Source organism: Curtobacterium sp. PhB146 (genome assembly GCF_004342995.1).
GTDB lineage: Bacteria > Actinomycetota > Actinomycetes > Actinomycetales > Microbacteriaceae > Curtobacterium.
The window spans coordinates 1,238,957-1,469,642 of record NZ_SMBN01000001.1; the positions used below are offsets into that span (position 1 = coordinate 1,238,957).

207 protein-coding genes, 3 tRNA genes and 1 riboswitch (2 of these 211 cut by a window edge) are annotated in these 230,686 nt (G+C 70.7%); of the genes, 138 read left to right on the forward strand and 72 right to left on the reverse strand.

The window, feature by feature from the left end; translation table 11 throughout:
• The 10 genes from EDF33_RS06065 to EDF33_RS06110 all read left to right on the forward strand — a co-directional run.
• A protein-coding gene (locus EDF33_RS06065) for a Gfo/Idh/MocA family oxidoreductase (RefSeq protein ID WP_243692368.1) crosses the window boundary here: on the forward strand, positions 1–876 show its 3' portion. Its footprint begins 321 nt before the window's first position; only the last 876 of its 1,197 coding nucleotides appear in the window; its start codon lies beyond the left edge, outside the window; its stop codon occupies positions 874–876.
• Entirely contained in the window at positions 873–1,580 is a 708-nt protein-coding gene (locus EDF33_RS06070; protein WP_132099532.1) for a ThuA domain-containing protein, read from the forward strand. The genes EDF33_RS06065 and EDF33_RS06070 overlap by 4 nt, the downstream gene beginning before the upstream one ends.
• Complete coding sequence (locus EDF33_RS06075) at positions 1,577–2,677, forward strand: Gfo/Idh/MocA family oxidoreductase (protein ID WP_132099533.1); 1,101 nt, start codon at positions 1,577–1,579, stop codon at positions 2,675–2,677. Before EDF33_RS06070 ends, EDF33_RS06075 begins: the two co-directional genes overlap by 4 nt.
• Before the next feature lie 52 nt (positions 2,678–2,729).
• A complete protein-coding gene (locus EDF33_RS06080) occupies positions 2,730–3,779 on the forward strand; it encodes a sugar phosphate isomerase/epimerase family protein (protein WP_132099534.1) in 1,050 nt (349 codons plus the stop codon).
• A 154-nt stretch (positions 3,780–3,933) separates the two neighbouring features.
• Positions 3,934–5,283: an ROK family transcriptional regulator gene (locus tag EDF33_RS06085; protein WP_132099535.1), complete on the forward strand. Its 1,350-nt coding sequence runs from the start codon at positions 3,934–3,936 to the stop codon at positions 5,281–5,283.
• Positions 5,280–6,317, forward strand: coding sequence for an NAD(P)-dependent alcohol dehydrogenase (locus EDF33_RS06090; protein WP_123294705.1), 1,038 nt, complete (start codon positions 5,280–5,282; stop codon positions 6,315–6,317). Before EDF33_RS06085 ends, EDF33_RS06090 begins: the two co-directional genes overlap by 4 nt.
• A gap of 376 nt (positions 6,318–6,693) precedes the next feature.
• Positions 6,694–8,076: an MFS transporter gene (locus EDF33_RS06095; protein ID WP_132099536.1), complete on the forward strand. Its 1,383-nt coding sequence runs from the start codon at positions 6,694–6,696 to the stop codon at positions 8,074–8,076.
• A 198-nt stretch (positions 8,077–8,274) separates the two neighbouring features.
• On the forward strand, positions 8,275–9,702 hold the full coding sequence (gene glmU, locus EDF33_RS06100; RefSeq protein WP_132099537.1) for a bifunctional UDP-N-acetylglucosamine diphosphorylase/glucosamine-1-phosphate N-acetyltransferase GlmU: 1,428 nt from the start codon (positions 8,275–8,277) through the stop codon (positions 9,700–9,702).
• A gap of 61 nt (positions 9,703–9,763) precedes the next feature.
• Entirely contained in the window at positions 9,764–10,741 is a 978-nt protein-coding gene (locus EDF33_RS06105) for a ribose-phosphate diphosphokinase (RefSeq protein WP_123294708.1), read from the forward strand.
• A gap of 74 nt (positions 10,742–10,815) precedes the next feature.
• Positions 10,816–11,595 (forward strand): putative protein N(5)-glutamine methyltransferase, encoded by a 780-nt coding sequence (locus EDF33_RS06110; RefSeq protein WP_132099538.1) that lies wholly within the window; start codon positions 10,816–10,818, stop codon positions 11,593–11,595.
• A 268-nt stretch (positions 11,596–11,863) separates the two neighbouring features.
• Here the strand turns inward: EDF33_RS06110 and EDF33_RS06115 are convergent, their stop codons facing one another.
• A complete protein-coding gene (locus EDF33_RS06115; protein ID WP_132099539.1) occupies positions 11,864–13,489 on the reverse strand; it encodes a molybdopterin-dependent oxidoreductase in 1,626 nt (541 codons plus the stop codon).
• A gap of 107 nt (positions 13,490–13,596) precedes the next feature.
• Between EDF33_RS06115 and EDF33_RS06120 the strand changes: the two genes are divergently transcribed.
• The gene (locus tag EDF33_RS06120; RefSeq protein ID WP_132099540.1) at positions 13,597–14,304 is read left to right on the forward strand and encodes a hypothetical protein; all 708 of its coding nucleotides are present in this window, start codon (positions 13,597–13,599) and stop codon (positions 14,302–14,304) included.
• A 117-nt stretch (positions 14,305–14,421) separates the two neighbouring features.
• Here EDF33_RS06120 and gndA read toward each other — a convergent pair whose 3' ends face one another.
• Entirely contained in the window at positions 14,422–15,879 is a 1,458-nt protein-coding gene (gndA, locus tag EDF33_RS06125) for an NADP-dependent phosphogluconate dehydrogenase (protein WP_132099541.1), read from the reverse strand.
• A gap of 109 nt (positions 15,880–15,988) precedes the next feature.
• On the opposite strand from gndA, the gene EDF33_RS06130 reads away from it, so the two are divergent.
• The 3 genes from EDF33_RS06130 (at position 15,989) to EDF33_RS06140 (ending at position 17,348) form a co-directional block, all read left to right on the forward strand.
• Positions 15,989–16,528: a gluconokinase gene (locus EDF33_RS06130; protein WP_132099542.1), complete on the forward strand. Its 540-nt coding sequence runs from the start codon at positions 15,989–15,991 to the stop codon at positions 16,526–16,528.
• 242 nt (positions 16,529–16,770) lie between these two features.
• On the forward strand, positions 16,771–16,974 hold the full coding sequence (locus EDF33_RS06135; protein ID WP_207906635.1) for a ribbon-helix-helix protein, CopG family: 204 nt from the start codon (positions 16,771–16,773) through the stop codon (positions 16,972–16,974).
• A complete protein-coding gene (locus tag EDF33_RS06140; RefSeq protein WP_132099543.1) occupies positions 16,971–17,348 on the forward strand; it encodes a type II toxin-antitoxin system death-on-curing family toxin in 378 nt (125 codons plus the stop codon). Before EDF33_RS06135 ends, EDF33_RS06140 begins: the two co-directional genes overlap by 4 nt.
• A gap of 39 nt (positions 17,349–17,387) precedes the next feature.
• On the opposite strand, the gene EDF33_RS06145 is transcribed toward EDF33_RS06140, so the two are convergent.
• Positions 17,388–17,984: a class I SAM-dependent methyltransferase gene (locus tag EDF33_RS06145; RefSeq protein WP_132099544.1), complete on the reverse strand. Its 597-nt coding sequence runs from the start codon at positions 17,982–17,984 to the stop codon at positions 17,388–17,390.
• A gap of 77 nt (positions 17,985–18,061) precedes the next feature.
• Between EDF33_RS06145 and EDF33_RS06150 the strand changes: the two genes are divergently transcribed.
• Positions 18,062–18,850 carry a sugar phosphate isomerase/epimerase family protein gene (locus EDF33_RS06150; protein ID WP_165918727.1) on the forward strand — a complete coding sequence of 263 codons (789 nt, stop codon included), beginning with the start codon at positions 18,062–18,064 and terminating at the stop codon, positions 18,848–18,850.
• A complete protein-coding gene (locus EDF33_RS06155; RefSeq protein WP_132099546.1) occupies positions 18,847–19,455 on the forward strand; it encodes a GNAT family N-acetyltransferase in 609 nt (202 codons plus the stop codon). Before EDF33_RS06150 ends, EDF33_RS06155 begins: the two co-directional genes overlap by 4 nt.
• On the opposite strand, the gene uxaC is transcribed toward EDF33_RS06155, so the two are convergent.
• Both uxaC and EDF33_RS06165 read right to left on the reverse strand, forming a co-directional pair.
• Positions 19,445–20,884 (reverse strand): glucuronate isomerase, encoded by a 1,440-nt coding sequence (gene uxaC / locus EDF33_RS06160; RefSeq protein WP_132099547.1) that lies wholly within the window; start codon positions 20,882–20,884, stop codon positions 19,445–19,447. The genes EDF33_RS06155 and uxaC overlap by 11 nt on opposite strands.
• A 64-nt stretch (positions 20,885–20,948) precedes the next feature.
• Positions 20,949–21,947 (reverse strand): LacI family DNA-binding transcriptional regulator, encoded by a 999-nt coding sequence (locus EDF33_RS06165; protein WP_132099762.1) that lies wholly within the window; start codon positions 21,945–21,947, stop codon positions 20,949–20,951.
• A gap of 230 nt (positions 21,948–22,177) precedes the next feature.
• Here EDF33_RS06165 and EDF33_RS06170 point away from each other — a divergent pair, with 230 nt between their 5' ends.
• The 13 genes from EDF33_RS06170 (at position 22,178) to mfd (ending at position 39,014) form a co-directional block, all read left to right on the forward strand.
• Positions 22,178–23,533 (forward strand): extracellular solute-binding protein, encoded by a 1,356-nt coding sequence (locus tag EDF33_RS06170; protein WP_131878202.1) that lies wholly within the window; start codon positions 22,178–22,180, stop codon positions 23,531–23,533.
• A complete protein-coding gene (locus tag EDF33_RS06175) occupies positions 23,533–24,549 on the forward strand; it encodes a sugar ABC transporter permease (protein WP_123294721.1) in 1,017 nt (338 codons plus the stop codon). The genes EDF33_RS06170 and EDF33_RS06175 overlap by 1 nt, the downstream gene beginning before the upstream one ends.
• Positions 24,546–25,505, forward strand: a complete 960-nt coding sequence (locus EDF33_RS06180; RefSeq protein ID WP_165901164.1) for a carbohydrate ABC transporter permease — start codon at positions 24,546–24,548, stop codon at positions 25,503–25,505. Before EDF33_RS06175 ends, EDF33_RS06180 begins: the two co-directional genes overlap by 4 nt.
• An 85-nt stretch (positions 25,506–25,590) precedes the next feature.
• Positions 25,591–26,430 (forward strand): sugar phosphate isomerase/epimerase family protein, encoded by an 840-nt coding sequence (locus tag EDF33_RS06185; protein WP_132099548.1) that lies wholly within the window; start codon positions 25,591–25,593, stop codon positions 26,428–26,430.
• On the forward strand, positions 26,427–27,632 hold the full coding sequence (locus EDF33_RS06190) for a Gfo/Idh/MocA family oxidoreductase (protein WP_131922317.1): 1,206 nt from the start codon (positions 26,427–26,429) through the stop codon (positions 27,630–27,632). Before EDF33_RS06185 ends, EDF33_RS06190 begins: the two co-directional genes overlap by 4 nt.
• Entirely contained in the window at positions 27,629–28,516 is an 888-nt protein-coding gene (locus EDF33_RS06195; protein ID WP_132099549.1) for a sugar phosphate isomerase/epimerase, read from the forward strand. Before EDF33_RS06190 ends, EDF33_RS06195 begins: the two co-directional genes overlap by 4 nt.
• Positions 28,513–29,832, forward strand: a complete 1,320-nt coding sequence (locus EDF33_RS06200; protein ID WP_132099550.1) for a mannitol dehydrogenase family protein — start codon at positions 28,513–28,515, stop codon at positions 29,830–29,832. The genes EDF33_RS06195 and EDF33_RS06200 overlap by 4 nt, the downstream gene beginning before the upstream one ends.
• Complete coding sequence (gene manD / locus EDF33_RS06205) at positions 29,829–31,181, forward strand: D-mannonate dehydratase ManD (RefSeq protein ID WP_243692369.1); 1,353 nt, start codon at positions 29,829–29,831, stop codon at positions 31,179–31,181. The genes EDF33_RS06200 and manD overlap by 4 nt, the downstream gene beginning before the upstream one ends.
• Before the next feature lie 15 nt (positions 31,182–31,196).
• The gene (locus tag EDF33_RS06210; protein ID WP_132099551.1) at positions 31,197–32,108 is read left to right on the forward strand and encodes a hypothetical protein; all 912 of its coding nucleotides are present in this window, start codon (positions 31,197–31,199) and stop codon (positions 32,106–32,108) included.
• A 402-nt stretch (positions 32,109–32,510) separates the two neighbouring features.
• Entirely contained in the window at positions 32,511–33,878 is a 1,368-nt protein-coding gene (locus tag EDF33_RS06215) for an RbtT/DalT/CsbX family MFS transporter (RefSeq protein WP_132099552.1), read from the forward strand.
• A 199-nt stretch (positions 33,879–34,077) separates the two neighbouring features.
• Complete coding sequence (locus EDF33_RS06220; protein ID WP_123294728.1) at positions 34,078–34,710, forward strand: 50S ribosomal protein L25/general stress protein Ctc; 633 nt, start codon at positions 34,078–34,080, stop codon at positions 34,708–34,710.
• A 30-nt stretch (positions 34,711–34,740) separates the two neighbouring features.
• Positions 34,741–35,325 carry an aminoacyl-tRNA hydrolase gene (pth, locus tag EDF33_RS06225; RefSeq protein ID WP_123294729.1) on the forward strand — a complete coding sequence of 195 codons (585 nt, stop codon included), beginning with the start codon at positions 34,741–34,743 and terminating at the stop codon, positions 35,323–35,325.
• A gap of 80 nt (positions 35,326–35,405) precedes the next feature.
• Complete coding sequence (gene mfd, locus EDF33_RS06230) at positions 35,406–39,014, forward strand: transcription-repair coupling factor (protein WP_131878218.1); 3,609 nt, start codon at positions 35,406–35,408, stop codon at positions 39,012–39,014.
• Positions 39,015–39,185: 171 nt separating this feature from the next.
• Here mfd and nhaA read toward each other — a convergent pair whose 3' ends face one another.
• Complete coding sequence (gene nhaA, locus EDF33_RS06235) at positions 39,186–40,364, reverse strand: Na+/H+ antiporter NhaA (RefSeq protein ID WP_132099553.1); 1,179 nt, start codon at positions 40,362–40,364, stop codon at positions 39,186–39,188.
• A gap of 90 nt (positions 40,365–40,454) precedes the next feature.
• Here nhaA and EDF33_RS06240 point away from each other — a divergent pair, with 90 nt between their 5' ends.
• The 10 genes from EDF33_RS06240 to EDF33_RS06285 all read left to right on the forward strand — a co-directional run bounded on the left by EDF33_RS06240 (position 40,455) and on the right by EDF33_RS06285 (position 51,289).
• Positions 40,455–41,213, forward strand: coding sequence for a MazG family protein (locus EDF33_RS06240; protein ID WP_132099554.1), 759 nt, complete (start codon positions 40,455–40,457; stop codon positions 41,211–41,213).
• 271 nt (positions 41,214–41,484) lie between these two features.
• Positions 41,485–42,729 carry a histidine--tRNA ligase gene (hisS, locus tag EDF33_RS06245; protein ID WP_132099555.1) on the forward strand — a complete coding sequence of 415 codons (1,245 nt, stop codon included), beginning with the start codon at positions 41,485–41,487 and terminating at the stop codon, positions 42,727–42,729.
• Between the two features lie 96 nt (positions 42,730–42,825).
• Positions 42,826–44,109 carry a phosphopyruvate hydratase gene (eno, locus tag EDF33_RS06250; RefSeq protein ID WP_131845281.1) on the forward strand — a complete coding sequence of 428 codons (1,284 nt, stop codon included), beginning with the start codon at positions 42,826–42,828 and terminating at the stop codon, positions 44,107–44,109.
• A gap of 301 nt (positions 44,110–44,410) precedes the next feature.
• Positions 44,411–44,944, forward strand: coding sequence for a septum formation initiator family protein (locus EDF33_RS06255; RefSeq protein WP_111084824.1), 534 nt, complete (start codon positions 44,411–44,413; stop codon positions 44,942–44,944).
• A 67-nt stretch (positions 44,945–45,011) separates the two neighbouring features.
• Positions 45,012–45,560, forward strand: coding sequence for a DUF501 domain-containing protein (locus EDF33_RS06260; RefSeq protein ID WP_111084823.1), 549 nt, complete (start codon positions 45,012–45,014; stop codon positions 45,558–45,560).
• A 38-nt stretch (positions 45,561–45,598) separates the two neighbouring features.
• Positions 45,599–47,074 carry an FAD-dependent oxidoreductase gene (locus EDF33_RS06265; protein WP_123294735.1) on the forward strand — a complete coding sequence of 492 codons (1,476 nt, stop codon included), beginning with the start codon at positions 45,599–45,601 and terminating at the stop codon, positions 47,072–47,074.
• Positions 47,075–47,150: 76 nt separating this feature from the next.
• Positions 47,151–47,224, forward strand: a tRNA-Leu gene (locus EDF33_RS06270).
• Positions 47,225–47,612: 388 nt separating this feature from the next.
• Positions 47,613–49,181, forward strand: coding sequence for a hypothetical protein (locus EDF33_RS06275; protein ID WP_132099556.1), 1,569 nt, complete (start codon positions 47,613–47,615; stop codon positions 49,179–49,181).
• Positions 49,182–49,293: 112 nt separating this feature from the next.
• The gene (locus EDF33_RS06280; protein WP_132099557.1) at positions 49,294–49,953 is read left to right on the forward strand and encodes a class F sortase; all 660 of its coding nucleotides are present in this window, start codon (positions 49,294–49,296) and stop codon (positions 49,951–49,953) included.
• Positions 49,954–49,963: 10 nt separating this feature from the next.
• Positions 49,964–51,289: a threonine/serine exporter family protein gene (locus EDF33_RS06285; RefSeq protein ID WP_132099558.1), complete on the forward strand. Its 1,326-nt coding sequence runs from the start codon at positions 49,964–49,966 to the stop codon at positions 51,287–51,289.
• 212 nt (positions 51,290–51,501) lie between these two features.
• Here the strand turns inward: EDF33_RS06285 and EDF33_RS06290 are convergent, their stop codons facing one another.
• Both EDF33_RS06290 and EDF33_RS20095 read right to left on the reverse strand, forming a co-directional pair.
• Positions 51,502–53,205, reverse strand: a complete 1,704-nt coding sequence (locus EDF33_RS06290) for an AMP-binding protein (RefSeq protein WP_132099559.1) — start codon at positions 53,203–53,205, stop codon at positions 51,502–51,504.
• A gap of 92 nt (positions 53,206–53,297) precedes the next feature.
• Positions 53,298–55,682 (reverse strand): Ig-like domain-containing protein, encoded by a 2,385-nt coding sequence (locus tag EDF33_RS20095; protein ID WP_165918728.1) that lies wholly within the window; start codon positions 55,680–55,682, stop codon positions 53,298–53,300.
• Positions 55,683–55,910: 228 nt separating this feature from the next.
• Between EDF33_RS20095 and EDF33_RS06300 the strand changes: the two genes are divergently transcribed.
• Together EDF33_RS06300 and EDF33_RS06305 are read left to right on the forward strand one after the other, a co-directional pair.
• Positions 55,911–56,492 carry a LemA family protein gene (locus EDF33_RS06300; protein ID WP_111084820.1) on the forward strand — a complete coding sequence of 194 codons (582 nt, stop codon included), beginning with the start codon at positions 55,911–55,913 and terminating at the stop codon, positions 56,490–56,492.
• 19 nt (positions 56,493–56,511) lie between these two features.
• Entirely contained in the window at positions 56,512–57,414 is a 903-nt protein-coding gene (locus tag EDF33_RS06305; RefSeq protein WP_132099560.1) for a M48 family metalloprotease, read from the forward strand.
• 6 nt (positions 57,415–57,420) lie between these two features.
• On the opposite strand, the gene EDF33_RS06310 is transcribed toward EDF33_RS06305, so the two are convergent.
• Entirely contained in the window at positions 57,421–58,692 is a 1,272-nt protein-coding gene (locus EDF33_RS06310; RefSeq protein WP_132099561.1) for a crosslink repair DNA glycosylase YcaQ family protein, read from the reverse strand.
• 92 nt (positions 58,693–58,784) lie between these two features.
• Between EDF33_RS06310 and EDF33_RS06315 the strand changes: the two genes are divergently transcribed.
• Both EDF33_RS06315 and ilvA read left to right on the forward strand, forming a co-directional pair.
• Entirely contained in the window at positions 58,785–60,035 is a 1,251-nt protein-coding gene (locus tag EDF33_RS06315) for an AI-2E family transporter (RefSeq protein ID WP_132099562.1), read from the forward strand.
• A 62-nt stretch (positions 60,036–60,097) separates the two neighbouring features.
• Positions 60,098–61,357 (forward strand): threonine ammonia-lyase, encoded by a 1,260-nt coding sequence (gene ilvA, locus EDF33_RS06320; protein ID WP_123340649.1) that lies wholly within the window; start codon positions 60,098–60,100, stop codon positions 61,355–61,357.
• A 159-nt stretch (positions 61,358–61,516) separates the two neighbouring features.
• On the opposite strand, the gene greA is transcribed toward ilvA, so the two are convergent.
• Both greA and EDF33_RS06330 read right to left on the reverse strand, forming a co-directional pair.
• Positions 61,517–62,005 (reverse strand): transcription elongation factor GreA, encoded by a 489-nt coding sequence (gene greA, locus EDF33_RS06325; protein WP_111084815.1) that lies wholly within the window; start codon positions 62,003–62,005, stop codon positions 61,517–61,519.
• Between the two features lie 70 nt (positions 62,006–62,075).
• Positions 62,076–62,576 (reverse strand): DUF4307 domain-containing protein, encoded by a 501-nt coding sequence (locus EDF33_RS06330; protein WP_165918729.1) that lies wholly within the window; start codon positions 62,574–62,576, stop codon positions 62,076–62,078.
• Positions 62,577–62,599: 23 nt separating this feature from the next.
• On the opposite strand from EDF33_RS06330, the gene mca reads away from it, so the two are divergent.
• Both mca and EDF33_RS06340 read left to right on the forward strand, forming a co-directional pair.
• Complete coding sequence (gene mca / locus EDF33_RS06335) at positions 62,600–63,490, forward strand: mycothiol conjugate amidase Mca (RefSeq protein ID WP_123294744.1); 891 nt, start codon at positions 62,600–62,602, stop codon at positions 63,488–63,490.
• Positions 63,487–63,792 carry a hypothetical protein gene (locus EDF33_RS06340; RefSeq protein WP_123294745.1) on the forward strand — a complete coding sequence of 102 codons (306 nt, stop codon included), beginning with the start codon at positions 63,487–63,489 and terminating at the stop codon, positions 63,790–63,792. The genes mca and EDF33_RS06340 overlap by 4 nt, the downstream gene beginning before the upstream one ends.
• A 124-nt stretch (positions 63,793–63,916) precedes the next feature.
• Here EDF33_RS06340 and EDF33_RS06345 read toward each other — a convergent pair whose 3' ends face one another.
• Positions 63,917–64,624: a hemolysin III family protein gene (locus EDF33_RS06345; protein ID WP_132099563.1), complete on the reverse strand. Its 708-nt coding sequence runs from the start codon at positions 64,622–64,624 to the stop codon at positions 63,917–63,919.
• A gap of 95 nt (positions 64,625–64,719) precedes the next feature.
• Between EDF33_RS06345 and EDF33_RS06350 the strand changes: the two genes are divergently transcribed.
• The 3 genes from EDF33_RS06350 (at position 64,720) to EDF33_RS06360 (ending at position 68,553) form a co-directional block, all read left to right on the forward strand.
• Positions 64,720–65,505: an isoprenyl transferase gene (locus EDF33_RS06350; RefSeq protein WP_173170760.1), complete on the forward strand. Its 786-nt coding sequence runs from the start codon at positions 64,720–64,722 to the stop codon at positions 65,503–65,505.
• Between the two features lie 95 nt (positions 65,506–65,600).
• Positions 65,601–66,710, forward strand: a complete 1,110-nt coding sequence (locus EDF33_RS06355) for an aminotransferase class V-fold PLP-dependent enzyme (RefSeq protein WP_111084809.1) — start codon at positions 65,601–65,603, stop codon at positions 66,708–66,710.
• A 481-nt stretch (positions 66,711–67,191) separates the two neighbouring features.
• Positions 67,192–68,553 carry a PhoH family protein gene (locus EDF33_RS06360; protein ID WP_185021053.1) on the forward strand — a complete coding sequence of 454 codons (1,362 nt, stop codon included), beginning with the start codon at positions 67,192–67,194 and terminating at the stop codon, positions 68,551–68,553.
• Positions 68,554–68,674: 121 nt separating this feature from the next.
• Here EDF33_RS06360 and EDF33_RS06365 read toward each other — a convergent pair whose 3' ends face one another.
• From EDF33_RS06365 to EDF33_RS06380, 4 genes are all read right to left on the reverse strand, one after another.
• The gene (locus EDF33_RS06365; RefSeq protein ID WP_123294166.1) at positions 68,675–70,078 is read right to left on the reverse strand and encodes a class II fumarate hydratase; all 1,404 of its coding nucleotides are present in this window, start codon (positions 70,076–70,078) and stop codon (positions 68,675–68,677) included.
• A 161-nt stretch (positions 70,079–70,239) separates the two neighbouring features.
• Positions 70,240–70,854 (reverse strand): carbonic anhydrase, encoded by a 615-nt coding sequence (locus EDF33_RS06370; RefSeq protein WP_111084807.1) that lies wholly within the window; start codon positions 70,852–70,854, stop codon positions 70,240–70,242.
• A 76-nt stretch (positions 70,855–70,930) separates the two neighbouring features.
• Positions 70,931–71,566, reverse strand: a complete 636-nt coding sequence (locus EDF33_RS06375; protein WP_132099564.1) for a DUF4245 domain-containing protein — start codon at positions 71,564–71,566, stop codon at positions 70,931–70,933.
• Positions 71,563–71,808 (reverse strand): exodeoxyribonuclease VII small subunit, encoded by a 246-nt coding sequence (locus EDF33_RS06380; protein WP_111084805.1) that lies wholly within the window; start codon positions 71,806–71,808, stop codon positions 71,563–71,565. Before EDF33_RS06380 ends, EDF33_RS06375 begins: the two co-directional genes overlap by 4 nt.
• Before the next feature lie 81 nt (positions 71,809–71,889).
• Here EDF33_RS06380 and EDF33_RS06385 point away from each other — a divergent pair, with 81 nt between their 5' ends.
• Positions 71,890–72,645: an alpha/beta hydrolase gene (locus tag EDF33_RS06385; RefSeq protein ID WP_132099565.1), complete on the forward strand. Its 756-nt coding sequence runs from the start codon at positions 71,890–71,892 to the stop codon at positions 72,643–72,645.
• Positions 72,646–72,670: 25 nt separating this feature from the next.
• Here the strand turns inward: EDF33_RS06385 and xseA are convergent, their stop codons facing one another.
• Entirely contained in the window at positions 72,671–73,918 is a 1,248-nt protein-coding gene (xseA, locus tag EDF33_RS06390; protein ID WP_131845296.1) for an exodeoxyribonuclease VII large subunit, read from the reverse strand.
• Positions 73,919–74,049: 131 nt separating this feature from the next.
• Here xseA and EDF33_RS06395 point away from each other — a divergent pair, with 131 nt between their 5' ends.
• Positions 74,050–75,108, forward strand: a complete 1,059-nt coding sequence (locus EDF33_RS06395; RefSeq protein ID WP_131845537.1) for a 4-hydroxy-3-methylbut-2-enyl diphosphate reductase — start codon at positions 74,050–74,052, stop codon at positions 75,106–75,108.
• Complete coding sequence (locus tag EDF33_RS06400) at positions 75,105–75,869, forward strand: DUF6264 family protein (RefSeq protein WP_123294163.1); 765 nt, start codon at positions 75,105–75,107, stop codon at positions 75,867–75,869. Before EDF33_RS06395 ends, EDF33_RS06400 begins: the two co-directional genes overlap by 4 nt.
• A 224-nt stretch (positions 75,870–76,093) precedes the next feature.
• Here EDF33_RS06400 and EDF33_RS06405 read toward each other — a convergent pair whose 3' ends face one another.
• On the reverse strand, positions 76,094–77,353 hold the full coding sequence (locus EDF33_RS06405; RefSeq protein ID WP_131878241.1) for a M18 family aminopeptidase: 1,260 nt from the start codon (positions 77,351–77,353) through the stop codon (positions 76,094–76,096).
• Between the two features lie 93 nt (positions 77,354–77,446).
• On the reverse strand, positions 77,447–78,475 hold the full coding sequence (gene fbaA, locus EDF33_RS06410) for a class II fructose-bisphosphate aldolase (protein ID WP_123294161.1): 1,029 nt from the start codon (positions 78,473–78,475) through the stop codon (positions 77,447–77,449).
• Between the two features lie 159 nt (positions 78,476–78,634).
• Here fbaA and glpX point away from each other — a divergent pair, with 159 nt between their 5' ends.
• From glpX to EDF33_RS06435, 5 genes are all read left to right on the forward strand, one after another.
• Positions 78,635–79,624: a class II fructose-bisphosphatase gene (gene glpX, locus EDF33_RS06415; protein ID WP_111084799.1), complete on the forward strand. Its 990-nt coding sequence runs from the start codon at positions 78,635–78,637 to the stop codon at positions 79,622–79,624.
• Positions 79,625–79,828: 204 nt separating this feature from the next.
• Positions 79,829–81,352, forward strand: coding sequence for a putative T7SS-secreted protein (locus tag EDF33_RS06420; protein ID WP_347812763.1), 1,524 nt, complete (start codon positions 79,829–79,831; stop codon positions 81,350–81,352).
• Positions 81,353–81,399: 47 nt separating this feature from the next.
• The gene (locus EDF33_RS06425) at positions 81,400–81,765 is read left to right on the forward strand and encodes an SMI1/KNR4 family protein (RefSeq protein ID WP_131878246.1); all 366 of its coding nucleotides are present in this window, start codon (positions 81,400–81,402) and stop codon (positions 81,763–81,765) included.
• 3 nt (positions 81,766–81,768) lie between these two features.
• Positions 81,769–82,308 carry an RNA 2'-phosphotransferase gene (locus EDF33_RS06430; RefSeq protein WP_131878248.1) on the forward strand — a complete coding sequence of 180 codons (540 nt, stop codon included), beginning with the start codon at positions 81,769–81,771 and terminating at the stop codon, positions 82,306–82,308.
• 87 nt (positions 82,309–82,395) lie between these two features.
• Positions 82,396–83,178, forward strand: a complete 783-nt coding sequence (locus EDF33_RS06435; RefSeq protein WP_165901091.1) for an ankyrin repeat domain-containing protein — start codon at positions 82,396–82,398, stop codon at positions 83,176–83,178.
• 88 nt (positions 83,179–83,266) lie between these two features.
• Here EDF33_RS06435 and rmuC read toward each other — a convergent pair whose 3' ends face one another.
• Positions 83,267–84,529, reverse strand: a complete 1,263-nt coding sequence (gene rmuC, locus EDF33_RS06440) for a DNA recombination protein RmuC (RefSeq protein ID WP_132099566.1) — start codon at positions 84,527–84,529, stop codon at positions 83,267–83,269.
• A gap of 212 nt (positions 84,530–84,741) precedes the next feature.
• Here rmuC and iolC point away from each other — a divergent pair, with 212 nt between their 5' ends.
• From iolC to EDF33_RS06495, 11 genes are all read left to right on the forward strand, one after another.
• Entirely contained in the window at positions 84,742–85,773 is a 1,032-nt protein-coding gene (gene iolC, locus EDF33_RS06445; protein ID WP_131878254.1) for a 5-dehydro-2-deoxygluconokinase, read from the forward strand.
• Positions 85,766–86,722, forward strand: a complete 957-nt coding sequence (locus EDF33_RS06450; RefSeq protein WP_207906636.1) for a deoxyribose-phosphate aldolase — start codon at positions 85,766–85,768, stop codon at positions 86,720–86,722. The genes iolC and EDF33_RS06450 overlap by 8 nt, the downstream gene beginning before the upstream one ends.
• Positions 86,719–88,230 carry a CoA-acylating methylmalonate-semialdehyde dehydrogenase gene (locus EDF33_RS06455; RefSeq protein WP_173169470.1) on the forward strand — a complete coding sequence of 504 codons (1,512 nt, stop codon included), beginning with the start codon at positions 86,719–86,721 and terminating at the stop codon, positions 88,228–88,230. Before EDF33_RS06450 ends, EDF33_RS06455 begins: the two co-directional genes overlap by 4 nt.
• 8 nt (positions 88,231–88,238) lie before the next feature.
• Positions 88,239–89,171: a 5-deoxy-glucuronate isomerase gene (iolB, locus tag EDF33_RS06460; protein ID WP_132099567.1), complete on the forward strand. Its 933-nt coding sequence runs from the start codon at positions 88,239–88,241 to the stop codon at positions 89,169–89,171.
• Positions 89,172–89,188: 17 nt separating this feature from the next.
• Positions 89,189–91,096: a 3D-(3,5/4)-trihydroxycyclohexane-1,2-dione acylhydrolase (decyclizing) gene (gene iolD, locus EDF33_RS06465; RefSeq protein WP_207906658.1), complete on the forward strand. Its 1,908-nt coding sequence runs from the start codon at positions 89,189–89,191 to the stop codon at positions 91,094–91,096.
• A gap of 50 nt (positions 91,097–91,146) precedes the next feature.
• Positions 91,147–92,073, forward strand: a complete 927-nt coding sequence (locus EDF33_RS06470; RefSeq protein WP_131878260.1) for a sugar phosphate isomerase/epimerase — start codon at positions 91,147–91,149, stop codon at positions 92,071–92,073.
• Positions 92,074–92,123: 50 nt separating this feature from the next.
• Positions 92,124–93,155 carry a Gfo/Idh/MocA family oxidoreductase gene (locus tag EDF33_RS06475; protein WP_131878262.1) on the forward strand — a complete coding sequence of 344 codons (1,032 nt, stop codon included), beginning with the start codon at positions 92,124–92,126 and terminating at the stop codon, positions 93,153–93,155.
• Between the two features lie 3 nt (positions 93,156–93,158).
• A complete protein-coding gene (locus tag EDF33_RS06480; protein ID WP_123938993.1) occupies positions 93,159–94,028 on the forward strand; it encodes a sugar phosphate isomerase/epimerase family protein in 870 nt (289 codons plus the stop codon).
• Positions 94,025–95,137 (forward strand): transaldolase family protein, encoded by a 1,113-nt coding sequence (locus tag EDF33_RS06485; protein WP_123340670.1) that lies wholly within the window; start codon positions 94,025–94,027, stop codon positions 95,135–95,137. The genes EDF33_RS06480 and EDF33_RS06485 overlap by 4 nt, the downstream gene beginning before the upstream one ends.
• A gap of 146 nt (positions 95,138–95,283) precedes the next feature.
• Positions 95,284–96,477, forward strand: coding sequence for a Gfo/Idh/MocA family oxidoreductase (locus tag EDF33_RS06490; RefSeq protein ID WP_131878264.1), 1,194 nt, complete (start codon positions 95,284–95,286; stop codon positions 96,475–96,477).
• 123 nt (positions 96,478–96,600) lie between these two features.
• Positions 96,601–97,008: a tautomerase family protein gene (locus EDF33_RS06495; protein WP_132099569.1), complete on the forward strand. Its 408-nt coding sequence runs from the start codon at positions 96,601–96,603 to the stop codon at positions 97,006–97,008.
• Positions 97,009–97,173: 165 nt separating this feature from the next.
• Here the strand turns inward: EDF33_RS06495 and EDF33_RS06500 are convergent, their stop codons facing one another.
• The 4 genes from EDF33_RS06500 to EDF33_RS06515 all read right to left on the reverse strand — a co-directional run bounded on the left by EDF33_RS06500 (position 97,174) and on the right by EDF33_RS06515 (position 99,719).
• Positions 97,174–97,932, reverse strand: a complete 759-nt coding sequence (locus tag EDF33_RS06500) for a GntR family transcriptional regulator (RefSeq protein WP_123294141.1) — start codon at positions 97,930–97,932, stop codon at positions 97,174–97,176.
• A 95-nt stretch (positions 97,933–98,027) separates the two neighbouring features.
• Complete coding sequence (locus tag EDF33_RS06505) at positions 98,028–98,486, reverse strand: SRPBCC family protein (RefSeq protein WP_132099570.1); 459 nt, start codon at positions 98,484–98,486, stop codon at positions 98,028–98,030.
• A 65-nt stretch (positions 98,487–98,551) separates the two neighbouring features.
• The gene (locus EDF33_RS06510) at positions 98,552–99,190 is read right to left on the reverse strand and encodes an exonuclease domain-containing protein (RefSeq protein WP_123294211.1); all 639 of its coding nucleotides are present in this window, start codon (positions 99,188–99,190) and stop codon (positions 98,552–98,554) included.
• A 64-nt stretch (positions 99,191–99,254) separates the two neighbouring features.
• The gene (locus EDF33_RS06515) at positions 99,255–99,719 is read right to left on the reverse strand and encodes a hypothetical protein (protein WP_132099571.1); all 465 of its coding nucleotides are present in this window, start codon (positions 99,717–99,719) and stop codon (positions 99,255–99,257) included.
• Between the two features lie 91 nt (positions 99,720–99,810).
• Here EDF33_RS06515 and EDF33_RS06520 point away from each other — a divergent pair, with 91 nt between their 5' ends.
• The 4 genes from EDF33_RS06520 (at position 99,811) to EDF33_RS06535 (ending at position 104,240) form a co-directional block, all read left to right on the forward strand.
• A complete protein-coding gene (locus EDF33_RS06520) occupies positions 99,811–100,368 on the forward strand; it encodes a hypothetical protein (RefSeq protein WP_132099572.1) in 558 nt (185 codons plus the stop codon).
• A gap of 74 nt (positions 100,369–100,442) precedes the next feature.
• Positions 100,443–101,516 (forward strand): redox-regulated ATPase YchF, encoded by a 1,074-nt coding sequence (gene ychF / locus EDF33_RS06525; RefSeq protein ID WP_132099573.1) that lies wholly within the window; start codon positions 100,443–100,445, stop codon positions 101,514–101,516.
• A 63-nt stretch (positions 101,517–101,579) separates the two neighbouring features.
• Positions 101,580–102,986: a hypothetical protein gene (locus EDF33_RS06530; RefSeq protein ID WP_165918730.1), complete on the forward strand. Its 1,407-nt coding sequence runs from the start codon at positions 101,580–101,582 to the stop codon at positions 102,984–102,986.
• A gap of 3 nt (positions 102,987–102,989) precedes the next feature.
• Positions 102,990–104,240, forward strand: coding sequence for a hypothetical protein (locus EDF33_RS06535; protein WP_207906637.1), 1,251 nt, complete (start codon positions 102,990–102,992; stop codon positions 104,238–104,240).
• Positions 104,241–104,469: 229 nt separating this feature from the next.
• On the opposite strand, the gene EDF33_RS06540 is transcribed toward EDF33_RS06535, so the two are convergent.
• The gene (locus EDF33_RS06540; protein WP_132099575.1) at positions 104,470–104,853 is read right to left on the reverse strand and encodes a HepT-like ribonuclease domain-containing protein; all 384 of its coding nucleotides are present in this window, start codon (positions 104,851–104,853) and stop codon (positions 104,470–104,472) included.
• The gene (locus tag EDF33_RS06545; protein WP_123938985.1) at positions 104,850–105,314 is read right to left on the reverse strand and encodes an XRE family transcriptional regulator; all 465 of its coding nucleotides are present in this window, start codon (positions 105,312–105,314) and stop codon (positions 104,850–104,852) included. The genes EDF33_RS06540 and EDF33_RS06545 overlap by 4 nt, the downstream gene beginning before the upstream one ends.
• 103 nt (positions 105,315–105,417) lie before the next feature.
• Here EDF33_RS06545 and EDF33_RS06550 point away from each other — a divergent pair, with 103 nt between their 5' ends.
• Positions 105,418–105,882 carry a phage tail protein gene (locus EDF33_RS06550; protein ID WP_132099576.1) on the forward strand — a complete coding sequence of 155 codons (465 nt, stop codon included), beginning with the start codon at positions 105,418–105,420 and terminating at the stop codon, positions 105,880–105,882.
• Between the two features lie 170 nt (positions 105,883–106,052).
• Here EDF33_RS06550 and EDF33_RS06555 read toward each other — a convergent pair whose 3' ends face one another.
• Positions 106,053–106,340, reverse strand: coding sequence for a hypothetical protein (locus EDF33_RS06555; protein WP_111084949.1), 288 nt, complete (start codon positions 106,338–106,340; stop codon positions 106,053–106,055).
• Between the two features lie 271 nt (positions 106,341–106,611).
• Positions 106,612–107,223, reverse strand: a complete 612-nt coding sequence (locus EDF33_RS06560) for an HD domain-containing protein (protein ID WP_132099577.1) — start codon at positions 107,221–107,223, stop codon at positions 106,612–106,614.
• 137 nt (positions 107,224–107,360) lie between these two features.
• Here EDF33_RS06560 and EDF33_RS06565 point away from each other — a divergent pair, with 137 nt between their 5' ends.
• Positions 107,361–108,188: a hypothetical protein gene (locus EDF33_RS06565; RefSeq protein ID WP_132099578.1), complete on the forward strand. Its 828-nt coding sequence runs from the start codon at positions 107,361–107,363 to the stop codon at positions 108,186–108,188.
• Positions 108,185–110,029, forward strand: coding sequence for an amidase family protein (locus EDF33_RS06570; protein ID WP_132099579.1), 1,845 nt, complete (start codon positions 108,185–108,187; stop codon positions 110,027–110,029). Before EDF33_RS06565 ends, EDF33_RS06570 begins: the two co-directional genes overlap by 4 nt.
• A gap of 78 nt (positions 110,030–110,107) precedes the next feature.
• Here EDF33_RS06570 and EDF33_RS06575 read toward each other — a convergent pair whose 3' ends face one another.
• Positions 110,108–110,884, reverse strand: a complete 777-nt coding sequence (locus EDF33_RS06575; protein ID WP_132099580.1) for an isocitrate lyase/phosphoenolpyruvate mutase family protein — start codon at positions 110,882–110,884, stop codon at positions 110,108–110,110.
• A gap of 257 nt (positions 110,885–111,141) precedes the next feature.
• Between EDF33_RS06575 and EDF33_RS06580 the strand changes: the two genes are divergently transcribed.
• From EDF33_RS06580 to EDF33_RS06590, 3 genes are all read left to right on the forward strand, one after another.
• Positions 111,142–112,314, forward strand: coding sequence for a hypothetical protein (locus EDF33_RS06580; RefSeq protein ID WP_243692370.1), 1,173 nt, complete (start codon positions 111,142–111,144; stop codon positions 112,312–112,314).
• Between the two features lie 116 nt (positions 112,315–112,430).
• Positions 112,431–113,681 carry a DUF4041 domain-containing protein gene (locus tag EDF33_RS06585; protein WP_243692371.1) on the forward strand — a complete coding sequence of 417 codons (1,251 nt, stop codon included), beginning with the start codon at positions 112,431–112,433 and terminating at the stop codon, positions 113,679–113,681.
• Positions 113,682–113,810: 129 nt separating this feature from the next.
• Positions 113,811–114,998 (forward strand): aminotransferase class I/II-fold pyridoxal phosphate-dependent enzyme, encoded by a 1,188-nt coding sequence (locus EDF33_RS06590; protein WP_243648879.1) that lies wholly within the window; start codon positions 113,811–113,813, stop codon positions 114,996–114,998.
• A 38-nt stretch (positions 114,999–115,036) separates the two neighbouring features.
• Here EDF33_RS06590 and EDF33_RS06595 read toward each other — a convergent pair whose 3' ends face one another.
• Positions 115,037–115,810 carry a methyltransferase domain-containing protein gene (locus EDF33_RS06595; protein WP_131878304.1) on the reverse strand — a complete coding sequence of 258 codons (774 nt, stop codon included), beginning with the start codon at positions 115,808–115,810 and terminating at the stop codon, positions 115,037–115,039.
• Between the two features lie 405 nt (positions 115,811–116,215).
• Here EDF33_RS06595 and EDF33_RS06605 point away from each other — a divergent pair, with 405 nt between their 5' ends.
• A complete protein-coding gene (locus EDF33_RS06605) occupies positions 116,216–116,596 on the forward strand; it encodes a hypothetical protein (RefSeq protein ID WP_131878306.1) in 381 nt (126 codons plus the stop codon).
• A gap of 5 nt (positions 116,597–116,601) precedes the next feature.
• Here EDF33_RS06605 and EDF33_RS06610 read toward each other — a convergent pair whose 3' ends face one another.
• Both EDF33_RS06610 and EDF33_RS06615 read right to left on the reverse strand, forming a co-directional pair.
• Positions 116,602–116,787: a hypothetical protein gene (locus EDF33_RS06610; RefSeq protein WP_132099581.1), complete on the reverse strand. Its 186-nt coding sequence runs from the start codon at positions 116,785–116,787 to the stop codon at positions 116,602–116,604.
• Positions 116,788–116,816: 29 nt separating this feature from the next.
• Positions 116,817–117,305 (reverse strand): GNAT family N-acetyltransferase, encoded by a 489-nt coding sequence (locus EDF33_RS06615; RefSeq protein ID WP_131845322.1) that lies wholly within the window; start codon positions 117,303–117,305, stop codon positions 116,817–116,819.
• Between the two features lie 68 nt (positions 117,306–117,373).
• On the opposite strand from EDF33_RS06615, the gene EDF33_RS06620 reads away from it, so the two are divergent.
• Positions 117,374–118,258: a LysR substrate-binding domain-containing protein gene (locus EDF33_RS06620; RefSeq protein WP_131845323.1), complete on the forward strand. Its 885-nt coding sequence runs from the start codon at positions 117,374–117,376 to the stop codon at positions 118,256–118,258.
• 40 nt (positions 118,259–118,298) lie between these two features.
• On the opposite strand, the gene EDF33_RS06625 is transcribed toward EDF33_RS06620, so the two are convergent.
• Genes EDF33_RS06625 through EDF33_RS06640 form a run of 4 tightly spaced genes read right to left on the reverse strand, consistent with a single transcriptional unit; the run spans position 118,299 to position 120,198 of the window.
• The gene (locus EDF33_RS06625; protein WP_111084959.1) at positions 118,299–118,553 is read right to left on the reverse strand and encodes a hypothetical protein; all 255 of its coding nucleotides are present in this window, start codon (positions 118,551–118,553) and stop codon (positions 118,299–118,301) included.
• Positions 118,550–119,032, reverse strand: a complete 483-nt coding sequence (locus EDF33_RS06630; RefSeq protein WP_123673093.1) for an FBP domain-containing protein — start codon at positions 119,030–119,032, stop codon at positions 118,550–118,552. Before EDF33_RS06630 ends, EDF33_RS06625 begins: the two co-directional genes overlap by 4 nt.
• Positions 119,033–119,072: 40 nt before the next feature.
• Entirely contained in the window at positions 119,073–119,810 is a 738-nt protein-coding gene (locus tag EDF33_RS06635; RefSeq protein WP_131845325.1) for a M48 family metalloprotease, read from the reverse strand.
• Positions 119,811–119,823: 13 nt separating this feature from the next.
• Positions 119,824–120,198: a BlaI/MecI/CopY family transcriptional regulator gene (locus EDF33_RS06640; RefSeq protein ID WP_131845326.1), complete on the reverse strand. Its 375-nt coding sequence runs from the start codon at positions 120,196–120,198 to the stop codon at positions 119,824–119,826.
• Positions 120,199–120,427: 229 nt separating this feature from the next.
• Positions 120,428–120,533: riboswitch (glycine riboswitch) on the forward strand.
• A 49-nt stretch (positions 120,534–120,582) separates the two neighbouring features.
• Between EDF33_RS06640 and gcvT the strand changes: the two genes are divergently transcribed.
• From gcvT to gcvP, 3 genes are read left to right on the forward strand one after another with little or no spacing between them, the layout of a single operon-like run.
• Positions 120,583–121,701, forward strand: a complete 1,119-nt coding sequence (gene gcvT, locus EDF33_RS06645) for a glycine cleavage system aminomethyltransferase GcvT (protein ID WP_131845327.1) — start codon at positions 120,583–120,585, stop codon at positions 121,699–121,701.
• A 4-nt stretch (positions 121,702–121,705) separates the two neighbouring features.
• Entirely contained in the window at positions 121,706–122,083 is a 378-nt protein-coding gene (gene gcvH / locus EDF33_RS06650; protein ID WP_123938974.1) for a glycine cleavage system protein GcvH, read from the forward strand.
• Positions 122,080–125,019 (forward strand): aminomethyl-transferring glycine dehydrogenase, encoded by a 2,940-nt coding sequence (gene gcvP, locus EDF33_RS06655; RefSeq protein ID WP_131845328.1) that lies wholly within the window; start codon positions 122,080–122,082, stop codon positions 125,017–125,019. Before gcvH ends, gcvP begins: the two co-directional genes overlap by 4 nt.
• On the opposite strand, the gene EDF33_RS06660 is transcribed toward gcvP, so the two are convergent.
• Entirely contained in the window at positions 125,016–127,013 is a 1,998-nt protein-coding gene (locus EDF33_RS06660; protein ID WP_131845329.1) for a S9 family peptidase, read from the reverse strand. The two genes, gcvP and EDF33_RS06660, sit on opposite strands and share 4 nt — an antisense overlap.
• A 306-nt stretch (positions 127,014–127,319) precedes the next feature.
• Here EDF33_RS06660 and EDF33_RS06665 point away from each other — a divergent pair, with 306 nt between their 5' ends.
• The 5 genes from EDF33_RS06665 to EDF33_RS06685 all read left to right on the forward strand — a co-directional run bounded on the left by EDF33_RS06665 (position 127,320) and on the right by EDF33_RS06685 (position 133,351).
• Positions 127,320–128,945: an ABC transporter substrate-binding protein gene (locus EDF33_RS06665; RefSeq protein WP_131845330.1), complete on the forward strand. Its 1,626-nt coding sequence runs from the start codon at positions 127,320–127,322 to the stop codon at positions 128,943–128,945.
• 228 nt (positions 128,946–129,173) lie between these two features.
• Positions 129,174–130,103: an ABC transporter permease gene (locus EDF33_RS06670; RefSeq protein ID WP_123313322.1), complete on the forward strand. Its 930-nt coding sequence runs from the start codon at positions 129,174–129,176 to the stop codon at positions 130,101–130,103.
• Positions 130,093–131,043, forward strand: coding sequence for an ABC transporter permease (locus EDF33_RS06675; RefSeq protein ID WP_111084969.1), 951 nt, complete (start codon positions 130,093–130,095; stop codon positions 131,041–131,043). The genes EDF33_RS06670 and EDF33_RS06675 overlap by 11 nt, the downstream gene beginning before the upstream one ends.
• Entirely contained in the window at positions 131,040–132,782 is a 1,743-nt protein-coding gene (locus EDF33_RS06680) for an ABC transporter ATP-binding protein (protein ID WP_131845331.1), read from the forward strand. The genes EDF33_RS06675 and EDF33_RS06680 overlap by 4 nt, the downstream gene beginning before the upstream one ends.
• Before the next feature lie 62 nt (positions 132,783–132,844).
• Positions 132,845–133,351, forward strand: a complete 507-nt coding sequence (locus EDF33_RS06685; protein WP_123340696.1) for a PH domain-containing protein — start codon at positions 132,845–132,847, stop codon at positions 133,349–133,351.
• A gap of 181 nt (positions 133,352–133,532) precedes the next feature.
• Here the strand turns inward: EDF33_RS06685 and EDF33_RS06690 are convergent, their stop codons facing one another.
• From EDF33_RS06690 to EDF33_RS06700, 3 genes are read right to left on the reverse strand one after another with little or no spacing between them, the layout of a single operon-like run.
• Positions 133,533–135,677 carry a dipeptide ABC transporter ATP-binding protein gene (locus EDF33_RS06690; RefSeq protein ID WP_123938966.1) on the reverse strand — a complete coding sequence of 715 codons (2,145 nt, stop codon included), beginning with the start codon at positions 135,675–135,677 and terminating at the stop codon, positions 133,533–133,535.
• Entirely contained in the window at positions 135,670–136,608 is a 939-nt protein-coding gene (locus EDF33_RS06695; RefSeq protein ID WP_132099582.1) for an ABC transporter permease, read from the reverse strand. The genes EDF33_RS06690 and EDF33_RS06695 overlap by 8 nt, the downstream gene beginning before the upstream one ends.
• A gap of 3 nt (positions 136,609–136,611) precedes the next feature.
• On the reverse strand, positions 136,612–137,592 hold the full coding sequence (locus EDF33_RS06700) for an ABC transporter permease (protein ID WP_123294112.1): 981 nt from the start codon (positions 137,590–137,592) through the stop codon (positions 136,612–136,614).
• 256 nt (positions 137,593–137,848) lie between these two features.
• Between EDF33_RS06700 and EDF33_RS06705 the strand changes: the two genes are divergently transcribed.
• The 6 genes from EDF33_RS06705 (at position 137,849) to EDF33_RS20680 (ending at position 143,798) form a co-directional block, all read left to right on the forward strand.
• Positions 137,849–139,567 (forward strand): ABC transporter family substrate-binding protein, encoded by a 1,719-nt coding sequence (locus tag EDF33_RS06705; RefSeq protein WP_131845332.1) that lies wholly within the window; start codon positions 137,849–137,851, stop codon positions 139,565–139,567.
• Positions 139,568–140,161: 594 nt separating this feature from the next.
• Entirely contained in the window at positions 140,162–140,707 is a 546-nt protein-coding gene (locus tag EDF33_RS06710; protein WP_132099583.1) for a MauE/DoxX family redox-associated membrane protein, read from the forward strand.
• Positions 140,707–141,252: a hypothetical protein gene (locus EDF33_RS06715; protein ID WP_131845334.1), complete on the forward strand. Its 546-nt coding sequence runs from the start codon at positions 140,707–140,709 to the stop codon at positions 141,250–141,252. Before EDF33_RS06710 ends, EDF33_RS06715 begins: the two co-directional genes overlap by 1 nt.
• Positions 141,245–143,095, forward strand: coding sequence for an ABC transporter ATP-binding protein (locus EDF33_RS06720; protein ID WP_131845335.1), 1,851 nt, complete (start codon positions 141,245–141,247; stop codon positions 143,093–143,095). The genes EDF33_RS06715 and EDF33_RS06720 overlap by 8 nt, the downstream gene beginning before the upstream one ends.
• The gene (locus tag EDF33_RS06725) at positions 143,092–143,526 is read left to right on the forward strand and encodes a S26 family signal peptidase (RefSeq protein WP_131845336.1); all 435 of its coding nucleotides are present in this window, start codon (positions 143,092–143,094) and stop codon (positions 143,524–143,526) included. The genes EDF33_RS06720 and EDF33_RS06725 overlap by 4 nt, the downstream gene beginning before the upstream one ends.
• A 137-nt stretch (positions 143,527–143,663) precedes the next feature.
• Positions 143,664–143,798, forward strand: a complete 135-nt coding sequence (locus EDF33_RS20680) for a hypothetical protein (RefSeq protein WP_279387357.1) — start codon at positions 143,664–143,666, stop codon at positions 143,796–143,798.
• A 72-nt stretch (positions 143,799–143,870) separates the two neighbouring features.
• Here the strand turns inward: EDF33_RS20680 and EDF33_RS06730 are convergent, their stop codons facing one another.
• From EDF33_RS06730 to EDF33_RS06740, 3 genes are all read right to left on the reverse strand, one after another.
• Positions 143,871–144,422 (reverse strand): PH domain-containing protein, encoded by a 552-nt coding sequence (locus EDF33_RS06730; protein WP_132099584.1) that lies wholly within the window; start codon positions 144,420–144,422, stop codon positions 143,871–143,873.
• A gap of 216 nt (positions 144,423–144,638) precedes the next feature.
• The gene (locus EDF33_RS06735) at positions 144,639–145,118 is read right to left on the reverse strand and encodes a peroxiredoxin (RefSeq protein ID WP_131878336.1); all 480 of its coding nucleotides are present in this window, start codon (positions 145,116–145,118) and stop codon (positions 144,639–144,641) included.
• A 9-nt stretch (positions 145,119–145,127) separates the two neighbouring features.
• Positions 145,128–145,877: a CPBP family intramembrane glutamic endopeptidase gene (locus EDF33_RS06740; protein WP_131878338.1), complete on the reverse strand. Its 750-nt coding sequence runs from the start codon at positions 145,875–145,877 to the stop codon at positions 145,128–145,130.
• 121 nt (positions 145,878–145,998) lie between these two features.
• Between EDF33_RS06740 and typA the strand changes: the two genes are divergently transcribed.
• From typA to EDF33_RS06775, 7 genes are all read left to right on the forward strand, one after another.
• Complete coding sequence (typA, locus tag EDF33_RS06745; protein WP_111084979.1) at positions 145,999–147,921, forward strand: translational GTPase TypA; 1,923 nt, start codon at positions 145,999–146,001, stop codon at positions 147,919–147,921.
• Between the two features lie 66 nt (positions 147,922–147,987).
• Positions 147,988–149,181 (forward strand): amidohydrolase, encoded by a 1,194-nt coding sequence (locus EDF33_RS06750; RefSeq protein ID WP_165918732.1) that lies wholly within the window; start codon positions 147,988–147,990, stop codon positions 149,179–149,181.
• Between the two features lie 112 nt (positions 149,182–149,293).
• Positions 149,294–149,836 carry a hypothetical protein gene (locus EDF33_RS06755; protein ID WP_131878342.1) on the forward strand — a complete coding sequence of 181 codons (543 nt, stop codon included), beginning with the start codon at positions 149,294–149,296 and terminating at the stop codon, positions 149,834–149,836.
• A 19-nt stretch (positions 149,837–149,855) separates the two neighbouring features.
• A complete protein-coding gene (locus EDF33_RS06760) occupies positions 149,856–151,046 on the forward strand; it encodes a PIG-L family deacetylase (RefSeq protein ID WP_131878344.1) in 1,191 nt (396 codons plus the stop codon).
• Between the two features lie 35 nt (positions 151,047–151,081).
• Positions 151,082–151,399, forward strand: a complete 318-nt coding sequence (gene fdxA, locus EDF33_RS06765; protein WP_069711637.1) for a ferredoxin — start codon at positions 151,082–151,084, stop codon at positions 151,397–151,399.
• 13 nt (positions 151,400–151,412) lie between these two features.
• Positions 151,413–152,531, forward strand: a complete 1,119-nt coding sequence (dapC, locus tag EDF33_RS06770; RefSeq protein ID WP_132099585.1) for a succinyldiaminopimelate transaminase — start codon at positions 151,413–151,415, stop codon at positions 152,529–152,531.
• 184 nt (positions 152,532–152,715) lie between these two features.
• A complete protein-coding gene (locus EDF33_RS06775; protein WP_123340789.1) occupies positions 152,716–154,014 on the forward strand; it encodes a citrate synthase in 1,299 nt (432 codons plus the stop codon).
• Between the two features lie 76 nt (positions 154,015–154,090).
• On the opposite strand, the gene dapD is transcribed toward EDF33_RS06775, so the two are convergent.
• Positions 154,091–155,077 (reverse strand): 2,3,4,5-tetrahydropyridine-2,6-dicarboxylate N-succinyltransferase, encoded by a 987-nt coding sequence (dapD, locus tag EDF33_RS06780; protein WP_131878347.1) that lies wholly within the window; start codon positions 155,075–155,077, stop codon positions 154,091–154,093.
• Positions 155,078–155,208: 131 nt separating this feature from the next.
• Here dapD and dapE point away from each other — a divergent pair, with 131 nt between their 5' ends.
• Positions 155,209–156,291, forward strand: coding sequence for a succinyl-diaminopimelate desuccinylase (gene dapE / locus EDF33_RS06785; protein WP_123294103.1), 1,083 nt, complete (start codon positions 155,209–155,211; stop codon positions 156,289–156,291).
• Positions 156,276–157,520 carry a hypothetical protein gene (locus EDF33_RS06790; protein ID WP_132099586.1) on the forward strand — a complete coding sequence of 415 codons (1,245 nt, stop codon included), beginning with the start codon at positions 156,276–156,278 and terminating at the stop codon, positions 157,518–157,520. Before dapE ends, EDF33_RS06790 begins: the two co-directional genes overlap by 16 nt.
• Here the strand turns inward: EDF33_RS06790 and EDF33_RS06795 are convergent.
• Positions 157,499–158,734 carry an AI-2E family transporter gene (locus tag EDF33_RS06795; protein ID WP_243692372.1) on the reverse strand — a complete coding sequence of 412 codons (1,236 nt, stop codon included), beginning with the start codon at positions 158,732–158,734 and terminating at the stop codon, positions 157,499–157,501. The two genes, EDF33_RS06790 and EDF33_RS06795, sit on opposite strands and share 22 nt — an antisense overlap.
• Positions 158,735–158,861: 127 nt before the next feature.
• Between EDF33_RS06795 and EDF33_RS06800 the strand changes: the two genes are divergently transcribed.
• Positions 158,862–159,035, forward strand: coding sequence for a DUF3117 domain-containing protein (locus EDF33_RS06800; protein ID WP_123673120.1), 174 nt, complete (start codon positions 158,862–158,864; stop codon positions 159,033–159,035).
• A gap of 124 nt (positions 159,036–159,159) precedes the next feature.
• Positions 159,160–159,888: an AAA family ATPase gene (locus EDF33_RS06805; protein ID WP_132099587.1), complete on the forward strand. Its 729-nt coding sequence runs from the start codon at positions 159,160–159,162 to the stop codon at positions 159,886–159,888.
• 16 nt (positions 159,889–159,904) lie between these two features.
• Here the strand turns inward: EDF33_RS06805 and EDF33_RS06810 are convergent, their stop codons facing one another.
• A complete protein-coding gene (locus tag EDF33_RS06810) occupies positions 159,905–160,537 on the reverse strand; it encodes a class I SAM-dependent methyltransferase (RefSeq protein ID WP_123294100.1) in 633 nt (210 codons plus the stop codon).
• Between the two features lie 64 nt (positions 160,538–160,601).
• Here EDF33_RS06810 and EDF33_RS06815 point away from each other — a divergent pair, with 64 nt between their 5' ends.
• Positions 160,602–160,976, forward strand: a complete 375-nt coding sequence (locus EDF33_RS06815; RefSeq protein WP_123340711.1) for a twin-arginine translocase TatA/TatE family subunit — start codon at positions 160,602–160,604, stop codon at positions 160,974–160,976.
• A 94-nt stretch (positions 160,977–161,070) separates the two neighbouring features.
• Here the strand turns inward: EDF33_RS06815 and EDF33_RS20100 are convergent, their stop codons facing one another.
• From EDF33_RS20100 to EDF33_RS06840, 5 genes are all read right to left on the reverse strand, one after another.
• Entirely contained in the window at positions 161,071–162,357 is a 1,287-nt protein-coding gene (locus tag EDF33_RS20100; RefSeq protein WP_207906638.1) for a carbohydrate-binding protein, read from the reverse strand.
• Positions 162,358–162,524: 167 nt separating this feature from the next.
• Entirely contained in the window at positions 162,525–163,373 is an 849-nt protein-coding gene (locus tag EDF33_RS06825; protein WP_132099589.1) for a methyltransferase, read from the reverse strand.
• Between the two features lie 10 nt (positions 163,374–163,383).
• Positions 163,384–164,544, reverse strand: coding sequence for an Mrp/NBP35 family ATP-binding protein (locus tag EDF33_RS06830; RefSeq protein WP_123294097.1), 1,161 nt, complete (start codon positions 164,542–164,544; stop codon positions 163,384–163,386).
• A complete protein-coding gene (locus tag EDF33_RS06835; protein WP_111085044.1) occupies positions 164,537–165,037 on the reverse strand; it encodes a DUF1003 domain-containing protein in 501 nt (166 codons plus the stop codon). Before EDF33_RS06835 ends, EDF33_RS06830 begins: the two co-directional genes overlap by 8 nt.
• Before the next feature lie 52 nt (positions 165,038–165,089).
• Positions 165,090–166,409 (reverse strand): CBS domain-containing protein, encoded by a 1,320-nt coding sequence (locus EDF33_RS06840; protein ID WP_111084991.1) that lies wholly within the window; start codon positions 166,407–166,409, stop codon positions 165,090–165,092.
• An 83-nt stretch (positions 166,410–166,492) separates the two neighbouring features.
• Between EDF33_RS06840 and EDF33_RS06845 the strand changes: the two genes are divergently transcribed.
• Positions 166,493–167,419: a general stress protein gene (locus tag EDF33_RS06845; protein WP_132099590.1), complete on the forward strand. Its 927-nt coding sequence runs from the start codon at positions 166,493–166,495 to the stop codon at positions 167,417–167,419.
• A gap of 31 nt (positions 167,420–167,450) precedes the next feature.
• Here EDF33_RS06845 and EDF33_RS06850 read toward each other — a convergent pair whose 3' ends face one another.
• Together EDF33_RS06850 and EDF33_RS06855 are read right to left on the reverse strand one after the other, a co-directional pair.
• Positions 167,451–167,939, reverse strand: coding sequence for a GNAT family N-acetyltransferase (locus EDF33_RS06850; protein WP_132099591.1), 489 nt, complete (start codon positions 167,937–167,939; stop codon positions 167,451–167,453).
• 9 nt (positions 167,940–167,948) lie between these two features.
• Complete coding sequence (locus EDF33_RS06855) at positions 167,949–169,433, reverse strand: aminopeptidase P family protein (protein ID WP_132099592.1); 1,485 nt, start codon at positions 169,431–169,433, stop codon at positions 167,949–167,951.
• A gap of 51 nt (positions 169,434–169,484) precedes the next feature.
• On the opposite strand from EDF33_RS06855, the gene EDF33_RS06860 reads away from it, so the two are divergent.
• Positions 169,485–170,375 (forward strand): PHP domain-containing protein, encoded by an 891-nt coding sequence (locus EDF33_RS06860; protein WP_132099593.1) that lies wholly within the window; start codon positions 169,485–169,487, stop codon positions 170,373–170,375.
• A 178-nt stretch (positions 170,376–170,553) separates the two neighbouring features.
• On the opposite strand, the gene EDF33_RS06865 is transcribed toward EDF33_RS06860, so the two are convergent.
• Positions 170,554–172,056 carry a DEAD/DEAH box helicase gene (locus EDF33_RS06865; protein WP_132099594.1) on the reverse strand — a complete coding sequence of 501 codons (1,503 nt, stop codon included), beginning with the start codon at positions 172,054–172,056 and terminating at the stop codon, positions 170,554–170,556.
• 90 nt (positions 172,057–172,146) lie between these two features.
• Here EDF33_RS06865 and EDF33_RS06870 point away from each other — a divergent pair, with 90 nt between their 5' ends.
• Positions 172,147–172,863 carry a ferritin-like fold-containing protein gene (locus tag EDF33_RS06870; RefSeq protein WP_235035842.1) on the forward strand — a complete coding sequence of 239 codons (717 nt, stop codon included), beginning with the start codon at positions 172,147–172,149 and terminating at the stop codon, positions 172,861–172,863.
• On the opposite strand, the gene EDF33_RS06875 is transcribed toward EDF33_RS06870, so the two are convergent.
• Together EDF33_RS06875 and EDF33_RS06880 are read right to left on the reverse strand one after the other, a co-directional pair.
• Complete coding sequence (locus EDF33_RS06875) at positions 172,860–173,156, reverse strand: hypothetical protein (RefSeq protein WP_123294090.1); 297 nt, start codon at positions 173,154–173,156, stop codon at positions 172,860–172,862. The genes EDF33_RS06870 and EDF33_RS06875 overlap by 4 nt on opposite strands.
• A gap of 4 nt (positions 173,157–173,160) precedes the next feature.
• On the reverse strand, positions 173,161–173,385 hold the full coding sequence (locus tag EDF33_RS06880) for a DUF3107 domain-containing protein (protein WP_111084998.1): 225 nt from the start codon (positions 173,383–173,385) through the stop codon (positions 173,161–173,163).
• Between the two features lie 127 nt (positions 173,386–173,512).
• On the opposite strand from EDF33_RS06880, the gene EDF33_RS06885 reads away from it, so the two are divergent.
• Together EDF33_RS06885 and EDF33_RS06890 are read left to right on the forward strand one after the other, a co-directional pair.
• Positions 173,513–176,668 (forward strand): UrvD/REP family ATP-dependent DNA helicase, encoded by a 3,156-nt coding sequence (locus tag EDF33_RS06885; RefSeq protein ID WP_165918733.1) that lies wholly within the window; start codon positions 173,513–173,515, stop codon positions 176,666–176,668.
• Positions 176,665–179,946, forward strand: coding sequence for an ATP-dependent DNA helicase (locus tag EDF33_RS06890; protein WP_243692373.1), 3,282 nt, complete (start codon positions 176,665–176,667; stop codon positions 179,944–179,946). The genes EDF33_RS06885 and EDF33_RS06890 overlap by 4 nt, the downstream gene beginning before the upstream one ends.
• Before the next feature lie 375 nt (positions 179,947–180,321).
• Here the strand turns inward: EDF33_RS06890 and EDF33_RS06895 are convergent, their stop codons facing one another.
• Positions 180,322–181,320, reverse strand: a complete 999-nt coding sequence (locus tag EDF33_RS06895; RefSeq protein ID WP_132099596.1) for a phosphotransferase — start codon at positions 181,318–181,320, stop codon at positions 180,322–180,324.
• Between the two features lie 129 nt (positions 181,321–181,449).
• Between EDF33_RS06895 and nudC the strand changes: the two genes are divergently transcribed.
• Positions 181,450–182,385 carry an NAD(+) diphosphatase gene (nudC, locus tag EDF33_RS06900; protein WP_111085001.1) on the forward strand — a complete coding sequence of 312 codons (936 nt, stop codon included), beginning with the start codon at positions 181,450–181,452 and terminating at the stop codon, positions 182,383–182,385.
• Positions 182,382–184,187: an ATP-dependent helicase gene (locus tag EDF33_RS06905; protein WP_243692374.1), complete on the forward strand. Its 1,806-nt coding sequence runs from the start codon at positions 182,382–182,384 to the stop codon at positions 184,185–184,187. Before nudC ends, EDF33_RS06905 begins: the two co-directional genes overlap by 4 nt.
• Here the strand turns inward: EDF33_RS06905 and EDF33_RS06910 are convergent.
• Together EDF33_RS06910 and EDF33_RS06915 are read right to left on the reverse strand one after the other, a co-directional pair.
• On the reverse strand, positions 184,078–184,935 hold the full coding sequence (locus tag EDF33_RS06910) for a TOMM precursor leader peptide-binding protein (RefSeq protein WP_132099597.1): 858 nt from the start codon (positions 184,933–184,935) through the stop codon (positions 184,078–184,080). The two genes, EDF33_RS06905 and EDF33_RS06910, sit on opposite strands and share 110 nt — an antisense overlap.
• A 75-nt stretch (positions 184,936–185,010) precedes the next feature.
• Positions 185,011–186,432: a zinc-dependent metalloprotease gene (locus tag EDF33_RS06915; RefSeq protein ID WP_132099598.1), complete on the reverse strand. Its 1,422-nt coding sequence runs from the start codon at positions 186,430–186,432 to the stop codon at positions 185,011–185,013.
• A 152-nt stretch (positions 186,433–186,584) separates the two neighbouring features.
• Here EDF33_RS06915 and EDF33_RS06920 point away from each other — a divergent pair, with 152 nt between their 5' ends.
• The 4 genes from EDF33_RS06920 to EDF33_RS06935 all read left to right on the forward strand — a co-directional run bounded on the left by EDF33_RS06920 (position 186,585) and on the right by EDF33_RS06935 (position 191,984).
• Positions 186,585–187,694 (forward strand): S16 family serine protease, encoded by a 1,110-nt coding sequence (locus EDF33_RS06920; protein ID WP_243649853.1) that lies wholly within the window; start codon positions 186,585–186,587, stop codon positions 187,692–187,694.
• Between the two features lie 114 nt (positions 187,695–187,808).
• On the forward strand, positions 187,809–190,829 hold the full coding sequence (locus EDF33_RS06925; protein WP_243692375.1) for a UPF0182 family protein: 3,021 nt from the start codon (positions 187,809–187,811) through the stop codon (positions 190,827–190,829).
• A gap of 63 nt (positions 190,830–190,892) precedes the next feature.
• Positions 190,893–190,969: transfer RNA gene (locus EDF33_RS06930), tRNA-Met, on the forward strand.
• A 100-nt stretch (positions 190,970–191,069) separates the two neighbouring features.
• Complete coding sequence (locus EDF33_RS06935) at positions 191,070–191,984, forward strand: carbon-nitrogen hydrolase family protein (protein ID WP_132099599.1); 915 nt, start codon at positions 191,070–191,072, stop codon at positions 191,982–191,984.
• 130 nt (positions 191,985–192,114) lie between these two features.
• On the opposite strand, the gene EDF33_RS06940 is transcribed toward EDF33_RS06935, so the two are convergent.
• Positions 192,115–193,317: an aminotransferase class I/II-fold pyridoxal phosphate-dependent enzyme gene (locus tag EDF33_RS06940; protein WP_132099600.1), complete on the reverse strand. Its 1,203-nt coding sequence runs from the start codon at positions 193,315–193,317 to the stop codon at positions 192,115–192,117.
• 191 nt (positions 193,318–193,508) lie between these two features.
• Here EDF33_RS06940 and EDF33_RS20375 point away from each other — a divergent pair, with 191 nt between their 5' ends.
• The 5 genes from EDF33_RS20375 (at position 193,509) to EDF33_RS06965 (ending at position 199,850) form a co-directional block, all read left to right on the forward strand.
• Positions 193,509–195,542: a trypsin-like peptidase domain-containing protein gene (locus EDF33_RS20375; RefSeq protein ID WP_243692376.1), complete on the forward strand. Its 2,034-nt coding sequence runs from the start codon at positions 193,509–193,511 to the stop codon at positions 195,540–195,542.
• A gap of 183 nt (positions 195,543–195,725) precedes the next feature.
• Complete coding sequence (locus EDF33_RS06950) at positions 195,726–196,769, forward strand: glycosyltransferase family 2 protein (protein WP_123294079.1); 1,044 nt, start codon at positions 195,726–195,728, stop codon at positions 196,767–196,769.
• A 4-nt stretch (positions 196,770–196,773) separates the two neighbouring features.
• Entirely contained in the window at positions 196,774–197,595 is an 822-nt protein-coding gene (locus EDF33_RS06955; RefSeq protein ID WP_123294078.1) for a CDP-alcohol phosphatidyltransferase family protein, read from the forward strand.
• A 71-nt stretch (positions 197,596–197,666) separates the two neighbouring features.
• The gene (locus EDF33_RS06960; protein WP_243692403.1) at positions 197,667–198,575 is read left to right on the forward strand and encodes a glycosyltransferase; all 909 of its coding nucleotides are present in this window, start codon (positions 197,667–197,669) and stop codon (positions 198,573–198,575) included.
• Between the two features lie 42 nt (positions 198,576–198,617).
• Entirely contained in the window at positions 198,618–199,850 is a 1,233-nt protein-coding gene (locus tag EDF33_RS06965; RefSeq protein ID WP_131878378.1) for a CDP-glycerol glycerophosphotransferase family protein, read from the forward strand.
• Between the two features lie 17 nt (positions 199,851–199,867).
• Here the strand turns inward: EDF33_RS06965 and EDF33_RS06970 are convergent, their stop codons facing one another.
• From EDF33_RS06970 to EDF33_RS06985, 4 genes are all read right to left on the reverse strand, one after another.
• Entirely contained in the window at positions 199,868–200,170 is a 303-nt protein-coding gene (locus tag EDF33_RS06970; RefSeq protein WP_111085009.1) for a hypothetical protein, read from the reverse strand.
• A 116-nt stretch (positions 200,171–200,286) separates the two neighbouring features.
• Positions 200,287–201,057, reverse strand: a complete 771-nt coding sequence (locus EDF33_RS06975) for an ABC transporter ATP-binding protein (protein ID WP_111085010.1) — start codon at positions 201,055–201,057, stop codon at positions 200,287–200,289.
• Entirely contained in the window at positions 201,057–201,857 is an 801-nt protein-coding gene (locus EDF33_RS06980) for an ABC transporter permease (protein WP_123939022.1), read from the reverse strand. The genes EDF33_RS06975 and EDF33_RS06980 overlap by 1 nt, the downstream gene beginning before the upstream one ends.
• Positions 201,858–201,925: 68 nt before the next feature.
• Positions 201,926–202,621: a phosphocholine cytidylyltransferase family protein gene (locus EDF33_RS06985; RefSeq protein WP_111085011.1), complete on the reverse strand. Its 696-nt coding sequence runs from the start codon at positions 202,619–202,621 to the stop codon at positions 201,926–201,928.
• A gap of 297 nt (positions 202,622–202,918) precedes the next feature.
• Between EDF33_RS06985 and EDF33_RS06990 the strand changes: the two genes are divergently transcribed.
• The 3 genes from EDF33_RS06990 to EDF33_RS07000 all read left to right on the forward strand — a co-directional run bounded on the left by EDF33_RS06990 (position 202,919) and on the right by EDF33_RS07000 (position 206,128).
• Complete coding sequence (locus EDF33_RS06990; protein WP_243692377.1) at positions 202,919–204,259, forward strand: ABC transporter ATP-binding protein; 1,341 nt, start codon at positions 202,919–202,921, stop codon at positions 204,257–204,259.
• Entirely contained in the window at positions 204,235–205,806 is a 1,572-nt protein-coding gene (locus EDF33_RS06995) for an ABC transporter permease (RefSeq protein ID WP_132099601.1), read from the forward strand. The genes EDF33_RS06990 and EDF33_RS06995 overlap by 25 nt, the downstream gene beginning before the upstream one ends.
• Before the next feature lie 61 nt (positions 205,807–205,867).
• Positions 205,868–206,128, forward strand: a complete 261-nt coding sequence (locus tag EDF33_RS07000; RefSeq protein ID WP_111033217.1) for a DUF3039 domain-containing protein — start codon at positions 205,868–205,870, stop codon at positions 206,126–206,128.
• A gap of 116 nt (positions 206,129–206,244) precedes the next feature.
• Here EDF33_RS07000 and EDF33_RS07005 read toward each other — a convergent pair whose 3' ends face one another.
• Positions 206,245–207,534, reverse strand: coding sequence for a nicotinate phosphoribosyltransferase (locus EDF33_RS07005; RefSeq protein ID WP_132099602.1), 1,290 nt, complete (start codon positions 207,532–207,534; stop codon positions 206,245–206,247).
• A 116-nt stretch (positions 207,535–207,650) separates the two neighbouring features.
• Between EDF33_RS07005 and murI the strand changes: the two genes are divergently transcribed.
• The 3 genes from murI (at position 207,651) to rdgB (ending at position 209,883) form a co-directional block, all read left to right on the forward strand.
• Positions 207,651–208,490 (forward strand): glutamate racemase, encoded by an 840-nt coding sequence (gene murI / locus EDF33_RS07010; RefSeq protein ID WP_123938935.1) that lies wholly within the window; start codon positions 207,651–207,653, stop codon positions 208,488–208,490.
• Positions 208,491–208,564: 74 nt separating this feature from the next.
• Positions 208,565–209,296 (forward strand): ribonuclease PH, encoded by a 732-nt coding sequence (gene rph / locus EDF33_RS07015; RefSeq protein WP_111085013.1) that lies wholly within the window; start codon positions 208,565–208,567, stop codon positions 209,294–209,296.
• Entirely contained in the window at positions 209,293–209,883 is a 591-nt protein-coding gene (rdgB, locus tag EDF33_RS07020) for an RdgB/HAM1 family non-canonical purine NTP pyrophosphatase (RefSeq protein WP_123340733.1), read from the forward strand. The genes rph and rdgB overlap by 4 nt, the downstream gene beginning before the upstream one ends.
• A gap of 71 nt (positions 209,884–209,954) precedes the next feature.
• Here the strand turns inward: rdgB and EDF33_RS07025 are convergent, their stop codons facing one another.
• From EDF33_RS07025 to EDF33_RS07035, 3 genes are all read right to left on the reverse strand, one after another.
• Complete coding sequence (locus tag EDF33_RS07025) at positions 209,955–210,656, reverse strand: DedA family protein (RefSeq protein WP_123294071.1); 702 nt, start codon at positions 210,654–210,656, stop codon at positions 209,955–209,957.
• A gap of 118 nt (positions 210,657–210,774) precedes the next feature.
• Positions 210,775–210,855, reverse strand: a tRNA-Leu gene (locus EDF33_RS07030).
• Between the two features lie 177 nt (positions 210,856–211,032).
• Positions 211,033–212,325: an MFS transporter gene (locus EDF33_RS07035; protein WP_132099603.1), complete on the reverse strand. Its 1,293-nt coding sequence runs from the start codon at positions 212,323–212,325 to the stop codon at positions 211,033–211,035.
• 56 nt (positions 212,326–212,381) lie between these two features.
• On the opposite strand from EDF33_RS07035, the gene mnmA reads away from it, so the two are divergent.
• From mnmA to EDF33_RS07080, 9 genes are all read left to right on the forward strand, one after another.
• Positions 212,382–213,488, forward strand: a complete 1,107-nt coding sequence (mnmA, locus tag EDF33_RS07040; protein WP_123340734.1) for a tRNA 2-thiouridine(34) synthase MnmA — start codon at positions 212,382–212,384, stop codon at positions 213,486–213,488.
• A gap of 66 nt (positions 213,489–213,554) precedes the next feature.
• Entirely contained in the window at positions 213,555–215,888 is a 2,334-nt protein-coding gene (ligA, locus tag EDF33_RS07045; RefSeq protein ID WP_132099604.1) for an NAD-dependent DNA ligase LigA, read from the forward strand.
• Positions 215,889–216,070: 182 nt separating this feature from the next.
• Entirely contained in the window at positions 216,071–217,438 is a 1,368-nt protein-coding gene (locus EDF33_RS07050; RefSeq protein ID WP_132099605.1) for an alpha/beta hydrolase, read from the forward strand.
• Between the two features lie 201 nt (positions 217,439–217,639).
• Entirely contained in the window at positions 217,640–219,979 is a 2,340-nt protein-coding gene (locus EDF33_RS07055; RefSeq protein WP_132099606.1) for a transglycosylase domain-containing protein, read from the forward strand.
• Between the two features lie 145 nt (positions 219,980–220,124).
• Positions 220,125–220,424 carry an Asp-tRNA(Asn)/Glu-tRNA(Gln) amidotransferase subunit GatC gene (gene gatC, locus EDF33_RS07060; RefSeq protein ID WP_111085021.1) on the forward strand — a complete coding sequence of 100 codons (300 nt, stop codon included), beginning with the start codon at positions 220,125–220,127 and terminating at the stop codon, positions 220,422–220,424.
• Positions 220,421–221,965 (forward strand): Asp-tRNA(Asn)/Glu-tRNA(Gln) amidotransferase subunit GatA, encoded by a 1,545-nt coding sequence (gene gatA / locus EDF33_RS07065; protein WP_132099607.1) that lies wholly within the window; start codon positions 220,421–220,423, stop codon positions 221,963–221,965. Before gatC ends, gatA begins: the two co-directional genes overlap by 4 nt.
• Positions 221,965–223,470: an Asp-tRNA(Asn)/Glu-tRNA(Gln) amidotransferase subunit GatB gene (gene gatB, locus EDF33_RS07070; protein ID WP_123340738.1), complete on the forward strand. Its 1,506-nt coding sequence runs from the start codon at positions 221,965–221,967 to the stop codon at positions 223,468–223,470. The genes gatA and gatB overlap by 1 nt, the downstream gene beginning before the upstream one ends.
• Positions 223,471–223,603: 133 nt before the next feature.
• Positions 223,604–224,683, forward strand: coding sequence for a type III polyketide synthase (locus EDF33_RS07075; protein WP_132099608.1), 1,080 nt, complete (start codon positions 223,604–223,606; stop codon positions 224,681–224,683).
• A complete protein-coding gene (locus EDF33_RS07080) occupies positions 224,680–225,402 on the forward strand; it encodes a methyltransferase domain-containing protein (RefSeq protein WP_132099609.1) in 723 nt (240 codons plus the stop codon). Before EDF33_RS07075 ends, EDF33_RS07080 begins: the two co-directional genes overlap by 4 nt.
• Positions 225,403–225,405: 3 nt before the next feature.
• Here the strand turns inward: EDF33_RS07080 and EDF33_RS07085 are convergent, their stop codons facing one another.
• Positions 225,406–225,852 (reverse strand): cytotoxic translational repressor of toxin-antitoxin stability system, encoded by a 447-nt coding sequence (locus EDF33_RS07085; RefSeq protein WP_207906639.1) that lies wholly within the window; start codon positions 225,850–225,852, stop codon positions 225,406–225,408.
• Positions 225,845–226,288: a prevent-host-death protein gene (locus tag EDF33_RS07090; RefSeq protein ID WP_132099610.1), complete on the reverse strand. Its 444-nt coding sequence runs from the start codon at positions 226,286–226,288 to the stop codon at positions 225,845–225,847. Before EDF33_RS07090 ends, EDF33_RS07085 begins: the two co-directional genes overlap by 8 nt.
• A gap of 93 nt (positions 226,289–226,381) precedes the next feature.
• On the opposite strand from EDF33_RS07090, the gene EDF33_RS07095 reads away from it, so the two are divergent.
• Together EDF33_RS07095 and gap are read left to right on the forward strand one after the other, a co-directional pair.
• Positions 226,382–227,332 carry a DJ-1/PfpI family protein gene (locus EDF33_RS07095; protein WP_132099611.1) on the forward strand — a complete coding sequence of 317 codons (951 nt, stop codon included), beginning with the start codon at positions 226,382–226,384 and terminating at the stop codon, positions 227,330–227,332.
• Positions 227,333–227,443: 111 nt separating this feature from the next.
• Positions 227,444–228,448 (forward strand): type I glyceraldehyde-3-phosphate dehydrogenase, encoded by a 1,005-nt coding sequence (gap, locus tag EDF33_RS07100; protein ID WP_123294060.1) that lies wholly within the window; start codon positions 227,444–227,446, stop codon positions 228,446–228,448.
• 179 nt (positions 228,449–228,627) lie between these two features.
• Here gap and EDF33_RS07105 read toward each other — a convergent pair whose 3' ends face one another.
• Together EDF33_RS07105 and EDF33_RS07110 are read right to left on the reverse strand one after the other, a co-directional pair.
• Complete coding sequence (locus EDF33_RS07105; RefSeq protein WP_243692378.1) at positions 228,628–229,716, reverse strand: BadF/BadG/BcrA/BcrD ATPase family protein; 1,089 nt, start codon at positions 229,714–229,716, stop codon at positions 228,628–228,630.
• Positions 229,704–230,686, reverse strand: partial view of a 6-phospho-beta-glucosidase gene (locus EDF33_RS07110; RefSeq protein ID WP_123340745.1) — the 3' portion only. It continues 325 nt past the right edge of the window; only the last 983 of its 1,308 coding nucleotides appear in the window; its start codon lies off the right edge, out of view; the stop codon is at positions 229,704–229,706. Before EDF33_RS07110 ends, EDF33_RS07105 begins: the two co-directional genes overlap by 13 nt.

Genomic DNA, 230,686 nt, shown 5'->3' on the forward strand with positions numbered 1-230,686 from the left:
TGCGAGAAGCCGCTCGCCAACACCGTCGAACAGGCCGAGGCGATGACCGCCGCTGCCGCAGCCGCCCGGGCGCACGGGGTCCGCGCCATGGTCGGGTTCAGCTACCGCCGGGTCCCGGCCATCGCCTTCGCCCGACAGCTCGTGCAGGACGGCCGGATCGGCACCGTGCGCCAGGTCCGCGCGCTCTACCTGCAGGACTGGCTCGCCGACGAGGACGGCCCGATGACGTGGCGCCTCGACAAGGAGCTCGCCGGTTCCGGTGCGCTCGGCGACATCGGCGCGCACGCGATCGACCTCGTCGAGCACGTCACCGGCGCCGAGCTCACCCGGGTGTCGGGTCTGCTCGAGACCTTCGTGACCGAGCGCCCCATGCTCGCCGACGGCGTCGGCCTCTCCGGCACGGCGTCGAGCGAGCGCGGGCAGGTCACCGTCGACGACGCCGCGTTCTTCACCGCCCGACTCGGCGGCGGTGCGGCCGACGGCGCGATCGGCACGTTCGAGGCCACGCGCTACGCCACCGGCCGGAAGAACGGCCTGACGCTCGAGATCAGCGGGTCCGAGGGCGCGATCCAGTTCGACCTCGAGTCCATGAACGAACTGCGCCTGTACGAGTCGTCGGCACCCGCGGGAGAGCAGGGCTTCCGCCGCATCCTGGTCACCGAACCCGAGCACCCCTACATGGCCGCGTGGTGGCCGACCGGACACCTCATCGGGTACGAGCACACCTTCAGCCACCAGGTGAAGGACTTCGTCGAGGCGATCGTGGCCGGCACCGACCCGTCGCCCTCGTTCGAGGACGGCCTGCACGTGCAACGCGTGCTCGACGCCGTCGAACGCAGCGCCGCCGACGGCAGCAGCTGGACGGTGACCGCGTGACCGCCGCCGACGGCACAAGCCAGGCGCTCGTCGTCCGCGGGGGCTGGGACGGCCACCAGCCCGTCGAGACCACCGACCTGTTCGTCCCGTTCCTGCGCGACAACGGGTTCGCGGTCCGGGTGTCGGACTCGACGGCCGTCTACGCCGACGCGTCCGTCATGGCCGAGGTCGACCTGATCGTGCAGGTCGTCACCATGTCGACCATCGCCGACGACGAGTTCGCCGGGCTGCAGCGCGCGGTGCTGAACGGCGCCGGACTGGCCGGCTGGCACGGCGGGATCGCGGACGCGTTCCGGAACACCGCCGACTACCTGCACATGGTCGGCGGCCAGTTCGCCCACCACGCCGGCAAGCACCCCGACGAGCGCGTCGGGGAGCAGTCCGACAACTACATCCCGTACACGGTGCGCCTCACCGACCTCGGACGATCGCACCCGATCACGCAGGGCATCGAGGACTTCGACCTCGTCACCGAGCAGTACTGGGTGCTGTCCGACGAGTACAACGACGTCCTCGCGACCACCACGCAGGAAGCGCGCGACTTCGACGCCTGGAACCGTCCGGTCACCGCCCCGGCGATCTGGACACGGCAGTGGGGTGCTGGTCGCGTGTTCGTCTCCGCACCCGGGCACCGCCTCGAGGTCGTCGAGTCGCAGCCACTCCGCACCATCATCGAGAGGGGCCTCCTGTGGGCAGCACGGTGAACGAACCCGTCCTCCGCGTCGGGGTGGTGGGCGTCGGCGTGATCAGCCAGCAGTACTTCGAACACTTCCCGTCCCTGCCCGGACTGTCGCTCGTCGCGGTCGCCGACCTCGACGTCGACCGGGCGCAGGCGGTCGGTGCCGCGCAGGGCGTGCGCGGCACGAGCGTCGACGAGCTGCTCGCGGCCGACGACGTCGACGTGGTGCTCAACCTGACGATCCCCGCCGCCCACGCCGACGTCGCGACCCGGGCGCTCGCCGCGGGCAAGCACGTCTACGGCGAGAAGCCCCTGGCGATGTCCACGGCCGAGGCCGAACCGGTGCTCGAGGCCGCCCGAGCCGCGGGCCTGCGGGTCGGCAGCGCCCCGGACACCGTGCTCGGCACCGGCATCCAGACCGCGCGGGCCGCCCTCGACGACGGCCTGATCGGCACCCCGGTCGGCGCGGCCGTCGCCTGGAGCGCCCCCGGTCACGAGCTCTGGCACCCGGCACCCGCGTTCTACTACCAGCCCGGTGGTGGCCCGCTGCTCGACATGGGCCCCTACTACCTGACCAGCCTCGTCACGTTCTTCGGATCGGTCGTCCGGGTGAGCGGCAGTGCCACCCGCTCCACCCGTGAGCGGACCGTCGCGACCGGACCGAACGCCGGCACGTCGATCCCGGTCGACATCGACACCCACGTGGTCGCGATCCTCGAGCACGAGAACGGCGTCGTCTCGACCGTCACCGTCTCGTTCGAGGTCTGGGCCACCCGAGCACCGCTCTTCGAGGTGTACGGCACGGCCGGCACCCTCGGTGTGCCGGACCCGAACCGGTTCTCGGACCCGGTGTCGATCGCGACGGCGGACGACCGCGAGTGGCGCGAGCTGCCGGTCTCCGCCGGGTACGCCGACGCCGGTCGCGGCTACGGGCTCGCCGACCTGGCGCACGCGATCGCCACGGACCGTCCGCACCGGGCCTCCGGCGACCTCGCGTTCCACGTGCTCGAGGTCATGGAGGCCGTCTCGGCCGCGGCCCGCGACCACACGGTCGTCGACGTGCGCTCGCGCGTCGACCGCCCCGCCACCGTCCCCGCCGGGTCCGACCCCGGGTCATGGTGACAGCCCTCGACCACAGCACGGACCTCGACCACCGCACGGAAGGACGACGACGATGACGACGACGGACGCGAGCGACCAGGCGGAGCCGAACCGGGCCTCCCGGCCGGTCACGCTGTTCACCGGACAGTGGGCCGACCTGCCCTTCGAGGAGGTCGCCCGGCTCGCCGGCGACTGGGGGTACGACGGACTCGAGATCGCCTGCTGGGGCGACCACCTGGACGTCCGGCGCGCCGCGACGGACCCGGCGTACGTCGCCGAGCGGCAGGCGATCCTGGAACGCAACGGGCTGCAGGTCTGGACCATCGCGAACCACCTGGTCGGCCAGGCCGTGTGCGACGACCCCATCGACCAGCGGCACGAGGACATCCTGCCGCCGCACGTCTGGGGCAACGGCGAGCCCGAGGGCGTCCGGCAGCGTGCCGCCGAGGAACTCCAGTGGACCGCCCGCGCCGCAGCGGCACTCGGCGTCGACACCGTCACCGGGTTCTCCGGGTCGTCGATCTGGAAGACCGTCGCGGGCTTCCCGCCGGTCCCGCCGAGCATGATCGACGCCGGGTACCAGGACTTCCACGACCGGTGGTCGCCGATCATCGACGTGTTCGAGGAGGTCGGGGTCCGCTTCGCGCTCGAGGTGCACCCGTCCGAGATCGCCTACGACTACTGGACGGCCAAGCGCACGCTGGAGGTCTTCGCGGACCGGCCGGCCTTCGGCTTCAACTTCGACCCGTCGCACTTCGTCTGGCAGGACCTCGACCCCGCCGCGTTCCTGCTCGACTTCGCCGACCGGGTGTACCACGTGCACTGCAAGGAGTCGGTGAAGCAGCTCGACGGGCGCAACGGCCGGCTCGGCTCGCACCTGCCGTGGGGTGACCCGCGCCGCGGCTGGGACTTCGTGACCGCCGGACACGGTGACGTGCCGTGGGAGCGCGTGTTCCGCGTGCTGAACCACATCGGGTACACCGGCCCGACCAGCGTCGAGTGGGAGGACGCCGGCATGGACCGACTCGTCGGAGGACCCGAGGCGCTGGCGTTCGTGCGGCAGCTCGGCACGATCGCGCCGCCGGAGGCCTCGTTCGACGCCGCGTTCTCGCGTTCGCGGTGACCGGCGGTTCCGGGCGTACCTGCCGGATCCGGGTGTACCTGGTCGTTCGTTTCGACAAGGTGTGCCCGATCCCGCTTCCCATCGCGGGCGTTCTGGGAAGGACCGAACACGCGAGGATGGGCCAGCACACACGGAGCACGACCGAGAGGACCCGATGGCTCGCCTGACAGCGGCACCCGTCGTCGCGCAGACCCCGACACGCGGCAACGCTGCGCGCGTCCTCCGCCTGGTGCACGAGGACGGTCCCATCACCCGCGCCGAGATCACCCGACGCACCGGTCTCAACCGGTCGACCACGCTCACGCTCGTCGGTGAACTGGTGGAGCGCGGACTCGTGCACGAGGACGTCCCTGCAACGGGAGGCACGACCGGCGGCACGGGAGGCACGACGAGCGGCGCGACCGCAGGCGTCGGCCGTCCGAGTCCCGTCGTCCGCGCCGTGGCTGAGGTGGTCGCTGTCGCCGTCACGGTCGAGGTGGACGCCGTCACCGTCGCGTTGGTCGGGCTCGACGGCAGCGTGCGCGACCGTGCGGTGGCGTCGAGTCGCTCGGCCCCGACCGCTGCCCAGGCAGTCGAGACCATCGCCGGACTCCTGGACGGCCTGGTCGCCGGCAACGCCGCACCCGCCCGGATCGCCGGCATCGGCGTCGCCGTGCCCGGGACCGTACGGGTCGAGGACGGCGTGGTCCGCTCCGCGCCCCACCTGGGCTGGCACGACGAACCGATCGCCCGCCCTCTCGCCGAGCGCACCGGCCTGCCGGTCCGTGCGACGAACGACGCGAACTCCGGTGCCTGGGCGGAGCGCCTGTACGGCAGCGGCCGCGGAGTCGACGACCTGATCTACCTCAACGGCGGCGCGAGCGGTATCGGCGGCGGTGTCATCAGCGCCGCCCGGCCCCTCAGCGGCGCGGACGGCTACGCCGGCGAGCTCGGCCACACGTTCGTCGCGGCGAACGGTGTCCGCTGCCACTGCGGGGCCGTCGGGTGCCTCGAGACCGAGGCCTCGCGCGACGCCCTCGTCGCGGCGGCCGGTGTCGCCCCGGACGACCCGTCCGCGCTCACCGCGGTGCTCGCGCAACGCCGACCCGAGGTCGAGCGGGTGGTCGACCGCCAGGTCACCGCTCTCGCGACCGCACTCCGCAACGCGATCCACACCGTCAACCCCGAGGTGGTCGTCCTCGGCGGGTTCCTCGGGGTGCTGCTCGAGCACGTCGGCGACCGCATCGAGGTCGAGGTCCGCGCCCAGTCGATGGCCGCCGTGACCGAACGGCTGCGGATCGCTCCGGCGGCGCTCGGTGCCGACGTGCTGCTCCGCGGCGCCGCCGAACTCGGGTTCCGCGACCTGCTGCGCGACCCGACGGCAGCCCGGCTCGTCCCGAGGCCAGCTCCAGCCGACTCCACGACCACCCACACACCCGACCGCTCCACCACCCACACGCCCGACCGCTCCACCACCCCCACGTCCGACCGCGACGCCGCGGCCGAGGAAGCGAGAACCCCATGACCTCCATCCAGCGCCAGCGCACCAGCGTGCTGCTCGGGACCCAGGACCTGACCGTCGAGGACCGCCCCGTCCCCGAGGTCGAACCGGGCGACGTGCTCGTCCGGGTCGCCGCCGTCGGGGTGTGCGGCTCCGACGTGCACTACTACCGCCACGGCCGCATCGGGGACTTCGTCGTCGAGGAGCCCCTCGTCCTCGGCCACGAGCTGTCCGGCACGATCACCGCCGTCGGCGCGGGCGTCGACCCCGCCCGCGTCGGGGAGCGCGTCGCCGTCGAACCGCAGCGCCCGTGCCACCGGTGCGCGCAGTGCCTGGCCGGCCGCTACAACCTCTGCCCGCACATGCGCTTCTACGCGACCCCGCCGGTCGACGGCGCCTTCGCCGAGTTCGTCACGATCGAGGCCGAGTTCGCCCACGTCCTGCCCGACTCCGTCTCGTTCGAGGCCGGTGCCCTGCTCGAACCGCTGTCCGTCGGGATCGCCGCGGTCCGCAAGGCCGGCATCGTCCCCGGCTCCTCGGTGCTCATCGCCGGTGCCGGTCCGATCGGGATCATCTGCGCCCAGGCCGCGCGGGCCTTCGGCGCCACCCGGATCGTCATCAGCGACCTGGTCCCCGAGCGCCGGGAGCGTGCGTTGCAGTACGGCGCCACCGAGGTCGTCGACCCGACCGTGGTGTCCGTCGCCTCGGACATCGCACCGGTCGACGCGTTCATCGACGCCAGTGGTGCTCCCCGTGCCGTGTCCGACGGCATCAAGGCCGTCGGACCGGCCGGCGCCGCGGTGCTCGTCGGGCTCGGCAACTCCGAGATGACCCTGCCCGTCGAGCACATCCAGAACCTCGAGGTCACGGTCACCGGGATCTTCCGCTACACCGGCACGTGGCCCGTTGCGATCGGCCTGGTCGCGTCCGGGCAGATCGACCTCGACTCGCTCGTGACGGGTCGGTTCGGCCTCGACGAGGTCCGCGAGGCACTCGAGAGCGACACCGACCCGGAGTCCCTCAAGTCGGTCGTCTACCCCGGCGGCGTGCCCGCCTGAGCGCGCACGATGCGCGGTTCGCCGCCCCGTGCCGCGTTGCGTGCCACGTGCGGGGTTGCGACCGGACACGGTGCGCGGAAGCTCGCACCGGGTGACGGCGCGCGCACGGTGCGGACGGGAGGCCCGTGGCCAGGCCGCCACGCGCCTCCCGTCCGGCTGGCGGCTGGCGCACGGTGCGAGGCTCGTCGTTGTGTCCACGGTCGTCGGCCTGGTGTCGCCCTGTGGGCGGGCACGGTGCGCGGAAGCTCGCACCGGGTGACGACGCGCGCACGGTGCGGACGGGAGGCCCGTGGCCAGGCCGCCACGCGCCTCCCGTCCGGCACGTGACCCGGAACGGGGCCACCGGTGCGTCACCGGGACGCGCTACGGTTCGCGCATGACCGCTTCACCGGCCGCCGTCGTGCCGCAGCGCACCGACCGGCGCGCGCTCGTGTCCTGGGCGCTCTGGGACTGGGGGTCCGCGGCGTTCAACGCCGTCGTCACCACGTTCGTGTTCAGCACGTACCTGGCCAGCCGGGCGTTCGTCGACCCGGCGAAGGTGGCCGACACGTCCGCCGCGGGCACGGCGTTGGTGGAACGCGAACTCGCCCACAACGCCGCGGTGGTCTCCACGGCCCTGACGATCGCCGGCATCGTCGTCGCGCTCGTGGCCCCGGCGATCGGACGCCTGGCGGACTCGTCCGGGCACCGGCGCCGGTCCGTCCTCATCGCCACGATCGGCATCGTGCTGTCCATCGGCGGCATGGTCTTCGTCGCACCGAGCCAGCCGTACCTCGTGCTCGGGGCGGCGCTGCTCGGCATCGGCACGGTCGCGTACGAGATCGCCAGCGTCGGCTACAACGCCATGATCGGGCAGGTCGCCTCGGGGGAGCGCACCGGCCGGGTGTCCGCGATCGGGTGGGCCGCCGGGTACTTCGGCGGCATCGTGCTGCTCGTGCTGCTGCTCGTGCTCTGCATCCAGGACTTCCGCGGCGACGGCGTCGTCGGCGGACTCCTGCAGCTGCCGGCCACCGTCGCGACCGGGCAGTGGGACGTCCGCGTCGCCATCGGCATCGCCGCCGTGTGGCTCGCGGTCAGCTCGATCCCGCTCTTCGTCGTCGTGCCCGAGGCCGCGCCCGACCACCGGCACACCGGCGGTGTGCTCGGTGCCTACCGCGACCTGGGTCGGGACATCGCCCGGCTCTGGCGCGAACGGCGGAACGTACTCGCGTTCCTGGTCGCCAGCGCGGTGTTCCGCGACGGCGTCGGCGCGGTGTTCACCTTCGGCGGGATCATCGCGGCGCAGGTGTTCGGGTTCAGCGCCTCGCAGGTCATCCTGTTCGCCATCGCCGCGAACGTCGTCGCCGGCGTCGCCACCTTCGTGTCCGGACGGCTCGACGACCGCTTCGGCTCGCGCGCGCTCATCATGGTGTCGCTGATCGGCCTCGCTGCCTGCGGGCTCGGCGTCCTGGCGGTCGGCAGTCGGACGGAGTGGTTCTGGGTGCTGGGGCTGACCCTGGCGTTGTTCGTCGGACCGGTGCAGTCGTCGTCGCGGGCGTACCTGGCGCGGCTGGCGACCCCCGGCCGCGAGGGCGAGCTCTTCGGCCTCTACGCCACCACCGGCCGGGCGGCGTCGTTCCTGGCGCCGGCACTGTTCGGTGTCGCGGTGACGGCCGGCGGCTCGACGCGTTTCGGGATCCTCGGGATCGTGGTGGTGCTCGTCGTGGGGTTGGTGCTCATGGCGTTCGTGAAGGCCGAGCCGCGGGTGCTGCGCGCGTAGGTGTTCGGTGGCGCGGAGGCGCGGTGTAGCTGGTCGTTTCGGGCGTAGCTGGTCGTTCGTTCCGGCCAGGTACGCCCGATCCCGCTTTCCATCCCGAGGTCGATGGGAAGGAACGTCCCCGGTGCGGTTGTGCGCACGGTTCTGCACAGGGCCGCGGTTCCAGCGGACTCCGCAGCGCGGGTGCGCCAGGATGGACCCATGACCGACCAGCGCATCGCCGTCGTCGTCCTCGCCGCCGGGCAGGGCACGCGCATGAAGTCGTCCACCCCCAAGGTGCTGCACCGGCTCGCCGGGCTGCCGCTCATCGCGCACGTCCTGCGGACGGCGTCGTCCCTCGGGCCGGAGCACGTGGCCGTGGTCGTGCGGCACGAGCGTGACCTGGTCGCAGCGGAGATCACCGAGCGCGCGCCCGACGCCATCATCGTCGACCAGGACGACGTCCCCGGCACCGGCCGTGCGGTCGAGGTCGCGGTCCAGGCGCTCCCCACCGACTTCGACGGTGCCGTCGTGGTGCTCTCCGGCGACGTCCCGTTGCTCGACGCGGCGTCGCTCCGCCTGCTCGTCGACGCCCACGCCGGCGGGGGAAACGGCGCGACCTTCGTCAGTGCGATCGCCCCGGACCCGACCGGCCTCGGACGGATCGTGCGGGATGCTGACGGCGCGTTCGTCGGTGTCGTCGAGCACAAGGACGCGACAGCCGAACAGCTGGCCATCGCCGAGGCGAACGCGGGCATCTACGCGTTCGACGTGACGCGCCTCCGGGCGGTCCTGCCGTCGCTCACCACGGCGAACGCGCAGGGCGAGAAGTACATCACCGACGCCCCCGCGCTGATCAGTGCGCGAGGCGGGCGCATCGACGTCGTCACGCTCACCGACCCGTGGCTCGTCGCCGGCATCAACGACCGCGCGCAGCTGTCCGACGCCGCCCGCGAGCTCAACGCCCGCATCGTCCGCCGACACCAGCTCGCCGGCGTCACCGTGCAGGACCCGGCCACCACCTGGATCGACCTCGACGTCTCGATCGAAGCGGATGCCGAGGTCCTGCCCGGCACCCAGCTCCTCGGCGCGACCGCCATCGCCGCCGGTGCCGTCGTCGGGCCGGACACCACGCTGCGCGACACCGAGGTGGGCGCCGGCGCGACGGTGAACCGGGTCGACGCCACCCTCGCGGTCATCGGTGACGGTGCCTCGGTGGGGCCGTTCGCGTACCTGCGTCCGGGCACGATCCTGGGCGACCAGGGCAAGATCGGCACCTTCGTCGAGACGAAGAACGCGAAGATCGGGCGCGGCAGCAAGGTACCGCACCTGTCGTACATCGGCGACGCCGAGGTGGGCGAGGACTCGAACATCGGTGCGAACACGATCACCGCGAACTACGACGGCGTGCACAAGCACCGCACCGAGGTCGGCTCGCACGTTCGTACAGGCTCGCACAACGTGTTCGTCGCCCCGGTTAGGATTGGTGACGGTGCGTACACGGGTGCCGGAACGACGGTCCGCAAGGACGTCCCGGCAGGATCGCTCGCGATCAGCTACGCCCCACAGCGCAACACCGACGGATGGGTCGAGGAACACCGACCCGGCACACCGGCGGCCGAGGCTGCTCGGCACGCGAACGGCGAATAGATCCTGGCGACCACCGGTCGTCGACATCGACCCCACACGGGTCAGGGAGTGAGCACCGCACTTGTCCGGAATCAAGACAACCGGCCAGAAACGACTCGTCCTCGTCTCGGGGCGAGCACACCCGGCGCTCTCCGCCGAGATCGCAGAGGAACTCGGTGTCGACCTGGTCCCCACCGATGCCCGGACCTTCGCGAACGGTGAGCTGTACGTCCGGTTCGACGAGTCGGTCCGCGGGTGCGACGCGTTTGTCATCCAGTCGCACACGGCGCCGATCAACGAGTGGCTCATGGAGCAGCTCATCATCGTCGACGCGCTGAAGCGGGCCTCGGCCAAGCGCATCACCGTCGTCGCGCCGTTCTACCCGTACGCCCGTCAGGACAAGAAGGGCCGCGGCCGCGAGCCGATCTCGGCCCGCCTGGTCGCCGACCTGTTCAAGGCTGCGGGCGCGCACCGCATCATGAGCGTCGACCTGCACGCCGCCCAGATCCAGGGCTTCTTCGACGGCCCGGTCGACCACCTCTTCGCCATGCCGGTGCTGCTCGAGCACTTCCGCGAGATCCTCGACCCGTCGATGCTGACGGTCGTGTCTCCCGACATGGGGCGCGTCCGCGTCGCCGACATCTGGTCCGAGAAGCTCGGCGCACCCCTCGCCATCATCCACAAGCGTCGCGACCCGCTGGTCCCGAACCAGGTCACGGTCCACGAGATCGTCGGCGACGTCTCCGGCCGCTGGTGCCTGCTCGTCGACGACCTGATCGACACCGGGCGCACGATCGCCAAGGCAGCTGAGGCGTTGAAGGCTGCCGGCGCGATTGGCGTCGTCGTCGCCGCGACCCACGCCGTGTTCTCCGACCCGGCCACCGAGCTGCTGCAGAGCGAGTTCATCGACCGCGTCGTCGTCACCGACACCCTGCCGGTGCCCGTCGAGAAGCGCTGGGACCGTCTCGAGATCCTGCCGATCGCCCCGCTCCTGGCCCGCGCCATCCACGAGGTCTTCGACGACGGGTCCGTCACGTCGATGTTCGACGGCGCAGCGTAGCGGAGCCGTCGAACCATGGGCACAGCCGACGGCGCCTCACCGTCTCGTCGACGTGACGTGTCTGCGGAACGTTCGTGACCCATCCCGCGCGTGACGCCCTCGCGGCCCGGCTCCGGGCCGCCGGGAGCGTCTTCGCCGAGGACGAAGCCGACCTGCTCCTCGAAGCAGGCGACGGTGAACCCGTCCGGCTGCGTTCCCTGGTCCAGCGTCGCCTCGCCGGTGAGCCGCTCGAGTACGTCCTCGGCTGGGCCGCCTTCGACGGACACCGCATCCGGGTGACACCTGGGGTGTTCGTCCCCCGTGCCCGGACGACCGTCGTGGTCGAGCAGGCTGCCCGTCGGTTGCAGCGCTACGACCGCGTGGTCGACCTGTGCTGCGGCGCCGGTGCGATCTCGGTGGCGTTGTTCGGCCGGGTCGGCGCGCTCGACCTCGTGGCGACGGACATCGACCCGGATGCCGTCGACGTCGCGGCCGAGAACATCGGCGACCGCGGGATCGTCGTCGCCGGCGACCTGTTCGCGCCGCTGCCGGACCGGTTCCGCGGCGCCGTCGACGTCATCGCGGTGAACGCCCCCTACGTCCCGACGGCGTCGATCGCGATGATGCCGGTCGAAGCGCGCGAGCACGAGCACCGCGTGGCCCTCGACGGTGGCGCGGACGGCCTCGACCTGCACCGGCGGATCGCCGCAGGAGCGGGGGAGTGGCTGCGCTCCGGTGGTTCGGTCGTGATCGAGGTGTCGGTGGCGCAGGCAGATGCGTCGGTCGCGGCGTTCGTGTCCGCCGGGTTCACGGCCGTGGTCGAGCAGGACGACGAGGTCGACGGCACCTGCGTCGTCGCGACGCTCCCCGTCTGACCCGACGAGTCTGACCCGACGAGCCCGAGCCGCACGGGCTCGACCCGCACGAGTTCGACCCGCACGGGCTCGACCCGCACGAGTTCGACGCGCGCAGTTCGGCCGGTGCCTGGTTCGCCGACCAGTCGCGACACGCCGCTCACTTACGCCGAGGTCGCACAGATGGCCGTTCGGGCGCTCGACATGCCGAGATCTCGGAACCTCGACGACCAGCGGACGGCGTGCCGCACGGCCCCACCCGAGGCCCCCGACCCCGCGCCGGTCCGCGCTACTTCGCGTCGACCGTCACCGATGCCCAGCCCGAAGCCCCGTTCGGCGCGGGCGGCCGCTCGACGCTCGTCTGCACCTCGCCGTCGGCGCTCACGGCACGGACCTCGATCCGGTGCGAGCCCGCGGTCGGCGTCCACCGCAGCACCCACTGGCGCCAGGTGTCCGCGGACACCGACTCGGCGAGTTCCGCCTGCTGCCACGCACCCGAGCCGACCCGGACCTGCACGGCCTTCACCCCGGTGTGCGGCTGCCAGGCAACCCCGGCGATGGCGACCTGCTCACCGACGGTCACGGTCGTCCCGTTCCGCGGGGTGTCGATGCGCGACTCGAGCTTCACGGGCCCGCGTTCCGACCATCCGCGCGGCGTCCAGTACCCCTGTGCATCGGCGAAGCGCGTGACCTCCATCTCGGTCACCCACTTCGTCGCCGACACGTACCCGAACAGCCCGGGCACGACCATCCGCGCCGGGAACCCGTGCTCGGTCGGCAGCGGTTCGCCGTTCATGCCGATGGCGAGCAGCGCGTCGGTGTCCTCGTCCTGCAGGACGTCCAACGGCGTCCCGGCGGTGAACCCGTCGATGCTGCGGGACAGCACCATGTCGGCGTCCCCGGTCGGCTTCGCGCGGGCCAGCAACTCCCGGATTGGGTACCCGAGCCAGAGCGCGTTGCCGATCAGGTCGCCGCCGACCTCGTTGGACACGCAGCTCAGGGTGGCCATGTGCTCTTCCAGCGGCAGGGCCAGCAGCTCGTCCCACGTCAGCGTGACCTCGTTCTCGACGGCGCCGTGGATGCGCAGGCTCCAGTCGGCCGGGTCGATCGAGGGGACACGCAGCGCGGTGTCGATCCGGTAGAAGTCGGCGTTCGGTGTGACGTACGGCGTGATCCCGTCGACGTCGAGCGAGGCGCCGCCCGGCACGGCCGGTGCGGGCGTCGCCGCCGCGGGCAGGCGCACGGCTCGTCGGGCAGCGGCGACCGCCTGCATCGCGGACGACCCCACCCGGGAGGCCGTGCCCACCACGACCGCGACCGCTGCGGTCGTGACACCCCAGACCAGGAACGCGCGGCGCTCGGTCGAGGCAGGTCGCGGTGACGCCGACGGGACGGCCGCTGCGGCCTCCCAGAGCCGGAGCCGGCGGAGCAGCAGCCGCAGGGTGATCACGGCGGCCGCCACGCCGAACACGGTGGGAGCGCCGTCGAACGTACCGCTGCCGGAACGGGTGCTCACCGCGATGAGCGCGAGCACGCCGCCGACGGCGAAGACGAGTGCCCCGAAGGGCGGCCGAGCGCGCTCGAGGACACCGGCCCCGGCGCTGATCGCGGCGACGATGACGGTCATGAGCGCGAACAGTGCGACCTTGTCGCCGGTGCCGAACAGGGCGACCATCAGGTTCTTGGCCCCGGCCGGTGCGAGGTCGATCACGGCGGACCCGACGGCCACCAACGGGCTGCCGGCACCACCGAGGAGCAGCGCGCCGAACTCAGCGATCCCGAGGAAGGCGGCGGCGGCCACGAGACCGACGGCGGCAGCGAGGACCACGGGCCGACGGAGCGGCGCTCCGGCCGGGCGTTCGGCCGTCGAGGGGTCGTCCGGCGTCGGGACGTCCGTGGTGCGTTCGGTGGTCACCGCCCGAGCGTAGGTCGCCCGGCCGCTCGTCCGCTGTGCGTGCGGTTCCCCGGGCGTTCACCGACCCCGGCCAGCACCTGCCGATCGGGCCGTGCGAGGATCGGGGTGTGCCGAGGCGTCCAGATCCAGTTCCGCGCCCCGGCCGCGCCCGCCGCTCCGACCGCACGCCGATGTCGGCCGCGCAGCGCCTGTCCACGTTGCGGTGGGTGATCGTGGGCATCTGGGCGGCGCTCCTCACCGCGCGGATCATCGTCGTCGCGACGGCACCTGACGTGGACCTGTCCTGGTTCGGGATCGTCGAGTTCGGTGCGATCGCGCTGGGCGTCACGGTCATCGTGGTCGCGGTCTTCCGTGCCGCTGCGTTACGTCGCCGGCACGCTGACGAGGCCCTCGCGCTCGCCATCCGCCGCATCGACCCCACGGTCTGGCTCGTGCCGGCGGCTCCGACGACCGAACTGCGCGACGCGATCGCCGAGGTCCGGCCGGAGGTGAGCCTCGGTGCCCGCGTGACGTGGGCGTTCGGGGCGACCGAGGCCTCCCTGTGGGAACTCGACGACCGCAAGGCCACACGGTTGCTCGTGGTCCGGTGGAGCCGGGTGGTGCACGTCGGGATCGAGGACGTCCACGGCGACGGTGACCGCGCCGATGCCCGTCGGGCGTGCGCGGTCGCGATCCACTACGTCCGGCCGGACGACACACCGGCGGTCGCGACCTTCTTCGTGCGGACGGCTCCCGGCTCTCGTCGGCTGCTCGGCCGCGGACAGCGGCTGGACCGGCTCGTCGCCGACCTCGCGCGCGAGCGCATCGTCGCCTGAACCGAGCGCATCGTCGCCTGAACCGAGCGCGTCGTCGCGACCGAGCGCACTGCTGTCGGACGTGGGAAGGGCCCCGCCGATCGGCAGGGCCCTTCGAGGGTGCGGTCGTGCCGCGGTCTAGTGGGTGGACGGTTCCTGGTCGACCTCGCGGCGGTCGTCGTCGGACCACAGCGTGTGGAAGGTGCCGTCCTTGTCGATGCGCTGGTAGGTGTGCGCGCCGAAGAAGTCGCGCTGCCCCTGGATGAGCGAGGCGGGCAGCCGCTCGGAGGCGAGCGAGTCGAAGTAGGACAGCGCCGACGAGAAGCCCGGCGCGGGGATCCCCGACGCGGCGGCGATCCCGACGATGCGGCGCCAGGCGGCTTCACCCTCCTGCACGGCGTTCGCGAAGTACGGGTCGACGAGCAGTGACTCGAGCTCCGGGTTCTTGTCGTACGCCTCGACGATGCGGTTGAGGAACTGGGCACGGATGATGCAGCCGCCCCGCCAGATCTTCGCCACGTTGCCGAGGTTGATGTCCCAGCCGTACTCCTTCGCCCCGGCGATGATCAGGTCGAAGCCCTGCGCGTAGGCGACGACCTTCGAGGCGTAGAGCGCCGCGCGGACGTCGTCCTCGAAGCCGTCGGGGACCTCGGCGATGCCGGGCCGGTCTGGGAACGCCTGCTGCACCGCGGCACGCTGCGACGGCTTCGACGACACTGCGCGGGCGAACACCGCTTCGCCGATGCCGGAGACCGGGATGCCGAGTCCGACTGCGTTCTGCACGGTCCACACGCCGGTGCCCTTGGAACCCGCTTCGTCGCGGATGACGTCGACGAGGGGCTTGCCGGAGTCGGCGTCGCGCTGCTTCAGGACCTCGACCGTGATCTCGATCAGGTAGGACTCGAGGTCGCCGCCGTTCCACTCCTGGAACAACTTGACCAGGTCCTCGACGGAGAGCCCGCCGACGCGGCGGAGCAGGTCGTAGGACTCGGCGATGAGCTGCATGTCGGCGTACTCGATGCCGTTGTGCACCATCTTGACGAAGTGGCCGGCGCCGTCGGTGCCGATGTGGGTCACGCAGGGCTCGCCCTCGGCGACCGCCGCGATCGACTTGAGGATGGGGCCCAGGGTCTCCCAGGCTTCCTTCGAGCCGCCGGGCATGATCGACGGCCCCTTGAGCGCGCCCTCTTCACCACCGGAGATGCCCGTGCCCACGAAGTTGAGACCCTTCTCGCGCAGGTCGTGCTCACGCCGGATCGTGTCGTGGAAGTTGGCGTTGCCGCCGTCGACGATGATGTCGCCTTCCTCGAACTTCTCGGCGAGCTGCGAGATCACGGCGTCGGTGCCCTTGCCGGCCTGCACCATGATGATCGCCGTGCGCGGCTTCGAGAGCGAGGCGACGAAGCCGTCGATGTCCTCGGACGCGATGAAGCCGGCGTCGCCGTGCTCCTTGATGAGTTCTTCGGTGCGGGCGTAGGTGCGGTTGTACACCGCGACCGTGTTGCCTTCACGCGACGCGAGGTTGCGTGCGAGGTTCGACCCCATGACGGCGAGGCCGATGACCCCGATGTTCGCCTGACCAGTGCTGTCTGCCACGTCGTCTCCTTTGTCCGGACGTGAGACCAACCTACGGTCGGCGCCCTGGGACCGCACGGGTGTTACGGCAACTGGGGACCACTGTTCACCCCGTCAATACTGTGGAGGGATGACCGACACCGCTGTCCTCCCACCCGTCCTCGTCATGGGCGTCTCCGGTTCCGGCAAGTCCACCATCGGGCAGGCGCTCGCCGACGCGCTCGCCGAGCAGGGCCAACCGACCGTGTTCGTCGACGCCGACGACCTGCACCCGGCCGCGAACAAGGAGAAGATGCGGCAGGGCATCCCCCTCACCGACGACGACCGCTGGCCGTGGCTCGACGCCTGCGCCGCGCGGATCGCCGCCGTCGAGGCGTCCGGGAGCCGCTGCGTGATGGCCAACTCGGCCCTCAAGCGCGTCTACCGCGATCGGCTCCGGCAGTCGGCGCCGGGCCTCGTCATCGCGTTCCTGGACGGCTCGCACGACCTCATCGCCGAGCGGCAGGCGCACCGGCACCACGAGTACATGCCGTCGTCGCTGCTCGACTCCCAGTTCGCGACGCTCGAACGGCCGCAGGCCGACGAGGCCGCCGTCGACGTCTCCATCGACGGGCCGGTCGACGACACGGTGACGACGATCCTCGCGGCGCTGTCGGTCACTTCCGGCTGAGCCTCACTTCTCCACAGTGAAGTCCTCGCAAGGGATCGTCCACAACCTCTCCCAGACCTTCCCCCGGCGGAGAAGCGACCGCGCAACACTCGGATCATGACAGAACAATCCAGTGACAGGTCGCATCAAGCCGCCACGCGTCGACCCCACCATCGAGATCGACGTCGACGCCTCGAGCGAAGGGACGCCGGTCGGTGCTGCTGATCGATGACCGTGGTATCAACTGTGATACCGTCCTGCGCATGGCCATGACCCTTCGACTGGACGATTCCGAGGCGGCTGCGCTCCGAACCCGGGCCGACCTCGAAGCCCGATCGATGCAGGACATCGCGCGGGAAGCGATCCGCGAGTACATCGAGCACCACAGCCGACGTGACCTCATCGACGGGGTCCTCGACCGCGAGTTGCCGAACTTCGCCGAGGCGCTCGAGCGACTCGGACGATGATCCACCTGACGATCGACGAAGCGCTGCACATCGCTCGGCGGACGTTGGGGCCGGACTTCGTCATCCGAGATGCTGGACTCCTCGAGGCCGCGGTGGCCCGACCAGCGACCTCGGTCGGTGGACGCGACGCCTATCCGTCGTTGCTCGAGAAGGCGGCAGCGCTCGTGCACTCCGCGGGTCGGAACCATGCACTCGTCGACGGCAACAAGCGCCTGGGGTTGATGCTGCTGGTGGTGTTCCTCGGGGTCAACGGGCTTCGGTTGCGCGCGACGAACGACGAGGCGTACGAACTGATCATCGCCATCGCCGAGGGGGAGTTGGACGCGGTTGCGGACATCTCCGCGGTGCTGCAATCGCTGGTTGCTGAAGCCTGAACGACGGCTTCAGCGGATGGCACCGCCGGCTGAGGCACCTCACCGCCGCTTCGCGCGGATGGCAGCGTGCGGCCGCTGTCCCTGATCGACCCGGGCCCGGACGTCCACCACGTCGAACCCGTGGTCCTCGAGGACCTCCGCCAGCGCGCCCGTCGGCCACCGGTACGCCGTGACGACCGCGTGGTCGAAGGACTCGATCGAAGGCCCCTCGAAGAACCCGACCAGCAGGCCGCCGCCCGGCCGGAGCACCCTGCGGAACTCGGCGAAGACCTCGCCGACGCAGGACGGATCGTGGTGGATCACGGAGTACCAGGCGAGCACCCCGTCGACGCTGCCGTCGTCGAGACCGGTGGACTCGATCGCGCCCAGGCGGAAGTCGACGCCGTCGTGCGCACGTCGTGCGTGCTCGACGAAGGGTGCGACCGCGTCGATGCCGATCACTGCGTGCCCACGATCCGCCAGGTGTGCGGCCCAATGCCCCGGCCCGCACCCTGCGTCGAGGATGCGAGCACCGGATCCCGACGCCCAGGCCTCGACCTGTGTCCGGTCCTCGTCCTGGACGGCCGACATCGATCCGAGGACCTCCGCGTACTCGCCCGCACGGTCGCCGTACGCAGCGGTGACGTCGAGGTTCATCGTCCGACCGTACCGGCGCCGGTGGCAACGGACGGCAACAGTCGCCGTCGGCACCTCGGACGAGTTGCATGGACCGCATGTCGTCCAGGGGACTCGGCGTCGTGGCCGGGGCAGAACTGACCGAGGTGGTCCGCCGCGCGGGCGCGGACCACGTGGAGCCGACGATCGCCGGCAACCTCGCGGTCCGCGACGGAACGGGGTGGCGGCGGAACGAGGTCTACGCCGGCCAGCGGTTCCCGTCCTTCGCCATCCTGGTGCCCGGCGATCTCCCGCTGCTGACCACGGATCTCGGGACGGTCCGGTCGTACTTCGAGTCGGTCCTGCCGATCGTGCGGTCGGTCGCGGAACCGGGCGCGACGATCGTCTTCGGGTCGGGGACCGCTCGGAACGCTCCCGACGGCATGGCGGGCGACGACGCCCTGCGCCGGTTCGGCGAGGTGGTCCGGACCGCACGCGATGTGGCCGCCGCGAACGACCTGCGCATCGTGGTGGAACCCCTGAGCCGCGCGGAGACGAACGTCCTGCACACGGTCGATGCGACGGTGACCTTCCTCGACGGTGCAGCCCTCGGCGGCGTCGGTGTCGTCGCCGACCTGTTCCACATCCGGAACGAGGGCGAGTCGTTCGAGGTCCTGCGGCGCCACGGCGACCGGATCGGACACGTCCACCTGAGTGACCCGGACCGTCGGCCGCCCGGCACGGTCGACGACGTCTGGCGCGAGTTCCTCGCCGCAGTGCACGACGGCGGGTACCGGGGCGCCGTCTCGCTCGAGTGCCGGTGGGCGCCCGACGCCGAGACCGCCGAAGCCGAGATCCGTTCCGCGCTGGAACGCGTCCGTCGGGCCGGTGCCATGCTCGTGCCATGACCATCGAGGTGCGTCCGGCCACGGTGTTCGACGACGTCCGGACGATGGTCGGCCCGAAGCGTCCGGACGCGAACGTCTGCTGGTGCCTCAGCTACCGCATCCCGTCCGCCGAGAACCAGTCGCTGCGCGGGACGGCTCGTGGCGACCGGGTGCAGGAGCTGCTCGCACAGGACGCCCCGCCTGGGGTCCTCGCCCACGACGGTGACGAGGTCGTGGGGTGGGCGGGTGTGCACCCGCGGGTCGACACCACCTTCGCCCGGAACCGGAGGATCCCGCACCTCGGCGAACCGGACGACGACACCGTGTGGAGTGTGTGGTGTCTGCGCGTCCGGCCGGGGCACCGTGGCGAGGGCATCTCGCACGCCCTGCTCGCCGGGGCCGTGGACTTCGCCCGCGACCACGGAGCACGTTCGGTCGAGGGGTACCCGGTGGACAACGGCGGCGCGAAGGTCGACCTGACGATGGCCTACGTCGGCACCCGCGGGGTGTTCGAGCGGGCGGGGTTCCAGCACGCGGCGGACACGACGTCCGTGCTCGACGGGTTCCCCCGCGTGCTCATGCAGCGCACGGTGCGCCCCCGCCGCGCTCGTCCGGCTACAGCTTGAACGTCGCCCGCGGGATGTCGGACACGATCCGCCGTGCCGTGCGGACGGCGTCCTCCTCCGAGATCTCGTGCGTGACGACGAGTGACGCCAGGTACGCCGCGTCCGCTCGTCGCGCCATGTCGTGCCGCGCGGGGATGGAGCAGTACGCCCGGGTGTCGTCGATGAACCCGGAGGTCTTCGTGAACGACGCCGAGTCGGTGATCGCGGAGCGGTAGCGGCCGATCGCCGCCGGGGTGTCGATGAACCACCACGGTGCTCCGGCGTACACGGCGGGGTAGAAGCCGGCGAGCGGGCCGATCTCGCGCGAGAAGACGGTCTCGTCGACGGTGAACAGCACGAGGTGGAAGCCCGGAGCGGTGCCGAAGGAGTCCAGGAGCGGCCGCAGCGGCGTGGTGAAGGAGCCGACGGCGGGCAGGTCGTGGCCGGTGTCCGGGCCGAAGCGTTCGAGCGTCGGCGCGTGGTGGTTGCGGATGACGCCGGGGTGCAGCTGCATGACGAGGCCGTCCTCGACGCTCATCTCGGCCCAGCGGTAGAGCATGTCGTGCCGGTACGCGGTGGCGTCCGCCTCGGAGACGGACGACGGGTCGCGGAGCGCCTCGGCGTGGATTCGCTCGCGCGACGTGGCGGACAACGGCGACGATCCGGCGTCGAGCACCCCGGTGTCCGTGGCCGTCGCACCGTGCTCGATGAAGTACTGGCGACGGGCGCGGAGTGCTGCCAACAGCCCTGCGTGGGTGCCCGTGTCGATGCCGGCGGCCTGCCCGATGGACGCGACCACGGGCCTCCAGTCCGGCCGCGACGGGTCGAACACGGCGTCCGCGCGGAACGTGGGGACCACCCGGCCGGTGAACGTGGGGTCCGCGGCGAGCTGCGCGTGCGCGGCGAGGTCGTCGGCGGGCCCGTCGGTGGTTGCGAGGACCTCGATGCCGAAGGTGTCGAACAGCGCGCGCGGGCGGAAGGCGGGGGAGGCCAGCAGGCCGGCGATGTGGTCGTACTGGGCGTCGGCGTTCGCCGCCGACGGCTGCTCCGTCAGCCCGAAGACGTCGTGCAGCTCGGTCTCGAACCAGTAGCGGACGGGGGTGCCGAGGAAGTCGTCCCAGTGGTCCGCCAGGTTCCGCCAGATGGCGCGACCGGGAGGCGCGGCGTGGGTCCCCGACAGGTCGGCGCGTCCCAGCGCGGCCAGGTCCACCCCGTTCGCGTGCAGCAGGCGGAGCACGTAGTGGTCGGGCGTGATGAGCAGCGACGCGGGGTCGCTGAACGGCTGGTCGGCGGCGATGAGCGCCGCGTCGACGTGGCCGTGCGGGGAGATGATCGGTGCGTCCTTGACGGCGTCGTAGACGGTCCGTGCCACCTGGCGTGCACCGGGGTCGGCGGGGAGCAGCCGGTCGGGGTGCGGGGCGAGACGGGTGGCGGTGCTGGTCTGGGTCATCATCGACTCCTTCGGGGACGGCGGGGACGGCGGGGCCGGCGGGTGCAGTGGGCGTGCGCCGGTGTCAGGCGGGCGCGGGACCCGTCGACTCCCGGACGGTCAGGTGGGTGGGCAGTGCGACGGCGCCGGTCATGTGCTCACCGGGCAGCTCGTCGGCGGGGATCGCACCGAGCCGGCCGAGCAGCATCCGGATCGCGACCCGGCCGGCGCGTTCGATCGGCGAGGTCATGGTGGTGAGCGGCGGGTTGCAGAAGTCGGCACCGAAGATGTCGTCGCAGCCGACGATGCTCATGTCCTCGGGGACGCGGACGCCCCGTTCGCGCAGCCGCGCGAGCATGCCGATCGCGATCAGGTCGTTGAAGGCGATGCAGGCGGTGGCCCCGGCGTGCACAGCGGCGTCGGCGGCTGCGGCTCCGGAGTCGACGAACGGCGCGTGCGGCCCGATGCGGGCGACGCGGACGCCGAGGCCCTTCGCGACGCGCACGAGCGCCTTCCACCGGCGTTCGTTCGACCACGAGCTGTCCGGACCGGCGACGTAGAGCACGTCGCGGTGGCCCAGGGAGACGAGGTGCTGCACGGCCTGCTCGACGCCGCCGGGGGTGTCGATGAGCACCGAGGGCACCCCGGCGGGGCGACGGTTGACGACGACGAGGGGGATCCGTTCGGCGAACCGGGCGATCTGCGCGTCCGACAGCCGTGAGGCGGTGAGGACGACGCCGTCGGCCTTCGCGCCGATCGAGCTCAGGGTGGCGAGTTCGGCGTCGGCGGACTCCTCGGTGTCGACGAGCAACTGCGTCCACCCGGCGCCGGCGAGCTGGTGCTGCGTGCCACGGATGACGTCGAAGTAGAACGGGTTCGTGATGTCGGAGACGAGCACGGCGACGGCTCGGGTGCGGCCGGACGTCAGGGCGCGTGCCTGCGAGTTGGCGACGTAGCCGAGTTCGCGGGCCGCGCGTTGGATGCGCTCCTGCGTGGTGTGGTTCACGCGGTCGGGCAGCGAGAGTGCGCGGGACACGGTCGACGGGGCCACGCCGGTCGCGTCGGCGATGTCCCGGATGGTCACGCGTCGGGCAGCGCTGAAGCCGGCCCCGGCGCTCGTGTCGGCGCTCGCGTCGGATCCCGTACCGAAGCCGCTGCCGGCGCCGGAGACGTCGATGTCTGTGTCGCTCACGAGGCCGAACGTATTCGCGTCTGGCAACAAGTGGCAACCGGTTGCCGGATGTTGCCAACGGCGGAACAGTGGTGCCACCGGGCAGCGCCGCCCGGAGGAGGTCTCGAGGAGGAAGCCCCCGGATGAACAGAACACGGCTGAAGCCCCGCACCCTCGTCGGTGCCGTCGCGGTGATCGCCCTCGCCGCTCTCTCCCTGCAGGGCTGCGCCGTCGTGAACGGCAGCGGCGACGACCCGAACACCCTCCGCGTGATGATGGGCGCGGACACCACGTACCCCAAGGAGCGCAAGCAGTGGCAGCAGGACACCGCTGCCGAGTTCAAGCGCACCACCGGTGCGGACATCCAGTGGGAGACCTACTCGTCCGCGCAGGAGGAGTTGACCGCGATCCAGACCAGCGTCATCTCCGGCCAGGGCCCCGACGTCTACGCCATCGGCACCACGTTCACCCCCACCGCCTACGCCACCGGTGCCTTCGTCGAGATGGGATCGAAGGAGTGGCAGGCCATCGGCGGCAAGGACCAGTTCGACCCGGCCTCGTTCGGCATCTCGGGGCCGAGCGACTCGAAGCAGATCGGGATCCCGTTCGCCAGCCGTCCGTTCGTGATGGCCGTCAACAAGGACCTCCTCGCGAAGGCCGGCATCACCGACATGCCGACCACATGGGACGAGCTGACCGAGGATGCGAAGGCCACCACCGGTGACGGACGGCACGGCCTGGCGATCGCCTACGCCGACGGCTTCGACCCGTGGAAGTTCGTGTGGGGCATGGCGCAGAACGCCGGCAACACCATCGTCGACGGCTCGAAGGCCGAGATCGACAGCGACGCCGTCGAGAACGCGTACCGGACCTACTTCGACTGGGTCACGAAGGACGGCGTCGTCGACAAGGCCGCGATCGGCTGGAACAACGCGCAGGCCCTGGCCCAGTTCACCGAGGGCAAGGCCGCGTTCTTCCCGATGACGACCACCACCGCGATCAACTCGTTCAAGGACACCAAGGTCGACGGCAAGTACGAGTTCGCCCTGCTCCCCACCGTCCCGCCGGGGGCCAGCGAGCGCCCGGCCGACGGCATCGAGGCCGCGAGCATCCTGTCCGGCGACAACTGGGTGGTGGCCGACTACGGCACGAAGCAGCAGCTGTCCTTCGACTTCGTCAAGCAGCTCAGCGCACCGAAGGCGCAGCTCGAGTACTACGACCTGTTCGGCAACCTGCCGACCAATGCGTCCGCCGCCGCTGACCTGGCAGCAGACAACCCGCAGCTCAAGCCGATCATCGACGCGGGCCGCCTGTCGAAGCCCACCGCCTTCACCGGCGCCTGGTCCGACATCCAGCTCGCCCTGGTCGACGTGGTCGTGCAGTCGATCCCGTCGCTCAAGAGCGGCGAGGTCACCGACGACCAGCTCCGCAAGCGTCTGCAGGACGCCCAGAAGGACGCCCAGTCCACCCTCGACCGTCAGAAGAACGGAGGTCTGTGATGACCAGCACCCAGACCAGACCGCCGCAGCGCACGGAGCAGACGGTCCGCCCGCACGGCACGACGCCGCTGTACAAGAAGGAGCGTCCGCTCTGGATGCTCATCCCCGGCGGGGTCCTCATGCTCGCCGTCATCGTGGTGCCGCTCCTGGTGGGCTTCTACATCGCGATGCTCGACCTGGACCAGTACACGCTGCGGCAGTGGTTCAGCGCTCCCTTCATCGGCTTCGCGAACTTCACCGAGGCCTTCACGAACTCGCCCCTGCTCCACTCGATCTGGATCTCGGTGTCGCTGTCCGTCCTGGTCACCGCGGTCACCGTGCCGATCGGCGTCGCGGCCGCGATCTCGACGCAGAACCGGTTCCCGGGGCGCGGCCTCGTCCGGTCGATCTACCTGATCCCGTACGTGCTGCCCGCGTTCGTCGTCGGCACGTTCTTCCGCACGATGCTGCAGCCGCAGGGCGTCGTGAACTCGATCCTGCACACCGACGTGCTCTGGCTGAACGGCTCCGCGTCGTACTGGGCGCTGGCCGGCGTGATGATCTGGACGAGCTGGCCGTTCGTCTACCTGCTGTCGCTCGCCGGACTGCAGGCCGTGGACAACGAGGTGCACGAGGCCGCCGCGCTCGACGGGGTGACCTGGTGGGCGAAGCTCCGCTACATCATCTTCCCGTACCTGCGCGGGCCGCTCAGCCTGGCGGTGATCATCGCGATCCTGCACAACATCAACAACTTCACCCTGCCGTTCGTGCTGTTCGGCATCCCGCTGCCGTCGAGCGTCGAGGTCATGCCCGTCCTGACGTACATCGCGAGCTTCCAGTCGTTCCGCTTCGGTCTGTCCGCGGCCATGGCGATCTGCTCCCTCGTGATCGTCGCCATCCCGCTGTTCGTCTACCTGCGAGCCGTCAAGCTCGACACCGGTGACGACGCGGGCCCCAACCGGAAGCAGCGCCGCGCCGACCGCGCCACGCTCGCCGCCGCCCCGACCGCCGCCGACATCGACGGAGCACGCGCATGAGCGCCCAGAGCACATCCTTCGCCGGCACCACCCGGACCCGCCCGACGTCGACCCTGACCGAGAGCATCACCGCACCCGGTCGACGCCACAAGCGCCCCTACGACACCGACGTCACCCGGCTCCTGCCCCGCTGGCTGCTCATCGTGGTGATCGCGATCATCATCGCGTTCATCGCCGTCCCGGTCCTGTACATCCTGTTCGGCTCGGTGAACTCGGACGTCGCGGTCGCCCGCGGCGAGTACTTCCCGTCCGAGTTCACGCTGTCGAACTACGTCGAGATCTGGTCCACGGTCGCCCTCGGCGAGGGGCTGGTCAACTCGATGCTCACCGCCGGCGCGGTCGCCATCGCGAGTGCGGCGCTCGCCGTGTCCACCGCGTACGTGCTGGTCCGGTTCCGGTTCCTCGGCCGCCTGACCATCCTGCGTGGGCTCCTCGCGCTGCAGTCGATCCCCGGCACGCTCCTGCTGCTGCCCGTGTTCGTGGTGTTCTCGAACATCGCCAGTGCCACGGGCGTGCAGATCATCGGCACCCGCTGGGGTCTGTTCGTCACCTACCTGACGTTCGCCCTGCCGTTCTCGACCTGGGTCATGGTCACGTACCTGCGTGGTCTGCCCAAGGAACTCGAGGAGGCCGCCCGCATCGACGGCGCCTCGAGCACGAAGATCCTGACGAAGATCGTCCTGCCGCTGTCGTGGCCCGGCATCGTCGTCTCGGCGATCTTCGCCTTCCTGCTCGGCTGGAACGACGTCCTGTTCTCCACGATCATGACGACCCCGAACACCCGGACGGTGGCCGTGGTCCTGCAGGTGCTCGGCACCGCGCAGGAAGGCGGCGCTGTCCCGATCTACGGCCAGATGATGGCCGCCTCGATCGTCTGCGCCGTGCCGGTCGTCGCCCTGTACCTCATCTTCCAGCGCTACCTGGTGGGCGGTCTGACGGCCGGCTCCGTCAAGTGAGCGCGGCAGTCACCGCAACCCAGAACCGGACTGGAGGCCCGTGGCGGCCCCGCCACGCGCCTCCCCTCCGACACGAAAGGACACCATGACCGACCAGCCCACGTGGGAACTCTCCGGCTTCGGCGACGAGATCGACGCCGACCCCGTCGTCCAGGTCGCGGTCCTGCAGGCGCTCGGCGCGAGCGCCATCGAGGTCCGCAGCGCCTGGGGCGCGAACGTCGTCGACCTCGACGAGGACCAGCTCGCCGGACTCCACCGCCTGCTCGAGGAGCGCGGACAGACCGTGTCCGCCATCGCCTCGCCGATCGGCAAGGTCTCCGTCGACGAGCCCGTCGAGCACGAGGTCGGACGGCTCGGTCGCGCGATCGCCGCCGCACACGCCCTCGGCACCACGAACATCCGGATCTTCTCGTTCTACTTCGAGGGCCGGCAGCCGGAGGACGTCCGCGACGACGTCCTCGTCCGGATGCGCGCCCTGGCCGACCTCGCCGCACGCGAGGGCGTGACCCTGCTGCACGAGAACGAGAAGGACATCTACGGCGACGTCCCCTCGCGCGTGCTCGACATCGTCGAGAGCGTCGGGTCCCCGGCGCTCCGACTGGCCTGGGACAACGCGAACTACGTGCAGTGCGGCGTCAAGCCGTTCACCGACGGGTGGGCGCAGCTCGCGCCCTACGTCGACTACCTGCAGGTCAAGGACGCACTGGCCGCCGACTCGTCGGTCGTCCCCGCGGGCGAGGGTGACGGCGAACTGCTGCAGACCCTCACCGCGCTGCGCGACGCCGGGTACTCCGGCTACGCCTCGCTCGAGCCGCACCTCAGCGACTTCACCTCCCTCGGCGGGTTCTCCGGCCCCGCGGCCTTCGGTCGTGCCGGTCGTGCCCTCCGCACCCTCACCGACCAGATCGGAGTCACCCTGCGATGACCACCCCACTGAAGTTGGCAGTCGTCGGCGCCGGCGTCATCGGACGCCACCACGCCACGGTCGCCGTCCACCACCCGGACCTGCAGGTCGTCGCCCTCGTCGACGCGATCCCCGCCGCCGCCACGAGCGCCGCCGACGAGATCGAGGCGATGGGCGTCACCCGCCCCGTCACGACGTCCACCATCGAGGAAGCGATCGCGCAGACCGACATCGACGTCGTCGCGATCTGCTCGCCCTCAGGCATGCACGTGCAGCTCGCCGAGGCCGCCCTGGCCGCCGGCAAGCACGTCGTCATCGAGAAGCCCCTCGACACCACGATGCCCCGGGCCCGGCAGATCGCCGCGCTCGCCGCAGCGGCACGCGACCGTGGACTCGTCACGAGCGTCATCAGCCAGCACCGCTTCGACCCGGCCTCGGCCGCCGTCGCCGCAGCCGCCCACGACGGCGGGTTCGGCACCGTGACCTCCGGCCTGGCGAGCGTCGCCTGGTACCGGTCGCAGGGCTACTACGACTCCGGTGACTGGCGCGGCACCTGGGCGCTCGACGGTGGTGGCGCCGTGATGAACCAGGGCGTGCACACCGTCGACCTGCTCGTCTGGGCGCTCGGCCGTCCGGTCGAGATCTCGGCCCAGACCGGGCTGCTCGCGCACGACCGCATCGAGGTCGAGGACACCGCCGTCGCCACCGTCCGGTTCGCCGGCGGCGCGCTCGGCGTCATCCACTGCACGACCGCCGCGTACCCGGGCCTCTCCGCCCGCTACGCCGTGTACGGCACGCACGGGTCGGCGATCGTCGACGACGACCGCCTGGCCTACTTCCACATCGCACCCGACGCCGCGACCCTCGAGTCCGCGTCGACCACCTCGAACGCCTCAGCGGTCGCGGGCGCGGTCGACCAGAAGGACGACGTCGTCCCGCCGGAGCACGTCGTCGGCGGCCCTGCCGAGCCCGACCACTTCGCCGCAGGGCACGGTCGGCAGTACACCGACATCGTGGCCGCGATCCGCGAGGGCCGTGAGCCCGGCGTGACCGTCGACGCGGCCCTCGTGTCGCTCGCCACCGTCCGCGGGCTGTACGTCAGCGCGACGCTCGGGCAACCCGTCCGGATCGACGACGTGATCGAGGGCAAGTACGACGACGTGGTGCCCGTGGTGGGCGCTGCAGCAACGTCCGACACCGCGACCGAAGGAGCCACCCGATGAAGTTCTCCGTGTTCACCGCCTCCACCCCCGACTGGACCCCGTCGCAGGCCGCCTCGACGCTGGCCGAGCAGGGCTGGGACGGCGTCGAGTGGCGCATCGTCGACGACCGCCCCGCGGACGGCACCGTCGTGCCCGCCGGTCGCTCGTTCTGGGCCGGCAACAACTCCACGTGGCAGTTCACCGGCGTCCAGGACCACGTCGGCGAGATCGCGCGGATCACCGACGCCGCCGGCCTCGAGTACTCCGGCATCGGCGGGTACCAGCAGGCGTCGGACCACGAGGGCGTCGAGACGATGCTCCGCGTCACGAGCGAGCTCGGCGCCCGCCAGGTCCGCGTCTCGATGCCGATGTACCGGCAGGAGAAGGAACGCACCGGCGAGACGTACGGGCAGATCTTCGACCGCACCCGCGCCGACCTCGAGTGGGCGGTGACCCGGGCGACCGAGCTCGGCGTCAAGGCGCTCGTCGAGCTGCACCACATGACGATCACGCCCTCGGCCTCGGCGGCGCTGCGGCTCGTCGACGGCCTCGACCCGGAGCACATCGGCGTCATCCACGACCTCGGCAACCTGGTCATCGAGGGGCAGGAGGACCACCTCGCCGCGTTCGAGCTCCTCGGCCCGTACCTCGCGCACGCCCACGTGAAGAACGCCCGCTGGGTCGACACCGGCGACACCCGCGCCGACGGCAGCACGATCTGGCAGAACGAGTGGGCGTCGCTGCGCACCGGGCAGGCGTCCGTCTCCGAGTACCTCGACGCCCTCCGCCAGGTCGGCTACGACGGCTGGGTCACCATCGAGGACTTCTCCACCGACCTGCCCCTCGAGGCCCGGACCGCCGACAACCTGGCGTACCTGCGGTCCCTCGTCCCGGTGACCGCATGACCGATCGCCGCCCCGGCATCGTCCACCTCGGGGTGGGTGCGTTCGCGCGTGCCCACCTCGCCTGGTACACCGCCCACACCACGGGGGAGCCGTGGGGCATCACGGCCTTCACCGGCCGCTCGCCCGCGGCGGCGGACGCCCTCACCGCGCAGGACTGCCGGTACACGCTGGTCACGCGTGCTGCGTCCGGCGACGACGCCGAGGTGGTCGACACGATCGTGGCCGCCCACCCGGGCAGCGACGACACGGCCTGGAGGCACGTGGTCGCGTCCCCGGAGACCACCATCGTCACGCTGACGGTCACCGAGCAGGGCTACCGGTCCGGTTCCGACGTCCCGGCCCGGTTGGTCGCGGGGCTCGACGCCCGGCGGACGGCCGGCGGCGGGCGCATCGCGCTGGTCAGCCTCGACAACCTGACGCACAACGGCGCGGTGCTGCGCGAGGCCGTGCTGGGCGCCGCCACCGACCCCGGACTGCGCGCGTGGATCGAGGCGAACGTCTCGTTCCCGTCGTCGATGGTCGACCGGATCACCCCCGCGACCACCGACGCCGACGTCGAGGGTCTCGCCGCCCTGCCGGGAGCACTCGTCGGGGACCGTGTGCCCGTCGTCACCGAGCCCTTCGCGGAGTGGGTGCTCGAGGACGCCTTCGACGGGATCGACCGCCCCGCGTGGGAGACCGCCGGCGTGCGCATCGTCGACGACGTCACCCCGTACGAGCAGCGGAAGCTCTGGCTGCTGAACGGCTCGCACTCGCTGCTCGCGTACCTCGGGCTCCAGCTCGGGCACGAGACCGTCGCCGCGGCCATCGACGACCCGGTGTGCCGTGCCGCCGTCGAGCAGCTGTGGGACGAGGCCGCCCGCGAACTGCCCCTGCCTGCCGACGAGGTCACCGACGCCCGTGCCGCCCTGGTGGACCGGTTCCAGAACCCCCGCATCCGGCACACCCTGCGGCAGATCGCCTCCGGTGGATCGCAGAAGCTGCCCGTCCGGGTCGTCGACGTCGTGCGGCACCGACTCGAGCGTGAGCCGTCCGCCGGCATCGGGCCCGGCGCCGCGACCGCGATCGCCGCGTGGTGGCTCCACGTCACGACGCAGCCCGACCTCGTGGACGACGACGGAGCCCCCGGGGCAGACTCGGACGTGCGCGACGTGCTGCGCGTCATCGCCCCCGACCTCGACACCACCGCCGTGGTCGACGCGATCACCGCGGCGGCCGACGACATCCGGGCGGCGAGCACCGCCGCACGCACCACCACCAGCACCGCCCGAACGAGCACCGCCCGAACGAGCACCGACGAAGGAGTCCACGCATGACCGACACCACCACGAACCCCGCGGCCCCGGTGCCGGGCGCCGCCGACACCGGCGCGGCGACCGGGCACACCTCCGGGCGTCCGGACACGTGGGCGTCGGCCGACCGCGGCCAGCTCATCGAGCGTGCCGAGGTCATCGTCACCAGCCCGAACCGGAACTTCGTCACGCTGAAGATCACGACCGCCGACGGCGTCACGGGCCTCGGTGACGCGACGCTGAACGGCCGCGAGCTCGGTGTCGCCGCGTACCTGTCCGAGCACGTCGTGCCGCTGCTGATCGGCCGCGACGCCAGCCGCATCGAGGACGCCTGGCAGTTCCTGTACCGCTCGTCGTACTGGCGTCGCGGCCCGGTCACGATGGCGGCGATCGCGTCCGTCGACATGGCGCTCTGGGACATCAAGGCCAAGGTCGCCGGCATGCCGCTGTACCAGCTCCTCGGTGGCGCATCCCGCACCGGGCTGATGGCCTACGGACACGCCTCGGGCAAGGAGCTCCCCGAGCTGTTCGACTCGATCCGCGAGCACCAGGAGGAGGGCTACCGCTCGATCCGCGTGCAGACCGGCGTCCCCGGCCTCGAGAGCATCTACGGCATCGCATCGAACAAGACCACCGAGGGCAACGAGGGTGTCCGGTACGACTTCGAGCCGGCACAGCGCGGAGCCTTCCCCGCCATGGAGGACTGGGACACCCGCGCCTACCTGCGCCACGTGCCCACCGTGTTCGAGGCCGTCCGGAACGAGTTCGGACCCGAACTGCCGCTCCTGCACGACGGGCACCACCGGATGACCCCGCTGCAGGCCGCGAAGCTCGGCAAGTCCCTCGAGCCGTACGACCTGTTCTGGCTCGAGGACTGCACCCCCGCCGAGAACCAAGAGGCACTCAAGCTCGTCCGGCAGCACACCACCACGCCGCTCGCGATCGGCGAGGTCTTCAACACGATCTGGGACTTCAAGGACATCATCCGCGACCAGCTCATCGACTACGTCCGCGGAGCGGTCACGCACATGGGCGGCATCTCCCCGCTCAAGAAGACGATGGACTACGCCGCGATGTACCAGGTCAAGTCCGGGTTCCACGGGCCGACCGACATCTCGCCCGTCGGCCTGGCCGCCCAGATGCACCTCGGGATGGCGATCCACAACTTCGGCATCCAGGAGTACATGCAGCACGGGCCGCAGACGAACCAGGTGTTCCAGCAGACCTTCACCTTCACGGACGGCTACCTGCACCCCGGTGACGAGCCCGGCCTCGGGGTCAGCCTCGACGTCGACGAGGCCGGCAAGTACCCGTACGAGCAGGCCTACCTGCCGTTCAACCGCCTGGCCGACGGAACGGTGCACGACTGGTAGCGGCAAGCTGTGGGTGTGGAGTTCGCAGAGGTCGCCCGGGAGCTGCTGCTCGTCGCGCCCGATGACTTCGTCGCCGAGCGCACGGCCCGCCAGCGTGCGGTCCGGAAGGACGACCGGGCCCTGGCGGCGGCGATCGGGAAGCTCCGGAAGCCGGCCCCGGCAGCGTGGGTCGTGGACCTGCTCGCGCACGACGGCGCCCTCGACGACGCGGTCGACCTCGGGCCAGCCCTCCGCAAGGCCCAGGCCGACGCCGACCCCGGCGAGATCCGGACTCTCCGACAGCAACGCTCCGAGGTGATCGAGGCGCTGGCGCAGGCCGGGGCCGACCTCGCCTCGGACGCCGGACACCCCGCGACGTCGGCCGTGCTCGACCAGGTGCGCGCGACGATCGAGGCGGCGATGGCCGACCCGCACGCCGGAGCCGCCGTGCGTTCGGGGCTGCTCGTGACGCCCTTGGAGAGCGTGGGGTTCGACGCGGTCGACCTGGACGGGGCGCTCGCGGATCCGGACGCGGTGCCCGACGCCTGGTCCGGCAGCGATGCCCCACCCATCCCGATCACCCAGGCGAGGGGCGCGCGGATGGCGAGCCGGGCCTCCCGGTCGACGGAGACGGAACCCCAGGACGGACCGGAGCTGGACGCCGAGCCCGAGCCGAAGCGTGACCCGGCCGCTGAGCGGAAGGCCGCGCGCCAGGCGGAGACCGCCGCCCGGAGCGAGTCGCGCGACGCCGATGCCGCACTCGACGCCGCGGAGGCGGACCTCGAGCAGGCCGAGGAGCGCCGGGCCGACCTCCAGCGCGAGCTCGATCGGGCGACCGCGGAGATCGAGGCCCTCGAACGTGCTCGCGACGCCGCCGAGGCCGCGAGCAACGACGCCCGCGAGCTGCTGGCGGCCGCGCAGGAGCACCGGCGCAGCCTCGGTCGCTGAGCCTCGCGGAGCGTTCCTTCCCATCACGCGCGCGATGGAAGGTCGAATCGGGCGTACTCGGCCGAAAGGAACGACCACCTATGCCCGGAACGACCCACTACGCCCGGAACGACTCCCTCCGCGCGGCACGACCGCCGATCGTTACACAACAGTTGTCGTTCTTGACGAGTGGCGTTGGAGCGGTCTAACGTCGGACACCATGCTTCGGGCCGGCGATGGTCCGCCGGGATCCGTCTCCGCATCAGCACGGGGCGCCCCGGGTACAGGACTCGCATCATCGCCGACGCCCCGACCGCCCGCAGCCACTGCGCGGGCGGTCGGGTGCGTGGCGCGCGGCGCACCCCGGAGACATGCCGCGATGCCGGGTCGAGCACTCCGGGGCCCCTCCAGGAGAGACGACACATGTCGGAACCCCGCACCAACCGCACCACGACCCTGACCCCGCCGAACGGCGTGACGACCGCCCCACCTGCCACCGCACCACCGGCTGCCGGGCGCGAGGGCTTCATCGCCCGCCTCGGCATCCCGCACCCGCTGCGCTGGGGCTTCCTCGGTGTCCTCGTCTTCATGACGGGCGACGGCATCGAGTCGAACTTCATCGCTCCGCACATCGCCGCTGCCCTCGGCTCGGGCGGTACGGACAGCGCCGCGATGGTCATCGGCATCTACGGCGTCGCCGTCCTCGTGGCGTCCTACTTCGCCGGCGTGCTCTCCGAGCTGTGGGGCCCGCGCCGCGTCATGACGATCGGGGCCGTCCTGTGGGTGGTGTTCCAGGTCGCGTTCCTCGCGGCACTGCCCACCGGGTCGGTCGGGCTGATCGCCCTGACGTACTTCCTGCGCGGACTCGGCTTCCCGCTGTTCGCCTTCTCGTTCCTCTGCTGGGTGAACCACACCGTGGCGCGCGACCGGAACGCCACGGCCGTCGGCTGGTTCTACGTCGTCTTCACCGGTGGCCTGCCGACGCTCGGCTCGCTCATCGCGATCGGCAGCATCCCCGCGTTCGGTGGCGGCCACACGGGTGAGACGTGGTCGATGGCCATGTCGCTCGTCCTGGTCGTGGCCGGCTGGGTGATCGTCCGGTTCGGCGTGCACGAGCGGACCGGGCTCGGCCGCATCGCCCCGCGCTCGCACTCCGCCGCACGGGTCATCGCCAGCGGCATCGAGGTCTGCATCACGCGCCCCAAGGTCCTGCTCGCCGTCCTGATCCGGCTCGTCAACACGGCGCCCGAGTTCGGCATGTTCGTGATCATGCCGGCGATCATCGGCAGCGAGCTCGGTTGGGGCCAGTCGAAGTGGCTCACGATGACCGTGATCGTCTACGCCGGCAACATCCTGTTCAACGCCTTCTTCGGTGCCCTCGGCGACCGCATCGGCTGGATCCGTACCGTCAAGTGGTTCGGCATCGGCGCCTCGGCGATCGGGCTGCTGGCCTGGTGGTACGTCCCGCACCTGGTGCCGGCCGGTTCCGAGTGGGGCTTCTGGCTCGCCACCGCCGCGGGGACGGTGTTCGGCATCATGCTCGCCGGGTTCACACCCATGGGCGCGATCGTCCCCGCCTTCGCCGGCGAGGAGCGTCGCGGTGCCGCGATGGCCATGTACGCCACGGCGGCCGGTGGTGCGACCTTCCTCGGCAACGCCGTGGTCAGCGCCGTCCTGCCGTGGGGTGGCCCCGGTGGCGTGGTCTGGACGTTCGTCGGCCTCTACGTCCTCGCCTTCGTGGTGCTGTCGTTCCTCAAGGTGCCGAAGGAGGCGGTGGCCGCGGGGCACTGAGGCACGACACGCCCGGCGGGTGCTGGTAGAGTCGGTGATTGACTTCGGCGAGGGCCGCGACAGCGGCCGTGATCGACGCGGTGGGAGACCCGGCCCAGCCCAGGGAACGTTCCTCACGCGTGCACGCGTTCGAGTTGCAACACCACAGACCCCCACGATGCCGGACCGCCGGTGTCGACCCCCGAGACCAGGAGGCACCATGGCCGACTACACGAAGCTCGCAGCGGACGTCCGCACCAAGTTCGGCAAGGGTGCAGCGCGCAAGCTCCGCGCCGCCGACAAGATCCCGGCAGTGGTCTACGGCCACGGCACCGAGCCGAAGCACATCTCGCTGCCCGGTCACGAGACCATGCTGCTCGTCCGTACCGCCAACGCGGTCGTCGACCTCGACATCGAGGGTGCTGCCCAGCTCGCCCTCGTCAAGGACGTCCAGCGTGACCCGGTGCGCCAGATCATCGAGCACATCGACCTCGTGGTCCTGCGCCGCGGCGAGAAGGTCACGGTCGACGTGCCCGTCGTCATCGAGGGCGAGTCCTTCTCCGGCACGATCCACGTGCAGGACCTGAACACCGTCTCCCTGCTGGTCCTCGCGACCGACATCCCGGAGCACGTCGTCGTCGACGTCGAGGGCCTCGAGGACGGCAAGCAGATCACGGCCGCCGAGCTCACCCTCCCCGAGGGCGCCGAGCTCGAGACCGACGGCGAGGCGCTCGTCGTGCAGATCGTCACCCCGCGTGGCACCGCTGACGACGACGCTGCGGACGAGGCCTCGGCCGAGGCCGGTGCCGAAGCCGGTGCCGAGGGCGGCTCCGAGCCGGTCGACTCCGAGTAACACCCCCTTCGAAGGCATCTGGTCGACGCTGTGGCGGATCGAACGCTGGTCGTGGTCGGACTCGGGAACCCCGGGCCCGACTACGCCGGCAACCGTCACAACGTCGGCCAGATGGTCCTCGACGAACTCGCGTCCCGCATGGGTGCGCGGTTCAAGAAGCACAAGACGCCGAACCAGGTCGCCGAGGGGCGCCTGGTGCCCGGCGGACCGCGCCTGGTGCTCGCGAAGCCCGGCTCGTTCATGAACACCTCGGGTGGACCGGTCTCGTCGGTCCTCGGGTTCTACAGCGCCACCCCAGCTGACCTCGTCGTCGTGCACGACGAGCTGGACCTGCCGTTCGACACCGTCCGCCTCAAGGGCAGCGGGGGTCACGGCGGGCACAACGGGCTGCGCGACATCATCAAGGCCACCGGCACGAACGAGTTCATGCGCGTGCGCGTCGGCATCGGTCGTCCCCCCGGTCGTCAGGACCCCGCCGACTACGTGCTGCGTGACTTCTCGGCAGCCGAGAAGAAGTCGCTGCCCATCCTGCTGGCCGACGCCGCGGACGCGGTCGAGGCGATCGCCGAGGTCGGACTCGTCGCCGCGCAGCAGCGGGTGCACGCACCGTCCTGACCGCGCTGGTCGATCCCGCCCGTGTTCGCCCGTCGCGCACCACGCGGGCGGTGTCGGTGGGGGCCGGTACCATCTCCTGAGTGACGATCTCGGGCATCATCCCTGCGCTCTCGCGCGCCTCCGCGTTCGATCGCGTGCTCCGTGCCGCGCCTCGTGACGCCGACTTCTCGGTCGTCGACGGCCTGCGGGTCCCACTGCTCGGGGCGCTGCTCGCCGAGCGGAACGGGCCGCAGTGCGTGCTCGTCATCACGGCGACGGGGCGTGAAGCCGAAGCGGTCCGCGACGCCCTCGGCAGCTACGTCCCCGACGCCGACGTCCTCGAGTTCCCGGCGTGGGAGACCCTGCCGCACGAACGGCTCAGCCCGAGTGCCCAGACCGTCGGCACCCGCATCGCGACGCTCCGCAGGCTCGCGTCGTGGTCCGCCGCCGACGCCACCGATCGCCGCACCACCATCGTCGTGGCGAGCGTCCGCGCAGCGCTGCAGCCGATTGCCGCCAACCTGACCTCGCTCGCGCCCGTCGTGCTGCGCACCGACTCGCGCGGCAACGACCTGGCCGCCATCGCCGCGAAGCTCGTCGACATGGCCTACGCCCGCGTCGACCTCGTCACGCGGCGCGGTGAGTTCGCGGTGCGCGGCGGCATCCTCGACGTCTTCCCGCCCACCGCGGACCACCCCGTCCGCGTCGACTTCTTCGGCGACGAGATCGAGGCCGTCAAGGCGTTCTCGGTCGCCGACCAGCGCACGACCGAGGACGACCTGGGCTCGGTCGAACTCACCGCCTCGCGCGAACTCCTGCTCAGCGACGACGTCCGGCAGCGGGCGCGCGAGATGCTCCACGAGTTCCCGAACCTGTCCCAGATGCTCGCGAAGATCGCCGAGGGGATCCCGGTCGAGGGCATGGAGTCCCTCGCCCCCGCGCTCGTGCAGGACCTCGTCCCGATGACCTCGTACCTGCCCGAGGACGCCACCATCGCGGTGTTCTCGCCCGAGCGGGTGAACGGTCGCGCGAACAGCCTGGCCGAGACGAACACCGAGTTCCTGCAGGCCGCGTGGAGCGCCGCGGTCGCCGGGGCTCAGGCGCCGATCGACCTCGACGCCGGCAACTTCCTGACCGTGCAGCAGCTCAAGAACACCCGCGGCCAGCGCACCTGGTGGACGGTGTCGCCGTTCGACTCCGGTCTCGACGAGGGCGACACCGCGCGCGTGCTCACCGACGCCGAGGCAGCAGCCGAGGCGGGGGAGTACATCCGCGTCCGAGCCGAGGCAGTACCGAGCTTCGCGGGCAGTGCCGACGGCGCGATCGCGCACGTCAAGGCGCTCACCGATGACGGGTGGGCGGTCGTGGTGACCGCCCAGGGCCAGGGTCTGGTCGAGCGGGCGGTGCAGGTCCTCGCCGACGCCGGGGTCGCAGCCCGTGCCGAAGCCCTGCCCACGCCTCCCGAACCGGGTGTCGCCATCGTCACGACGGCCACCGTCGAGCACGGCTTCGCCATCCCGGATCCGCGCATCGTCGTCCTCAGCGAAGCGGAGTTCTACGGCCGGAGCGTCCAGCAGGGCGCGCGCACCGTCAAGAAGCTCGCGAGCCGTCGCAAGAACGTGGTCGACCCGCTGCAGCTCAAGCCGGGCGACGTCGTCGTGCACGCGACGCACGGCATCGGCAAGTTCGTGGAACTGGTGAGCCGCGAGGTCAGCTCCGGCGGCCGCAACGCGGTGAAGACGCAGCGCGAGTACCTCGTGCTCGAGTACGCGCCGTCGAAGCGGAACTACCCCGGCGACAAGCTCTTCGTCCCGACCGACCAGCTCGACCAGCTCTCGCGGTACGTCGGTGGCGAGTCCCCGACCCTGTCGAAGATGGGCGGTTCGGACTGGTCCGCCGCGAAGTCGAAGGCCCGCAAGGCCGTCCGCGACATCGCCGTCGACCTGGTGAAGCTGTACTCGGCGCGGATGGCGTCGAAGGGGCACGCGTTCGGCCCGGACACCCCGTGGCAGCGCGAGTTGGAAGAGGCGTTCCCGTTCGCCGAGACCGCCGACCAGCTCACCACGATCGACGAGATCAAGCGGGACATGGAGCGGCCCATCCCGATGGACCGCCTGCTCTCAGGCGACGTCGGCTACGGCAAGACCGAGGTCGCGATCCGCGCCGCGTTCAAGGCGGTGCAGGACGGCAAGCAGGTCGTCATGCTCGTGCCGACGACGTTGCTCGTCCGCCAGCACATGGAGACGTTCCAGGAGCGCTTCGCCGGGTTCCCCGTGCACCTGCGCGCCCTGAGCCGGTTCCAGTCCGAGAAGGAGTCGAAGGAGACCATCGCCGGGCTCGCCGACGGCACCGTCGACATCGTCATCGCGACCCACCGGATCCTGTCGCAGGGCATCACCTTCAAGGACGTCGGGCTCGTCATCATCGACGAGGAGCAGCGGTTCGGCGTCGAACACAAGGACCAGCTGAAGAAGTTCAAGACGAACGTCGACGTCCTGGCGATGTCGGCGACCCCGATCCCGCGGTCACTCGAGATGGCGGTCACCGGGATCCGCGAGATGTCGACCCTCGCGACCCCACCCGAGGACCGCCACCCCATCCTGACCTTCGTCGGGCCGCAGTCCGACCTGCAGGTGGCCGCCGCGATCCGCCGCGAACTGCTGCGCGAGGGCCAGGTGTTCTACGTGCACAACCGCGTGCGGGACATCCAGGGCGTCGCCGCGCACCTGGCCGAGATCGTGCCGGACGCCCGCATCGCCGTGGCACACGGGCAGATGTCCGAGAGCACCCTCGAGCAGGTCATGGTCGACTTCTGGGAGCGCCGGTTCGACGTCCTCGTGTCGACGACGATCATCGAGACCGGCCTCGACATCGCGAACGCGAACACGCTCATCATCGACAAGGCCGACAAGTACGGGCTGTCGCAGCTCCACCAGCTGCGCGGTCGTGTCGGCCGAGGGCGCGAGCGCGGGTACGCGTACTTCCTGTACGACTCCGAGAAGCCCCTGTCCGAGACCGCACAGGACCGCCTCGAGACCATCGCGGCGAACAACGAGCTCGGCGCGGGCATGCAGGTTGCCATGAAGGACCTCGAGATCCGCGGCGCCGGCAACCTGCTCGGCGGCGAGCAGTCCGGGCACATCGCGGGCGTCGGGTTCGACCTGTACCTCCGGATGATCGGCGAGGCCGTCTCGCAGTTCCGCGGTGACGTGGCCGAGGGGCAGACCGAGTTGCGGCTCGAGATCCCGGTCGACGCGCACATCCCCGAGGACTACGTCGAGTCCGAGCGGCTCCGGCTCGAGGCGTACCAGAAGCTGTCAGCGGCCTCGGCTCCGACGGCCCAGCAGGACGCCATCGACATGGTTCTCGACGAGCTCACCGACCGCTACGGGCAGCCGCCGCAGGCCGTGCAGACGCTGGTCGAGGTCTCCCGCCTGCGTCGGATGGCGCAGCAGGTCGGGCTGTCCGACGTGGTGGTCATGGGCTCGAACCTGCGCGTGGCGGGCAAGGAGCTCGCCGACTCGTCGCAGGTGCGGCTCAAGCGGATGTTCCCGGGCGCGAAGTGGTTCCCGCAGCAGAACGCGGCGAGCATCCCGATGCCGCGTCCGCACGACCAGGCGCTGCCGGACGACGCCCTGATCCAGTGGGTCGAGAGCATCCTCACCGCCGTGTACGGCGCGACGACGCCGGCGGAGGCGCCGGCCGCGTAAGGGGTGCAGTGGTCGCGAGCGGCGACGGACAGGAGGCACGGTGCGGGCTGGCACCGTGCCTCCCATCCGCTCGTGGGCGCGTCCACCGCGCGCACGCTGTCCGCGACGATCCACGCGTCGATCGACGCGTGGATCGTCGCAAAGGTGGTGCGGGCCCGGAACCGCGCCCCGCTACTCGGTCGCCTCGGCCTCGGACAGCTCGCGCCGTCCGCGGTACGCCCGGGCCCGCAGCGTGACCACGACCGCCGACGCGACGATCGCGATGCCCGAGCCGACGAGCACGGCGAGCACACCCTCGTCGAGGATCTCCTCGTTCCGGGCGAACGCGAGCTCGTTCATGAGCAGCGAGACCGTGAACCCGATCCCACCGAGCACCCCGACGGTGATGATCGAGAAGAACGACAACGACGACCGCCCTGGTGAGCGGAAGATCCGCGTGGCGACCGCGCCGAACAGCGTGATCCCGATGACCTTGCCGACCGGCAGCGCGATGACGACCGCCCAGAACGTGGGGGAGAGCTCGCCGATGCCGACGGCGGGGATGACCACCGCGGCCGACGCGAACGCGAACACCGGCAGCACGATCGCGTTGGACCACGGCTCGACGTTCTCGTGCAGGGTGTGGCCCGGACGCCGGGGGAGCACGAGGCCGAGCGCGACGCCGGCGATCGTGGCGTGCACGCCGGAGTGGTAGACGAGCCACCAGGTCAGGAGCCCGACCACGACCATCGCGACGATGAGCAGCGTCTGCCCGTTGCGCCCCGGACGGAGCATCCGGCCGAGCAGCCAGAACGCCGCGAGCGTGACGACGGCACCGGCGAGGGCCAGGAAGTCGGTGTCGTGCGCGAACACGACGGCGATGATGATGATCGCGATGAGGTCGTCGAGCACGGCCAGCGCGAGCAGGAACACCCGGATGCCGCTCGGCAGCCCGCGACCGAACATCGCCAGGACACCGAGCGCGAACGCGATGTCGGTCGCCGTCGGGATCGGCCAGCCGTGCGTGTACGGGGTGCCCGCGGTGACGAGCAGGAAGATGCCCGCCGGCACGAGCACACCGCCGACCGCCGCGATGGCGGGGATGATCGCGGTCTTCGGGTTCGACAGCTCACCGTCGACGAGCTCCTGCTTCAGCTCGATCGCGACGAGCAGGAAGAACACCGCCAGCAGGCCGTCGCTGATCCAGTGCGCGATCGACAGGTCGAGGCCGACGGCACCGAGCGGTAGGTGCGCGTCGAGCAGCCGTTCGAGGCCAGGGCCGACCGGAGAGTTCGCGACGACCAGGCCGAGCACGGCGGCGGTCAGGAGCGCGATGGCGCTGAAGCGGGGGGAGCGGACGAGGGACGACATGGATCTCCGTCTCGAGGGGTCGGGTGGTAGTCCGTCGACCAGACTTCCCGACACACCACCACCAGCATACGTGGGTGAGACGATGGCGCGATGACCGCCGTACCGGACCTCGTGACCGTCGTCGACCGCCTGCTCGCCGAGGACGGGGGCTGCGTCTGGAACCGGGCTCAGACCCACGCCACGCTCGCGCGCTACGCGGTCGAGGAGTCCTACGAACTCGTCGACGCCATCGACGACGGCGACCCGGACGACGTCCGCGAGGAGCTCGGCGACGTCCTGTACCAAGTCGTCCTGCACGCCGGGATCGCCGAACGCGCGGGGGAGTTCACCCTGGAGGACGTCGCCGCCGGGGTCCGCGACAAGATGGTCCGTCGACACCCGCACGTGTTCGGCGACGAGACCGCGGACACCGTCGACGACGTGGTCCGGGTGTGGCGCGCGGCGAAGGCGGCGGAGAAGTCGGCCCGGACGAGCGCCCTCGACGGCGTCCCGCGCGCGATGCCGCCGCTGGAGCGGGCCGTCAAGCTGCTGGAGCGCCTGGAGGAGCACGGTGCGGCCGACACGGCCGTCGCGTCGGTCGTGGCCGCCGCGCCCGCCGCGTTCGGCTCGGCTGCTGACCGGGAGGCCCGTGGCACGTCCGCCACGTCGGCCGCGGCACCCGGAGCGGGAACCGCTCGGGCATCGGTCGGGGCGCCGGCACCGGCCGACGGTGCGGGGGCGGTGGACCCGGCGTGGGGGATCGCGATGCTCGAGGAGGTCGCCGGAGCGGTGCGGGACGGGATCGACCCGGTCGCGAGTCTCCGCGTGGCGGTCGCTGCGCTCGAGGAAGCCGGCCGTGCCGCGGAGTGAGTGTGCCGGGGGGACGGAGATGCGCTGGGGAAAAGAGAAGGGCGCCCTCCTAACCCGAAAAAGGAGGGCGCCCGTGAGCGGGTGGGCACACCCCCAGGGAGAGGTGTGCACGCAGAACCCGCTCGGGTCGCGGGGCACACTGCAGCACGGTGCCCACGCGATCGGTCCGGAGAGTGGATCAGGCACGCTCCGAACCGAGGTACTGAATGCAGTATGCCAGTAGGACGCATGCCGCGCAACTCGTCGATGCGCATCTGCCAGACTTGACGCCATGGCGACGACCGTGACGGCACCCCGTGGCATGCGTGACTTCCTCCCCGCGGACAAGGCCCGACGCGAGCACGTGCTCGGTGTCGTCCGCGACGTCTACTCGCGGCACGGGTTCGACGAGATCGAGACCCCCGTGGTCGAGGACGCCGCGCGGCTGCACTCCGGGCTCGGCGGAGACAACGAGAAGCTGGCGTTCGCGGTCATGAAGCGCGGGCTCAGCACCGAGGACCTGCAGGCTGCCCAGGCGCCGCTCGACCTCGCTGACCTCGGGCTCCGGTTCGACCTGACCGTGCCGCTCGCCCGGTTCTACGCCTCGCACCGCGCCGAGCTGCCCTCGGTGTTCCGATCGGTGCAGATCGCGCCGGTCTGGCGCGCCGAGCGTCCACAGAAGGGGCGCTACCGCCAGTTCGTGCAGTGCGACATCGACATCCTGGGGGAGCCCGGGCAGCTGGCCGAGATCGAGCTCATCCGCGCCACGACCGCCGCGCTCGACGAGCTCGGGGTGACCGGCACCACGATCCGCATCAACGACCGGCGGATCCTGCTGACCCTGCTGGCGTCGTGGGGCATCGCGGACCCCGCTGCCGCCGACCGCGCACTCATCACGGTCGACAAGCTCGACAAGATCGGCCCGGACGGCGTCGCCGCCGAGCTCCGCAGCACCGTCGGACAGGAGCTGCCGGGGCTCGAGGACACCATCCGTGCGCTCGAGGCCGCGGACTGGACCTCGGTCGAGGGGGCTGCCTGGCTCGACGCCGAGGCGTTCGCCGACCTGCTGCGCCTGCGGGAAGCGCTGCCCGGCGTCGACCTGCGCTTCGACCCGACGCTCGTGCGCGGCATGGGCTACTACACCGGCACGATCTTCGAGGTCGCGCACCCCGACTTCGGCTACAGCCTGGGCGGCGGCGGTCGGTACGACGGCATGATCGGTCGGTTCCTCGGGCAGGACGTCCCCGCGGTCGGCTTCTCGCTGGGCTTCGAGCGCCTGGTCGACCTCGTGACACTCCCGGAGTCCGCCGAGTCGGACGCCGTGGTGCTCGTCTACGACAAGGACGTCGACCCCGTCCGACTCGCCGCCCTCAAGAACGAGGCGCTCGCATCGCACCGGCGCGTGCGGCTCGAACGGCGCACCAAGAACACGAAGAACCTGCTCGCCGGTCTGGCCGCGCAGGGGTTCTCCGCCTTCGCGACCGTCGGCGCCGACACGACGTCGCTCGAGGGTGTGGAGTTCCGCCCGCTCGACTGAGTTGTCCACACCGGGCGTCACGGTCGACGTCGTGTTCACCTCGGCTCGCTAGGATCGGTCCCGCAAACACCACAACCAATGTGTAGGGAGTACCCCGTGGCCCTGATCGATGCCGTAGGCGCACGCGAAGTCCTCGATTCCCGAGGCAACCCGACGGTCGAGGTCGAGGTCCTCCTCGACGACGGCGTCGTGTCCCGCGCGCTCGTCCCCTCCGGTGCCTCCACCGGCGCGTTCGAGGCGTACGAACTCCGCGACGGCGATGCCTCGCGCTACGGCGGCAAGGGCGTGCTCAAGGCCGTCGACGCCGTCCTCGACGAGATCGGCCCGGCGCTCGAGGGCTTCGACGCCACCGACCAGCGCCTCGTCGACGCCGCGCTCATCGAGCTCGACGGAACCGAGAACAAGTCCCGCCTCGGCGCGAACTCGATCCTCGGTGCCTCGCTCGCCGTGGCCCGTGCCGCTGCCGACTCGGCTGACCTGCCGCTGTTCCGCTACCTCGGCGGCCCGAACGCGCACACGCTGCCCGTTCCGCTGATGAACGTCGTCAACGGCGGTGCCCACGCGGACACCAACGTCGACATCCAGGAGTTCTTCCTCGTGCCGTACGGCGCCGAGTCGTTCTCCGAGGCGCTCCGTTGGGGCGTCGAGACCTACCACGCCCTCAAGGGCGAGCTGAAGAAGCAGGGCCTCGCGACCGGCCTCGGCGACGAGGGCGGCTTCGCGCCGGAGCTCGCGTCGAACCGTGCGGCGCTCGACTTCCTGCTGACCGCGATCGAGAAGGCCGGCTACACCCCGGGCAAGGACATCGCCGTCGGCCTCGACGTCGCGTCCACCGAGTTCTTCCACGACGGCAAGTACTCGTTCGAGGGCAAGCAGCTCTCGAGCCAGGAGTTCACCGCGTACTTCGCCGACCTCGTCGCGAACTACCCGCTCGTCACGATCGAGGACCCGCTGGCCGAGGACGACTGGGAAGGCTGGTCGCACCTGACCGCCGAGCTCGGCGACAAGGTCCAGATCGTCGGCGATGACCTGTTCGTCACCAACCCGAAGCGTCTGCAGCGGGGCATCGACGAGAAGGCCGCGAACTCGATCCTGGTGAAGGTCAACCAGATCGGCACGCTCACCGAGACCCTCGACGCGGTCTCGCTCGCGCACCGTCACGGCCTCACCTCGATCCTGTCGCACCGCTCCGGCGAGACCGAGGACACCACGATCGCGGACATCGCGGTCGCGGTCGACGGTGGTCAGATCAAGACCGGCGCACCGGCCCGCTCGGACCGCGTCGCGAAGTACAACCAGCTGCTCCGCATCGAGGAAGAGCTCGGCGACGCCGCGGTGTACGCCGGTCGCTCGGCCTTCCCGCGCGCCAAGTCACTGTAAGCAGCTCGGCCAGCAGCACCGGCACCACCGAGACGCCGTCCTCCTCCGGGAGGGCGGCGTCTCGTCGTGTGCGCGGCGTCGAGCGGTCGAAAGACGTCGGCAGGCGCGGACTCATCCGACGGGACGTGACCGCCGGACGCGCGCCGGGCGGTGGGTCGTGACCGCTCCCTGCGCGGGACGGGTTGGCGGGCCGGACCCGCGCCTCCCGGCCGGAGCGATCGGACGACGCGAGTCGCTGAGAGGCCACCGAACGGCCGCGTGCCGGGCGCTCCCACCGCGTCGGTCGGGTTATCGTCGGGACGTGCCCAGCCAGAAGCCCCGCGTCCGCCGCGTCCCCGTGGCGATGCCCGACGGCAGCACGTCGGCGCAGCCCTGGTACCGCTCGATCCACTTCTCCGGGTTCAGCCTGCTGATGCTCGCGATCATCGTGCTCTTCGTCGTGGTGCTCGCCCCGTCGCTCCGCACGCTCATCCAGCAGCAGGAGCAGATCGCCCAGCAGCAGCGTGAGGTCGCGAGCCAGAAGGCCGACGTCACGCAGAAGAAGAAGGACGTCGCCCGCTGGGACGACCCCGCGTACATCGAGGCGCAGGCGCGGGACCGCCTGCTCTACGTGTACCCGGGCGAGGAGAGCTACCTCGTGATGGGCGCCGAGGACCGGAAGGCCGAGACCACGCCGACGACGGACTCCGGCACGCCCGTCAGCACGAAGGTCCAGACGCCGAAGGTGGACTGGGTGCAGGCGATGCTGTCCTCCGTGCTGCAGTCGGGGCTCACCGACGAGACAGCCGCCGACCTCGTGGCCCCGGACGTCTCGGGCACCGGCGAGAGCAAGTAGCTCCGAGCCGGACCCGTCCGGCACGACGGTGCGCGGGGTACCGGGTCTCCGGTAGGCTCACGTTCCCGTGACGACCCCTCCCTTCGACCCGCCCTCCGACCGCGACGTCCAGGTCGTGTCGGCGCAGCTCGGCCGACCGGCACGCGACGTCATCGGGATCGCGGCACGGTGCGTCTGTGGCAACCCCACGGTCGTCTCCACGAAGCCCCGACTGTCGAACGGCACCCCGTTCCCGACGTTCTACTACCTGTGCCACCCCGCGGCCACCGCCGCGGTCAGCACCCTCGAGGCCAACCAGGTGATGCCGGAGCTGGCAGCACTGCTCGAGGACGACACCACCGCGGCCGCGTACCTCGCGGCCCACGAGTCCTACCTGGCCGATCGCGAGTCGATCGAGCACGTCGACGAGATCGTCGGCATCAGCGCCGGTGGCATGCCCACCCGTGTGAAGTGCCTGCACGCCCTCGTCGGTCACGCCCTCGCCGCCGGACCCGGCGTCAACCCCATCGGTGACCTCGCGCTCGAGCGCGCGGACTGGTCGCCCTCCCGGTGTGAGTGCCGGGCGTATGATGACGGTGCAGACGCTGGAGTCGGGGCGGGTGGCGGCGAAGTCTGACTCGACTCCGAAACCCCCATCCAAGGAGATCATCCCCCGTGCCCAAGATCCTCGTCGTCGGCGGCGGTTACGCCGGTTTCTACACCGCATGGAAGCTCGAGAAGCACCTTCGCCAGGGCGAAGCCGAGGTCGTCATGGTGGACCCGCTGCCGTACATGACGTACCAGCCGTTCCTGCCCGAGGTCGCTGCCGGTTCGATCGAGCCGCGTCACGCGGTCGTCTCGCACCGCCGCCACCTCAAGAACACCCGCGTCGTCACCGCGAAGGTCACCAAGGTCGACCACGCGACGAAGACCGCCACGATCACGCCGACCGAGGGCGAGGCGTGGGAGGAGTCCTACGACCAGATCGTCATGACCGCCGGCGCGGTGTCCCGCACGTTCCCGATCCCGGGTGTCGCGGACGAGGCCATCGGCCTCAAGACGATCGAGGAAGCCGCGGCGATCCGCGACAAGATCCTCACGAACTTCCACAAGGCGGCGAACCTGCCGGCCGGTCCCGAGCGTGACCGCCTGCTGACCGTCGTCGTCGTCGGTGGTGGCTTCGCCGGCATCGAGGTGTTCGCCGAGCTCCGCTCCTTCGTCACCGACCTGCTGAAGAGCTACCCGCAGCTCTCCTTCGACGAGACGCGCTTCCACCTGGTCGAGGCGATGGGCCGCATCATGCCCGAGGTCTCGCTCGAGACCTCGCACTGGGTGCTCAAGAACCTGGCGCAGCGCGGTGCGAACGTGCACCTCGAGACCCAGCTGGCCTCGGCCGTCGGTGGCGTCTGCGAGCTCAAGACGAGCGACGGCGCGATCGAGAAGATCGAGTCCGACCTCATCATCTGGACCGCCGGTGTCATGGCGAACCCGATGGTCAAGGGCACCGACTTCCCGCTCGAGCAGCGCGGTCGCATCCGCGTGCAGCCCGACCTGCGCGTCGTCGATGACAACGGCGTGATCGCGGACGCATGGGCCTGTGGCGACGTCGCAGCCGTGCCGGACCTCACCGGTGGTGGCGTCGGCGGCTTCTGCGTGCCGAACGCCCAGCACGCCGTCCGTCAGGCGAAGCAGCTCGCGAAGAACCTGGTCGCGACCATCCGTGGCGAGGCCACGACCGACTACAAGCACGAGAACCTCGGCGCCGTCGCGGGCCTCGGTCTCGGCATCGGCGTGTTCCAGTCCGGCAAGTTCGCCATGAAGGGCTTCCTGGCGTGGGGCGCGCACCGTGGCTACCACGGCATGGCGATGCCGTCGTGGGAGCGCAAGTGGCGCGTCATCGGCGACTGGGTCGGCGGCTTCTTCCTGGGCCGCGACATCGCGTCGCTCGACGACCGTGAGACCCCGCGCGCTGCGTTCGAGGCCTTCGCGTCCCGTCCGAAGCCCGCGGCCGAGGCCCCGGCAGCTCCGGCCGCCGCTCCGGCTCCCGAAGAGGGCAAGCCTGCTGGTGCCGCTGGTCCGGCGTACGGCGAGCCCGCCAAGGACGTCTCGAACGAGGCCGAGCCCGTGAAGGCCCCGGCCGACGCCAAGTAGTCCCAGCAGCAGTCCACGAGAGGCGGTCACCCTTCGGGGTGGCCGCCTCTCGCGCATCGGTAGGCTGTTGCGGCCCGCCCCCGTGGCCCAATCGGTAGAGGCATGCGACTTAAAATCGCCGAGTTGTGGGTTCGAGTCCCACCGGGGGTACCCGTGCGCGTCCCGCGAAAGCGACAGTCTGCCGCCAACCGTTCGCGGCACACTGTCGCCCTGGCGGGCAAGACGGCGCATCCGCGGGTGCATCTGTCGCTTCGGCGGGTGTGAACCGACCCCAGCCCGGCCGGGAGGCCCGTAGCGCGCCCGCACCGCGCCTCCCGTCCGTCACACGCGTGCGTCCCGCGAAAGCGACGTCGTGCCGCCAACCGTTCGCGGCACACTGTCGCTATGGCGGCACGGAAGGAGCGCGCCCGCGCGGATCTGTCGCTTTGACGTGCGCGAACCAGGTCCGCGCACGAGCATGTCCGGCCGAATCCAACTTAGGGTTGCCTAACCTAACTCCTGTCCCTATGCTCAGGGAGTTAGGTAAGGCTACCCAAACTTGGAGACCACCCGAATGCACCTGTCCTCTCCTCGCGCCCGGCGTCTGGCCGCCAGCGCGACCGCCGTCGCCCTCGGCGCGACCATCGCCGCGGCCGCCGCGCTCGGCGCCGCCCCCGCGAACGCCGCATCCGCCGACGTCACCGACGCGTCGCTGTCCTGGAGCCTCAGCAACGAGGCCAACGCCGGCGCCTACTTCGGCGGCTGCAACTTCCTGTCCGCCGGGGTCGCCGGCAACTCGGGTGCCTCGGCTCCGTGGACCGCGACCAACCCGTCGCCCGGCTACGCCGCTTCGGCCGGCAACGTCTCGATCGCCTACCCGAAGACCGCGGGCGGCACCTCGACCCCGACTTTCGCCACGAAGTGCCAGACCGGCGACGGCGCCACGGTCCGCCCGGGCACCACGACCGCCGGCGTCCTGACGCTCGCCGCGGGGACGGGTACCGTCGACGCCGCAGCCGGCACCGCGGACATCGCGTGGGACGGCGGCTTCACGGTCGCGTTCTACGGCGGCCTGACCTACTGGTCCGCGGAGGACCCGGAACTGCACGTCGCAGCGGACGGCACGGGTGAGCTCACGGCGACGGTCTCGGGCTACGCGGCCTCGCGCGACGGGGGTAGCTGGGCGCCGCTGACGCCGCGCACGGTGCACCTCGCCACCCTCACCGACGTCGACGTCACGAGCTCGGGCATCACCGTGAGCCCGGACTGGCAGGGCGTCGAGCCCGCGTCGGCGACGAGCCTGAACAAGACGAACGCCGACTGGGGCTCGTGGCCGGCGGACTTCGTCGACTTCCAGAACGAGACCGGTCAGAGCTCGTACTGGTACACGTCCGGCGCGAACGACGCCGCGGCCAAGAAGCCGCAGCCGATCTCGATCGCCTACACGGCAGCCGAGGCACCCACGCCCGAGCCGACCGAGCCGAGCGAGCCGGGCACGCCGGAGCCGACGACCGAGCCGAGCGAGCCCGGCACCCCGGAGCCGACGACCGAGCCGAGCGAGCCGGGCACCCCGGAGCCGACGACCGAGCCGAGCGAGCCGGGCATCCCGGAGCCGACGACCGGCCCGACGACCGGCCCGACCACGGAGCCCACCACCGGGCCGACCACCCCGGCCCCGTCGATCAGCACCGGTGGCACCACCACCTTCACGGTCGGCGACTCGGTGCCGCTGCGCGCCGAGGGCCTGCCGGCAGCGACGGAGTACTCGATCGTCCTGCACAGCGACCCCGTCGTCCTCGGCACCGTGACCACGGACGCCGACGGGGCCTTCGCGACCTCGGTCGTGATCCCCACGGACACCCCGGCCGGAGCGCACACCATCGCGGTGGAGTCATCGGACGGCACCGCCGTGGTCTCGCTCGCCATCACGGTCACCGCTGACGGCACCGTCGTCGTCGACCCGATCGACACCACCACGGCCGTCACCACCGGCGCAGCCGTGAACACCGGAGGCACCGTCTCCGGCACCTCGGCCCTGCCGTGGATCGGGCTGTCGGCCTTCGGCGTCGTCGCCCTCGGCTCGGTCGCGTTCATCGCGTACCGCCGCCGCGTCACCCAGCAGGACTGACGCACCGGGATCCGCGGGGCGGTCGACCCCGCCACGCGGATCCCGGCACCCAGGTGTCGGACGGGAGGCGCGCCTCCCGTCCGACACGTCCGTCACCACCCCGGAACGGAAGATGACCGCCCCACCCACCCGACCGCGCACCGCGCTGCTCTGGACGATCGCCGTGCTCGCCGCGGCGTCCCTCGTCGTCGGCGTGGTCGGTGTGGTCACCGCGACCACCGGAGCCGCATCGCCGACGGCGATCACCGGCACGTCGCTCGACGGCAAGCAGGTCACGCTCGACCCGGGCGAGTCGGGGACGGCGGCGTCTGCCTCGAACGCGGTCGCCGACACCGGCGTCCAGCTCGTGGTGCCGTCGGTCGGGCTCGAGGTGCCGCTCGGCGAACTGGACGCCGTCGACGGGCAGATCACGCCGCCGGGGTTCAGCGAGGCCTACCGGGTCCGCAACCTGGGGGTCCCGCTGGTGGACCGCGCGGACGGCACCGTGTTCGTCGTCATGCACTCGCTGCGGAACGGTGCGATCGGCCCGGGCAACCTGCTCATCGACGTCGACGGGCAACGCTCCGAGGTCACGGTCGGCAGCCGCGTCCGGATCGGCGACGCGCGGTGGACGGTGACCGGTTCCGAGCGGATCACGAAGGCGACCGTGGCCGCCGATGCCGACGTCTGGGCGGACGAGCCCGGCCGGCTCCTGCTCATCACGTGCCTGCAGCGGCCGGACGGCTCCGCGTCGGTCGACAACGTGGTCATCGAGGCCACGCTCTATCGCTAACATCGCCTGCGTGGTCGGACTCGGAAGCGCACTCGCGAACCTGCAGAACGCCCTCCGTCGGCCCGAGGCCCACGTCGAGGTCGTCGACGGCGAGACCGTCCCCGTCGGCATGCTCCTCGGCACACTCGGTGCACTGCTGCTCGACGCGGGCAGCTCCGTCACCGACGTCCGCTCGGCGCTCGAGAAGGCCCGCGACGCCGCCGGGGTCGGTCCGACCCTGGCGATCGGGGTGCTGCCGGCGCTCGTGATGGTGAGCGAGGTCTCGACCGGTGCGGCGACGATCGTGAACGCCGAGGGCGTCGAGCTGTCGTCACGACAGGCTGCACGGGCGAACCGGGTCGTGCTCGGGTTGGAGAGCGGGTCGATCGCCCTCGCCGAGATCCCCGCACGCGTCCGGGCCATCCGTGCGGGCACCGTCCCGCCGTCCGCACTGCCGTGGATCCTCGGCAACGCGCTGACCTCCGCCGGGCTCGCCGTCGTGTTCCGGTGCCCGTGGTGGGCGATCCTGCTCGCGCTCCTGGTCGGTGCGCTCGTCGGGGTCATCGGCCTGCTGCTCCGGCGCTTCCGCGAGGCCGTCGCGATCATCCCGTTCCTTGCCGCTTTCGTGTCGACGGCCATCGTCGGACTCGTCGCCGCGGGCGCCGGGTTCGAGCAGGTCCCGCTGTTCGCCGTGTGCGCCCCGGTGGCGGTGTTCGTCCCCGGCGCCCTCATCACCAACGCCCTGCTCGAACTGACCGCCGCGGACATCGTGACCGGGTCCTCGCGGCTGGTCCAGGGGCTCATCATGCTCGGCTTCATGGCGGCCGGCATCGCCTCGGGCAGTGCGCTGACCGGGCTGCACGTCGACCCGTCCTCGGCGGCACTCGTCGGCGAGGTCGCCGGCGTCGGCACGGACCTGGCCGGGTGGGAGTCCGTGCCGTCCTACTGGGTGTCGTGGGTCGCCGTGGTGGTCCTGGCGGTCGGCCTCGGCCTGGTGTTCCGGTCGGGCTGGCGGCTGACGCTCGTGTCGGTGGCCGTCATGGTCACCGCCTACGCGCTGGTGAGCGGGACGACGCCGGTGTGGGGGAGCGTCGTCGCGACCGGGGCGACGGCGGCGCTGTTGTTCGTCGCGACGCGGTTGCTCGAGCGGCTCGTGCCGGCGATCCCGGCGACGGTGTCGTTCTTCCCGGCGTTCCTGCTGCTCGTCCCCGGGACCGTCGGGCTGGTGGCGGTGGCCACGTTCGACCCCGAGTCCCTCGCGACGCCCCTGGCGACCTTCGTCAGCCTGTGCATCGGGACGAAGATCGGTGGGCTGCTGCCGGGTCTGTTCGCCCGGAACGCGCCGAGCCACACGTAGCGCGGCCCGGGGGTACGTGGGCGTACCTGGCCGGATCGGGCGTACCTGGTCGGAAGTTTCGACCAGGTACGCCCGATCCGGCAAAGCACCGCACGCGGCATGGGAAGGAACGCACGCAGGCGCGGCCGTGGACGCGACCGGCTGACGGACGGGAGGCGCGGGGCGGGGCCGCCACGGGCCTCCCGTCCGGCGCCGCGCACGTGCAGAGCCCGCTACGGCTCGAGCAGTCGGCCCGCCGCCTGGTCCTCCGCTGCCGTCGCCTTGGCGAGGTAGTGCACCTTCTTGCCCGTCGCGTTGTAGGGCAGCTCGTCGACGAAGCGGTACCGCCGCGGCCGCTTGTAGCGGGCGAGACCGGGGTGCGAGCCTGTCCACTCCTCGAGCTCGGCGGCGGCCGCGACGTCGTCCTCCGGTAGCCGTCCCGCTGCACGGACCACGTACGCCGTGACGACCTCGCCCCACCGCTCGTCCGGGATCCCGACGACGATCGAGTCGGCGACGCCCGGGTGCTCCTGCAGTGCGGCCTCGACCTGGACGGGGTGGACGTTCTCGCCGCCGGAGATGATCATGTCGTCCTTGCGGCCGACGATCGTCACCCGTTCGTGCTCGTCCCACGTGGCGAGGTCGCCGGGGTAGAACCAGCCGTTCGCGAACTTCTCCGCCTCGAGCCCCGGGTTGCGGTACGAGTAGCCGGACTTCACGGTCCGGACCGCGAACTCGCCGATCTCGGAGCCGTCCTTCGGCACGGTGTCGCTCGGGTCGGCCAGGCGGTCCTCGTACACGCGCACCACGGCGACGTCGTCGTCCGTCGATGCTCGTCCGGTGGAGCCGGCGCCGTCGGGGAAGTCCTCAGGACGCAGGAAGGTGTTCCAGAAGGTCTCGGTCGTCCCGTAGCCGTTGAAGATCCGCGGGGACAGGAGCTCCTGGTAGCGGAGTGCGGCGGCGCGGTCGAGCGGTGCACCCATCGTGACGATGCCGTGCAGGGACGACAGGTCGCGGGGCCGGGCCTCTTGCGCGTTCGCGAGCTGCACCAGGTTCGGCGGCGCACCGATCAGGAACGTCAGCCGCTCGGACTCGACCAGGTCGAGCACCCGCTCGGCGTCGAAGTGCCGCAGGGTGGTGAGCTCGGCGCCGACGTAGAACACCGGGTTCGGGCCGCCCGAGTACAGGCCGCCACGGTGGAACAGCGGCGACATGTTGAGCGTCTTGTCGAAGGGGCTGAGCGGGAAGTGCATCACGACGTCGTGGGCGCTGAGCACCTCGACCAGGCTCGGCAGGGGCACCGGCTTCGGTCGCCCGGTGGTGCCGGAGGTGTAGAGGCGGGTGGTCTCGTCGTAGGTGCTGCGGGGCTCGGTCGCGGCGAGTTCGGCGGGGGTGACCGGGTCGGCGGCGAGGAGGGCGGTGAACGCGACCCGCGCGTCGTGTGCGGGGTCGTCGTCGTGGCGCGCTGCGTGGTCGTCGCCACCGACGACGACGATGTGGTCCGGACGGTGCGGCGCGGTCTCGAGCGCTCGGGCGATGTCGTCGCCGCGCACCGCGTCGTGCACCAGCACCACGGGCGCGGAGTCCTCGATGATGAAGGCGACCTCGTCGGGCGCGAGCCGGAAGTTCGTCGGCGAGAACACCGCGCCGATGCGGTGGCACGCCAGGTAGAGCATCGCGAACTCGGGCGAGTTGAACAGCTCGACCATCACGACCGAACCCCGCCCGGCACCGTGCCGGACGAGCCACCCGCCGATGTGGTCGACGACGTCCCCGAGTTCCGCGTAGGTCCACGACCGACCCGTGTCCGGGTCACGCAGCGCGGGCCGGTCCGCGAAGCGGTGGGTGTTCCGCGCGAAGCCGTTCGCGTACGTGTAGCTGCCCTCGAACACCTCGCGGAACCGCGTCGGGTCGTAGTCGGATCGGGTCTCGGTCATCATCGCTCCCTGGGGCGGTCGAACGGCGCGTCACGCACCGATCGTCACTGTATCCGCCGCGCGGGGACGGCGGACGGGAGGCCCGGTGCGGGTCAGGTGGCCGCGTCCGGTCGCGCGGTGCGCGCCCAGAACCAGGCCCCGATCGCGCCCGCCACGCAGGTCGCGCCGACCGCGCCGAGCAGCACCGGCGACGCGTGGGTCCCCGCGGGACCCGAGTAGACCGCGGCGGTGAGCGCGACCGCGACGACCGCCAGTGCCACGTACCGGGCACGCGAGGCCATCAGGACCGCACTGCCGGCGGAACCCGCGAACGGCAGCAGCGTGGCGACGACGGCTCCGACCCCGCCGACGCACAGGGTGATGGCGAACTCCGACGTCAACGCGGACCAGAAGCCCCCGCCCGCGGTCAGGCTGTGGAGCACCCACCCCGCGGTCGCGAGCCCGAGCAGCGCGACCGTCCGCCAGGTCGCGCTCCGGGCACCGGCGGCGATCCCGGAGCCCAGGCGCAGAGCGGCGGTGTCCAGGTCGGGGCGTCCCGACGGCACGAGCACCATCCCGACGATCAGGGCGGGGGAGAGGTCCGCGGCCCGCGTGATCCCGCACGCCACGAGCGCCGCGAGCACCAGCCACGGGGACACCCGGAAGCCCACCGCACGGTGGTCGGGCCCGGCCGCCCACCGGGTCACGAGCACCACGGCTGCCGTGAGCACCGCGGTGCCGAGCAGCACGGCGATGGCGAGGCGGACGTAGCGGGCCTCGAGCGAGACGCCCACGCCGAGCAGCGTGCACAGCGCGGCGACGGCCACCGCGACCGTGATCGACACCCAGGTCGGCAGCACGTCATCGGACCCGGAGCGGTCCGAGCGCGAGCGGTTCCGCCCGAGCAGTCCGGCGAAGGGCGAGCGGATGCGCCCGCGGGCAGCGGCGGCGACGAGCGCGAGGGGTGCGGCGATGAGCAGGAGGAACCCCGCGGCGACGGCTGTGGCGATCAGGACGGTCCGCCACGAGAACGCGGCCTGGATCGTCGGCACGGTGCGGTCGTAGGCGGTGGCAGCGGTCCAGTCGCCCGCGGGGCCCGACCAGTCGGTGTGGCCGCCGGAGCCTGCGGCCCCGGGGGTGCTCGTGCCGGTCGGGTCGGTGCCGTCACCGGGCGCTGCCGCTGATCCGGGGCCGTCGTCGCCGGTGCCGCCTGCGTTCCCGGTTCCGGTGCCGGCCGGGGTCCCCGTGTCGCCGGGGGTCTGGCCGTCACCCGGCGCGGTCGTGGTGCCGGTGGAGTCGGTGCCGGAGCCGGAGCCGGAGCCGGAGCCGGTGCCGTTGGTCGGTGCGTCCCCGCCGGTTCCAGAGGTGCCGGGGGTGCCGTTCGGGGCGCCCGAGGTCGACCACACGGTGACCTGCACGGCAGCGGACGACCGCGAGTAGTTGCCGGCGGCGTCGTGCTGCGTGGCGGTGAGGTCGTGTCCGCCAGCCCGCAGTTGCGACCCAGCGGTGGAGCAGGACCAGGAACCGTTCGCAGCGACCTCGGCCCGGCAGACGGGTGCGCGGTCGACGTAGACGGTCACGTCGGCACCGGGTTCGCCGGTGCCGCGGACGACCGTGGCACGCGAACCGACGCGGTCGCCGTCGTCGGGTGCGGTGATCCGCGGGGCTGCCGGTGCTGTGCGGTCGACCGTGATCCGCACGGGGGCCGAAGACGCACTGCGCAGGTCGGAGCGGTAACCGCGCGCCGTGCTGGCGGTCTGCGAGGCGGTCACGGTGACGGTCGCGTCGGACCGCAGGGCGAGCGAGGTCACCCACCGACCGTCCGGGCCGACCGGGGCGGTCTGCTGCGTCGACGATCCGGAGACCGACAGCACCACGGTGGAACCGGGGAAGCCCGTGCCGGAGAGCGCGCCGCTGGTCGGGTGGTCGGACGCGATGGTCGGCGGCACGATGACGTCGGAAGCCGGGGCACTCGCGGGCGGCTGGCTCGGCGCGGTGACGTCCCGCACCGTGAAGACCTGCTGCGGACCCGACCGCACCGTACCGAGGCACGACCACGAACCGTTCGCCTGCACCTGGGCCGAGCACCCGGCCGAACCGGTCGACGCGGGGCCCGCGACGCGGACGACGTGCGCCGGGGTCCCGGTGCCGTGGAACCGGGCGGTGCTGCTCGTCACGTCCCCCGGGTCGGCGATGGTCGGTGCGACGGGCGGTCGTCCGGTGGACGCGGGCGGGGGCGTGGGGGTGCCGGGGCGACCGCTGCTCGGGGGGCCGACGAGTTCGCCCGGTGCGGGGGTCGCGGTGCTCGCGGCGCTGACGCGTTCGGTGGTCGCCTGTTCGTGGGCCGCTGTGCCGGCGAACGCGGGGGCGGCCGCCGCCGCCAGCAGTGCCGCGGCGAGGACGGCCGCGGCCGAGGTAAGCGCGACGAACCGGGTACGACGACGAGGGCCGTCGCCCCCGACGGCCCGGTCGTCCACGTTGTCCCCTCGCGTGCTCACCGGCTCCATCCCACGTGATCCGGGCCGCTGGGTCAATACACCTCGCGGATGATGTCCCGCATCCGGTCGTGTTCGCCCCGCAGCCCGAACGCCCGGTGTGCGTGACTCGGGAATCGCCCGTGAACCCTGGCGGTCGACGCGAGCACTGCGGACGCGTCGGTAGACTTCACGACGGCCGTTCAGGCCACGCAGCACCGCGGATCCGAACGCGAGAAGGAGCACCCACGCATGGACACCGGACTCGTCACGACGCTGATCGTCGTCGGAGTGGTGGTGGTGATCCTGGTCATCATCGGGATCTACCTCTGGGTGACGTACAACTCGCTCGTCACGCTCAAGGTCCGTGTGGACGAGGCCTGGAGCGACATCTCGGTGCAGCTGAAGCGGCGCGCCGACCTGATCCCGACCATCGTCGACACGGTCAAGGGGTACGCCACCCACGAGAAGGCCGTCTTCGACGACGTCACCAAGGCGCGCTCCGAGACCCTGACGGCCGGTGACGCCGGCACGGCCTCCGCGGCCGAGGGACACATGCAGAAGGCGCTGAAGAGCGTGTTCGCGGTCGCCGAGGGGTACCCGCAGCTGCAGTCGAGCCAGAACTTCCTGCAGCTGCAGACCGAGCTCGTCGACACCGAGGACAAGATCCAGTCCGCCCGGCGCTTCTACAACGGCGGCGTGCGCGAGCTGAACACGAAGATCCGGGTCTTCCCGAACTCCACGTTCGCCAAGCGACGGGGCTTCGCCGAGGCGACGTTCTTCGAGACCGCCGAGCCGGCAGCCATCGCCGAGCCGCCGCGCGTCCAGTTCTGACCCCAGCCTCGCAGCTGCCGTGTACAGCGCCATCGCGCGGAACAAGCGCAACACCGTCGTCATCGTCCTGGTCTTCCTGCTGATCATCGGCGCGCTCGGGTTCCTGGGCGGGTACCTGGCCGGGAACGTGTCGATCGGCGTCATCGTGCTCGCCGTCGCCCTGGGCTACGCGGTGCTGCAGTACTTCTTCGCCGCTCGGCAGGCGACCGCCATCGCCGGCGGCATCGAGATCGACCGCACCTCCGAACCGCGGCTCTGGCGGACGGTCGAGAACCTCGCGATCTCGACCGGCATGCCGATGCCCCGGGTCTACGTCATCCAGGACCCGTCGCCGAACGCCTTCGCCACCGGGCGCGACCCGGAGCACGCCGTGGTCGCGGCGACGACCGGGCTGCTCCAGGTCATGGACGACCAGGAGCTCCAGGGTGTGATGGCCCACGAACTCGGGCACGTCCGCAACTACGACATCCGGGTCTCGACGATGGTGTTCGGGCTGGTGGTCGCCGTCGGCCTGATCGCCGACGTGCTCCTGCGCATCTCGATCTTCAGCGGCCTGTCCGGCGGCCGGAACCGCAACTCGGACAACGGCGGTGGCGCGAACCCGGTGCTGCTCATCGCCGGCATCGTGGCCGTGGTCGTGGCGCCGATCGCCGCGGCGGGCGTGCAGGCTGCGGTGTCCCGGCAGCGCGAGTACCTCGCCGACGCCACCGGTGCGATGACGACCCGTCACCCCGAGGGCCTCGCCCGGGCGCTCGAGAAGCTCGGCGCGTACGGCCGACCGATGCAGACGCAGAACTCGTCGATGGCCCACCTGTGGATCGCCGACCCGATGCGCCCCGGCGTGATGGACCGGCTGTTCTCGACGCACCCGCCGTTGCCGGACCGCATCGCACGGTTGCGGGCGAACGCCGACCGCTTCTGACGCCGGTCAGGCCTCGACGGCGTCGAGTTGCTCCGTGGGTTCGGGGGCATCGGCGTCGTCGACGGCTTCGTGCGGGACCAGCGGGAGGCCGATCGCCCCGGCGACCGCGGCGGCAGCCGTGCCCCGATCCGTGACCTCGACCTCGTCGAGTCCCTGCCAGGCGGCGGTGCGTCGGAGGGTCTCGGCCAGCCGCTCGGCATCGAGGTGCTCGCCGGGCTCCTGCCACGCGGTCCGGACCCGCAGCACGCCACGCTGCCGGTCGCTCTTCAGGTCGACCCGGCCGACGAGGCGGTCGTCCTGCAGCACGGGCAGCACGTAGTACCCGAACACCCGCTTCGGCGCCGGTGTGTAGATCTCGATCCGGTAGTGGAACCCGTACATCCGCTCCGCCCGCCGGCGGAACCACACGACCGGGTCGAACGGGCTGAGCACCGCGTCGGCGGTCAGCTGCCGAGGCACCCGGGCATCGGGGTGGAGCCAGGCCCGCTCACCCCAGCCTTCGACCCGCACGGGCAGGAGCTCGCCGGCCGCGGTGAGCTCCGCGATGGCGCCGGCGGTGTCGTCCGACCGCAGTCGGTAGTAGTCGGCGATGTCCGCTCGGGTGCCGACGCCGAGGGCGCGGGTGGCGTGCCGGACCAGTTCGAGCACTGCGGCAGCGCGCGGCGGGGCCGTCTCGAGGAACCCGGCCGGCAGGACCTGCTCGGGCAGGGCGTACACGCGCTCGAAGCCCGACCGTCCGGCGCTCACGGCCTCGCCCCAGCGGAACATCTGCTCGAGCCCGAGTTTCACGTCGCTCCAGCCCCACCACGGCCCACGGCGGACGTTCGACTCGTGCTCGACCGCGCTGGCTCGCATCGGCCCCTCGGCACGCAGGAGCGCGTGCAGCTCGCGTCGGACCCCGGCGGTGCGGGTGACGCCGTCGATCCGGGTCGGACCGGCGTCGCGCTCCCGCAGGGCGTCCATCCGCCAGCGGAACAGCCGCAGGTCGTCGCGCGGGATGAGGGCGGCCTCGTGCGCCCAGTACTCGGTGTAGGGCCCGGACCGGCCGAGGGTCAGTCGGTCGAGCGTGGACCGGTCGTACGCCCCCAGCCGTGCGAAGAGCGGCAGGTAGTGGCTGCGCTCGAACACGTTCACCGAGTCGATCTGCAGCAGCCCGAGCCGAGCGAACGCAGCGTTCACCGCACGCGTCGAGACGCCCGTCGCCGGTGGCCGACCGAACCCCTGCGCGGCGAGGGCGACGCGGCGGGCTTCGGCGGCGGAGAGCGAGGACCTGACCATGCGGCGACGCTACCGAACCCCGCCGACAGCGCGGCGTCCGAACGTATGCCGTATCTGGAACGCGAGGACGTTCGGATCGCTAGGATCGGCCCATGGCCTGGGGAAAGAAGACACCGCACACGGATCCCGTCGTCGTCGATGACGCGGTGCCGCCCGGCATGCGGATCGCCGGTGCGTGGTCGTGGCGGATCCTCGTCGTGGTCGGCGTCGTCGCGGTGGTCATCTACCTGGTCACGCTGTTCAGCGAGATCCTCATCCCGTTCCTCATCGGCATCGTCGTCGCCGCGCTCCTGGTCCCGCTGTCGAACTGGATGCAGCGCCACCACGTGCCGAAGTGGCTCGCCGTCATCGTCAGCCTGGTCGGTGGGCTCGCCGCCGTCGGGGCGCTCATCTGGCTCGTCGTCGACCAGATCGCCGCCGCCTACCCGTCGCTCCGCGACCGAACCCTGTCGCAGTACGACAACATCCGCGACTTCGTGCTCAGCTCCGGGCTCGGGATCAGCCAGAAGGACCTGAACTCCTACCTCAACCAGGCGACCGACTGGCTGCAGAGCAACTCCGGCTCGATCCTGTCCGGAGTGGCCAGCGCGGGGTCGTCGCTGACGCACATCCTCACGGGCCTGTTCATCGTCATCTTCACGGTGATCTTCCTGCTCATCGACGGCAAGAACGTCTGGCGCTGGACGGTCCGGCTCTTCCCGAAGAACGCCCGCAGCGCGATCGACGGTGCCGGGGTCGCCGGCTGGACGACGTTGACGAGCTTCATCCGGGTGCAGATCTTCGTCGCGTTCGTCGACGCCGTCGGCATCGGCCTCGGTGCGTTCTTCCTGCAACTGCCGCTCGTCGTGCCGATCGCGGTCTTCGTGTTCCTCGGGTCGTTCATCCCGGTCGTCGGCGCGATCGTCACCGGGTTCCTGGCGGTGTTCGTCGCCCTGGTCTTCAACGGCCCGGTGGCGGCGATCATCATGCTCGGCGTGATCCTGGTCGTGCAGCAGGTCGAGGGACACATCCTGCAGCCGCTCGTCATGGGCAGCGCCGTCAAGGTGCACCCGCTCGCCGTCGTCCTCGGGGTCACCGCGGCGTCGGGTCTCGCCGGCATCGCGGGCGCGTTCTTCGCCGTCCCGCTCATCGCCACCGTCAACTCCATGGTCACGACCATCTCGAGCGGTCGGTGGAAGACGATGGACTCCGACCACGTGCTCGAGGCCAAGCAGGACGCGCACGACGAGAACGTCCGGACCAAGCGCCGGCGCAAGGTCCTCAAGTTGCGCAAGCGCCGTGGCGACGTCCCGAAGCCGGGCACCGACGAGCAGCCGACCGCGGTCAAGGGGACGGCAGGCTGACGCTGAACGATCCCTCGTGTCACGGGTTCGCCGCGGACGCCCGGAACGACGATGATGGGGGAGTGACCGACACCAGCGCCTCCCAGCACACGCTCGCCGCGATCCCCACCCTCGCGGACATCGAGACGGCGCGGGAGACCATCTCGGGCGTCGCGCGCGTCACCCCGATGGAGACCTCGCAGTTCCTGGCCGAGGTGCTCGGTTCACCGGTGCACCTGAAGTGCGAGAACCTGCAGCGCACCGGTGCGTACAAGGTCCGCGGCGCGTACAACCGCCTGTCGACCCTGTCCGAGGAACAGCGCGCCAAGGGCGTCGTCGCGGCCAGCGCCGGCAACCACGCCCAGGGCGTCGCCCTCGCCGCCCGCGAGCTCGGCATCCCGGCGACGATCTTCACCCCGGTCGGTGTCGCGCTGCCGAAGCTGCAGGCCACCCGCCACTACGGCGCCGAGGTCGTCCTGCGTGGCCATTCGGTGGAGGAAGCCCTGAGCGCCGCCAAGGACTTCGCCGCGCACACCGGCGCGGTCTTCATCCCGCCGTTCGACCACCCCGCCGTCATCGCCGGCCAGGGAACGCTCGGCCTCGAGATCATCGACCAGGTGCCCGACGTGGACACCGTCGTCGTGCCGATCGGCGGCGGCGGGGTCATCTCCGGCATCGCCCTCGCCGTCAAGGGCATGGCCGAGCGGCTCGGACGACCGATCAAGGTCATCGGGGTGCAGGCCGAGAACGCCGCTGCCTACCCGTCGTCGATCCGCGCCGGCGAGCCCGTCACCATCACGACGACACCGACGATCGCCGACGGCATCGCGGTCGCCCGCCCCGGCGACCTGAACTTCCCGATCATCCGCGACCTGGTCGACGACATCGTCACGGTCTCCGACGACGACACCGCCCGCGCCCTGCTCGTGCTGCTCGAACGTGCGAAGCTCGTGGTCGAGGCCGCCGGCGCAGTCGGTGTCGCCGCGATCATGTCCGGCGCGGTCCGCGACACCGGGCGCACCGTCGTGCTGCTGAGCGGCGGCAACATCGACCCGCTCATGATGGAGCGCGTGATCACCCGGGGTCTCGTCGCCGCGTCGCGCTACATCGGCATCCGCATCATGCTGCCGGACCGTCCCGGCCAGCTCGCCCGGGTCGCCCAGGTGATCTCGGACGCCGGCGCGAACGTGGTCGAGGTCCTGCACACCCGCCACGGACAGGGCCTGGTCATCAACGAGGTGGCCCTCGACCTGTCGATCGAGGCGCGCGGCCCCGAGCACGCGCAGGAGGTCATCCAGCGCCTGCACGAGGTCGGCTTCCGCCCGGAGCTCCTCGAGCACTAGCCCTGCGCACGTGTCCTGCGACGATCCACGAGTCGTTCGACGCGTGTCCTGTCGGATCCGTGGTGCGCCCCGGCGGGCGGGGCCGTGGACGCGACCAGCGGACAGACGGGAGGCCCGTGGCGGTGTCGCCCCGGGCCTCCTGTCCGTCTGTGGTGCTGCCTACGGCTCGTAGCGCTCGATCTTGACGACCTCGACCGCGATCTCCTTGCCGTTCGGCGCCGTGTAGGTGGCCTTGTCACCGGCCTTGAGGCCGACGATCGCCGCGCCGACGGGGCTGACCGGGCTGTAGACCGTCAGGTCGGAGCCCTCGGCGACGATCTCGCGGCTGCCGACCAGGAACGTCGACTCGTCGCCTGCGATGACCGCGGTGACGACGGTGCCGGGCTCGACCGTGCCGTCGAAGACGGCTTCGCTGACGGTCGCGTGCTTGAGGAGGTTCGTGAGGACGCGGATGCGCGCCTCGATCTTGCCCTGCTCGTCCTTGGCGGCGTGGTAGCCGCCGTTCTCCTTGAGGTCGCCCTCTTCGCGAGCGGCCTCGATGCGGCGCGCGATCTCGGCACGGCCCTCGCCGCTCAGCTCGTCGAGCTCCGCCTGGAGACGGTCGTGCGCCTCCTGGGTCAGCCAGGTGACCTGCGTGTCGTTGCTCATCTTCTGTCCCTTCGACCATGAAAAACGAGACCGGCCGAGTGGTCGGTCTCGAGAGGCGAATCAGGACAGTCTAGGGAATCCAGCAGTCGTGGATCAAGCCGGTGACGCCACGGGTCGTGGTCGTCACCTCGGTGCTGACACTGCGGGTGCGCTGCTCGGACGGGGCGAGGGTGATCTCCTTCCAGCCCACGATCGAGTAGCTCTTGTCGAGGACCTGGACGGCGCACTTCGCCCGGACGCCCGGGTCGACGGAGACCTGCGAATGCACGACCGTGCTGTGCTGGGAGAGGACCTCGTACCCCACGACGTCGTCGGTCAGGCCGCGGTCGGACTGGTCGAGACCCGCCCAGATCACCCAGGCGGCGAAGACCACGACCACGGCGATGGCGGCGGTGATCGCGACGGCCTTGCTGCGGCGCGCTCGGGCCGGGGTGCGGCCGTAGCGGTCGTCGAGGGTGGCGGTGTGGTGCTGTTCGGACAGTTCGGGGCTCCCGGGGTGATTATCCTGATCCCAGGGTAGTTCACGCGTCGCTGTGCACTTCCCGTCCCCGCTCGTCCTCCGCTCGCCCACGCTCACCCACGTGAGGAAGTCCCGTGCCGTACCGCTTGCTGGCCGTCCACGCCCACCCCGACGACGAGTCGAGCAAGGGGGCGGCGACCGCGGCGAAGTACGTGGCCGAGGGGCACGAGGTGCTGGTCGTCTCCTGCACCGGGGGCGAGGCCGGCGACATCCTCAACGACCAGCTCGGCGAGCCCGCGACGAGCCGTGCGCACCGCGACATGGCCGGGTACCGCCGTGGTGAGATGGCCGCCGCGCAGGCAGCCCTCGGCATCGACCACCTGTGGCTCGGCTACCACGACTCCGGACTGCCCGACGCCGAGAAGGGCGAGACCGTCCGACCCGGCACGTTCTCGACCGTGCCGCTCGAGTACAGCACCGAGGCGCTCGTCCGGGTGATCCGCCGGTTCCGTCCGCACGTGCTCGTCACCTACGACGAGAACGGCGGCTACCCGCACCCCGACCACATCCGCACGCACGAGGTGTCCGTCGCCGCCTGGGCAGCCGCGGCCGATCCCGCTGCGTACCCCGCGGCCGGCGAACCGTGGTCGATCGCGAAGCTCTACTACGAGCGCACGATGAACCCGCGCCGCTTCCGGACGATCTTCGAGGCGCTGCAGGACCGCGACCCGGACAGCCCCGCGATCGAGCAGCTGCGCGAGTGGGTCGAGCGGTTCGCCGACCGGCCCGACCTCGCGACCACGCACGTCGACGTGCACGAGTACTTCGACCAGCGCGACGCCGCGCTCCGTGCCCACGCCAGCCAGGTGGCACCGGACAGTGCGTTCTTCTACTGGCCGAACGACCTCCTGGCCACGGTGTGGCCGACCGAGGACTACCAGCTCGTGGAGGCCCGCGTGCCGACCGAGCTCCCGGAGACCGATCTGTTCGCCGGGATCCCTGCCGACAAGGAACCGACCCCGTGAGCTCCATCGCGGCGGCACTCGCCGCCACCCCCAGTCCCAGCCCCAGCGTCGTGCCGGACGTGAACGTCACCCCCGGTGTCGTCGGGTTCATCGCCATCGCGCTCGTGGCGATCGCGACGATCGTCCTGGTCGTGGACATGACCCGGCGCATCCGCCGGACGCGCTACCGGTCGGAGATCCGCGAGCGTCTCGAGGCGGAAGCGAACGGCACCGCGGTCGACGGTCCGGCGACGGACGAGTCGGAGCGGCGTGCGGCCGAGGACGGCCGAGCCGACGTCGGGGACGACACCGAGCGCGGTTGACGCGCTAGCGCCTGACGGAACCGGGCGTGCCTGGGCGGATCGGGCGTACCTGGTCGAAAGTTCCGGGTGAGTACGCCCGGAACAACCAGGCATCGCGCGCGTTCCGGGAAGGAACGTGCGACCGTCAGCGCACCGGGTCCAGGGCGACGATGAGCACACCGACCCACTGCGCGCCGAAGGCCACGACCGTCAGGGCGTGGAACACCTCGTGGAAGCCGAACTGGGTGGGCACCGGGTTCGGCCGCTTGAAGCCGTAGACCAGCGCGCCGATGATGTAGGTGACACCGCCGGACAGGATGAGCACGGTCATCGGGACGCTCGCCGCGAAGAACTGCGGCAGCAGCCCGAGCGCCGCGCAGCCGAGCACCAGGTAGATCGGCACGTACAGCCACCGGGGCGCGTTGATCCACAGCACCCGGAAGGCGATGCCGAGGGCGGCGCCGGACCACATCACCCAGAGCACGACCACCATCAGGGTGTGCGGCAGGGCGCAGATCGCGATCGGCGTGTAGGTGCCGGCGATGAGCAGCAGGATGTTCGTGTGGTCGATGCGCTTGAGCACCGCCTTGACGGTCGGCCCCCACGGGAACCGGTGGTACGTCGCGGAGACCCCGAACATGGCCAGCGACGTGGCCATGAACACCGCGCTGCCGACCTTCGCCGCGGTGCTGTCGGCCAGGGCGATGAGGACGATGCCCATCGCGATGGCGAACGGGAACGCGCCGAGGTGGATCCACCCGCGCCAGGCGGGGCGGGTGTCCTCCGTGGTCGTCGCGGCCTCTTCGGTGAACGGGACGTGGGGGAGGGTGGCGGTCTCGTGCTCGTCTTGCATGTGCCGACTGTAAGCCCCGTGCCCGAACGGATGCCACGAGTTCTGGGGGAGCCGCACTCGGGACGCTCCGACCGACGGTGCACTACGCTCGGTGCGTGACCGGCAGGGTGGGATGGGCAGGACGAGGGATCCTCTACCGCGCCTACCAGAGCCGCATCCGCCGCCAGATCGAGGGCAGCGCGAAGCCGAAGCACGTCGCCATGATCGTCGACGGCAACCGTCGGTGGGCGAAGCAGCTCGGGCTCGAGTCCGCCGCGCACGGCCACCGCGCCGGCGCCGCGAAGATCCCGGAGTTCCTGACCTGGTGCGACGAGCTCGGCATCGAGGTCGTGACGCTCTACCTGCTCTCCGCCGACAACCTGACCGGACGTGCCGGGGCGGAACTCAGCGAGCTCGTCGGCATCATCGGCGACCTGGCCGGGGTGCTCGCCGACACCACGGACTGGCGGGTGCAGCACGTCGGGTCGAACGAGGGCCTGCCCGACTCGCTCGTGTCCGCGCTCGCGCAGGCCGAGGAGCGCACCGCCGGCCGGACCGGACTCCACATCAACCTGGCCGTCGGGTACGGCGGGCGCCGCGAGATCGCCGACGCCATGCGCAGCATCGTGGAGTCGCACGGCGCGGGTGGCGGCACGATCGACACCCTGGCCGAGGTCCTGACCCCCGAGCTCATCGGCGACCACCTGTACACGCAGGGACAGCCTGACCCCGACCTGGTGATCCGGACCTCGGGTGAGCAGCGGCTGTCCGACTTCATGCTGTGGCAGAGCGCGCACAGCGAGTTCTACTTCGTCGAGGCGCTCTACCCCGACCTGCGCGAGGTCGACTTCCTGCGCGCCGTCCGCGACTTCGGGCTGCGGTCGCGACGCTTCGGCGGCTGACGCTTCCTCGCTACTGCGCGGATCGGCCTGGGTTCGCTGACGTTCAGTGATCCCAGTAGACTCTCAGGGTTCGACACTGTGAAAGGTGCACCCCTGTGAACATCGACGAGTACGCCGCCGGCTTCTCCGAGGACCCCGGCTACCTCGACCACGCTGCGTTCGGCCCCGTGCAGACCGCCGTGCTCGAGGAGCAGCGCGTGCTCGGCACGATCCAGGAGCACATGCGCTTCGGCGCCATGGAGACCCTCGACGAGCAGGACGCCCGAGTCCGCACGGTCGCCGCCCGCTTGGTCGGTCGCCGCGAGGACCAGGTCGTCTCGCAGACCGCGACGACGCCCGGCCTGCTGCACACGGCCTTCGGCCTGACCGGCGGCGTGCTGGTGTCGGCCGACGAGTACCCCTCGCTGCCGCTCGCGCTGGCGAGCGCCGCCTCGGCGACCGGCGGCCGGGTCCAGCCGGTCGTCATCGAGTCCGGTGCCGGGTGGATGACCCCCTCGCTCATCCAGGAGCGCCTGACCGACGACGTGACGGCCGTGGCGGTGTCGCTGGTCGACTGGCGCACCGGCTACCTGGCCGACCTCGCCGGCATCCGCGAGGTCATCGGCGACCGCCTGCTGATCCTCGACGCGATCCAGGGCTTCGGGGTGGTCGACGCCCCGTACGAGATCGCGGACGTCGTCGCGACCGGCGGCCAGAAGTGGCTGCACGCAGGCTGGGGCACGGGCTTCACCGCCTTCAGCGACCGCGCCCTGAACCGCCTGCGTCCGGCCTTGTCCGGCCCACACGGCACCACCGGCTGGCCCGTGGACGTCCCCGCCGTGCGCCCGGGTGCCGCCGGGTACCAGATGACCCGCATCGACCCCATCGCGCAGGCCCGCCTCGCGGTGTCGCTGGACCGGCTGACCGCCGTCGGTGTCGCCGCCGTGCAGGAGCGCGTCACCGAGCGCGTCGAGCGCGTGTTCGCGATCGCGGACGAGTTCGGGCTCGAGGTCGAGTCCAGCCGCGACCCGCGCGAGCGCGCCGGCATCGTCGTGCTGCGGCCGGCCGAGGGGCGCCTGACCGCGCTGTCCGCGGCGCTGCACAACCACGGCGTGACCGCGACGACGCGGCTCGGCGTCGCGCGGGTGTCGGTGTTCGCCTCGACGACGGACGAGACGCTCGACATGTTCCGGGACGCCTGCGTCTCGTACGCGACGCTGCAGTAGCGCGCGTCAACAGGCGGACGGGAGGCGCGGGGCGGTGCCCCCACGGGCCTCCCCTCTGTCGAGTGGTCGCGAACTGTCGGCGCGCGCGGTCGCAGCCGACAGTTGGTGACCACTCGACGCCGTCCGCGCGACGAGTCGCGACCAACGGGCGGCCTGGAGGCGCGGTGCCCGGCCGCCACGGGCCTCCTGTCGGCCACCCGCGAGGGTCACGACGCACCGCGCACGTCCGCCGACTGGTCACCGTCTGTCGGGCGGCGCAGCCGCAGCCCACAGCTCGTGACCGGTCGACTGCCGGTGTCACGTTGTTCACGTGACCGTAACGCCGGAAACCGCGTGTCGCTGGCGGGGTGTCGGAGGGCGGACGTACGTTGTCCCCATCGGGCACCGCGCCCGATCGAAGCGGCCACAGTCGGTGCTTCGGGACCCGCTCCACGGCCGCGTTCGAGGACATGGACCGGGCTGCTCGCGGCCCGGGGATGGAGTGGTCGTGACCTCTCAGAACGTCTCTCGCGGAACCCAGCACCAGCCCACCGCGGACTCGTCCACGTCGGTCGCCCAGCGCACGTACGTGCTCGACACATCGGTGCTCCTCAGCGATCCGCGGGCCTTGTTCCGCTTCGCCGAGCACGCGGTGGTCCTGCCCGTCGTGGTCGTCAGCGAACTCGAGTCGAAGCGCAACGACCCGGAGATCGGGTACTTCGCGCGGCAGGCCCTGCGGCTGCTGGACGAGATGCGCATCGAACACGAACGGCTCGACTTCCCGATCGCGCTCGGTGACGGCGGTTCCTTCCGCGTCGAGCTGAACCACTCCAACCAGTCCGTCCTGCCGTCCGGGCTGCAGCTCGGCGACAACGACTCCCGCATCCTCGCCGTCGCCTCGAACCTGCAGAACGACGGGCTCGACGTGGTCGTCGTGTCGAAGGACCTGCCCCTGCGCGTCAAGGCGTCGTCGATCGGCATGGCGGCCGAGGAGTACCGAGCCGAGCTCGCGGTCGACTCCGGCTACACCGGCATCGCCGACCTGCAGGTCTCGGGCGAACAGATGGCCGATCTGTACGAGAAGGAGGAGATCCGCTCCGTCCAGCTCGACGGCGTGCCGGTCAACACCGGTGTCGTCATCCACTCCGAGCGCGGTTCGGCCCTCGGTCGCGTGCACACCGCCGGTTCCGTCGCCCTGGTCCGTGGCGACCGCGAGGTCTTCGGGTTGCGCGGCCGCTCCGCCGAGCAGCGGCTCGCGATCGACGCCCTGCTCGACTCCGAGATCGGCATCGTGTCCCTGGGCGGCAGCGCCGGCACGGGCAAGTCCGCGTTGGCCCTGTGCGCCGGGCTCGAAGCAGTGCTCGAGCGGCAGCAGCACAAGAAGATCATGGTGTTCCGGCCGCTGTACGCCGTGGGTGGCCAGGACCTCGGGTTCCTGCCCGGTGACGCCGGCGAGAAGATGAACCCGTGGGCGCAGGCGGTCTACGACACCCTCGGGTCGGTGGTGTCCGACAACGTCCTCGACGAGGTGATCGAGCGCGGCTTGATCGAGGTCCTGCCGCTCACGCACATCCGCGGTCGGTCCCTGCACGACGCGTTCGTGATCGTCGACGAGGCACAGTCGCTCGAACGGAACGTGCTGCTCACCATGCTCTCCCGCATCGGGCAGAACTCCCGCGTGGTGCTCACCCACGACGTCGCGCAGCGCGACAACCTGCGGGTCGGCCGCCACGACGGCATCGCGAGCGTCATCGAGCGGCTCAAGGGTCACCCGCTGTTCGCCCACGTCACGCTGACCCGGTCGGAGCGCTCCGCGATCGCCGCCCTCGTGACGGACCTGCTGGACTCGCCCGACCTGGTCTAGCGCCCGGCTGTTCCCCACACGCGAAAGCGACAGATCTCCGCGAACAGTTCGCGGAGATCTGTCGCTTTGGCGGAGGGGTCAGCGCGGAGGGGTCAGCGCGGAGGGGTCCCGCGGCAGGAGCTCAGTTCGGGTGGGTCATGGACAGGACGTCCAGTGCCGCGTCGAGCTGCTCCTCGGTGACCTCGCCACGCTCGACGTGTCCGAGCGCCACGACGGCCTGGCGGACGGTGATGCCCTCGGCGACGGCGTACTTCGCGACCTTGGCCGCGGCCTCGTAGCCGATGACCCGGTTGAGCGGGGTGACGATCGACGGCGACGACTCGGCGAACGCCCGGGCCCGCTCGAGGTTCGCCTGCAGCCCGTCGATGGTCTTGTCGGCCAGCACCCGCGAGCTGTTCGCCAGCAGGCGGATCGACTCGAGCAGCGCCGTCCCCATCACGGGGATCGCGACGTTGAGCTCGAACGCACCGGACGCACCCGCCCAGGCGATGGTGGCGTCGTTGCCGATGACCCGCGCGCCGACCATCAGGGTGGCCTCGGGGATGACCGGGTTGACCTTGCCGGGCATGATCGACGAGCCCGGCTGCAGGTCGGGGATGTGCAGTTCGCCGAGCCCGGTGTTCGGGCCCGACCCCATCCAGCGCAGGTCGTTGTTGATCTTCGTCAGGCTGACCGCGAGCACCTTGAGCGCCCCGGAGGCCTCGACCAGGGCGTCGCGCGCGCCCTGGGCCTCGAAGTGGTCGACGGCCTCGGTGATCGGCAGGTCGGTGTCGCTCGCGAGCTGGGCGATCACCCGCTGCGGGAAGCCCTTCGGGGTGTTGATGCCGGTGCCGACGGCGGTGCCGCCGAGCGGGACCTCGGCGACGCGGGGGAGCGTCGCGGTGACCCGCTCGATGCCCAGGCGGATCTGGCGTGCGTAGCCGCCGAACTCCTGGCCGAGGGTGACCGGGGTGGCGTCCATCAGGTGCGTGCGGCCGGACTTCACGGCGTCGGCCCACAACGTGGCTTTGGCCTCGAGCGACTCGGCGAGGTGCTCGAGCGCCGGGACGAGCGAGCGCAGCAGGGCTTCGGTCACGGCGACGTGCACCGAGGTCGGGAACACGTCGTTCGACGACTGCGAGGCGTTGACGTGGTCGTTCGGGTGCACCGCGGTGCCGCCGATGTCCGACGCCAGCGTGGCCAGGACCTCGTTCATGTTCATGTTCGACGAGGTGCCGCTGCCGGTCTGGTACACGTCGACGGGGAACTGGTCGTGGTGCTGCCCACCGATGATCAGGTCCGCCGCGCCCGCGATGGCGTCGGCGACGGCGGGCTCGACGATGCCGAGCTCGCCGTTCACGATGGCCGCAGCGCGCTTGATGCGGGCGAGCGCCACGATCTGGGCCGACTCGAGCCCGGTGCCCGAGATGGGGAAGTTCTCGACCGCGCGCTGGGTCTGGGCGCGGTACAACGCCGACTTCGGCACCCGCACCTCGCCCATGGTGTCGTGCTCGATGCGGAACTCGGTCTCGGTGGTGTCGGTCACGTCGTCGTGGTCCTTCCTGGGGTGCTCGCCGGACGCGGTCGCGTCGGGGGACTGCGCCGGCGCACGAGGTCTCCGTGGGTCACGGAACCGGCGCCGGGCGTCTCGTTCGACTGTACCGGTGCGACGGATGTGGGACGTGCGGGTGCGGCGCCGAGGGGCCGTCAGGCGTTGCCGACCACCGTGTCGATCGTGACCTCGCCCGTGCCGAGGTCGTAGGTCGCGCCGACGACGGCCAGCCGGCCCTCGGCGATCGCGTCGGAGACGGCACCGGAGCGCTCGAGCACCTGGCGGAGCGTGGCCTCGAGGTGGGCGGCGCCGATCGCTTCTTGTGGGAGCTCGGCGTCGGTGGCACGGACCTTCTCGACGCTCGGGGCGATGGCGTCGACCAGGGCCTGCAGGTGCGGCGCGGGGACCGGCTCACCCGAGCGGGCCGCGGCGACGGCACCGCACCGGGTGTGGCGCAGGACGACGACGAGCGGGGTGCCGAGCGCGACGACCGCGAACTCGATCGACCCGAGCACGACGTCGTCGACGATCTGCCCGGCGTTGCGGATGGCGAAGAGGTCACCGATGCCCGCGTCGAACACGTGCTCGAACGGCACGCGCGAGTCGGAGCAGCCGAGGACGGTCGCGAACGGCGCCTGCGACCCCTGGAGCTCGGTGCGGCGGTCGGGGTCCGTGCGGCCCATGCGGCGCTTGTCGGCGGCGAAGCGGGCGTTGCCGTCGACGAGCAGGCGCAGGGCGTCGGACGGGGTGGAGGCGGCGCGGTCGGGCATGGGGCTCCTCGGATCGGGTCGGATCAGGTCGAGTGGTCGGGCGCCGGGGTGTCCGGCAGGATTCGTCCGGCGGTCGCTACTGGGAGAACTGCTTCGTCACGGCCGTGGCCACGGTGCGGTACGACGAGTCGTCGGCGGTGCCGGAGAGCACGATCGTGTTGGTGCCGAACGTGGACACGAGCGAGTACGCGTGGTTGCCGGCATCCGAGCCCTCGGCCCGTCGGTCGTACACGGTCCACTTCGTGCCGTCGATGACGCGAGTGCCGGTCGACGGTCGCTGGTCGAGTTGGTTCGAGACCCACGAGCCGTTCGCGTCCACGCCCTGCTGCAGGCTGAGGTACTGCTTGTCCGGCGTCACGAACCCGACGGTCCAGACGTCGACGTCGTCCGAGGTCTTGTCGGAGAAGTCGGCCCGGTTCGACGTGAAGCCGCTCGGCAGGTCGGGGGCGGCGAGGGTGATGTCGCCGACGTGGGCATCGGCCGCGATCTGCTGGTAGTCGACGGAGCGGTCGACCGTGGTGTTCGGCCGCACGACCACGGCGACGAGGAACAGCACGATGCCGAGCGACGCGATGAGCGCGATCACGAGGTTGAAGGCCGTCTGGTGCTGGCGGCGAGCGGTCCGTGCAGCGTCCTTGCGTGCCCAGGTCTCCTCTGCCGTCTCGGGTCGGCCGAGCTCGGCGACGATCGGGCGACCGTTCGCGTCGGTCATCGGGCGGAGCCGTCCTCGGCGCTGCTGGCCGCGCGGGCCGCGTCGAGCCGGGCACGAGCACCGACGAGCCACTCTTCGCAGCGGGCGGCCAGGGCCTCGCCGCGCTCCCAGAGCGACAGCGAGCGCTCGAGGGTCGCGGAGCCCTGTTCGAGCTCGCTCACGACACGCACGAGTTCGTCGCGGGCTGCTTCGTAGCTCAGCGACTGGACGTCGGTCTGCTCGGGTTCCTGCTGGGATGGCACGACTCGATCCTACCGAGGGTCCACCGACTGACCGACGTGCCCGCTGCGCCTGGGGAGAACACCGGCCGGTAGGGTCGCGCCATGACAGATCTCCCCGAGGGCGTGGACTGGTACCCAGCACCGGACGGACCGAGCGCGGAGCGCGACGGGCTGCCGGACCGCCCCTCGCTCGCGGTCGTCCTGCCCGGGGGTGGGTACGGCATGCACGCCCCGCACGAGGGGGAGGGGTACGCCCGCTGGCTGAACGGGATCGGCATCGACGCGGTCGTGTTCGCGTACCCGCTCGCCCCGCACCGCCACCCGGACGCCGTGGTGGCGACCCGAGCGCTCGTCCGTGACCTGCGTGCCGGACGCTGGGCGGGCCTCCCGTCCGATCCGCGGATCGTCGTGATCGGTTCGTCGGCAGGCGGGCACCTGGCGGCCCTCGTGTCGAACGCACCGACGCCGGCCGAGCGCGCCGTGTCGGACGTCGACGACCGACCCGACCTGACGGTGCTCTGCTACCCGGTGACGTCGATGACGGACCACCCGCACGTCGGCAGCGCCGACAACCTGCTCGGACCGGGCGCGAGCGTCCGCGAGCGGTCCGCGGTGGACGCGGACCTGCTCGTCGACGACCGGACCCCGCCGACCTTCCTGTGGCACACGGCCGAGGACGAGCACGTGCCGGTGACGCACTCGCTGTCCTACGCACACGCGCTGGCGCGGCACGGGGTGCCGTTCGACCTGCACGTGTTCGAGCGCGGGGTGCACGGCATCGGGCTCGCCGACGGCCTCGGGCCGGCCGAGGCGTGGAGCACGCTGGCGACGACCTGGCTGCGCGACCGCGGCTGGTGACCAGGCCGTCGGCGACCCCGACGCGTCAGGCTGCCGGACCCGACCCGTCCGGACCCGGCCCGTCCGGCTCGAGCGTTCCGGTCGCCGTCCCCGCGCCGAGCGTGACGTGCACCGGCGTCTGCCCGGTCAGGTCGTCGGACGACCGCACCACGCCGCCGTCGGCCCGCTGCACGATCGCGTAGCCGCGGCGCAGGGTGTCGCGCGGCGACAGCGCACGGAGCCTGGCGGTCAGGTGCCCGACCTCGGAGTGGCCCCGCTCGAGCCGACGGTCGAGCAGCTCCCGCGACCGGGAGAGGTCGCGGGCCACTTCCTCCGCACGGGTGTCGACGAGCCACGCCGTCGACGCGAGCGCCGGGCGTGACCGGAGTGCTGCGATCCGGTCGGCCTCGACCGCGAGGGTCTGCGACAACCGCAGGCCGATGCGGGCTCGGGCCTGCCGGACGTTCGCGAGCTCCTCCGCGACGTCGGGCACGACGCGCTTGGCGGCGTCGGTGGGGGTGGAGGCGCGGAGGTCCGCGACCTCGTCGAGGATGGGACGGTCGGCCTCGTGCCCGATGGCCGACACGATCGGTGTGCTCGCCGCTGCTGCTGCGCGGACGAGTCCTTCGTCGCTGAAGCCGAGCAGGTTCTGGAAGTCGCCGCCACCACGGGCGATGATGATGACGTCCACCGTCGGGTCGGCGTCGAGCTCGAGGATCGCCGCCGTGACCTCGCCCACGGTCCGCTCGCCCTGCACGGCGGTGTGGACGGTGCGGAACTCGACCTGCGGCCACCGGAGCTGCGCGTTGCGCTTGACGTCCTTCTCGGCGTCGGAGTCCTTGCCGGTGATCAGGCCGATCCGGTGCGGCAGGAACGGCAGACGCTTCTTGCGTGCGGGGTCGAACAGCCCCTCTTCGCCCAGGGTCCGACGCAGGCGTTCGAGTCGTTCGAGCAGGTCACCGAGGCCGACGTGCTTCATCTCGACGACCTGCATGGTCAGCGAGCCGCCCTTGACCCAGTAGTTCGGCTTGACCGCTGCGACGACCCGGTCGCCCTGCTTGATGTCCGCCGGCACCCGGGACCGCACGCTCGACCAGATCGAGAACGACACCGTCGCATCGACCTCGACGTCCTTGAGCTTGCCGTAGACGTTGCCGCCCGCGACGTTCCACTGCGTGATCTCGCCCTCGATCCACGCGGTGCCGAGCCGGTCGATCCAGTCGCGGAGCTTCGCGCCGAGGAGCGCGACCGGCCACGGGTTGTCGGCCGTCGGCGGGCCCTGTTCGATCGCCATGTCGCTCCTTCTCGTGCTGGACGTCCATCGTGCCCGACACCGGTGACAGCGGGCGAGCGGCGGGTTCTCCACAGCCGGCCCCCGCGCCCAGGTCGCGTGCGTCCCGCTCACCTATCATCGGGGACGTGACGATCACCAACGGCCACACGGTCCCGCTCGCCCCTCCGCGTGTGCACGCGGCGCGTGGGCGACTGCGTGACGAGCCGGTCGCCGGTCCGAAGAAGGTGCTGCTCGCGGCACCCCGCGGCTACTGCGCCGGGGTCGACCGGGCGGTGGTGGCGGTCGAGAAGGCGCTCGAGCAGTACGGCGAGCCCGTCTACGTCCGCAAGCAGATCGTCCACAACGTCCACGTCGTGTCGACCCTCGAGCAGCGCGGTGCGGTGTTCGTCGACGACGTCGCCGAGGTCCCGCGCGGTTCGCACGTGGTGTTCAGCGCCCACGGCGTCTCACCCGCCGTCGTGGCCGGTGCCGCCGACCGCGACCTGCACGCCATCGACGCCACCTGCCCCCTGGTCACCAAGGTCCACCGCGAGGCCACCCGGTTCGCCAAGGCCGAGCGGACCATCATCCTGATCGGGCACACCGGCCACGAAGAGGTCGAGGGCACGATGGGCCACGCCCCCGAGCGCACGATCCTGGTCAACGGCCCGGACGACGTCGCCGCGCTCGACGTCCCCGATCCCGACAACCTCGTCTGGTTGTCGCAGACCACGCTGAGCGTCGACGAGACGATGGAGACCGTCCGCCTGCTGCGCGAGAAGTACCCGACCATCCAGGATCCGCCGTCCGACGACATCTGCTACGCCACCCAGAACCGCCAGGTCGCGATCAAGAAGGTCGCCCCGGGCACCGACCTGGTGATCGTCGTCGGCTCCGCGAACTCGTCGAACAGCGTCCGTCTGGTCGAGGTCGCCCTGGAGCACGGGGCGAAGGCCGCGCACCGTGTCGACTACGCGGAGGAGATCCGCCAGGAGTGGCTCGACGGCGTCGCCACCGTCGGCGTCACGAGCGGCGCGTCCGTCCCCGAAGAGCTCGTCGCCGAAGTCCTCGAACAACTCGCCGACGCCGGGTACGGCGCCGTGGAAGAAGTCGTGACCGCACACGAAGACCTGATGTTCTCGCTCCCCAAGGAGCTCCGCACCGACGCGTCGGGCAACCCGACGCGCGCGCTCGGCGGGCGTCGGGCATGAGCGGCGCGGACGGCTGGGGCTCGGTGCCGCAGCGCGAGCCGGGTCACGTCGACGACACGGCGGCAGCCGGCCAGGAGGCCCGGGGCACGTCCCCGACGACGGCCGCCGGTGCCGTCAGCGGCCGGGTCCACGGCCGACCCGCCCCCGCGTACGGCGAGTACGCGCCAGAGGGATGGGTCAACCCGGTCCTGGTCGAACAGGAACGTCAGGAGCGCGAGCAGCAGGAGCGCGACCGCCGCCAGCAGGCGGCGAGCCAGGCCGGGCAGGACGGCGCGACCGCGTACCGGTCCGGTGCCGGTGCGCCGACCGGCACCGTGCCTCCAGGACGACCCGGCGCAGCCGGCGACCCGACCACGGGCGGGTCGCAGCGGTCCGCGTCGACGAGCCGGTTCGGACGCACGCCCGCCGACTTCGTCCTGACGGTCGGTCTGCTCGCCTTCGGACTCATCTCCGTGGTGCAGTCCCTCGCGGTGACCAACGTCGCGTCGACGGTGCGTCGGACCCTCGAGACGCAGTACACGGCGCTGAACGACCCGAGTGCACTGAGCGGTGCCGCGATCATCGGGGCGATCACGAACGTCGTGGTCTTCGCGCTCGTGGCGTGGTGGTCGATCCGCCGGCTCCGGGCACGCAAGCGCACGTTCTGGGTGCCGATCGTCGGCGCGGTCGTGGCCACCTTCGTGAGCACCATCGCGTTCGTCGTCGTGGTGTTCCAGGACCCGCAGTTCGTCGAGTTCATGATGCGCCAGGCCGGCGCCTGACCCTCGGACCGCCTGACCGCCAGGCTGCTCGCGGCGCTGGCATCCGCGCGTCGAGTGGTCGCAACACGCCGCATGCCCGCCGTCGAGCGGTCACGAAGTGTCGTCCGGCGCCGGGGCCCCCGACAGTTCGTGACCACTCGGTCCTGCGTGCGCGGGGAGTCGCGACCACCCCGGCCCGCAGACGCCGGGCGGGGCTCAGCCGGCCGGGTCCAGCCGGCCAGGGCTCAGCCTGCCAGGAACGCCGCGACGGCGCCGTGGAGTGACGCCAGGTCCTCGACGTGCACGAGCTCGCGGATCGAGTGCATCGACAGCAGCCCGACGCCGATGTCGATCGTCGGGATCCCGAGCCGGGTCGCCGCGATCGGGCCGATGGTCGAGCCACCGGGGATCGTGTTGACGTTGACGAACGGCTGCCACGGCACCCCGGCGGTGTCGCATGCGGCGGCCCAGACGGCCTCGCCCTTGGCCTCGGTCATGTAGCGCTGGTTCGCGCTGATCTTCAGCAGCGGACCGGCACCGGGGCGCGGACGGTTCGTCGGGTCGTGCTTCTCCGGCTGGTTCGGGTGCACCAGGTGCCCGGCGTCGCTCGACAACAGCCACGAGGCGCGGAACGCCCGAGCGGCCTCGGAGCGGGTGGCGCCGAGACCCTCCTGCACGCGGCCGAGGACGTCCTCGAGGAACGGGCCACCGGCACCGGACGGGGTCGAGGAACCGATCTCCTCGTGGTCGAACGCCGCGAACACGGGGATGTGGTCGCCGTCGACCGGGGCGTCCACGATGCCGCGGAGCCCGGCGTGCACGCTCGTCAGGTTGTCCATCCGGCCCGACGCCAGGAACTCGCGCTCGATGCCGATGCGGGCGGGGGCCTGGGTGTCGGCGAGGAAGAGGTCCCACGAGACTGCATCGTCTCCGAGGCGAGCGCGCAGCCACTCCACGACCGAGGTCCCTCCGGCGTCGCCGTCCACGCCGACGATCGGCAGCGTGTGGCGTTGGCGGTCGATCTCCTTGCCGTCGTTCACCCCGCGGTCGAGGTGGATCGCGAGGTTCGGGATGCGGGCGACCGCGTCGGTGCTGACGAGCCGCACGCTGCCGTCGGCGTCGACGACCCGGCCGGCGATGCGCAGGTCGCGGTCGAACCACGTCGACAGGAGCGCGCCGCCGTAGACCTCGACGTTCAGCTGCTCCCACCCGCCGGTGCGGACTCCGGGGTTCGGCTTGATCCGGAACCCGGGGGAGTCGGTGTGGGCGCCGAGGATCCGGAACGGGGTCGTCGCCGTTGCACCCTCCGGCAGGCGCCACGCGATGACCGCACCGTCGCGGACCACGACGTACGCGCCGGGTTCGGTCGGCCACGCGTCGAGCTCGGACAGCTCGGTGAACCCGGCTGCGACGAGGCGGTCACGGGCGGCCGCTGCCGCGTGGAACGCGGTGGGCGACTCGGTGACGAACTGGGCGAACTCGGAGGCGATGGCGTCGACGGTCACCTGCCCATCGTGGCATGCGGTGGAGGCGGCCGGACGCAGAACGGGGCACGTCCGTCGGACGCGCCCCGTTCCTCCTGGCAGTTGCTCCCGGTGTCAGCCCTTGGTGTGACCGGCGGAGCCGAGCACCTTCGCGGCCTCGCCCACGCGAGCCGCCATGGCGGACTCGGCGACCTTGCCCCAGGCGCGGGGGTCGTACTGCTTCTTGTTGCCGACCTCGCCGTCGATCTTCAGGACACCCTCGTAGTTCCGGAACATCGAGTCCGCGATCGATCGGGTGAACGCGTACTGCGTGTCCGTGTCGATGTTCATCTTGATGACGCCGTTGCGGACGGCCTCGTGGATCTCGTCGTCGGTCGAGCCGGAGCCGCCGTGGAAGACGAGGTCGAGGGGGTTCTCGCCGGTGCCGTGCTTGGCCGCGACCGAGGCCTGGATCTCGCCGAGGAGCTCGGGGCGGAGCTTGACGTTGCCCGGCTTGTAGACGCCGTGCACGTTGCCGAAGGTGAGCGCGGCGATCCAGCGACCCTTGTCGCCCAGGCCGAGCGCGTCGACGACCTTCTCGACGTCGTTCGGGGTCGTGTACAGGGCGTCGTTCGTGCCCTCGTGCTCGACGCCGTCCTCTTCGCCGCCGACGACACCGATCTCGACCTCGAGGATCGCGTTGATGTTCCGCGTCTTCTCGAGCATGGTCTTCGCGATCTCGATGTTCTCGTCGAGCGGCACGGCCGAGCCGTCCCACATGTGCGACTGGAAGATCGGGTTGCGGCCGGCGCGGACCTCTTCCTCGCTCGCCGCGATGAGCGGCAGGACGAAGCCGTCGAGGGCGTCCTTCGGGCAGTGGTCGGTGTGCAGCGCGACCGTGATGTCGTAGTTCTTCGCGACCTCGTGGGCGAACTTCGCCATCGCGAGGGCACCGGCGGCACGGTTCTTGATCGTCTGGCCGGCGAAGTAGTCGGCACCGCCCGTCGTGACCTGGAGGATGCCGTCCGAGCCGGACTCCTGCAGGCCCTGGAGGACCGCGTTGATGGTCTGCGACGAGGACACGTTGACCGCGGGGTACGCGAACTTGCCCGCCTTCGCGCGTTCGATCATCTCGGCGTACTGTTCCGGCGTTGCGATGGGCACGTGGATCTCCTTCGACTTCGGTGATGTCCCCGCCGATCGTAGTCAGAAGCTCTGGAGGCGCGGTGCGGGTTACACGGTCGGCTCGCGTCCGCCGTGCACATGCGTGCACGGGCCCGGTGTCCGAACCGCCGGTCGGCCGCCGGTCGGTAGGCTCGGGTCGTGACTCCCTCTACGGAAACCGGCTCCCTGTTCCTCCAGCCCGACCGCAACCTGGCCCTCGAGCTCGTGCGTGCGACGGAGGCCGCCGCGATCCGTGCGCAGCCGTGGGTCGGGCGTGGTGAGAAGAACCTCGCCGACGGCGCCGCGGTCGACGCGATGCGCAAGTTCCTCGGCACCGTGAACTTCGACGGCGTCGTCGTCATCGGTGAGGGCGAGAAGGACAACGCCCCGATGCTCTACAACGGCGAGCACGTCGGCAACGGCCACGGCCCGGCTTGCGACATCGCGGTCGACCCGATCGACGGCACCTCGCTCACCGCAGCCGGCCGTCAGAACGCCATCTCCGTCATGGCCGTCTCGGACCGCGGTTCGATGTACGACCCCTCCGCCGTGTTCTACATGGACAAGATCGCCGCCGGGCCCGAGGGCCGCGGGGTCCTGGACCTCGAGAAGCCGATCGGCGAGAACATCCGCGCGCTCGCGAAGGCCAAGGGCAAGGACCTCGAGGACATGGTCGTGGCCGTGCTCGACCGTCCCCGTCACGACGAGTTGATCCGTGCGATCCGTGCGACGGGCGCCGGGACGCGTCTGCTGCTCGACGGTGACGTCGCCGGTGGCATCGCCGCCGCGCTGCCCGGCTCGACGATCGACATGTGCGTCGGTGTCGGCGGCACCCCCGAGGGCATCATCACGGCGTGCGCGATCAAGGCGCTCGGCGGCGTGATCCTCGGCAAGCTGCAGCCGAAGGACGACGAGGAGCGCGAGCGCGCCATCGCCGCCGGCCACGACCTGGACAAGGTCCTCGACCAGGACGACCTGGTCACGGGTGACAACACGTTCTTCGTCGCCACCGGCGTCACCGACGGTGTCCTGGTCGACGGTGTCCGTCGCTCGCGCGGCGTCATCCACACCGACTCGCTCGTCCTGCGGTCCCGCTCGAACACCATCCGTCGCATCCAGGCGGACCACCGTGCGGAGAAGTGGTTCTGATCCCTGCGAGATCCTGATCGGCGCGAGTCATCGCTGAACCGTTGAGACCCGTCCGCACCACGTCGTCGCGTGGCGCGGACGGGTTTTCCCGTGCACGGGACGAGAGCACACGATGATTCGAATCATCGGCATCTGTGACCCCTGATATGGTCACAACCGCACATCTGTGAAGAAGTGTGCGGAGATCGGACCTGGGGAGGAATGATGGGGCGGCCGTCGGGGTGGGATGTCGTCGATCAGGGTGATGATCCGGTCAAGGGGGATCCGTCGACGTTGCGGATGATGTCGCGGGAGTACCAGCGCATCTCCGACGCCGCGGATGACGCCTCGACCCGGCTGAAGTCGGTGAAGGGGTCCGGGTGGCTGACCGACTGGGAGGGTGAAGCGGCGGACGTGTTCGTCGACGCGATCGAGGACACCCCGTCGGACCTGACCAAGCTCGTCGACTCGTACGAACTCGCCGCGACGGCGTTGTCGGGGTGGGCGGACACGGTCGATGACACCCAGTACCGGGCTGATGGTGCGCTCGCGGACGCGAAGGATGCGTCCGGGGACCTCGCCGCGGCGCAGGACCGGCTCTCCGATGCGCAGTCGAACCTGTCGCACTACCAGTCGGCATCGTCGGACCTGTCGAAGGTCGCGGAGAAGTACCCGGCTGGCTCCGAGGTGCCGGACGGGGTGGACGTGCCGTCGCCGGCGCAGCTGCGGGCGGCGTCCGACAACGCTTCCGTCGCGCAGGGGTCCGTGTCGTCCGCGCAGGGCGACATCGCGGCGGCGCAGTCCCGGATCGACGCAGCGAAGCGGCTCGTGGCGGATGCGAAGGGTGACTGGCAGGACGCGGAGCAGCGGACCGCGACGAAGATCGGTGAAGCGGCTGACGCGGGGCTGGGGAAGCAGTCCACGTGGGACAAGATCTTCGGGTCCGAGGCATGGGAGACCATCGTCTCCATCGCGAAGGTCGTCGTCGCGGTCGGCGGGATCATCGCGATGATCATCCCGGGGCCGTGGACGTTGATCATCGCGGCGATCGCGCTCGTGGTGTTGGCGGACACGTTGTACAAGATGAGCAAGGGCACCGCCGACGGGTGGGACCTCGCGTGGGCCCTCGTCGACTGCGTCCCACTGGCAGGTGGCCTAGGGGTGACGGCTCGGGCGATGCGGATGGCGAGTAAGGGTGGACGGGCGACCTCGCTGTTGCACGTCGGTAGTCGATTCGCACGTGGACGTGATGTGATCGCGAAGCAGGTCAATGCCTTCAGTGCGACGTCCAAGCTGGGAAAGCTGTTCACGCCATTGCAGCGAGTCGTTCGGCCGTTCGAACCTGGTGCTGTTCGGTTCTCGCAGAAGTCTGTCTCCTTCAACAAGATCGACCGCACCACCGGTGAGCCGTACACCTACGACGACATCACAAACAGCATGCGCGACGGCGGTTGGCGCGGAGACCCGGTCGACGTGGTGGAGATGCCGGACGGCGTGAGCACCAGCATGGACAACACTCGGATCAGAGCCGCGCGGGAGACCGAAACGCCAGTGCAGGCGCGCGCACACGAACACCACGAACCGTTGACCGCAAGAGAGGTTGAACGCTTCACGAAGCGTGGCCACGCCGAGCCCAGAACGTGGGGCGAGGCCGCTGAGGTTCGGATGAAGTCGCAAGGCACGAATTGGTCGAAAGCGAATCCAGCTGGGTCTCACGACCTCCCGAAGCTCACCGGAGCACCACAGTGAGGGAACGTCGACTAACAACCGTCGAGGAACGGCAAGTCGAGGCGCGCTTGATCGCGCCCGAGGGATTCCAGTACCCCGAGCGCTTCCAACGTGCCCTTGCACAAGACCCGCTTCCCGACATCGATCCCTTCATGTGGACGTCTGAGTACGAGAGCCAGACAGAGAACTGGGCTGACATCGTTGGGGAGCAGTATCCGACCCGTTCCCTCGTGCCCTTCGCGAAGCACCAGGACACGGACGACGTGTTCTGTTTCGACGGTGGCGACCGTTCGGGCAACCCTCCTGTCCTGATCATCCACACGTTCGCTTCGCCCGGGACGGAGTACCGGGGTCAGTGGACGTCGTTCGACGTCTGGTGGGAGGAAATGGAGGAGCACCGAGCAGTGTGGCTCGCGGAGCAGGAAGAGGACTGAGGCATGCCCCGAAAGGACAGGTCGATCAGCAAGGCGATGTCGCATGCGTTGCGGCACGAACCGGGTTCGTACGGGCTGGAGCTCGGCGCCGACGGGAGCGTCCCGCTCGCAGATCTCGCCGGGGCCTTGGCGCGGTCGGGCGTGGACGCAACGGTGGAGGACTTGCGCCGCATCGTCGCCGAGTCTGACAAGCAGCGCTTCGCGGTGGAGGGTGACCGGATCCGCGCACAGTACGGCCACTCGACCGACGAGCGCATCGTGAAGCCAGCGATCGTGCCGCGACCGGTGCTCTGGCACGCGACTTCTCCCGCGGCGGCTGAGTCGATCCTGCGCGATGGTCTCTTGCCCATGGGGCGCCAGTACGCGCATCTGACGACTGATCGAGAGCTGGCGATGCAAGCGGGTCGACGCAAGTCTCCCGCTCCCGTCCTGCTGCGGGTCGATGCGGATCGCGCGCACCGGGAAGGCGTCGAGTTCTCGGAAGGCCACGACCGAGTGACCCTGGCATTGTTCGTTCCCGCGCGGTACCTCTCGGAGAGATGAGAGGTCGATGCGATCGAGATGCTCACTCGTGGTGTTGGCCGATTCGGGACCCGGCGAGGACGTGGAAGGGCTGAACAGCATCATCTTATGAGCACCGCGACGGACAGTTCTGCTTTCTGGGATGCGATCATTGCGGACGATTCGCAGGCGATCGCGAGGATCGCTGCGGAAGGCTTCGAAGGGTCCTCAGCCTCCCGCGCTCATACCGACGCCCTCACGCCCCTCCACTTCGCCGCTCAGCACGGCGCGGTGCATGCGATACGGGCGCTCCTGGACCTCGGGGTGAAGGTGGATGCGCCGGACCGTTGGGGGACGACGCCGCTGCAGCTCGCAGTGGCGAACTCGGGCGGCGGCGGACTCGATCCGGTGAATCTCTTGCTCGATGCCGGAGCGGATCCCTACTCAGTCAACGACCTGGGCGCGACCCCGCTGAGCTACGCTCGGATCCTCGCGGACGCACCCGCCGGACTCATCATCGTGCTGCAGCAGGATCGGATGCTCAAGAGCGATGAATCGGACGCATCAGTCGTGTTCGAGGCCGCGTCGCGTGGGTCGCTCATCGACATGCAATCGGCAATTCGAGCCGATCCGGGCGCGCTCAACTCTGCGGTAGCTGGAGAGACTCCGCTCCGGCTGCTCGTCCGACGTTCTCTCCCCGTACGACCGAATCGATCGAATCCACATCCGCTCGCGGTGGAGGACGCGGTGGCTGGCGCGAAGGGCATGCTGAGCGCCGGAGCGAAAGCTCGGCTGGTCGGTGCAGACGGCTTCACCGCTCAGGGGCTGGCGCGAGCGTTCCTGGCACCGAAGCCGTTGATCAAAGTGCTCGACCGAGCGGCGAAGGAGGAGCGGGGAAGACGCAATCAATGATCGGAAGGCATTGAGACGTCGCTGCGACGGCTCCGGATCGCTGCACGAACGGAGGTGACCGGCGCGGATCGACGCCGCGAGCGGACGGTCAGTCCTCGTCGACCGCCCCCACCAGCTCCGGCGCCGTGAGCAACCGCGGCTCGTCCTCGATCGACGCCGGGTCCGCGATGACCTTCGACTCGTCGAGCAGCGACAACCGCCGTGCACTCGGCAGCACCTGCCGCTCGAGCGACCCCACGAACCGGTTGTAGTCGACGACGGAGCCCCGGATCGAACGCCCGAGCTTGTCGACGTGTCCCGCCATCGTGGACAGTCGGCCGTAGAGTTCGCGCGAGACCCGGAAGAGCTCGTGCGCCTCTTGCGAGACGACGTCCTGCTGCCACGAGAACGCCACCGTCTTCAGCACGGACCACAGGGTCACGGGTGAGGCGAGGGCGATGCGCTTGCGGAACGCGTGGTCGAGCAGCCCGGGGTCGGCGGCGAGGGCGCTCGAGATGAGCGACTCGGACGGGATGAAGGCGACGGTGAGCTCGGGGGAGGCGTCGTACCCGGTCCAGTACTCGCGCGCGGCAAGGGCGTCGACGTGCGCGCGGAGCGCCTTGACGTGCTGCCCGATGAGCGCGTCGCGCCGAGCCCCCTCGGCACCGGTGGCGGTCGCCGGGATCTCGACGGCCTGCAGGTACGCACTGAACGGCACCTTGGCGTCGACTGCGATGGTCTTGCCCCCGGGCAGGTGCACGACCATGTCGGGGCGGGCGGTGCCGGCCGAGGTGGTGACCGAGGACTGCACGTCGAAGTCGACCCGTTCGAGCAACCCGGCGGCCTCGACCACGTTGCGCAGCTGCGTCTCGCCCCACACCCCGCGGGTGCTGTTCGACGACAGGGCGCTGGCCAGGGTGTCGGCGGTGGCGCGCAGGCGTTCCTCGGACTCGGCGGCCGACCGGAGCTGGGCGGACAGGGCGCCGTACTGCTCGCTGCGGGACTGCTCGAGCTCGGCGATCTTCGTGCGCATGACGTCGAGGGTCTGCGCGACGGGGCTGAGGGCGGACAGCACCTTCGACTCGTTCTGGTTCCGGGCCGAGTCCGCGCCGTGCATGCGCTGCACGAGGTGCTCGAGCTCGGCCGAGCGCCGTTCGAGGGAGTCGACCTGTCGGCGGTACTGGGCGTCCTGCGCGTCGAGGCGTTCCTCGGCGTCGCGGCGGACCTCGTCGAGCCGTGTGCGGAGCGCCTCGGCGCTCGCGCGCGACGCGGCGGCGTCGACGCCGGCGCGCGACCGCGCGAGCGACCAGGCGACGACCGCACCGACGGCGATGCCGATCACGAGACCGATGACCAGGGCGAGGATCTGCATGTCGTGACCTTGGCAGGACCCACCGACACCGGGCCTCCCGGCACACCGACACCGGGCCTCCCGGCACACCGACATCGGGCCTCCCGGCACACCGACGCGGCCACGCGCCCGGCGGGACCAGCCCCGAAAACCATGTCATGACATTAGGGCAAACACGGTGTACAGTCGTGAACGTCCGCCGATGAAGCCGCACGGAAGGTCCACCACGTCGCATGACGAACCCCGCTCCCCACGCCTACGACGTGATCACGATGGGACGCGTCAGCGTCGACATCTACCCGCAGCAGACCGGCCCACTCGAAGACGTCACGACGTTCTCGAAGTCCGTCGGCGGCAGCGCGACCAACGTCGCCATCGCCGCAGCGCGCCACGGTGCCGACGCCGCGGTCATCACCCGCACCGGCAACGACCCCTTCGGCCGGTACATCGCCCGCACCCTGCCGGAGTTCGGCGTCGCGAACGCCTTCGTCGAGACGGTCGAGGGGCTGAACACCCCCGTCGCGTTCTGCGAGATCTTCCCGCCGGACGACTTCCCGCTGTACTTCTACCGTGCCCCGAAGGCGCCGGACCTGATGATCACGGCGAAGTCGCTGCCGCTGCACGAGATCGAGCGGGCGAAGATCTTCTGGACCACGGTGACCGGCCTGAGCGAAGAGCCGAGTCGGCAGGCACACCACGTCGCGTACGAAGCGCGCACAGCCGCGCAGAACAGCACGAAGAGCCACACCGTCTTGGACCTGGACTACCGCTCGATGTTCTGGTCGAGCCCCGAGGCCGCGACGCGCGAGGTCGCCGTCGCCCTCGAACACGCCACGGTCGCCGTCGGCAACCGCGAGGAGTGCGAGGTCGCCGTCGGTGAGACCGACCCGATCCGTGCCGCCGACGCCCTGCTCGAGCGCGGCGTCGAGATCGCCATCGTCAAGCAGGGACCCAAGGGGGTGCTGGCGAAGACCCGCGACGAGTTCGTCGAGTTCCGCCCGCACCACATCGACGTCGTCAACGGGCTCGGCTCGGGCGACGGCTTCGGTGGCGCGCTGACCCACGGCCTGCTGCAGGGCTGGGGTCTCGAACGGATCCTCGCCTTCTGCAACGCCGCCGGCGCCATCGTCGCGACCCGGTTCGAGTGCTCGACGGCGATGCCCACGAGCGACGAGATCGAGTCGTTCATCGCCAGCAACCCCGCCGACGGCACGAACCACACGAGCACGGGTGCGACCAACACCGAGGAGAAGACCCATGCCTGAGATCAGCCCCGCTGACTTCCAGCGCCTCCGGGACATCCGCGCCGGACAGCCCGAACTGGTGCGGTCCGTGCTCGACGCTCGGCACAAGCGCTCCCTGCTCGCCGACGACGGCAAGCTCTTCATCGTCGCCGCCGACCACCCGGCACGCGGTGCCCTGGCGGTCCGGAACGACGAGTCCGCCATGGCCGACCGCTACGACCTGCTCGAGCGGCTCGTCACGGCGCTCGGTCGCCCCGGCGTCGACGGGGTGCTCGGGACGCCCGACATCCTCGAGGACCTGGCACTGCTCGGCGCCCTCGACGGCAAGGTCGTCGTCGGGTCGATGAACCGCGGCGGGCTGCGCGGCGCGACGTTCGAGATGGACGACCGCTACACCGCGTACTCGGCGCAGGCCATCAAGGACTCCGGGCTCGACTTCGCCAAGCTCCTGGTGCGCATCGCGCTCGAGGACTCGGGCACGGCCCCGACGCTCGAGGCCACGGCCCGTGCGGTCAGCGAAGCCGCCGCACTCCAGCTGCCGATCATGCTCGAGCCGTTCATGTCCGCGTGGCAGGACGGCCGGGTCGTGAACGACCTGACCGCCGACGCCGTCATCACCTCGATGGCGATCGCCGCGGGCCTGGGGGAGTCCAGCGCCTACAGCTGGCTGAAGATCCCGGTCGTCGACGACATGGAGCGGGTGATGGCGGCGACGACGCTGCCGACGCTCCTGCTCGGTGGCGACCCGTCGAGCAAGCCGCTCGAGACGTACGCCAAGTGGGCTGATGCCCTCGCGCTCCCCGGCGTGCGCGGCCTGGTCGTCGGCCGCACCCTGCTCTACCCGCCGGACGGCGACGTCGCCACCGCGGTCGACGTGGCCGCCGGCCTCGTCCACACCGGGAGCGCCGGCACCGCGAACGCCGGCACCACGCACGAACAAGCCACCACACTCGAAGGAAGCAACGCATGACCACCACGGAGACCGCCACCACCACCGTCGGCCACTGGATCGGCGGCAAGCACGTCGAGTCCGCGTCGGGCAACAGCGCCCCCGTGTACGACCCGGCCCTGGGCGTCGCGACGAAGCAGGTCGCCCTGGCGAACGAGGACGAGATCCAGGCCGCCATCGCGAGCGCCAAGGCGGCGTTCCCGGCATGGAGCAACCTGTCGCTCACCAAGCGCCAGCAGATCCTGTTCTCGTTCCGCGAGATCCTGAACCGCGACAAGGGCGAGCTCGCCGAGATCATCACGAGCGAGCACGGCAAGGTCATCGACGACGCCCTGGGTGAGATCGCCCGTGGGCAGGAGGTCGTGGAGCTCGCGACGAACATCCCGAGCCTGCTCAAGGGCGAGTTCTCCGACCAGGTCTCGACCGGCATCGACGTGTACTCGATCCGGCAGCCGCTCGGCGTCGTGGGCATCATCAGCCCCTTCAACTTCCCGGCGATGGTGCCGCTGTGGTTCCTGCCGATCGCGATCGCCGCGGGCAACACCGTCGTGCTGAAGCCGTCCGAGAAGGACCCGAGCGCCGCCATCTGGCTTGCCGAGAAGTTCTCCGAGGCCGGTCTCCCCGACGGTGTCTTCAACGTCCTCAACGGCGACAAGCTGAGCGTCGACGGCCTGCTCACGAGCCCCGACGTCGAGTCGATCTCGTTCGTCGGTTCCACGCCGATCGCGCAGTACGTCTACGAGACGGGCACGAAGCACGGCAAGCGCGTGCAGGCCCTGGGCGGCGCGAAGAACCACATGCTGGTGCTGCCGGACGCCGACCTCGACCTGGTCGCGGACAACGCCATCAACGCGGGCTTCGGCTCCGCCGGTGAGCGCTGCATGGCGATCTCGGTCGTCGTCGCCGTCGAGCCGGTGGCCGACGAGCTCATCCAGAAGATCAAGGACCGCGCGGCCACCCTGCGCATCGGCGACGGTCGTCGCGGATGCGACATGGGCCCGCTCGTCACGAAGCAGCACCGTGACAAGGTCGCCTCGTACATCGAGGTCGCAGAGCAGGACGGTGCGGTGGTTGTGGTGGACGGCCGCACCGTCCGACCCGACGGCGACGAGAACGGCTTCTGGCTGGGCCCGACGCTGATCGACCAGGTCCCCACCACGAGCCGCGTCTACACCGAGGAGATCTTCGGCCCGGTGCTGAGCGTCGTCCGCGTCGCCACGTACGAAGAGGGCCTCGAGCTCATCAACAGCGGTGCGTACGGCAACGGGACCGCCATCTTCACCAACGACGGCGGCGCTGCCCGTCGATTCCAGCGCGACGTGCAGGTCGGCATGATCGGCATCAACGTCCCGATCCCCGTGCCGGTCGCGTACTTCTCGTTCGGCGGCTGGAAGAACTCGCTGTTCGGTGACCACAAGGCGTACGGCGCCGACGGCGTGAGCTTCTTCACCCGCCAGAAGGCGATCACGAGCCGCTGGCTCGACCCGTCGCACGGCGGCATCAACCTCGGCTTCCCGTCGAACAACTGAGCCGCAGCATGGCGAACGAACAGCACGAGCACGACCAGTGGTTCATCCCGAAGGGGAGCCGGCCGGAGGCCGGCTGGACCGACGTCGTCGACGGCCGCATCGCAGGATGGGCGCACACCGGGCTCCGGACCGGCACCCTGACGGACGGTGACCCGACCGGCGCGCGCGAGTTGCGCCTCCCGGCCGACGCCGTGGAGCGCATCGTCGTGCCGCTCGCCGGGTCGTTCCACGTGACCCACGCGGGCGCCGCCGGGGACGGCGAGCAGACCCTGCAGGGGCGCGCGAACGTCTTCGAGGGCCCCACCGACGTCCTGTACCTCGGGTCCGGCACCGCGGCGACGATCACCGGCGCGGGCCGGTTCGCGGTCGCCGAGGCGCCCACCGACACCGTCAAGGCGACCACGTACGTGGCCCGGCAGGACGTGCCGGTGGAGCTCCGCGGTGCCGGGCAGTCCAGCCGCCAGGTGCACAACTTCGGCACCCCGGCGGCCCTCGACGCGGACAAGTTCATCGTGTGCGAGGTGATCACGCCGGCCGGCAACTGGTCGTCGTACCCGCCGCACAAGCACGACACGAACGTGCCGGGCGAGGAGTCGAACCTCGAGGAGATCTACTACTACGAGTCCGCGGTCGCACGCGGCCTCTCCGCTCCGGCCACCGCCGACCCGTTCGCACTGCACCGCACGTACGCATCGGACGACCGTCCGATCGACGAGTTCCGCGAAGTGCGCACCGGCGACGTCGCGCTGGTGCCGCACGGTTGGCACGGTCCCGCCGTCGCCGCCCCCGGCTACGACATGTACTACCTCAACGTGATGGCCGGGCCCGACCCGGAGCGCGTCTGGAACATCACCGACGACCCGGCCCACGGCTGGGTCCGCCAGGCCTGGGCGAGCGAGCAGCTCGACCCGCGCCTGCCCTACGAAAGGAAGCACGCGTGACCACCAACACGCGCCGGATGACCGTCGGCCAGGCACTCGTCGAGTTCCTGGCCAACCAGTGGACCGTCGACGGCGACGTCCGCGAACGCACCATCCCGGGGATCTTCGGCATCTTCGGGCACGGCAACGTCGCCGGCGTCGGACAGGCCATCAAGCAGCTCCACGTCGAACAGCCCGGCCTGCTGCCGTACCACCAGGCGCGCAACGAGCAGGCGATGGTGCACGAGGCCGTCGGCTTCGCCCGCATGCACCGCCGCCGTGCGACCTTCGCCGCGACGGCGTCGGTCGGCCCGGGCGCCGCGAACATGCTCACCGCCGCTGCGCTCGCGACGACGAACCGCCTGCCCGCTCTGCTGCTGCCGTCGGACACGTTCGCGACGCGGACCACCGACCCGGTGCTCCAGCAGATCGAGCTGCCGCACGACACCTCGATCCAGGTGACGGACGCGTTCCGTCCGCTGTCGCGCTACTTCGACCGCGTCGAGCGCCCCGAGCAGCTGTTCTCGATCGCCCTCGCCGCGATGCGCGTGCTCACCGACCCGGCCGAGACCGGTGCCGTGACCATCGCCCTGCCCGAGGACGTGCAGGCCGAGGAGTTCGACGTCCCCGTCGCGTTCCTGCAGCCGCGCGAGTGGCACATCCGTCGTCCGCTGCCCGAGAACGGGCCGCTGGCGCGTGCGGTCGCCGCGATCCGGGGCGCGCAGCGCCCGGTGATCGTCGCGGGCGGCGGCGTGCTGTACTCCGGCGCGGAGCACGAGCTCGCGGCCTTCGTCGAGGCCACCGGCATCCCGGTCGGTACCTCGCAGGCTGGCGGCGGCTCGCTCGTCTGGGACCACCCGCAGTACCTCGGTGGCATCGGCGCGACCGGCACGGCCGCCGCGAACGCGGTCGCCGCGCAGGCGGACGTCGTGATCGGGATCGGCACGCGCTACAGCGACTTCACGACCGCCTCGCGGACCGCGTTCCAGAACCCGGACGTCACGTTCGTGAACGTCAACGTGGCCGCGTTCGACGCGTACAAGCACGGTTCGCAGCTGCCGCTGATCGCGGATGCCCGGGAGGCCCTGGTCGCGTTGACCGCGGCGCTCGCGTCGTCCGGGTCGTCACCCGCAGAGCCCGCGTTCGTCGTCGACGCCGCCTACGCTGCGGAGATCGCGTCGCTGAAGGCGGCGTGGGACGCAGCCGTCGACGGCGCGTTCGCGCCGTCCGGCGCCGACCTGCCCGGTCAGCCGGAGATCATCGGCGCCGTGCAGTCGGTGTCCGACCCGCGCGACGTCGTCATCCAGGCGGCCGGATCGCTGCCCGGCGACCTGCACAAGCTCTGGCGCGTGCAGGACGCCCTCGGTTACCACGTCGAGTACGCGTTCTCGTGCATGGGCTACGAGATCGCCGGCGGCATCGGCGTCCGTCGTGGCGCCCCGGACCGCGACGCGATCGTCATGGTCGGCGACGGCAGCTACCTCATGCTGCACACCGAGCTCGTCACCGCCGTGGCCGAGGGCATCAAGATCATCGTCGTGCTCATCCAGAACCACGGGTACGCGTCGATCGGGCACCTGTCCGAGACCGTCGGGTCCGAGCGCTACGGCACGAAGTACCGCTACCTGGACGAGACGCAGTCGTTCGACAACGGCGACCCGCTGCCGGTCGACCTCGCGGCGAACGCGCGGTCGTACGGCGTCGACGTGATCGAGGTCCAGCCCGGCCCGGACAGCATCGAGGATCTCAAGGCCGCGGTGCGCCAGGCGAAGGCGAACGACCACACCACCCTCGTGCACATCAACTCGGACCCGCTGGTCTACGCCCCCGAGGGCGACGGCTGGTGGGACGTGCCGGTGGCGCAGACCTCGACGCTGTCGAGCACGCAGACCGCCCGCGCCGAGTACGAGCAGCAGGTCGCCGCACAGCGCCCGCTGCTCGGCTGAGCACCACCGTCCACCACAGGCACCACACCCAGAAAGCAGACGACGACGTCATGACCGACACCGCCACCGCCACCGACGCCATCCGGATCGGCACCGCTCCCGACTCGTGGGGCGTCTGGTTCCCCGACGACCCCAACCAGGTGCCGTGGAAGCGCTTCCTCGACGAAGCGGCCGCCGCCGGGTACGAGTGGATCGAGCTCGGACCGTACGGCTACCTGCCGACCGACCCGTCGCAGCTGTCGGACGAGCTCGAGTCGCGCGGGCTGAAGCTGTCCGCCGGAACGGTGTTCACCGGGTTCCACAAGGGTGAGGACCAGTTCCAGCGTGCCTGGGACCAGGCCGTGGCGGTCGCGGGTCTGGCAGCGAAGCTCGGCGCCCAGCACCTCGTGACGATCCCGGACCTGTGGCGCTCGGACGCCACCGAGGAGGTCCTCGAGTCGCGCACCCTGACCGACGAGCAGTGGGACCGCCTCGGCAAGGGCCACGACCAGCTCGGCAAGGCGCTGCTCGAGGAGTACGGCGTCCACCAGCAGTTCCACACCCACGCGGACAGCCACGTCGGCACCTACAAGGAGACCGTGCGGTTCCTGTCGGAGACTGATCCGGCGTACACGAACCTCTGCCTCGACACCGGCCACTTCGCGTACTACGGCGGCGACAACCTCAAGCTCATCGCCGCGCACCCGGAGCGCATCGGGTACCTGCACCTCAAGCAGGTGGACACCGACCTGCTCTTCGACGTGCTGAAGAACGACGTCCCGTTCGCCACCGCCGTGTCGCAGGGGATCATGACCGAGCCGCCGCACGGCACCCCGGAGCTCGCCCCGATCATCGAGGCCGTCGCGAAGATCAACCCGGACGTCTTCGGCATCGTCGAGCAGGACATGTACGGCTGCTCGGTCGATGCCCCCGGCCCGATCGCCGAGCGCACCTTCCAGCACATCTTCGGTTCCACGTCCGCCGCCCGCGTGTCCTGACCGGCCCCGGCAGCCGTCCACGCAGCGTCATCTACCCCAGGAGCACCGCCATGAGCACCACTGACAACCTCCGCGTCGCCGTCGTCGGCGCGGGCGCCATGGGCAGCGACCACATCCGTCGCATCACCTCGACCATCGCCGGCGCCGACGTCGTCGCCATCGTCGACCCCGACTCCGGCCGTGCGACCGCCGCCGCGGCGAAGGCGCCCGGAGCGATCACCGCGGCATCGTTCGAGGAGGCGCTCGACGCCACCCCGATCGACGCCGTCATCGTCGCGACGCCCGGCTTCCTGCACGAGCCGGTCCTGGTGCCGGCGATCGAGCGCGGTCTCGCCGTCCTGTGCGAGAAGCCACTCACGACCTCGGCCGAGGACTCGTTGCGGATCGTCGAGCTCGAGCAGGCGACGTCCGACCGTCCGAAGATCCAGGTCGGTTTCATGCGCCGCTTCGACAAGGGCTACCAGGAGCTGCGCGCGCTGCGCGAGTCCGGGGCCAACGGCGCCCTGCTCGCGCTGCACCACGCGCACCGCAACCCGACCACGCCGCCGAACTTCAGCGAGTCGATGCTCATCCACGACTCGGTGATCCACGAGATCGACATCATCCCGTTCATCACGGGCGAGGCGATCACGAGCGTCGAGGTCAAGAAGCCCCGGAAGAACTCGCTCGCCCCGGCCGACCTGCCCGAGCCGCAGTTCGTGCTGTTCACCACCGAGTCCGGCACCATGGCGATCGTCGAGATCAACGTGAACGCCCAGTTCGGCTACCAGGTCACGACCGACGCGGTGTTCGAGTCCGGTGTCGCGTACATCGGTCGCGAGACCTCGCTCAACCTCGTGTCGCAGGGCGTCTCCGGCCAGGGCGTCACCCCGTCGTTCGTCGAGCGCTTCGGTGCTGCCTACGACGAAGAGGTGCAGCGTTGGGTCGACGCCGCGCGCACCGGTGGCATCGACGGTCCGAGCGCCTGGGACGGCTACACGGCGTCGGTCGTCGCCGAGGTCGCCGTGCGTGCGCAGCAGTCCGGTGCGCACGAGCCGATCACGTACGCCACCGCGAAGCCCGCGTTCTACGAGACGGCCTGATCGATGCCGAAGATCGCACTCGACCCCACGCCGTACCACCACGACCTGTCGCTGCTGGAGTTCCCGCAGAAGGTGGCCGACCTCGGCTACGAGTACCTGCAGCTCACCCCGCACAAGGACTTCATCCCGTTCTACCGGCACCCCACGGCCGACGACGACCTCGTCGACGCGTTCGCCGCGGCGTGCACGACGGCCGGGGTCCAGGTCGCGTCGGTCCTGCCCGTCCTGCGCTGGGCCGGCCCGGACAAGGAGGCCCGCGAGGCCGCCGTCAAGAAGTGGAAGCGGGTCATCGAGATCACGAAGCGCCTGGGCGTGGACACGATCAACACGGAGTTCTCCGGCCGACCCGAACGCGCTGAGGAGTCCGAGGACCAGTTCCACTGGGCGATGGAGGAGCTCCTGCCGATCATCGAGGACTCCGGCATCCGGGTCCTCATCGACCCGCACCCCGACGACTTCGTCGAGGACGGGCTCGAGGCACTCCGGGTGATCCGCGGGCTGAACTCGAAGAGCATCGGCTTCGTCTACGTCGCCTGCCACACGTTCCACTACGGCGGCAACATGGACGAGATCATCGACGCCGCGGGCGACTCGCTGCAGCTCGTGCACGTCGCCGACGCCTACGACCACCACCGGTCGCACGGCCTGCGCTACATCACCAACCCGCCCGGCAACCCGGTCCGCGTGCACCAGCACCTGCCGGTCGGCCAGGCGGACGTCGACTTCGACGCCTTCTGGGCCGCCCTCGACCGGGTCGGCTTCACGGCGCGCGAGGACACCGTCGCGGTGTCGAGCGTCTTCGCCGAGGACGAGAACGCCGACGAGGTCTCGCGCTTCCAGCTCGACACGATCAAGAAGGGACTCACACGATGACCGACACCCTCTCGTCACCGGCGACCACCGACGCCGACGTCCGACCCGTCACGCTGCAGGCCGCGTCGCAGACCGTGACCGCCCTGTGGAACGACTCCGCCGACCCGCGCGAACTGTCCACCGCGATCCACGAGTACGGCGCCGTCGGGGCGACCTGCAACCCGGTGATCGCGTACACCTGCATCAAGCAGGACCCGGAGACCTGGGTGCCGCGCATCCGCGAGATCGCCGCGGAGCACCCGACCGCGGGGGAGTCCTGGATCGGTTGGAAGGCCGTCGAGGAGCTCTCCATCGCGGCGGCCGAGCAGCTGCTGCCCGCGTTCGAGGCGTCCGGCGGCCGCAACGGTCGCCTGTCGATGCAGACCGACCCGCGGTTCCACCGCGACGCCGACGCCCTGGTCGAGCAGGCCGTGCGGTTCTCGCAGCTCGCCCCGAACATCATCGTGAAGATCCCCGCCACCAAGGTCGGCATCGCCGCGATCGAGGAGGCCGCCTACCGCGGGGTCTCGATCAACGCGACGGTGTCGTTCACGGTGCCGCAGGTCGTCGCCGTCGGTGAGGCCATCGAGCGTGCGCTCGACCGTCGTGCCGCCGACGGGCTGCCCGACCAGGAGTTCGGCCACGTCGTCACGCTGATGGCCGGCCGGTTCGACGACTGGCTGAAGACCGTCGTCAAGCGGGACCACGTCATGGTCGACCCCGGCATCCTCGAGTGGGCCGGCGTCGCCGCGGTGAAGAACGCCTACCGGGTGTTCCAGGAGCGTGGCTTCCGGTCGCGCGTGCTCGTCGCCGCCTTCCGGAACGCCTTGCAGTGGTCGGAGTTCCAGGGCGGGGACCTCGTCGTCTCGCCGCCGTTCCAGTGGACGAAGGACATCAACGCGAACGCGTTCCCGTTCCGTCCGGACGCCATCCACGACGAGGTGCCGGCCGACGTCATCGCGGCTCTGCGCGCTGCGACGCCCGAGTTCGCGCGCGGGTACGACGTCGACGGCATGACGATCGACGAGTTCGACCGGTTCGGCGCCACGGTGACGACGCTGCGCCAGTTCCTCGACGCCGACGCGCAGCTCGACGCCCTGGTGCGGGACATCATCTTCCCGCCGAACTGAGCCGAGCCACTTCGTGAGCAGAAGACGTCGGGTCGCCCCAGGTGACCCGACGTCTTCTGCTCACGGTCTTTGTACTGACAAACCACGAGCGATCCCGTACGATGGTTGGCGCGCTCCAATCGGCGCCCACGAACGAAGGAGTTCCCATGGACAGCATCGGTGTCGGCCTCATCTCGGTCGGCTGGATGGGGCGGCTGCACTCCCGCGCCTACCGCGCCCTGCCGGACCACTTCCCGGAGCTCGGCGTGCAGCCCCGGCTCGTCGTCGCCGCGGACCCGATCGAGGCCGCACGTGACCAGGCCGTCACCCGCCTGGGCTACGAGCGGGCGGTCGCCGACTACCACGAGGTCCTCGCCGACCCGGCCGTCGACGTCGTGTCGATCTGCTCGCCGAACTTCCTGCACCGCGAGATGGCGGTCGCCGCTGCCGAGGCCGGCAAGCCGTTCTGGATCGAGAAGCCGATGGGCCGCTACGCCAGCGACTCGCGGCAGATCCACGAGGCCGTCCAGCGCGCGGGCGTCATCACGAGCGTCGGGTTCAACTACCGGCACGCCCCCGCGATCGAGCGGTCGCGCGAACTCGTCCGCAGCGGCCGCCTCGGTCGGATCACGAACGTGCGCGGGTCGCTGCTCGCCGACTACTCGTCCGACCCCGCGGCGCCGCTGACCTGGCGCTTCGAGCGTGAGCGTGCCGGTTCGGGCGTGCTCGGCGACCTGCTGTCGCACGGCCTCGACCTGGCGCAGTACGTGGTCGGCCGGATCGCCAGCGTGAGCGCGCTCGCCGAGACCTTCATCCAGGAGCGCCCGAAGCCGGCCGCGGGCATCGTCGACCGGAGCGCCGCCGCCACCGGCGACCTCGGCCGCGTCGAGAACGAGGACTACGCAGCCCTGCTCTTCCGCTTCGAGGACGGCGCCGTCGGCACCATGGACTCGAGCCGTGTCATGCGGGGGCCGCACGCTGAGTACACGCTCGAGATCTACGGCACCAGGGGGTCGGTGCGGTGGGACTTCCAGCGTCTCAACGAGCTCGAGGTGTACCTCGACGGGCAAGAGGTGGACGGCTACGCCACGCACTACGTCGCCTCGGGTGACGGCGAGTTCGCGCGCTTCCAACCCGGCGCCGGCACGGCCATGGGCTACGACGACCTGAAGACGATCGAGGCCGCTCAGTTCATCGCGAGCGTCCGCCGCGGGGAGCAGCTCGCCCCGTCGGTCGCCGACGGGCTGGCTGCTGCGTCCATCGTCGAGGCGGCGGAGGCGTCCCTCGCCGACGGTGCGTGGCACGACGTCGCGCGCGTCGACGGACCGCTCACCTACGCAGCGGCGACCCCCGTGCTCTAGACGGTCGCGGACGACGGACGGGAGGCGCGATGCCCAGCTGGCACCGCGCCTCCCGTCTCTCTGTTCTTGACTGTCAATCCATGTTAGTTTGTCAGGACAAAGTCCCGAACTGCAGGAGGCACCATGCCGCTCGTCCGTATCGACCTCGCCACCGGCCGCACGCCGCAGGCGGTGCGCGCCATCGCCGACGCGATCCACCAGGCGATCGTCGACGTGTACGCGATCCCCGTGCGCGACCGGTTCCAGGTGATCACCGAGCACCCGGCGCAGCAGATCATCGCCGAGGACGCCGGCCTGGGGTTCGAGCGCACCGAGGGCGTCGTCGTGATCCAGGTCTTCACGCAGCGCGGGCGCACCGACGAGGCGAAGACGACGCTGTACGCGGCCATCCACGACGCCCTGGCGGCGATCGGTGTGGCGTCCGAGGACGTCTTCATCGGCTACGTCGAGAACGGCCCGCAGGACTGGTCGTTCGGCTTCGGGCGTGCCCAGTACGTGACCGGCGAGCTCGGCGTGCCCGCGCTCGCCTGAGCGCGGGTCTGTCTGTCTGTCCTGCGCGCCCGCTCGCTCCGTCTGCCGGTCCCGAGGTTCCGAAATCTCGGCATCTCGAGGCGTCCAGCGGCCATCCGTGGAACCTCGGCGTCACGCGTACGGCAGTTCGTGGAACCTCGACGTCACGCGGACAGCACGAACTGCCTACTTGTCGACGAGGGTGACCTCGAACGAGTAGCGGTCGGGGCGGTAGCAGTGCACGCCGTACTCGACCGCGCGGCCCGAGGCGTCGTACGCGGTGCGGCTCATGGTGAGCACGGGGTCGCCGTCCTCGATCTCGAGCAGACCGGCCTCTTCGTCGGTGACCGCGCGGGCACCGATCCGCTGCTTCGCCACCCGCATCGTCACGCCGCGACCGCGGAGCAGCTGGTAGAGCCCGTGGTCCTGCAGGTCCTGGTCGGTGATCTCGAGGAACTCCGGCGGCAGGTAGTTCTCGAGGATCGCCATCGGGACGTCCTCGGCGAACCGCACGCGGCGGATGTGCGCGACGATCGTGCCGGGCTCGATGCTCAGGGCTGCGGCGACCTCGTCCGAGGCAGGGACGTCGTTGCGCTCGAGGAGCTTCGTCGCCGGTGCCTGTGACCCCTGGGCCAGGTCGTCGTACAGGCTCGTGAGCTCGACCTTGCGGGTCACCGGGCCGTGCACGACCTGTGTGCCGATGCCGCGGCGGCGGACGAGCAGGCCCTTGTCGACGAGGTCCTGGATCGCCCGGCGGATCGTCGGGCGCGACAGCCCGAGGCGTTCGCCGAGCGCGATCTCGTTCTCGAGACGGGCGCCGGGAGGCATCACACCGGAGCGGATCGACTCCTCGATGCGCGAGGCCACCTGGAAGTAGAGGGGCATGGGACCCGACCGGTCCAGGTCCATGAACAGGTCGGACGGCAGCTGGCCTTCGTTGGTCATCGCGGTCCTTCGGGGAATTGCGGGTTCGGCATCGATGCCGAGGGATTGTCGTGACAATACCACCGGGTGCCCTGCTCCCCGGTGTGCCACTCCCGTCAGCGCTCGACCGCAGCCTTCAGCTTGGCGAGGCCCTTCTCGAAGTCGCCGCCGAGGAACTTGTCCATGTTGACGAACACTCCCATCACGCGCGACATCAGGTTCTGCGGGCTCGTCATCGACCAGACGACCCGCGTGCCGTCGGTCGCTTCGTGCAACCGGAATGCGACTGCGCTCGACGACTTGAACGGTGCGGTGAACTGCAGGGCGACGTCCACCTCGGTGGCATCGACCCGTGTGATCGCCATGGACCCGGCGCCGGCCTTGCGGTTGCCCTTCCAGTCGTACGTCGAGCCGACCGTCCCCGGTTCGCCGGCGTACGTCCGCTGCAGCGCGGGATCCTGCCCCTCCCACGGCGACCACTCGACCCAGCGGTGCAGGTCTGCCAGGTACGGGGTGATGTCCGCGGCGCGAGCCGTGATGACGGTCTCGCGTTCGATCGTGGTGGGCGCAGCCATGCGCTGAGCGTAGTGCTGCTGTCGAGGCCGCGACAGGGACCTTCGGATCGGCCCGCTCGGTCAGCTCAGTCGGCGAAGACCATCGGGCGGTTCGACAGCCGGGGCTGCGGCGTCGAGGCCTTGGGCTTCTCAGCTCGGGCCCGGACCGGGGCGATCGTCACGCGGGTCGCTGCGCCCAGGGCCTCGACCGTGTCGGTGCCGTGGTGGCCGGCGGCGTGGATGACGATCGCGGCGCACGCCTCGGCATCGGCGGCGGCATCGTGGTGCTGGAAGCCCTCGAACCCGGCGGCCATGGCAGCCACGGGCAGTCGGTAGGAGTCGAGCGTGTAGGTCTTGCGGGCCACCGCGAGCGAGCACATCGAGTGGTGCTCGGCGAGGTCGATGCCGGTGGCCGAGCAGCCGCCGGCGATGACGCCCATGTCGAACCGGGCGTTGTGCGCGACCAGGACGTCACCCTCGGCGAAGGCCACGAGGTCGGGGTACTGCTGCTCCCACGTCTTCGCGCGGACGACGTCCTCGGCGACGATCCCGTGGATCCGGGTGTTCCACTCGAGGAACGCGTCGTGTCCGAACGGCGGGCGGATGAACCACGACGCCCGGTCGACGACCCGGCCCGCGCGGACCTTGACGAGTCCGACGGAGCACGCACTGGCGGGCGAGCTGTTCGCGGTCTCGAAGTCGATCGCGGTGAAGTTCAACGGCACGGTTCCGATCGTCGCACGGGGCGCCGACATCGCCGGAAGCCGCCTCGGCGTTGCGGCCGGACGCTCAGCGGCGTCGTGCCGAGCGGGAACCGCTGCGCCGGCGTCGTGCCGTCGCGCGCCACGTCGCCGTCCGACGGGCTCGTTCGCGCTTCCAGTACGGCGCGAGCAGGGTGCCCACCATCTCGAACGCCACCGCGACGCCGTCCAGTCGCCAGCGCAGCGGCAGGCTCTCGACGTGTTCGGTGAGTCCGGCGGTCAGGTCGCCAGTGATGACCGGGAAGCCGGAGTCACGGGGGAGCGGGATCCCGCGGAAGCGGTCCTCCTCGGCGTAGTCGATCGTGTCGTCCTCGGGGTCGTAGACGACCAGGACGTCCGCCTCGAGCTCGGCCATCGCGTCGTGCAGCTGCTCGAGCTCAGCGCGGGAGGCCTGCTCGAGGGCGGCGAGGGTCTCCGGAGCGAAGCGCTGGCGCAGCCCCGGCGCTCCCATGCCCACCGAGTGCACACCGCGCTCGTCGCGTTCGAACCACATCGACGTCCTCCTGTTCCGTCGCCCGGTCCGGACGACGGGGACCACGCTGCCAGAAGCCGTCGCGGCGCGTTCCGGGCGGTAGCGTGCCCGGATGGGGAACGACGGAGACGGTCGGCCGCTCGTGCTGGTGCTCGCCGGGGCGGGCTACGGACAACAGGCGCCGCTGCTGTGGTGGTCACAGGCCATCGCGTCGGCGGCCGGGTGCGAGGTCGTGGCTCCAGCCTGGACCATCGACGACGACGCCGGAGCCGACCCGGTGGCGTTCGTCGAGGCCGCGATCGGGGCTGCGCTGGGCGATCGCCTACCCGACCTGGTCATCGCGAAGTCGTTCGGGTGCTTCGCCCTGCCGTGGGCGATCCGGAACGACGTGCCCGGGGTCTGGCTCACGCCGGTCCTCACACACGACGACGTGGCCACGGCGCTCGCCGCCGCCACCGACGCGCACGACGCGATCGGGGGTGGAGACGACACCATGTGGCGGCCCGAGCGGGTCTCGGGGACTACTGCGCGCCTCCAGACCGTCGACCGTGCCGACCACTCGCTGCAGGTCGCCGGCGACTGGCGGCGCTCGCAGCGGCTGCAGGCCGACGTCTTCGACGTCGTCGAGCGCCGCGTCGCGGCCCTGGCCGCACACCAGACGGGCGGATAGCCTCCGCCGTTCTCAAGGACGGACTGGAGGCCCGGGTCGGCTCCGGCGGGCCGCCGCCGGTAGGCTCTTCTTCCGTGGCTCTCACCATCGGAATCGTCGGTCTCCCGAACGTCGGCAAGTCGACCCTGTTCAACGCCCTGACCAAGAACCAGGTCCTCGCCGCGAACTACCCGTTCGCGACGATCGAGCCGAACGTCGGGGTGGTGAACCTGCCCGACTCGCGGCTCGACCAGCTCGCCGAACTCTTCCACTCGGAGAAGACCGTGCCCGCGCCGGTGTCCTTCGTCGACATCGCCGGCATCGTCAAGGGTGCAAGCGAGGGTGAAGGGCTCGGCAACAAGTTCCTCGCCAACATCCGCGAGGCCGACGCCATCGCGCAGGTCGTCCGCGGCTTCACCGACGACGACGTCGTGCACGTCGCCAACAAGGTCTCCCCGAAGGACGACCTCGAGGTCATCAACACCGAGCTGATCCTCGCCGACATGGAGACGATCGACAGGGCGCTCCCGCGGTACGAGAAGACCGTGAAGCTGAAGCAGGCCGAGCCGATCGTGCTCGAGACCGCTCGCGAGGCCCGTGCCGCGCTCGAGCAGGGCACCCTGCTTTCGGCCACCAAGATCGACCTCGCACCGATCGCCGAGCTCGGACTGCTGTCGGCCAAGCCCTTCATCTTCGTGTTCAACGTCGACGAGGCGATCCTGACCGACGACGCCCGCAAGGCCGAGCTGGCCGCGCTCGTCGCCCCGGCCCAGGCCGTGTTCCTCGACGCCCAGGTCGAGTCAGAGCTCATCGACCTCGACCCGGCCGACGCTGCCGAACTGCTCGAGTCGACCGGCCAGACCGAATCCGGACTCGACCAGCTCGCACGGATCGGCTTCGACACACTCGGGCTGCAGACCTACCTGACGGCCGGTCCGAAGGAAGCCCGAGCGTGGACGATCGGCAAGGGGTGGAAGGCACCCCAGGCTGCCGGCGTCATCCACACCGACTTCGAGAAGGGCTTCATCAAGGCCGAGGTCATCTCGTTCGGTGACCTGGTCGAGACCGGCTCCATCGCCGAGGCCCGCGCTGCCGGCAAGGCCCGGATCGAGGGCAAGGACTACGTCATGCAGGACGGCGACGTGGTGGAGTTCCGCTTCAACAACTGACCTCAAGCTTGACTAGCGGTCGGTATGCTAAATTTCGATCAACGTTCCTTGGGGGGAAGATACGTGACCGCGAGCGTAGAGATCGATTACACGAACTGGGATTGGCTTCCCCGTGCGGCTTCGGAGTTCCAGGCGTACCTCGTTCGCCTGCTTGCTGAGCAGACGATAAAACCGCACGATGTGTCGGCACGGGCAAAGTCGATCGCCTCGTTCCAGCGGAAAGCTGCGAAGCCGTACGAGGATCCTGTCGGCGAGATCACGGACACCGTCGCAGTACGGGTCATCACGTTCTCGATCACCGATCGAGATCGGATTGCGGAGATCATCAAAGACCGCTTCGTCGTGAAGCCGGGCGAAGACCGCAACCCGGGTCTCGAGAAGAGCGAGCGTCGTCGCGGCTACGACTGCTGGCACATCGTCATCACGGGGGAGAAGCAGCCAGAGTCTGGCTGGCTGATCGAGCGGGGCGATCTGAGTCGGTACTTCAACACGTTCGGCGGTCTGGAAGTGCAGCTGCGAACGGTGGCTGCCCACGCCTGGGCGGAGTTCGAGCACGCTCGCCGCTACAAGGGACGTTCCTACGATGCCGTGACGGAACAGGATCGAGAGACCATCGATCAACTGTTCGGCGCGGCCTCCGATGCTCGGCGCGCCCTCGACGAAACCTTTGTTGCCATCGACAGGATTCTGGCGCATCCAACGTCCTCGGCTCCCCAACCGGAGCTCGACGAAGAGGTGAACCTCGACGAGGGCCGTGCAGAATCCGAGAACGCGCCACCTGGACCGGATGGTGTCTCCGACGCCGAGGTTGCTGATCTTCTTCATCGCCAATTCCCGGGCGACAAGGAGGCTTCCGAGAGCGGCATGCGTTTCGCCTGCGAGTTGCTATCCGCGGTGGGGTACACGAGCGTCCAAGCTCTCGAGGATGATCTGCTCTCGATCGACAGTGATCAGGTGCGCTCCCTGATGGACTACGAGGTGCCGGTCACCAGGGTGCGTCGGCTCGACGACGACCTCCTGTCGCTGCACGGAGAGAAGTACATCCGGCTCACCGCAGACCTTGGCAACGTCCGCTCTCGGGCGAAACAGCTCGAATGGCGCTTCGATCGGCTGCGCGGGAAGACGGGCTACTCCCGGTACTCGCTCGAGGGCTCGGATTGCCCTCCCGAGCTGCTCTCGAAACTCCTCCCTGGGGCAGCAGCGGTCCGGGCCGTGGTCGTAGCCGTGAGCCGGGTCGCGGGTCCCGGGGCGGCGGTCATGCCTGACATCGTCAGCCTTCGAGACGACCTGCCCAAGTGGACCCGTGCCAAGGCGGTCGATCTTGAGGACGGCGAGGTGCTCTACGTCGCCACGAACCTCAACAGGCAAGCGTCAGAGCGGATCATCTCGGACCTGTTGTCGTCCAACTCCGAGGTGGACCTGCGAGTCATCAAGGACGGACGCGCCCTGCTCAGTCCTTCGATTGCCTGACCGATGTCGTTCGGCCGCAGCGTCTTCGCTCCGAGCGCGAGTACCGAGCTGTCGAGCTGGTGGGCGCATCTCGCTGCGAAGTGGTCCTGGGATGATCCGACCCTGCTCCTGGGCCTCGTCACGATTGCTGTCACCGCACTCATTCCGATTTTCTTGTGGCGGCTCGGGTCGCGGCAAGCGGAGCGCGACGCTCTCCTGAACAAGTCCCAGGCTGCCACTCTCGAACGACAAGAGGGCATCCTTCGGCGACAGCGACGAGACTCGCTCCTCGAGATCGTCGGCCGCTCGTCGGACGCAGCGCACATCTCGCTCCTGTGGCGAGAGGTCGGTGAGTACGACGATGGAGACCGCGAACTCCTCCTCTCGGTATTCCGAACCAATCCTTGGCTCGCTCTTCCCGGTACGTCGTTCGGCGTTCGGGTGGAGGCCCGCCTCGACGACGTGATCGTGGAGCAGTACGTCAACGGGCTCGAACGTCGCTACTCGGAGGACGCCAGCGGGTATCGATCCTTTCCGGGACTCCTCGACTTTCTCGTGGCGGCGAGGGAACAAGGAACCCGAGTTGATGCATCTAGGATCACATCGCTCGTGACTGGTCAGGCTTCTGAGCATCAGCGTCCTGGGCACAGTTTCTTCCGCGCGTTGGTCGGAGTGTTCCCTGAGAGTGCGAGTGGATTGCTCAGGGCAGTGGAGGGCATCGACTCTCGCAGCGCGGGTGGCCTGCGACTGAACGTCCTCACGGGGACGCTGTTAGCGGTGAAGGACGCGGACCTAGGGCGACTTGGGCCTCGATCCGTCCCCCGCGACCGTGCCGTGGCGGAGCTACGTAGTTCACTGCCTGTTGCACTCGCTACCATGATTCATCGAGATAATTTGCGGTCCTTTGATCGCTGGTCGCTCAGCGGGTCGACAGAACCCGTCACAGCCACCGTCGCCTGGCTGATCAGGGCTGTTGGTTGGCTGAGTGACACTGACGATCACCTCGCCATGCGCATGACGCAGAACCTCGCCGATGCGATCCGCTCCGCGTCACGCGCCGCAGACACCCGCGGGTGGGGAATCGACGACGAAGACGTTCGAGTCGGCTTTGATCGGATCAAGCGCATCCAGCCGTACCTGTGGGCCGAATACGGTCCCGAACTTGAAGCCGCTGCCAGTTCCGTCGGCGCGTGGCGAGAACGTCCAACGAGTCGAGGGCTCCCTACCCAGCCGCCCCATTACCTGTCAGACGCTGCTGACCTCGGCGAAAAGTGAGCTAGCGGGTCCGTCCTCTCGAGCCTGGAATGGACTCAGCTTAGATGGACGGCCATTTGCACTGCAGGGATACTTTTCCGGAGCGGACGTCCCGTGATCCGACGATGCTCGTCAATCCCGGAGATCCGGCCGTTGTCGGCCTGAGTCTGCTGCTGGGCGTCGCAAGGATCAGCGAGAGCCTCGCCGAGGGCGAGCGCGACCGATGGGACGGCAACCGCCTTCGGCGCACTCAGTCCACCAGCGCGAGGATCACCGCTGGGACGCGGTGCTCGATCGCCTCCCAGATGATCTCCTTCCGCGCCTGCCGGTAGTCGTGCGAGAGGATGTTTCGCGTCTTCCTGACAGAGACGAGTGACAGGTCGGACGGAAGCCGGGCCTCCCTGTCGGCGGGAAGACGTCCAAGCAGGTCGTCGAAGTGGATGATGACGGCCTCAGCCGCTCGATACGTCAGGCTCCGAGTTGCGTCGAACTCGACGCGGCCGTGTTCGACGATCTGCGAACATTCGGCGAGCAAGTCGAGGAAGCTCGCCTGCAGCGACGGCCAGCGGTCTGCTGAGTCGGCTGAATCGCGATCGACGCGTTGCCGTGGGGTGAACCGGGGCGGTGGGGTCACAGCGGCACTGCTTCGTCGAGCACGTGCGCGAAGTGCTCGTCGTCCTCGAGGTCGTCGGTGAGGACGTCGACGTCGAAGCCGGTGATGGTCTCGACCTCGTGGGCGAAGCCGCCGAGGTCGAACAGTGATGCGGCTGGGGTCAGGTGTACGAGCAGGTCGATGTCGCTGTGCTCGGTGTCCTGCCCGCGGAGCGTTGAACCGAAGACGCGAACGTTCTCGAGGTGGAACCGCTTCGCCTCGTCGAGGATCGCGTCGGCGTAGACGGCAAGAGGGATGCTCGGGCGCGTGTGCGCAGCAGTGAGGATCCGCTGGAGCGACTCGAGCCGCGGCTGCTTGCGTCCGCTCTCGTACGCGGAGATGGTCGGCTGCTGCATCCCGGCGGCGGCGGCGAGGCTGGTCTGTGAGAGGCCCAGGTCTTCGCGGGCAGCGCGGATGAGTTCTGCTGCACGTTCGACTCGCATGGGCACCTCCATCTATAGCTCTCGACTATATATGTGTCGAGCTCGCTCGGGAAGGTGTGCGGTGGACTAGATTCGGCTCGTCCGAGCGCCTGAGGAGGCCCCCATGTCGTACGTCGTCGACTTCGTGAACGTGTCCACGGTGGGTCTGGAGTCCTCGCCGGTTGCCGATGCACTCGCCGGGCTCCGGGCCAACGAGGCGCGGTACTTCGCGAACAAGTACGACCACGTGTTCACCACGCACGCCGCAGCTGACGTGCCGGACCTCGTCGAGTACGTGCGGCGGGTGCTCGAGGAGGAGCGCGGGCTGGTCATCGCGTCACCACCGCTCGAAGCCACGGAAGCGCTCGTCGACGGTGTGCGATGGACGTACGTGTTCTACGAATCCGGTCTCGCGATCAACGTGCTCTACACGCTCGAGCCGGGTGGCAAGCGTGCAGTTGGCTTCAAGCTCTCCGACGGCATGGAGGTGCCCGAGGAGCTCGCCGACAAGTTCAAGTTCGCGCGGCAGAAGTCGAAGCTCGCCGGCACGATCCGCGGCTCGTTCTTCGTCGTGAAGGGCGAGTACTGACGTCGGTCCGCGCGAACGGTGCGAGGTTCCGTGCATGGTGCGACGGTCACGGCCCCGCACCATGCACGGAACCTCGCACCGAAGCGCGGCACGCGGCACGCGGCACGCGGCACGTACGACGAAGCGCCGCCGGGGAGCCCGGCGGCGCTTCGTGTTCGTCCTGGTGGAGCCTAGGCCGCGAGGGCCATGTCGCCTGCGTGCACGGACTGTGCCTGCAGCAGGGTCCGGCTGGCCTCGCCGGCCCAGGAGCGGCCCGGGACGGTCCAGCCGGCCTCGCCGACGGCATCCAGACGGGTGCCGCGGGTGACGAAGGTCTGCAGGTCGTCGGCCGCGATGCGGACGAGGTACTCGCGCTGCGAGCGGTCGTCACGCACGGGGAACTCGGCGATGCGGTCGGGGGTGATCGTCGGGGCCGCGAGTGCGGTCCCGAACACGGTGATTCGTTCGTTGCTGGTCATGGTGCTGTACTTCCTGGTCATTCGGCGCCAGGGCGACTCGGTGTCGGCGGACGTCTCAGTCCGGCGCGACGCATCGAGTGCGGGGCGCGCACGTCGAGTTTCAACGTGCTGCTGATCCGTTCGGATCAAGCGGTGGTCTCGGTTGGAATGCGACTCGGGTGAGTCGGTGTCGAGACGTTGGTGTGCGCGAGTCAGATGGGTTCGCTGCAGTGCACCAAAGAAACACTATACGGGCCCGATGCCGAGAAGTCCAGCGGACCGGCAGATCGACTCAGGAGGCCAGGAACGCGTCCCATCGCGAGCCACCTGCAGCCACGTTGCCGGAGCCGTCGAGCCGAGCAGCGGCCGAGGTCGGCTTGCGCGAAGCCTGCGCGTGGATGAGCTCGTCGAACGAGCCGGAGAATCCGAGGCGGGGCAGTGCGGTGGCGACCGCGTGCAGGTCCTCCGTGGACCACCTGGAGAACCCGGCACCGGAGACGTCGAGCGAGGTGGCGACCTCGAGCAGGTGCCCCTCCACGTCGACCGCGGGGTCGACGGAGGTCCACATGTGCCGCTCGATGACCTCGCCGACGCGTCGAGCGCGCGCTGCGTCCCACCCGGCGCCGAGGGCGAAGACGGAGCCCACGGCACCACCAGCGTCTTCGAACGGCACGTCGTGGGCATCGAACGACGGTGTGACGCCGAGGTCGTGCAGCATCGTCGCGACGAACAGCAGCTCGGGGTCGGGCTCGAGGTCGACGGTCGGGGCGAGCAGGACCGCCCACGCCCACGAGCGCAGGCAGTGGTTCACCAGGGCGGGGGAGGACCAGGTGCGGACGACGTCCAACGCCCGTGCGGCGACGGGGGAGGGCGGGGTGAGCAGAGCTTCGACGTCGAGCGACATGGCACGACAGTAGCGGTGCGACGGAGCCGTAACGGCGCGGAAACGTGCCGGGCCCGAGCCGGAAACAGCGCACCGTTAGCTTTCGGATCACTGAGTACCCGCTCAGCACCCGACCTCCTCCCGAAGGACCTGCACCCATGCAGCACCGCCTCCGGCTGCGCCCCCGCGCGACGATCGTGTCCTCGACACTCGTCGCCGCCGGGGCGATCGGCCTCGCCGCCCTGACCGCCTCGCCGGCCCAGGCAGCACCGACCGCGACGACCGCCACCATCGACGCCCCCACCACCGCGACCGTCGGCACCGCCTTCGACGTCGACCTGACGATCCCGGCGACGACCGACGTCTACGCCTACGAGATCACCCTCGACGCCGACGCGGACTCCGTGTCGTACGTGGAGGACAGCGTCACCGGTCCCGACGGCGGCTTCGACAGCGTCGAGCAGGACGGCGACGCCCTGACGATCGTGCACACCCGGCTCGGGACGTCCCCGGCGCTCGACGGCGACCTCGCTGCCTCGATCGGCCTGACGCCGACCGCACCGGGCAGCGTCGACCTGGCGGTCACGAGCATCACGCTCGTCGGCTCCGACGGCACCTCGACGACGCTCACCGACCCGGCGAGCATCTCGATCTCGATCGCTGCAGCAGCGACGGCCACCCCGACGCCCACCCCGACGGCCACGCCCACCCCGGGCGCCACCGCCACGGCCGACCCGGGCACCGGCGCGGGCGACCCCGAACCGACGACCACCGCCGGCCCGAGCGACCCCTCCGGCCCGACCAGCGGCGCCACCGCCGTGGCCGCAGCGGGTGGCGACCGTCCGACCGGCGGCGAACTCGCCTGGACCGGCGCCGACGTCGCCCCGTGGATCGCCGCGTCGCTGGCCCTCCTCGCCGCTGGCGGGACCCTGATCACCCTGCGTGCGCGCCGCGCCCGCCGCGAGCGCACCGGAGCAGCAGAATGACCGCCACCAGCCGGAAGCGCACGGCCGTCGCCGGCGCCTCGCTCATCGCCCTCGTCGGCACCGTCCTCGCCGCGACCCCCGCGATCACGGCCGCAGCAGCACCGGCAGCTGTGGACGCCAGCCCCGCCGCGATGCTCGCGCCGTACTACACGGACCTCGACCTGACCGGCGACGACCAGGTCACGAAGGCCGACCTCGCGGTGCTCACCGAGCACCTCGGGGCCACGAGTGCCAGCGGTGACTGGGCGACGGTCAGCGCCGCGGACACCGACGCCGACGGCACGATCACCGTCGCGGACCTCGCGGCGCTGTCCCAGCGGATGATCTACGACGACGGCCCGTTCACGCTCGTCGAGGCGTCCACCATCGACATGCAGGCTGCGATGAACGCCGGGGTCACCACCTCGGTCGCCATCACGCAGGACTACCTCGACCGCATCGCCGCGTACGACCGCACCAAGGTCGACTCCGCGTCGACCGGCCGCGCGCTCAACTCGATCGTCACGACGAACGCCGAGGCCCTCGCCGCCGCGAAGACGGCGGACACCGAGCGTGCCGAGCACGGCATGACGAGCATGCTGCTGGGCGTGCCGATCGCGGTGAAGGACAACTACGACACCAAGGACATGCCGACCACGGGCGGCTGCGGCTGCGGGGACGACAACCAGACCGACACCGACGCCACCATGGTCGCCGGACTGCGCGGTGCCGGTGCGGTGATCCTCGCCAAGGCCAGCCTCGACGAGTTCGCCTACGGCTTCGTCTCGGAGTTCTCGTCGAACCAGCCCGCCGGCTCGTCCCTGCTGGTCGCCAGCCCGTACAACACGGCGCAGACCGCCGGTGGCTCCAGCGGTGGGACCGGTGCGGCGATCGCGGCGAACCTCGCCGGCATCGGGTTCGGCACCGACACTGGGGGCTCGATCCGCATCCCGTCGACGTACAACCAGCTCGTCGGCATCCGCCCGACGGTCGGCCTGGCCAGCCGCGACGGCATCATCCCGCTCGCACTGTCGCAGGACACCGGCGGGCCCATCGCCCGCTCGGTGACCGACGCGGCCGTCGCGCTCGACGCCGTCACCGGCGTGGACGCGGCCGACCCCGTCACGAGCGCGCAGTCCGGCAAGGTGCCGACCTCGTACACGTCCTCGCTCGACGCGGACTCGCTCGACGGCGCCCGCATCGGCTACGTCACGAGCATGGTCGGCACGAACGCCACGGCCAAGCGACTGTTCGACGCGTCCGTCGCGAAGCTCGAGGCCGCTGGCGCGACCGTCGTCCCGATCACCGCGACGACGGCCTTCAACCGGGTCCTGTCCGAGGGCAGCGGCAGCACGAACGAGTTCAAGCACGACCTGGACGAGTACGTCGCGAAGCACCTCGACCCCGACGTGACCGCCCGGTCCCTGCAGGGCATCCTGGCCTCGGGCGAGTACGTGCCGAGCCGCAAGTCGACCTACGAGTCCCGCGACCTGATCACCGACGCGCAGTACCAGGCGTGGGCCGGGCCGACGGGGTCGCACACGACGCAGCTCGCCACCGGCAAGCAGCTCGTCACGCAGATGCTCGACGACCAGGACCTCGACTCGCTCATCTACCCGTCGGGCACGCCCTACGGCACGCAGTCGACGAACATGCGTCTGAGCCCGAACACCGGCATGCCGGCGATCACCGTCCCGATGGGGCAGGCGACCGCGGCCGACGGCACGATCACCGGCGCCGGCGTGAACCTCGAGTTCCTCGGCCGCTCGTTCGACGAGAGCACGCTGATCGGCCTCGGCTACGCCTTCGAGCAGGAGACGAAGGCGCGCACCACGCCCGCGCTGTACCCGGCGCTCGGCTGAGCTGAGCGGGTCGCGATCGCGACCACATGCAGACGGGAGGCCCGGTGCCAGCTGACACCGGGCCTCCCGTCCGCTCCGTCAGTTCAGGGTCGGGGTGTCCTCCGGCACGACGCCGTCGGCGTACAGGTCGGTCGCCAGGTCGCGGAGCGCGCGCAGCGCGACGCGCTGCGTGAGCGGACCGTAGGAGATGCGGGCGACGCCGAGCGCCTCGTACTCGGCGGCGGGCAGGGCACCCGGCAGGCCGATGACCGACAGCTTGCCGCGGCCGAGGCCTGCGACGAGCTGCTCCACGACGTCGCGCTGGATCGCGCCGGGCACGAAGACGAGCGCGGCGCCGTTGTCGAGGAACGCCTTGCCACGTGCGATGGCGTCCGCGATGCTCTCGTCGATCGAGCGGTCGCCGCCGCGGGCGATCGCGTCGGTGCGGGCGTTCAACTGGAAGTCGACGCCCTCGGCCTGGGCAGCGGCCGTGATCGCGGCGACCCGGGCGACGGCCTCGTCGAAGGGGCGCAGACGGTCCTCGACGTTGGCGCCGACGATGCCCGAGCCGATCGCGCGGCGGATGGTGTCGGCGGGGTCCTCGTAGCCGTCGTCGAGGTCCGCGGTGACCGGCAGGTCGGTCGCGGCGGCCACGACCGCGGCGCCCGACAGCGCGAGGTCGAGGGGCATCCCGCCGTCCTCGTACCCGTACGACGCAGCGATCGAGTGCCCGGCGGTGGCGATCGCCTTCGTGCCCGGCAGGTCCGTGACGACCTTCGCGGTGATCGCGTCCCACACGTTCACGACGCGGAGGATCTCCGGGGCTTCGTGCAGCTGTTTGAGGGTGGTGGCCTTGTCGGCGGTGCTCGTGCTCATGGGACCGACAGTAGGCCGACGGGGCGGGCAGCGCCGAGCGGTCAGCGAAGCTGGACCGATCAGCCGGACAACGCGGAGACCGAGAGGAGCTCGCGTCATGCCGTAGATGAAGTTTCAGTCATGGATAGGCTTCCGTTGTCAGCACCTTGGGAGGTCCACCAGTGGCACGGAAGCGCGGATTCTTCGCGGAGATCCAACACCAACAGCGGGTCGCGGAAGCAAACGCTGCTCGAGCGCAGCGACAGCAAGCGGCGGTAGTGCGCCAGCAAGCGGCGGCCGTCGCTGCGGTGGAGCGCGCTCGTGCGCAGGCGGAGCGTGCGAATGCTGCTGCCGCTCGCGCCACTGACGCGGAAAGAAAGCGCCTCGAACGCGAGGCGCAGGCTGCCTACGGTGAGGCGCGCAAGGCAGAGGCCGATGAGCTGAACGCAGAGGTCCAAGCGATCAACGAAGCCATTGCGAGCCTCCTCGCTGCAACGCTCGACGTTGACGACCACGTCGATCTCGAAGAGCTCAAGCGCACGGCAAACCACCCGCCGTTCCCGCACCCAGATCTCGAGATTCCGCGCCCCCGTCCGCTTCCCCTTGTTCTGCCGCCGCAGCCGGTGTGGCAGGAACCGCCGGCCCCGAAGGGGATGTTCGGAAAGAAGAAGAAGCACGATCAGCTGAAGCAAGAGTGGTGGGCCGGTTTCCAGGCCGCGTCTGCTGAGTGGGAGGCACTCCGTGCCTCCTTGCCTGAACGGCAGGCTCAAGCGGACCGGCAGCACAACGAGATCGAACAGCGTCGGGTGGAACTCCTCGGCGCTGAGCGAGAGCGCTACAACGCTGAATGCCGACTTCGCGAGGCTGAGGTTGCGGAGCACAACGGTGAGATCGACGCGCTGATCGCCGGACTCGGCTACGGCGTTACCGAGGCTGTCGAAGAGTACGTCGACATCGTGCTGGCCAACTCCGTGTACCCGGACGCCTTCGAAGTGACGCACCAGGCTGAGTTCGATGGAAGTACGTCCGAGGCGCTCATCCGGGCGGTGACTCCGGCGCCGGACGCGGTCCCGGCCGTCAAGAGTTATCGCTGGGTGAAGGCCAACGACGAGATCGTCGGCAGCCCCGCAACGAAGAAAGACATCAACGAGCGGTACGGCGACGCGTTGGCGCAGGTCGCACTGCGGACGCTGCACGAGGTGTTCGAAGCAGATCGCCGCGGCATCATCCAGACGGTGGCACTGCAGGTCGGACCGGCGACGAAAGACCCTGCGACCGGCCTGGATCGCTTCTTTCCGCTCGTCGCCGTGAGCGCCTCACGGGACCAGTTCACGGCGTTTGACCTCACGGGGGTTGTGCCGTCGGCGACACTGGAACTCCTCGGAGCAGCTACCTCGAAGAATCCTGCTGGACTCGTCGTCGTTGACCCCGGCGGGGTGCGCCGCTCGTGAACGTTGGACGTCGGTTCAACCCGCCTCCGGGCTGGCCTGCGGTGCCGGTGGGATGGACGCCGCCCCCGTCTTGGACCCCTCCCGCCGACTGGCCCACCCCTCCTGAGGGGTGGGAATTGTGGCTCGGAGAAGGTGATCCGGCTCCGTCGCCAGATGCTCATGCACCGTCCGGTCAACCCTCGCTTCCGAGTCCTGCAGAACCTGCGAGCACGGCTGTTGTCCGCGAGCGCCGCTCGGCACGCCTGAAAGCCGACGGGGACTCCCGCGACGAGAAGATCCATTCGCTCGAAGCCACGATTCGGGACCTCCGTGCTGCCCTCAACTCGGGCCCCGACGAACAAGTTGTGCCGCTTGATGATGAGCGGGTCCTCCAAGAGGTCGGTATCTACCGTTACCATCATCCCCTCGAAGATGCGGCCGCCTACAAAGAACGGTTGAAGGACATCGAGGCACGGATCGCCGGTCTCGTCCGCTCCGGTCGGGCGATCGAACGCTCGAACATGTTCACCTTCGACAACTCCCTCGCGAAGGGACGGAAGATGACCGATGATCTGTCAAAGCTGATGCTCCGCGCGTACAACGCCGAAGCTGACAACTCAATCCGATCACTTCGTGCGGGAAATGCGGAGACAGCGAAGCGTCGACTCGAGAAGTCACGCGATGCCATTGCGAAGCTCGGTTCGATGATGGAGATGCGGATCGCTCCCGCGTTCCACTTACTTCGCGAAGAAGAAATCGAACTCACGGCTGACTGGCTGATGAAGAAGCAGGAAGAGCGTGAACGGGAGCGCGACGAGCGAGCGCAGCTCCGTGAGGAGCGGCGCGTTCAGCAGGAGCTCGACGCCGAGCGTGAGCGACTCGACAAAGAACGCGCGCTCATTCAACAGACTCTCGCGCAGCTACACCGCAGTGGGCAGAGTGACGCGGACCTCGAACATCGCCTGCTCGCCATCGATGACGCCATCGCTCAGAACGACTTCCGTGCTGCCAACATCCGGGCGGGTTACGTCTACGTGATCTCGAACAGGGGCGCATTCGGTCCGGACGTCGTCAAGATCGGTTTGACTCGACGACTTGAGCCTCTGGATCGTGTGAGCGAACTGAGCGGAGCCTCAGTGCCGTTCCGATTCGACGTGCACACGATCTACTTCTCCGAGGACGCCGTCACCCTGGAGACACAGCTCCACCGGCACTTCGCGGCCCGGGCACTGAATCAGGCCAATTCCCGCAAGGAGTTCTTCTTCGCTACTCCAGCAGAGGTGCGCGAGGTCCTCTTGCAGAAGGTCGGGGCGCTCTTGGAATTCCGGGAGGATGCCGATGCCACGGAGTACTTGCAGTCAGTAGGCGCTTGGCCGTCTCGCCCCTGAACCCAGCCGGCTCGCATTAGGCGCTGGGGCCCGAGGCGGGGCGGCTCCCGGCCGCGAGCCCACCCGAAGACGACGTGGGATGACGTCGGGAGTCGCGCCGGGCCTCCCGGTCGGTGCATGCTGGGACGCATGGCGAGCGACGAGCAGGACCCGGTCGGCACGCTCCGCGGGGTCCGTACGAGCATCAAGTGGACGCGGTACGCGCCCGACGTGCTGCCCCTGTTCGTCGCCGAGATGGACCACGACGTCGCGCCGGAGATCCGGCAGGCCCTGATCGAGCGCGTGTCGCAGTCCGACCTCGGCTACCTCGACGGACCCGGGCCACTCGCGCCCGCGTTCGCGCAGTTCGCGCTCGACCGCTGGGGCTGGGAGATCGACCCGTCCCGCATCCACCTGGCCACCGACGTCAGCGTCGGCATCGTCGAGTCGCTGCGGCTCGCGCTGCCCGACGGCGGTCGCGTCGCGATCACGCCGCCGGTGTACCCGCCGTTCTTCGAGCTCGTCGACGAGGCCCGATGTCAGGTGGAAGAGGTCCCGCTGCTCGAGCAGTGGGGGCAGTACCGACTCGACCTCGAGGGACTCGAGCGGGCGTTCGCGAGCGGGGTCGGCGTCTTCCTGCTCTGCAACCCGCACAACCCCGTCGGGCTCGTGCACGACCGCGCCGACCTGCTCGCGATCGCCGAACTCGCGGCGAAGTACGACGTCCTCGTCATCAGCGACGAGATCCACGCACCCCTGACCCACCCCGGCGTGCAGTTCACCCCGTTCGCGGCCGTCGCCGAGCCCGTCGGAGCCCGCAGCGTCTGCGTGACCTCGGCGAGCAAGGGCTGGAACCTCGCGGGCGTGAAGTGCTCGATCATCGTCGCCGGTGACGACCGGACCGCCGCACTCCTCGACACCCTGTGGGAAGAGGTCGCCTGCCGCACGAGCATCCTCGGGCTGCACGCGAACCTCGCCGCGTTCACCGTCGGGACCACCTGGCTCGACGACGTGGTGTCCCGGATCGTGGCCAACGACCGGCTGCTCGCGAAGCTCCTCGCCGAGCACCTGCCCGGTGTCGTCTACACGCGGCCCCGAGCCGGGTACCTGGCCTGGCTCGACTTCCGCGGGATCGGGCTCGGCGACGACCCGGCCGTGCCGCTGCGTGAGAACGCCTACGTCGCGCTGAACTCCGGGCTCGGGTTCGGGAGCGAGGGGCGTGGGTTCGTCCGCCTCAATCTGGCGTGCTCACCGGAGACGCTGCGCGAAGCCGTGTTCCGCATCGCCTCGGCGTACCCGTCGAGTGCGCAGGAGGGGCTGGTCTGGCACGTCGCGTGAGCGCGTGACGGTGACGCGGCCAGGAGGCCCGGTTCGGCTCAGGCAGGTCGGCGCGCCTCGATGAGGTGGCGCGTCGAGTGCGCCACGAACGGTCCGTCCCGCTGGATCAGCTCGTGCAGGTCCAGCAGGCGGTCGCGGTACCGCTCGACGGTGAAGTCGGGCACCCACCAGATCACCTTCCGGAGCAGGTAGACGACCGCGGCGACGTCGTGGATCTCGATCCGGGTCCGCGCGGTCCGCAGCTCGACGACCTCGAGTCCGGCGGCACGTGCCGCGTCGGCTTCGTCGTCGTGGTGCCGGCCGCGCCGCTCGACGGGCTTCGGGCCGAGGAAGAACTCGATCAGCTCGAAGACGCTCGCCGGGCCGACGTGCTGGGCGAAGTACGTGCCACCGGGAGCAAGGACCCGGGCGATCTCGTCCCAGTGGATCGCAGCGGGGTGCCGGCTCGTCACGAGGTCGAAGGCGCCGTTGGCGAAGGGCAACGGCGGCTCGTCCGGATCGGCGACGACGACCACGCCGCGTGGGTGCAGGAGTCGCGTGGCGGTGGCGACGTTCGGCGCCCAGGACTCCGTCGCGACCGCGGCGGCCGGGAACGCCGGCGCCTCGGCGAGGACCTCACCACCGCCGGTCTGTACGTCGAGACTCGCGGTGCCGGAGACCCCGGCGAGGTGACCGAGTCGCTCGCCGAGCATCTTCGCGTAGCCCCACGGCGGGCGTTCCTCGATGGCGCGGCCGTCGAGCCACGAGAAGTCCCAGCCGGTGACGTCGGCGGCTTCGCCGATCGCGATCAGGTCGTCGAACGTGGTGCGCATGCCGTCCATGGTGGCGTCTCGCCGGTGCGAGTGCCAACCGCTGTTCCTCCACAGCATGCCCCGGCTGCAGCCCGTCCACAGATCACCACGGCGCTCCCGGATCGCACTCCGCGGGCCGCCACGGTCGGTGGATGCAGACATACGAGCCGTCCTTGTCCAGCCGCGATAGGCAGACTTGCCTAGTCCTGGTTGGCGAACTACGGTGAAGCGCACGGAGTTGCTTCGCCGGCTCGCGCGGAAGGCTGACGAGAACGATGTCGCGTTCGTGTTCCACCGTCACGGCGGGAGTCACGACCTGTTCCGCTTCGGTCGGAACACGATCGTCGTCCCGAGGCACCGAGAGGTGGAGGAGATGACGGCGCGCGGCATCCTCCGTGACTGCGACCGAGAAGGAGATGGGCGACGATGAGCCGACACACGGTGCGAGCTGAGCGCGGCAAGAAGTACTGGGTGATCTGGATCGACGGGGTCATCCGGACCCAGGCGAAGCGCGAGCGTGAGATCGAGCTCATGGCCCGCGACTGGCTCTCGTTGATGAACGACGACCGCGATCCGGAGTCCTTCGAGCTCGTCGTCGAGGTGGCGATGCCCGAAGCGGCACAGGCGCACCTGGACCGCGCGGTGGCGCTCCGCGAAGAATCCGAGCGAGCGCGCATCGAGGCAGCGAAGGAGACGGCCGCGGCGGCGCTGATCCTGCACGAGTCCGGACTCACGGTGCGTGAGATCGGACCGCTGCTCCACGTGTCGCACCAGCGAGCACAGCAGTTGGTCGCCGCCGCTCGCTGACAGGGTCAGTCGATGTACTGATCGCGCCCGACGACGCGGATCTGCAGGTCGTCGGTGCGGTCCATCGCCAGGATCTCGCGGGCGACGAAGCCGACGGCTGGCCAGCGGTCCACCTCGGTCACCATGAAGCCGTCGATGAACACCTGCCACGCGCCGCGCTCACGGACCGCCTGCACCTCGTACGTCGCCATGCCGCGAGCGTACCGAAGCGGCGCTGTCTTCAGCGAAGTTCGAGCGTCATGTGCACGTCGGCGCGGACGTAGGGGCTCGGCACGAGCTCGTCAGCGCGCAGGTGGCGGAAGCCGAACGCCTCGTACAGGTGCACGGCGCTGGCCAACTGCGCGTTGCTCTCGAGGTCGATGCGGTGCGCGCCGAGCTCCCGGGCGCGGTCGAGTGCGGCGGCGATGAGCTTCCGACCGGTGCCGTGCCCCTGGTGACCGGGCGCGACGGCCATCTTCACGAGCTCGAACACCCCCGGGGTCGTCGGCACGATGCCGATGCACCCGATCACCTGGTCGTCGAGTCGCGCGACGAAGACGGCGCCGCCGGGCTCGACGACGTGACCGACGGGGTCGCCGAGGAACTTGCGGTCCTCGTCTTCGAGTGCGAAGAACTGCGTGATCCAGGCCTCGTTGAGGACGCGGAACGCCTCGGCGTCGGCGGGGGTGGCGAGGTCGGCGATGGTGACGGTGGAGGTCGCTTCGGGCATGGCTCCATCCTGCGATCCGGATGGGGTCACGTCCAATACTCGTTCGCTTCGATCGATAGGCTGCGTGCATGGATCGGGATCCCGACGTCGACCTCCGCCAGCTCCGGGCGTTCCTGGCCGTGGCCGACGAACTGCACTTCGGGCGCGCTGCCGAACGCCTCCGCATCGCGCAGCCGGCGCTGTCCCAGCAGATCCGCCGCACCGAGCGCGAACTCGGCGTCGACCTGTTCGTCCGGACGAGCCGCAGCGTCGCCCTCACCGCCGCTGGCCAGGTGCTGCAGGGGCGCGCGCGGTCGTTGCTCGGGCAGGTGCGCCGCGATCTCGACGAGACGGTCCGGGTCGGGCGGGGCGAGGCCGGCCGGCTCGACGTCGGGTTCGTCGTCTCCGCGCTGCCCCTCGGGCCGATCGAGCGCGTGCAGGCGTTCCGTGCGCGGTACCCGCTGGTCCGTGTGGACCTGACCGAGGGCTACTCGTCGACGCTCCTCGCCCGGATCGTGCGGGGCGAGCTGGACCTGGCCGTCGTGCGCGACCCGGATCCGGACCCCGCCGTGCGGCTGCTGCCGTTCCGGACCGAGGCGTTCGTCGCGGCGGTCCCACGCGGACACCGGCTCGCGGGCCGTGCGTCCATCCGCGGCACTGAGCTCGTGGACGAGCCGTTCGTGTTCTTCCCCGCCGTGGCCGGTTCGCTCGCGACCGAGCGGAACCTCGCACCGGTCACCGCCGGTGGCCGACGGCCCGTGGTCGTGCAGGAGGCCACGACCTGGGCCACCGTCCTGCACCTGGTGGGCGCGGGACTCGGCGTGACCGTCGCTCCGGAGAGTGCCGCGCTCGCCGCACCGGACACCGTCGTGCTGCTGCCGCTGACCGACAGCGATCACCGCAGCGAGCTGTCGTGGGCGATGCGCGCCGACGACGACCGCGAGATCCTGCGGAACTTCGTCGAAGCCGACTGAGCGACGCCGACTGAGCGACGCCCGGCTGGAAGCGCTTCGCTCAGCCGAGCGCGAGCACGGGCGCCCGGTGGTCGCCGAGCTCGTCGACGTGCCACGGCCGTGCACCGCGCAGGGTCAGCCCGAGCTGCACGAGCACGAATCCGACGTGGGGTTCGACGTCCGGGTCCCACGGCCCCTCGACCCCGAGGCCGAACGCACCGAGTTCGTCGTCGGCCTCGTCGCGCAGGGTGAGGCGCCAACGGCCGTCGCCGAGTTCCTCGACCACTGCCCAGCGGGCGGTGCCGAAGCGGCTCACGCCGACTTCATGATGTCCGCGGTGAAGTTCTGCACGCGCTGCAGCAGCGAGGCACCGCGCATCGCGATCGTCGCCGGCGGGTTGAGGTGCGGAGGAGCGGTACGGATGAGCATGGAGCACCCGAGGTCCTCGCAGATGTAGGTGCCGATCGTGTTGCCGTTGCGCCCGGCCTCGCCCGCGCGAGGTGCCGAGAACAGCCGCACCTGCGTCGCCGGCTGGGGGGAGTGGCAGAACGAGCACATCGCGGCGATGCCGGCGCGCAGGGACCCGCCCGCGGACCGGACGATGATGCCCACGGGGCGGTCGTCGATCCAGGACACGATGTACCCGCGGCGGGCGGCCTGCGGGTCGCGCCAGCCCAGGAACTCGCGCTCGTCCCAGAGCATCTCGTGCAGGCCCGGGATCGGCAGCTGCTCGAGCTCGTCGGGGGTGGCGTTGACGAACGAGGATCGGATGTCGGCTTCGGTCAGTGGCTTCACGGTCCGATCACCATATGCCTCGCCTCCGACACGTGCTCGCTCAGGAAAGCCTGGAGGCCCGGATCGCGCCGAGCGCGCTGCTCTCGTCCGCCACCAGGACGGCCCGGCGCAGGGCGTCGCGTCCGACGCGTCGGGCCGCGGCGTCGTCGGCGGCGAACTCCACGAGGACGCGCGTCGAACGCGCCATGGCGCGCGCACCGGGCACCCACGGGACCGCACGCTCGATCGATTCGGCGACCGCGACGGCCGCCGCGTGGTGCTGGGTCAGGTGGGCGCGCTCGTGGGCGACCACGGCCTCCAGTTCGTCCGTCCGCAACCGGTCTGCCAAGCCGGTGCTGACCAGCACACCGCCGCTCCGCCCGGGCACGGCGCAGGCCAGGGCGTGGTCCGCGTCGACGACGGCCACCGGGGTGCCGTCGATCTCGCGGTGCGGCGCGACGCCTGCGCGCATGGCCTGGCGGACGGCCTCGTGCTCGGGCCCGGGCCGGACGCGGACGGCGACGACGAACGCGATGACCGCGAGCAGTGCGACGCCGACGTTGAAGCCGTGCGTGGGGGAGCCGTCACCGCCGAGGAGCTCGGTGAGCGGGCGGTCGGCGAGCACGACGAGGGCGATGCCGGCGACGAACCCGACGACGCCGAGCAGCACCGCGAGCGACCAGCACACCAGGGCGGTGCGCGGGCGGTCGATGGTCCAGGCGGAGCGGGTCAGCACCCGCGGTGCGAACACGACCACCAGCAGGGCGAGGACGATGAGCGCGATGCCGGCGACGACCACGGAGCGACCCCGGTCAGGAACGTGCGCGGGCGTCGAGGGCGCGGCGCAGGGCCTCGAGGTCGTCGGAGGCGAGCGAGCCGGTGAACTGCAGCAACGCTGCTTCACGGTCGGCCGAGGCGGCGAGCGCACTCGACATGAGGGACGCGGTCTGCTCGTCGCGACTGTGCACGGCGCGGAAGCTCAGCGGGGCGTCGTTGTGCTCCTGCCGCTCCACCTGGCCCTTGCGGCCGAGCCGGTCGAGGACGGTGAGCACCGTGGTCAGTGCCGGACGGGGCTCCGGGAAGGCGTCGAGCACCTGGCGGGCGGTCAGACCGTCGGTCACGGAGCGGAGCGCGTCGAGCACCGCTTGCTCGAGCTGCCCCCTGGGGCGTGATCGCTGTCCGGCCATCCCCGCATTCTACGAGATGTCGAAGGCCGGCACGCGACACACGTTCGTAACGCGGTCTCGGTATGCTCGGCGCGGACAACTGAACACACCGGCCGCTCATCCGTCGCGGGAGACGCCGTGCAGTGCCAACGGGTACATCGTGCCCACGGGCACATCGTGCCCTCGGGCGCACGCACGGCACCGAAGGAGCAATCCCCCCGTCAATCTCTCAGGTCCCACACCGCAGCGGACAGGCCACTCTGAAAAGCAGACGCTCAGTCGTCTCGCCCACGGTGAAAGCCGCCGGACCTCACGGGCCGCGGTGAAACTCTCAGGCCCATGACAGAGGGGGAGTTCCACCCGGCGATCGTCGCCGGGCCCTGCTGATGCCAGGAGAACTCCGCCATGAGTCCGACGCCACTGCGTTCGTCCCCGCTCGAACCCGCGCACGAAGCCGCCGGTGCGACCTTCACCGACTTCGCCGGGTACCGCATGCCCGTGCGCTACTCGTCCGATCTCGCCGAGCACCACGCCGTGCGCCAGTCGGCCGGGGTCTTCGACCTGTCGCACATGGCCGAGATCGGCGTCACCGGTCCGGACGCCGTCGTGTTCCTCGACCACGCGCTCGCCGGCTCCTTCGGCGCGATGCCGCTCGGCCGCGCGAAGTACTCGTTGCTGCTCGCCGAGGACGGCGGGATCCTCGACGACCTCGTCGTGTACCGCACCGACGACGACGTGTTCCTCGTCGTCGCGAACGCCTCGAACCGCGAGGTCGCCGTCGCCGCACTGTCCGCGCGCACCGACGGCTTCGACGTCGCGGTGTCGGACGACTCGGACAGCACCGCACTCGTCGCGATCCAGGGCCCCGCGGCCGCCGGCACGCTCGACGCCCTCGTCGTCGCCGACCGCCTGCAGCCGGAGAGCCCCCTCGACGACCTCGGCTACTACCGCGCCCTGCACGCCGTGTTCGACGGCTCCGAGGTGCTCGTCGCCCGCACCGGGTACACCGGCGAGGACGGCTTCGAGCTGTACAGCGCACCCGAGGTCGCCCCGGCGATCTGGGACGCGCTGCTCGAGGCCGGCGCCGACCGCGGTGTCGTCCCCGCCGGGCTAGCGGCACGCGACACCCTGCGGCTCGAGGCCGGCATGCCCCTGTACGGGCACGAGCTCGGCACCGACGTGCGCCCCGCCCAGGCAGGCCTCGGCCGCGTGGTCGCCAAGAGCGGTGACTTCGTCGGCGCTGCCGGTGTCGCGCCGTCGGACGACGCCCGCGTCCTCGTCGGGCTCGTCACCGAGGGCCGCCGTGCCCCGCGTGCCGGGTACGACGTCGTGCACGACGGTGCGGTCGTCGGCACCGTCACCTCGGGTGCCCTCTCGCCGACCCTCGGCCACCCCGTCGCGATGGCCTTCGTCGACCCGGCGCTCGCCACCGAGGGACAAGTCCTGCACATCGACGTCCGCGGGACGGCCATCCCCAGCACCGTCACCGCGTTCCCCTTCTACCGCCGTCCTCAGAAAGGCTGATCCCGTGAGCGACCAGACCGCACTCCAGTACACCGCCGACCACGAGTGGCTCCTCGTCGAGGGCGACACCGTCACCGTCGGCATCACCGACCACGCCGCCGAGCAGCTCGGTGACGTCGTCTACGTCGAGCTCCCCGCCGTCGGCACCGCCACCACCGCGGGCGAGCAGATCGGCGAGATCGAGTCCACCAAGAGCGTCGGTGAACTCTTCGCGCCGATCGAGGGCGAGGTCGTCGCGGTCAACGACGCCGTGGTCGACGCCCCCGACACCGTCAACCAGGACCCGTTCGGCACCGGCTGGCTCGTCAAGATCAAGGTCGACGGCACCTCGTTCCCCGAGGACCTGATGGACCACGACACGTACCGGGCGTCCATCGCATGACCGGCCCCGACGACCAGCAGGGGTTCCAGAACCTGCAGACCTCGTTCGCCGACCGCCACATCGGCACCACCCCGGCCGACCAGCAGACGATGCTCGACACCGTCGGCCGGCCGTCGCTCGACGCCCTGGTCCGCGCCGCGATCCCGGAGTCGATCCACGCAGCACCCCTCACCGAATCGGTGATCCCCGCCGCCGTCGGCGAAACCGAGGCGCTCGCCGAACTCCGCGCCAAGGCCGGACGCAACACCGTCCGCCGCGCCATGATCGGCCTCGGCTACCACGGCACCCACACGCCCGCCGTGATCCAGCGGAACGTGCTCGAGAACCCGAGCTGGTACACGGCCTACACGCCGTACCAGCCGGAGATCTCGCAGGGCCGGCTCGAAGCGCTCATCAACTTCCAGACGATGGTCTCCGACCTGACGGGCATGGCCACCGCCGGCGCCTCGATGCTCGACGAGGGCACCGCCGTGGTCGAGGGCATGCTCCTCGCCCGCCGCGCCTCCAAGGTGAAGGGCGACGCGTTCCTGGTCGACGACGACCTGCTGCCGCAGACCCGCGCGCTGCTCGACCACCGCGCCGACGCCGTCGGCATCACACTGCGTGCGTTCGACCCCGTCGTCGGGCCGACCGACGCGCAGCTCGACGGCGCCTTCGGCGTGATCGTGCAGTACCCCGGTGCCTCCGGTCGGATCGTCGACCCGTCGCCGATCATCGAGCGTGTCCACGCCGGTGGCGGCATCGCCGTCGTCGCGGCCGACCTGCTCGCCATGACCCTGCTCGCCAGCCCCGGTGACCTGGGTGCCGACGTCGCCGTCGGGACGAGCCAGCGCTTCGGCGTCCCGCTCGGCTTCGGCGGCCCGCACGCCGGCTACCTCGCCGTCCGCGCCGGTCTCGAACGCCAGCTGCCCGGCCGCCTGGTCGGGGTGTCCTTCGACGCCGACGGTGCGATGGCCTACCGCCTCAGCCTGCAGACCCGCGAGCAGCACATCCGCCGCGAGAAGGCGACGAGCAACATCTGCACCGCGCAGGTCCTGCTCGCCGTGATGGCCTCGATGTACGCCGTCTACCACGGGCCCGAGGGGCTGCGCTTCATCGCGGACCGGGTCGCCCGGACGACGTCGGCGCTCGCCGCGGTCGCCCGCGACGCCGGCCTCCAGGTGGTGCACGACGCGTTCTTCGACACGCTCACCCTGCGGGCCACCGGTCGCGCCGGGGCGGTCGTCGCCGCAGCGCAGGACGCCGACTTCCTGCTGCACCAGGTGGACGAGGACGTCTTCCAGCTCTCCGTCGACGAGACGACCACGCCCGACGACGTCGCCCGACTGGCGGGCGTGTTCGGGGCGGTGGACGTGACCGTCCCCGCGACCGAGGCGACCGTGCGGGACGCGGCCACGGGCCTCCCGGCCGGTCTGCTGCGCGAGAGCGAGTACCTGACGCACCCCGTCTTCAGCGCACACCGCAGCGAGACCCGCATGATGCGGTACCTGAAGCACCTGGCGGACAAGGACTACGCGCTCGACCGGGGCATGATCCCGCTCGGCAGCTGCACGATGAAGCTCAACGCGGCGACCGAGATGGCCGCGGTGACGTGGCCGGAGTTCGCGAACATCCACCCGTTCGCGCCGCGCGGCGACGTCGAGGGCTACCTCGACATGATCGGTGACCTGGAGTCCTGGCTGGCCGAGGTCACCGGGTACGACACCGTTTCCCTGCAGCCGAACGCCGGCAGCCAGGGTGAGCTCGCCGGACTCCTCGCGATCCGCGGGTACCACCTGGCGAACGGCGACACCGAGCGCACCGTCTGCCTCATCCCGTCGAGCGCGCACGGTACGAACGCCGCGTCCGCGGTGCTCGCCGGCATGAAGGTCGTCGTGGTCGCCTGCGACGAGAACGGCAACGTCGACCTCGCCGACCTCCGCGCGAAGACGGAACAGCACGCCGGCACCCTCGCTGCGCTGATGATCACGTACCCGTCGACCCACGGCGTGTACGAGCACGACATCCGCGAGATCTGCGACGCCGTGCACGACGCCGGCGGCCAGGTCTACGTCGACGGCGCGAACCTCAACGCGCTGCTCGGCCACGCCCGCTTCGGCGACTTCGGCGGCGACGTCTCGCACCTCAACCTGCACAAGACCTTCTGCATCCCGCACGGCGGCGGCGGGCCCGGTGTCGGTCCGGTCGCGGCGAAGGCACACCTGGCGCCGTACCTGCCGGGGCACCCGTTCGCGCAGCAGGCCGACCGACGGCCCGGTTCGACCGAGGCCGAGGCCGACGACCGCCTGGCGCACGCCGGCGGCCTGGTCAGCGCGGCGCCGTACGGCAGCCCGAGCATCCTGCCCATCACGTGGACCTACGTCCGGATGATGGGGCTCGAGGGCCTCACCCGTGCGACCGAGGCAGCCGTGCTCGGAGCGAACTACATCGCGGCCCGACTGCGCGACGCGTTCCCGGTGCTCTACACGGGCGAGGACGGCCTCGTGGCGCACGAGTGCATCCTCGACCTGCGGCCACTGCGCGACTCCACCGGCATCACCGTCGACGACGTCGCGAAGCGCCTGGTCGACTACGGCTTCCACGCCCCGACCATGTCGTTCCCGGTCGCCGGCACCCTGATGGTGGAGCCGACCGAGAGCGAGGACCTGGCGGAGCTCGACCGGTTCGTCGACGCGATGCTCGCCATCCGTGCCGAGGCCTCGGCGGTGGAGCGTGGGGAGTGGCCGGCGGACGACAACCCGCTCGTGCACGCCCCGCACACGGCATCGTCGGTGATCTCGGGGGAGTGGGCGCACGCCTACACCCGCGAACAGGCCGTCTACCCGCTGCCGGGCATCAGCGGCCGCAAGTACTGGCCGCCGGTGCGCCGGATCGACCAGGCGTACGGCGACCGCAACCTGGTGTGCGCGTGCCCGCCGGTGGAGGCGTTCGCCTAGCGACCCGCGTCCACCGGCGTGACGGGCAGGTGCTCGGCCCACCAGGCGAGGACGTGCTCGAACCGCTGCACGCGGTGCCACGGCGTGCCGGAGCGGGAGAGCTCGTGGCCCTCGCCGGGGAACACGAGGAACGACGCGTCGACTCCTGCGCGCCGGAGGGCCACGAACTGGCGCTGCCCCTGCTCGATCGGGCAGCGCCAGTCGGCTTCCGAGTGCGCGACCATGAACGGGATGGTGACCTGCGCGGCGTACGTCAGCGGGCTGCGGCGACGCTGCTCTTCCGGGTCGGCGCCGACGTACGCGTCGGCGAAGTACCAACCGATGTCGGAGCTGCCCGCGAACGAGTCCCACGCGTTCACGGCGCGCTCGCTCCACGCGGCGACGAACCGCTCGCCGTGGTGGGCGGCGACCCAGCTCGTCATGAACCCGCCGTACGAGCCGCCCATGATGCCGACGCGTGCCGCGTCGAGGTCGGGGCGCTCGAGCGCTGCGTCGAGCAGGGCGAGCACGTCGTCGACGTCGACGGTGCCCATCGCCCCGATGACCGCGCGGCCGTGGTCGAGTCCGTAGCCACCGGATCCTCGCGGGTTGCCGATGACGACGGCGTACCCGGCACTGGCGTAGACCTGCGCCTCGTCGAAGAACGCCCAGGTGTCCTGGCCGAACGGTCCGCCGTGCACCACCCGGAGGACGGGGTGCGGCCCCTCGCCCTCGGGCAGGACGACCCAGCCGTGCACCGGGGTGCCGTCTGGAGCTGTGCCGGTGAGCTCCTCGATGCGGCGGACACCGGGGGCCGATGCCTCGGACCGGAGCGGGGCCGCGTAGTCGGTGAGCGCCGTCGGGACGGCATCGTCGGACGCGGTCAGGTCGACCACGTGCACCTCGCCGGGCGAGTCCGTCGTGGCAGCCGTGGCGACCAGGACGTCCCCGTCGACGTCGAAGCCCGAGACGACCAGGCGGCCGCCGAGGACGACCCCCAGCTGGTCCAGCCGGAGCGGAGCCGTCGTGCCGGCCGGGACACGACGGACGGTGACGGTGCCGCGGTCGAGCACCTGCACGAGGACGTCGTCGCGGTGGAACACCGGCATCCCTGCGACGTCGACCGTCTCGCGGGCGGTCAGTCGGACCGGTTCGGAGTCGTGCGCCGCGACCCACAGCCCTTCGGGTTCGCCGACCAGTCGCCCGTCGCGGTGCGACGCCCCGACGTAGTGGACGGTACGGTCCGGGGCGATCGCGATCGAGCTCACAGAGCCCTCGGTCCGGACCGCCAGCGCCATCGTGCCGTCGGACGCGTCGACGCGGTACAGGTCGTCGTCGTGGCTCTCACGCACACCGAGGTCTCGCGGGGCGACGACGAGGAGCGCGCCGCCGTCCGGGTACCAGGCCGGTGCGGAGACCGAGCAGGGCGCACTCGTGAGCGGGGAGTCCACCGGTGCCGCTGCCGGGTCGGTGACGTCGACGACCACGATCTGCTGCGGCTTGTCGAGCAGGTACCCCGTGCCGTCGACGTGGAAGTCGAGCCGGGACACGAGCCGCGGCGCCTCGGCGGCCGCTGCCGGGCGACGGTCGCCGCCGGGGACTGCGGAGCCGTAGCGTCCGGGTTCGGGGAAGCGTGCGGTCACGGCGACGCGTGTCGAGTCGGGGGACCAAACGGGGTCGCCGGCACCGAGGGGGAGCGCGGTGACGACGCGGGCCTCGCCACCGTGCACCGGTGCGACGGCGAGCTGCGGGTGTGCGACGCCGTGGTCGTCCTGGACGGACCGGAGGAAGGCGAGCGAGCGACCGTCGGGGGACAGGGCCGGCGAGGAGTCGCGGTCACCGGACGTCCAGCGGACCACGCCCTCGGCGGTCACGCGCTCGATGGTGCTGCGGTACGCGTCCTGTTCGAGGTCCGGACGCGAGACGGCGACGAAGGCCGCTCCGCCGTCCCCGGGATCACCGCTGACGGTGGGGGAGGAGGGGACGTGGAGATGGGGGATGTCGTTCGCGAGCACGTGTTCACGGTACGGCTGGTGCGGCGCGGATGCCCGGGTCCTGAGGGGGACTCGGAACAGGTCTTCCTTGCACAGAACTGTGTCGCAGTGCAACAAGTTTCATGCAGATGCAACAAAAGCGCGAGGGCGTTCAGCAAGCGCGCGAATCTTGCATCTTCTCGCAAGGATCGTGCAAGTTGGTTACCGGCTTGTAACCGTTCGCTCCAGGGTTTGGAGGCTGCTGTCCACCTTGCCTACAGTGCAGATGTCAAACGCGCCCGGGTGACACCGCTGTGCCCTTGCGCGTCCCATGCACCAGGAGGAACCTTGATCAAGAAGCGCGCCGGGCTCACAGCCCTCGCCGTGCTCGGGGCCACAGCACTCGCCCTGACCGCCTGCTCCAGCAACAGCAACAGTGGGGGTGGCTCGGGCTCGTCCAACGCCTCAGGCATCGTCACGACCAACGGCAGCGAGCCGCAGAACCCGCTGATCCCGTCAAACACCACCGAGACCGGTGGCGGCAAGATCATCGACTCGCTCTTCGAGGGCCTCGTGTCCTACGACGCCGACGGCAAGTCCGTCAACGAGGTCGCGAAGAGCATCGACACCGATGACTCGAAGACCTTCGACATCAAGCTGAACACGAACTACACGTTCACGAACGGCGAGAAGGTCACCGCGGAGTCCTTCACCAAGGCCTGGAACTGGGCCGCGCAGAAGTCGAACGCCCAGGGCGCCAGCTACTTCTTCGAGAACATCGAGGGCTACAACGCCGACAAGGACTCGGAGCTCACGGGCCTCAAGGTCGTCGACGACGACGAGTTCACCGTCACGCTGAAGTCGGCCCAGTCGGACTTCCCGCTGTCGCTCGGCTACTCGGCGTTCGTGCCGCTGCCGTCCTCGTTCTACGACGACACCAAGGCGTTCGGTGAGAACCCGATCGGCAACGGTCCGTACAAGCTCGACGGCAAGAAGGCCTGGACGCACAACCAGTCCATCAAGCTCGTCACCAACAAGGACTACGAGGGCAAGCGCAAGCCGAAGAACGGTGGTCTGACGATCACGTTCTACGCCTCGCAGGACACCGCGTACTCCGACGCGCAGGGCGGCAACCTCGACGTCCTCGACGCCGTGCCGGACAGTGCCTTCAAGACCTACAAGTCCGACTTCCCGGACTCGAACGTCAACCAGCCGGCCGCCATCTTCCAGGCGATCTACCTGCCGTACTACCTCGACCACTGGAAGGGCGAGGAAGGCACGCTGCGTCGTGAGGCCGTCTCGATGGCCATCAACCGCAAGCAGATCACCGACAAGATCTTCGACGGCACGCGTACCCCGGCGAAGGACTTCACGTCGCCGGTCATCGCGGGCTGGAACGACGACCTCGACGGCTCCGACGTCCTGGACTACAACGAGTCCGAGGCCAAGAAGCTCTGGGCCGAGGCCGACAAGATCTCGAAGTACGACGACACCCTCACCATCACGTACAACGCCGACGGTGGGCACGAGGCGTGGGTGACCGCGGTCACGAACTCGATCTCGAACACGCTCGGCATCAAGGCCGAGGGCAACGCGATCCCGACGTTCCAGGAAGCCCTGGACCTCCAGACGAACGACAAGCTCACGGGCGGCAGCCGCACCGGTTGGCAGGCCGACTACCCGTCGCTGTACAACTTCCTCGGCCCGACCATGGGTGAGGGCTCGTCGAACAACTACTCGCGGTACGACTCCAAGGAGTACAACGAGCTGCTCGCCGAGGGCCGTTCGGCCGCCACGGTCGAAGAGGGCAACAAGGCCTTCGACCAGGCCCAGGAGCTCCTGTTCAAGGACCTCCCGGAGATCCCGCTCTGGTACGCGAACGTCACCGGTGTCTGGAACGCGGACAACGTGTCCAACGTGAAGTTCGGTTGGAACTCGGTGCCGCTGTACTACGACATCGAGGTCAAGAACTGATCTAGGTCTCCCAGAGACCAAGGCGCGAGCAGGTATCCTGCCTCGCGACCACCGGACGGGGGTTCGGGGACCGCACAGGTCCCCGAACCCCCGTACCTCGGCGGCAACACCTTCCCCCACCACATCGGGCGCCGCCGCCCGTGCCGGACATCCGTGCCGACCCTCGGAACGTCCACCCCTCACCACAATGAACCTGATCGACATCGCTCCGGACCGGGCAGGGATCTGATGCTCTGGTACCTCGGCAAGCGCCTCCTGCAACTCATCCCCGTGTTCTTCGGGGCCACGTTCCTCATCTACTTCATGGTGTTCTCGCTGCCCGGCGACCCCATCGCAGCGCTGTTCGGCGACCGCCAGCCGTCGCCGCAGGTCATCGAGACCCTGCGCCAGCAGTACAACCTGGACAAGCCGTTCATCGTCCAGTACCTGCTCTGGATCGGCGGCGTGTTCCGCGGCGACCTCGGCGTGACCTACTCGGGCCTGCCGGTCAGCCAGCAGCTCGCCTCGGCGTTCCCGATCACCGCGCGCCTGGCGATCCTCGCGCTCGTGTTCGAGGCCGTCGCCGGCATCGTCGTCGGCGTCATCGCGGGTCTGCGCAAGGGCAAGCTGTTCGACGCCACCGCGCTCGTCGTGTCGCTGCTGCTCATCTCGGTGCCGACGTTCGTCGTCGGGTTCGTGCTGCAGTACGTGTTCGGCATCAAGCTCGGGTTGTTCCGGGTCACGGTGTCCGGACAAGCGCCGTGGGACGAGCTCGTCCTGCCGGCGATCGTGCTCGCGTCGGTGTCCTTCGCCTACATCGTGCGGCTCACCCGTGCGAGCGTGGCCGAGAACACCACGGCGGACTTCGTGCGCACCGCGACCGCGAAGGGCCTGCCCCGTCGTCGTGTCGTCGGCGTGCACATCTTCCGGAACTCGCTCATCCCCGTGGTGACCTACCTGGGTGTCGACATCGGCAACCTGATGGTCGGCGCGATCGTGACCGAGGGCATCTTCAACATCAACGGTGTCGGCGGCACGGTGTTCCGCGCCGTCAAGCTCGGCGAGGGCCCGACGGTGGTCTCCTTCGTCGCCGTGATGGTCATCATCTTCATGCTCGCCAACCTCCTGGTGGACCTGCTCTACGCCGTCCTGGACCCGAGGATCCGCTATGCCAAGTAACGCCGCACCGCGCTCGGCGACGCACTTCGTCGCCCCGCTCGAGGAAACGCCCCTGCAGGCGATCGACCAGGTCAACGAGGACGAGAAGACCCGTTCGCTCTGGACCGACGCCTGGGAGTCCATGCGGACCCGCCCGACGTTCTGGATCTCCTCGATCCTGATCCTGCTGATCATCGTCGTCGCGGTCTTCCCGGGCCTCTTCGCCCACGTCGACCCGCGTGCGTCGAACCTCGACAACAGCGACGGCGGACCCGAGGCCGGGCACATCCTCGGCTTCACGCGTCAGGGCTCCGACGTCTACGCCCGCGTGATCTGGGGCGCCCAGAACTCGCTCATCGTCGGCATCGTCGCGACGGTCCTGGTGTCGCTCGTCGGCATCGTGATCGGCGCGCTGGCCGGCTTCTACGGCGGCTGGCTCGACACGATCGTGTCCCGCATCGGTGACATCTTCTTCTCGATCCCCACGGTGCTCGGTGCGATCGTGATCATGTCGGTCATCCCCGCGCGGAACGCGATCACCGTCGCGCTCGTGCTCGCGGCGTTCGCATGGCCGCAGATCGCCCGCATCATGCGTGGCGCCGTGCTGAGCGCCAAGCAGGCCGACTACGTCATGGCGTCGGCGGCCCTCGGCGTCAGCCGGTTCAAGACGCTCGTGCGCCACGTCATCCCGAACTCGCTGGCCCCGGTCATCGTGGTCGCGACCGTGTCGCTCGGCACGTTCATCGTGGCGGAGGCGACCCTGTCGTTCCTCGGCATCGGACTGCCGCCGTCGGCCCTCAGCTGGGGTCTCGACATCGGAACGGCGCAGACGTCGATCCGCACCAACCCGTCGACGATCTTCTGGCCGTCGGCCGCGCTGTCCATCACCGTGCTCGCGTTCCTGCTCCTCGGTGACGTGGTGCGCGACGCGCTCGACCCGAAGGCGAGGGCCCGCCGATGAGCGAGACGCTGACCAACCCCACCGGCCGACGCACCAACGCCGGCGGTGCCCCGCTGCTCGAGATCCGCGACCTGCAGGTCGGGTTCAAGACGCAGTCCGGTCTCGTGCAGGCCGTGCGGAGCGTGGACCTCACCCTCGAGCAGGGCGAGCGCCTCGCGATCGTCGGCGAGTCGGGCTCCGGCAAGTCGACGAGCGCCCAGGCGATCATCAAGCTGCTGCCCGGCACCGGCCAGGTCACCGGCGGATCGATCAAGTTCAACGGGCGTGAGCTCGTCGGGCTGAGCGACAAGGAGATGTCCGAGATCCGCGGGAAGGAGATCGGCTACGTCCCGCAGGACCCGATGTCGAACCTCAACCCGCTGTGGTCGATCGGCTTCCAGGTCGAGGAGGCGATCCGTGCGAACGGCATGGCCACCGGCAAGAAGGCCGTCCGCGACCGTGCGATCGAGGTCCTGAAGGAGGCGGGCCTCGGCGACGCCTCGAACCGTCTCAAGCAGTACCCGCACGAGTTCTCCGGCGGCATGCGGCAGCGCGTGCTCATCGGCATCGGTCTGTCGAGCCGCCCGCAGCTGCTCATCGCCGACGAGCCGACGAGCGCGCTCGACGTCACCGTCCAGCGCGTCATCCTCGACCACCTCGAGAGCCTGACCCGCGACTTCGGCACGTCGGTGCTGTTCATCACGCACGACCTCGGCCTCGCCGCCGAGCGCGCCGAGAAGCTCGTCGTGATGTACAAGGGCCAGGTCGTCGAGGCAGGTCCCTCGAAGGAGATCCTGGCGAACCCGCAGCACCCGTACACGCAGCGCCTGGTCGCCGCGGCGCCCTCGCTCGCGAGCCGCCGCATCCAGTCGAAGGTGCAGCACGAGCGCATCGAGATCGCCGACACCGGCAGCGACGACGCCGAGCTCATCGCCCGGGCGCAGGAGCGCGAGCACCGCCCCGCCGAGGACCTCATCGTGGTGAAGAACCTCGAGAAGATCTACAAGCTGCGCGGCAAGAGCCTCGCCACCCGCGAGCTCAAGGCCGTCGACGACGTGTCGTTCGCGATCCCGAAGGGCACCACCACGGCGCTCGTCGGCGAGTCCGGTTCGGGCAAGTCGACCGTCGCCAAGCTGGTGCTGCAGCTCGAGAGCATCTCGAGCGGTACCGTGCAGTTCGACGGCATCGACATCGGCGCGCTGAAGGGCAAGGACCTCTTCGACTTCCGCCGCCGCGTGCAGCCGGTGTTCCAGGACCCGTACGGCTCCCTGGACCCGATGTACAACGTCGGGAACACGATCGCGGAGCCGCTCGCCACGCACAAGGTGGGCGACAAGGCGTCGCGCCGTGCCCGCGTGCTCGAGCTGCTCGACCAGGTCGCGCTGCCGAAGTCGATGGTCAACCGCTACCCGAACGAGCTCTCGGGTGGGCAGCGGCAGCGCATCGCCGTCGCCCGCGCGCTCGCGCTCAAGCCGGAGGTCATCGTCCTCGACGAGGCCGTCTCCGCGCTCGACGTGCTCGTGCAGGGGCAGATCCTCGACCTGCTGACGGAGCTGCAGACCGAACTCGGCCTGACCTACCTGTTCATCACGCACGACCTGGCGGTCGTCCGCCTGGTCGCGGACAACGTGTGCGTCATGCGCCAGGGCAAGATCGTCGAGAAGGCGACGACCGACGAGGTCTTCGCCGCCCCGAAGGAGCAGTACACGAAGGACCTCCTGGCCGCCATCCCCGGCGCCGGGTTCGAGTTCGGACGCTGATCCTGCTGGACACGAACGAGGCCGGACGTCCCGTCGTCCTCCGCGCTGGTCGCGGAGGCGCCGTGGCGGCCGGCCTCGTCGCCGTCCTGGGCCTCTTCCTGCTGGTCGACGCGGCGGTGCGCGGCAGCTGGATCGTGGTGCTCGACGCCGTCGGACCGATCGCCGTGCTGGTCTGGGTCCTGTGGGTGCTCACGTACCGCCCGTGCATCCGCATCGACGACACGGCCGTCACCGTCGTCAACCCGCTCCGCCGCACCGTGGTGCCGTGGCACGCGGTCGCCGACGTCAAGCTCCGCTGGCAGATCGTCATCGAGACGGTCGCCGGTCGTCGCGTGCAGTGCTGGGGCGGCCCGTCGCTGCCCCGGCCGAAGCCGGCCCGGCGCGGCGAGCGTGCCGTGCTGCGCCAGCCGGACGAGATGACCGTGCTGCTCGACCGGTGGGCTGAGCAGCGTGCCGTCGCCGGTGACGGCGACGCCGTGCGCGGCTGGGACCGCCCCGCCGTCATCGTCGGCGCGGTCGCGCTGGCGCTCCTCGTGGTCTCGCTGCTGAGCCTGACGCTGGGCGGCTGACGCGGCTCGCGATCGCGACGACGAGACGGACGGGAGGCCCGGCGCACGACGTGCGCCGGGCCTCCCGTCCGTCCTCTGGTCACGTCCACCGCCGCGCTTGGTGAGCAGAAATGGTCGGGTCCGCCGACGGGACCCGACCATTTCTGCTCACGATGTGGAGCGGTGACCGTGACCAGCGTCGTCAGACGACCGCGCCGACCCGCTCGGTGAGCAGGTGCTCCTGGTCGGTCTGGATGCACGCGACGCCGCGGCCGTGCACGTCCTGCAGGCGTGGGTCGACGGTGCGGCACTGTTCCTGCCGGCCCTCGTCGAGGAGCTGGTAGAGCGGGCAGCGGGTGCGGAACCGGCAGCCGTCGATGCGCTCCGTGGGGGAGGGCAGGTCGCCGTCGAGCAGGATCCGCCCGCGGGCGGCCTCGGCGGTCGGGTCCGGCACCGGCACGGCCGACAGCAGCGCCCGCGTGTAGGGGTGCTGCGGGTCGGAGAACACCTTGTCGCCGTCGCCGTACTCGACGATGCGGCCGAGGTACATGACCGCGACGTCGTCGGCGATGTGCCGGACGACGGACAGGTCGTGCGCGACGAACAGGTACGACAGGCCGAGGCGGTGCTTCAGGTCCTCGAGCAGGTTGATCACGCCGGCCTGCACCGAGACGTCGAGCGCCGAGACGGGCTCGTCGAGCACGAGGATCTTCGGTTCGACGATGAGCGCGCGGGCGATGCCGATGCGCTGCCGCTGGCCGCCGGAGAACTCGTGCGGGTACCGGTCGATGTAGCTCGGCTCGAGCCCGACGAGTTCGAGGACCTCGCGGACCCGGCGGCGGATCTCGTCCTTCGCGACGCCGTGCACCGTGAGCGGTTCACCGATCACCGAACCGATGTCGAGCCGTGGGTCGATCGACGCCATCGGGTCCTGGAACACGACCTGGATGTCACGGCGGATCGCCAGGCGGTCCTTCTTCGACAGCGACGCGGTGTCGACGCCGTTCACCCGGATGGTGCCCTGCTGGGCGCCGGCGAGCTCGAGGATCTCCATGATCGTGGTGGTCTTGCCGCAGCCGGACTCACCGACCAGGCCGAGCACCTGCCCGCGCTTGAGCGTCAGGGAGATGCCGTCGACTGCGTGCACCTCGCCGATCTGCCGGCGGAAGAGCGCGCCCTTGGTGAGCGGGAACGTCTTGACGACGTCGGTGAGCTCGAGGACGACGTCGTCGCCGTGGTCGACCGCCGCTTCGGGGATGTCCTCGGGGCGGGGGAAGATCTCCGACCGCTCGAGGGTGCCCGCCGCGATCTCGTCGCGACGGATGCACGCTGCGGTGTGGTCGTCGAGCAGCGTGCCGTTGCCGATCGTCGGGACGGTCCCGGTCAGGACCGGGTTGTCGCCGCTCTGCGGGACGGTCGGCTCGACCAGCGCGGGCTCGCCGTCGCGGCAGGCGTCGATGACCGCCGGGCAGCGATCGGCGAACGGGCAGCCGGTCGGCTTCTGCGTGAGCAGGGGCGGGCGGCCCTCGAGCGGGACGAGCCGTTCGGTGCGGGCCGCGGTCATGTTCGGCATCGAGCGGAGGAGCCCGATCGTGTACGGCATGACGGGCTCGCGGAAGAGCGGCTCGACCGGAGCCGTCTCGACGATGCGGCCCGCGTACATGACGGCGACGCGGTCCGCGTTGCCGGCCACGACTCCGAGGTCGTGCGTGATGAGGACCACGGCGGCGCCGGTCATGTCCTTCGCCGTCTGCAGCACGTCGAGGATCTGCGCCTGGATCGTGACGTCGAGCGCGGTGGTCGGCTCGTCGGCGATGATCAGCTTCGGGTCGTTCGCGATGGCGATGGCGATCATCGCGCGCTGCCGCATACCGCCGGAGAACTCGTGCGGGAACGCGTCGAGCCGCCGAGCGGGGTTCGGGATGCCGACGACGCGCAGCAGCTCCTCGGCGCGGGTGCGGGCGGCGTGCTGGGTGAGGGAGCGGTCGTGCAGTCGCAGCCCCTCGATGATCTGCTGGCCGATCGTGTACACGGGTGTCAGGGCGGACAGCGGGTCCTGGAACACCATCGCGATGTCGCCGCCGCGCAGGCGGGACATCTCGCGGTCGTTCTTGCCGAGGAGCTCTTGGCCATCGAAGCGGATGCTGCCCTCGACGTGGGCGGACGACGGGAGCAGACCCATCACGGCCATCGAGGACACCGACTTGCCGGAGCCGGACTCGCCGACGATCCCGAGGAACTCGCCGGGGGCCACCGTGTAGTCGACCCCGCGGACGGCGTAGACGGGCTTGGTCTTCGGGTTGAACGTGACCGACAGGTCGGACACGGTCAGCAGCGGCTCAGTCACGGTTGGCTCCGGAGGTGGGGTCGATGGCGTCGCGCAGGGCGTCGCCGAGCAGGCTGGTCGAGAGCACGGTCGCGACGAGGGTCGCGGCGGGCAGGACGAACAGCCACGGGCGGGTGACGGCGGACTGGCTGCCGGCGGCGAGCAGGGTGCCGAGCGAGACGTCGGGGATCTGGATGCCGAAGCCGAAGAAGCTCAGCGAGCTCTCCGCCAGGATCGCGGCCCCGACGCCGAGCGTCGCGTCGATGATGAGCAGGGACGCCACGTTCGGCAGGATGTGCCGTCGGATGATCGTGAACGAGGGGACGCCCATGAAGCGGGCGGCCTTGACGTAGTCGCGTTCGCGCAGGGACATCGTCTGGCCGCGGATGACGCGGGCCATCACCATCCAGCTGAACACCGCGAGGCCGACGATGAGCGCCACCCACGTCAGGTTCTTGAACACCGGGCTGAGGAGCACGAGCGCGTAGAACGAGGGGATCACGAGCAGCAGGTCGATGACCCACATGAGCACGCGGTCCACGGTGCCGCCGAAGTAGCCCGCGATCGCACCGACGATGCCGGCGATCAGCGTGGCGGCCGGACCAGCGATGAGGCCGATGAGCAGCGACTTCTGCAGGCCGACGAGCGTCTGCGCGTAGATGTCCTGGCCGATGTCGTTCGTGCCGAACCAGTGCGCGGCGCTCGGCGGCATGCCGAACGCCAGACCGTCGGAGTCGACGGCGTTCCAGTGGTACAGGTGCGGGCCGACGAAGGCCCACAGCAGGATGAGCAGCAGGGCGCCGCCACCGATGCGGGCACGCCAGGTGCCGAACACCTTGCGCCAGAGCGGCGTGCGGCCGCCCTTGACCTCGATGACGTGCGCCGGGGTGCCGGCGTTGCCGTCACCGGGGTCGCCGGCGGTGGTCGTGGTCGTGGGGTCGAGAACAGACACGGGTCACACCCTCACTCGCGGGTCGAGCGCGGCGTAGAGCAGGTCCGCGAGGGTTCCTGCGATGAGCACGAGGATCGCCGTGAAGAGGATCGTGCCCGAGGCCGCGTTGATGTCGTTGTTGGTGATGCCCTGGACGAAGTACTCGCCCATGCCGTGCCAGCTGAAGACCAGCTCGGTGATGCTCGCACCGGTCAGGATCAGCCCGAACGAGTACGCGAAGAACGTCGACATCGGGATGAGGGCGACGCGGACGCCGTGGCGCATGATGGCCGATCCGCGCGTCCGGCCCTTCGACCGCGCGGTGCGGATGAAGTCGTTCGACAGCACGTCGAGCATCGCGGAGCGCTGGTACCGCGAGTACGTGGCGACGGCGCCGACCGTCAGCGAGATCGTGGGTAACAACAGGTGGATCAGTCGGTCGCCGAGCACGGGGAAGAACCCGTTCACCCCCGGCGTGTACTCACCCGTGAACCGGATCACCTGGGTGCCGAGTCCCTGGTTCATCGCCGTCGCCAGGATCATCAGGACGACCGCGATGACGAAGGTCGGGGTGGCGAGCACCGCGAACGACAGGTACGTCGAGACCTGGTCCGACGTGCGGTACTGGCGGACGGCGTTCCACACGCCGAGCAGCACCCCGAGGATCGCGCCGAGCAGGGTGCCGATGACCAGCAAGCGCAGACTCGTGCCGGAGCGGGCGACGATGTCGGCCGTCACCTCGGTGCCGCGCGTGCTCATGCCGAGCGATCCGTGCGTGATCAGGTTCGACCACCAGGTCCAGGTCCGGACGATGAGCGGGGTGCCCGGATCGGCACCGAGCTTCCGCAGGGACTCGTCGATCGTGCCCTGCGGCACGGCCGGGTTGCGGCCCAGGAACCGGGCAGCCGGGTTCAGGGTGCTGCTGGCGAGGATGTAACCGAGGGTCGTCGCGACGATCGTCAGGACGATGTAGTTGACGATCCGCTTTGCGATGAAGGCAAGCATGTACTGGGACCTCGTGGGGTGCGGCCGTCCGTCCGGACGGCGTTGTCGGTGGCGACAGGTTAGCCGTTCGCGACGGAGGGGTGGGACTTCTGTTGTGACGCTATGCAACATTCGTTACGAGCATGTTTCGATTCCGCGCATCACCCCTTGTGGAGCCTTCGGATGTGACTAGGGTTCTCAACCAACAGGCGTGGCGGCGGGGGTCGTCGCGTTCCAGCGCGAACTGCGCGAACCACAACGAAAGGGAATCCTCGCCATGCGAAAGAGGATCAAGGGCATCGCCGTGCTGGCCACCGCTGCGGCTGCGGCCGTCGTGCTGGCCGGCTGCTCCGGCGGTGGACAGGCGGGCAACAGCAGCTCCGCAGTCGCCGAGTCGACGCTGAAGTCGACCGGCTGGACCGTCGCGGACCGCGCGGACGTCAAGGACGGCGGGTCGATCACCCTGCCGATCGACACCGCACCGGCCAACTGGCAGCTCGCCAACCTGGACTCCGGGACGGTGGACGACACCACGATCTCGCAGACCTACCTGCCGGGCTTCATCCAGTTCAAGGAGAACGGCGAGTGGGAGGCGAACAAGGACTACGCGACCTCGGTCGAGTTGACCAAGGACTCGCCCCAGACCGTCGAGATCAAGATCAACCCGAAGGCCGTGTGGTCTGACGGCACCCCGATCAGCGCGAAGGACGTCATCGCCAACTGGAAGGCGCTGAACGGCACGAACAAGGCATTCGCGCCCCTCGCAACCAACGTGTGGGAGGACGTCGACTCGGTCAAGCAGGGCTCGGACGAGCGCGACGTCATCATGACGTTCTCGAAGACGAACGCCGACTGGGCGAGCGTCCTCGGCGCCATCTACCCGTACTGGGCCGTCGACACCCCCGACCACTTCAACACGGCCTGGGCCAAGGGCCCGTACGCCGCCGACGGCAAGACCTACGTCTCAGGTGGCCCGTACATCCTGAAGTCCTTCGACGCCAACGGCGGCGTCGTGACCTTCGAGAAGAACCCGAAGTGGTGGGGCGACGAGGGCAAACTCGACACCATCGTCTTCAAGACGGTCTCGCGCGACGGTGTCGCCCAGGCGTACGGCAACAAGGAACTCGACGCGTTCAACCTGAACGGCAGCGCCGACAACCTCAAGACGGCGAACTCGCGCTCCGACTCGAAGATCGAGCGCTCGCTCGGCACCACGCAGCGGCAGATCACGCTCAACGGCACCTCGGACGTCTTCAAGGACCAAGACGTGCGCCAGGCGTTCGCGCAGGCCATCAACCGCAAGGTCCTCGCCCAGGCGATCCTGTCGCCGGTGAAGAGCCCCGGTGACGTGCTCAACAACCTGACGTACCTGCCCGGTCAGGAGGGCTACCAGGACGACGTGTCGTCGGTCTACGGCTACAGCACCGACAAGGCGAAGTCGAAGCTCGAGGACGCCGGCTGGAAGGTCGGCTCGGACGGCTACGCGACCAAGGGCGGCAAGGAGCTCGACGTCCGCTTCGTGATCCCGTCGGACAACCCGAACTCGGCGAACGTCGCGCAGCTCGTGCAGCAGCAGACGAAGCTCGCCGGTTTCAAGGTCACGATCGACACCGTGCCCTCGGACGACTTCTTCACGAAGTACATCACCACCGACGGCCGTGACTTCGACGCCACGTACTTCGCGTGGCAGGGCACGCCGTTCCCGATCTCGTCGCTCAAGTCGATCTACTACCCCGCCGACGCCGGCCAGAACTACACCGGTGTGACGGACGACTCGCTCGGCGCGGCATGGGACAAGGCGAACGCCGAGCTCGACGCCGACGCCCGCGTCAAGGACGCGCAGGCGATCGACAAGAAGATCGTCGCCGTCGCGGGCACGATCCCGCTGTTCGCCGAGCCGTACGCCTGGGGGGTGCGCAAGGACCTCGTGAACTACGGGCCCGCGCAGTTCCAGCAGTCGTCGGTCAAGTGGCAGGACGTGGGCTACACCAAGTAGTCCCGCCACCGAAGGGCTCCACCTCGACCCGAGGTGGAGCCCTTCGTGCACCGCGTTCCGGCGTTGCTCATGTGATCCCGACCGTCGAGAGCGGTGCGTATTGCATTCGAACCGTCTCGCCGCTGTCAGCATTCCCAGATCGGTGTCCCATCCCAGATGGGAAAGAGAATGCGGCTGTGCCCCCCTTCGGAGGAGTCGCAGCCGCATTCGGGTCGATCAGTCGCTTGCCCTCATCCCACCGGGCCGACCACGCACGCGCCACAGGTGAAGCCGCACGAGCCACATCCTGCTTGCGCGTACAGGTAATGACAGTCCTGGTGTGCACCCAGCGGGCAGACCCGGGCGAAGGCTGAGCACTTCGAGCAGCCCGCGGCTTTCACCGGGGGTGGCGCGAAGATGCTGAGGAAACGGTCCCCGGCCGTGGCCACGCGTTCGAGAGTAGTCCGCACTTCGACCTCCTGGTTTCGATTGAACAGGAGAACTCGACGCTCCCCCTGAGCGCATTCCACTCCGACGGACACCGTCTTGTCAATGTCTTGCGAACGACTTGGTGCATGTGGTTGGGTGATGTTGGGGCACATGATGGGGGTGGACATGATCTACGTTGAGGTAGTTGGACGGGCGGTCATCTTCCTCGTCTTTGCTGCGTCGGTCAGCACGAAAATCCGCAGCAAAGATCGGCGACATCTCCTGGAATCTGCGCGAGCAATGTTGGGCGCGCTGCGCCCGGGGCTCTCGGACTCCACGATGGACCACCTGGGACGCGCTGCTCTCGTGGCGCAATGGCTTGTGCTGGTACTCGTCGTGACGCCGTGGTGGGTCGTTGGCGCCGTCCTGGCCGCACTGTTGCTCATCTCGTTCACCGCCGGGTTGATCGCGTCGATCCTGGCTCCGGAGGACGCGCAGTGCGCGTGCTTCGGCGCAGACGGTCCTGACGTGAGCGTCTGGGATGTCGTCCGCAACGGTGTGCTGATCGCGATCGCCGCTGCCCTGGTGGCGTTGGCCGGCGTCGAGACGCGGCCGCCGGAGGTCGGTGCCGTCGTCGTGCTGCTGTGTGGCGCTGTCGTACCGGCCTTCCTGCTGGTCGAGATGACCTCCATCCGAGAACTGTTCGTCGCAGGAAACCACAGGGGGAAATGATGTTCGCAGTCTGGTTGATGTTCTTCGTCGTCTTCGCGATCGGCCTCGTGAACTTCGTCCTCCTGGTGGCGGTGATCCGGCGATTGCGTGCGCACGGGCACGAAGGATCGGTCGAATCGACTCCGCTGAGTCTGGTCATGTCGAGCGGGGAACCACACGAGTTCGTGGCGACGTCGATGGACGGGAAGCGCGTCGACCAAGACACGATCAGCGGGGACGCCGTGGTGGGGTTCTTCCTGAAGGGTTGTGCTCCGTGCAGAGAACTCATCCCGGACTTCGCCGCCGAGGCGCGACGGCGACGGGCCGCTGGTGAGACGGTCGTGGCGGTCGTCGTCGGAGACGGCGCGGCTGAGACGTACGGCCCCCTGCTCGCGGGATCGGCGGACGTCGTCGCGGAGGATTCCGTCGTCCCCGGGCAGCCGGGGTACCACACTATGGCCGCCGCGTTCGACGTTCAGGGTTTCCCTGCCGTGGTGCAGCTCAAGGACGGCGTCGTGGTCGACAACGTGCGTGATCGGATCGTCCCGAGCTCTGCGCGTGTCTGATCACGGAACACGCGCGGGCCGGCTCTCGTTGATCGCGACGGCCGGTGCGCTCGCATTCCGTGCCGGTCCGTTCCTCTTCACGAGCACGTTGCTGATCGCTCTTGTCGAGGGCATTGCTCCCGTCTGGGTAGCGCGTTCGTTCCAGAGCGTCATCGACGCCCTGGTCTCGTCGGCGTCGTTCGCCGCCCCGGCCATCGGGTTCGGGATCGGGACGGTCGTGATCGCCGTGCTGATACCTGTGTCGGCGGCGTGCGATTCGGCTCTTTCACGAGCGGTGCGCATCGAGGCGCAGACCCGACTCTTCTCGGCGCTGCACGAGCGACTCAAGGGACTCACATTGCTCGAGTCGCCGGCGTTCCAGGACCGGGTCCGGCTCGCCCAGCAGGCCGTGTACACCGGCCCGAACCAACTGGTCCGCGACATGGTCAGCACGGTCCGGGCTGCGATCCTGCTGACCGGCTTCGGGATCGCGTTGGCCGGCGTGGCACCGATGATCCTGGTCTTCGCACTGCTCGCCGCAGTGCCCGTCGTCGTGACCGAGCTGGGGTTGACCCGCCGGTGGGGTCCAGCCATGCACCGCGTCAACAGTGCGGAGCGTCGCCTCACCTTCTACTCGATGCTCCTGCTTTCGCCCGAGGCGGGAAAGGAGATCAGACTCCTCGGACTCGGGGCCCTCCTGCGGCGGCGAATGGACGCGGAGCTGCGCGACTCGGCCCGAGCGGAAGCGAAGGTGGACGGTACGACGCTCCGGATGCGGCTGGCCACCACGTGCCTCACGGTACTGCTGTCGTTGTGCGCACTCGCGTGGGCGGCCGTCGAGGTCGCGAGTGGCCGTATGTCCGTCGGAGGGCTCACGCTCGTACTCGCCGGCGTCGGGGGTGTGCAATCGACGATCACCGCTCAGTCCTCGGTTTGGACTTCGCTCGCGAAGACCCTGCACGCCGTCAGCGAGTACGTCGCGGTCGTCACGGTGCAGCCGGACCTGCCGACGCCCGAACGCGGGGCGAGGGTCCCCGTACTCCGTGACCGGATCGAGTTCCGCGACGTCTGGTTCCGGTACGCGGCCGACCTGCCGTGGGTCCTCCGAGGTGTGTCGTTCTCGGTGCCGCACGGGAAGGCGGTCGCACTGGTCGGTCAGAACGGTGCCGGGAAGTCGACGATCGTGCGATTGCTCTGTCGACTGTACGAACCAGACCACGGCGAGATCCTGTGGGACGGGATCGACATCAGGTCCCTGCCCGTCGATGAGCTCCGGCAGCGGATCGGTGCGGTCTTCCAGGACTACTCGGAGTACGAGGCGAGCGTTCGTGACAACGTCGCGTTCGGCGATGTCGATGCTGCAGACCCAGAAGCCAGCGTTCGTCTCGCTGTCGATCGTGCCGGGGCGACGAAGATCGTCGAGACGCTTCCGTACGGACTCGACACGTTCCTCACGCGGATGTTCACGGACTCGGCAGACAGGGACGACCCGGAGACGGGGGTGATCCTCTCCGGAGGTCAAGGTCAGCGGCTCGCCTTCGCCCGCGCCATGATGCGCGCAGATCGAGACGTCATGATCCTCGATGAGCCGAGCTCGGGTCTCGATGCGTTCGGCGAGACGGAACTGCACGCGACACAGCGCCGAGTCCGTCGTGGACGGGCATCCCTGCTGATCTCGCACCGGCTGAACACCGTCCGGGATGCCGATGAGATCATCGTCCTCGACGAAGGTGCGGTCATCTCTTCCGGTACCCATGCTGAACAGCTTCGGGAACGCGGACTCTACTGGGAGTTGTTCGAAGCACAATCCCGCGGCTACCGAGAGGATGCGGCGGTCGGCGCGACGTCGCAGGCGAACGCGTGACGCTGATCATCGGGGTCGGCTGCTTCGGCGCAGCCGCTGTCGCGTTCGCGGTCCTTGCTCTTGCGCGGTACCGGGTGTACCGCGTGTACGGAATCAGCATGCTGCCCGCCCTCGACAATGGTCAGGCTGTTCTGGTCCGGAAGAAGACGAGGGGAATCGCCGTCGGCCAGCTGGTCGTCTTCGACGGTGACGGATTGCCTTACGTGGATTGCGAAAGCGGCTCTCAGTGTTTTCCGAAGGAGTTCAGCGGCACAGCTGTCAAACGAGTTGTGGACATCCGGGTGGAAAACGGTGGAATCGTCTTCGAAGTCTTGGGTGACAATCGTGCGGCGAGCATTGATTCACGCAACTTCGGCGTGATTTCGTTCGAACGAGTGATCGGCGTCGTCGTCGGCCGGACCGGTCTTCACGGCGCCTCTTCACAAAAATGACGTCAATTGCTACCGTTGACATCGAGCCCGGGGTGGCGCACGACGCTCTTGTGGTCAATGCGTGGGTCGATGATGAACGCCGTCACGCTCCGGACGGTGCTCGAGAACCAGGGGAAGTCACAATGCAGGCAAACACCATGAAGAAGTCATTCGCGCTCGCGGCGACGCTGCTCGTCGCGGCGACGCTCGGGCTCGGCGCCGCAGCAGCGGTGCACGCCGACGGTGCGCCGACGCATGCGTCAGCCGGCGCACCGTTCAAATGGAAGAACTGAACGACCTCGACCCGGGGCGGGGTGTCGCCAGTGGCGGCGCACCGCCCTCCGTCGCCTGTGCCGCGTCGGACGCTACATCCGGGCCGCCGCGAGCGACGCCGCGATCCCGAGCACGACGAACGCCAGCACCGTCCAGCCGTGCACCCGGTGGGTGATCGGCGCCGCCGTCACGGTCGCGGGCGGCGGGCCGTCCTGCGGAGCCGGGGCGGGTACGAGGGCCAGCATCCGCGCGGCCGCAGCGTCGACGTCGAGGTGATCCGGGCCTCCCGGTCGGCCCGGGACCTGGGCGGTGAGCCGCGCGGTCGGGCGGGTCGCGATCCAGACGCGGCGGACGCCCTCGCTCGTGACGACCTCGATGCCGTACTTCGTGCGCACCTCGGTGACACGCGACCACGTGTAGGTGCTGGTGCGGTGGACGTCCACGATCCGCAGGTGCTCGGGCGTCAGCTCGATGCGCGGACGCCAGAGCGCGGCCCACGCCACGAACGCGATGCAGATGCTCGGGACCGGGACGAGCCACGGGTTGCTGCCACCGAGCAGTGCCAGGGGGACGAGCGCCACCGCGACGACCCAGAGGGCGATGGCGAGACGGCGGAGGCCCGGGGCGACGATGGTGGTGTGCACCGGACGAGGTTACGAGATGCCTCCCCGGAGACGCCCGGGGAGCGGGTGTGACACACCAGCGCGTATCTCCGGACGACCCGATTCCCCGGGGAGGCAGATCCTGCGTGGACCTCTCGTGCCGACAATGGTCGTCGCCCCCAGTTCGGGTGTCAATACCCCATGGCGACGGATTCGGGAAACCCCCACGCCGGGAACGGCGTCAGTCGCGGGATCCGGTCACGAGACGAGCAGTTCGATCTGTTCTCGGATGGTCTCGGCCGTCGGGAACCGCAGACCGACCAGGCCGACGTGCCGCCACCGCACGACCCCGTCGGGACCGATCACGAACACCGACCGACGGAGTCCGATCCCCGGCGCGCGCACGCCGTAGTCGCGGATCACCGAGCCGGCGGTGTCGCTCAGCAGGGGGAACGTCAGCGAGGAGCCGCGCGCGAACGTCTCGTGCGAGTCGAGGGCCTGCGGGCTGATGCCCCACACCACGGCACCCAGGTCGTCGAACTCGTCGAGTTCCGCCTGGTAGCTGCAGAGCTGCGCGGTGCAGACGGCCGTCGCGTCGCCGGGGTAGAAGGCGAGCACCACGGTCCGGCCGATCTCCGACGACAGGTCGTACTCGTCGTCGGTGCGGACCCCGTCGCGGACGATCATGCCCGGCAGGGTGAACGTCGGCGCGGACTCGCCGACCTCGGGGATGCTCATGTGCTCACGCTACGAGAACAACCGGGGGAACGCGCTCGCGACCCAGGGGTACCCGACGAACACCGCGGCGTCGAGCAGGCAGTGCGTGATGATCAAGGGCATCAGGCGGCCCCACTTCGTGTAGATCCAGCCGAACACGATGCCCATCACGGCGTTGCCCACGAACGCGCCGAAGCCCTGGTACAGGTGGTAGCTCCCGCGCAGCAGTGCCGTCGACAGGATCACCTGCCACCGCCCCCAGCCCAGGTCGCCGAGCCGGGCGTAGAGGTACCCGATCACGATGACCTCCTCCTGCAGGCCGGAGCGGATCGCGGACAGCAGCAGGACCGGCACCGTCCACCAGTACGAGTTCAGGGCAGCGGGGTCCACGCTCACCGTGATGCCGAGCGCACGCCCGGCGAAGTACAGGGCGAGCCCCGGGATCCCGATGCACAGAGCGATGAGCGCCGGACCGCCCAGGTCGGGCTTCACCCGGAACCGGTCGATGCCGAGCCGGGACAGGTGCGGGCGGGACGTGCTCCACAGCAGGAAACAGACGAGCGCGACCGGTGCCAGGTCCACCGCGATGCCGAGCAGCTGCCGGGCCAGGTCGACGTACTGCACCGTCGTCGACGAGGTGTTGAGCGCCGTGGACTGCTCGCCGAGCGGGGTCGTCTGCGACAGGTCGTCGATGATCTGGAGGATCGAGTACAGCGCGCTGGCACCCAGTGAGAGCAGCAGCACGATGGTGATCTCGACCCACGTTCGCCGTCGGCTCATCTGCTGTACTCCTGACGGTTGCGAACTACCGGTAGACTGGCGTGTCGGGCGTTCTGCCCGCGGGTGCGGTGCCGACAAATCACTGGCCCGACACTCTCCCAGAAATTGAAGGATGTCCTGTATGGCGCTCGCCACCCGGTCCGACCTGCGCAACGTCGCCATCGTGGCACACGTCGACCACGGCAAGACCACCCTCGTCGACGCGATGCTCACGCAGACCAACTCGTTCGACGCCCACTTCGAGGGCGAAGACCGCATGATGGACTCGAACGACCTCGAGCGCGAGAAGGGCATCACGATCCTCGCGAAGAACACGTCGGTGCTCTACAACGGCAAGCACGCGACCGAGTTCGGCGCGGACGGCCCCATCACCATCAACGTGATCGACACCCCGGGTCACGCCGACTTCGGTGGTGAGGTCGAGCGAGGCCTCTCCATGGTCGACGGTGTCGTCCTGCTCGTCGACGCGTCCGAGGGCCCGCTGCCCCAGACGCGCTTCGTGCTCCGCAAGGCGCTCGCCGCCAAGCTCCCGGTGATCCTGCTCGTCAACAAGACGGACCGCCCCGACTCCCGCATCGACGAGGTCGTCTCCGAGTCGCAGGACCTGCTCCTCGGCCTGGCGTCCGACCTGTCGGACGAGGTCGACGACCTCGACCTCGACGCGATCCTCGACGTTCCCGTGGTCTACGCCTCGGGTCGTGCCGGTGCCGCGTCGCGCAACAAGCCGGCCGACGGCTCGCTGCCCGACAACGACGACCTCGAGCCGCTGTTCGAAGCGATCCTGCAGCACGTCCCCGCGCCGAAGTACGACGACCAGCACCCGCTGCAGGCCCACGTCACCAACCTCGACGCGTCGCCGTTCCTCGGTCGCCTCGCGCTGCTGCGCATCTTCCACGGCACGATGAAGAAGGGCCAGACGGTCGCGTGGGTCAAGCACGACGGCACCGTCGTGAACGCCCGCATCACCGAGCTCCTCATCACCAAGGCCCTCGAGCGCTACCCGGCCGAGTCGGCTGGCCCCGGTGACATCGTCGCCGTCGCCGGCTTCGACACGATCACCATCGGTGAGACGCTGACCGACCCCGAGGACGTCCGCCCGCTGCCGACCATCACGGTCGACGACCCGGCGATCTCGATGACGATCGGCACGAACACCAGCCCGCTCGTGGGCAAGGTCAAGGGTCACAAGCTGACCGCCCGCATGGTCAAGGAGCGCCTCGACCGCGAGCTCATCGGCAACGTCTCGCTCAAGGTCCTCGACATCGGTCGCCCCGATGCGTGGGAGGTCCAGGGCCGTGGTGAGCTCGCGCTCGCCATCCTGGTCGAGCAGATGCGTCGTGAGGGCTTCGAGCTCACCGTCGGCAAGCCGCAGGTCGTCACGAAGCGTGACGAGAACGGCAAGCTGCAGGAGCCGTACGAGCACATGACGATCGACACGCCGGAGGAGTACCTCGGCGCGATCACCCAGCTCATGGCCGCTCGCAAGGGCCGCATGGAGAACATGACGAACCACGGCACCGGCTGGGTGCGCATGGAGTTCATCGTCCCGTCGCGCGGCCTGATCGGCTTCCGCACGTCGTTCCTGACCGAGACCCGCGGCACCGGCATCGCCAACGCGATCTCGCACGGCTACGACGAATGGGCCGGCCCGATCCAGACCCGCATCAACGGCTCGATCGTGTCCGACCGCTCGGGTGTCGTCACGCCGTTCGCCATCACGAACCTGCAGGAGCGGATGACGTTCTTCGTCAACCCCACCGAAGAGGTCTACGAGGGCATGGTCATCGGCGAGAACTCGCGCGCCGACGACATGGACGTCAACATCACGAAGGAGAAGAAGCTCACGAACATGCGTTCGGCGAACGCCGACTCCTTCGAGTCGATGACGCCGTCGCGCCAGCTCTCCCTCGAGGAGTGCCTGGAGTTCGCGCGCGAGGACGAGTGCGTCGAGGTCACCCCGGCCGTCGTCCGCATCCGCAAGGTCGAGCTCGACGCGCAGGCCCGCCAGCGCTCGTACGCCCGCCTGAAGCGTCAGGACGCGTAAGCACCAAGCGACGCGTCGCGTCAGCAAGAGCACGACCTGAGGAGGTCGGGGGTTACGGTGGATGCCGTGACCCTCGACCTCCTCTCGCTGTACCAGGACCTGCACGCCCACCCCGAGCTCGGTTTCCAGGAGCACCGCACTGCGGGCATCGTGGCCGACCGGCTCGCCGAACTCGGTGGCATCGAGGTGACCACCGGCGTCGGCGGCACCGGTGTCGTCGGCGTCCTGTCGAACGGCGAGGGCCCGGTCGTGTGGCTCCGCGCCGACATGGACGGCCTGCCGGTCCAGGAGCGCACGGGGCTGTCCTACGCCAGCCAGCACCGCGGCACCGACGAGGACGGCAACGACGTCCCGACGATGCACGCATGCGGCCACGACATCCACGTCACCTGGCTGCTCGGCACGCTCGAGCGCCTCGTCGCCACCCGGGACCAGTGGAGCGGCACGGTCGTCGGCGTCTTCCAGCCGGCGGAGGAGGTCATCTCCGGCGCCCGCGCCATGGTCGAGGACGGCCTGGTCGACCGGTTCCCGAAGCCCGACGTCGTGCTCGGCCAGCACTCGGCTCCGGCCCCGGTCGGCATCGTCGCGATCGGCTCCGGCCCGGTGATGGCGTCGAGCGACCGGCTCACCGTGACCTTCAACGGTCGCGGGGCACACGGGTCCGCGCCGCAGGCATCCCTCGACCCGGTCGTCACCGCCGCGTCCGCCGTCGTGCGGCTGCAGACCGTCGTCTCGCGCGAGGTCTCGCCGAGCGACGCCGGTGTGGTCACCGTCGGCAGCTTCCACGCCGGCACCCGCGCGAACATCATCCCCGACCAGGCCGTCATCGAGATCTCGACGCGTGCCCGCAACGAGGACACCCGTGCGCGCATCATCGCGTCGATCGAGCGGATCGTCCGTGCCGAGAGCGACGCCGGTGGCCTGCCCGAGCCGACGATCGTGCGGTCGCCCGGTGCCGAGGTGACCGTGAACGACGCGGAGTCCGCTGCCCGGGTGCTCGCGGCCGTCAGCGCCGCCGTACCGGGTGCGCGCGAGCTGGAGATCGGGCTGGCGATGGCGTCGGAGGACGTCGGGCAGCTCGCGACGGCGGCGGGCGTCCCGCTCGTGTACTGGTTCACGGGGATCACCGACCCGGAGCTGTTCCGCCGCGGCGAGGACATCCCGAGCAACCACTCGCCGTTCTACGCGCCGCAGGCCGAGACCGCGATCCCGGTCGGCGTGGACGCCTTGGTCGCCGCGACGCGCGCCTACGTCGCCTGACGGACGGACGGGAGGCGCGGGGCGGCCCCGCCGCGCGGGTGACCGTCCCGGGGACAGGACGTTCACAGCCAACTCGCGCCGTGCCTCCCGGCTCACCCGTTACCGTCGGCGCATGCGTTCCCTCCGTACCCCGCTGATCGCCGCCGTCGCCGCCGGCATCGCCCTGGCCGGACTCACCGGCTGCTCGTCCGACTCCGTGAAGCAGGCGACGGACCTCGGGTCCTCGGTGGCCTCGACGGTCGCGCACGGCGTCGCGGGCATCGACGGCAAGGCGATCCAGGACGGCATGTCCTCGGTCGCGGGCGGCATCGACGGGGCGCTCGACACGGCGCTCAAGGGTGCGAACGTCACCTCTGACGGCAAGGTGCCCGACGGGTTCCCGTCGTCCGACGTGCCGCTCGTCGACGGCACGGTGCTCGGCGGGGGAGCGGGACCGAACGGCTCCGGGTGGGTCGTGCAGGTGCGCGCCGGGTCGGTCGACGACTTCGCCTCCGCCGCGCAGCAGCTCGCCGACGCCGGTTACACCGAGTCGGCGAAGCGCGCCGACTCGTCGAGTGCGTTCGGGATGTTCCGCAGCGACGGGTACCGCGTCGTGCTCACGTTCTCGGACGGCGACGACGGCGTCACCGCGACCTACATCGTCACGGCCCGCTAGTCCCGTACCCTTGGGGGCCATGTCGAAGGCCTCCGTCACGCGCCCCGAGCGCGTCCTGTTCGTGCACGCCCACCCCGACGACGAGACCCTGTCGTCCGGTGGGACGATCGCGACCCTGCTCGAGCTCGGCGCCGAGGTCACCGTGTTGACGGCGACCCGCGGTGAGCGCGGCGAGATGCTCACCGAGCGGCTCGCACCCCTGGCCGGCGACGCACAACGCGTCGCCGCGCACCGTGAGACCGAGATCGACGCGGCACTCGCAGCCCTCGGCGGCCCGGCGCGCCTGTGGCTCGGCGGGCGCGGTGCCCGGCCCACCGACCTGCCGGAACGCCGGTACGTCGACTCCGGCATGCAGTGGGGGCCGGACGGGCGGGCGACCGCCGCCGACGACGCCCCCGTCGACTCGCTGACCGCCGCCGACCTGGGCGAGGTCGTCGACGACGTCCGTGCCGCGATCCGCTCCACCGGTGCGGACGCGGTCGTGAGCTACGCCGACGACGGCGGGTACGGCCACCCCGACCACGTGCGTGTGCACCACGCTGCTCGGTACGCGGCCCGGGCAGAGGAAGTGGCGTTCTCGATGATCGTCGCCCCGGACACCGGGGACGCAGACGTCACCGTCGACGTCCTGCCGGTGCGGGCGAAGGTGCGTGCCGCCGTCGAGCAGTACCGCTCGCAGGTCACCGTCGACCCGGTCGACCCCGCGGACCCGACCGCGCTGTCGTGGGTGATGCCGCACGGCGTCCGCGAGCACGCCCCCGCCGTCGAGGCCTTCCGGCACGACGCCGACCCGCAGCCCCCGGCACCGCAGACCTACGCCGAGATGTCCGGCCAGGGCAAGGTCGCCGCGGTCGCCGTCGCGCTCGTGCTCGGGCTCGTCACCGGCGGACTGGGCACCGTGACGCACCAGCAGACCGTCGGCGCCGCCGCGTTCCCGATCGGCATGGTGATCACCACGCTGCTCGTGATCGGGCTGACCGTGGGCATCCGGCTGCTGTACCGGTCGCGGGCGATGGTCGCCGCGATCGGCATCGGCATCCTCGTCGCGACCCAGGTGCTCGTCTCCGTCGGCGGCCAGGGCTCGCCGCTCGTGCTGGCGAACGCGGCCGGGTACGTGTGGACGTTCGCGCCCGCCGTCATCGCCGCCCTGGTGCTCGCGTGGCCGGACCTGTCGGGGCTGCGGTCCCGGACGGCCCCGGGCCGCGAGTAGACTCGAACCCGCTCGTCGAAGGGAGCACCCGAACCGTGACCTACGTGATCGCCCAGCCCTGTGTCGACGTCAAGGACCGTGCCTGCATCGACGAATGCCCCGTCGACTGCATCTACGAGGGCGACCGCTCGCTGTACATCCACCCCGACGAGTGCGTCGACTGCGGTGCGTGCGAGCCGGTGTGCCCGGTCGAGGCCATCTACTACGAGGATGACCTGCCCGACGAGTGGGCCGACTACTACAAGGCCAACGTCGAGTTCTTCCAGGAAGTCGGCTCGCCCGGTGGCGCCGCGAAGGTCGGTGTGATCCACAAGGACCATCCGGTCGTCATGGCCGAACCGCCCCGCGGCTGAGCCGGACACGCACGTGGCGCTCGACCTGCCCGACTTCCCCTGGGACCAGCTCGTCCCGTTCAAGCAGCGCGCGGCCGGGTACGAGGGCGGCATCGTCGACCTGAGCGTCGGTTCGCCCGTCGACCCGACCCCCGAGGTCGTCCGACGCGCCCTCGCTGACGCCACGGACGCGCACGCCTACCCGCAGGTCGCCGGCACCCCGGCGCTGCGGCAGGCCATCGCCGACTGGTACGGCCGACGCCACGGGGTGCGGCTGACCGAGGCGCACACGCTGCCGACGATCGGGTCGAAGGAGTTCATCGCCGGCCTGGCGCTCTGGCTCGGCATCGGCGCCGGCGACACCGTGGTGTTCCCCGCCGCTGCGTACCCCACCTACGAGCTCGGCGCGGCCCTGGTCGGTGCGGACGCCCTCGCATCGGACGACCCGGCGGCGTGGCCGGCGACGACGAAGCTGGTGTGGCTGAACTCGCCCGGCAACCCCGACGGCCGCGTGCTCTCGATCGACGACCTGCGTGCAGCGGTCGACCGCGCCCGCGAACTCGGTGCCGTCATCGTCGGTGACGAGTGCTACGCCGAGCTCGGCTGGGACCCGCAGTACGCGACCACCCCGACCCCCACGATCCTCGACCCCCGGGTCGTCGGCGACTCGGTCGACGGCGTGCTCAGCGTGTACTCGCTGTCGAAGCAGTCGAACCTGGCCGGGTACCGCGCGGCGTTCGTCGCCGGTGACGCCCGGATCCTCGCCGACGTGCTCGCGGTCCGGAAGCACGCGGGGCTGATGCCGCCGCTGCCGGTGCAGGAAGCGATGATCGTCGCACTCGCCGACCAGACCCACGTGCAGCAGCAGAAGGCCCGCTACCGGGCGCGCCGGAACATGCTCCGACGGGCACTCGAGGACGCCGGCTTCCGCATCGACCACAGCGAGGCCGGCCTGTACCTCTGGGCGACCCGCGGTGAGCCGGCGCTCGACACGGTGTCGTGGTTGGCCGACCGCGGGATCCTCGTCGCACCGGGCACGTTCTACGGCACAGCGGGCGGGGAGCACGTCCGGGTGGCCCTCACCGCGACCGACGAGCGCATCGCCGCGGCGGCCCAGCGGCTGGCCAGCAGCCGTCGGCTCGGCGCCGCGTAGCGCGGGGACGGACCCCGCCGCCGGGCGGATCGTGCATTCCGCCCGGAGCGCAACCGGGGGTTCCCACCAAGTCGTGACCATCGATGTGTGCACGAGCGACAGACGCCGCGATTAGGCTGTCAACGTGACTGACACTGCCAACGACGCTCAGAAGACGGCCACACCGCCCACGACGCCCGTGCCCGTGAGTCCCGCCGCCGAACAGACGGGCGAGACCGCGACGCTGACGTACCCGGGCGGCAGCGCGGAGTTCCCGATCCTGCCGAGCGTCGACGGCGCGTCCACGATGGACATCTCGACGTTCAAGAAACAGACCGGGATGAACACGCTCGACTACGGGTTCGTGAACACCGGGTCGACCAAGAGCGCGATCACCTACATCGACGGCGACGAGGGCATCCTGCGGTACCGCGGGTACCCGATCGACCAGGTCGCGTCGAACTGCACCTTCCTCGAGGTCGCGTGGCTCCTGATCTACGGCGAGCTGCCCGACGAGTCCGAACTCGCCGACTTCGACGCCCGCATCCGTCGGCACACCCTGCTGCACGAGGACCTCCGGCGCCTGTTCGACGCGCTCCCGCACTCCGCGCACCCGATGTCCGTGCTGTCCAGCGCCGTCAGTGCCCTGTCGACGTACTACGAGGACGACATGGACGTCGACGACCCGGAGAAGGTCGAGCTGCAGACCGTGCGGCTGCTCGCCAAGCTGCCGGTGATCGCCGCCTACGCGCACAAGAAGTCCATCGGGCAGGCGTTCCTGTACCCGGACAACGGGCTGTCGTTCGTCGACAACTTCCTGCGCCTGAACTTCGGCACCATGGCCGAGACCTACCAGCCGAACCCGGTGCTGTCGAAGGCCCTCGACCGGCTCCTCATCCTGCACGAGGACCACGAGCAGAACGCCTCCACCGCGACGGTCCGCCTGGTCGGCTCGACGAAGGCGAACATGTTCGCGTCGATCTCGGCCGGCATCAACGCCCTGTACGGGCCGCTGCACGGCGGCGCGAACGAGGCCGTGCTCGAGATGCTGCAGCAGATCAAGGACTCCGGCGAGCCGGTGCAGCGCTTCGTCGAGCGGGTGAAGAACAAGGAGCGCGGCGTGAAGCTCATGGGCTTCGGACACCGCGTCTACAAGAACTACGACCCCCGCGCGAAGCTCGTCAAGGAGTCGGCCGACGAGGTCCTCGAGTCCCTCGGCGTGCAGGACGACCTGCTCGACATCGCGAAGGAGCTCGAGCAGATCGCGCTGAGCGACCAGTACTTCATCGACCGCAAGCTCTACCCGAACGTCGACTTCTACACCGGCATCATCTACAAGGCGATGGGCTTCCCGCCGCGCATGTTCACGGTGCTGTTCGCGATCGGCCGCCTGCCCGGCTGGATCGCGCAGTGGCGCGAGCTGAACAACGACCCGCTCAACAAGATCGGTCGCCCGCAGCAGCTCTACGTGGGTGCGCCGAAGCGGGACCTCCCCGCGCGCTGACGCGCGTTCTCACCCGCGAAAGCGACAGAGTCCCGCGAACAGTTCGCAGGACTCTGTCGCTTTCGCGGGGCCAGGCCTACGCGTGGAGCGCGGTGTTGAGCTGGATGCCCTCGCCCTTGCGCTGCAGCGCCTCGACGGCGCCGGACAGGCTGTTGCGGCGGAACAGGACGTTCGGGGTGCCGGACAGCTCGGCGGCCTTGACGGTCTTCGGCGTGCCGTCCGGGTTCGGTGCGGCGCCGACCAGGACGACCTTCGTTCCCGCCGTGACGTACAGGCCGGCCTCGATGACGGAGTCGTCGCCGAGGGAGATGCCGAGACCCGCGTTCGCACCGAGCAGCGCGCGCTCGCCCAGGGAGACCCGGTGCGTGCCGCCGCCGGAGAGCGTGCCCATGATGGACGCCCCGCCGCCGATGTCGGTGCCGTTGCCGACGACGACGCCCTGCGAGACACGGCCCTCGATCATGGCGTCGCCGAGGGTGCCGGCGTTGAAGTTCACGAAGCCCTCGTGCATGACGGTCGTGCCCGGTGCCAGGTGCGCCCCGAGACGGACGCGGTTGGCGTCACCGATGCGGACGCGGTCCGGCACGACGTAGTCGACGAGACGGGGGAACTTGTCGATGGCGTGCACGGCGATGCCCGCGCGCTGCAGCGACGGGCGCAGGCGGGTCAGGGACTCCGGGTGGACCGGCCCCGCGTTCGTCCACGCGACGATCGGGAGGTACCCGAAGACACCGTCGAGGTTGATGGTGTTCGGACGCACGTGCAGGTGGCTCAGCAGGTGCAGACGCAGGTACGCGTCCTCGGTGCTGGTCGGGGCGGCGTCGATGGTGACCTCGGTGGTGACGGCCTCGATCCGGACCTCGCGGCGGGGGTCGTCGCCGACGTGCGCCTGCAGTGCTGCCGGGAACACCGCGTCGGTCGGCAGCGGGCCGAGGTGGGTCTCCGGGTACCAGGTGTCGAGCGTCGTGCCGTCGGCGGCGATCGCCGCGAGGCCGTGGCCCCAGGCGTGCGTCGGGCGGTCGGCGGTGGCGGTCGGGTCGGTGGCAGCGGTCGTGTCGGTCACCGCACCAGGGTACCGACGCACTGGACGGGAGCACCGGACCGACCGGACGGACGCTGCGGAACCGCACCGTGCCTCCCGGCCGCCGTGCCGTGGGCCAGCGCGACGGGAGCGACGGCAGATAAGGTGACCGCATGCCGGAGCAGCTCGACCTCACCGCCTCGTCCATCGACATCACCCGTGCCATCTGCGACATCGAATCGGTGTCGGGGAACGAGCAGGCCCTCGCTGACGCGATCGAGGCGGTGCTCGCACCGCTGCCGCACCTCGAGGTGATCCGGGACGGCGACGCGATCGTCGCCCGCACGAACCTCGGCCGCGACCGCCGCGTCGTGATCGCCGGGCACATCGACACCGTGCCGCTCAACGACAACCTGCCGACCGAGTTCCGCACCGCCGAGGACGGCACCGAGATCCTGTGGGGTCGCGGCACCGTCGACATGAAGGCGGGCTGTGCAGTGCAGCTCAAGCTCGCGTACGACCTGGTCGAGCCCTCGGTCGACGTCACGTGGGTCTGGTACGACCACGAAGAGGTCAGCGACCTGCTCAACGGCCTCGGTCGTCTCGCCCGGACCCGTCCGGAACTGCTGGCCGCCGACTTCGCCATCCTGGGGGAGCCGTCCGGCGCGCAGATCGAGGGTGGCTGCAACGGCAACCTCCGCGCCGAGATCCGCACGTTCGGCAAGCGTTCGCACAGCGCCCGCAGCTGGATCGGCGACAACGCGATCCACAAGACGGCACCGATCCTCGCCACGCTGGCCGCCTACGAGCCCCGCACCGTCACGGTCGACGGGCTCGAGTACCGCGAGGGCCTCAACGCCGTCGGGATCAGCGGCGGCATCGCGGGCAACATCATCCCGGACGAGGCGATGGTGCACGTGAACTACCGCTTCGCGCCGTCGCGTTCGGCCGACGAGGCCGTGGCGCACATCCGCGAACTCTTCGACGGCTACGACGTGACCATCGTCGACCTCGCCGCCGGTGCCCGCCCCGGCCTCGACGCCCCGCTCGCGCAGGACTTCGTGTCGGCGGTCGGTGGCCCGGAGCCCCGCCCGAAGTACGGCTGGACCGACGTCGCCCGCTTCTCGGCGCTCGGGGTGCCCGCGGTCAACTACGGACCCGGCGAACCCGTCTTCGCCCACCACGACGACGAGCAGGTCCCGGTCGCGCAGATCACCGCGGTCGAGGCCGGCCTCCGTCGGTGGCTGACGGCCTGACGACGGCCGGGGCCACCCGGCCGACCCCTGCACGCACCCGTTGGCGCGCCCGCTACCGGGTGGTGCCGTGGTGGGTCCGCATCACGGTCGTCTACGTGCTCGCCCGGTTCGTCACCGGACTGATGATGCAGGCCTTCGCGAGCGTGCAGGCGGCGAACTCGTTCACCGTCCAGCACCCGGCGTACCTGTCGTTCGCGTCGATCTGGGACGGTGCCTGGTACCGCGTGATCGCGACCGGCGGCTACCCGTCGACCCTGCCCGTGGACGCGGCAGGGCACGTGACCGAGAACGCGTGGGCGTTCATGCCCGCGTACCCGTTCCTGGTGCGTGGCCTGATGCTGCTCACCGGAGCGTCGTTCGAGTTCGTCGCGGTGGCGGTCTCGCTGCTCGCCGGACTCGGCGCTGCACTCGTGTTCCGTCGCCTGATGGGGCGCTTCCTCGACCCGGCGCGGGCGACCTTCGCCACGGTGCTGTTCTGCGTCGCGCCCGTGTCGGCGATGTTCCAGGTGGCGTACGCCGAGTCGATGGGGCTGTTCCTGCTGCTCGTCGCGCTGCTGCTCATGGTCGACCGGCGGTGGTGGACGATGCTGCCCGTCGTGCTGCTGCTCGGTATGACCCGGCCGACCGGGCTCGCGTTCGCGCTGCTCGTCGTGCTGTTCGTCGGCGCCTGGGCGATCCGGCCAGCGTGGGTGCGGTCGTCGGAGCCGCTCACCCTGCGCCGCCTCGTGCCGCCCGCCGTGGTCGCGGTCGTGTCCGGACTGGTCGGCCTGGCGTGGCCGGCGATCGCCTGGGCCGTCACCGGGGTGCCCAAGGCGTACACCGACACCGAGCTCGCCTGGCGGTCGTCCTACGTCGGGTGGCAGGAGCTCGTGCCGTTCGCGCCGTGGATCCAGGGCTTCGGGTGGTGGTTCCACCAGCCCGCCGGCGGGGTCCTGCTGGCCGTCGTGGTCGTCGGCTTCGTGGCGTTCGTCTGCATGCCCGCAGCCCGGGTGATCGGGATCGAGCTGCGCCTCTGGGGCATCGCCTACGTCGTGTACCTGCTCGCCGTGTTCTTCCCGCAGTCGAGCACCTGGCGGATCCTGGTGCCGATCGCGCCGCTGCTCGGCATCGTGGCGCTGCCGCGGTCCCGCGTGTACCGGGTGGCCGTCGTGGTGGCGTTCGTCGGGCTGCAGTGGGTCTGGCTGTACTACTGCTGGTGGATCGACGGCTACGACTGGACCCCGCCGTGATCGGCACGGCGCTCACGGGCCTGGGCGCGGGCCAGGAGCCGTGCGGCGGGACCGCTCCGCTCGCGCTTCGGCACCGTCGCTGACATCGGCTCCGGGTCACCCGGCCGCCAGTTCGCCGCCGCCACGACCATCGCGTTGACGGTGGCGATGAACGGCACCGCGAAGAACGCGCCGACGACACCCGCGATCGTCGTGCCCGCGGTCACCCCGAGGACGACTCCGAGCGGGTGGACCTTGACGGCCGTGCCGGTCAGGAACGGGTGCAGGACGTGGCTCTCGAGCTGCTGCACGACCACCACGATGCCGAGCATCACGAGCGCCGGCACCCAGCCGTTGAAGACCAGGGCGATGAGCACCGCGACCGCACCGGCGACGATCGCCCCGACGACGGGGACGAACGCGCCGAAGAAGACGATCACGCCGATCGGGATCGCCAGCGGGATCTGCAGGGCGAGCGCGCCGATGGTCACGCCGAGGGCATCGGTGACGGCGACGACCAGCTGGACGCGGATGAAGCTCGTCAGCGTCTTCCAGCCGGCGTGCCCCGCGACGTCGATGCGAGCACGTGCCCGGCGCGGGAAGAGCCGGACGACCCACCCCCAGATGCGCGGGCCGTCGATGAGCACGAACAGCGTCGTGAACACGATGATGAACAGCCCCTCGAGCACGTGCACGGCGCCGGTGCCGGCGGCCTGGAACCCGGACAGGATCGTCGCGGCGTGCGCCTGCAGGTAGTCGAAGCCGTTCGACACCCACGAGTCGACGTCCTTCGCCGTGATCCCGAACGGCTCGCTGTCGAGCAGGGTCCGCAGGGACTGCACGCTGTGGTGGAGCCGGCGTTCGAGCGACGGCAGGTCGGACCGCACCTGCTCGGTGACGAGCAGCGCCAGCCCGCCGAGCGCCAGCACCAGCGCGACGAGGCTCGACAGCACCGCCGTCCACTTCGGCCACCGGTGCCGCTGCAGGAACGACGACATCGGCATGAGCAGTGCGCACACGAGCAGCGCGATGAGGAACGGCACCACGATGTCCTGCAGCAGCACGACCAGCGCCACCAGGACGGCGAGGCCGGCACCGACGACGAGGATGCGCCAGGTGAACGCCGCGCCGATCCGAAGGCCAGCGGGCACTGCGTCGTCGGACCTGCCGGTCGGCTCGGACCGGTCGGGTCGTCCGCTGGGGGACTGACGGCGCATGGAGCGGATGTTCGGCATCCGCCAAGGTTACGAACGGAACCCGCGAAGAACCGCCGATCCGACACCCCCAACCTGGGCGGTTTCGCAGTTGCCCCATCAATACGAGATAATGAGCGGGCATGTACTGCACGAAAGGGGACATCTGATGGCAGCCATGAAGCCGAGGACCGGTGACGGGCCGATGGAGGCTGTTAAGGAGGGTCGACTCATCATCGTGCGGGTTCCGCTCGAAGGAGGAGGCCGCCTGGTCGTCTCGGTCAACGATGCCGAGGCCAAGGAACTCCATGACGCACTCGCTGAGGTCGTCTCGGCCTCGTAGTCGAAAGCACCAGAACGACGGGTCCGGAGCGTGTACGCGCCGGGCCCGTCGTCTGCGTCCGGGGCGCCGCGCCGTCGGCGTGCGCGCCCGTCGCGCTGTCGGTCGCGTCCGACAGGATGGCCTCGTGCCGAGGACCTACATGCCGATCCGCCGCGTCGAGGAGTACCGCGACCCGGACCCGATGCCGCGCGACGTCTGGCCGGCGACGCTGCCCCCGGTGCGGCAGCTGCTCGACGAGGGACTCGACCTCGACCCGGTAACGGTGTTCGTCGGCGACAACGGTGCGGGCAAGTCCACCCTGATCGAGGCCATCGCGCTCCGGTTCGGCATGTCACCCGAGGGCGGCTCCACCCTGGCGAACCACTCGACGCGTCCGTCCGAGTCGTCGCTGTGGCAGCACATCGTCCTCCGCCGTGACTTCGGTGCGCCCCGCGGTGGGTTCTTCCTGCGTGCCGAGACCATGCACGGCTTCTTCACTTACCTCGAGGACAATCCCAACCACTCCCGCCCCGAGCCGGTGTTCCACGAGCGGAGCCATGGCGAGTCGTTCCTCGACTTCGTCATCGACCGCGCGCAGTGGCCGGGGCTCTGGATCCTCGACGAACCGGAGTCGGCGCTGTCCTTCTCCGGGTGTCTGACGCTCATCGCGCTGCTGCGGTCGATCGTCGACAGCGGGGTCGGGCAGGTCGTGCTCTCGACGCACTCACCGGTCCTGGCGGCGTTCCCCGGCGCGACGATCCACGAGGTCGGCGAGTGGGGGTTCCGGCGCACCGAGTGGGAGGACCTCGATCTGGTGCGCAACCAGCGGTCGTTCCTCGAGTCACCGGAGCGGTACCTGCGGCACCTCGAGTGACCGGTGGGGACGGCTGCTACGCGGTGACCTTCGTCAGCTGCAGCAGCCCGTCACCAGCCGGCGAGAGCGCACTGCGCACCGCACCCGACGTCGACACCTCGGTGAGCAGCAGCCGGAAGTCGGTCGTCGCCCGGTCGCGCTTGACCGGGTCGGCGACGCGTCCGCGCCACAGGGCGTGCGGCACCAGGACGGTCCCGCCGAGGCGTGCGAGCCGCAGCCCGTGCTCGACGTACTCGATGACGTGCTCGGGGTCGGCATCGACCAGGACGACGTCGTACGACGCCTCGTTCATCCGGGGGAGCACCTGGTTCGCGCGGCCCGGGATGAGCCGGATCCGAGCGGGGGCGGTGCCGGCGCTGATGTAGGCGTCGCGGGCGAACTGCTGGTGGTCGACCTCGACGTCGATCGTGGTCAGGGTCGCGTCCGGCGCGCCGCCGAGCAGGTACAGCCCGGAGACTCCCAGGCCCGTCCCGATCTCGATGATGCTCGTTGCTCGGGAGGCTGCGGCGATGACGCCGATCTGCGCGCCGATCGCGGGCGAGATCGCCTCGACACCGAGCTCCAGGGAGTGCTCACGAGCGCGGGCGATCGCCTCGGACTCCGAGACGATGTCCTCGGCGAACTTCCAGTTCGACTCTTTCTCTGACACGCACACTCCGTTCGGTTGACAACTCTAGGGGTGCATCGGAGCCGTACGGGTTAGGCTCGCTCACGTGAACATCCCGCTCGACAAGATCCTGATCATCGGGATCATTGCCGTGCTCCTGCTCGGGCCGCAGCGCCTGCCGATGTACGCCCAGAAGTTGGCCGAGTTCGTGAAGGCCGTCCGCCGGTTCGCCGACACCGCGAAGGAGCGGATGCGCGACGAGATGGGCCCCGAGTTCGACGACATCGAGTGGCAGAAGCTCGACCCGCGACAGTACGACCCCCGCCGGATCATCCGCGATGCGCTCCTCGACTCCGGCGGCGCCAGCAGCGCCGCCGCGGTCCAGACCGCGCAGGTGACCGCCTCCAAGGTGCGCGCGACGGCTCCCGTCGTGCCGCTGGCCGCGGGAGAAGCGCCACCGTTCGACGCGGAAGCGACCTGACGCCCGTCACGTGACCACCTGACGGACGGGAGGCCCGGTGCCAGCTGGCACCGGGCCTCCCGTCGTCGGTATGGTGACGACTACTTCAGGTCGACTACTTCAGGTCGGCGAGGAAACGATCTGTCCAGGCGAGTGCCGCTGCGCTCGGGACGGAGCTGCAGGTGGACGACGCCGTCGTCGAGGCGCAGGGCGTGTCGCGGTCGAGCGACCAGTAGTGGATCCCGGCGAGGCCGTTCGCCTTCGCGTAGGCGGACAGGGTGTCGACGTCGGCGACGGTGAAGACCTCGTCGGTGGTGTCGTTGACGCCGATCATCGGGGTGACCTCGATCTTCGACGACGCGATGCCGTACGTGTGCTGCAGGTTCGTGACGGCCTGGATCGAGGACTTGCCCATCTGGCAGGTGGAGCCGGAGAGCACGCAGTTCGCGGTGGTCGCGCGGCCGAAGTCCATCGTCATGAGGTTGATCGTGTAGTTCGTCAGGGTCGACGCCTTGATCGCCTTCACGGTGGCGTCGCCGGTGCTGTTCAGCCCGCCGTACGAGCCGTCGCTGGCGGCCAGGGTCGCGAGCGTGAACGAGAAGCGCATGCCCGGGTACTTCGCCTGGGCGAGGGCTGCGGCGCTCACGAGGTTCTGCACGTCGGCGGCCGACTGACCGCTCTCGATGTCGAAGTCGACGCCGATCATGTGCGGGGTCGCGTACCGGGCGATGAACGACTGCAGTGCGGCGCCCGAGCACTTGAACGAACCGGCGGCTCCACCGGTGCTGACGATGTAGTCCACCCCGGCGGCGTCGAGCTTCGGGATGTTGGCGTTCGCGAAGGCATCCGCCGCGACGCCACCCCAGTTCTCGCTGCCGCACGTGCCGGTCGCGAAGGCGAGGGTGATCGCCTTGAGGCCGGGCTCCCGGGTCGACACCAGGCTGTTGCTCGAGCCGACCACCGGGATCCGCGTCCCGGTGACCGCGGTGTTCATGACGTTCGTGTTCCAGTCGAGGTTCACGGTGATGTCCTTGTACGGGCTGAACACCAGTCCGCTGGCCGTGCCGCCGCTCCCGCCCGTGCCGGGGGTCGTCGTCCCCCCACCGGGAGGAGTGGTGCCGCCGCCCGTGCCGGAGCAGGCGCCGGTCGACGTCCACGGCTGGCCGCTGCCCGTTGCCCCGGCGTGCGTCGCGGGGTCATCGCCCTGCGTCCACCAGTTCGCGGTGTAGTTCGATCCGTTCTCGCTGACGGTGGCACCGCCGGAGTACGCGGTGCCGGCGGTCCACGCGGTCGCGCACGACGGTGTCGCGGCGATGGCCGGTGCTGCGGCGAGGGATCCGCCGGCGATCACTGCGGCGACGGTGGCCACGAGGCCGATCCGTACTCGGGTGTTCTGGTTCACACGGTTCTCCTGTCCTCGGCCGGACGTCGTCGTCCGGCGGGTGGAGCCCAGGCGGTCACATTCCGCAAGGGCATTGTGCAATGCCCTTGCATAATGCTCCGGGGTGGAACGACCTGTCCATGAACGAACGTACAGGCGTGCGCCGAGCGGATGGCAGGCGCCCGTCGTCAATCGCGGGTGGCGACGATCGTGTACGTCAGGGGAACACGGTCGCGGTCAGCGTCGGGCCACGCCCACGAGCCGTCGCCGGTGTCCTCCATGCGGGGAGTGAAGCGCCAGGGCAGGGTGCGCCCCTCGTCCAGGCGGCGGAGTCGGAGTCCGGCGCCGAGCAGCGCGTTCACGATCTCGGACAGCGGGTGCGGCCATTCGAACGTGCGGGTGTTCGCCACGGTGCCGTCGCCGGCGTAGGTGCCGGCGTCGTCCCACTGCTGCGCGGTGCCGTCCGGGAAGTACCGGTACCGGGTGACGAGCTCGTCGGCGGTCTCGTCGAGGCCGTAGAGCGCGGGGTGGCCGTCGCGGATGAAGAACACCCCGCCCGGGCGCAGCAAGCCGGCGACCTGTGCGGCCCAGCGGTCGAGGTCGGGGAGCCAGCAGATCGTGCCGATGCTCGTGTAGACGACGTCGAAGTCGCCGGAGACGGCAGCGCGGGCGTCGAGCACGTCGGTCTCCACCCAGGTGACGTCGAGGCCGAGCCGCGTCGCGAGGCCGGCGGCGGAGGCGAGCGCCGCGGGGGAGAAGTCGACGCCGGTGAGCCGGGCTCCCTCGCGGGCGAGCGAAACGGTGTCGGTGCCGATGTGGCACTGCAGGTGGCAGACGTCGAGGCCGGCGAGCGAGCCGTTCGGCAGCCACGGCGTCAGGGCCGGCAGGTCGTCGCGCACGACGTCCGAGCGGTGCGCCGGGTCGGACAGCTCGTCGACGGCGTAGGCGCCCTCGTGGATCGGCACCCGGTCGTCCCAGTTCGCCCGGTTCGTGTCGCGGGCGCGGTCCCAGTCGACGCTGACGTGATCCATGCTCATGCTGACGAGCCTAGGACAGCGACAGCCCCAGCTTCCGCCCGGCCAGTCCGCGCCCCATCGTCGTGATGCCGTCGGCGATCGCGGCGAGGGCGACTGCCGCGGGGTCCTCCGGCGCGCCGAGCACGACCGGCAGGCCGGTGTCCCCGCCCTCGCGGAGCGGCACGGACAGCGGCACGCTGCCGAGCACCGGCACGGGGGCGTCCTGGCCGCGGGAGAGCCGTGCGGCGGTCTCGGCGCCACCGCCCTCGCCGAACAGGTGCAGGACCGAGCCGTCGGGCTGCACGAGCCCGGCCATGTTCTCGATGACCCCGATCACCCGCTGGCCCGTCTGGCGTGCGACGATCCCGCTGCGCTCGGCGACGTCGGCCGCAGCGGCCTGGGGTGTGGTGACGACCAGGACCTCGGCGTGGGGGAGGAGCTGGCCGACCGAGATCGCGACGTCGCCGGTACCGGGCGGCAGGTCGAGCAGGAGCACGTCCAGGTCGCCGAAGAACACGTCGGTCAGGAACTGGTTCACGGTGCGGTGCAGCATCGGGCCACGCCAGGAGACCGCGGTGGAGGCGTCGTCGACGAACATCCCGATCGACACGACCTTCACGTCGTGGGCGACGGGCGGCAGGATCATGCTGTCCACCCGGGTCGGCCGCGGCGCGACGCCGTGCTCGTCGGTCAGTCCCATCAGCCCGGGGATGCTGAAGCCGTGCACGTCGACGTCGACGATCCCGACCCGCAGGCCCCGGCGGGCGAGCGCGACGGCGAGGTTGGCGGTGACCGTCGACTTGCCGACACCACCCTTGCCGCTCGTGACGGCGATCACCCGGGTGAGCGAGTCCGCCGTGAACTGGATGCCGTTCGGCCGGCCGGCCCGCAGGCGTTCGGTCAGCGCGGCACGCGTCGCGGGGGCCATCACCGACACGTCGACGTCGACCGACGACACCCCGTCCACGGAACCGGCGGCGACGCGCACGTCGCGCTCGATGGTGTCGGCGGCGGGGCACCCCACGATCGTGAGCTGCAGGTCGACGCGCACAGCGCCTCCTGGCTGCACGTCGACCCCACGGATCATGTCGAGCTCCGTGACGGGCCGACGGATCTCGGGGTCGATCACGCGGCCGAGCGCAGCGAGGACCGCCGTGCCCAGCTGCTCGTCGGCGGGAGCCGCGTCAGCCACGGGTGGAGCTGCCGGGCTCGTTCGCGTAGCCGGCGTCGTCGGCGTCGCGCCGGTCGAGTTCCTCGAGCAGCGACCGCAACTCGGCACGGATGAAGTCCTTCGACGCCATGTCGCGCATCGCCAGCCGGAGCGCGACGACCTCGCGCGCCAGGTACTCGGTGTCCGCCAGGTTGCGCTCCGCACGCTGCCGGTCCTGCTCGAACTGCACGCGGTCGCGGTCGTCCTGCCGGTTCTGCGCGAGCAGGATGAGCGGGGCGGCGTACGAGGCCTGCAGCGACAGCACCAGGGTCAGTGCGGTGAAGCCGATCGCGGCGGAGTCGAACTGCCACGGCTTCGGCGCGAGGGTGTTGTAACCCATCCAGACCACACAGAACAGGGTGAGGCCGATGAGGAACCACGGCGTGCCCATGCCCCGTGCGATGCCCTCGGTCGCGCGACCGAACGTGTCACCGCGTCCGCCACGACGGCGGGTCGGGAGCACGCGCGTGCGCATGCCCTTGGGGGAGTCGAGGCGGACGTCGGAGCGCTCGCGATCACGACGGTTCTCATCCGTTCGGGCCACGGGTGGTCCTCCTTCCCGTCGTCACGGGTGTCTTGCGCGGGCGTTGGCGTGGAAGCGGTGAGGGTTCCCCCTCGCCCTGACTTCGCCAGTCGTCCGGCAGGACGTGGTCGAGGACATCGTCGATCGTCACCACCCCGACGAGGCGGTGGGCGTCGTCGACCACGGGGACGGACAGCAGGTTGTAGGTCGCCATCACGCGGGTGACCTCGGCGGCGCTCGCGTCGACCCGGACCGGCTCGGTCTGCTGGTCGATGAGCGTGCCGAGCCGTTCGTTCGGCGGGTAGCGGAGCATGCGCTGGAAGTGCACCAGCCCGAGGAACCGACCGGTCGGCGGCTCGTACGGCGGCAGCGTGACACACACCGCGGCACCGAGCACCGGGGCGAGGTCGTGTCGGCGGACGAGTGCGAGCCCCTCGGCGACGGTCGCGTCGGCGGAGACGATGACGGGCTCGGTGGTCATCAGACCACCGGCGGTGTCCGGCTCGTACTCCAGGAGCATGCGGACGTCCTGCGCCTCCTCCGGCTCCATGAGCTGCAGGAGCGCCTCGCTCCGTTCGTCGGAGAACTGCGCGAGCACGTCGGCGGCGTCGTCCGGCTGCATCTGGTCGAGGACGTCGGCCGCGCGGGAGTCCTCGAGCCGCGACAGGATCTCGACGCGCTCCTGGTCGGGCATCTCCTCGAGCACGTCGGCCAGTCGGTCGTCGGGGAGCTCCTCGGCGACCTCGAACCGGCGTTCCTCCGGCAGGTCGAGCAGCGTGCTCGCCAGGTCGGCGGGCACCAGGTCGGAGTACGCCGCGATGACGTGCTCGGCGGACTGGGCCTCGCCGGGGAGTTCGTCCTCGGTGACCTCGTTCCACGTCGCGAACGTCGTCGGGCCCTTGCCGAACGGCGACGGGGTGGTCTTCGGCTTGCGGAGGAAGAGCTGCGCGACCTCCCAGTCGCCCTGCCCGCGGTCCTCGATCGCGACGTCCTCGATGGTGGCGCGGATGCGCTGGTTCTTGATGAGCACCTTGCGACCGAGCATCTCGGCGATCACCCGGACCTCGCCGCCGCGCTGCTCGAAGCGGCGCATGTTGACGAGCCCGGTGGTGATGACCTGGCCGGCACCGATCGAGGTGATGCGGCCGACGCTGACGAAGATGCGGCGCTTGCCCGGCACCTCGACGATCAACCCCACGACGTGCGGGGGATCGGCCCGGCGGTAGACCACCAGGACGTCCCGGACCTTGCCCACGCGGTCGCCCGCGGGGTCGAAGACGGAGCACCCGGCGAGGCGGGCGACGAAGACCTTCGTGGCGCTCACCCGACCCAGCGTAGTCGGTTGCGTGCTGGCGCTTCCCCGGCGGTGCACGTGCGATTGCAAGGTGCGCGGTGAATGATGGCTGTGTGAGCAATCAGAGTCCCTTCGCCGGCAGGACCGCCCAGGCCTTCCCGACGCTGCCCAAGGGCGACGTCCTCGGCACGTACGACAGCTACCCCGATGCGCAGCGCGTCGTGGCGAAGCTCGCCGACGCCGACTTCCCGGTCAACCAGCTCTCGATCGTGGGCAACGACCTGAAGACCGTCGAGCGCGTCACCGGCAAGATGACCTACGGCCGTGCGGCGATCGCCGGAGCCCTGTCCGGTCTCTGGCTCGGCATCTTCTTCGGCATCGTGCTCACCCTGTTCTCGCCGAGCTCCGGTGGCCTGATCCTCGCCGCCGCGATCATCGGCGCCGCGTTCGGCATGCTCTACGGCATCGTCTCGTTCGCGATCACCAAGCGACAGCGCGACTTCACGAGCGTCCACCAGGTGCTCGCCACGAACTACCAGATCGTCGTCAACCCGCAGCTGACCGGTCAGGCGCAGCGGATCCTGGGTGAGCACGGTGCGACGCCGTCCACGCACTGGAACGAGCAGCCCCAGCAGGGCGCTCCCGGCGCACCGGTGCAGGGACAGCAGCCGTGGCGTCCCGCCCCGCCGCAGCAGCAGTCGCCGTACGGCGGACACGCCACACCCCACCAGCAGCCAGGAGGCCCGCAGCAGCCCGGCACGTCGGCCCCCGGTGGGCAGACGGATGCGCCCACGGCGCCGGGTGCGTCGAGCGCGCCGCGGTACGGCACGAACGACGGGCCCCGGTACGGCGAGAACGCCGACCCGTCCGCTGCCGCCCCCGCCGACCGACCCACCTCGGGTGGGCTGGCGATCCCCGAGCGTCGTCCGCAGGACCCGCCGCAGTACGGCGAGCGGGTGCCCGGTGCGACGCCGCCGGCACCGTCGTCTTCATCGACCCCGTCGTCGCCGTCGTCCCCGAAGGGCGACGAGCGCGCCTGACGCCTGCGTGCTCGGGGCCGGTGTGTTCGGGTTACAGCACCTTCGAGTAGCAGATCGACAGCGGGGCGCCGATGTAGGGGCCGAAGTTGGCGATCCGCGTGAAGCCCTCGCGCTCGTAGAACCCGACGGCGCGCTTCTGCTCGTTCCCCGTCTCGAGCACGAGCGCCGGTGACCCGAGGTCCAGCGCGGCCTCTTCGAGACGACGCAGCAGCGCGGCCGCCACACCCGAGCCGCGGGACTCCGGCCGGACGTACATGCGCTTGATCTCGGTGATGCCGTCGTCGACGACCCGCAGTCCGCCGCACGCCAGCGGAGTGCCGGCCTCGTCGCGCGCCAGGAAGAACACCGCGATGGAGTCTGCCGTCGGCTTCTCGCCGGGTTCGGTGTCGCCGCCGTAGGCACGGTCGATCTCCAGGCGCTGCGCGGCTCGGAGTCGCTGCGCGTCGGGGGAGTCGAAGTGCTCGACCTCGATCGAGAACTGCGGCGTGCGGGTGTCGCTGGAGGCGTCGGGCGTCGTCACCCGCTCAGGCTAGCGGCCGGAGCGGGCGATCCACCCCTCCACTTCCGAGGGGGTCCGGGGGATGCCGATCGACAGGTTCTCGGCCCCGTCCTCGGTGACCAGGATGTCGTCCTCGATCCGGACGCCGATGCCGCGGAACTCCTCGGGCACCGTCAGGTCGTCCTGCTGGAAGTACAGACCGGGCTCGATCGTGAACACCATGCCGGGCTGCACGACGCCGTCGATGTACATCTCGCGACGGGCCTTCGCGCAGTCGTGCACGTCGAGGCCGAGGTGGTGGCTCGTGCCGTGCACCATGTAGCGGCGGTGGAACTGGTTGTCCGGCTCGAGCGACTCTTCCGCCGAGACGGGCAGGAAGCCCCACTCGGCGGTCTTGCGGGCGATGACCTCCATCGCGGTGGCGTGCACCTGGCGGAACGTGATGCCCGGCTTGACGATGGCGAACGCGGCGTCGGCCGCCTCGAGCACGGCGTCGTAGACCATGCGCTGCACGGGCGAGAACGTGCCGCTGACCGGCAGCGTGCGGGTGATGTCGGCCGTGTAGAACGAGTCGACCTCGACCCCGGCGTCGATGAGGATCAGGTCACCCGGCTGCACGGCGCCGTCGTTCCGGGTCCAGTGCAGGATGCAGGCGTGGTGGCCCGAGGCGGCGATCGTGTCGTAGCCGACCGTGTTGCCGTCGGCACGAGCCCGACGGTTGAAGGTGCCCTCGACGATGCGCTCGCCCCGCTGGTGTGCCAGGACGGCGTCGAAGTCGGCGATCACGTCGTCGAAGCCGTGCTTCGTTGCGTCGACGGCCTTGCGGAGCTCGCCCACCTCGTACGCGTCCTTCACCAGGCGCTGCTCGGACAGGTCGCGGGCGAGGACGTCGTCGGTCGCCGGTGCGTCGTCGGTCTCCGGCGCGCCGCCGACGGCGCCGCCGAGTCGTGCGTCGAGGGTGCGGGTCAGGTCGTCGTCGGCCTCGCGCACGAGCAGCGCCGAGGCGTCGAGCCCGTCGGCGACGTCCGAGAAGGCACCGAGGTCGGCCGTGGCCAGCCCGAGGTCGGCGGCGACGGCGTCGAGCGAGGGACGCGGGCCGACCCAGAACTCGCCGATCTCGGGGTTCGCGTAGAACTCTTCCGAATCACGACCGGCCGTGGCGCGGAAGTAGAGCGTGGCGTCGTGCCCGGAGCCGTTCGGCGTCATCACGAGGACGGAACCGACGACGGTGTCGGTGCCCCACCCGGTCAGGTGCGCGAACGTGGAGTGCGGGCGGAACGGGTAGTCGCAGTCGTTCGAGCGGACCTTGGCCTGCCCGGCGGGGACGACGATCGTGCGGCCCGGGTGCAGCTCGGAGATGCGGGCCCGACGCTCGGCAGCGAAGGCGGCCTGCTCGCGGGGCTCGGGGATCGTCTGCTCGCGGTCGGCCCACTGCGACCCGATGAAGTCCTTGAAGGTCGAGGACCCGGGGGTCGTGGATCGGTTGCTCGTCGCGCGGGGAGTCATGTCGGCCATGCCCCCATCATCGCACCGCGCTGCACCGGCGTCCTGTGCGGCCCCTCACCTATGGATAGCATTGTCGACGTGCCCGACCCGTTCATCGACCTGCACGCGCACTCGAGTGTCTCCGACGGCACCGAGCGACCCGCGGAGCTCGTCCGAGCGGCCGCGGCCGCCGGTCTGGACGCCGTCGCGCTGACCGACCACGACACGACCGCCGGCTGGGCCGACGCGTCCGGGTCCGCCCGCGAGCTGCCGCTGACGCTCCTGCCGGGTCTCGAGCTCAGCACGCGCATCGGTTTCCGGAGCGTGCACGTCCTCGGCTACCTGGTCGATCCACACGACCCGGGCCTGGTCGAGGAGACGGACCGCATCCGCTCCGGCCGCCTCTCCCGCGCGCACCGCATGGTCGACCGCATCGGCGAGGACCACCCGATCACCTGGGCCGACGTCCTGGCCCAGGCGAGCCCCGGGGCCACCATCGGCCGCCCGCACATCGCCGACGCGCTCGTCGCGCGGGGCCTCGAGTCCGACCGGAGCGCGGCGTTCCGCGGCATCCTGCACCCGGCGTCCGGCTACTACGAACCGCACGAGGCACCGTCGCCCCTGCGCGGCGTCGAACTCATCCGACAGGCGGGCGGTGTGCCGGTCATCGCGCACCCGGCAGCCTCGTCGCGGGGGATCGTCATCGACGAGCCGATGCTCCGCGACCTCGTCGACGCCGGGCTCGGCGGGCTCGAGGTCGACCACCGCGAGAACCTGGCGCACGGCAAGCGCACCCTGCTCGACTGGGCGTCGCGCTACGGCCTGTTCGTCACCGGTTCGAGCGACTACCACGGCACGGGCAAGCCGAACCGGCTCGGCGAGCACCGGACGGCGCGGGTCGCGTTCGACGCCATCCTGTCCGAGGCCACCGGCAGCGCCCCCGTGGTCGGCCCCGGCTCGCGCCTGTCCTGACCCGAGGCTCGTCCCCACCGAAGCGACAGATCTCGCTCGGCGCGGCCTGACCCCTTCGCGAAAGCGACAGATTCCCGCCGACGGTTCGCGGCAATCTGTCGCTTTCGCGGGGGCAGTCGGCAGGTGAGGACGACGAAGGGCCCGTCGCGTCAGCGACGGACCCTTCGGTCTGGAGGCGCTACTCGCCGTCCGACGAACCCTGCGGTGCCGAGGCGGTCGCCGAGGCATCGCCGGTGCCGGCTCCGCGACGGCGGCGACGGCGGCGACGCTTCGCGGCGCCGTCGGTGGTCCCGCCCTCGGTGGCCGACGTGTCGTCGGTGGGCGCGGAGGTCGGAGCCGCGGACTCGGTGGCGGGAGCCTGCGAGGCGGGCTGCTCCGAGCCTCCTGACCGGGTGCGACTGCGCGACCGCGAACGCGACGCGTCACGCGGACCGGAGGCCGGACGGTCGCTGCTGCGCTTCTCGGCGGGGGCTCCGGCCGACGCGGCGTGCGACGAGGCACCGGGCAGACGGCCCTTGGTGCCCTTCGGGATGTCGAGTTCCTCGAACAGGTGCGGCGACGACGAGTAGGTCTCGACGGGCTCGGGGATACCGAACTCGAGGGCCTTGTCGATCAGCGTCCACTTGTGCAGGTCGTCCCAGTCGACGAACGTGACCGCGATGCCGGTCTTGCCGGCACGGCCGGTACGACCGGCGCGGTGCAGGTAGGTGTCCGGGTCGTCCGGGATCGTGTGGTTGATGACGTGCGTGACGTCGTCCACGTCGATGCCCCGGGCGGCGACGTCGGTGGCGATGAGCACGTCGCGCTTGCCGGCCTTGAAGGCGGCCATCGCGCGCTCGCGCTGCTCCTGGTTGAGGTCACCGTGCACCGCTGCGGCGTTGAACCCGCGGTCCTTGAGCTCCTCGACCAGCTTCGCCGCCGCACGCTTGGTGCGGGTGAAGATCACGGTCTTGCCGCGGCCCTCGGCCTGGAGGATGCGGGCGATGACCTCGTCCTTGTCCAGGGAGTGCGCGCGGTAGATGAGGTGCTTGATGTTGGCCTGCATGAGGCCTTCGTCCGGGTCGGTCGCCCGGATGTGCACCGGACGGCTCATGAACCGGCGGGCGAGGGCGACGATCGGCGCGGGCATCGTGGCCGAGAACAGCATCGTGTGCCGCACCTCGGGGACGGCCTGGAAGATGCGCTCGATGTCCGACAGGAAGCCCAGGTCGAGCATGCGGTCGGCCTCGTCGAGGACGACTTCCTGCACGTGGGACAGGTCGAGAAGTCGCTGGCGCTGCAGGTCGATGAGGCGCCCGGGCGTGCCGACGACGATCTGGGCGCCGGCCTTGAGCTGCTCGATCTGGCCCTCGTACGCCTTGCCGCCGTAGATCGCCGCGACGGTGGTCGGGCGGTTCGAGGTGGCGACCTCGAGGTCCTCGGTCACCTGGACCGCGAGTTCGCGGGTCGGGACGACGACGAGGGCCTTGACGCCGGGCGCCGGGTCGGCGCCGAGGCGCTGGATGAGGGGGAGGCCGAACCCGAAGGTCTTGCCGGTACCGGTCTTGGCCTGGCCGATGATGTCCTGGCCGGTGAGGGCGAGCGGGATCGTCTGCTGCTGGATCGGGAAGGGCTCGAGGATGCCCTTGCCCGCGAGCGCGTCGACGATGTCCTGCTCGATGGAGAGGTCTGCGAAAGTCAAAGAATCACCTTAGTTCTGGTGGAAGTCCGGGCCAGTCTACCGATGGGCGGGTGGAGCGGGGCGCGAGGCGGTTCCCGCTATGCTCTCCGGGTGGTGTCGTGGTGGAACCGGAAGCGCGCGGCGCAGCTCGCAGCAGCGTGGCTCGCGTCGCGGAACCCGCGCAACGCAAGCCAGGTCAAGCGTCTGGCGCTCGACGACGTCACCCCCGAGCTCGACGTCTACCTGGGGCAGGCCGCGTACCTGCAGCTCTCCGTCTACGAGACGATGGGTCGTGCCGGTGCCTCGGCGCCGACGCTGTCCGGTCGCCTGGTGACGGGTGTGCTCGCGACGACGGCGCTCGACCGGCACCGCACGATCGTCGCCGAGATCGAACGCAACGGGTCGGACCCGGCGGAACTGATGGCGCCGCACCGCGAGGCGATCGACCGGTTCCTCGAGCGCACGAGTGGTGCCGACTGGTACGAGTCGATGCTGACCGGCTACGTCACGGCCGGCATCCTGAACGACCTGTTCGGCAACCTGCTGCGGTCGCTGCCGAACGACGTGCGGCAGCGGTTGCGCTCCGTGTTCGACGCGCGTGAGGAACCCGCGGTCGTCGAGGAACTGACCGCCCGCATCGAGGACGACCCCGAGGTCGGTTCGCGCCTGGCGATGTGGGGCCGGCGTCTGGTCGGCGACACCCTGCTCGTGGCGCGGTCGGCACTGGCGTCGCACGCGCGCGAGGACCAGGAGCGGCTCGAGCCGGTCTGGACCGAACTGATCGCGGCGCACACCCGTCGGATGGACGCGCTCGGCCTGACGGCCTAGGCCCCGCGGGCCTTGAGTCGTTCGTAGTACTCGACGTCGCTCTTGTCGCGGCGCGTCCCGAGCAGCCACTCGACGACGAGGGCGACGACGCCCGCACCGACCAGGGCCACGACCCAGATCCAGGTGGCGTCGTACCGCCACCCGGCCCAGGTCAGCGCTTCCCACAGCACGGCAGCGGCGATGCCGCCCACGGCGGGCCCGATCAGGACGCCACGACTGGCGCGCCACGGCAGGACCACGTGCGCGATCCCGCCGATGATCAGGCCGCCGAGGACGGCGAAGAGCAGTTCCACGTCGTCAGGCGACGAAGCCGATGCGGCGTGCCTCTTCCGCGCCGACCTCGACGTACGCCAGGGCGGCGACCGGAACGATGAAGCGACGGCCCTTCTCGTCCTGGAGCGACAGGTGCGTCGCCTTCGACGCGAGGGCCTCAGACACGGCCTTCTCGATCTCGTCGGCGGTCTGGGCGGTCTCGAACGCGATCTCGCGCGGGCTGTTGATGATGCCGATCTTGATGTCCACGAGCACAGCGTATCCGAGCGGTCCCGGAGGACATCGGACGTTCGCCGCGGGCGCACTCTGCGGCCCGGGTGCGCGCCGCGCCCGCGTCGGGCCGGGTGGTGTCGGCGGTCGTGGGTACCGTACGAGCGTGCCGCAGACCACGCTGACGCCAGCCCCCGCAGACGTCGGCGTCGCACGCGCCCTGGTCGACGACCCGTCCCAGACCGCCGTGCTCGCGCTGCCCGACGGCCGGCACGCGGCGGTCATCGGCGCTCCCGGCACGGGCAAGACGACTACGCTCGCCCGGCTCGTCGCCGACCGGTTGCGCCGACCGGACGCGATCAGCCCCGACGGGCACGCCACCGTGCTCGCGCTGACCTCGTCGCGGACCGCTGCCACGGCCCTCCGTGACCGCCTCGCCGCCGCCGTCGACCGCGTGGTGCCCGGAGCGCTCGCCCGGACCGTGAACTCGTTGGCCTTCCAGATCGTCGCGCACGCCGCCGCGGTCCAGGGGCAGGAAGCGCCCACGCTGCTGACCGGTGGCGAGCAGGACCGCATCATCGCCGACCTGCTCGCCGGTCACGAGCTCGACGGCACCGGTCCGGACTGGCCCGAACCCATCACCGCGGTGGTGCGCGAGCGCGCCGGGTTCCGGACCGCGCTGCGCGACGTCATGATGCGTGCGGTCGCGGCGGGCGTCGAGCCCGAGGACATGCGCGAGCTCGGCGACGAGGGCGGTCGACCCGAGTGGCGGGCCGTCGGTGACTTCGTCGACGAGTACCGGGCCTCGGTCACCGCGTTCCGCGCGACCAGCCTCGACTCCGGTGAGCTCGTCGCGTTCGCCACCGCCGCCGTGCTGCGTGGGGAACTCCCGGCGAGCATCGCCGCCCTCGGACTCATCGTGGTCGACGACACCCAGGAACTCGTCGAGGGCGAGGTGGCACTGCTCGGTGCGCTCGCCCGGTCCGGCGTGCAGGTCGTCGCGTTCGGCGACCCGGACATCGCCGCCTCGGCGTTCCGCGGGGCCGAACCGGACGTGCTCGGGCGCCTGGCCGTGCGGCTCGGCGTGGACCGGGTCGATGAACTCTTCCTCGGCACCGTGCACCGGTACCCCGCGCCGATCCGGTCGTTGGTCTCCGGGATCACGGGACGCATCGGCACGGCAGCGGCCGGTCGGCAGCGCGCGGCGACGGCGAGTGACGAGGACGCCCGAGCCGACGCCGTCGTGCACCTCGAGGCGGCGAGCCGGTCGGCGCTGCTCGTGGCCGTCGCCCGACGGCTCCGCGAGCACCGTCTGCTCGACGGTGTGCCGTGGCACCGGATGGCCGTCGTCACCCGCAGCGGCGCCGCGATCCCCGAGCTCGTGCGTGCGCTCTCGGTGCCCGAGGTCCCCGCGACCGCCGGTGCCGCGCCCGTCCGCCCCCGTGACGACTCGGCGGCGCGGGCGCTGCTCGACGCCGCGGCGGTCGCCCTCGGGGTCCTGCCCCTCGACGCCGCCCTGGCCACGGCGTTCGCCACCGGGCCGCTCGGCGGGCTCGACACCCTGGCGATGCGCCGGTTGCGGCTCGCCCTGCGGCGCGAAGAGCTCGCCGGCGACGGCACCCGCACGGCCGACGAACTCCTGATCGACGCGCTCGGTGCCCCGGAACGTCTGGCCACGGTCGACGCCGGCTTCGCCAGACGGGCGACCCGTCTCGCACGCAGTCTGGTGCAGGCACACGCCGACGCCGAGGCCGGATCGAGCATCGAGGAGATCCTCTGGGGCCTGTGGGAGCGCAGCGGCCTCGCGAAGTCGTGGGGCGGGCAGTCCGCAGCCGGCGGGGTCGGAGCGGGCGAGGCGGACCGGCACCTCGACGCCGTCGTCGGCCTGTTCACCGCCGCCAAGCGGTTCGTCGAACGCACCCCGGACGCCCCGGCCCGGGTGTTCGTCGACGACCTGCTCGGCGCCGACCTGCCCGAGGACTCCATCGGCCCCGACCGCACCGCCGGCCGGGTCCGGGTGCTCACCCCCTCGGCGACGATCGGACTCGAGTGCGACGTCGTCGTGGTGCTCGGACTGCAGGACGGCGTGTGGCCCAACACCCGGGTGCGCGGCAGTCTGCTCGACCCGGACGGCCTGGTCCGTGCGGCGTCGGGGGCCGAGCGTTCGCCGATCGACGACCGCGCCGCGGTGGTGGCCGACGAACTCCGCTTGTTCGCCCGCGCCGTCTCCCGCGCGACCACGCAGGTCGTGATCGGCACCGTCGCCAACGACGACGAGTCCCCGTCGCCGTTCGTCCGCCTGGTGCCGGTGCCGCCGGACCGGCAGCCGACCGTGCACCCGCTGTCCCTGCGCGGACTGGCCGGGTCCCTGCGACGTCGGGTCGTCCTGTCCGGCGACCACGAGGCCGCCTCGGCGCTCGCCCGACTGGCCGAGGCCGAGGTCCCCGGGGCCGCACCGGACGACTGGTACGGCCTCGCCGAGCCCACCACCGACGAGCCGCTGGTCGACCTCGACGCCGACCCGGCCCCCGAGGTCGAGGGCGGCGAACCCGTCGCCCCGACCGTGTCCGTCTCGCCGTCGCGCATCGGCACGTTCGAGGAGTGCCCGGTGCACTGGTTCGTGCAGACCTTCGGCGGCGGTGCGCCGAGTCCGGCGATGGGGATCGGCACGATCGTGCACGAGGCGATGGAGCACGCGACCGAGATCGACGTCGAGTCGCTGTGGGAGCGGGTCGAGGCCCGGTGGGACGAACTGACCTTCGAGTCGCCGTGGGTGGCCGATCGGGAACGCGCGCGCACCCGCCGCATGATCGAGGGGCTCAGCGACTACCTGCGGACCTTCGCGGGCGCTGGCCGCCGGTTGCTCGGCGCCGAGACCTCGTTCGCCCTGGTCACCGGCCCCGCCCGGATGCGCGGCAGCATCGACCGCATCGAGGTCGACCCCGAGGGCCGTGTCAGCGTCGTGGACCTCAAGACCGGACGCTCGATGCCGAGCGAGAAGAACGACATGCCGGAGCACCCGCAGCTCGGCGCGTACCAGCTGGCGATCGAGGACGGCGCGGTCGAGGGCGTTCCGGCCGGCTCGCCCATGACGGACGCCCGACTCGTGTTCGTGCAGAACCCCCGCGGCGGGCAGGCCTACTCGGAGCGCACCCAGCACGCGTTCGACGCCGAGGCGCGCGACGCCTACCGGGAGCGCCTGCACGGGGTCGCGCGCGGCATGGCCGGACGGACCTTCCTGGCGAACGTGGACGACCACTGCGAGAAGGCCCGGACCGGCGTCGAGTGCCGCATCCACGTGGTCTCGGAGGTGACCTGGTGACCGACACGACCGACACGACCGACACGACGGGCGCGACGGGCGCGACGGGCGCGACGGACGCGCCCGGAACCGCCGCGCCCGCGGTCCGGCACGGCGCCGACGCCATCGCCGACGCCCTCGGCCGCCCCCGCCCGACCGCACAGCAGCGCGCCGTCATCGAGTCCCCGCTCACCCCCGCCCTGGTCGTCGCCGGAGCCGGCAGCGGCAAGACCGAGACGATGGCGTCGCGGGTGGTCTGGCTGCTCGCGAACGGCATGGTCCGCCCCGACGAGGTCCTCGGCCTGACCTTCACCCGCAAGGCCGCCGGCGAGCTCTCGGTGCGCATCAACGACCGCATCCGTGCACTCGAGGACGTCGGCCTGATCACCCCGGGCGACGCCTTCGAAGCACCCACGGTGTCGACCTACAACGCGTTCGCGAACGCCGTCTTCCGCGAGAACGCCCTGCTCGTCGGCCGCGACGGCGAGTCCCAGGTCCTGACCGAACCGTCCGCCTGGCAGCTGGCCCGCCGGGTCGTGGTGGCCGCGCGTGACGACCGACTGGCCGGACTCGACCGCGACGTCGACACCCTCACCGCGGCCGTCGTGGCGCTCGCCGGGGCCACGTCCGAGCACCTCGTCGAACCCGAGGACCTCCGCCGGTTCGCCGTCGAGTTCTCCGACCTGCTCGAACTGCCCGGCAACCGTGGCAAGCCGTACAAGGCGATCACCGACGCCGTCGCGGCGATCGGTGCGCTGGAGCCCCTGGCCGACCTGGTCGCGGAGTTCCGGCGGCAGAAGGTCGACCGCGGCTTCGTCGAGTTCTCCGACCAGATCGCCCTGGCGCTCGCCGCGGCCGAGTCCGCGCCGCGGGTGGTCACGGACCTGCGGCAGCGGTTCGGCGTCGTGCTGCTCGACGAGTACCAGGACACCTCGGTGGTGCAGACCCGGTTCCTCGCCCGGCTGTTCCGCGGGCACTCGGTGATGGCCGTGGGCGACCCGCACCAGTCGATCTACGGGTTCCGCGGTGCGAGCGCCGCGAACCTCGCACGCTTCCCGCACGACTTCGGCGGCACCGAGCCGGATGCGGTCCGGCCCGTGACGTTCGCGCTGTCGACGAGCTGGCGGAACCCGGTCGACGTCCTCGCGGGGGCGAACGCGATCGTGGCGCCGCTGTCCGAGGCATCCGAGGTCGACGTCGAGCGCCTGTCACCGCGACCCGGTGCGGACGCCGGGTCGGTCCGAGCGGTGTTCCCGGAGACCCTGCCGGAAGAGGCCGACGAGGTCGCCGCGTGGTTCCAGGGCCACCGGAAGCGGAACCCGACCGGGTCGATGGCCCTGCTGCTCCGTGCCCGCAAGGACCTGGCGTCGTTCACCGCGGCGCTCGGGGCGCGTGCTGTGCCCTTCCACGTGCTCGGCACCGGCGGCCTGCTGCAGCGCCCCGAGATCGTGGACCTGGTCGCGTGCCTCCGGGTGCTGCACGACCCGGCTGCCGGCAACGACCTCATCCGGTTGCTCGCGGGTGCCCGGTGGCGGGTGGGCCCGGCGGACGTCGTCGCCCTCCACCACCTCGCGCGGTGGCTGTTCCAGCGCGACCACACCCAGCAGCGGCTCGACGACGAACTGACGGCGGCGTTCCGCGCCTCGGTGGCCGCGGGGGAGCACGGTTCGATCGTCGACGCCCTGGACTTCGTGGCGACCGCACCGGACGAGCACGGCGCGCTCGAGGGCATCACGCCCGCCGGCCGGAGCCGGATGCGGGCGCTCGGCACGCAGCTCGCGATGCTGCGGTCGCGGGCCGGCAGCGACCTGGTCGACTTCGTGACGCTCGTGGTGCAGGAGATGCGGCTCGACATCGAGGTCGCGGCGCACGAGCAGGGCAGCGGGGCGTACCTCGACGCCTTCATCGACGAGCTCGCCGGGTTCGTGTCCACCGACGACCGTGCCGACCTCGGGTCGTTCCTGGGGTGGATCGACGCAGCCGCCCGTCGTGACGACATGGGCCCGCGCTCCGAGGAACCCGAAGCCGGCACGGTCCAGATCCTGACGATCCACGGGTCGAAGGGCCTCGAATGGGACGCCGTCGCGGTGCCGCGCATGGTCGAGGGCGGCCTGCCCGCGCGGCCGCAGGAGGGCTCGTCCGGGTGGCTCGGCTTCGGCCGTCTGCCGTACGAGTTCCGGGGGGACGGCGCCGAGCTGCCGAGCCTGGCGTGGCGCGGGCAGGAGACTCAGAAGGACGTCACGACCGCGATCGACGCCTTCAAGGAGCAGGTGAAGGCCCGCAACGAGGACGAGGAACGCCGACTCACGTACGTCGCGCTGACCCGTGCCCGCCACGACCTGCTCGTGTCCGGTTCGTTCTGGGCCGGCGGCGTGCGCCCCACCGAGCCGAGCCGGTACCTGCACGACCTGGTCGAGGCCGGGGTCGTCGACGGCACCGCGATCCCGGAGACCACCGTGCACGACGAGAACCCCCTCGGCGAGGACGGCGCCCAGCAGCTCTGGCCGCACGTGCCGTTCGGGCAGCGTGCGCCCCGGGTGCTGGCGGCGGCCGAGCGGGTCCGGAACGCCAACCCCGGTGCCTCCGGCCGGTACGCGGCCGACATCGACCTGCTGCTCGCCGAACGACGCGCGACCCGGAACGCGAAGCACGCGGTCGTGGTCCCGCACCGCGTGCCGGCCTCCGGCTTCAAGGACTACCTGACCGAGCCGGACAAGGTGGCCGAACGCCTGCGGCGGCCGATGCCGGAGCGTCCGTACCGAGCGACCCGGCTCGGCACGCTCTTCCACCAGTGGGTGGAGCAGCGTGCCCGGACGGGCGGGTCGCTCGAGACCCTCGACGTGTGGGGCGACGAGCTCGACCTCGACGCCGACGACCTGGTCGACGCCTCGCCGGACGCCGTGGTCACGGACGACGACGCCCGACGACTGGCCGACTTCCAGGCCACCTTCGCCCGCTCACGGTGGGCCGGCCGCACGCCGGTCGAGGTCGAGCGGGAGATCCACATACCGTTCCTCGGGCACAGCGTCGTCTGCAAGCTCGACGCCGTCTACGAGATCGACGGGCGTGCCGAGGTCGTCGACTGGAAGACGGGCAAGGCACCGTCCGGTGCCGACGACCTGGCCCGACGGACGCTGCAGCTCGCCCTGTACCGGGTGGCCTACGCCGAGTTCACCGGTCGACCGCTCGACCAGGTCGACGCCGTGTTCTACTTCGTCGCGGACGACCTCGAGGTGCGTCCGACCGAGCTGCTGGACCGTGCTGGACTCGAGCGCGCCTGGACGGCCGCGATCGGCTGACGGACGAGGGGTCGCGACACCCCGCGGCGTGCACGGCGACCGGTTACAGGCCGTCAGTGCGCGGCTCGACGGCCGACGGCTCGTGGCCGGTCGGTGCTCGGAGGGCGGGGAGCCGTGACCGCTCGGGGCCGGACGCGGGCGGGGAGCGCGCCGCGCCCAGCCGGCCACCCGGGAGGCCCGGTGCCGGTCTCGCGGACCGGCACCGGGCCTCCAGGCAGTCGCGCCCACCGCCCAGCGCGACCGCCACTGGTCACGACAGCCCGTCGGCGGCTGCGGACTGGTCGTGGACGGTCGCTCGAACGCGGGGCGGACGACGTTGCGTGACCGCTCGGCAGCGGTGAGCGCGGCGCACGAGCCGGAACGTCGGAGCGGACGTCAGCCGTGTCGGCGCTCGGTCGACGACAGCAGCTGCTCGACCTCGCCGATCTCCATCGTCTCGGGGGACACCGACTGCAGCGGTTCCGCGCTCGGCGCGTGCACCGCGTCGACCAGCCGGTGCATCATGGCGACCGCGTCGTCGACGACCTCGGTGCTCTTCGCCTGGACGCCGTGCAGCAGCCAGTGCGCCGTCTCGAGTTCGTGGTGCACCCGGGCGCGCTGTGCGAGCTGACGGTCGCGTCCGCCGCCGTTCGCCTCGTAGGCGCTCAGGACGGTGTCGAAGGCGTCGCGTCGGCCGGCGAGCACCCAGGCGAGGTCCTTCGCCGGGTCGCCGAGTCGAAGCTCGCCCCAGTCGAGGATCCCGCTGACGGCCTCGCCGTCGACGAGCAGCACGCCGGTGCCGATCGAACCGTGCACGACGGTCGGGGTGAACTGCCACAGCTGCTGGTCGCGCGCGGCACCCTCCCACCGTTCGACCAGGGCGGCGGGCACGAGCTTGGTGGCGACGGCGCGGTCCATCACGGAGACGGCGGAGCGCAGCACCTCGAACGGGGTGAGCGACGGCAGGCCGGCGTCCGAGACGAAGCTCGTCGGCAGCTGGTGGATCGCGGCGAGGGCGCGGCCGACGCTCGTGGCGAGCTCGGGGCGCTCGGCGAACGACGCGAGCGTCGGGTGCGCGCCCGGCAGCCGGGTGGTGACGATGGCGCGGGTCGATCCGATCGGCGCCTGACCGCGGTACTCGGCCACACCGAACGGGAGGCGCGTGCGGATCCCGGCGCTCAGCGCACGGATCGCGACGAGGTCGGCCGACTGCCGGGCTTCCGCCCGCTGGTTCCGGGGACGTCGGATGACCGTCAGGGCGCCGTCGGCGTCGCGGAGGAGAGCCGACTCGTAGTCGCCGGCCGCGGCCGAGCCGAGCGTGCGCGTGCCCGTGACGACGAGACCGGGCACGGCCGTCGTCGCCAACGCGGCTAGAGTGAACTGGGATCCCGCCATGCCCCTCAGGGTAGGTGCGTGACGCCTGCACCGGTGCACGCCACGCTGTTCCCGAAGCCTTCCCAGTACGCCTTGCCGCACGCCCCGCCCGCAGGCCTCGCCTGCACCTGAACCGAGGAGCCCTCTGCCGTGACCGTCGAGTTCGCCTCCCGGCTCCCGCTGTCCCGCAACGAACTCGACCGCGACGCCGAGTTCCGCACGACGCCGGACCTCGACCGGGTCCTGCGCGAGGACTCCGCGACCCGGTACCTGCCGGTGCACGGCTCGGAGATGCTCCGGAACGCCGACGGCACCCTGCGGTTCGTGACCGCGGCCGACGTGCCGGACGGCACCGTGACGCTGTACCTCGGCCGCGCCGTGTCCGACGCTGCCGACGCGCCCGCCGGCACCCGCTTCGTCGCGGCCCTCGTCGACGACGCCACCGCGTCGGCCATCGAACCGTCCGATGACGCGTGGGAGAGCCTGCGCATGTTCGGCACCGAGCTGTCCCCGCGCGACCAGGGCCTGGCGGTCGAGGCCGTGGCGATGGCGAACTGGCACGCCGTCCACGGCTTCTCACCCCGCACCGGGTCCGCGACCGACGTCGTCACCGGCGGGTGGGTGCGCCGCGACCCTGAAGGACACGAGCACTTCCCGCGTACCGACGCCGCGATCATCGTCGGTGTCGTCGACGCCGACGACCGCATCCTGCTCGGCTCGAACGCCGCGTGGGACGCCGACCGCTACTCGCTGCTCGCCGGGTTCGTCGAACCGGGGGAGTCGCTCGAGGACGCCGTCCGCCGCGAGGTCTTCGAGGAGTCCGGCGTGCACGTCGAGGAGCCCGAGTACCTCGGCTCGCAGCCGTGGCCGTTCCCCGCGTCGCTGATGGTCGGCTTCCGTGCCCGCGCAGTGGACGGCGACCCGTCCACCGCCCGGCCCGACGGCGTCGAGATCCTCGACGTGCGCTGGTTCTCGCGCGAGGACATCCGGGAGCGCGCGGGGGACACCCTGCTGCTGCCCGGTCGGACCTCGATCGCCCGCGCCATCATCGAGGAGTGGTACGGCGGGCCGCTGGACCTGCCGTGAGCAGTGCTGGTGGTGGGCCGGTGTCGGCTGGCGCTGGTCCGGGCGGTGCAGGCGGTTCGGCCGGTTCGGCCGGTTCGGCCGAGGTCCGTCCGCCGTCGCCCGATGAACTCCTCGCTGCCCTCGACACCGAGCAGCGCACCGTCGCCCGGACCCTGCTCGGGCCCGTCGCGGTCCTGGCGGGCGCCGGCACCGGCAAGACCCGTGCGATCACCCACCGCATCGCCTACGGCGTCGCGACCGGCACCTACGCACCGAACCACGTCCTCGCGCTGACGTTCACCACCCGCGCCGCCGGGGAGCTGCGGTCGCGGCTGCGCTCGCTCGGCGCCGGCACGGTGCAGGCGCGGACCTTCCACGCCGCGGCGATGGCGCAGCTCAGCTACTTCTGGCCGGACACCGTCGGCGGGCACGCGCCGAAGATCGTCGAGTCCAAGGGCCGGATGATCGCGCACGCCGCGGACACCGTCGGGATGTCGGTCGACACCCCGGTGCTGCGCGACCTGGCCGCCGAGGTCGAGTGGCGCAAGGTGCAGATGCTCTCGCTCGAGGAGTACGAGGCCGCCGCCGCCGAGCGCGTGATGCCGCGCGACACCTCACCGCGCCGGGTGATCGACCTGATGAAGGCCTACGAGCGCCTGAAGGACGACCGCCGACAGCTCGACTTCGAGGACGTCCTGCTCGCCACGCTCGGCATGGTCGAGTCGGAGCCGCGGGTGGCGTCCTACGTGCGGCAGCAGTACCGGTTCTTCGTGGTCGACGAGTACCAGGACGTCTCGCCCGTGCAGCACGACCTGCTGCGGGCCTGGCTCGGTGGCCGCGACGACCTGTGCGTCGTCGGCGACGCCAGCCAGACGATCTACTCGTTCGCCGGTGCGTCGAGCGACTACCTGCTCGGCTTCGGCTCGGAGTTCCCCCGCGGCTCGGTCGTGCGACTCGAGCGGAACTACCGCTCCACCCGCGAGGTCGTGCACGCCGCCAACGCCCTGATGCGCGGGCAACCGGGTGCGCTCGACCTGGTCGCGCAGACGCAGGAGCCCGGTCCGGACCCGGTCGTCGTGCCGTGCGTGCACGACGGCGACGAGGCCCAGACCATCGCCCGGCGCATCGCGGAACTCGTCGCCGGCGGAGCGTCGTACGGCGACTGCGCGGTGCTGTTCCGCGTCGGCGCCCAGTCCGCGGCCCTCGAGTCCGCACTCGGCCGCAACGGCATCCCCTACCGGGTGCAGGGCGGCACGCGCTTCTTCAACCGGCCCGAGGTCAAGCTCGCAGTGCACCACATGCGCGGCGAGGCGATCCGGCAGACCGACGACGAACTGACCCGCCGTGTCCGCCTCGTGCTGCAGGTCAGCGGGTGGACGTCGACCGCCCCCGAGGGCACCGGCGCCGTCCGCGAGCAGTGGGAAGCCCTGCAGGCGATCATGGGCCTGGCCGAGGACGCCCCCGCCGGCACGACCATGCAGCAGTTCACCCAGGACCTGGTGGACCGTGCCGCGACGCACCACGAGCCCGAGGTCGACGCCGTGACCCTGGCGACCCTGCACTCGTCGAAGGGACTCGAGTGGCCGAACGTGGTCATCGCCGGTGCCGCCGAGGGACTCCTGCCGATCTCGCACGCCACCACCGACACCGAGGTGGACGAGGAACGTCGCCTGTTCTACGTCGGCCTGACCCGCGCCCGGCGGACCGTGACGATCACGTGGTCGAGACAGGGTTCCACGCGTGGGGGAGCCCGCGCTCCGAGTCGGTTCCTGGCAGTGCTCGGCACGCGCACCGCGGATGGGGCGGCACCGACCACCGGCTGACGGCCAGGTCGTCGCGGTCGAACACCACCTGGTCCGGGTCGGCACGTTGCGACCGGAGCGGCAGGCGCTGCACGAGCAGCCGGGTGGTGGCCGCGGCCACCGCGGCGGACCGCCACGGTGACAGCGGCGCCGGTGGTCGTCCCCACAGCTGCGACGCGATCGCGGGCCACGCCGGGTCGTCGTCCACGCGTGCGAACTCCGCGCACTGGAGGCACGGGCCGGCCCCCGGGACCACGAACGGCCCGAGGCGGATGCGGCCGTCGCCCACCACCACCGCCAGGTGCGGCACGCCCCTGCGGGTCCAGGCGGCGCGGAGCGCGGGGTCGACGACGTGGTCGGCGACCACCACGGCGAGCCGGGGTTCGTGCTCCGGCAGGTCGACGGGGCCGCCCCGCGGGGACGAGGTCCGGGCGACGGTCACGCCCTCGCCGGACAGGTGCGCCGCGATCGTGTCCGGCAACCCGCCGGCGCCGTGCACCTCGACCCGTTCGAGCGGTTCGGGCAGGACGTCGATCACCGCGGGGGACGCCGCACCGAGCACGCGCGCGGCGACGTCCGGTGGGCAGCCCGAGGTGACGGCGAGGCCGCTCAGCGCTTCGCGCCCCGTCTCACGCCGCAGGGCACTGAGGAACCGTTCCTCGCCCGTGGTCGGGACGTCGACGACGGCACGAGGCGGATCGACCCCGAGCTGCACCGTCGTCGGGTCGCGCCAGACGAACTCGAGTGTCGGATCGATGCGGATGCCCATGACCCCACGGTGCCCGAGTCGGGGGCACGCGTGGGGCCGGGTGGTGGATCTGTGGAGAACTCGGCGGTGCCGGACTCAGCGGGGCTGGTCGCCGGGGTGGTCCTCGTCGGTGCCTGTCTCGTCGGTGCCCGGGGCGCCGTCGTCGATCCGGCCGGACTCGTCCTCGTGCGGACGGGCGCCGGTGGCGTCGTTGAGCAGGTCCTCGAGCGCCTTGTCGAACGCGTCGTCCTCCTCGGTCTGCGCGGGGTTCCGCAGACGGGCGACCAGGGCGTCGGGTGCGTCGACGTCGTCGGACGTGGGGACCAGGTCGAAGTGCGACCAGAGTGCGTCACGCTGCTCGGCTCCGAGCTCGTCCGTCACCCGCTGCCACATCGCGGCGGCCTCGCGCAGACGGCGGGGTCGCAGTTCGAGGCCGACGAGCGTCGCGAACGCGGACTCGGCGGGTCCTCCGGCTGCACGGCGACGGCGGACCATCTCGGCGATGGCGCCGCTCTTCGGCAGCCGGACGGTGGCGGCGGCGGTCACCGTGTCGACCCAGCCCTCGACGAGCGCGAGCATGGTCTCGAGTCGTGCCAGCGCAGCATCCTGCTCGGGCGTGCGCGGCGGGATGAGCGCGCCCGAGGCGAGCGCGTCCCGCAGCTGCTCCTGGTTGGTCGGGTCGATGTCCGCGGCGAGCTCCTCGACGCGGTCGAAGGGGATGTGGATGCCCCGTGCGTAGTCCGTGATCGACGAGATGATGTGCAGTCGCAGCCACCGCGCCGAGCGGAAGAGCCGTGCGTGCGCGAGTTCGCGGACCGCCAGGTAGATGCGGACCTCGTCCTCGGAGACGTCGAGTCCCTCGGCGAACTCGGCCACGTTCTGCGGCAGGAGTGCTGCGACCTGCTCGTCCAGCAGCGGGACACCCACGTCGCCGCCGGACACGACCTCCTTCGACAGCTGGCCGACGACCTGGCCGAGCTGGATGGCGAAGAGGGCACCGCCGACGCCGCGCATCGCCTTCGAGACGTCACCGAGCATCGCCTTGAGTTCTTCGGGAGCACGCTGGTCGATGGCCTCGGTCAGCGCATCGGCGATGCTGAACGCGACGGGCTCGGCGATCTGGGTCCACACCGGAACTGTCGCCTTCGCCCACTGCTCCCGCGTGTACAGGCTCGGGGTCGCGGTGAGCTCGGCCACGGTCGTGACCTCGTCCAACCAGAGGGCGGCGACCTGGAACGCCTGGTCGGCCGCCTGCAAGGCCACCGGGTCGACGGCGTGGCCGCCCTCGCGGGCGATCGCGGTGGCGCGCTCGGCGGTCGCGGAGAAGTCGATGCCGTCGCCGCCGGACTGCGCGGCACGCTGCAGCTGGCTCATCAGGTTCGCGACGAACGCCGGGTCGTTCGGCAGGCCGGCTGCACCGGCGAGCTGCGACGGGTCGATCTGGCCCTCGCCCGAGAGCAGCTTGCGCAGCATCTCCTGGAAGTCGTCGTCCGGCCCCGGCTGTGGTTCATCAGGCATGCCGACTACGCTAATCGCTGCTCACGGGGCCGCACCTGGGATGCCCCCGTGGGAACGCCCGAACCGCTGCGCCGAGGGCGAACAGTCCCGCCGCACGGCGCGGACGACCGCCCCGCCGTCAGGCCCGGCGACCGCCCCTGGAAGGACCCCGCGTGACCCTCTTCACCCCCGCGCCCCGTCGTCGTTCGCGTGCCAGGACCGTCGGGTGGGCGTTCGTGATCGGTGCCGTCGTGCTGGGGATCCTGGCGAGCGTGCTGCCGAGCCCGTACCTGATCGAGGTCCCCGGACCGGTCTACAACACCATCGGGACCCAGAAGCAGGGGACGGGCAAGGACGCGAAGGACGTCAAGCTGATCCAGGTCTCCGGGCACGAGACCTACCCCACCGCCGGTGCGCTCGACATGCTGACGGTCGGCATCCAGGGCGACGCGACGAACCGTCCGTCGTGGACCAGCGTCGTCCGGGCGATCTTCACGAAGTCCGAGGCCGTGATCCCGGTCGAGGCGATCTACCCGACCGGCACGACGACCGAGCAGGTGAACCAGCAGGACTCCGCCGACATGCAGGCGTCGCAGCAGTCCGCGGTGGCCGCAGCACTGATCCAGCAGGGGAACGACCTGCCGACCGAACTCGAGGTCGGAACCGTGCAGCCCGGCTCGGCTGCCGACGGTCCGATCGAGAAGGGCGACGTCATCACGGCCTTCGACGGCACCCCGCTCACGACGAACGCCGACGCCACCTCGCTGCGGGAGCTCGTCGCGAAGCACGGCACGTCGACCCCGGCCACCGTCACCATCGAGCGCGACGGTGCGACGAAGGACGTCCGGGTGACCCCGCGCGACGAGCAGGGCACCGCGCTCCTGGGCGTCGGCGTCACGGAGAAGTACGACTTCCCGTTCGACGTCTCGATCAAGCTGCAGGACGTCGGTGGCCCCTCGGCCGGCATGATGTTCGCGCTCGGGATCATCGACGAGATCACGCCCGGCAAGCTCAACGGCGGCAAGCACGTCGCGGGGACGGGCACGATCACCGCCGACGGCGAGGTCGGAGCCATCGGCGGCATCCGGCAGAAGCTCTACGGAGCGCGGGAAGCGGGGGCGACGGTGTTCCTCGCCCCCGCCGACAACTGCGGCGAGGTCGTCGGGCACGTGCCGGACGGGCTCGACGTCTACAAGGTGTCGACGCTCGACCAGGCCGTCACCGACCTGCAGACCATCGCCGACGGGAAGAGCACCGCGAAGCTCGCCCGCTGCGGTTCCTGACCGGGTTCCTGAGTCCTCGCACAGTTTCACAGTCCGCCCGGTCCAATAGGATCAGTGCACTGACGGCCCGCCGCGAGCCGGGCCCGCCGGTCCGACACGTCTGGAGCACATCAAGTGACGACAACCTCGTCCACCTCGGGGCGGCGTTCGCCGCGGGTCCCGATCGTGGTCACGATCATCGTGCTGGCCGCACTGGTGATCGGCTTCTTCATCTTCGCCAGCCTGTACACCGACTACGCGTGGTTCGCGCAGCTCGGGTTCCAGCAGGTCCTCACGACGCGGTGGATCGCAGGGACCCTGATGTTCCTCGCGGGCTTCCTGGGAATGGCGATCCCGGTCTTCCTGAGCATCGGACTGGCCTTCCGGTACCGCCCGGTCTACGCGAAGCTCAACTCGCAGCTGGACCGGTACCAGCAGGTCATCGAACCGCTGCGCCGCGCCGTCATGATCGGCATCCCGGTGGTGCTCGGCATCTTCGCCGGGCTGTCGACCTCGGGGCGCTGGAGCATGGTGCTCGAGTACTTCAACCGGACCCCGTTCGGCAAGACCGACCCGCAGTTCGGCCTGGACATCGGCTTCTACGTCTTCGAGCTGCCGTTCTGGCGCTCGATCGTGGCGTACTCGTCGGCCGTGGTGCTGATCGCGGGGCTCGCCGCCCTCGCCGCCTGCTACCTGTACGGCGCGCTGCGCTTCGGGGGACGTGAAGTCCGGATATCCCGTGCCGCGCGCATCCAACTCGCCGTCACCGCTGCGCTCTACATCGCGCTGCAGGCCGTGAGCCTGTGGCTCGACCAGTACGCGGCGCTCACCAAGTCGAACTCGCTCATCACCGGTGCGCAGTACACCGAGGTCAACGCGGTCATCCCGGGTCGCGAGATCATGGCGGGCATCGCGGCGATCGTCGCGATCCTGTTCATCGTCACCGCGGTCATCGGCCGCTGGCGCATCTCGATCGTCGGCACCGGCCTGCTGCTCGTCGCCGCGATCGTCATCGGGGGCATCTACCCCTGGATCGTCCAGCGCCTGCAGGTCAAGCCCTCGGAGCGTACCTACGAGTCCGCGTACATCGAGCGGAACATCAAGGCCACGCGTGACGCCTACGGTGTCTCCGACGTCAAGGAACAGAACTACGACGCCACGACCGAGGCCAGCTCCGGCGCCCTCGCGCAGGACGCCCAGACGACGGCGAACATCCGCCTCATCGACCCGAAGATCGTCTCCGACACCTTCAGCCAGCTGCAGCAGTACCGGCAGTACTACCAGTTCCCGGACGAGCTCGACGTCGACCGGTACGACGTCAAGGGCGAGACCGAGGACACCGTCATCGCGGTGCGCGACATCGACCTCGACGGTCTGAGCTCGGCCGCGAACACCCAGTACAACCGGGCGTTCGTGTACACCCACGGCTACGGCGTGACCGCGGCCTTCGGCAACCAGCGCGCGAGCGACGGCAAGCCGGTGTTCCTCGAGTCGGGCATCCCCTCGAACGGCGCGCTGGGTGACTTCCAGCAGCGCGTGTACTTCGGCGAGACCTCGCCGGCGTACTCGATCGTCGGAGCGCCGAAGGATTCGAAGGACGTCGAGCTCGACTACCCGTCCGGATCCGACGACGACAACGGCGGCAACGCCACCACGACGTACTCCGGCGACGGCGGACCGAGTGTGGGCAACTTCTTCAACCGACTCGTCTACGCGGCGAAGTTCCAGTCGGAGCAGGTCCTGCTGTCGGACGCGGTCAACAAGGACTCGCAGATCCTCTACGACCGCGACCCGATCACGCGTGTCCAGAAGGTCGCGCCGTACCTGACGGTCGACAGCGACGCCTACCCGGCGATCGTCGACCACCGCATCCAGTGGGTCGTCGACGGCTACACGACGAGCGATGCCTACCCGTACTCGCAGAGCCAGAGCCTGTCGGACAGCATCGCCGGTTCGGAGTCCTCGGCGTACCGCACCGACCAGGTCAACTACATCCGCAACTCGGTGAAGGCCACGGTCGACGCCTACACGGGCAAGGTGACCCTCTACGCGTGGGACACCAAGGACCCGGTGCTGAAGACGTGGGAGAAGATCTTCCCGACGTCGGTCAAGTCGGTGTCGAGCATGAGCGCCGAGCTGCTGGACCACGTCCGCTACCCGACGGACCTGTTCAAGGTGCAGCGGTCGATCCTCGGCACCTACCACGTGACGAACGCGAACTCGTTCTACTCGGGTGACGACGCGTGGAACACACCACAGGAGCCCACCACCACGGGGTCGACCGACACGGATGCGAGCGCCGCCGACACGTCGACGACCACCAACGCCCTGGGCGCGCAGACGACGACGACCGCGAGCAAGGCGAACCTGCAGGATCCGTACTACCTGACGATGAAGGTGCCGGGGCAGGAGACCGCGTACAACCTGTACACGACCTACATCCCCCAGCAGTCCGCCGGTGCGAACAACCGCAACGTGCTGACCGGCTACCTGGCCGCCGACTCCGACGCGGGAGGTGCGGGCAAGGGCAAGAAGGCGTCGGGCTACGGCAAGCTCACGTTGTTGACGATGCCGAAGACCGACAACATCCCGGGCCCGGCGCAGGTGCAGAACCTGTTCAACTCGGACACCACGGTGTCGCAGGAGCTGAACATCCTGAAGCGCGGCAACTCGACGGTGAAGCAGGGCAACCTGCTCACCCTGCCGGTCGGCGGCGGCTTCCTGTACGTGCAGCCCGTGTACGTGCAGTCGACGTCGAGCGGTTCGTACCCGCTGCTGCAGAAGGTGCTCGTCGCGTTCGGCGACAAGATCGCGTTCGAGGACACCCTCGACGAGGCGCTCAACTCGCTGTTCGGCGGTGACTCGGGTGCTGCTGCCGGAGACTCCGATGCCAGTGGTTCGGGGAGCGACTCCGGTTCGTCCGGGTCGGGCTCGTCCGACTCCGGTTCCGACTCGGGCTCCGGGTCGACCGGTGGCTCGACCGGCTCGGGCACCACGGACAACGACGCACTGCAGCAGGCGCTGTCCGACGCGAACGACGCCCTGCAGGACCGTCAGCAGGCCTACGCCGACAACGACCTGGTCGCTGCAGCCGAGGCCGACAAGCGCCTGCAAGAGGCGATCGAGGCCGCGACCGCAGCCGAAGACGGCAGCTGACACGCCGTGGCGGGGCACACGATTTGTGCCCCGCCACGACCGTGTGTAGGCTATTCAATGTGCCGCGGGGTGGAGCAGTTCGGTAGCTCGCTGGGCTCATAACCCAGAGGTCGTAGGTTCAAATCCTGCCCCCGCAACCAAGCGTCACACGAAAGCCCCGGTCCGAAAGGACCGGGGCTTTCCTCGTTCCCGGGATCCTCCACGCCGGAACGCTCCGCAGTGCGCCGGTACGCTCGGCGGATGGGCACCCTCACGATCGCCGCCGCGCAGTTCGCTCCCGTGGACGACCCGGTGGCCAACCTCAAGACCGTCCGGACCGCGGCGGTCGACGCAGCGGCGCGGGGAGCGGCGCTGCTCGTCACGCCGGAGTACTCGTCGTACTTCACCGCCGACATCGACGACCGGTTCGTCGCCGCAGCGCAGCCGCTCGACGGCCCCTTCGTGTCAGGGCTGCGCGACATCGCCCGCGACACCGGTGTCGCACTGATCGTCGGGATCGCCGAGACGACCGACGCCGAGACGACCGACGCCGAGACGACCGACGCCGAGTCGACGGAAACAGCGACGACCGACGTAGCGACCGCGGACGAACCCACGCGCTTCCGCAACACCCTGGTGGCAGTGCTCCCCACCGGCGAGCTCGCGGCGACCTACCGGAAGGTGCACCTCTACGACGCCTTCGGGTCGCGGGAGTCCGACCGCATCGAGTCCGGCGACCCGGAGCAGCTGCCGGTCTTCGAGTTCGCGGGCCTCCGGATCGGGCTCGAGACCTGTTACGACCTGCGCTTCCCCGAGGTCACCCGCCGGCTGGCAGCGCCCGAGCACGGTGCGGCCGACGTCGTCGTGCTGCCGGCCGAGTGGGTGCGCGGCCCCGGCAAGGAGCACCACTGGCGGACCCTGCTCACCGCGCGGGCGATCGAGAACACCGTGTGGGTCGTCGGTGTCGGCCAGACGCCGCCGATCGGCATCGGCGCCTCGGTGGTGCTCGACCCCTCCGGTGTCGCCGTGGCGTCGGCCGGCTCTGCGCCCGGCACGCTCGTCGCGACGGTCGACACCGCCGTGACCGAGGCGGTCCGGCAGGTCAACCCGTCGCTGGCACTCCGCCGGTACGACGTCGCGCTGCGCGCCCAGCCAGGAGGCACGGCTCGCCCCTGACCTGCGCGTTCCGTCCCATCGCGGTCGCCCTGCAGTGCCAGAACGGGCGTGGGGAGCAGGAACGTCCGGCCTCTCACGCGCGGAATGTCCTCGCACGCGCGGAACGTCCTCCCACGCGCGGAACGTCTCGCTACGCGCCAGAGGCCAACTGTGCCAGGCGGCCGGCGGCGTCCTCGAGAACGGAACGCCGCTTGCAGAACGCGAAGCGCACGAGGGACCGGTAGCCCGCGGCGTGCTCCGGCCGGACGAATGCCGACACCGGTACGCCGACGACCCCGGCCAGGGCGGGCAGTTCGAGGCAGAAGGCCCGCGCATCGTCGTACCCGAGCGGCGCGGTGTCGGCGATCACGAAGTACCCGCCGTCCGGCCGCATGACGTCGAAGCCCGCTGACCGGAGCCCCGAGGCGAGCAGTTCGTGCTTGGCGGCGAGTTCGGCGGCGATCCCGGTGAAGACGGCGTCGGGCAACCGCAGTCCGACGGCGACGGCCGGTTGGAACGGTGCGCCGTTGACGAAGGTCAGGTACTGCTTCACCGTCGTGATCGCGTCGACGAGCGTCGGGGGAGCGGTGAGCCAACCGATCTTCCAACCGGTGGTGCTGAAGGTCTTGCCGGCGCTCGAGATCGAGACCGTCCGCTCGGCGGCTCCGGGCAGTGTCGCGATCGGCGTGTGCGGGACGGTGAACGTCAGGTGCTCGTAGACCTCGTCGGTGACGATGAGGGCGTCGTACCGCGTCGCGAGTTCCACGATCGTGCGCAGGACCTCGTCGGGCAGGACCCGGCCGGTCGGGTTGTGCGGCGTGTTGACGAGTACGACGCGGGTGCGGTCGGTGAACGCGGCGCGCAGGGTGTCCTCGTCCGGCAGGAAGTCCGGAGCAGTGAGGGGCACGGTGACGTGGGTGCCGCCGGCGAGCCGGACGAGCGCACCGTAGGCGTCGTAGAACGGTTCGAACGTGATGACCTCGTCGCCCGGTTCGACCAGGGCGAGGAGCGTCGCGGCGAGGGCTTCGGTGGCGCCGGCGGTGACCAGGACCTGCCGGTCAGGGTCGACCTCGAGGCCGTACCACCGCTGCTGGTGTTCGGCCACGGCGGTGCGGAGGTCGACCGTCCCGCGTCCGGGCGGGTACTGGTTGACGCCGTCCCGGATGGCGCGGACCGCGGCTTCGAGCACCTCGGCAGGGCCGTCCTGGTCGGGGAAGCCCTGCCCGAGGTTGATCGCGCCGGTGCTCGCGGCGAGGGCGCTCATCTCGGCGAAGACGGTGGGCGCGGGGACGCCGTCGGGTCCCAGGAGCATCGCTCCCTCGGCTGCTCGCAACCAGGGTCCTGCCTGCCGCATGTGGTTCCCTCCGGTGACGGCGACGACGTGTCGCGCTGAACGGACCCCAACCTAGCTGGCCGTCCGACGGCGATCCGGGGACGGACCCACAGCCCACGCATAAGATCGGCAGAGGATGCTTCCAGCGTCGCCAGAAGCACCGCTCAGGTGGTTGCGACAGACTGCACGAGCTTGAAAGGAGCACGTCCAGCATGACCGACACCACGCCCAACGGGCAGGGCGACGACCGCCGTCCGGACGATGCGGCATCGCCTGCCGCCAGTGAGGACGCCGCCGCAGCGGCCACGAAGGGGAACACGTCGATGCCGAACGACTCCGAGCAGTTCAACGACGCCGAGCAGCCCGAGAACGCCGAGCGGTCCGACGACGCCGCGCAGCACGCGGCTCCGTCCGACGACGCCACGAGCGCCGACCACACCGACGTGATCCCGTCGGCGACCGACCACCCCACGGACCGCTACACGGCCCCGTACCCGACGCTCTCGGGCGACCAGCAGCGCGATGCCGGCCAGCAGTCGGCCGGGTACGGCCAGCAGACCTCCCCGTACGGGCAGGCGTCCCAGTACGGCCAGCAGCCCGCCGCAGACCAGACGAGCCAGTACGGGCAGGCCCAGCAGAGCCAGTACGGCCAGAACCAGCAGCCGCAGTACGGGCAGGCCCAACAGAGCCTGTACGGCCAGCAGTCCCAGTACGGTCAGAGCCAGCAGTCCCAGTACGGCCAGAATCAGCCGAACCAGCAGTCCCAGTACGGTCAGCAGTCGCAGTACGGCCAGCAGGGCCAGTACGGCCAGGCCCAGCAGCCGCCGTACGGCCAGCAGCCGACCGCGGGCCAGCCGCGGTACGGCGAGTACGCCCAGCCGGCCTCCGCCGCTGCCCCCTCGTCGGAGTACGCGACAGCGTCGGCGCAGGCACCGCAGTCCGCCACGAGCGCCTTCGGCGACGTGGACGGCGCGAACCAGCGCAACGGCCACTACTTCGCTGACGGAACCGCGGGTGCAGCGGCCACCACGACCACCACCCGCTCCGGGCGCAGCAAGCTCGTCCTGCCGATCATCGCCGGACTGGTCGTCGCGGGTCTGGTCGGCGGCGGCGCCGGGTGGCTCGCCGGGTCGTCGCAGGGCGGCACCGTCACGTCGTCGTCCGGTTCGTCGCAGGGCGGCAACCTCACGGTCAACGACTACGACTCCGCGACCGTCGTCACCGCGGTCGCTGCGCAGGCGACGCCGTCGGTCGTGACGATCAACGTGTCGTCCAGCAACGAGGCCGGCACCGGTTCGGGCGTCGTGATGAGCAAGGACGGCTACATCGTCACGAACACCCACGTGGTGACGCTCGACGGTGACAGCTCGAACGGTTCGATCACCGTGACGACCTCGAACGGCAAGATCTACGAGGGCAAGCTCATCGGCACCGACCCGACGGTCGACCTCGCGGTCATCAAGATCGACGCGACCGACCTCAAGCCGATGGAGTTCGCCGATTCCACGAAGCTCAACGTCGGTGACACCGCGGTCGCGATCGGTGCGCCCCTGGGCCTGTCGAACACGGTCACGGACGGCATCGTCTCGACCCTGAACCGCAGCATCCAGGTCACGTCGAGCGCTCCCAGCGAGGGCGGCGACTCGAACGAGGGCGGCAACGGCGGCAGCGGCCCGTTCGACTTCTGGGGCAACGGCGACAACGGGAGCAGCTCGTCCGCGAACACCACGGTCTCGCTGCCCGTCATCCAGACCGACGCGTCGATCAACCCGGGAAACTCCGGTGGTGCCCTGCTCGACGCGAAGGGCAAGCTGATCGGCATCAACGTGGCCATCGCCTCGGCCGGCAGCTCGTCGTCGTCCGACTCGGCGGCCGGCAGCATCGGCGTGGGCTTCTCGATCCCGTCGAACCTGGTGAAGCGCGTCGCGAACGAGATCAAGGACAAGGGCTCGGCCACGCACGGCCTGCTCGGTGCCACGGTCGGCGACGCCTCGGAGAACGCGAGCGCGACCCAGATGGGTGCGCTCATCAAGTCGGTCTCGTCCGGCGGTGCGGCGGCGAAGGCCGGTCTGCAGAAGGGTGACGTCGTCACGAAGATCGGTTCGGCGACCGTCTCGGACGCCACCGACCTGACGGCGCAGGTCCGCTACTTCGCGGGCGGCGCGTCGACGACGATCAGCTACCTCCGGAACGGGCAGTCCCGCGAGGCGGACGTGACCCTGGGCACGTACGACAGCAAGGGCTGACGCCACCACGGACAGGACGGGAGGCCCGGTGCACGACGTGCGCCGGGCCTCCCGTCCGTCTGCGGGTCGCGTCGCGGGCGCCCCGCAGGTTCCGGGTTCGGGTCTTGATAGGCTCATGGTCGCTCTGCGGGGCGGCACCGCCCCGGTGCGTCCCGTGCACCCAGCCAGCACCCCGAGGTACGCATGCAGACAGACGGACAGCCCCTGCCGGGCGTCTCGTACGTGATGCCCGTGCTCAACGAGGTCACCGAGGTCCGCGCTGCGGTCGCCAGCCTGCTCGACCAGGACTACACCGGCGTGTTCGAGGTCATCCTCGCGCTCGGCCCCTCGATCGACGGCACGAACGAACTCGTGGCCGAGATGAGCGCGGCCGACCCGCGCATCCGGGCGATCGACAACCCGGTCGGGTCCACGCCGGCCGGCCTCAACGTCGCGATCACGGCGTCGGTGCACCCCGTGGTGGTCCGCGTCGACGCGCACTCGGTGCTGCCACCGGACTACACGCGCATCGCCGTCCGCACCCTGCTCGAGTCCGGTGCGGACAACGTCGGCGGCATCATGCGCGCGGAGGGCCGCAGCCCGTTCGAGCGGGCCGTCGCGTTGGCGTACGGCAGCCGCGTCGGCCTCGGCGGCACCCCGCACCACGTCGGTGGGACCGCCGGCCCCGCCGAGACCGCGTACCTCGGCGTCTTCCGCCGCGACCGCCTGTTCGAGGTCGGCCTGTTCGACGAGGGCATCAAGCGCGGCCAGGACTGGGAGCTCAACCGACGCCTGCGTCAGACCGGCGGCACGGTGTGGTTCACACCCGAGCTGGTCGTCACCTACCGCCCGCGACCGAGCCTGAAGCGCCTGGTGCGGCAGTTCGTCGCCACCGGGTTGTGGCGGGGCGAGCTCGCCCGTCGGTTCCCCGCGAACAACGGCCTGCGGTACTTCGTGCCGCCCGCGATGGTCGCCGCCATGGCCGTCGGGATCCTCGCCGGCGTCGTCGGTGTCGTCGGCGCGGCCCTCGGCAGCCCGGTCGCCTGGGCGCTCCTCGGGTTCGCCGTGCCCGCCGTGTACCTGCTCTTCGTCGTTCTCGGGTCGGTCGCCGTCGCGCGCCGGTCCGGGGTGGCGACCTTCCTCTGGCTGCTCGTGGTGCTGCCCTGCATCCACGTGGGATGGGGGCTCGGTTTCATCATCGGGTTCCTCACCCGCACCTCCGAGCTGACCACCCACACCGGACGGTGACCCCATGACCGACCCCGCCACCCACGGCCGCGGATCCGCACGCCCGACGTCGATCGCCGAGCTGCGGGCCGTCGCCCAGCCGGACGAGGTCCGCGCCCGCGCCAACGCCGAGCACTGGACGGCGTCGCTGTACCTGCGCGACGTCTCGCCGTACCTGACCTGGGTGCTGCTGAAGACCCGCGTCAGCGCCAACCAGGTGACCGGCCTGATGATCCTGGTCGGGTGGAGCATCGCCGCGGCCCTGCTCATCCCCGGCATCTGGGGCGCAGCGCTCGCCCTGGTGCTCGGACAGCTGCAGATGCTCGTGGACTGCTGCGACGGCGAGGTCGCACGGTGGCGTGGCACCCGCTCGCCCGCCGGGGTGTTCCTGGACAAGGTCGGGCACTACACGACCGAGGGACTGATCCCGGTGGCGCTGGGCATCCGAGCCGCCACCTGGCCGATCCACGGCGCCGACTGGATGTGGACCACGATCGGCTGCGCACTCGGTCTGGTCATCGTGCTGAACAAGGCCCTCAACGACATGGTGCACGTCGCCCGGGCGAACGCGGGGCTCGACAAGCTCGTCGACCGACGCGACGCCTCGACCGCGCCGTCCGGCCGGAAGCTCGCCTCGCTCCGCCGCCTGGCCAGGTTCCTGCCGTTCCACCGCCTGTACCACTCGGTCGAGCTGAGCATGCTCGCGTTCCTGTTCGCGCTCATCGGACTGGCGATCGGCGACACGCTCGCCAGCCGGATCCTGGTCGGGGCGCTGCTGCCGCTGGCCGTGCTGGCGACCGTCGGACACTTCCTGGCGATCATCGCGTCCAAGCGGGTCAAGGCGTGACCGACGACGCGGTGCCCCACGACGCGGTGCCCCACGACGCGGTGCCCGACGACACGGTGACCGATGGCACCGTGACCCCGAGCACCGTTCGTCGCCACGCGGTCGCGCACCCGCAGCGACCCCGCGTCGCCGTCGTGAGCCTGTCGCAGGGCACCCGGCCCGACGACCTGCGCCGCGGGCTCGACAGCGTGCTCGCGCAGCAGGGCGTCGAACTCGACGTGGTCTGCGTCGGCAACGGCTGGGAGCCGACAGGCCTGCCCGACGGAGTGCGGACGCTGGCGCTGCCGGAGAACCTCGGGATCCCGGCCGGCCGCAACGCCGGTGCCGAGGTCGTCGACGGGGACTACGTGTTCTTCCTGGACGACGACGCCTCGATCCCCTCGGTGACGTTCCTGCAGGACGCCGTCGGCCGCTTCGAACGCGACCCCTCGCTCGGACTGCTCCAGCCCCGCGTGGTCGACCCGACCGGCGCCGCCAACCCGCGGCGCTGGGTCCCGCGCATCCGCAAGGGCGAGCCGGACCACTCGTCGCCGGTGTTCTCGGTGTGGGAGGGCGCCGTCGTGCTGCCGATGGACGTGTACCGGATCGTCGGGGGCTGGGGAGCGGAGTACTTCTACGCGCACGAGGGCATCGAACTCGCGTGGCGCGTGTGGGACGCCGGTCGACGTGCCTGGTACGCCGGCGACCTGGTCGCCCACCACCCGGCCATCGACCCGGCCCGGCACACCGAGTACTACCGCCTGAACGCCCGCAACCGGGTCTGGCTGGCCCGACGGAACCTGCCGGCACCGCTCCGGCCGCTCTACGTCGGCTCGTGGGCCGCGATCCAGGTCGCACGCTGGTGGCGACACCCGCGACGCCTGACGACGTGGTTCGCCGGCATCCGCGAAGGACGGACCACCGACTGCGGACCAACCCGACCGATGAGCTGGCTGACCGTCGCCCGGATGACGCTCGCCGGGCGCCCGCCCGTCGTCTGACCGCCCCGAACCCCACCGCCACCGCAGAACGGGAGACAGTCCATGCCGATCACCAGTGACGTGCGGACCGCCGTGCGCCTGGCCCAGCGCCTGCTCGCCTCGCGCCGGAGCCGCCGGGAGCTCGCCCGTCGCCTGCCGTCGGTCGCGGCGCCGGCGCCCGGCACGATCGAGATCGCGGTCTACTTCGCCGACGGCCCCGTGAACATGTACCAGGTGCGCCAGTGGTACGCGCCGCTGGCCGAACTGGCGAAGACGCACCCGGTCGCGATCATCGCGCGCAGCCCAGGCACGATGACCACGCTCATCGACGAGTCGCCGGTCCCCGCCGTGTACGCCCGTCAGGTGGTCGACCTGGAGCAGTTCGTCGAGACCCAGGCGCCGAAGGTGGTGCTCTACGTCAACCAGAACGCCCGCAACTTCCAGATGATGCGGTACGGGCGCATGTGGCACGTCTTCGTCAACCACGGCGAGAGCGACAAGATGTACATGACGACGAACCAGTTCAAGGCGTACGACTACGCGTTGATCGCCGGGGACGCCGCGCGTGGCCGGCTCGCCGAGGCGCTGTGGGACTACGACCTCGACGCCAGGACCATCGCGATCGGCCGCCCGCAGGCCGACCACTTCGCCGGCGCGGCACCGTACCCCGCCGACGACCGGACCGTCGTGCTGTACGCACCGACGTGGGAGGGCGACCGCGGCGCCGCGGCGTACGGCTCGATCGCGTCCCACGGCACCACCATCGCCGAGCAGGTGCTCGCGTCGCCCCGCCACCGCCTGGTGTACCGCCCGCACCCGCGGAGCGGCGTGCTCGACCCGGCGTACCGAACGGCACACGAGCGGATCGTCGCGGCGATCACGGCGGCGAACGCGGCCGACCCCACCGCGCACCACGTCCACGACGAGGGCGGCGAGCTCGGCTGGCAGCTGGCCGACGCAGACGTGGCGATCACCGACATCAGCGCGATGATCTACGACCGCCTGGCGGTCGGGAAGCCCCTGATCGTGACGCGCCCGGTGTCGCCGGAGGCCGATGTGGACGAACGCGGCTACCTGAGCGACGCCAACTGGCTGACCGCGGCCGACGCGCCGACTGTGCTCGCGCGGATCGACGCCTCCGTGGGGGACGCCGCCGAGCTCGCCAAGCTGCAGCAGTGGGTGGCGCGCTACTTCGGCGACACCACGCCCGGTGCCGCGACGGCCAGGTTCCACGCTGCCGTCGAGTGGCTGCTGGAGCGCTGGCGCACCGTCGCTGCCGAGCGCGGCGAACGCTGAGCCCCGTCCGGACACGGTCATGGGTGCAGCCCCTGACCGACCAGTGACATCCGCCACACGTACTCGGAGCGGTCCGGACGGCGCCAGCGGACGATCACGACGCCGGTGTCCTGCGGATCCGCGCCGAACACGGCGACGGACAGACGTCGACCCGGTTCGAGCCGGTGCACCGCCAGCGGCGGGCTGTAGCCGTTGCCGAGGTGGGTGAGGGTCAGGCCGTCGACCGGTTCGTCCCCGGTGTTGACGAGGTCGTACCGGCGCGGGGCCTGCGAGCGGTCGATGGTGAACGGGACGGCGTACGCGGGTGCTGGGTGGTGCATGGCGAGAACGCTAGGGGGAGGGTCCGACGGTGGGGCCCCGGCGCAGCACCCGGGAACCCGTCGCTGTGGAGGGGGCACGGTGGTGCCCTGGTTGTGGAGGGGGAGTACCCGACCGGTCAGACGCCGTAGTCGGCGGAGTATTGCGCCAGCGCTTCCTCGATGGTGCCGTCGAGCTGCAGCCGGCCCTTGTCGAGGTACAGACCGCGGTCGCAGAAGCGGCGCAGGTCCTTGTCGCTGTGGGACACGAAGAAGAGCGTCCGACCGCCGGCCAGGAGCTCCTCGATCCGCTTGTAGCACTTCTCGCGGAAGGCCTTGTCGCCGACGGCGAGGACCTCGTCCACCAGGATGACGGGCTCGTCGAGCCGCGAGATCACCGCGAACGCGATGCGCACCTTCATGCCGCTCGACAGGTGCTTGTACGGGGTGTCGACGAAGTCCGCGATCTCGGCGAAGTCGATGATCTCGTCGAAGGCGGCACGGATCTCGGCGCGCGACATGCCGTGCAGGCCGGCGGTCAGGTAGACGTTGTCGCGGACGGACAGGTCGCCGACGAACCCACCGGTGATCTCGATGAGCGGCGCGACGCCGGCCCCGACGTCGATCCGGCCCTCGTCCGGCAGCATCACCTGCGCCACGAGCTTCAGGAGCGTGGACTTGCCCTGACCGTTGCGACCGACGACGCCGATCGCCTCGCCCGGACGGACGTCGAACGACACGTTGCGGAGCGCCCAGAACTCGTCGGCACGCTTGCGGCGGCCGCGTCCGGCGAAGAGGTCCTTGAAGTTGCGGCTCGCCCGTCGGTTGCGCTTGAAGCAGATGCCGGCGTCGCGCACGGAGATCACCGGCGCGACGGTCTCGGTACGTCGGGTCTGGTCGGTGGCGGTCATCACAGCTCCTTCAGCACGCGGTGCTCACTGCGTCGGAACACCGCGAAGCCGATGACCAGGACGATGCCCGTGATGACCACCGACGCCCCGACCTCGAGCCAGTCGAGCTGGCTCGGGAAGAACGCGGCGCGGTACATCCCGAAGATGCCGGTGAGCGGGTTGACCGCGGCGATGGGGCGCAGGGCGTCGGGCAGCGCGTGCGTGCCGTAGATGATCGGCGATGCGTAGAACAGGAAGCGCAGGACGAGCTTGGTCGCCCGCTCGAGGTCGCGGAAGAAGACGACGAGCGGCGCGACGATCAGGCCGAGGCCGTACACCAGCGCGCACTGCAACACGATCGCCAGCGGGAAGAAGACGACCTGCCAGTGCAGGTGCGCACCCGTCGCGATCGCGAACGCCGCCAGCACCGGCAGGCTCAGCAGGAACTCGATGCCCTTCGACGCGTCGATCCGCGCGACCCAGATGGTGCGGGGGATCGTCGTCGAGCGGATGAGCTTCGACTCCTTGATGAACGCCCGCGTGGAGTCCGAGACGCCCCCGGTGAACCACATCCACGGCAGCAGCGCGGAGAGCAGGAAGACGATGTACGGGTCTTCACCGACCGAGCCGCGGTGGAACACCTGGGTGAAGACGAACCAGTAGATCGCCGACATGACGAGCGGGTCGAGGATCGACCAGACGTACCCGAGCGCCGACGTCGAGTACCGGACCCGGAGGTCGCGGACGGTCAGCAGCCAGAGGGCATGACGATAGCGCCGACCGGCGCTCCGGGTCGCCGCTGGTGCGGCAGCCGCGGGCACGGTCGGCGCGCTCGCTGTGGTCACGGTTTCCCTTCGGGCGGAACCGCCGAAGGGGTCCTGACGGAGGTTCAGGCGAACAGGTTGTTCGCGCGCTCGAGGTCCTCGGCGAAGTCGATCTCGACCGCGTACAGGTCGGAGATGTCGATCGGGGACCAGCGTAGCCCGTCCTCGGCGATGGCAGCCTCGATGCCGCCCTCGAAGTACTCCTGGTCGTCGACGCGACCGAGCTGGCGGATGAGGGCCTGCTTGTCGTTCGCCGACACGTAGTTGATGCCGACGGCCTCGCCGAGCCCGCCGACGACCTGCTTGGAGAGCTTGTGGATGAACCCCTCGGCGTCGACGGTGTACTTGACCTCTTCGTCGGAGACCTTGTCGGTGTTGACGCTGACGAACGAGTGGTCCTCGTCGATCATGTCGGCCGCACGGACGAGCGCCATCGGGTCGAAGACCACGTCGCCGTTCATCCAGAGGACACCGCTCTTGCCGGTCGCCTTGAGGGCGCGCAGCAGGCTCTTCGAGGTGTTGGTGGAGTCGTAGGACTCGTTGTAGACGAAGGACGCGTCGGGGAAGGCCTCGACGATGTGCTCCGACTTGTAGCCGACGACGATCGTCACGCGGGCGCTCGAACCGAACGCGGCGCGGATGTTGTCGAACTGCTGCTGCATGATGGTGCGGCCGTCACTGAGCTCCGTGAGCGGCTTCGGCAGGCTGCGGCCGAGCCGGCTGCCCATCCCCGCTGCGAGGATCACGATCTGCGTGGTCATGCTGGTCCCTTCTGGTGTCCGCCCGCGCGCCCTGGGGCACGGGCGGGCCTCGTCGAGTCTGCTCGCGGAACGTCCGAGTTCGCCGAGAACCGGACGCCGCGGGCCACGAGGGCGGCCGCTGCACGGTGTCGGAGAGCCCGCCGGAGCAGGTTTCCAAGTGGTGAACACTTCTTCGTGCCCTGGTGAATGATACGGAAACACCCGCTCAAGGGGTAGGTCCGCCGCGCTTCGTACTCATTTCGTGACACTGGAGTGGGCGGTTCCCCGCTGTCCGGAGAGCGTTGGTACGGTTGGGCGATGGCCGCCAGAGCAGAGAACGAGGACGTGTACGCCACGACCGACGCTGCCTGGATGACCGAAGCGAGTGACACCGACGAGCAGGACGCCGACGAGCGTGCCGCCGACCGGGTGGACGCCGCGGCGGGGGACGACGCCGACGACGACGACATGGGGGAACCGGATGCGCGCGACGCCTCCGTTGATGACGAGATGACCGACGACACCACGGCTGCCGACACCACGGCCGCCGACACCGATCCGGTCACCGAGCCGCAGTCGGACGCAGTGCCCGGTGCCGCAGTGCCCGGTCCCGCGGCCCGTGCCGCGGCAGCGGCCCCGACGACGACCACCGGCGCCCGACCCGCCAAGGCGCGCACCACGAAGCAACGCACCAAGCGACCGGCGAAGGCCGCCGGCACGACCGGCACCGTGCCTCCCGGCCCCACCGCGAGCGACGCGACGTCCGCGACGGACGCGACCGCGCACGCAGCGCAGGGCGCACCGGAGACCGACGCACCGGAGGCGGACGCCGCGACGAGCCCCGCCGCGAAGAAGCGTGCTCCCCGGGCCACCGCGCCCAAGGCCCCGCAGAAGCTGCAGCCCGTCGTGCTCGCCGCCGACGGCCTCGTCAAGCGGTACGGGCAGACCCTCGCCGTCGACGAGGTCGACCTCGAGATCCGTCAGGGCTCGATCTTCGGCGTGGTCGGCCCGAACGGCGCCGGCAAGACGACCACCCTGTCGATGATCACCGGTCTGCTGCGTCCCGACGCCGGGTCCGTGACGGTCCTGGACCACGACGTCTGGGCCGACCCCACGGCCGCCAAGCGCAGCCTCGGCGTGCTGCCGGACCGCCTGCGGCTGTTCGACCGCCTCACCGGTGCGCAGCTGCTCTACTACTCGGCCACCCTGCGCGGTCTCGACGGTGCCACGGCCCGTGAGCGCAGCACCGACCTGGCCGAGGCGTTCGGGCTCGGCGAGGCGCTCGGTCGCCAGGTCGCCGACTACTCGGTGGGCATGGCGAAGAAGATCGCCCTGGCCGCCACGCTCATCCACTCGCCGCGGGTCCTCGTGCTCGACGAACCGTTCGAGTCCGTCGACCCCGTGAGCGCCGCGACCATCACCGACATCCTGCGCCGCTACACGCGCGGTGGTGGCACCGTCGTGCTCTCCAGCCACTCCATGGAGCTCGTTCAGCGCACCTGCGACTCCGTCGCCATCATCGTCGGCGGCAAGGTCCTCGCCTCGGGGACCATGGCCCAGGTGCGCGGTCGCAAGAGCCTCGAGGACAAGTTCGTCGAACTCGCGGGCGGCCGCGTCGTGGCAGAGAGCATGGAATGGTTGCACAGCTTCTCCGGCTGAGGGCCGACCTGCTCGCGGGCGAGGTCCGCGGCAGCGCCCGCCGGTCCGTGCTCGTCGTGCTCGGCAGCCTCGTCGGGCTCCTCGCCGCCGTGTTCGTCGCGACGCAGACGGTCGCGCTGCGGTCCGCCGACCCCGACACGGCCCGCGCGGTCACCGTGCCGGTCGGCACGCTCATCGCGTTCGCGTTCACCGTCGTCCCGCTCGTCGTCGGACGGAGCGACCAGCTCGACCCGCGGCGCTTCGCGGTGTTCGGCATCGGCCGTCGCGGGCTCGCGATCGGCCTCGTCGTCGCCGGGCTGATCGGTATCCCGGTGATCGGGGTCGTCGTCGTGGCCGTCGCCCAGTCGATCGCCTGGGCGCGTGACGCCGGGACCGGTGTGCTCGCGGTGATCGGCGGCCTGCTCGCGATCGCCACCTGCGCGCTCCTGGTCCGCGTGTGCTGCACCGTCGGCTCGCGGCTGATCGGTCCGCACCGGTCCCGCGACGCCGGGTGGCTCGTCGCGCTCGTGATCATCGTGCTCGCGATCCCGGCGGTCTCGCTGCTGCTCCGCGTCGACTGGCTCGACCCCGAAGGCGCCGAGATGCAGCGCGTCGCGGACGTCGCGGGGTGGACACCGTGGGGCGCCGCCTGGGCCGTGCCCGCCGAGGTCGCCAGCGGCCACGTCGGCACCGGGTTCCTCAAGCTGCTCGTCGCGATCGCCGTCGTCGCCCTGCTCACCTGGGCGTGGTGGACGCTCGTCGGTCGGGCGCTCGACACCGTCGACGGTCGCACCCGGACCCGGCGCTACCAGGGGCTCGGCTGGTTCGACCGGCTCGGCTCGACGCCGGTCGCCGCCGTCGCCGCCCGCGCCCTGACCTACTGGGTGCGCGACCCGCGGTACCGCACCTCGTACCTCATCATCCTGTTCGTCCCGCTCGTCGTCATCCCGCTCGGGGTCGCCGGGGTGCCGTGGCACTGGACCGCGCTCGTGCCGTTGCCGCTCATGGCGCTGATCGCCGGGTTCCTGCCGCACAACGACGTCTCGTACGACAACACCGCGGTGTGGCTGCACGTCGCCTCCGGGGCTCCCGGGTGGAGCGACCGTCTCGGACGTGTCGTCCCAGTCCTCGTCGTCGGTGCGCCGGCGATCGTGGCCGGCTCGGCGGTGTCCGCCTGGTTGTTCGACGACTGGACGGTGTTCCCGCTGCTGATCGGCGTGAGCGCCAGCGCCCTGCTGTCCGGACTCGGGCTGTCGAGTGTCGTGTCCGTCCTGCTGCCCTACCCGACCGTGCGGCCGGGCGACCACCCGTTCCAGCAGCCACAGGCCGCGGGTGTGACGGCGACGGTCGCGCAGTCGATGATGGTGATCGGCATCGTGCTCTGCACCGTCCCGGCGGCGTGGCTCGCGGTGCTGGCCTTCGTCCGCGGCGCCGAGCCGTGGTCGATGCTGACGCTCGCGGTGGGCATCGGGGTCGGCGTGGTCGTGCTCGTCATCGGGATCTTCGCGGGAGGGCGGCTGTTCGACCGGCGCGGCCCGGACCTGCTGGCCGCGGCGCAGCGCAACTAGCGTTCCGGAACGAGCGCGACGTGCGCAGACCAACGTGCGCAGACCGTCGTACCCTGGACCCATGAGCATGACGGAACCAGGCGGCGGCCTCGACGTGATGGACCGGGAGCTCGAGAAGCTCCTCGAAGACGAAGCGATCGAACCCGGCGACCACGAGCGGTTCTCGCACTACGTCAAGAAGGACAAGATCCTGCAGTCCGCCCTGTCCGGCAAGCCGGTCAAGGCGCTGTGCGGCAAGAAGTGGATCCCGGGCCGCGACCCGGAGAAGTTCCCGGTGTGCCCGGACTGCAAGGCCATCTACGAGAAGATGAAGTCCGAGTAGGCGCAGCCTGCGCATCGTGAGCAGAAATGGTCGGGTCACCTTCGGGGACCCGACCATTTCTGCTCACCAAGCGATGCGCTGCGGCGCGCAGCGGCGCTGCGGCGCGCAGCGGCGCGCTAGATCACCAGGGTGGGGATCGCGGGGTCGCCGCGACCGATGCGCGCGGCGTCCGCCGGCAGCTCGGCCTTCGCCCGCTTGTGGTGCGCCCGCGCGGCCTCGACGCCCTGTGCTCCGAGGAACGCCGGATCGACCACGCCGCCGGTGACCACGGGCACGAGCAGGGCGCGCTCGTCGGGGCCGACCTGTCCGGCGGTGAGCACGACCTCGGCCGTGGCGACACCGTTGCGCAGGCGTCGGCCGGCTTCCTTGCGCCCGCCGATCGAGGCCTTGTCCGCTGACTTCTTCGCCACGGCGACCCAGTCGTCGCCGTCGGCGGACTGGTGCGCCACGAGCTTGAAGACCATGCCGGCGGCCGGGTGCCCCGAGCCGGAGACAACCGAGGTGCCGACGCCGTACGAGTCGACCGGGGCCGCACGGAGGGCCGCGATCGTGTACTCGTCCAGGTCGTTCGTGACCGTGATCTTGGTGTCGGTCGCGCCGAGCCGGTCGAGCTGCGCCCGGACGGCCGCGACGACCGAGGGCAGGTCGCCGCTGTCGATGCGGACACCGCCGAGCTTGCCGTCGGTCAGCCGGACGGCGGTCTCGACGGCCTGCTCGATGTCGTAGGTGTCGACGAGCAGCGTCGTGCCGTTGCCGAGGGCGTCGAGCTGCGACCGGAATGCCGCTTCCTCGGAGTCGTGCAGCAGGGTGAAGGCGTGCGCCGCGGTGCCCATCGTCGGGATGCCCCAGGTGCGGCCGGCCTCGAGGTTGCTCGTCGCGCCGAACCCGGCGATGTACGCGGCCCGTGCTGCGGCGACGGCGTTCCACTCGCCGGTGCGGCGGGAGCCCATCTCGGCGAGCGGACGCCCGTCGGCGGCGGAGACCATGCGCGCGGCGGCCGAGGCGATGGCGGAGTCGGCATTGAAGACCGACAGGGCGAGCGTCTCGAGCACGACGGCCTCGGCGAACGTGCCCTCGACCTGCAGGATCGGGGAGTTGGGGAAGTAGACCTCGCCCTCGCGGTAGGCCCGGACGTCCCCGGTGAACCGGTAGTCGGCGAGGAAGGCTGCGGTGCCCTCGTCGATGACCCCGCGGTCGCGCAGGAACCCGATCTCGTCGTCGCCGAAGCGGAAGTCGCCGAGGGCGGTCAGGAACCGGCCGAGGCCGGCCGCGACGCCGTAGCGACGACCGTCGGGCAGTCGCCGGGCGAACACCTCGAAGACGCACCGCCGGTGGGCGGTCCCGTCCTTCAGGGCCGCGTCGACCATGGTGAGTTCGTACTGGTCCGTCAGGAGCGCGCTGGTCACGCTGTCGACACTAGTGACGTGACCTCCTGGAGGCCCGGATCGCCTCGGGCGCCCGGCCCGCGGCGCGCAGGCGGTCGGTCCCGACGTCCGCAGCGCGCGTCGGTACGCTGGTCACCGTGACGGATGCACCGATCGGAGTCTTCGACAGCGGGGTCGGCGGGCTCACGGTGGCCCGCGCGATCATCGACCAGCTGCCGCGCGAGAGCATCCGGTACGTCGGCGACACCGTGCACTCGCCGTACGGCCCTAAGCCCATCGCCGACGTCCGCCGCTACGCGCTCGAGGTCATGGACGACCTGGTCGAACTCGGCGTCAAGGCCCTCGTCATCGCCTGCAACACCGCGTCGTCGGCCGTGCTCCGCGACGCCCGCGAACGGTACGAGCAGGCGTACGGCATCCCGGTGGTCGAGGTCATCCAGCCCGCCGCCCGCGCCGCCGTGAAGCAGACCCGGACCGGGCGCATCGGCGTCATCGGCACGGTCGGCACCATCACCTCGCGCGCCTACGAGGACGCCTTCGCGGTGGCCTCCGACGTCAGCCTGACCCTGGCGGCGTGCCCGCGGTTCGTCGAGTTCGTCGAGGCGGGGGACACCTCGTCACCGGAGCTGCGCGAGGTCGCCGCCGGCTACCTCGACCCGATCCGCGCCGCCGACGTCGACACCCTCGTGCTCGGCTGCACCCACTACCCGCTGATGTCCGCGGCCATCCAGTACGTGATGGGCCCGGACGTCACCCTGGTGTCGAGTGCCGAGGAGACCGCCAACGACGTGTACCGCCGGCTCGTCGAGCACGGCCTCGAACGCACCTCCACCACCGCCCCGACGTACTCGTTCGAGTCGACCGGCGACGACGAGGACGGGTTCCTGCGGCTCGCCCGCCGGTTCCTCGGCCCCGAGATCGTCCGCGTCGGCCACCTCGAGACCGGCGCCATCACGCTGCCCCGTGGGCGGGCCTGAGCGGCGACCAGCCGCCAGCCGCCGCCCGCCCCGATGACCCGCACCGCGCCTCCAGGCCGGACCGAAAGGACACCATGACCACCCGCATCGACGGCCGCCAGGCCGAGGAACACCGTCCCGTCACCATCGAGCGGGGGTGGAGCACGCAGGCCGAGGGCAGCGCGCTCATCTCGTTCGGCAACACCAAGGTGCTCTGCACCGCCTCGTTCACGAACGGCGTGCCCCGTTGGCTCGCCGGCAAGGGCACCGGCTGGGTCACCGCCGAGTACTCGATGCTGCCGCGGTCGACGAACGAGCGCATGCAGCGCGAGTCGATCAAGGGCAAGGTCGGTGGCCGCACCCACGAGATCTCCCGGCTGATCGGGCGTTCGCTCCGCGCCGTGGTCGACACGAAGGCCCTCGGGGAGAACACCCTGGTCATCGACTGCGACGTGCTGCAGGCCGACGGCGGCACCCGCACGGCGTCGATCACCGGCGCCTACGTGGCGATGGTCGACGCGATCGAGTGGGGCCGCGGCAAGGGCTTCATCGGCAAGAAGGCCACCCCGCTCACCGACAGCGTGCAGGCGATCTCGGTCGGCATCGTCACGGGCGAGCCGATGCTCGACCTGGCGTACACCGAGGACTCCGCCGCCGACACCGACATGAACATCGTCACGACCGGGTCGGGCAAGTTCATCGAGGTGCAGGGGACCGCCGAGCACGCGCCGTTCGACCGCGACGAGCTGAACGTCCTGCTCGACCTGGGGCTGGCCGGCAACCAGTCGCTCGCGGCGATCCAGAAGACCGTGCTGGGGCTGGCGTGACCGGCACCGTCGTCCTGGCCACCCACAACCAGGGCAAGGTCGTCGAGCTCCGCGAGATCCTCGGGTCGGCGCTGGGCGAGGGTGTCGAGCTGGTCGGGTACGACGGCCCCGAGCCGGTCGAGGACGGCGACACCTACGCCGCGAACGCCCTGATCAAGGCCCGTGCCGCGGTCGCCCACACCGGGCTGCCGGCGCTCGCCGACGACTCCGGCATCGCGGTCGACGCGCTCGACGGCGCCCCGGGCATCCACTCGGCGCGGTACGCGGGCACCCGGTCGGACGCCGACAACATCGCGCTGCTGCTGCAGAACCTCGACGGCGTCGTGGAGCGGACCGCCGCCTTCGTGTGCGCGGCCGCGTTCGTCACGCCCGACGGGTTCGAGCACGTGGTCGAGGCGGTGTGGAACGGCGAGGTGCTGACCGCGCCGGTCGGCGACGGCGGCCACGGCTACGACCCGGTGTTCCGGCCGGACGACGCCGACCGGTCGTCGGCCGAGCTCACCCGCGACGAGAAGAACGCGCTGTCGCACCGCAGCAAGGCGTTCCGGGGCATCGCGCCGGTCGTGCGGGAGCACTTCGGGCTCTGAACTGCCCACCTGCGACGACGACGGGCCCACACCGTACGGTGTGGGCCTGTCGTGTTCGGTCCGGCGTACCGCTACAGCTGCGGGTCGACGGCCGTCGACTCGGCCTGGTGCTCGCGCTTCTTCGCCTTGCGGGCGTTCCGGATGTACGTCAGCGCCATCGGCACGACGGTGACCAGGACTGCGGCGAGCAGGATGATGTCGATGTACTCGCGCACGATGTGGGCGACGAACGGGATGTGCCCGATGAAGTACCCGAGGAACGTCACACCGACACCCCAGACGACGGCGCCGATCGCGTTGTAGAGCGAGTACTTCTTGTAGTCCATGCGGCCGACGCCGGCAGCGATCGGCGCGAAGGTGCGGACGACCGGCACGAAGCGCGCCAGGATCACCGCGAGCGGGCCGAACCGGTGGAAGAACGCGTTGGTCCGCTCGACGTTCGCCTTGGAGAACAGACCGCTCTCCTTGCGCTCGAAGATCGGCGGGCCGGCCTTCTTGCCGATGTAGTAGCCGAGCTCCCCGCCGAGGAACGCCGCAGCGCCGATCATCAGGGCCGCGACCCAGATCGGGATGCCGCCGATCTCGCCGCCGCGGTCGAACGCGAACAGGCCGGTGATGACGAGCAGGCTGTCACCCGGGAAGATGAAGCCGATCAGCAGACCGGTCTCGGCGAAGACGATCGCACAGACGACGAGCACTGCGACCGCCCCGAAGTGGTCGAGGATGTACTGCGGATCCAGCCATGGGATCAGGGCGAGTGCGACGGAGTGCATGTCTCTTCCGGTCGTGCAGATGCGGTGACGGGAGGGTCACCCGCACGACGAGGGTACCGTCCGCGCGTGACCGGAACGTCCCTCGGTGGTATGAGATGCGCGAGCACGCAACGGTCGGTGCGGAAGGAGGGACTCGAACCCTCACGCCTGGGGCACAGGAACCTAAATCCTGCGTGTCTACCGATTCCACCACTCCCGCGAGCAGCGGCAGTCTACCGAGCGGTCCCTGGTCGGCGGACGTCGGCCGGCGTCGGTGGACGTCGGCGGACGTCGGTGGTGCGAGGTTGATCACTCCGTGCGGCGCAGAAAGCGCGCACCGAGTGGGCAACCTCGCACCGAGTCGTGGGAAACGGCTGCGCGCAGCGCGCGGCGCGCGTCAGCGGAGCTGGCGCGGCAGGTACCGCGGCACGTACCGCAGCAGCACACCGGCACCGATCAGGCCGAGCACGCCCATCACGCCGCTGGCCACCGCGATCGTCGCGACGGCCGTCACCCCGGAGATCACGAGCGGCGCAGCAGCGGACCCGAAGTCGCCGGTGAAGCGCCAGGCTCCGAGGAACGGCGCCGGGTCGTCGCGCGGGGCGAGGTCGGCACCGAGCGTCATGAGGATGCCGGAGCCGACGCCGTTGGCGAGCGACATCCCCATCGCGATCCCCACGAACCAGCCGACCCGCGCGTCGAGGTGCCCGCTCCAGGCGAGCAGGAAGTAGCTGACGCTCAGCCCGAGCATGCAGGGGAGTGCGCTCGCCAACCGTCCCCAGCGGTCCATGATCTGGCCGCTCGTGTAGAACAGCGCGAAGTCGACGGCACCGGCGATGCCGATGATCAGAGCGGCCGTCGAGTCGTTCAGCCCGACACTGACCGCCCACAGCGGCAGGATCACCTGGCGTCCGGCACGCATCGCGCCGATGAGCGCGGCGCCGCTACCGAGCCGCAGCAGCACGGCCCGGTTCGTGCGCAGGGTGCGGAAGAGGCCGTGCGCCTCCTTGCCGACGAAGACCGCTCCGGTGTCGGTGGACGGCTCGGTCACGCCGGTCGCGTCCGACCCCGACCGGGAGGCCCGTGGCGGCAACCGCAGACCGCGTGCGCCCGTCGCCGGGTCGCGCAGCACCAGGAGCACTGTCGCCGCCGCCAGGCAGCACACGACGTGGATCCAGAAGGCGCTCGCGGTGGTGCCGGTCAGGTGGATCACGCCGGCGGCGAGGAACGGTCCGACGAAGTACCCGAAGCGGAACACCCCGCCGAGGCTCGACAGCGCCCGGGCTCGGATGCGGACGGGGATCGCGGTGGTCATGTAGGCGTGCCGTGCCAGGGCGAACACCGCGGTCGAGACACCGACCAGGAACACCCCGAGCGCGAGCACCCACGCGTTCGCCGCGGTCGTGCAGACGACGAGGCCGCCGACCGACACCAGGGCAGCGCCGATCATCGCGTTCCGCTCGCCGATCCGCGCGACGACGATGCCGGACGGCACGTCGCCGATGAGTTCGCCGACCAGGATGAGCGACGCGACGAAGCCCGCGAACGCCAGGGTCGCGCCGAGGGAGTCCGCGGCGATCGGGATGATCGGGATGATCGCGCCCTCGCCGATGGCGAACAGTGCCGCGGGCAGGAACCCGGACAACAGGACGGACCGGAAGTCGAATGAGTCGTTCCCCGTCGTGGCCATCGCTCGACCAACGGTACGCCAGCGGTACGGGTTCGTCGGCGGGTTACCCTGGAGGCATGCGTGTTCTGGCGGCGATGAGCGGTGGGGTCGACTCGGCGGTGGCTGCTGCCCGGGCGGTCGACGCCGGGCACGACGTGGTCGGCGTGCACCTGGCGTTGAGCCGGATGCCGGGCACGCTCCGCACCGGCAGTCGCGGGTGCTGCACGATCGAGGACTCGATGGACGCCCAGCGCGCCGCGTCCGCCCTCGGCATCCCCTACTACGTGTGGGACTTCTCGGCCCGGTTCAAGGAGGACGTCGTCGACGACTTCGTCGCCGAGTACCAGGCCGGCCGCACCCCGAACCCCTGCATGCGGTGCAACGAGCGGATCAAGTTCGCGGCGCTGCTCGAGAAGGCGCTGGCCCTGGGCTTCGACGCCGTCGCGACCGGGCACTACGCCTCGATCGTCACCGGCCCGGACGGCTCCCGCGAACTCCACCGGTCGGCCGCGTGGGCGAAGGACCAGTCCTACGTGCTCGGGGTCCTGACCGCCGAGCAGCTGCAGCACGCGATGTTCCCGCTCGGGGCGACCCCGTCGAAGGACGAGGTCCGGGCCGAGGCCGCCGAGCGTGGGCTGACGGTCGCCCAGAAGCCCGACTCCTACGACATCTGCTTCATCCCGGACGGCGACACCCGCGGCTGGCTCGCCGACCGTGTCGGCAGCGAGACCGGCGACGTCGTCGAGCGCGACGGCACCGTGGTCGGTTCCCACGACGGCGCGCACGGCTACACGGTCGGGCAGCGCCGCGGACTGTCGCTCGGGCGCCCCGCCGCCGACGGCAAGCCCCGGTTCGTGCTCGAGATCCGCCCGAAGGACAACACCGTCGTGGTCGGTCCGAAGGAGGCCCTGGCCGTGTCGTCGATGTCGGGCTCCCGCTTCACGTGGGCCGGCACCGCACCCGCCGACCCGCAGACGCCGTTCGCGTGCGACGTGCAGATCCGGGCGCACGCCGACCCGGTGCCGGCGACCGCGCGGGTGCAGGACGACGTGCTCGTGATCGACGTCGACGAGCCGCTGCACGGGGTCGCCCCCGGGCAGACGGCCGTGGTCTACGTCGGCACCCGGGTGCTCGGACAGTGCACGATCGACAGCACCGTCAGCGCCGTCCCCGTCGACGCCTGAGACCGCCGCTCCCGGGCGGTGGGTCCGCTGCACGCGCCGTCGGTGGCACACGGTAGAACTGATGGCATGAGCGAGACCGACGCCACGTTCGAGACCATCGACCCCGACGGGCTCGACGCCGCCCAGGCCGGGCGCGAGGTCGACCGGCTGCGGGCCCGTATCAACGAGCTGCGACAGGCGTACTACCAGGGCGACAACGGATCACCTGAAGCCGACGCCGACTACGACGTGCTGGTCCGACGGCTCGCCGCGATCGAGCAGCGGTTCCCGGAGCTCCTGACCGAGGACAGCCCGACCCAGACCGTCGGCGGGCAGGCGCAAACCACGCAGTTCGCACCGGTCGAGCACGCCGAGCGGATGCTCTCGCTCGACAACGTGTTCAGCCCGGACGAGCTCACCGAGTGGGCCGTCAAGGTGCAGCGCGACGCCGGTGCCGAGCGTGTCCGGTTCCTGACCGAGCTGAAGATCGACGGCCTCGCGATCAACCTGCGCTACGAGCACGGCCGGTTGGTGTCGGCGGCGACCCGTGGTGACGGCGTCGTGGGCGAGGACGTCACCGGCAACGTCCGGACGATGGGCACGATCCCGGACCGGCTGTCGGGGACGGGCCACCCGCCGCTGGTCGAGGTCCGCGGCGAGATCTTCTTCCCGGTCGCCGAGTTCGACGAGCTCAACGCGAACCAGCGCGAGGCGGGGGAGCGCGTCTTCGCCAACCCGCGCAACGCCGCCGCCGGGTCCCTCCGCCAGAAGGAAGAGGGCAAGTCCGAGGCGAAGCGCGCGCTCATGGTCGACCGGCTCCGGCGCTTGCGGATGCTCGTGCACGGCATCGGCGCGTGGCCCGTGCGCGAGCTCGAGCAGGAGACCGACGTCCGCTCGCAGTCCGAGGTCTACGAGCTGCTCGAGACCTGGGGCCTGCCGACGAGCAGCCACTACCGGGTCTTCGACACCATCGACGAGGTGAACGCCTTCGTGCGCTCCACGGGGGACCGCCGCGCCTCGGTCGAGCACCAGATCGACGGCGTCGTCATCAAGGTCGACGACCTCGCCCTGCACGAAGAACTCGGCTCGACGTCTCGTGCACCCCGGTGGGCGATCGCGTACAAGTACCCGCCGGAAGAAGTCCACACCAAGCTCGTCGACATCGTCGTCAGCGTCGGGCGGACCGGGCGTGCGACCCCGTTCGCGGTGATGGCCCCGGCCGAGGTCGCCGGGTCGGTCGTCCGCCAGGCCACCCTGCACAACCAGCAGGTGGTCAAGGCGAAGGGCGTCCTGATCGGCGACACCGTCGTGCTGCGGAAGGCCGGCGACGTCATCCCCGAGGTCCTGGGGCCGGTCGTCGACCTGCGCGACGGCACGGAGCGCGAGTTCGTGATGCCGACGCACTGCCCGGAGTGCGGCACCGAGCTCGCCCCCGCGAAGGAAGGCGACATCGACCTCCGCTGCCCGAACGCGAAGAGCTGCCCCGCGCAGGTCCGCGGTCGTGTCGAGCACATCGCATCGCGCGGTTCCCTCGACATCGAGGGCCTCGGCGAGGTCGCAGCCGCAGCGCTCACGCAACCGCTGCACCCGGAGACCCCGCCGCTCGTGACCGAGGCCGGGTTGTTCGACCTGACGATGCAGGACATCGTCCCGATCGAGGTGATCGTCCGCGACGCCGAGACCGGCATGGAGAAGGTCGACGACGCCGGCGCCCCGAAGCGCGTGACCCCGTTCAGCCGCGCGCGCAAGAAGACCGACCCGCCGTTCGACCCCGAAGCACGCGGTGCGGACTACACCGGCGAGCCGAGCCGCTTCCCGTCGAAGAACGCGTTCGAGATGCTCGCGAACATCGACGCGGCGAAGACGAAACCGCTCTGGCGCATCATGGTGGGGCTGAGCATCCGCCACGTCGGACCGGTCGCGGCGCGGGCGCTCGCGAACCACTTCGGGTCGCTCGACCGGATCCGCAGCGCCTCGCGCGAGGAACTCGCGGCGGTCGACGGGGTCGGCGGGATCATCGCCGACGCGCTGCTCGCGTGGTTCGAGGTCGACTGGCACCGCGAGATCATCGACCGCTGGACGACGGCGGGCGTGCAGTTCACCACGCCGGACCACCCCGGCCCCGGGGGCGCGGCGGTGGAGGGCGGTGTCCTGAGCGGCGTCACGGTCGTGGCGACCGGGTCCCTCGAGGGGTACACGCGCGAGGGCGCGCTCGAGGCGATCATCACCGCCGGCGGCAAGGCGGCGTCGAGCGTCAGCAAGAAGACCGACTTCGTGGCCGCGGGTCCCGGGGCCGGGTCGAAGCTCACGAAGGCCGAGCAGCTGGGGCTCCGGATCATCGACGCCGAGCAGTTCCACCTGCTCGTGACCGAGGGGCCGAGCGCGCTCCCCGAACCAGAGGTCGCCGCGCCCGAGGGGTGAGCCGGGGCAACGAGCACGCCGGCGACAAGGGCGCACACCGCGGCGCGCCGCGCGACGCACCCAGTTCGGGGGACAAGTTGCATCGCGCATGACCGATCCTCGGGCATTCTCCTTACACTCGACAGAGCATCACCCGTCGTCTGCAGGGAGACGGCGGGACGGCCTTCCAGGGGGAGACCCGATTGCTGCTCATCGCCGCGGCTCTGCTCACCGCCTCGATGCACTCGCTCGGAGTGATCGAGGCCCCCGTCGCGCCTCCGACCCATGCCGCCACGGCCACCGTGACGGTCGCGCTCGTCTCCGAGCGCCACGCGGTGCCCCAGCCGGTCATGACCGGGGGACAGATCGACGTCGACACCGTCGCCGACGCGCACGGTCGGGCGTTCCTCGACGACCTCGGGGTCCTCGGCGCCGGTGACCTGCGCCGCGCCGCCGACGACCGCCGTGTCGTGGCGACCGCTCAGGACGACCCGCCCGCGGCGGCCGTCGTCGCGCAGTGGTGGGCGGGACTCGACGCCGACGAACAGGGCACGCTCCTGGTCCACGCGCCGTCGATCATCGGCAACCTCGAGGGCGTACCGTACGCCGTCCGCGACCGCGCGAACCGGTCGACCCTGACCACCGGACTCGCCGACCCCGACACCGGCGCCGCGCACGCCGCGATGCTCGGACAGGTGCGGGACTCGCTGCGGCGCGAGCCCGGTGACCCGCAGCGGTTCCTCATCACGCTCGACACCCGAGCGGCGGGGCGAGCGGCGATCAGCATCGGTGACCTCGACACCGCGGCGGACGTCACCGTCATCGTCCCCGGGATGTTCTTCACCGTGACCGGGCAGATGGCCGACTTCACGAACACCGCCAACGACCTGGCGAGCGAACAAGCGACCCTCGCGCCGCTGGCGGCCGGTGGCTCCGGCGACGGGACGGGCGTCGCCGTCGTGGCGTGGATGGGCTACCGCACGCCCGACCTGTCGAACATCATGTCGCTCAGCCTCGCCGACTCCGGGGCGCAGCGACTCGAGCGCACCGTCGACGGCCTGCGGCAGATCCGCGACGGCGACCAGCCCCGGCTGAACATCGTGGCGCACTCGTACGGGTCGACGACGGCGCTCATGGCGCTCGCCTCCGGACGGATGAGCGCCGACACCCTCACCGTGCTCGGGTCACCGGGCAGCGACGTCCGGTCGGCGGCGGACCTGGACGTCGCCTCGGACGAGGTGTTCGTCGGTGTCGCGCACAGCGACCCGATCGCGGGGTCCGGGTACTACGGCACGGACCCGGGCGGTTCGTCGTTCGGCGCCACCGTGATGAACCTGGCCGGCGGTGCCGACGCGCTGGCCGCCGGGGACCTGTTCCGCCGTCCGGTCGGGCACAACGACTACCTCAAGCCGGGGACCGCATCGCTGCACGACGTCGCCCTGATCGGGATCGGCCGCGGTGACCTCGTCCGCGAGCAGGTCCGACGCGGCAGCACCGGTGACGACGGCGTCGTCGGTGCGTCGGTCGACATGTACCTGGTCCGTCCGCAGGACCTGCAGCCTCGCGACTGACGGGGCGAGGCCCTGGGCGTGACCGGATCGTGACCGGCGGCCGACGTGCCGGGGCCGCACCGGGCCTCCCGGCCGGATCCGCGACCCCGCGCGGATCGCGACCCGCGACAGGTGTTGCCTGAGCGGCAACCTGAGCGACGGCGCAGCCTCAGTCGGTTCCACGGCAGAACCAGTACAGCCCGCCTCCCTACGGTTCGGGGCATGCGTGTGGTGCGATGGCCTGGTGCTCTCCTGATGTTCGTGGTGATGTCCGTGCTCGCCGGCATGCTCGTCGCCGTCGCGGTGACGCCCGCGGTCGCCGTCGCGGGTGAGGGCACCTCGGGTGCGGTCGCGTTCTTCGAGGACCTGCCGAGTTACCTCGACGTGCAGACGCCGCAGCAGGTGTCGTCGGTGTACGCGACGAAGGGCGGCAAGCAGGTCAAGATCGCGTCGTTCTACGCCGAGAACCGGACGAACGTCGCGGCCGACCAGATGGCGGACACGCTCAAGCAGGCCGCCATCGACACCGAGGACCCCCGCTACTACGACGAGGGCGGCATCGACGTCCTCGGCACGCTGCGCGGAGTCGCCGCGACCGTCGTCGGCGGCGACGTCCAGGGCGGATCGAGCATCACGCAGCAGTACGTCAAGAACGTCCTCGTGCAGCAGTGCGAGGAACTCACCGGCAAGGACCAGGCCGCCACGGCGAAGAAGGTGGAGGCCTGCTACGAGGACGCGGCCGGCGTCACGCCGCAGCGGAAGCTGCAGGAGATGCGGTACGCGATCGCGGTGAACAAGAAGTACTCGAAGGACGACATCCTGACCGGGTACCTGAACATCGTCGGGCTCGGCGGTCGGGTGTACGGCGCCGAGGCCGGTGCCGAGTACTACTTCGGCGTGCACGCGAAGGACCTGTCGCTGGTGCAGTCGGCCACGCTCGTGGCGATCCTCAACAACCCCTCGAACCTGCGCATCGACGTGCCCGGTGACAAGGCGAACGGGCAGGCGAACGGCTACGCGCTCACCAAGGAGCGACGCGACTACGTGCTCCGCCGCATGCAGGCGCACGGGTCGATCACGAAGGCCGAGATGACGAAGGCCATCGCGACCCCGGTCACGCCGAAGATCACCGAGACCGCGAACGGCTGCTCGACCGCGGCGACGAACTACGACGCCGGCTACTTCTGCGACTACGTCCGCGACCAGGTGCTGCAGGACCCGGCGTTCGGCAAGACCGCCGCGGCGCGCATCGCGACGCTCGACACCAAGGGCCTGCAGATCCACACCTCGCTCGACCTCGACCTGCAGGGCCAGGCGCAGACCGCACTGTCGACCTACGTGCCCGCCACGATGGCGGGCGTCGACGTCGGCGGTTCCAACGTCACCGTCGAGCCCGGCACCGGACGCATCATGTCGATGGTGCAGAACACGTCGTACACGCAGGGCGACAACGCCGCAGCGGGGTCGACCGCGGTGGACTACAGCGCGGACTCCGGCTACGGCAACTCCGGCGGGTTCCAGACCGGCTCCACCTACAAGGTCTTCACCCTGGCCGAGTGGCTCGCGACCGGCCACACGCTCTCCGAGTCGGTGTCGACCACCGAGCACACGTTCCAGAACTCGGAGTTCACGAACTCCTGCCAGAACGTCAGCGGCGGGACGTGGCCGGTCGCGAACGCCGAGTCCGTGCCGGCGTCGATGACCGTGCAGGCCGCCACCGTCGAGTCGATCAACACCGCCTTCGGCGCGATGGGGAAGCAGCTCGACCTCTGCAAGATCGCGCAGCTCGCGCAGTCGATGGGGATCCACCGCGCCGACGGCGGTGCCCTCGGGCAGACCCCCTCGTCGATCCTCGGCGTCAACGAGCTGTCGCCGATCGACCTGGCTGAGGCCTACGCCGGCTTCGCGAACGGCGGCGTCGTCTGCACGCCGACCGCGATCGACTCGGTCACCGAGTCCGACGGCACGAAGATCACCCCGACGCCGTCGTCCTGCACGCAGGGGGTCTCGGCGGACGTCGCCGGCACCGTCGACTACGCGCTGCAGGGCGTGCTGTCGGGCTCCGGCACCGCCGCCAGTGCGAACCCCGGCGACAGCGTGCCGAAGTTCGCGAAGACCGGCACCACCGACGGCGACGTGCAGAACTGGCTCGTCGCGTCGTCGACGAAGTACACGAACGCCACCTGGATCGGGAACGTGCAGGGGAGCGTGAGCCTGGCGAACTGGCCGTTCCTGCAGGGCACCACCGGGTACAGCGCGAAGTTCGGGGTCGGGAAGTCGATGATGGCGTACCTGGACCAGACGGTCGGCGGGGACGCCTTGCCCACGCCGAGCCAGGCGATGATCGGGCAGGCGAGCCACTCGTCGCAGTCGTCGCAGTCGCAGTCCTCGGCGTCGTCGGGATCCGGTGCGTCGCAGGCCGACCAGTCGACGCCGACCACGCCGACGCAGACGGCGGCTCCCGCTGCTCCCGCTGCGCCGGCCGCTCCTGCGGCGCCGGCAGCACCGGCGGCACCCGCCGCCACGGCGGCTCCGGCAGCGGGTGACCAGAACGGGAAGTGACGGCTCGGGTCCACGCCGCCTGGAGGCCCGTCACCGGTCCGCCGGACCGGTGACGGGCCTCCAGGCAGCCGTCCACAGCCGCGCCTGCGTGATCGACCGCAGCCAATAGACTGTCGGACGTCCACGAACCGATCGACGGAGCACCATGCCTGACATCACGAGCGAGCAGGTCGCGCACCTGGCGAACCTCGCACGTATCGCACTCACGCCCGACGAGATCGAGAAGCTGACCGGGGAGCTGTCGCACATCGTCGAGAGCGTCGCCAAGGTCGCCGAGGTCGCGACCGACGACGTCCCGCTGACGAGCCACCCCGTGCCGCTCGGCAACGTCACCCGACCCGACGTCGTCGGCCAGACGCTGACGCAGGAGCAGGCGCTCTCCGGAGCGCCGGACTCCGACGGCGAACGGTTCCGAGTGACCGCCATCCTGGGAGAAGAACAGTGACCGACATCACGCGGATGAGCGCCGCGGCGCTCGCCGACGCCCTCGTGGCGCGCGACGTCTCGAGCGTCGAGGCCACGCAGGCCCACCTCGACCGCATCGCCGCCGTCGACGGCGACGTGCACGCCTTCCTGCACGTCAACCAGAACGCCATCGCCGTCGCGAAGTCGATCGACTCGCGTCGCTCGGCCGGCGACGACCTCGGGCCCCTCGCCGGTGTCCCGATCGCGATCAAGGACGTCCTGTGCACGCAGGACATGCCGACCACCTCGGGCTCGAAGATCCTCGAAGGCTGGATGCCGCCGTACGACGCCACCCCGGTCGCGAAGCTCCGCGCCGCCGGCCTCGTGCCGCTCGGCAAGACCAACATGGACGAGTTCGCGATGGGCTCGACCACCGAGTTCTCGGCGTACGGACCGACCCACAACCCGTGGGACCTCGACCGCATCCCCGGCGGGTCCGGCGGTGGTTCGGCCGCTGCCGTCGCCGCGCACGAGGCACCCATCGCCCTCGGCTCCGACACCGGTGGCTCGATCCGTCAGCCCGGCGCCGTCACCGGCACCGTCGGTGTGAAGCCGACCTACGGCGGGGTCAGCCGCTACGGCGCGATCGCCCTGGCGTCCAGCCTCGACCAGATCGGCCCGGTCGCCCGCACCGTCCTCGACGCCGCGCTCCTGCACGACGTCATCGGCGGGCACGACCCGCGCGACTCCACCTCGATCCCCGACGCCTGGCCCTCGATGGCCGCCGCCGCCCGCGAAGGACTGCAGGCGGACACGCTGCGCGGCCTGCGCGTCGGCGTGGTGAAGGAGCTCGCCGGTGGCGACGGCTTCCAGGCCGGCGTCACCCAGCGCTTCCAGGAGACCGTCGCGCTGCTCGAGTCGGCCGGTGCGGTCGTCGTCGAGATCGACGCCCCGTCGTTCGCCTACGCGATCAGCGCCTACTACCTGATCCTGCCGGCCGAGGCCTCGTCGAACCTGGCGAAGTTCGACTCGGTGCGCTTCGGCCTGCGCGTCACGCCGGAGAACGGTGCGACGGTCGAGGACGTCATGGCCGCCACGCGCGAAGCCGGGTTCGGTCCCGAGGGGAAGCGTCGCATCATCCTCGGCACCTACGCCCTGAGCGCCGGGTACTACGACGCCTACTACGGCTCGGCGCAGAAGGTCCGCACGCTCGTGCAGCGCGACTTCCAGGCCGCGTTCGACCAGGTCGACCTGCTCATCAGCCCGTCGGCCCCGACGACCGCGTTCCCGATCGGTGAGCGCATCGACGACCCGCTCGCGATGTACCTCAACGACCTCACCACGATCCCGGCGAACCTGGCGGGCGTGCCCGGCATGAGCATCCCGAACGGCCTCGCACCCGAGGACGGCCTGCCCGTCGGCGTCCAGCTGATGGCCCCGCAGCGCGAGGACGCCCGCCTGTACCGCTACGGTGCGGCGCTCGAGCGTCTGCTCGAACAGCAGTGGGGAGCCCCGCTCATCGACCGGATCCCGGACCTCGACCAGAGTCAGCAGTCGGCTGCGCAGGAAGGTGTGATCTGATGGCGCAGAAGGACGCGCTCATGGACTTCGACGAGGCACTGGAGCGCTACGAGCCGGTGCTCGGCTTCGAGGTGCACGTCGAACTCGCGACGAAGACCAAGATGTTCTCGGACGCGCCGAACTTCTTCGGTGGCGAGCCGAACACGAACGTGACGCCGGTCGACCTCGGGCTGCCCGGGTCACTGCCCGTCGTCAACGCGCAGGCCGTCCGGTACTCGATCCAGCTCGGGCTCGCGCTCGGCTGCTCGATCGCCGAGTCCTCGCGGTTCGCCCGGAAGAACTACTTCTACCCGGACAACCCCAAGAACTACCAGGTCTCGCAGTTCGACGAGCCGATCGCGTTCGAGGGCGAGGTCGAGGTCGAGCTGGCCGACGGCACGATCTTCAACATCCCGATCGAACGCGCCCACATGGAAGAGGACGCCGGCAAGCTGACGCACGTCGGTGGTGCCACCGGCCGCATCCAGGGTGCCGAGTACTCGCTCGTCGACTACAACCGCGCCGGTGTGCCGCTCGTCGAGATCGTCACGAAGCCGATCTTCGGTGCCGAGCACCGTGCCCCCGAGCTCGGTGCCGCGTACGTGCAGGTCATCCGCGACCTCGTGCGTGCACTCGGTGTCTCCGAGGCCCGCATGGAGCGCGGCAACCTGCGCTGCGACGCCAACATCTCGCTGCGCCCCCGCGGCCAGGAGAAGCTCGGCACCCGCACCGAGACGAAGAACGTCAACTCGTTCCGTGCCGTCGAGCGTGCGATCCGCTACGAGATCCAGCGCCAGGCCGCGATCCTGGCCGACGGCGGCTCGATAACGCAGGAGACCCGTCACTGGCACGAGGACACCGGCCGCACCTCGGCCGGCCGTCCGAAGTCGGACGCCGACGACTACCGCTACTTCCCCGAGCCCGACCTGCTGCCGGTCGTGCCGGACCCCGCGGTCGTCGAGGAGCTCCGTGCGTCCCTGCCCGAGGCGCCGGTGGCTCGCCGCCGTCGCCTCAAGGGCGACTGGGGCTTCGCCGACCTGGAGTTCCAGGACGTCGTGAACGGTGGGCTGCTCGACCAGGTCGAGGGCACCGTCGCCGCCGGCGCTGCGCCGCAGGCCGCTCGCAAGTGGTGGACCGGCGAGATCAGCCGTGTCGCGAACGCGCAGGACGCCGAGCCCGGCGACCTGGTGTCACCGCAGCACGTCGCCGAGGTCATCGCGCTCGTCGAGTCCGGCGACCTGACCGACCGCCTGGCCCGCCAGGTGCTCGAGGGCGTCATCGCCGGCGAGGGCTCGCCGGCCCAGGTCGTCGAGGCCCGCGGGCTCAAGGTCGTGTCCGACGACTCGGCGCTCACCGCCGCGGTCGACGAGGCACTCGCCGGCCAGCCGGACGTGCTCGCGAAGATCAAGGACGGCAAGGTCCAGGCCGCCGGCGCCATCATCGGTGCCGTCATGAAGGCCATGAAGGGCCAGGCGGACGCCGCCCGCGTCCGCGAGCTGGTGCTGGAGCGCGCGCAGCAGGCGTAGTAGCCGTTCCGTGCAGTTCCGTTCCGCGGAACCAGGTTCCGGACACAGCACCGTGGGAAACCACGGTGCTGTGTCCGTTCCGCGGTGTGGGAGAACCTGGGGACGCGTCAGCGACCCGGTGACAGGATGAGTCGTGTCCGCAACGATCCGCGCCATCGGAACCGCCGTCCCGGAGACGACGCTCGAGCAGGCTGCCGTGCGAGACCTCTTCGCTGCGCAGCCCGAGCTCGGTCGTCTCGGCCGGCGGCTCGTCCCCGCAGCTTTCGACGCCTCGGCGGTCGAGCACCGGCACACCGTGCTGGCCGAACTCGACCGGAGCCGTCCAGCGGGCGCGTTCCGCGACACGGACGGCGCGCTGCACTCGCCCTCGACGGGCACCCGCAACGACCGCTACCGCGAGCTCGCGCCGCCGCTCTTCGTCGAGGCTGCTCGTGACGCGTTGGCCCGCGCAGACGTCGACGCGGCCTCGGTCACGCACGTCGTCACGGTGTCGTGCACCGGGTTCACGCAGCCCGGCCCGGACCTGGACATCGTGACCGAGCTCCGCCTGCGCCGTGACGTCTTCCGCCACCACATCGGCTTCATGGGGTGCTGCGCGGCGTTCCCGGCACTCCGGATCGCGGCCGCGTTCGCCGAGGCCGACCCGGACGCCGTCGTATTGGTCGTCTGCGCCGAGCTCTGCACCCTGCACGTCCGCGCGAGCGACGACCCGGACCAGATCGTCGCGAACAGCGTCTTCGGGGACGGTGCCGCCGCCGTCGTGGTCACCGCCGACGGCCCCGGCCTGCGCCTCGACGCGTTCGCCACCGCCGTCGTGCCCGAGAGCGCCGGCGAGATGGCGTGGAACATCGGCGACGAGGGCTTCGAGATGGTCCTGAGCACCGCGGTCCCCAAGCTCGTCGGGAGCAGCGTCGCCGAGGCCGTCGCGTCGCTGCTCGACGGGCCGGCCGCCGACGTGCCGGTGTGGGCCGTGCACCCCGGTGGACGTGCGATCCTCGACCGCACGCAGCAGGCGCTCGACCTGCCGGACGCGGCGATCGCGGCGAGCCGGACGGTGCTGCGCGACCACGGGAACATGTCGAGCGCGACCGTGCTGTTCGTGCTCCGCGAGGCCCTCGACGCCGGGATCCCGGACGGTGCTGCCGTCGTGGCGCTCGCCTTCGGCCCCGGACTCACGGTCGAGAGTGCACGACTGACCATGGTGCGCACGTGAGCCGTCCCGACGGCGGCTCCACGGGCCTCCCGGTCCTCGACCTGCGTACGCGCGCGGTCGACCTGACCGAACTCATGGACGACCCGGACTGCGACCCGCGCGCGCTCGCGCGGACCTTCCGACGCTTCGCGCTCGTCAACGCCCTGGTCAGCGGCTGGCGTTCGGCGTGGCGGACCCACGTCGTACCGGCCCTGCCGGTGCACGGCCGCGCCCGGGTCCTCGACCTCGGGTGCGGCGGCGGCGACCTGGCCCGGGCCGTCGTGCGGTGGGCGGCGAGCGACGGGTTCGACGTCGAGGTCGTCGGGGTCGACCCGGACCCGCGGGCGATCGAGGCGGCGAACCGGCGGGCACCGCGGGGTGTCACCTTCCGGCAGCAGTCGAGCGGTGACCTGGTCACGGCGGGCGAGCGGTTCGACGTCGTGGTGTCGAACCACGTCCTGCACCACCTGGGCGACGACGAGCGGAACGGGTTCCTGGCGGACTCGGAGGCGCTCGCGTCGGGTCGCAGCGTGCACTCGGACATCCGTCGGTCGCGCGAGGCCTACCGGGCGTACGCGCTGGCGTCGCCGCTGGTGTCCGCGGGGACCTTCGTCCGGGTCGACGGCCTGCGGTCGATCCGTCGGTCCTTCACCCTGGCGGAACTGCGGGACACGCTGCCGACCGGGTGGCGAGCGGAACGGGCATCGCCGCACCGGGTGCTGGCCGTCCGCGACGCCTGACGGTCAGGACGGCTCGGCCGCCCGGCGCAGGAGCTCGGCGTGGAGTTCGGCAGCGCCGGCGGGTCCGAGATCGAGGATCTCCGACTCGGGCACACCGAGGTCGTGGAGTGCCCGCACCAGGTACAGCGGGAGGGCGTTCGCGGGCGCCGGGTGCACGGGGCTGCCCCGGTCCGGCAGCGTGCCGTCGTCGACGCAGCGCCAGAAGGCCGGTGCATCGACCTGCAGCTGGTGGCGCAGGACGTGCGCCCACATGCGCGCACCGTAGGTCGACCGGTCGACGGGCTTCGAGATCCGGGTGCGCAGGACGCGTGCGTCCCAGAGCACGAGCTCGTAGGTGCGATGGTGCCGGACGGGCTGACCGGTGGCGCCGCGCACCAGTGTCCAGCGCTCGGTCGTGCAGAACGTGTCGTGGTGCTCGCGGTTCGGAGCAGGGTGCCTCGGGCTACTCACCGCCGCGCTCCAACCAGTCGCGCAGTTCGGCGTCCGTGGACAGCTTGACCAGCTGGACGAGCGCCCACGCGTCGTGGTGGTTCGGGGCGTGCTGGAGACGGTCTTCCCAGTCGACCGCGTACTCCCGCAGCGACAGGGCGAGGTCGGCGAGTGCGTCGTCGACGTCCGTTCCCTGGGCGACGAACGGGCGCCCCTCCATGAGGGCGACGACCGCGCCGGCCTCGCGGAAGACACTGACCCGCGGGGAGACGGTCCGGAAGAAGTGGTCGCGAAGCCGGTCGACGGGCAGCATCGCGGAGACGGCACCGTCGCGGGCGACCGTCACGGTGCGGCCGGTCGCGGTGGCGTCGAGCATGTCCTTGAAGTGCTCGCGGGCGCGCGAGTACGTGGGGTAGTCGGCTGCGATGGGCACGAGGGCCTCCGGTGAGTACGGCACGTACGGAGCGTACGTGGTGTGCTGATCCTAGGGGAGGGGGCTGACAGATCTGTGGAGAACGCGAGGGTGGCGTGTTCGGCTAGCGTCGCCGGTATGGCCCGGACCCCACTGCACCGCGTCGCGGTCCTGGTGCTCGACGGCGCGAAACCGCTCGACGTCGGGATCCCCGCGCAGGTGTTCTCGAACCGGCCGAGCATGCCCTACGAGGTGCGGGTGTGCGGCCCCCGGGCCGGTCGGATCACCGGCGGCGACGGGTTGGCCTACGCGGTCGACCACGGGCTGGAGGCGCTGGACTGGGCGGAGACCGTCTTCGTGCCCGGCTACCGCCGACCGTCGGACTCGGCGCCGCCAGCAGACGTCGTCGCGGCACTCGCGCGGGCCCACGAGCGCGGCGTCCGCATCGCGGCGATCTCCACCGGGGCGTTCGCGCTCGCGGCAGCCGGGCTGCTCGACGGCCGCCGGGCGACGACGCACTGGCACTACACGCGGGTGCTCCGTGAGCGGTACCCCGAGGTGGACGTCGACGAGGACGTGCTGTTCGTCGACGCGGGCTCGGTGCTGACCAGCGCCGGCGCCGCGAGCGGGATCGACCTGTGCCTGCACATCGTCCGACAGGACCACGGCGTGGCACTGTCGAACCACGTCGCCCGACGGCTCGTCAGTGCCCCGTACCGCAGCGGCGGCCAGGCGCAGTACGTACCGCGGAGCGTTCCCGAACCGCTCGGCGACGTGTTCGCCGACACCCGGGAGTGGGCGCTCCGGCACCTTGCCGAGCCGCTCACGCTCGAAGCGCTCGCGCGCAATGCCACGGTGTCGACCCGGACGTTCTCACGCCGGTTCGTGGAGGACACCGGGTACACGCCGATGCAGTGGGTGCTGCGGGCGCGCGTCGACCTCGCCCGGGAGCTCCTGGAGCAGTCCGACCTCGGCGTCGACCAGGTGGCCGAACGAGCGGGCCTCGGTTCCGACGCGAACCTGCGGACGCACTTCCGGCGGATCCTCGGGACCTCGCCCACCGAGTACCGCCGGACGTTCCAGGACTGACCGCGCCGTCGCGGCGGTGGTGGCGACATCCTTTCGGACACTGGCTTCCCTGCCACTGGAGCCGTGCCTCCCGGCCCATGAGCATGGACCACGGAACGAAAGGAACTCCACATGACCCGCATCGCCATCAACGGCTTCGGCCGCATCGGCCGCAACACGCTCCGCGCACTGCTCGCACGGGGCGGTGACGACCTCGAGGTCGTCGCCGTGAACGACCTGACCGCCCCCGACACGCTGGCGCACCTGTTCCGCTACGACTCCGCCCTCGGGCCGTTCGACGGCACCGTCGAGGTCGACGGCGACACACTCGTCATCGACGGCCGCCGCGTCCGCGTGCTCGCATCGACCTCGCCGGCGGACCTGCCGTGGGCCGAACTCGGCGTCGAGGTCGTCCTCGAGTCCACCGGACGCTTCACCGCACGCGACGCGGCAGCCGGGCACCTGACCGCCGGCGCCCGACGGGTCCTCATCAGTGCGCCGGCCACCGGAGCGGACGCCACCATCGCGTACGGCGTGAACTCGGACACGTTCGACCCGGCCGTGCACACGGTGATCTCGAACGCGTCGTGCACGACCAACGCGCTCGCACCCCTGGCGTCGGTGCTCGACGACCTGGCGGGCATCGAGCACGGGTTCATGACCACCGTGCACGCGTACACGCAGGAGCAGAACCTGCAGGACGGGCCGCACCGTGATCTGCGTCGGGCCCGCGCTGCCGGCGTGAACATCGTGCCGACGACGACCGGGGCGGCCAAGGCCATCGGGCTGGTGCTGCCCCGCCTGGAGGGCAAGCTGTCCGGTGACGCCATCCGCGTGCCGGTGCCCGTCGGGTCGATCGTCGAGCTGAACACCGTCGTGTCGCGGGACGTGACCGTGGACGAGGTGAACGAGGCCTACCGCGCCGCGGCTGCCGGTCCGCTCGCCGGGGTCCTGGCGTTCACGGTGGACCCGCTCGTGTCGACGGACATCACCGGGCGGCCGGAGTCGAGCATCTTCGACTCGCTGCTCACCCGCGTCGACGAGGGCCGGCACGTGAAGGTCGTCGCCTGGTACGACAACGAGTGGGGCTTCTCGAACCGCGTGGTCGACACGCTCGGGATGCTGGCGCGCGCGTAGGCCGCGGGCCGGTCGGCGCTGGGCCGGCGGGCGGGCGCTGGGCCGGCGCTGGGCTGGCGCTGGGCTGGCGCCGCCGGGTTTCGCGCTGAGCGACACTTCACGGGCTCATCGCCGCGTGAAGTGTCGCTCAGCGCGAAATGTGCGCGGCGCGGGCGGCCGCGCCGGGCCGCGCGCGCGCGTCAGCGGATCAGCGCGGTCGTGCTCGCGAAGGCACGGGAGCGCACGGCCTCGCGGTACCGCTCGAGCGCCGCGTCGTCGGCACCGACCGACTCCAGCGCCGCCAGCCCCGCGCCGAGCACCGGGGGATCGGTCACCCAGGTCGGCACCGCTCCGGGGACCCGGGCAGCGAGCCCGTCGACGACACCGTCCACGAGCAACGGGTGCCGAGCAGCGAGCACCCCGCCCCCGAGCACGACGGGCACCGGGTCGGCCACCGAACCTCCGAGGCCCAACCGCTCGAGCGCGACCGCGGCGAGCAGGACGATCTCCTCCGCCTGCCGCTCCACGACGCCCCGGGCCACCGCGTCGCCGGCTCCGGCCACGTCGAACAGCACCGGGCAGAGCCGGTTGAACACGCGCTGGTCCAAGCGGCCGAAGTGGATGGCCTCGGTGACCTCGCGGACGCTGCGCAGGCCCACCGCCGCCGGCACCGCGCCGACCAGCGCCGTCGCCGGGCCGCGCCCGTCGTCGGCCCGAGCCGCGTGCCAGAGCGCCCGGTTGCCGAGCCACGCGCCGCCACCCCAGTCGCCGGAGACGTCCCCGATGGCCGGGAACCGTGCGGTCGTGCCGTCAGCCCGCACCGCGAGGGCGTTGATCCCGGTGCCGCACACCACGGCCGCGGCGTCGGGGGACAGGGTGCCGGCCCGCAGCAGCGCGAACAGGTCGTTGTCCAGGACATGCGGTTCGCCGCCGTCATCGGCCCAGTGCGCGAGGGCCGCGGTCGCCGCGACGAGCTCGTCGTGCAGGTCGAGCCCGGCCAGGTACACGTGCGTCGTGCGGATGCGGCGGTCACCCAGCTCGCTGACCACCCGCGCACGGACGTCGTCGAGGATCGGGCCGGCGAGGTCCCAGCCCCGCGTCTGCGGGTTCGACCCCGGACCGCGCGCGTGCCCGACGATGGTCCCGTCGAGCGCGATCGCGACGACGTCGGTCTTGCTCCCGCCGCCGTCGACGGCGAGCACGACGTCGGTCGCGTCCGGTGGGACCGGCGCGGGCGGACGGGAGGCTCGGGCCGGGCCCGCCGCGCCGGTCCGGCTCAGCCCGCCCACGTCACCTGCTCCGATCGCGCCCACGGGATGTGTTCCGCGTTCGCGGCCAGGAGCAGGTCGGTGAGCTGCTCCGCCTTGTCCACCTGCCCGACGAGCGGGTGCGCCCACATCGCACGGAGCACCCGGTCGCGGCCACCGTGCACCGCGGCGTCGAGCGCGAGCCGCTCGTACCCGGCGACGTGCGACACGAGACCGACCATGTCCGGGTCGAGCGGGGAGACCGGCAACGGCGTGATCGCCTGGCGGGTGACGCGCGACGGCACCTCGATGACGTGGTCGTCCGGCAGGAACGGGAACGTGCCGTCGTTCCGCACGTTGAGGACCTGCACGTCGCCGCGGTCGCCGAGGATCGAGGACAGCACGTCGATCGCCGCCTCGGAGTAGTAGGCGCCGCCGCGCTGCTCGAGTTCGGCGGGCTTCGTCACGACGGACTCGTCGGCGTACTTCGCGAGCAGGGCCCGCTCGGTCTCCATGACGGCCTCGGCACGGGTGGGCTCGTGCAGCTGCTCCTGCAGCACGATGTCGTGCGAGTAGAAGTACCGCAGGTAGTACGAGGGGATCGCGTGCTGCAGGCGGAGGAGGTCCGGGTGCATGTGCACGCTCTCCGCCGTCCGGCCGAGGGCACCGTCCGACTCGGCGAGCAGGTCCGCCATGACGTCGCGCTCGACGCCGTCCGCGCCCGTGACGTGCACGCCGCGCTCCCACGTCAGGTGGTTCAGGCCGACGTGGTCGAGCCGGACGTGGTCGGGGGCGACGCCGAACTCCTTCGCGAAGCGGCGCTGGAACCCGATCGCGACGTTGCACAGTCCGACGGCGCGGTGTCCGGCCTCGAGCAGGGCGCGGGTGACGATGCCGACGGGGTTGGTGAAGTCGACGATCCAGGCGTCCGGCTTGGCGTGCTTCCGGACGAGTTCGGCGTACTCCAGGACCACGGGCACGGTGCGGAGCGCCTTCGCGAACCCGCCCGGAC

What these genes read in the sequence shown, in the direction of transcription:
- EDF33_RS06080 (WP_132099534.1), top strand. Translation starts at nt 2,730, where the DNA reads ATGACGACGACGGACGCGAGCGACCAGGCGGAGCCGAACCGGGCCTCC.
- EDF33_RS06085 (WP_132099535.1), top strand. Translation starts at nt 3,934, where the DNA reads ATGGCTCGCCTGACAGCGGCACCCGTCGTCGCGCAGACCCCGACACGC.
- EDF33_RS06090 (WP_123294705.1), top strand. Translation starts at nt 5,280, where the DNA reads ATGACCTCCATCCAGCGCCAGCGCACCAGCGTGCTGCTCGGGACCCAG.
- EDF33_RS06095 (WP_132099536.1), top strand. Translation starts at nt 6,694, where the DNA reads ATGACCGCTTCACCGGCCGCCGTCGTGCCGCAGCGCACCGACCGGCGC.
- glmU (WP_132099537.1), top strand. Translation starts at nt 8,275, where the DNA reads ATGACCGACCAGCGCATCGCCGTCGTCGTCCTCGCCGCCGGGCAGGGC.
- EDF33_RS06130 (WP_132099542.1), top strand. Translation starts at nt 15,989, where the DNA reads ATGACCGACACCGCTGTCCTCCCACCCGTCCTCGTCATGGGCGTCTCC.
- EDF33_RS06135 (WP_207906635.1), top strand. Translation starts at nt 16,771, where the DNA reads ATGGCCATGACCCTTCGACTGGACGATTCCGAGGCGGCTGCGCTCCGA.
- EDF33_RS06140 (WP_132099543.1), top strand. Translation starts at nt 16,971, where the DNA reads ATGATCCACCTGACGATCGACGAAGCGCTGCACATCGCTCGGCGGACG.
- EDF33_RS06145 (WP_132099544.1), bottom strand. Translation starts at nt 17,984, where the DNA reads ATGAACCTCGACGTCACCGCTGCGTACGGCGACCGTGCGGGCGAGTAC.
- EDF33_RS06150 (WP_165918727.1), top strand. Translation starts at nt 18,062, where the DNA reads ATGTCGTCCAGGGGACTCGGCGTCGTGGCCGGGGCAGAACTGACCGAG.
- EDF33_RS06155 (WP_132099546.1), top strand. Translation starts at nt 18,847, where the DNA reads ATGACCATCGAGGTGCGTCCGGCCACGGTGTTCGACGACGTCCGGACG.
- uxaC (WP_132099547.1), bottom strand. Translation starts at nt 20,884, where the DNA reads ATGACCCAGACCAGCACCGCCACCCGTCTCGCCCCGCACCCCGACCGG.
- EDF33_RS06170 (WP_131878202.1), top strand. Translation starts at nt 22,178, where the DNA reads ATGAACAGAACACGGCTGAAGCCCCGCACCCTCGTCGGTGCCGTCGCG.
- EDF33_RS06175 (WP_123294721.1), top strand. Translation starts at nt 23,533, where the DNA reads ATGACCAGCACCCAGACCAGACCGCCGCAGCGCACGGAGCAGACGGTC.
- EDF33_RS06180 (WP_165901164.1), top strand. Translation starts at nt 24,546, where the DNA reads ATGAGCGCCCAGAGCACATCCTTCGCCGGCACCACCCGGACCCGCCCG.
- EDF33_RS06185 (WP_132099548.1), top strand. Translation starts at nt 25,591, where the DNA reads ATGACCGACCAGCCCACGTGGGAACTCTCCGGCTTCGGCGACGAGATC.
- EDF33_RS06190 (WP_131922317.1), top strand. Translation starts at nt 26,427, where the DNA reads ATGACCACCCCACTGAAGTTGGCAGTCGTCGGCGCCGGCGTCATCGGA.
- EDF33_RS06195 (WP_132099549.1), top strand. Translation starts at nt 27,629, where the DNA reads ATGAAGTTCTCCGTGTTCACCGCCTCCACCCCCGACTGGACCCCGTCG.
- EDF33_RS06200 (WP_132099550.1), top strand. Translation starts at nt 28,513, where the DNA reads ATGACCGATCGCCGCCCCGGCATCGTCCACCTCGGGGTGGGTGCGTTC.
- manD (WP_243692369.1), top strand. Translation starts at nt 29,829, where the DNA reads ATGACCGACACCACCACGAACCCCGCGGCCCCGGTGCCGGGCGCCGCC.
- EDF33_RS06215 (WP_132099552.1), top strand. Translation starts at nt 32,511, where the DNA reads ATGTCGGAACCCCGCACCAACCGCACCACGACCCTGACCCCGCCGAAC.
- EDF33_RS06220 (WP_123294728.1), top strand. Translation starts at nt 34,078, where the DNA reads ATGGCCGACTACACGAAGCTCGCAGCGGACGTCCGCACCAAGTTCGGC.
- nhaA (WP_132099553.1), bottom strand. Translation starts at nt 40,364, where the DNA reads ATGTCGTCCCTCGTCCGCTCCCCCCGCTTCAGCGCCATCGCGCTCCTG.
- EDF33_RS06240 (WP_132099554.1), top strand. Translation starts at nt 40,455, where the DNA reads ATGACCGCCGTACCGGACCTCGTGACCGTCGTCGACCGCCTGCTCGCC.
- hisS (WP_132099555.1), top strand. Translation starts at nt 41,485, where the DNA reads ATGGCGACGACCGTGACGGCACCCCGTGGCATGCGTGACTTCCTCCCC.
- EDF33_RS06280 (WP_132099557.1), top strand. Translation starts at nt 49,294, where the DNA reads ATGACCGCCCCACCCACCCGACCGCGCACCGCGCTGCTCTGGACGATC.
- EDF33_RS06290 (WP_132099559.1), bottom strand. Translation starts at nt 53,205, where the DNA reads ATGACCGAGACCCGATCCGACTACGACCCGACGCGGTTCCGCGAGGTG.
- EDF33_RS06300 (WP_111084820.1), top strand. Translation starts at nt 55,911, where the DNA reads ATGGACACCGGACTCGTCACGACGCTGATCGTCGTCGGAGTGGTGGTG.
- EDF33_RS06310 (WP_132099561.1), bottom strand. Translation starts at nt 58,692, where the DNA reads ATGGTCAGGTCCTCGCTCTCCGCCGCCGAAGCCCGCCGCGTCGCCCTC.
- EDF33_RS06315 (WP_132099562.1), top strand. Translation starts at nt 58,785, where the DNA reads ATGGCCTGGGGAAAGAAGACACCGCACACGGATCCCGTCGTCGTCGAT.
- greA (WP_111084815.1), bottom strand. Translation starts at nt 62,005, where the DNA reads ATGAGCAACGACACGCAGGTCACCTGGCTGACCCAGGAGGCGCACGAC.
- EDF33_RS06345 (WP_132099563.1), bottom strand. Translation starts at nt 64,624, where the DNA reads ATGCAAGACGAGCACGAGACCGCCACCCTCCCCCACGTCCCGTTCACC.
- EDF33_RS06370 (WP_111084807.1), bottom strand. Translation starts at nt 70,854, where the DNA reads ATGCCCGACCGCGCCGCCTCCACCCCGTCCGACGCCCTGCGCCTGCTC.
- EDF33_RS06375 (WP_132099564.1), bottom strand. Translation starts at nt 71,566, where the DNA reads ATGACCGACGCGAACGGTCGCCCGATCGTCGCCGAGCTCGGCCGACCC.
- EDF33_RS06385 (WP_132099565.1), top strand. Translation starts at nt 71,890, where the DNA reads ATGACAGATCTCCCCGAGGGCGTGGACTGGTACCCAGCACCGGACGGA.
- xseA (WP_131845296.1), bottom strand. Translation starts at nt 73,918, where the DNA reads ATGGCGATCGAACAGGGCCCGCCGACGGCCGACAACCCGTGGCCGGTC.
- EDF33_RS06400 (WP_123294163.1), top strand. Translation starts at nt 75,105, where the DNA reads ATGAGCGGCGCGGACGGCTGGGGCTCGGTGCCGCAGCGCGAGCCGGGT.
- EDF33_RS06420 (WP_347812763.1), top strand. Translation starts at nt 79,829, where the DNA reads ATGGGGCGGCCGTCGGGGTGGGATGTCGTCGATCAGGGTGATGATCCG.
- EDF33_RS06430 (WP_131878248.1), top strand. Translation starts at nt 81,769, where the DNA reads ATGCCCCGAAAGGACAGGTCGATCAGCAAGGCGATGTCGCATGCGTTG.
- EDF33_RS06435 (WP_165901091.1), top strand. Translation starts at nt 82,396, where the DNA reads ATGAGCACCGCGACGGACAGTTCTGCTTTCTGGGATGCGATCATTGCG.
- rmuC (WP_132099566.1), bottom strand. Translation starts at nt 84,529, where the DNA reads ATGCAGATCCTCGCCCTGGTCATCGGTCTCGTGATCGGCATCGCCGTC.
- iolC (WP_131878254.1), top strand. Translation starts at nt 84,742, where the DNA reads ATGACGAACCCCGCTCCCCACGCCTACGACGTGATCACGATGGGACGC.
- EDF33_RS06450 (WP_207906636.1), top strand. Translation starts at nt 85,766, where the DNA reads ATGCCTGAGATCAGCCCCGCTGACTTCCAGCGCCTCCGGGACATCCGC.
- EDF33_RS06455 (WP_173169470.1), top strand. Translation starts at nt 86,719, where the DNA reads ATGACCACCACGGAGACCGCCACCACCACCGTCGGCCACTGGATCGGC.
- iolB (WP_132099567.1), top strand. Translation starts at nt 88,239, where the DNA reads ATGGCGAACGAACAGCACGAGCACGACCAGTGGTTCATCCCGAAGGGG.
- iolD (WP_207906658.1), top strand. Translation starts at nt 89,189, where the DNA reads ATGACCGTCGGCCAGGCACTCGTCGAGTTCCTGGCCAACCAGTGGACC.
- EDF33_RS06470 (WP_131878260.1), top strand. Translation starts at nt 91,147, where the DNA reads ATGACCGACACCGCCACCGCCACCGACGCCATCCGGATCGGCACCGCT.
- EDF33_RS06475 (WP_131878262.1), top strand. Translation starts at nt 92,124, where the DNA reads ATGAGCACCACTGACAACCTCCGCGTCGCCGTCGTCGGCGCGGGCGCC.
- EDF33_RS06480 (WP_123938993.1), top strand. Translation starts at nt 93,159, where the DNA reads ATGCCGAAGATCGCACTCGACCCCACGCCGTACCACCACGACCTGTCG.
- EDF33_RS06485 (WP_123340670.1), top strand. Translation starts at nt 94,025, where the DNA reads ATGACCGACACCCTCTCGTCACCGGCGACCACCGACGCCGACGTCCGA.
- EDF33_RS06490 (WP_131878264.1), top strand. Translation starts at nt 95,284, where the DNA reads ATGGACAGCATCGGTGTCGGCCTCATCTCGGTCGGCTGGATGGGGCGG.
- EDF33_RS06495 (WP_132099569.1), top strand. Translation starts at nt 96,601, where the DNA reads ATGCCGCTCGTCCGTATCGACCTCGCCACCGGCCGCACGCCGCAGGCG.
- EDF33_RS06500 (WP_123294141.1), bottom strand. Translation starts at nt 97,932, where the DNA reads ATGACCAACGAAGGCCAGCTGCCGTCCGACCTGTTCATGGACCTGGAC.
- EDF33_RS06505 (WP_132099570.1), bottom strand. Translation starts at nt 98,486, where the DNA reads ATGGCTGCGCCCACCACGATCGAACGCGAGACCGTCATCACGGCTCGC.
- EDF33_RS06515 (WP_132099571.1), bottom strand. Translation starts at nt 99,719, where the DNA reads ATGTGGTTCGAACGCGACGAGCGCGGTGTGCACTCGGTGGGCATGGGA.
- EDF33_RS06520 (WP_132099572.1), top strand. Translation starts at nt 99,811, where the DNA reads ATGGGGAACGACGGAGACGGTCGGCCGCTCGTGCTGGTGCTCGCCGGG.
- EDF33_RS06535 (WP_207906637.1), top strand. Translation starts at nt 102,990, where the DNA reads ATGTCGTTCGGCCGCAGCGTCTTCGCTCCGAGCGCGAGTACCGAGCTG.
- EDF33_RS06545 (WP_123938985.1), bottom strand. Translation starts at nt 105,314, where the DNA reads ATGCGAGTCGAACGTGCAGCAGAACTCATCCGCGCTGCCCGCGAAGAC.
- EDF33_RS06550 (WP_132099576.1), top strand. Translation starts at nt 105,418, where the DNA reads ATGTCGTACGTCGTCGACTTCGTGAACGTGTCCACGGTGGGTCTGGAG.
- EDF33_RS06555 (WP_111084949.1), bottom strand. Translation starts at nt 106,340, where the DNA reads ATGACCAGCAACGAACGAATCACCGTGTTCGGGACCGCACTCGCGGCC.
- EDF33_RS06560 (WP_132099577.1), bottom strand. Translation starts at nt 107,223, where the DNA reads ATGTCGCTCGACGTCGAAGCTCTGCTCACCCCGCCCTCCCCCGTCGCC.
- EDF33_RS06565 (WP_132099578.1), top strand. Translation starts at nt 107,361, where the DNA reads ATGCAGCACCGCCTCCGGCTGCGCCCCCGCGCGACGATCGTGTCCTCG.
- EDF33_RS06570 (WP_132099579.1), top strand. Translation starts at nt 108,185, where the DNA reads ATGACCGCCACCAGCCGGAAGCGCACGGCCGTCGCCGGCGCCTCGCTC.
- EDF33_RS06575 (WP_132099580.1), bottom strand. Translation starts at nt 110,884, where the DNA reads ATGAGCACGAGCACCGCCGACAAGGCCACCACCCTCAAACAGCTGCAC.
- EDF33_RS06590 (WP_243648879.1), top strand. Translation starts at nt 113,811, where the DNA reads ATGGCGAGCGACGAGCAGGACCCGGTCGGCACGCTCCGCGGGGTCCGT.
- EDF33_RS06595 (WP_131878304.1), bottom strand. Translation starts at nt 115,810, where the DNA reads ATGCGCACCACGTTCGACGACCTGATCGCGATCGGCGAAGCCGCCGAC.
- EDF33_RS06605 (WP_131878306.1), top strand. Translation starts at nt 116,216, where the DNA reads ATGAGCCGACACACGGTGCGAGCTGAGCGCGGCAAGAAGTACTGGGTG.
- EDF33_RS06610 (WP_132099581.1), bottom strand. Translation starts at nt 116,787, where the DNA reads ATGGCGACGTACGAGGTGCAGGCGGTCCGTGAGCGCGGCGCGTGGCAG.
- EDF33_RS06615 (WP_131845322.1), bottom strand. Translation starts at nt 117,305, where the DNA reads ATGCCCGAAGCGACCTCCACCGTCACCATCGCCGACCTCGCCACCCCC.
- EDF33_RS06620 (WP_131845323.1), top strand. Translation starts at nt 117,374, where the DNA reads ATGGATCGGGATCCCGACGTCGACCTCCGCCAGCTCCGGGCGTTCCTG.
- EDF33_RS06640 (WP_131845326.1), bottom strand. Translation starts at nt 120,198, where the DNA reads ATGGCCGGACAGCGATCACGCCCCAGGGGGCAGCTCGAGCAAGCGGTG.
- gcvT (WP_131845327.1), top strand. Translation starts at nt 120,583, where the DNA reads ATGAGTCCGACGCCACTGCGTTCGTCCCCGCTCGAACCCGCGCACGAA.
- gcvP (WP_131845328.1), top strand. Translation starts at nt 122,080, where the DNA reads ATGACCGGCCCCGACGACCAGCAGGGGTTCCAGAACCTGCAGACCTCG.
- EDF33_RS06670 (WP_123313322.1), top strand. Translation starts at nt 129,174, where the DNA reads ATGCTCTGGTACCTCGGCAAGCGCCTCCTGCAACTCATCCCCGTGTTC.
- EDF33_RS06675 (WP_111084969.1), top strand. Translation starts at nt 130,093, where the DNA reads ATGCCAAGTAACGCCGCACCGCGCTCGGCGACGCACTTCGTCGCCCCG.
- EDF33_RS06680 (WP_131845331.1), top strand. Translation starts at nt 131,040, where the DNA reads ATGAGCGAGACGCTGACCAACCCCACCGGCCGACGCACCAACGCCGGC.
- EDF33_RS06700 (WP_123294112.1), bottom strand. Translation starts at nt 137,592, where the DNA reads ATGCTTGCCTTCATCGCAAAGCGGATCGTCAACTACATCGTCCTGACG.
- EDF33_RS06705 (WP_131845332.1), top strand. Translation starts at nt 137,849, where the DNA reads ATGCGAAAGAGGATCAAGGGCATCGCCGTGCTGGCCACCGCTGCGGCT.
- EDF33_RS06710 (WP_132099583.1), top strand. Translation starts at nt 140,162, where the DNA reads ATGATCTACGTTGAGGTAGTTGGACGGGCGGTCATCTTCCTCGTCTTT.
- EDF33_RS06715 (WP_131845334.1), top strand. Translation starts at nt 140,707, where the DNA reads ATGTTCGCAGTCTGGTTGATGTTCTTCGTCGTCTTCGCGATCGGCCTC.
- EDF33_RS20680 (WP_279387357.1), top strand. Translation starts at nt 143,664, where the DNA reads ATGAAGAAGTCATTCGCGCTCGCGGCGACGCTGCTCGTCGCGGCGACG.
- EDF33_RS06735 (WP_131878336.1), bottom strand. Translation starts at nt 145,118, where the DNA reads ATGAGCATCCCCGAGGTCGGCGAGTCCGCGCCGACGTTCACCCTGCCG.
- EDF33_RS06740 (WP_131878338.1), bottom strand. Translation starts at nt 145,877, where the DNA reads ATGAGCCGACGGCGAACGTGGGTCGAGATCACCATCGTGCTGCTGCTC.
- typA (WP_111084979.1), top strand. Translation starts at nt 145,999, where the DNA reads ATGGCGCTCGCCACCCGGTCCGACCTGCGCAACGTCGCCATCGTGGCA.
- EDF33_RS06755 (WP_131878342.1), top strand. Translation starts at nt 149,294, where the DNA reads ATGCGTTCCCTCCGTACCCCGCTGATCGCCGCCGTCGCCGCCGGCATC.
- EDF33_RS06760 (WP_131878344.1), top strand. Translation starts at nt 149,856, where the DNA reads ATGTCGAAGGCCTCCGTCACGCGCCCCGAGCGCGTCCTGTTCGTGCAC.
- dapE (WP_123294103.1), top strand. Translation starts at nt 155,209, where the DNA reads ATGCCGGAGCAGCTCGACCTCACCGCCTCGTCCATCGACATCACCCGT.
- EDF33_RS06795 (WP_243692372.1), bottom strand. Translation starts at nt 158,734, where the DNA reads ATGCCGAACATCCGCTCCATGCGCCGTCAGTCCCCCAGCGGACGACCC.
- EDF33_RS06800 (WP_123673120.1), top strand. Translation starts at nt 158,862, where the DNA reads ATGGCAGCCATGAAGCCGAGGACCGGTGACGGGCCGATGGAGGCTGTT.
- EDF33_RS06825 (WP_132099589.1), bottom strand. Translation starts at nt 163,373, where the DNA reads ATGAGCATGGATCACGTCAGCGTCGACTGGGACCGCGCCCGCGACACG.
- EDF33_RS06835 (WP_111085044.1), bottom strand. Translation starts at nt 165,037, where the DNA reads ATGCGCACGCGCGTGCTCCCGACCCGCCGTCGTGGCGGACGCGGTGAC.
- EDF33_RS06855 (WP_132099592.1), bottom strand. Translation starts at nt 169,433, where the DNA reads ATGGCCGACATGACTCCCCGCGCGACGAGCAACCGATCCACGACCCCC.
- EDF33_RS06860 (WP_132099593.1), top strand. Translation starts at nt 169,485, where the DNA reads ATGGATAGCATTGTCGACGTGCCCGACCCGTTCATCGACCTGCACGCG.
- EDF33_RS06895 (WP_132099596.1), bottom strand. Translation starts at nt 181,320, where the DNA reads ATGGCGGGATCCCAGTTCACTCTAGCCGCGTTGGCGACGACGGCCGTG.
- EDF33_RS06910 (WP_132099597.1), bottom strand. Translation starts at nt 184,935, where the DNA reads ATGGGCATCCGCATCGATCCGACACTCGAGTTCGTCTGGCGCGACCCG.
- EDF33_RS06915 (WP_132099598.1), bottom strand. Translation starts at nt 186,432, where the DNA reads ATGCCTGATGAACCACAGCCGGGGCCGGACGACGACTTCCAGGAGATG.
- EDF33_RS06935 (WP_132099599.1), top strand. Translation starts at nt 191,070, where the DNA reads ATGGGCACCCTCACGATCGCCGCCGCGCAGTTCGCTCCCGTGGACGAC.
- EDF33_RS06940 (WP_132099600.1), bottom strand. Translation starts at nt 193,317, where the DNA reads ATGCGGCAGGCAGGACCCTGGTTGCGAGCAGCCGAGGGAGCGATGCTC.
- EDF33_RS20375 (WP_243692376.1), top strand. Translation starts at nt 193,509, where the DNA reads ATGACCGACACCACGCCCAACGGGCAGGGCGACGACCGCCGTCCGGAC.
- EDF33_RS06950 (WP_123294079.1), top strand. Translation starts at nt 195,726, where the DNA reads ATGCAGACAGACGGACAGCCCCTGCCGGGCGTCTCGTACGTGATGCCC.
- EDF33_RS06955 (WP_123294078.1), top strand. Translation starts at nt 196,774, where the DNA reads ATGACCGACCCCGCCACCCACGGCCGCGGATCCGCACGCCCGACGTCG.
- EDF33_RS06965 (WP_131878378.1), top strand. Translation starts at nt 198,618, where the DNA reads ATGCCGATCACCAGTGACGTGCGGACCGCCGTGCGCCTGGCCCAGCGC.
- EDF33_RS06970 (WP_111085009.1), bottom strand. Translation starts at nt 200,170, where the DNA reads ATGCACCACCCAGCACCCGCGTACGCCGTCCCGTTCACCATCGACCGC.
- EDF33_RS06975 (WP_111085010.1), bottom strand. Translation starts at nt 201,057, where the DNA reads ATGACCGCCACCGACCAGACCCGACGTACCGAGACCGTCGCGCCGGTG.
- EDF33_RS06985 (WP_111085011.1), bottom strand. Translation starts at nt 202,621, where the DNA reads ATGACCACGCAGATCGTGATCCTCGCAGCGGGGATGGGCAGCCGGCTC.
- EDF33_RS06990 (WP_243692377.1), top strand. Translation starts at nt 202,919, where the DNA reads ATGGCCGCCAGAGCAGAGAACGAGGACGTGTACGCCACGACCGACGCT.
- EDF33_RS06995 (WP_132099601.1), top strand. Translation starts at nt 204,235, where the DNA reads ATGGTTGCACAGCTTCTCCGGCTGAGGGCCGACCTGCTCGCGGGCGAG.
- EDF33_RS07000 (WP_111033217.1), top strand. Translation starts at nt 205,868, where the DNA reads ATGAGCATGACGGAACCAGGCGGCGGCCTCGACGTGATGGACCGGGAG.
- rph (WP_111085013.1), top strand. Translation starts at nt 208,565, where the DNA reads ATGACCACCCGCATCGACGGCCGCCAGGCCGAGGAACACCGTCCCGTC.
- EDF33_RS07025 (WP_123294071.1), bottom strand. Translation starts at nt 210,656, where the DNA reads ATGCACTCCGTCGCACTCGCCCTGATCCCATGGCTGGATCCGCAGTAC.
- EDF33_RS07035 (WP_132099603.1), bottom strand. Translation starts at nt 212,325, where the DNA reads ATGGCCACGACGGGGAACGACTCATTCGACTTCCGGTCCGTCCTGTTG.
- mnmA (WP_123340734.1), top strand. Translation starts at nt 212,382, where the DNA reads ATGCGTGTTCTGGCGGCGATGAGCGGTGGGGTCGACTCGGCGGTGGCT.
- ligA (WP_132099604.1), top strand. Translation starts at nt 213,555, where the DNA reads ATGAGCGAGACCGACGCCACGTTCGAGACCATCGACCCCGACGGGCTC.
- EDF33_RS07055 (WP_132099606.1), top strand. Translation starts at nt 217,640, where the DNA reads ATGCGTGTGGTGCGATGGCCTGGTGCTCTCCTGATGTTCGTGGTGATG.
- gatC (WP_111085021.1), top strand. Translation starts at nt 220,125, where the DNA reads ATGCCTGACATCACGAGCGAGCAGGTCGCGCACCTGGCGAACCTCGCA.
- gatB (WP_123340738.1), top strand. Translation starts at nt 221,965, where the DNA reads ATGGCGCAGAAGGACGCGCTCATGGACTTCGACGAGGCACTGGAGCGC.
- EDF33_RS07095 (WP_132099611.1), top strand. Translation starts at nt 226,382, where the DNA reads ATGGCCCGGACCCCACTGCACCGCGTCGCGGTCCTGGTGCTCGACGGC.
- gap (WP_123294060.1), top strand. Translation starts at nt 227,444, where the DNA reads ATGACCCGCATCGCCATCAACGGCTTCGGCCGCATCGGCCGCAACACG.